The organism is Streptomyces sp. NPDC045678 (assembly GCF_056432085.1).
In genome coordinates, this window is record NZ_JBWKJS010000001.1 from 748537 (window position 1) to 974750 (window position 226214).

Genomic DNA, 226214 nt, shown 5'->3' on the forward strand with positions numbered 1-226214 from the left:
CGAGGATCAGGCCGATCTCGTAGAGCTGCGACGGCTCGTAGGTCAGCTTGACCGTGCCGCCCTCGCCGTTCGGCACCAGCCAGCCCTGCTGCCAGCCGTCGAGCCGGACCGAGGTCAGCTCCTTGCCGTCGAGGGTCGCCTTCCATCCGTCGTTCACGTTCTCGTACGTCGTGAGGTACGAGGCCGCGCCCGAGCCGACCGTCACCTCGCGGCGGTCGCCCAGCCAGTCCTTGACCTTCAGCTCGCGGGCGGTGGTGTCGAGTGCTGATGGCGTGCCCGTGGTCAGGGACGCGTCCCTGACCGCGAGAGGGCCCGCGTCGCCCGTCTCCAGGCTGTGTGCTCCCGCGCCGAGACGGACCGCCGGGGACTTCTCGCCCTCCTGGCACAGCGTGATGTCGACGGGGCGCCGGTCGGTGAGGTCCCGGACCTTGCCCTTCGCGCTCGTCTCGTACAGTTCACCGTCGATCGACATCGTCGGGCCTTGGCCGCAGGGGAGCGAGAAGCTGTCCTTGGAATCGGGCTGCTTCGTGCGGTATTCGTCGAGCGCGGGGACGTACACCTCGGTGAGGCCCACGGGCAGCTGGAGGTCGTCGTCCGCCACCGGGTTGTGGACCGTCAGCGGCGCGGTCTCCGTGATGGTGATGTCCATCTCGTCGGTGGTGATCGGCGCGAAGCGAGCGTTGCCGTTCTCGTCGACGCCCGCGGTCGCCGCGCCGTCCGGCGAGCTGATCTCGATCTTCACGGGCCGGGAGGAGAGACCGCCCGCCGCGGGCAGCACGATCTCGCCCACCGGCTGCTTGCCCGGCCACTTGAGGTGGATGACGGGCCGGTCGTCGCTGCCCGCCACCCACGCCGTCGTCAGGTCGCCGTCGGTGAGGTTGCGCGGCGAGAGACCGCTGCCGAGCTTCGCGGTGGAGTCGGCCGTCGCGATGATCTGCCGCTCCTGTTCGGGCGCCACCTTGTAGAGCAGTTCGTCGAGTTCACGGCCCGGCACGGCCACCGCGCTCGCCTTCACGTCGTACGCGCCCTCCGCCGTCGTCGTGAAGCGGCGGTGCAGCCCCGACTCGGTGTCCACCTGCGAGAAGGCGCCCGGGTCGGCCGTGCGGTGCAGGGAGTACGTGGTGGCCTTCGCGTCGGTGGACTTCTCCGCGTCCTTCGGGAGCTGGAGGAGACGCGTGATCCGCACCTCGGGGATGGAGATCTCCGAGAAGCCCGCACCCGTCAGGCCGGGGCTCGCCACCTGCGTGTCCAGGATGGTGATCTTGACGAAGGACGTGGCGCCGGACTGTGCCCTGACGCGCTGGGGCTGCCCGTTGGGCTGGAGGGAGCTGGTGATGCTGCCCTGTTCCGTCTCCACCTCGATCCGGGTGGGCGCCGCCCGCGTGCCGTTCTGCGGCAGCGGGGTGACGTGGAAGGAGGACGGCACCGCGACCTTCGAGTTGAACTCGGCCTTGATCCATTCACCGTCCGCCGACCCGGCGTTGCCCTCCGCCCAGGCCGTGGCCGGGTTGCCGTCGAAGGCGTTCGCCGGGTCGTACTGCGGCAGGTGGAAGAGCCAGTTGCCGTAGCTGGACGCCGACACCGACCTGGCGCCCCGCAGCTCCGACGTCGTCTGGTGGTCGATTCCCTTGGTCGGCAGGATCTGGTGCGGCTTCTCGTCCGGGTTCTGCAACGCGTCGACCGCGTTCCGCTCGTCGCGTCCGTACGTGTACGACGTGTTGGAGTTGACCAGGCCGAAACGGGTGTCGGCGCGGCGCATGCCGTCACCGACCGCCTGGAGGGCCGGCGCGCCGACGCCCGGGTGGTTGTCGCCCGTCAGGACGGCCGGGCGGTCGCGCATCGACGGGTCGGCGGAAAGCGGGAGGAGCGACTCGGGGCCGCCGCTGACCACCGCGGTGTTCGACACCGGCTTCAGGCCCGCCTGGCCGGGGCGCTCGGCGCCCTCCGCGGGGGCGTAGATCTCGACCGCGCGCTGGCGCGGGTAGAGGCCCTCCACCTGGATCGGGGTGTCGTCCGGGATGATGCCGCCGGTGGTCTGCGGGCCGAAGCCCGTCACGCGGCGGAACCCGGACTCCTCCAGAGTGCGCTTGACCGTCGCGGTGGGTACGTTGCCGACCTGGTCGGGGTCGAGGTCGTTGCGCACGACGACGTAGTACAGACCGGCCCGCGTCACGTAGTCGCGCAGGCCCGGCACTTCGGCGCCGGTCATCAGCGCCTGCTCGACGGCGTCCATCGCCCGCCGGTTGCCGGGGGCGCCGAACGGCACGTAGTCGCGCTGCGCCCAGCGCGAGTCGGCGAGCACGTCGAGGGGCTGGTCGATGGGGGAGCCCCAGGTGTAGATGCCGTGCGCGGTCGCGGGCACGACCAGGGCGCGCGAGTCGGGCGAGTACTTCTCCAGCCAGTCGGCCGTCGTCTGCCAGTACGTGGGCAGCTTCTGGAACGAACCGGGCTGCAGGATCGAACCGTTGAGGTAGGGGAGAGCCAGACCGGGCAGGACCAGGACCGCCGCGATCAGCGGCGCGTACCGCCTGCCGCGCACCGGCCGGGCCCCGCGCGTCTGCGCGGCCACGCCCACCAGGTGCATCAGGCCGAAGACCAGCGCGAGCGCGAGACCCGTCTGGAACTTGTAGATGTTGCGGAAGGGGACGAGCCCGCCGTCGAGCCACGACTGGACCGTGCCGTGGAAGGGGGCGCCGAACGCGCCGCCGTATCCGGCGAGGGTCACCAGGGCGACCGACAGGACCGTCAGGACGAGCCAGCGCCGCTCCGGCAGGTCGCGCCGCGCCAGACCCGCGAGGCCGAGCGCCGCGGCGAACGCCGAGCAGACGACGGCCACGACGGCCGTCGCCACGGTCCACCCCGCGGGCAGCCAGGCCTCGCCGAAGTGCAGGTACGCCACCCAGTTGCCGGCGCCGCGCAGCGCCTCGGTCGCCGACATGGTGCCAGTCGTGGTCGCCGAGTCCTCCACGAACGGCAGGAAGTTCTCACCGTAGATGCCCAGCATCAGGAGCGGTACGACCCACCAGGCGGTGGCCAGAACGACGCCCGGCACCCACCACGTGATCAGCTTCCGCTTGCGCGGGCCGTTCGGGCGCGACAGCAGATACAGGCCCACGGGCAGCAGCGAGGCGAGCGTCGCCGCCGCGTTCACCCCGCCCATGAACGGGATGATCAGCGCCGAACGGCAGGCAGCGACGCGCGCGCTGAACCGGTCGTCGGCCAGCGGCAGCAGCACCCACGGCAGGAACGCGCCGGGCAGCGCCGCCGCCGACGTCGAGCCGATGACCACGGTGAACGTCGGCCACAGCGCGTACACCACGGCGCCGAGCAGCCTGCTGTGGCGGCTGCCGATGCCCAGGCGTTCGGCGAGCCGCAGCGCACCCCAGAACGCGACCGCCACGATCAGCGAGAACCAGAGCCGCTCCGCAAGCCAGACCGGCAGCTGCACGAGCTTGGCCAGGCCGTAGAACGGCAGCATCGGGAACGCGTAGCCGACGTACTGGTCCTGGATGCCGCCGAAGCCGCCCCTGTCGTGCCAGAGCTGCCCCAGGTCGGAGAGGAACTGCCAGGGGTCGACGGCGACACCGAGCTTGGTGTCGAACGTCATCCGCCCCGGCTTCACCGCGAGGAAGGACACGAACACCACGGCCCAGAACCCCACGAGCCAGCGCCGCGAGCGCGGCCCCCGCGAGGGTTCAGGGGCAGCGGTCGTGGGTCTCGCGGCCGCCGGGGGTGGGGCCTGGACCGTGGTCATGGACACCGCCTGAGGATGAGGAGGAGATTCCAGGTCGCGAACTCGCGCACACCCGGCACCTTGGTGATCGCCCCGGCCAGGAAGGGCCAGTAGCGGGAGCGCGCCGACACGATCTCCACGTCGTCGCGGCCGCGCACCTGGCGCAGCGTCGCTCCGACGTGGTGGACGAAGAGGTTCTCGCCGAGCGTGTGCTTCGCGGCCTTGCCGGTACGTCGTTCATAGCGGGCCCGGGCCCGTTCGGCGCCCAGGTAGTGCCAGGGCGCCCACTCGTGACCGCCCCACGGGGAGAGCCAGTTGGTGAACGAGACGTAGATCAGCCCGCCGGTCCTCGTGACCCGGACCATCTCGCTCAGGAACGTCTGCGGGTCGTCGACGTGCTCCAGGACGTTCGAGGAGAACGTGACGTCGGCGACGCCGTCCGCGAGCGGCAGCAGGTACCCGTCGGCGACGACCGCGCCCTCGGGCGGCTTGGGCCCCAGCTCGGCGAGGTCGGGCTCGAAGAGGAAGGACTGCGCGCCGCGCCGCCGGAACTCCTCCGTGAAGTAGCCGCCACCGCCGCCGATGTCGACGACGACGCGGCCCTTCACCGGTACGTACGCCTCGACCTGGTCGGCGGCGTCACGGGCGAGGAGCGTGTAGCACCGCTCGGGCTCCCGCTGCTCGCGCAGGAAGGCCCGGAAGAGGGTGGCGGAGCGGCGCAGCGAAGGGTCCTTCACGCAGACCTCTGGGGAGTCGGGGGCCCCTGGGACGCCTGTCCCTCGGGCACGGGTCCTTGGGGCACGGGTCCTCGGGACACCTGGTGCGCGGCGACCGCTTCGGCCGCCACCGCCTGGAACTGCCGCACCGTGTTGTCCCAGCGGAACTGGACGGCCCGCTCCCCGGCGGCCTTGCCGAGGGCCCTGCGGCGCTCGGCGCTGAGCGCCAGGGTGCACCAGGCGGCGGCGAAGGAGCTCTCGCCCCGGGCGAGGAGACCGGTCACGCCGTCCTCCACGGAGTCGCGTACGCCCGGCACGTCGAAGCCGATCGAGGGCGTCGAACGGGTCGCCGCTTCGGTGATGACGAGCCCCCAGCCCTCCACGGCCGACGGATGGAGCAGCATCCACGCCTCACAGAGCAGCCGGTGCTTCTCCGCCTCCGGGACATGGCCCCTGAACTCGACCTCGGGACCGGCGAGTTGCTCCAGGCGCCGCCGCTCGGGGCCGTCACCCACGATCACAAGCCTGCCGCCCGTGACGGGCCTGACGCGCTCCCACAGCCGCAGCAGCAGATCGATCCGCTTGTACTCGACGAGCCGGCCCATCGCCAGGAACAGCGGTTCGTCGGAGCGGGCGTGCAGCGGCCCCGGCTCCTCCACGCCGTTGTGCACGATGCGGATGCGGTCCCGGTCGACGCCGATCCCGCGCAGCGCCGTGGCCGTCGACGGCGAGACGGCGACGAGGAGATTGCCGCGCTGCGCGCCCGAGAGCGCCCAGTGCTCCAGTCTCCTGCCGAGCCGGGCCGCGGGGGCGAGCGCGCCCTGGAAGCGCATCCCCCACAGGTCGGTGTGGACGTGGTTGACGAGGCACAGGGTGGGCCCGCGGTGCCACAGCGGCGCCAGGTACGGCATGCCGTTGCAGACCTCGACGAGCAGGTCGCAGCCGCCGACCTGCCGGGTGAACGCGGTGCGGGCCCGCACATAGTGGCCGAGGTCGCCGCCGGCGGAGACGACACGGTAGTCGCGGTACGCGGCGGGCCCGCCGCACAGCAAGGTGACCTGGTGGCCCTGCTTGCTGAGGCCGTCGGCGAGCCGGTCGACGAGGAGTTCGGAGCCGCCCGCGGCCGGGTTGCCGAGGTCGCGGTGGGCGAGGAAGACGATCCGGCGCGGCTGTGGGGGAAGCGCCGGAACGCGCTCCGCGCGGCGTGGGGCGGCCGCGCGCAGCGAGGACGGTACGTGCTGGGGCATGCGTGCTCCAACTCGTCTCAGGGTGCGGAACTGTGGGGGGTCCGGTCGGGCGGAACGGTCCTGCTGGGTTCTGCGGGTTCTGCGGGTCCTGCTGGGTTCTGCGGGTCCTGCGGGTCCTGCGGGTTCTGCGGGTTCTGCGGGGCGGAGCGGGTGGAGCGGGCCGTGCGGTGGAGCGTGGGGCTCACGGCGGTGCGTGTCCGGCTTGTGCGGGCGGTGCGGTGCGGGGTGGTGCTTCGTGCGGGGTGGTGCGGGGGCTGTGCGCGGGTGGGGTGGATAGTTTTCGCCGACCCGTACCGCGCGGCTACTCACCGAAGTGACAATTTCTGCGCTTTCAACAGCTGACGTCTCATCACATCGTGCTGGGGTGCAGGGCGGTCGGTGACGTGTCCGTATTCGGACTGTCCGGGTCCGCTCCGTCGCCGCGCCCTCCGGGACCGTTCGCCCCGTCGCCCTGACGCCCTCGCGCGACGAGCACGATTCCCGCCACGGCGAGTACCCCGCCCAGCACGCCCGCACCGAGCGGAAGCGTCTCGCCGACCAGTTCCAGCCGACTGCTGTCGTCGTCCGCGAGCTTCACCTGAGCCTTCTGCGTGGCCGGCGTGAACGCGATCCGGTCACTGTCGAGCAGCACCGTCGCGTCCTTCTTCGACCCCGGCGCGCGCAGCGTCTTGCGGGGACCGATCGCGGCGTAGATGATCCGGCCCGTGCGCTGGTCCGCGACGAGCTCGATGCCGTGGTTGGCGTAGTACTCGTCGGCGATGACCTGGCTCTTCCTCGGCTGCCCGACCATCCGCCCCGGCACCTGGCGCGTGCCCGTCCTGGTGGGCTCCACCGTCGCCGTGAACCGGTAGCCCTCGTACCCCTGGATCTTCTTCGTGCCGCGGTACGTGAGCGGCACGGTCGCGCCCAACGTGTTGTCCCACCAGGTGTAGGACCGCTTCTCCAGGTCGAAGGGGAACTTCAGGTACGCCTCGCCCTCGAAGTACGGCTCCTCGCCGCAGCAGTGCACCGGCGCGTTCGTCTTCCGGTCGGTGACCCAGCGCTCCAGCGTCCACTGGAGCGAGTCGTGCGGGTCGGCCGCGGGCAGGGATTTGTCCGGATCCACTGACGTGGACACGTCCCAGATCGCGCGCCCGCTGTCCTCGCTGTCGGCCACGTCGCCGCGCACCTGGCGGGTGACGGTGAGGTTCTTGTCGTGCACCGTCTTGATCTTCTCGGTGTCGAAATAGCTTCCCTTGCCTTTGAAGACGGTCGTGATGTCGACATCCACGGGCGTGCGTTTCGCGCGTGGCTCGACGTACCAGGCCAGCATCGGTGCCAGGACCAGAAGGAACGCGCCGAGCCCGAGAAGGATCAGCGACAGGGGAGAGGCGGTGCGGCGCATTGGGTCACTCCTGGGCGAAGGCGGGAGAAGTGTCAGAACCGGTGTCCTAACCGCGGTGACCACCCGGCCGGGTTCAGGACACAGGCTCTTGCCGAGCCGTATGGGGCGGGAACCGTAGGCGCACCCTTGACGAAGTGTCAATGCGTTGCAGAGACTGGGGACTTGCCGGGCGGGGCCGGTGCGGGCTGTGCGACCAGGACTTTGTGGCCGGGGCTGTGCCACCGGCCGAGGGACTGCGCGACCGGGGTGGGGACGACCTCCGACAGAGAGGCTGACCCTCGCATGCACCGACTGCTCGCCGCTTCACTCACCGTCGCCGCCGGGGCGCTCCTCGCCGTGGGCGCGGCCCTCGGCATCGTCGCGCTCCTCGACGCCACGCCGGACCAGCCCAACACGCCCCTCGTGCACTACGAGGCTCCGGCTCAGGGGCAGTGAGCGACCGTGGCCGCGACCCATGCCCAGGCATCCGACGACCTGACGGCTGACGGCGCCTTCCCGGACGACCGCTCTCCGGATGCCGCCCGCGCCCCGGACGGACGCGCTCCGTTCCGCTCCGCGTGGCGCGACGTACCGCCCCGGCAGGTACGGGAGTTCGCCGCGCTCGCCCTGGAAGAGGTGCCCGCGCTCGCCCAGGACATCCTGCGCGAGATCCGCGCCGAGTACCCCGGCCTGCCCGTCGTCCTCGACGACTCGGGCGAGCCGATGGCGTTGATCGGCATCCGTCGCGCCCTGGAGGGCTTCGTTCAGCAGCTGGCGTCGCAGGAGGGCCGCCCGCGCTACCACCTGGAGGTCTTCCAGGAGTTCGGCCGCGGCGAGGGTCTGCACGGCCGCAGCCTCGACTCGCTCCAGGCCATCTACCGGCTGGGCGTGCGTCTCGCCTGGCGCCGCCTCGCCGAGATCGGCCAGCAGATCGAGATCCCGCCGCCGGCCATGTACGAACTCGCCGAGTCCGGCTTCGAGTACCTGGACGGCCTCGTCGACCAGTCCGTGCGCGGCTACGCGGAAGCGGCGGCCCGCGAAGCCGGTGAACGGCTGCGGCTGCAACGCAAGTTGATGGAACTGCTGCTCTCCGACCGGCGCTCCGACAGCGCGCCCGTCACGTCGTACGGCCCGGGCACGGCCACCGGCGCCGCGGCCCTCGGCAACGGCCTCGGCGAGCGCGCCGCCCGCGTCGGCTGGCAGCTGCCCGACCGCGTCGCCGTCGGCGTCCTGCTGCGCCCCGCACGGGAGGCCGTCGCGCCCGCCGTCGGAGAGGGCGTCCTGCTCGACATGGAGGCCGAGCAGCCCCGCATGGTCGTGCCCGACCCCGACGCGGCGGGCCGCCCCGAACTGCTGCGCCGCGCCATGACCGGCTGGTCGGGCGCCATCGGCCCGCCCGTGGCCCTCGCCGACGCCGCGAAGTCGCTGCGCTGGGCGGAGGCGGCGGTGCGCCTCATGGAACGCGGACTGCTGCCCTCCGGCGAGGTCCTGCACTGCACGGAGCACACCGAGGCACTGGTGCTGCTCCAGCCCGAGGAGCTGATCGAGGACCTGGCCCGCCGCTGCCTGGCCCCTCTGGAGCACTGCGGCCCCGCCCACGGCCGCCGCCTCGCCGAGACCCTCCTCGCCTGGCTGGAGACCCGCGGCGGCGCCCCCGAAGTGGCGGCCCGGCTCGGCGTGCACCCGCAGACGGTCCGCTACCGCCTCCGGCAGATAAGGGAGCTCTGGGGCGACGAGGTGGACGACCCGGACCGGCGCTTCGAGCTGGAACTGGTGCTGCGGGCCCGTAGGTTGAGGGGACAATTGGGAAGGGCGTGAGCAGGCCGGTGCCCGGAAGGGGCCGGACTCCTCGATTCCGCACACAACTTTCACAGCGGCGGCTTCCGCTGTTACTGGCACGGCACTTAGCCTCCATGCCTCATGGACTACTGCCACCCGTGCCGCAGGCACCTCAACGGCGCCCTCGCCTGCCCGGGGTGCGGAACCCCGGCCGAAGCCTGCCGGGAGTACGCGCAGTCCGTCGCCGCGTCGCAGGAGGAGCCAGACGCCCACGGCGACGCGTACGAGGAGTCGTCCCCGCGCACCCGTGGCCGCGGCCGCCGCAAGGAGCGCACCCGCAGGGCGCACCGGCGCAGACGCCGCAAGATCCTGTTCGTGACCGCGGGCCTCGCACTCGCGGCGGGCGGCCTGAGCCTCGCCGAGCTGGGCACGGAGGGAGACTCCGGCGACCGAGCGGCCTCCGCGCCGGACCGCGGGGCGACGGGCCCGGCCCCGTCGGAGTCGAAGGGCGCGGACGGGAGCGCTCCCGGCGGCACGACGGCCGAGGAAGCGGCGGCCACGTCGTCCCGACCGAGCGCGGACGAGTCGAAGGACGCCGAGGGGCGGGACGGCAAGGACGGCAAGGACGGGAAGGGCAAGAAGAGGCGGGACGACGGCGACGGCGCCGGCAAGGGCGAGCAAGGCCGGGGGAGCGAGGTGGGCGAGGGCGACGACGGCCCCGGCGCGCCCACCTCCACCGAGCCCCCGCCGCGGGGCAACACCCCGGAGACACCCGACCCGACGCCCCCGCCTCCCGCGGACGACCCGAAGCCGACGCGCCCCCCGGAGCCCACGCCCACGGAGACGTGCGACCGCTTCCTGTGGTGGTGCACGTAACCGCCGTAAAAGACCGGATCCCGGCAGAAGACCGGATCGCGTCAGAGGGCCAGATTTCGGCAGAAGGGGCCGGATCTCGGCAGAGGGGCCGGATCTCGTCAGAAGGTCACATCTCGTCGCCCAGCATCCTGCGCAGCAGCCCCCGCAGGGCGAGCCGCTCCTCGCGTGACAGTTCCGCCAGCGGCTCGCGGGCGAAGTCCAGGGACTCCCGCAGGGCCCGGGCGATCTCCGCGCCCTCCGCCGTGGGCGCCGCCAGTTTGACGCGGCGGTCGCCCGGGTCGGGGCGCCGCTCGACGAGCCCGCGCGCCTCCAGGCGGTCGACGATGCCCGTGATGTTCGAGGGCTTGCACTTCAGCTTCTGCGCGATGCGGCGCATGGGCATAGGTTCGAGGGAGAGCAGCCCGAGGACGCGGGCCTGTGCCCCGGTCAGTGCGTGCCCGGCGGCCGCCTCCTCGTACTCCTCGTAGTAGCGCGCCACGACCGTGCCGATGAGCTCGACGACTTCGAGCGTCAGTGGGTCGGCGCGGCGGGAGCCGTCGCGAGGGGCGCGGTCGCCGCTGGTGGTGGCCATGCCCATCAGGTTACTCGGTTACTTGACATCATGAAATATTCAGGAGCATGGTTGTTTTACAACCTCAAGTATTTTGCTGATCGCTCACCCGCAGTAGGAGGACGCCCCTCATGACCGTCACCCCCGAGCAGCAGCTCCCCTCCGTCAGCCGCGAATGGCACCTCGTGCGGCGCCCGTCCGGCTGGCCGGTCCCGGAGGACTTCGCGCTGCGCGAGGCCCCTGTGGAGGCGCCCGCCGAGGGCCGCGTCCTCGTGCGCAACCTGCACTTCTCCGTGGACCCGTACATGCGGGGCCGGATGAACGACGTGAAGTCGTACGTGCCGCCGTTCCAGCTCGACCGCCCCATGGAGGGTGGCGCGGTCGGCGAGGTCGTCGCCTCCAACGCCGAGGGCTTCGCCGTGGGCGACCACGTCCTGCACTTCGCCGGATGGCGTGAGTACGCCTCCGTGCCCGCCCAGCACGCCACGAAGGTCGACCCGGAGGCCGCGCCCCTCTCCGCCTACCTCGGCGTCCTCGGCATGACGGGCCTGACCGCGTACGCGGGACTGCTCGAAGTGGCCTCCTTCAAGGAGGGCGACGCCGTCTTCGTCTCCGGCGCGGCCGGTGCGGTCGGCGGCCAGGTCGGCCAGATCGCCAAGCTGAAGGGCGCGTCGCGCGTCGTCGGCTCGGCGGGCTCGGACGACAAGGTGAAGCTCCTGGTCGAGGAGTACGGCTTCGACGCGGCCTTCAACTACAAGGACGACAAGTCCGTCGCCGAGCAGCTCAAGGAGGTGGCCCCCGACGGCATCGACGTCTACTTCGACAACGTCGGCGGTGAGCACCTCGAGGCCGCCATCAGCCGCCTCAACGTGCACGGCCGCGTCACCATCTGCGGCATGATCGCGGGCTACAACGACACCGAGCCGACCCCCGCCCCGCGCAACCTCGCCATGGTCATCGGCAAGCGCCTGCGCCTGCAGGGCATGCTCGTGCAGGACCACACGGCGCTCCAGCCCGAGTTCGTGCGCGAGGTCGGCGGCTGGATCCGCTCCGGCGAGCTCAAGTACCGCGAGACGGTCGTCGAGGGCGTGGAGAACGGCGTGGACGCGTTCCTCGGCATGCTCCGCGGCGAGAACACCGGAAAGATGATCGTCTCCCTCGCCTGAAGGGCCCCACGGCTCACTTCCGGTATCCGATAACCTAATTCCGCAAACCGTGGTTGTGGGCGCGCACCACGTCACATCTCAGGAGGAAAGAGCAGTTATGTCCATCCAGAAGATCGACGTCAAGTACACCGCCGTGGCCACCGCGGAGAACGGCCGCGACGGCCGTGTCGCCAGCGACGACGGCAAGCTCGACGTCGTCGTGAACCCGCCGAAGGAGATGGGCGGCAGCGGCGCCGGCACCAACCCGGAGCAGCTCTTCGCCGCCGGCTACAGCGCCTGCTTCCAGGGTGCCCTCGGCGTCGTCGCCCGCAAGGAGAACGCCGACATCTCCGGCTCGACCGTGACCGCCAAGGTCGGCATCGGCCAGAACGAGGCCGGTGGCTTCGGCCTTGAGGTCGCGATCACCGCCTCCATCCCGAACGTGGACGCGGCCACCGCGCAGTCGCTGGTCGAGAAGGCGCACCAGGTGTGCCCGTACTCGAACGCCACGCGCGGCAACATCAAGGTCGAGGTCTCGGCCGCCTGATCCGCGGACGCGTACGGACATGAGGGCCGCCCCCGACCCGGGGCGGCCCTCAGCCGTGCCTCGCCCCGGCGGCCTCAGCCGTGCCCGCCCCCCCCGGCTCAGCCCGCCGCGAGCGCCGCCTCGTGCACCGCGCGGACCAGCCGCTCGTTCTCCGCGGCCGGACCGCCGGGGTAGGCGAACCGACGCCGCGTGTAGCCGTAGGCGACCCCGCTGCGCGGATCGGCGAACGCCTGCGAGCCGCCCGCGCCGCTGTGCCCGATCGTGCCCGCGCCCAGGAACGGGTACACGGCCACCGACGTCGCCTGGAAACCGACCGCGAACGCCTTGAAGGCACCCGCGACCAGATCGTGCCCGACGGACTGCACCTGCCCGAACGCGGCGACCGTGTCCGCCGTGAGCAGCGGCTCCCGGCCGTCGGCACCGGTGACCGCCGCCGCGTACATCCCGGCGAGGCCCCGCGCCGACGCCACCCCGCCGAACGACGCGTTCCCCCCGGCGCGCAGGAGCCGGGAGTTGGGCGCAGACTCCAGGTCGGTGGGCTCGGGGGCGTGACGGTTGAAGGCGATGGAGCCGAGGGTGTGCGGCCGGGACGGCTGCGCGTCGAGCAGGGCCGCCTGCTCGGGCGTGGGCGCCATCGGCTGCACGGAACGGAACCGCTTCTCGTGCTCCTCGGGCAGCCCGAGGAAGAAGTCGAGGCCGAACGGGGCGCGCACCCGCTCCTCGTACACCTCCCGCAAGGTCCGCCCGGTGGCGCGGAACACCACTTCCCCGGCGAGGGCACCGACGGCGTAGGCGTGGTAGCCGAAGGCGCTCCCCGGGCGCCAGAAGGGGCGCTGCGCGGCGAGGCGCGCGGCGACGGCCCGGTCGTCGGCGAGCTCCTCGGGGGAGAAGCCGGCGTCGGCGCCCGCGACGCCCGCCCGGTGCGCGAGCAGCTCCCGCAGGGTCACCGCGCCCTTGCCCCCGGCGGCGAACTCCGGCCAGTACGCGGCGACCGCGCGGTCCAGGTCCAGGACCCCGTCCTGCACGAGCAGGGCCACGACGAGGTGGGCGGCGCCCTTGGTGGAGGAGTAGACGCCGTAGAGGCTCTCGGCGGTGACGTCCGGGCCCACCCACAGGTCGACGACCCGGCGTCCCCGCACGTGGGCGGCGAGCTGCCCCTCGTACTCGGGCAACTCGTCGGCGAGTACGGCGGTGAACTCCTCGCGCACCGACTCGTACCCGTCGGCGACCGTTCCCTGCACTCGGATCTCACGGGTCATGGTGGCGGAACCTCCAGGGCGCGGCGGCGGTACGACGTCGGTGTGACGGTGACATGATCAACCCCCGCGCCCCGGAAGCGCATTCCCATGACCGCCGAAGGCGCGTCGCCCTTACCGGCCGACGCTCAGCAGCGCCCGCCCGACCTGCGGGAACACCCCCTTCGGATGGTCGCGGAAGAGCGGCTCGGTGCCGAAGAGCACCACGTCCGCGCCGCCCGCCGACCCGCTGACGACCGAAGCCCGGCCCGCCGCGTCCGCGGGACCGCCCGAGCCGTCCTCCCTGGCCCGCCAGTGCCCGGAGACGAGAGGGCTGCCGGTGCCGTACCTCTGCTCGACGCGCACGCCGGGGCCGAGGTCGGTGAACCAGGACGGCGCGTAGACGAAGCTGTGGTCCGGCGCCCCGCCCGTGACCGCGCCGCCCGCGTTCACCACGCGGACCACGCCGTTCGCGTCCCCGTTGCCGCCGACGGCCTTCACGGCGAGCAGCCCGGCGTCGGCGTTGAGCGCGGCGCCCGCCCCGCCCCGCCCGACGAGGCCGCCGCCCCGGGCGAGGAACCGGTCGAGCCCGGCCCTGGCCGCCGCGTTCAGCTTGCTCCGGTCGAGCCCGGCCGAGACGAAGAGCGCGTCCGCCGTCTTCCAGTCGAAGCCGGAGTTGAGCACGGCGGTCGACACGGGCACCACGTCGAAGTTCATCTCCCGCAGCGCGAACAGCTCGCCCGGCGTGACGGCCGCGGCGACCCGCGTCCGGTGCAGGGCCGTGCCGCCCCTCGCCTTCGTGGCGTCGAACGTGACGTCGTACTTCTTCGCGGCGGCGGTCGCGGCACGGCGCGCGGACGACGGCACGACGACGCTCCCGTCACGGTCACGCCGTACGGTGACGCCCTTCTCCAGAAGGGAGTTCAGAGCGGCGATCTCCCGCGGGTCGTCGAGGCGCAGCCGCGGGTTCCCGTGCGGCGCCACGTACCCGACGCGGGACGCGGCGCGCACCGCGCGGCCGTGCACGCCGCCCAGGTCCCCGCGCTCCACGGAGTCGACACTCGCGCCCCAGAGCCGTCCGAGGCTCCACCCCGAGATGTCGTACATCGTCGACACCTTGTCGCTGATGTCCCGCCCGTCGGCCAGCATCACATTGGCCAGGCCCCGCTTCGGCTGGTGCATGTCGACGACGTACGAGCCCTTCGGGTACGTCCGCCCGCCGAGCCGGAAGCCGTGGCCCGCCCGCTCCACCCGCACGTCGTTGGCGACCAGATGGTCCACGAGCCGCGCCGCGGCCGCCGCCGACCGCTGGCGGCCACCGCCCGCGGGAATCACGTACGCGCGCGGGAACTCGGTCGTGTACACGTCCTCGGGGCCGATCCCCGGCACCCCCGGGACGGTCTCCTCCGACACCGGCACCTGCCCGGCGCCGGTCGCGCCCCGCCGGAAGACCTCGATCTGGTCGGCGATCACCGAGGCGCGGTGGCGGTCGGTGTAGTCGAGGGTGGCGCGCATCGCGGCGCCCGCGATGTCCACGTTGACGGCGGCCCTGCGGCGCAGCTCGGCGGCCGGCTGCGACTCGTACTCCTCGTTGTTCACCTGCATCGGGAACTCGATGGTGTGCGTCGCGACGGCGCCGTGGAACGGCATGTACTGCGGTGTGAAGATCGGCGGCCAGTCGTCCCAGCCCTCCTGCTGGTCGCGGAAGGGGATGACGGGCGGCTTCACGCCGTCCTTCTCCTCCGTGTAACCGAGGCCCTTGATGGCGGCCTCCATGCCGAGGGCGTTGGCGTAGGAATTCTTGAGGAAGAGGTCGTACTCGTAGTTCTCGCCGTGCGGGGGAGTGGTCGGCTCGATCAGCGTGCCGTTGACGTATCCGTGCAGGTCGATCATGACCGCGGGCTGTTTGGCGATGGCGATGCGCCGGACCGCGCGGGCCTCGGGCTGCGAGGCGGTGATGAAGTCGCGGTTCAGGTCGAAGCCGTTGGCGTTGGCGCGGGTGCCCGCGATACGGCCGTCGGGGTTGGTGGTGATGTTGAAGTAGAGCCGGTTGCGCGCGAGCAGGTCCCGGCTCTCCCCGTCCTTGGCCTTCGCGAGCTTCTCGATGAGCTTCAGGGCCGCGTCCGTGCCCTCCCACTCGTTGCCGTGGATGTTGTTGTTGACGAAGACCGGCGTCTTGTACGAGGACTTGATCGTCCGGTCCTTCGCGGCCCCGGCGGGATCGTTCTCGATCCGCTCCCGCATCCGCGTCTGCCGGGCCGTCTCGCGCGCGGACTCGGGTGCGGTGACGGTCACGAGGTAGAGCTGGTGACCGCCCGCGGAACGGCCCGCGATCTCCACGCTCACGCGGTCGCCGACGCGCTGCAGGGCGTTCAGCTTCGGGGCGATGCCGTGGTACGGAGTCAGCCCCAGCTTTATCGACTTGTCGCCCGGATTCGCCGGGGGGACGTCGAGCCTCCGCTCACGGGGATACCCGCGGCCTTTGTCGTCGCTGTCGCCTCCGTCGCCGCTGTCACCTCCGAGGCCCTCCGTGGCGGACGGCGCGTCCCCGAGGGCGCGTTCGGCGGCGGCCTCCGGGGACGTGGCGGCCCGGTCGGCACCGAGCGGCGAACCCTCGCGGGTGACCGGACGCGGCGTCGGATCGGCGGTCGCGCTGCCCGGCGCGAGCGCGGTGAGGACCAGCGCGCCGACCGCGGCGGTCACGGTGAGCGGAACGGGTCTGAATGGCCGGGATATACCCATACGTACCTCCGGGAGATCGATACGCGAGGTCTACCGGTTCAACTCGCCCTCAACAAGAGGGCGTTGTTTCCCACCCGTGACAGTCCCGGCACGCGACTCCGCACAAACCGCCGGTGACCTGCGGCTAAGGTGTGCCGCATGCGCGATCTGGGTGTGGGCTTCGGCTACTTGATGAAGGGGCAGCGCTGGGTCGCCCAGCACGGCAAGCAGTACGGATGGGGGCTGCTGCCCGGCCTCATCACGCTCGTCCTCTACGCGGCGGCGCTCGTCTCGCTCGCCCTGTGGGGCGGCGACCTCGTCGGCTGGGCCACGCCGTTCGCCGACGACTGGTCCTCGCCCTGGCAGGGCGTCTTCCGCGGCTTCCTGACGGCTCTCCTCTTCGCCCTCGCGCTGCTGCTGTCCGTCCTCACCTTCACCGCGGTGACGCTGCTCATCGGCGAGCCGTTCTACGAGTCGCTGTCCGAGCAGGTCGACATCTCCGAGGGCGGCCACGCCCCCGAGTCGGGGCTGCCGCTCTGGCGCGATCTGTGGATCTCCGCGCGGGACAGCCTGCGCATCGTGGTGCGGGCGCTGGTCTGGGGCGTGCTGCTCTTCGCCCTGGGCTTCGTTCCCGTCGTCGGCCAGACGGTCGTCCCGGTGATCGGTTTCTGCGTCACCGGCTTCTTCCTGGTCGAGGAGCTCACGGCGGTCGCCCTGCAACGCCGGGGTGTGCAACTGCGGGAGCGCCTCGCCCTGTTGCGCTCCCGCAAGACGCTCGCCTGGGGCTTCGGCACCCCGCTCGCCGTCGCCTTCCTGGTGCCGTTCGTCGCGGTGTTCCTGATGCCGGGCGCGGTCGCGGGGGCGACGCTGATGGCGCGCGACCTGATGGGCGAGAACACCGGGAACGCCGGGAGCACGGGTAACGCCGGGAGCACCGGGAATGACGACGGCGCACGGGCCGCCGTGGCCGACGCCTAGGCCACGACCTGGGACACGACCCGGGACACGACTCAGGAGGCCTCTGAGGGCGACGACGCCGCGGCCCGGAGGATCCCCCGCACCTGGGCGATGATGTCGAGCCGGTTCCGTACGAACTCGGGATCGGTGACGTCACCCGTCGCCGGGTCGGTGTTGCCCGCGCCGAACTGCAGCACCGGCGTGTGGACATGGCCGCCGGGCAGCCGGTCGTGCAGGCCGAGCCGGTCGCGCAGCAGCGTCGCGCGGTAGGCGATCTCGTTGGAGAGGTAGTCCCCGCCGCCGCCCGCGCGGGCCGTCGACCCCTCGGTGGGTCCGTCGGGCCGGACCACAGGATCGCTGCCGCCCGCGGGTATCTCGGTCACCGACGTGTTGTCGTACACCGGGAAGCGCCCGGTCTTCGCGGCGACGATCTCCTTGTACGGGAGGGTCGTCGACGTCCACTGGGGCTGCGTGGCGGGATCGCTCACCGGCACGGTCCCGGTCCGTGACAGGTTCTCGTTGTCGGCGAAGCCGCCGCGCCAGGCGCCGTTGGTCCGCTCGACGTCGAACCGGCCGACGCGGCCCTGGCTGATGGTGGTGAAGAGGTCGACGCGGGGCAGGTACGGGCGCAGCGCCCGCTCCACGGCGCCGTCGGCGAAGTCGTCCCACCGGACGGGGAAGACCACCGCTTCGACGCGCGCGGGCCCGTCGGCGGTCCGGATCGTGGTCCCGTCGAGGGCGAGGGCGGCGGCGCCGGACGGATTGCTGATGCGGACGTCGCGGTCGAGGGTGAAGGGATCGAAGCCGGTCACGAGGATGCGCTTGATGTCCCCGTGTCCCCGCTTGCGGGGGTGGTGGTCGACGGAGTCCTGCCCGCGGGACGACCGCTCCAAAGCGCCCATGAGTCGTTCCCGCCGGTCCGGAGTGAGGGTGAAACGATCCGGCTCCCACTGCCGCAGCTCGCGCGTCATCCCGAGCCGGGCCCAGTACAGCGGCCGGTCGTCGTCCTTGCTGATGCCGGTCCGCTCCTTGCCCTGCGCCCGGTCGACGGCCCGCTGCCACAGAGACCGGCCTTCGCGTACGACGAGGCGCCGCGCGTGGTCGTAGGAGCGGGCGTTCTTCAGGGCTTCGGTGAACTCCGGCGCCACGGAGTCGAATCCGCTCTTCCGCAGGATCTCCCGCGGGGCGGCGCGGTCGAGCCGGGCCTCTTCGGCGGTGGGGGCGGCGGCGCCTCCGGCGGGGGCGGCGGAGGCGGAGGCCGGGACACCGAGCCCGGTGAGCAGGGCGGCGACGCCGAGGGCGCCAAGTCGTGTGAGCACGCGAGTCCTTCCGTGACGGGTGAGGTGGCGGAAGTATCGCGGGGCGGGCGGGGTGAGCGCTACGGCGTCCTGTGCAGGCCGCGGGTGCGGGCCGCGGCCGCGAGCAGCGCGCAGCCGACGGCTCCGACGACGAGATCCACCCAGACCGGCGCGCCGGCCTCCCGCAGCAGGGCGGAGACGCCGAACGAGGAGTCCCACCGCGCTTCCGTGATCGCGGAGCCGAATCCCTGCACGAGCAGGACTGTCCCGAAGAGGGCGAGGAGCCCGGCGGGGGACTTCTTGGTCCGAGTCTGAGCAGCCACGTCTGTGTTTCCGTCCCGTTCTTTTTCCGATGCGGTCGCATCAGATCATGCACGGGGCTTCGATATGATGCAACCGCATCGAAAAGAAAGGATGCTCCTCGCATGCCCAAGCAGGTCGACTACGAGGACCGCCGGAGCCGTATCGCCGAGGCGGTCTGCCACCTGATCGCCCGCTCCGGGATGGAGTCCGTCAGCCTGCGGGACGTGGCCGCCGAGGCCGGGGTGTCGATGGGGGCGGTGCAGCGCTGCTTCCGTACGAAGGACGAGATGCTGCTGTTCGCCCTGGAGGGCATCTCGGACCGGATCGGGGAGCGTGCGAGGTCCCGTATCGAGGCGTCGGGCACGCCGGAGTCGGCCGTGACACTGCTGGACCGGACCCTGTCCGCGCTGGCGCTGCTGGAGCCGGAGGACAGGACGGAGGCGCAGGTCTGGGGGGCGTTCGTCGCTCACGCGGCGGTGAGCGGGGAACTGGCGGCGGTGCTGCGCGACACGTACGCGAAGCTCCACGAACTCCTGGTCTGGCTGCTCGACTACGGCCGCACGACGGGCGAGCTGCGCCCCGGGGCGGACGCGCAGGCGGAGGCGGGGGCCCTGCTGGCGCTGACGGAGGGCCTGACCTCCCAGGTCCTGGTGGGGCACTGCCCGGCGGAGGGGGCGCGGGGGGTGCTGAGGCGGTATGCGGAGGGCTTGAGAGCGTAAACAGGTTGCCGGAAACGCCCCGACTCCGCGACGCTCCCGCTCATGAGCGCGATCCTGATCGCGGGCCTGCTGGCCGGCTACGGCATCGCCATGCCCGTGGGCGGCGTAGGAACCTACCTCGTGGCCCTCACCGCCCGCACGACCTGGAAGACCGGCGCCTGCGCCGCGCTGGGCGTGGCGACCGCCGACGGGCTCTACGCCCTGGTCGCCGCGGTGGGCGGCGCCTCGCTCACGGACGCGATCGAGCCGGCCATGACCGCCCTGCGCCGGGCCTCGGTCCTCGTACTCGTCGCGCTGGCGGTACGCGGCACGCTGGTGGCGCTCCGCGAGTACAGCAACCGCGACACCGCCACCGTCAGCACCCGCACGCCGCTCGGCCCCACCCGCGCCTACGCCGCCCTCCTCGGCCTCACCCTCCTGAACCCCGCCACCGTCGTCTACTTCGCCGCGCTCGTCCTCGGCAGCCCGGCCACGGAATCGCTGACGCGCCCGGAGCAGGCGGTGTTCGCGCTGGCCGCGTTCGCGGCGTCCGCGAGCTGGCAGCTGCTCCTCGCGGGTGGCGGCGCGCTGCTGGGCCGGGCCCTGACGAGCCGCAGGGGCCGCCTGATCACCGCGCTGGCGTCGAGCGCGCTGATCACAGGACTCGCGGTCCACCTGCTGGCGAGCACCTGACCTGCGGGCGACAAAAGGGTCGGCGAGAGCCGGAGGCCGGTGTGTCAGCCGACGGCGCCCGTGAGCCGTCCGATCACGCACCGCGCGGTGTCGGCCATCACCGGGTTCGTCTCCCGGTAGTACGAGAGTTCGTTGAGCGCGATCGTGAGGGCCCAGCCCCGCCCGCGCTCCCACGTGGGGTCGTCCACGGCCGGGCCGAGAGCGGTACGGAAGGCCGGGCGGGCCTCGGCGTCCATCAGGTACCACGCGGCGATCAGGTCGACGGCGGGGTCGGCCGTCCCCATGCACTCGAAGTCGATGACGGCGGAGAGGCGCCCCTCGCCGACCAGTACGTTCCCCGGCTGGAGGTCTCCGTGCACCCAGACGCCGGGACCCTGCCACGGAGTGGCGCGCAGCGCGGCGTCCCACACCTCGGTGACGGCGTCCGCGTCGACGACCCCGCGCAGCCTGGCGATGACCTCGCGCGTCGCGGCGTCGCGCGACGCCAGGGGATCGCTGCGGTAGGCCGCGGGCGCGCCGGTCGCGTCGACCTCACGGAGTGCGGTGATGAACGCCGCCATGTCCTTGGCGAACGACTCCGGTTCGGCGAGCGGCCGCCCCGCTACCGGCGTCTCGCCGTCGAGCCACCGGAAGACGGACCACGGGTACGGATAGCCCTCGCCCGGCTCGCCCGTGCCGAGCGGTTCCGGTACGGGGACGGGGAGCGCCGCCGCCAGCGCGCGCAGCCACCGGTGCTCCCGCTCGATGTCCTCGGCGGAGCCGGAAAGCCGCGGCAGCCGCACCACCATGTCCGCGCCGAGCCGGAACAGGGCGTTGGACGTCCCGGCGGAGTCCACGGGTTCCACGGAGAGCCCGGCCCACGCCGGGAACTGCTCCTCGACCAGCCGCCGCACCAGCGCCTCGTCGATGTCGGCTTCGCCTGCGTGCATCTTCCCCGTACTCACGACTCTCCCTCGTCAACGGCCCGGTCCCGCCCGAGCGTATCCGCGCCCTTGAGGTCGGAGTCGTGAACCCGAACGTCGAACCCGCCCCCGCGGCACCGGGATTGTCGTTCGGGCCCTGGGCCGCCCGCGGCGTCCCCGCCCTCCTCGCAGCCCACCGCGACCCGGTCCTGCGCCGCCGGCGCACGCCGCGGCTCCACGCGCCCTCGACGCCGTCTCCCGCTGGGCGTTCGCGTCCCGGACCCTGAGCGCCTGGACGCCGCCTAGGGCCTGTCCCGCGACGCCGGCCCCCGCGCCGCCCCCCGAAGCGCCGCCAGGAACGGCAGCACCGCGGGCGCGGGCTCCCGGCCCCGTGTCGTCGCCGCGTACACCGTGCGCGGAGGTACGTCCTCGTCCCGTACCGGCACCAGCGCGATGTCCCGCCGGACGCCCTCCGCCGCCAGCGCGGGGACGAGGGCCACGCCGAGGCCCGCGGCCACGTACCCCTGTTTCGCCGTCCACTCCGCGACGACGTGGGCGACGCGCGGCCGGAAGCCGTGCCGCAGTGCCGGTTCGAGCAGGGAGCCCTCGACGCGAGGGCTGCCGGAGACCCAGTCCTCCCCGGCGAGGCTGCGGAGCGGCACCTCGGGTTCGGCCGCCAGCGCGTGTCCCGCGGGCAGCGCGACGTACAGCCTCTCGTCGAGGAGGTGGTGCAGCTCGTACGCCTCGCCGGGGCCGGCCGGCGTGCCGCCCGTCGTCGACACCACCGCCACGTCGAGCTCGCCCTCCGCGAGACGGGCCAGGAGCGCGGGCGTCAGGCCCTCCTCGCGGCTGAGCGTCACCCCGGGGTGCCGGGCGCGGAACCCGGCGATCGCCCTCGGCACGAGCCCCGCGTCCGCCGTCGCGAACGCCCCGACCCGCAGCAGTCCGCCCGCCGCGTCCCGCAGCGCGGTCAACTCCCTTGTCATGACGTGCAGTCGGGCCATGAGTTCCTCGGCGTGCGGCAGCAACGCCCGGCCCTGCGCCGTCGGCCGTACCCCGCGCGGCAGCCGGTCGAAGAGCGGCGCCCCGCCGAGCGCCGCCTCCAGCGCGGCGATCTGCCGCGACACGGCGGACTGCGTCCAGCCGAGCTCCCGTGCCGCCACCGTGAACGACCCGTGCCGGGCCACGTCCAGGAAGGTCCGGAGCCAGACGGTCGAGAGGTCGGGCGGTGCGGACCCCGTGCCGGGGGAGGGCGGTACGGCATGCGGGTTCGGCATGGCTCGCATGCTAGACATTCGCTTGTCGCATCCCGCGGGCGGGCCTAGCGTCGGGCCCATGGAAAAGATCGCATTCCTCGGCCTGGGGCACATGGGCGAGCCGATGGCACGTCAACTGTTGTCCGGCGAACACCCGTTGGTCGTGTGGAATCGGACGTCGGCGAAGGCCGAGGCCCTCGCCGCGGAAGCGGACGGCGTCACCGTCGCGGCGAGCCCCGCCGAGGCCGTCCGCGACGCCGACATCGTCATCACGATGCTCGCCGGTCCCGACGCCGTGCGCGAGGTCGCCGACGCCATCGTTCCGGTGCTGCGCCCCGGGGCGCACTGGGTGGAGATGTCGACCGTCGGGCCGGAGGTCGTGGCGGAGCTGGCGGGGCGCGTGCCGGACGGTGTCACCCTCGTCGACGCCCCCGTCATGGGCAGCACGGACAAGGCCGCCGCGGGGCGTCTCGGCATTCTGGCGGGCGGCGACGCGGCGGGCGTGGAGCACGTACTCGCCCGCTTCGGGCCCGTCACCCGTACCGGCCCCCTCGGCTCGGGCGCCGCGCTCAAGCTCGTCGTCAACACCGCCGTCATCGGAGGTGTCGCCCTGGTCGCCGAGGCGATGAAGCTCGCCGACGCGCTCGGCCTGGACGAGAGCACCGCCAGGGACGCCCTCGCCGCGGGCCCGCTCGGCGGCGCCGTCGCCCGCGCCTTCGCGGCCGACGTGCACTTCGGCAGCGAGCTCGCCGTCAAGGACGTCGCCCTCGCCACCCGAGCCGCCGAACTGCCCGCCATGGAAGCCGTGTTGCGGCACTTCCAGGCGGCCGCCGCCGACCCCGACGTCGTCCACGAGGACATCGCCCGCGCCGTCACCCACATCCGCACCCGCCGCGACAGCTGAGGAGAACAGAACAGCCATGCAGATATCCATCGACAACCCCGCCGACGCCCCGCAGCCCTTCGGGCCCTACTCGCAGGTCGCCCGGGTCGAACACGCGGACGGGGGCGTCCTGTTGTACGTCTCCGGGCAGTGTGCCGAGGGGGACGACATGGCCACCCAGTCCCGCGGGGTCTTCGAGGCCCTGAAGCTGCTGCTCGCGGCGCACGGCGCGGGACTCGACGACATCATCAACATCCGGACGTACCTCACCGACATGGACGGCTTCGCCGACTACGCCACCGTACGGAAGGAGTTCCTCACCGCGACCCCGCCCACCAGCACCACCGTCGCCGTCTCACGGCTCGTCCCGCCGCGGGCGCTGATCGAGGTCGAGGTCGTCGCCGCCCTCACCGGTGCCCAGTAGCCGGAGGAAGTCCCTGAACGCCCCCGGCATGTCCACCGCGTCGGGGGCGAGCAGCCACTGGTACTGCAAGCCGTCCATCACCGCCACCATCAAGGGCGCCGCCGCCTCCGGGCTGAGGCCGCCCGGCAGCCGGTCGCCGTACTCGGCGCGCAGCACCGCCGCGAAGTTCTCGCGCACCGCCCCGTACCGGGCGGTGAAGAAGGCGCGGGCGGGATGCCCGTCCGTGACGCTCTCCCCGAGCAGCGCGGAGAACGTCTGCACGATGCCGGGGCGCATCGCGTTGTACTCGACCAGCGAGCCGAGCAGGTCGAGGCGCCACTCGCCGCGCGGCACCGCGTCCCACTGGTCGCGCGCCTCGAGGACGGCGACCAGCAGCGCCTCCTTGGTGGGGAAGTAGTGCAGCAGGCCCTGCTGGGTGAGCCCGACGCGCTCGGCGACCGCCCCGAGGCTCGCGCCCCGGTAGCCGCGCTCGGCGATCACCTCGAACGCCGCGCGCAGGATCTCCGCGCGCCGCTCCTCGCTCCTGGCCCTGGCCGCCATGGCCCGCACCCCTTCCGTGCTCCGTCCCCGCTCGGAGGACCGTACGACAGACGGCTGAGAACAGAGACCCCTGGGTAACGACAAGATAACGAAACCTACCTCTCTACAGGTGCCAGGGGCACGATGGAGGTACGAGACGGACGGAACGAGACAGCCGCACGGAACGAGGAGGCACCGCCATGGCGGAGACCCGGCCCAGCGAGCAGGGGCACGAGCACGGCCAGGACCGGACACGTGAGGCCGTCGTCGAGGCCGCGCTCCGCACGCTCGACCTCGACGCCAAGGCCCGCCTCCTCGGCGGCCGGAACATGTGGGCCCTGCACGCCCTGCCGGAGATCGGCCTCCGGTCCCTCGTGATGTCCGACGGCCCGATCGGCGTGCGCGGCACCCGCTGGACCGCCGACGACCCGTCCGTCGCGCTGCCGTCCCCGACCGCGCTCGCCGCCGCCTGGGACCAGGACCTGGCCCGCCGCGCCGGCGCCCTGCTCGCGCAGGAGGCCCGCCGCAAGGGCGTCCACGTCCTCCTCGCCCCCACCGTCAACCTCCACCGCTCCCCGCTCGGCGGCCGCCACTTCGAGGCGTAGAGCGAGGACCCGTACCTGACCGGCGTCATCGGCACCGGCTACGTGCGCGGCGTGCAGTCCGGCGGTGTCGGTACGACCGTCAAGCACTTCGTCGCCAACGACGCCGAGACCGACCGCTTCACCGTCGACAACAAGGTGGCCCCGCGTGCCCTGCGCGAGCTGTACCTGGCGCCCTTCGAAGCCATCGTCGCCCATGCCCATCCGTGGGGCATCATGACCGCGTACAACCAGGTCAACGGCGTGACCATGACCGAGCACCGGCACCTCGTCGAGGGCGTCCTGCGCGGCGAGTGGGGCTTCGACGGCTGCAACGTCTCCGACTGGATGGCCGCCCGCTCCACCACCGGCGGCATCGAGGGCGGTCTCGACGTCGCCATGCCGGGCCCGAAGACCGTCTACGGAGCGCCGCTCGCCGCCGCCGTCCGCGCGGGCGAGATCGCCGAGGAGACCGTCGACGCGGCCGTCCGCAACGTCCTGCGTCTCGCCGCCCGCGTCGGCGTCCTCGAAGGCGCCGAGCCGGTCGTCGCCCCGGACGCCCTCCCGGCCGAGATCGACGGCGAGGCCCTGGCCCGCGAGATCGCCCGCCGCTCCTTCGTCCTCGTGCGCAACGAGAACCGGGCCCTCCCGCTGAGCCCCGACGGCAGCGGTGCGAACGCCGGCACCGTCGCCCTCATCGGGGCCGCCGCCCGCGACGCCCGCATCCTCGGCGGCGGCTCCGCCACCGTCTTCCCCGCCCGCGTCGTCTCCCCGCTCGACGGCCTGACCGCCGCCCTGCCCGAGGGCGCGCTCACTTACGCCGTCGGCGCCGACCCCAGCGACGAACTCGCCGCCGCACAGCAGGGTTTCGCGCTCCGCGCGATCTGCCGCGACGCCACGGGCGCCGTCCTCGGCGAGGGCGGCCTCCCCTCCGGCCACGTCCAGTGGATCGGTGACGACCTGCCCGAAGGCATCACCCACGAGACCCTCGCGGGCGTCGACGTCGTCGGCACCTTCACCCCGCGCGAGAGCGGCGAGCACGTCTTCGGCACGAGCGGCCTCGGCGCCTTCACCCTCACCGTCGACGGCGAGACCCTGTACGACGGCGTCCAGGAGATGGGCTCGGCCTCCGACCCCTTCGAGGCGTTCTTCGGCTCACCCGTCGAGCGCGGCCGGGTGCGGCTCACCGCGGGCGAACCCGTCGAGATCTCCCTGCGCCACCCGCTGGACAAGGAGTTCGCGGCGCCGCTGCCGGGCGTCGTGTTCTCCCTCGTCCACCTCGGCCCGCGCCGCGACCCCGACGACCTGATCGCCGAGGCCGTCGAGGCCGCGCGCGCCGCCGACACCGCCGTCGTGGTCGTCGGCACCACCGAACGCGTCGAGTCCGAGGGCTTCGACCGCCGCGACCTGAAGCTGCCGGGCCGCCAGGACGACCTGGTCCGCGCCGTGGCCGCCGCCAACCCGAGGACCGTGGTCGTCGTCAACTCCGGTTCCCCGGTGGAGCTTCCGTGGCGTGACGACGTCGCGGCCGTCCTGCTCGGCTGGTTCCCCGGCCAGGAGGGCGGCGCCGCCCTCGCCGACGTCCTCATCGGCGCCGAGGAGCCCGGCGGCCGCCTCCCCACCACCTGGGGCGACCTGACCGCCGCCCCCGTCACCGGCGTCACCCCCGAAGGCAGTGAACTCGCCTACTCCGAGGGCGTGTTCATCGGCTACCGAGCCTGGGAGAAGGCGGGCGCCACCCCCTCCTACGCCTTCGGACACGGCCTCGGCTACACCGACTGGACGTACGCATCACTGACCGTCGAAGGCACGACGGCCACCGTCGGCGTCCGCAACACCGGGAACCGCGCGGGCCGCGAGGTCGTGCAGGTCTACCTGGCCCCCGCCACGGAGGACCCGGACCGCCCGGCCCGCTGGCTCGCCGGGTTCGCGGGCGCGGAGGCGGCGCCCGGGGAGACGGTCGAGGTGACCGTCGAACTCCCGCGCAGAGCCTTCGAGATCTGGGACGAGCGCGCCGACTCCTGGGTGTACCGCAGTGGTACGTACGAGGTGCGGGCGGGCCGTTCCGTGGCCGACCTCCGCCTGACCGAGACGCTCATCGCGTGAGACGCGCGCCTGCACGGGGCGAGGGGCCGTACACCGTTCACGCCGAGAAGCCGTACACCGTCTCGGACCGGTACACCCCGCCAGGCCGCAGCTCCGTCGCGGGGAACCCGCGCCGGTTCGGGGAGTCCGGGAAGTGCTGGGTCTCCAGCGCGATCCCGGCGCCCGGTGCGAACGGCAGGTCCGGCGCGAAGTGGTCCGCCGTGTAGAGCTGCAGCCCCGGCTCCGTCGTCGAGACGGTCAGCGTCCGGCCGGAGACGGGGTCGCGCACCTCCGCCACCTCGGCGGGCTCCGCGGTGACGCCCTTGTCGAGCACGTAGTTGTGGTCGAAGCCGGGCCCAGCCTCGCGTGCCGTGCGGAAGTCGCACCGTGTCCCCGCCACGTCCGCGTACTCCCCGGTGGGAATCCCGTCGCCGTCCACCGGAGTGAAGCGGGAGGCGGCGATTCGCACCTCGTGCCCGAGCGCGGTCCCGGACCGCGCGCCCGCGAGGTTCCAGTACGTGTGGTTGGTGAGGTTCACGACGGTCGGCGCGTCCGTCGTCGCCTCGTACGCGATGCGCAGCGCGCCCGACTCGTCCAGCGCGTACGTCACCGAGACCGCCAGCCGCCCCGGATAGCCCTCCTCGCCGTCGGGGGAGACCCGCGAGAGCCGCACCCCGTGCCCGCCGTCCGCGGGCTCCGCGTCCCAGACGTGCCGGTCGAAGCCGCGCTCGCCGCCGTGCAGCGCGTTGGGCCCGTTGTTCCGCGCCAGCCGGTACGCACGCCCGTCGAGGGAGAAGGAGCCGCCCGCGATCCGGTTCGCGTACCGCCCCACCAGCGCCCCGAAGTACGGCCCCGGATGCGCCAGATACCCCGCCAGCTCCTCGAACCCCAGCGCCACCGACGCCACCCGCCCCGAGCCGTCGGGCACATGGGCCGACTGCACGATCCCGCCGTAGGTCAGGACGCTCACCCGCACCCCGGCCCTCTCCAGGGTCCAGCGGTGGACGGGGCTGCCGTCGGGAAGCGTCCCGAAGAGTTCACTGCGCATGATCGAGACCCTACGCGGGCTCCGCCGCCACGGACCCGGCTACGTCACGGGCTTCCTCGACGTCACCTGCCGGTACGCGATCTCCGCGAGCCGCGCCTGGCCGTTCTTGCTGGGGTGGAACCAGTCCCAGTGGCTCAACTGGTCGCCGTCGAAGCGGTAGTCGAAGACCGCCCCGCCGTCGTAACGGCAGCGTCGGTCCTTCTCACACACGTCTTCGAGGACCTTGTTGTACGCGACCACGCGGTCCTGCACCGACGCGCGCCGCTGCGTCGCCGTGGCGTTCAGGTCGTCCGGGTCGGCCAGCATGGAGGCGCAGATGCCCAGCTTCCACACCTGCTTGCCCAGCGGGTTCGTCCGCCCCTGGGACCAGAGCCGCTTCAGGTCCGGGACGGACGCCACGTACACCTGGGCCTTCGGCAGCTCGCGGCGCAGCGTGCGCATCGCCTGCTCGAAGTCGGCGCGGAACTCGCCGACCGGCGTCATCGAGGCGGCCGTCGGACGGCACGCGTCGTTGGCGCCCGTCATCACCGTCACCAGCTCGGGACGGTCCGTCGCGGCCGCCTCGACCTGCCCGGTCAGATCCGCCATACGGGCGCCGGTCTTCGCGTGGTTCCAACTGTGCGAAGCGGCCCGCCCCTTCCCGAGCAGCCGCGTCGCCAGGCTGTCGACCTCGGTGTCCGTGCCGGTCGCCCAGGATGCCTCGGGGCAGTCGGAGAGCACCGAGCAGGCGTCGAACCCGCGGGTGATGGAGTCGCCGACGGCGGCCAGCGAGCGGGGTGAGGTGTCCCACGCGGGGGTGGGTTTCGGCGACGGCTTCCGGGGGGCGGACGAGCCGCCCGGCGCCCCCGAGTTCCCGCCCTGCGCGTCGCACGCGGTCAGCGCCCCGCCACAGAGCAGGGCCGCCGTCGCGAGGGCGACGACGGCGCGCGACCGGCGCCTGCGGTTCCGCATCCCCTGCTCCCCTCAGTCGTTCAACGTGACGTCGTGCGCGTGCCCGGGGTTGCGCCCCGCCGGGTGAAAGGTCGGAGTTTCCTGGCCCCGGGACCGACGGTACGTCACACTCCTTGCGCCGCCGCACGGTAGCCTCGGGCCCATAGCCGCCGGGCCTCTGCTGTCACGGCAGCGACAGGGCGGGTGATCCACCCGGTGGCGCCTCGCTCTGGTGGTTCCGCTAAATTACATCACGTCACATCTGTCCCCTTTTCCCAGGTTTATCTAGTATTTGGGGAAAACTGCTCGGCACGGGCGCGAGGCCGCTGGGGAAGGCGAACCTCGACCCACACTGGAGGTCCCGGTGACGACACGTGGAGTTCTGTACGTGCACTCCGCTCCGCGCGCGCTGTGCCCACACGTCGAGTGGGCCGTCGCGGGCGTCCTCGGCGCGCGCGTGAGCCTCGACTGGATCAGACAGCCCGCGGCGCCGGGCACCTGGAGATCCGAATTCTCCTGGCAGGGCTCGGTGGGCACCGCCTCCAAGCTCGCCTCCGCCCTGCGCGGCTGGGATCTGCTGCGCTTCGAGGTCACGGCGGAACCCTGCGCCGGCGCCGAGGGCGAGCGGTACAGCGCCACGCCCGAACTCGGCATCTACCACGCCGTCACCGGAATGCACGGTGACATCCTGATCCCCGAGGACCGGCTCCGCGCCGCGCTGGCCCGCTCGCAGCGCGGCGAGAGCGACCTGGAGGCGGAACTCGCCAAGCTCCTCGGCAAGCCCTGGGACGACGAACTCGAACCGTTCAGGTACGCGGGCGAGGGCGCGCCCGTGCGGTGGCTCCACCAAGTGGTCTGAACTGCGCGAAGGGGCCCCACCGAGCGGTGGGGCCCCTTCGCGTGCGTGCGGGTGACTCAGACGGTCTCAGACGGTCCGGAACGCCAGGACGACGTTGTGACCGCCGAAGCCGAACGAGTCGTTCAGCGCCGCGATCCTGCCCTCGGGCAGTGCGCGGGCCTCGTCACGGATGACGTCCGCGTCGACCTCGGGGTCGAGGTTCTCGATGTTGATCGTCGGCGGGGCCATCCGGTGCTTCAGCGCGAGGACCGTGGCCACGGTCTCCACGCCGCCGGCACCGCCGAGCAGGTGACCCGTCATCGACTTGGTGCTGGCGATCGCCATGTGGTCCACGTCGTCGCCGAACGCCTTGCGCAGCGCCTTGATCTCCGCGACGTCACCCTGCGGCGTCGAGGTCGCGTGCGCGTTCACGTGCACGATCTCGGCGGGCTTGAGGTCCGTCGTGTCGATCAGGTTCTGCAGCGCCGCGGCGATGCCGTTGCCGGACGGCTCGGGCTGCGTGATGTGGTGCGCGTCGGCCGAGATGCCCTGGCCGACGGCCTCCGCGTAGATCTTCGCGCCGCGGGCCTTGGCGTGCTCCTCGGACTCGAGCACGATCACGCCGGCGCCCTCGCCGAGGACGAAGCCGTTGCGGTCGGCGTCGTAGGGACGCGAGGCGCCCTGCGGGTCGTCGTTGTTCTTCGACATCGCCATCATGTTGCCGAACGCGACGATCGGCAGCGGGTGGATCGCCGCCTCCGTGCCGCCCGCGACGACGACGTCGGCGCGGCCGGTGCGGATCATCTCGACCGCGTAGCCGATGGCCTCCGCGCCCGAGGCGCAGGCCGACACCGGGGTGTGGACGCCCGACCGGGCGCCCAGCTCGATGCCGACGTTGGCCGCCGGGGAGTTGGGCATCAGCATCGGCACGGTGTGCGGGGAGACGCGGCGTACGCCCTTCTCCTTCAGCACGTCGTACTGGTCCAGAAGCGTGGTCACGCCGCCGATGCCGGAGGCGATGACCGCACCGAGACGGTGCGGGTCCACGGACGCGTCCTCGCCCGCCTTGGCGGTGAAGCCGGCGTCCGCCCAGGCCTCCTTGGCCGCGATCAGCGCGAACTGCGCCGACCGGTCCAGCTTGCGGGCCTGCGGGCGGGGAATGACCTCGCCCGGCTCCACGGCGATCTGACCGGCGATGCGGACGGGCAGCTCGGCTGCCCAGTCCTGCTCCAGCGCGCTGACGCCGGAACGGCCCGCGAGCAGGCCCTCCCACGTCGACGCGGCGTCGCCACCCAGCGGTGTGGTTGCGCCGATACCGGTGACGACCACGGTGCGATTGGTCGAGTTCACAGGAAATTTCTCCACGGTGTTGAGGGGATCAGCGGCGCCACCGCCGGGTGGCGATTGAGCAGCAGCCTTGTCAGTTCTGGTGCTCGAGGATGTACTTGGTCGCGTCGCCGACCGTCTTGAGGTTCTTGACGTCGTCGTCCGGGATCTTCACGTCGAAGCGCTCTTCGGCGGCGACGACGACCTCGACCATGGACAGCGAGTCGACGTCCAGGTCGTCGGTGAAGGACTTGTCCAGCTGGACGTCCTCGACCGGGATGCCGGCGATCTCGTTGACGATCTCCGCGAGACCGGCGACGATCTCTTCCTGAGTGGCGGCCATGTTGGCGCTCCTTCTTATGTATCAGAGGGTGTGGCGCCCGCCGCGGCAGCGGCAGGTTGGTTGCGACGCCCGGACCGGATGATCCGGACGTGATGCCTAGGGGAGGGTAACGACCGTGGCGGCGTAGACGAGACCCGCCCCGAAGCCGATGACGAGGGCGGTGTCGCCGCTCTTCGCCTCGCCGGTCGCCAGGAGCCGCTCCATCGCGAGCGGGATCGAGGCGGCCGAGGTGTTACCGGTGGTGCGCACGTCACGGGCGACCGTGACGTGTTCCGGCAGTTTGAGAGTCTTCACCATCGAGTCGATGATCCGCTCGTTGGCCTGGTGCGGAATGAAGACGTCCAGGTCGTCCGCGGTGATTCCGGCCGCGTCCAGCGCCTGCTGGGCGACCTTCGCCATCTCGAACACGGCCCAGCGGAAGACCGCCTGGCCCTCCTGGGTAATGGCAGGGTACTTCGCGGGAGCGCCACCGTTGCGGTACACGTCCCACGCCTCGGTCTGCTTGATCGTCTCGGCCTTGTCGCCCTCCGAGCCCCACACCGTCGGACCGATCCGCGGCTCCTTGGAGGGACCCACGATCACGGCGCCCGCGCCGTCCCCGAAGAGGAACGCCGTCGCACGGTCGTGCAGGTCGGTGAGGTCGCTCAGCCGCTCCACGCCGATCACCAGGACGTACTCGGCGGAACCGTCGACGACCATGCCCTTGGCGAGGGTGAGGCCGTAGCCGAAGCCGGCGCAGCCCGCGGAGATGTCGAACGCGGCGGGCTTGCCCGCGCCGACCTTGTCCGCGATCTCGGTCGCGATGGCCGGGGTCTGCTTGAAGTGCGAGACGGTGGAGACGATGACGGCTCCGACCTGCGCGGGCGTGATGCCGGCGTCGGCGATCGCCTTGCCCGCGGCCTCGACGGACATCGCGGCCACGGTCTCCTCGTCGGAGGCCCAGTGGCGGGTCGCGATGCCGGAGCGGGAGCGGATCCACTCGTCGGACGAGTCGATCGTCTCGAGGATGACCTCGTTCGGCACGACCCGGGTGGGACGGTAGCCGCCGACGCCCATGATCCGCGCGTACGGATGGCCCTGTGCGGCCTTGATCTTCGACATGCGCTACGGCTCCTTGTCTGTCGTCGGCTCAGGAATGCTCGGCGACGAGCGCGCGGGCCGCGTCGAGGTCGTCGGGGGTCTTCACCGCGAGGGTCTGGACGCCCTTGAGGGCGCGCTTGGCCAGCCCGGTCAGGGTGCCGCCGGGGCACACCTCGATCAGCGCCGTCACGCCCAGCTCCTGGAAGGTCTCCATGCACAGGTCCCAGCGGACCGGGTTGGCGACCTGCCCGACCAGGCGGGAGATCACGTCGGTGCCGGTGGCGACCGTCCTGCCGTCGCGGTTCGAGACGTAGGCGAAGCGCGGGTCGGCGACGGAGAGGTCCTTGGCGGCCTCCTCCAGCGCGGTCACCGCGGGCGCCATGTGCTCGGTGTGGAACGCGCCCGCGACCTTGAGGGCGACGACCTTGCGGACGCCCTCGGGCTTGTCCTCCTGCAGCGCCGCGAGCTGCTCCAGGGTGCCTGCGGCAACGATCTGGCCGGCGCCGTTCACGTTCGCCGGGGTCAGCCCGAGCTTCTCCAGGTGCGGGACGGTGACGTCGGGGTCGCCGCCGAGGAGGGCGGCCATCCCGGTCTCCGTGACGGCGGCGGCTTCGGCCATGGCGAGCCCGCGCTTGCGCACGAGGCGCAGCGCGTCGTCCTCGCCGAGCACACCGGCGTACGCGGCGGCCGTGATCTCACCGACGCTGTGCCCGGCGACGGCGCCCGGCGTGATGTCACCGAGTGCCGCGGCGGAGAGCAGTCCGGCGGCCACGAGCAGCGGCTGGGCCACGGCCGTGTCGCGGATCGCGTCCGCGTCGGCCTGGGTGCCGTAGTGGGCGAGGTCGAGCCCGATGGCGTCCGACCAGGCGGCGATGCGGTCGGCAGCACCGGGGAGGTCGAGCCAGGGGGTCAGGAAGCCGGGCGTCTGAGCGCCTTGGCCGGGAGCGACGAGTACGAGCACTCTTACACTCTCTCTTGTGGACGGTGGGAGCCGCCCGTGGGGACAGGGACGAAGAACCGCTGGGGGATTTGTAGGGGGCCGACAAACCCGCCGCCAAACCCTATGCCTGAGGATCGCCGTCGGCCAGCCGTCCCAGGATCAGCGCGATCCGCAGCGTGAAAGCGGAGCGCACATCGGAAGGCGACCAGCCGGTGACGTCAGTCACACGTCGGAGCCGGTAGCGCACGGTGTTGGGGTGGACGAAGAGCATTCTGGCCGCGCCTTCGAGACTGCTGGCTTGTTCCAGATAGACGCTGAGCGTCTCCAGGAGCGCCGAGCCCGCTTCCTCCAGTGGTCTGTAGATCTCCTCCACCAACTGCTCGCGCGCCGCCGGATCCCCCGCGATCGCGCGTTCGGGCAGCAGATCGTCCGCGAGGACGGGCCGCGGGGCGTCCTGCCAGGCGACGGAGGCCTTGAGTCCGGCGGCCGCGGCCTGCGCGGAGCGGGTGGCGGCGAGCAGGTCGGGGACGATCGGCCCCGCCACCACGGGACCGGCGGCGTACGGCCCGATCAGGGACTTCGCGACGTGCAGCGGATTGTCGTTGCCGCCCGCGATGACGACCAGGCGGTCCCCGAGCACACCCGTCAGGACCTGCAGTTTCGCGTGCCGGGCGGCGCGGCGGATGGCCTCCACGGTGAGCTCGCTGTCGCCGTCGGGGGCGGTGCCGAGGACCACGCAGACGTGGTCGGGGGAGTTCCACCCGAGGGCCGCGGCGCGCGAGACGGCGCCCTCGTCGGCCTCGCCGGAGAGGACCGCGTTCACGACGAGCGATTCGAGCCGGGCGTCCCAGGCACCGCGTGCCTCGGCGGCCTGCGCGTACACCTGCGCGGTGGCGAAGGCGATCTCGCGGGCGTAGACGAGGAGGGCCTCCCGCAGCACCGACTCGTCGCCCGGCGCGGCGACCTCGTCGATCGCCGACTCCATGACCTCGATCGTCGTACGCACCATCTCCACGGTCTGGCGCAGGGTGATCGCCCTGGTCAGTTCGCGCGGGGCGGTGCCGAAGACGTCGGTGGAGATGGCCTGCGGGGCGTCCGGGTGCCGGAACCACTCGGTGAACGCGGCGATACCGGCCTGGGCGACCAGACCGATCCAGGAGCGGTTCTCCGGCGGCATCGCCCGGTACCAGGACAGCGTCTCGTCCATGCGCGCGATGGCCTGCGCCGCGAGGCTCCCTGACGACTTCTCCAGGCGCTTCAGGGTCGCGGCATGGGCGTGGGCGGACCGTCGGGCGTCCTGATGGGCTGCGTTCGCTGAAGGTTCGGGCACGGGACAAGACTGCCTTATCGGGGCGGGGACATGCGGTGCAGGGGCCCGGACCTGTCCTACCGTGGGAGCGTGATTGATGTACGGCGCTCCGGCGACCGGTACCGCGGCGGGGAGACCGCGGCCGGCATCGAGTCCTGCCACGCCTTCTCCTTCGGCCCCCACTACGACCCCGACAACCTCCGCTTCGGCGCGGTCCTGGCCTGCAACGAGGAGCGCCTGGCGCCCGGCGCGGGCTTCGACGAGCATCCGCACAGCCACACGGAGATCGTGACCTGGGTCGTCGAGGGCGAGCTCACCCACCGCGATTCGGAGGGCCACGCGTCCCTGGTCCGCCCCGGTGACGTGCAGCACCTCTCGGCCGCGGGCGGCGTCCGCCACGTGGAACGCAACGACGGCCCGGACCCGCTGGTCTTCGTCCAGATGTGGCTGGCACCGCTCGCCCCGGGCGGCGAGCCGTCCTACGAGGTGGTGCGCGGGATCGCCGACTCGACGCCGTACGCGGTGCCGGGCGCGGGGGCGCTCCTGCACGTGCGGCGCTTGGCGGCGGGGGAGCGGCTCGCGGTGCCGGAGGCGCCGTTCGTGTACGTCCACGTGGTGCGCGGCGCGCTGTCCCTCGCGGGCGATCTGCTGCGCCCGGGGGACTCCGCGCGGATCGGCGCGGAGTCCGGGCTCGAAGGGGAGGCCCAGGACACGGCCGAGGTGCTGATCTGGGAGATGGCGAGCGGTTCCTAACCGCGGAGGTCGGCGAGTACCGCGTCGGTGAACGGGGGCCACACCTCGGCGGCCCACGGTCCGAAGGGCCGGTCGGTGAGCGCGACGCAGGCCGCCTGCGCGTCGGGGTCGACCCACAGGAACGTACCCGCCTGCCCGAAGTGCCCGAAGGTCCGGGGCGACGAGGAACTCCCCGTCCAGTGGGGCGTCTTGGAGTCCCGGATCTCGAAGCCGAGCCCCCAGTCGTTGGGGTTCTGGTGCCCGTACCCGGGAAGGACGCCCTTCAGGCCGGGGTACGTCACGGTCATCGCCGCCGCCACGGTCCGCGCGTCGAGCAGCCGGGGGGCCTGCACCTCCGCCGCGAACCGCACCAGGTCGTCGACCGTGGACACGCCGTCCTTGGCGGGCGAGAGGTCGCCCTCCAGCGTGGTGGACGTCATCCCCAGCGGCGCCAGGACCGCCTGCCGCAGATACTCCTCGAAGGGGATGTCGGTCGCCTTGGCGATGTGGTCGCCGAGCACCTCGAACCCCGCGTTCGAGTACAGCCGCCGCGTCCCCGGCGCCGACGTCACCCGGTGCTCGTCGAACGCGAGGCCGCTGGTGTGCGCGAGCAGGTGCCGCACCGTCGACCCCTCGGGCCCCGCGGGCCCGTCGAGCTCGACCGCCCCCTCCTCGTACGCGACGAGCGCCGCGTACGCCGCGAGGGGCTTGGTGACCGAGGCGAGCGCGAAACGCCGGTCCGTGGGGCCGTGCGCCCCCACGACGGTGCCGTCCGCCCGTACGACGGCCGCGGCGGCGGTGGGTACCGGCCAGTTCTCGATCAACGCGAGGCTCTGCATGCACCCGAGCCTAAGCGGCCTAGAGGTTCAGCCGCATCGAGGGGTCGGGCTTGCGCACGAAACCGAGCGACGCGTACAGCGGCTCCGCCTCCACCGACGCGTTCAGGTCCACGCTGCCCGCCCCGCGCTCACGGAACCAGTCGAGCAGCACCTCCATGGCCGCCCGTGCGTACCCCTTGCGCCGCTGGTCCGGGTCGGTGGCGACGCTGAAGACGGAGCCGGTCAGGCCGTGCGGGTTGCCCGCGCGCCCGATCCGGTAGTCGAGCGTCCCGACGGCCAGCGCCGCGAGCCCGCCCGGCCGCTCCGGATGAGCGACGACGAACGCCGCGAAGTCTCCCCCGGTCTCCGCGAGCCGTCGCCGTACGGTCGGCAGGGACTCGGCGTGCCACCTCGTGTCGGACTCGGCGGCGGAGCCCCCGGCGGCCGCGGAGCGCCCGGCGAAGACGGAATCGATCATCACCTGCCTCAGTCTGAGCAGTTCCTCGGCGTCTTCCGGTGTGGCACGGCGTACGAGACTCATGCGGGAACCGTAGTGACCAGGGGATGGGACGGCTCCTGAATTTTCCCCGGATCCGGTTGCCTGGAGTGCACTCCAGGGTTCTAGCGTGTGGACCATGACGGTGACGGAGACCAGGATCCATGTGAAACCGGACGGGCAGGACCACTACACGATCAGTGAAGTCGTCGACCGCACCGGGCTCTCCGCCTACACCCTGCGGTGGTACGAGCGGATCGGCCTGATGCCGCACATCGACCGCTCCCACACGGGACAGCGCCGCTACCGCAACCGCGACCTGGAGTGGCTGGCCTTCGTCGGCAAGCTGCGCCTGACCGGGATGCCGGTGGCGGACATGGTCCGGTACGCGGAGCTGGTGCGCGAAGGGCAGCACACCTTCCCGCAGCGCCAGGAACTCCTCGAGCAGACCCGGCGCGACGTCCGCGCGCGCATCACGGAGCTGCAGGACACCCTCGCCGTCCTCGACTACAAGATCGACAACTATGCGAGCGCCCGCAGGGCGTCGGAAAGGCCCTGACCGATGACGGAGAAGGCAATAGCGAAGGTGCGGCTCGGCACGGGCGGCCCCGAGGTCGGCGTCCAGGGTCTCGGCTGCATGGGCATGAGCTTCGCCTACGGCCCCACGGACACCGACCAGGCCCGCGCCACCCTGGACCGCGCCCTGGAGCTCGGCGTCACCCTCTACGACACCGCCGACGTCTACGGCATGGGCGAGAACGAGGAGTTCCTGGCCCCCTTCGTCAAGGCGCACCGCGACGAGATCGTCCTCGCCACCAAGTTCGCCCTGGCCATCGACCCGGCAGAGCCGACGAAGCGGCGCATCGACAACAGCCCCGCGTACATCCGGGCCAGTATCGACGCGAGCCTGCGCCGCCTGGGCACGGACGTCATCGACCTCTACTACATGCACCGCCGCGACCCGAACGTGCCGATCGAGGAAACGGTCGGCGTCCTCGCGGAGCTCGTCGCGGCGGGCAAGGTCAAGCACATCGGCCTGAGCGAGGTCACCGGCGGCGAACTGCGCGCCGCGCACGCCGTCCACCCCATCGCGGCCGTGCAGTCGGAGTGGTCGCTCTTCAGCCGCGACATCGAGCGCGGCGTGGTCCCGGCCGCCGCCGACCTCGGCGTGGCCCTCGTGCCCTACTCCCCGCTCGGCCGCGGCTTCCTCACCGGCTCGTTCGTCAGCGCCGACAAGGAGCTCGGCGAGGACGACTTCCGGCGCCGGCAGCCCCGCTTCACCGGCGCCAACGCCACCGCCAACGCCGCCCTCCTGGCCCCCGTCCGCTCCGTCGCCGAGGCGCACGGAGCCAGCCTCGGCCAGATCGCCCTGGCCTGGGTCCAGCAGCAGGCCGGCGTCCACGGCCTGCCCGTCGTCCCGATCCCCGGCACCCGCAAGGCCACCCGGGTCGAGGAGAACACCGCGGCCACCCGCATCACCCTCACCGAGAACGACCTCGCCGCCCTCGAACCGATCGCCGCCGGCGTCAAGGGTGACCGCTACGCCGACATGACCTTCACGTCGGCGGGACGCGAGTAGCGCAACGGTCGGGCCGCAGAGCCTGTGTCATCACAGCTCGGCGAGGAGCTCGGTCTTCTTCATCGTGAACTCGTCGTCCGTGAGCAGGCCCGCTCGGTGCAGCTCGCCCAGGTGCCGGATGCGCTCCGCGATGTCCGCCGGGTCGCGCCGCACGGCAGGCGTCACGGCGGCGACGGCGCCGATGCCGTCGGAGTTCGGCGCCGGGCCCGACGCCCGCACCGCGGCGAGGACCGACGCGGCGAACGGCAGCGACTCGTGGACCGGGCCGTAGCCGAGGCCGAAGACGACGGCCGCCGGGTCCTGGTCGGCCTGTGCGGGCTGCGCCACCGGCGTCTCGCGCCGCAGCAGCCGCAGATGGCCCTCGAACACCTCGGGGGAGCGCCACTCGATGCCGCTCAGGTCGGTGACCAGGAAGCTCTGGTCACCGGCTTTCCACTTCGCCGAGGACGCCCCCGTCCAGAACCAGCGGAACGACACCAGCTTCCCGTCGAAGGACGCCTTCCCGTCGTACGCCTTGAACTGCAGCGGTGCCTCGGGCGGCGCCACCAGAAAGCGGTCCGGGCTCTCTCCGTCGTCCGGCGGCAGCTGCGCGCGCAGCTCGTCCGCGTAGTACTCGGCGAGCGTCTCCCGCTCCGCGGGCAGCACCAGACGGTACGGGTCGCAGCTCTCCTTGAGCTGCCCCGCCGCGGCCTCCATCAGAGGATCGGCGCCCGGTCTCGGGACGGCATGCAGGACCACGGTCCCGCGTTTGCCGGGGGAGAGCGTCACCGCCGAGATCGCTTCGTGGGGGATGCGCCGTTCGCCGAGCGCCTGGAACAGCTTCGGCGTGCGGATTCCCCGTTCGAAGCGGATGAGCACAGAGTCGGACTCGAACTCCCAGGCGGCATGAAATCCGGCCAGAACATCACCCATGCGGCTCATCGTAGGCGGCACGCGCGCCTCCGTCCCTCCTGCGGCGGGCCGCTGTTTCATAGATTTCTACGCGCGTCAGGCCGCTGCCCCGCCGGAAATACCGTTCCGGCAGGCACCGTCCCCGCTCGCACACCGCACCGCGTGGTACGAACCGGTCCCGATTTCCGCGAAGTTCCGCAGGCTCTCCGTGCCCGGCTCGAAATAGCCGGTGTGGCCCCGAGCGCCCGTCGCGGAGAACACGCGCGCCCCGAAGCCCTCGGCCACCGGGTCGGCGCCGTGGCCGAGCCCGCCGAACTCCATGTTCGGGACGTCCTGGATCCAGTCGTCGCCGTCCCGGGTCGCCCAGATCCGGGCGCCCGTGCCCAGCTGGGAGGCCGAGTCGGCCCGCATGCCGGGGCTGCCCGCCACCGCGATGTCCGTGACCCGCGAAGGCAGGTCCCGCGCGGCCACACCGCACACCACGGAGCCGTAGCTGTGGCAGTACAGCGCGACCGGGGTACGGCCCGGCAGGCCGCGCACCATGGCTTCGAGGCGGGTGGCCCCGTCCTCGGCGCGCATCGCGGTGGCCGCGTCCACACCGATGCCGACGGGCGCGGTGTAGTCGGCCCAGGCGATCACGGCGGTACGCGAGCGGGGGCTGACCGCGTGCTCCGCGCGGTAGAGCGACTTCGCCATGCCCACCGGCGCCGAGTACTTGCGGAACGTCCGCTCGAAGGTCAGCACGTTGGTGTCGACACCGGGCACGACGACGGAGACACGGCGGGCCTTGTCCAAGTCCCCGAAGACCTCCGCCATGCGTCCGGAGCCCATGGGGTCGAAGGCGAGGACCTGGCGTCCCGGGCGCATCATCACGCCGAACCGCTTCATCCTGCGCTCGGCCTCCTGCTGCCCCAGCGGGGAGAGGCGCTTGTCGTGCATGCGTTCACGCTCGACCTTGCGGGCCTGTCCCAGCGCGATGTGGTTCGCGCGGTAGCGGAGCGTGGCGGGCGCGCCGTTCATGTTGCCGACCGCGAGCGGGTAGCGGCCGGCGAGCCGGTTGCGCTGGTGTCCGTCGAGGGAGGCGAAGAAGCGGGCGAGCCGGCCGGCGGGGGCATCGGGGTCGGGCAGTTCGCGCCCGTCGATGCTTCCCCGCTCCCAGGCGGAGAGCGCGGCTTGCAGGGGCGACGCGTCGCCCCTGTTGTGGCGCACGGCGGTCCAGCCGGTCGTCGCCAGCATGACGAACACGACGGCGAGCGCGAGCAGGGCGCGCCATGCGTTGAGTTGGGGGGAGGAGTCGAAGGAAGTCACTACGGAACACCCTAGGAGAACCGTGATGTTTACCGTGCATCGCGTGGTGCAGATCACGTTTCTGGAGGGTGAATTGAGGCATAGCGGGCGCATCCGCTGCCACCGGGTCACGCTCCGTGTGTGGTGCGCCAGCCCTCCGCCAGTGCGGGTCCCAGGTGGTCGAGGTACGTCTCCGTCAGTGCGCGGATCGACTCCGGGCTGGTGTCCTCGCCCGCGCCCCACAGGCGTCCCGTGATCCGCATGACGCCGCTGAACGCGGCCACCGCCACGCGCGGCCTCGGGTCGGTCTCCAGGTCGAGCCCCTCACGCTCGGCGATCACGCGGGCCACCTCGTCCTCGGTCTCGATGGACCGGCGCAGGTGGACGGCGAGCAGCGCGGGTGTCGACTCGATCATCTGATAGGTGCGCATGTGGAGTTCGACCGGGACGACCTCCTCGATGGACTGCCCCATCGCCTCCCAGGTGCCGAGGACGGCGCCGCGCAGCGCCACCAGCGGGGCCTCGTGGGCGGGGCGGTCGCGCACGGCCTGCACGAAGCGCGCCTCGATCATCTGCTGGACGGCGAAGGCGGCTTCCTGCTTGTTGGCGAAGTACCGGAAGAAGGTGCGCTGCGAGACGTCGACCGCTTCGACGATCTCGTCGACGGTCGTCTCCTCGTACCCCTTGGTCGTGAAGAGTTCGAGCGCCACGCGCAGGAGGGTGTCCCGGGTGCGCTGCTTCTTGCGCTCGCGCAGTCCCGTCGCCGGCTGGGTCGTCTTCACGCCGTGGCCCTCTTCCTCGCGTTTTCCCAGTTCACCTTACCTGTGAGCGACGTGACAGTTACCGACTAGTGAAATGGTTTGTCAACTGTCAGTCGCTGTCACTAACCTCGTCGCATGACTAGTCAGATCACCGTCGACAAGGCGGACAAGGGGCCGGAGCCCGCCCCCGTTCCGGCCCCGGCCAAGGGGCTCCGTGGCCACCCCTGGCTGACGCTGTTCGCCGTGGCGATCGGCGTGATGATGGTCGCCCTCGACGGCACCATCGTGGCGATAGCCAACCCGGCCATCCAGAAGGACCTCGGCGCCACCTTCGCGGACGTCCAGTGGATCACCAACGGCTACTTCCTCGCGCTCGCCGTCGCGCTGATCACCGCGGGCAAGCTGGGTGACCGCTTCGGCCACCGGCAGACCTTCCTCATCGGCGTGGTCGGCTTCGCCGCCGCCTCCGGAGCCATCGGCCTCTCGGACAGCATCGCGATGGTGGTCGTCTTCCGCGTGCTCCAGGGACTCTTCGGAGCCCTGCTGATGCCCGCCGCGCTCGGCCTCCTCCGGGCCACGTTCCCGGCCGAGAAGCTCAACATGGCCATCGGGCTCTGGAGCATGGTCATCGGCGCCTCCACGGCCGGCGGCCCGATCCTCGGCGGCCTCCTCGTCCAGCACGTCAGCTGGCAGTCCGTCTTCTTCATCAACGTGCCGGTCGGCGTCATCGCCCTGGTGCTCGGCATCGTCATCCTCAAGGACCACCGCGCGGAGAACGCGCCGAAGTCCTTCGACGTGGTCGGCATCGCGCTGCTGTCGGCGGCCATGTTCTGCCTGGTCTGGGCGCTCATCAAGGCCCCGGAGTGGGGCTGGGGCGCGGGCATGACCTGGACCTTCATCGGCGCCTCCGTGGTGAGTTTCGCGCTCTTCGCGGTCTGGGAGTCGAAGGTCGAGGAACCGCTCATCCCGCTGGCCCTGTTCCGTTCGGTGCCGCTGTCCGCGGGCGTGGTCCTGATGGTGCTCATGGCCATCGCGTTCATGGGCGGACTCTTCTTCGTCACCTTCTACCTCCAGAACGTGCACGGCATGAGCCCCGTCGACAGCGGTCTGCACCTGCTGCCGCTCACCGGCATGATGATCGTCGGCTCGCCGCTCGCGGGCGCCATGATCACCAAGATGGGCCCGCGCATCCCGCTGGCGGGCGGCATGCTCTGCACGGCCGTCGCCATGTACGGCATGTCCACGCTGGAGGCAGGGACCGGCAGCGGCCTCATGTCGATCTGGTTCGCCCTCCTGGGCTTCGGCCTCGCCCCCGTCATGGTCGGCGCCACCGAGGTCATCGTCGGCAACGCGCCGATGGAGCTCTCCGGCGTCGCCGGCGGCCTCCAGCAGGCCGCGATGCAGATCGGCGGCAGCCTCGGCACGGCCGTCCTCGGCGCCGTCATGGCCTCGAAGGTCGACAGCGACCTGCCCGACAACTGGGCCGACGCGAAGCTCCCGCCGCTCAGCGAGGCCCAGCTCGACAAGGCGGCGGAAGCCGTCCAGGTCGGTGTGGCGCCGGTGCCGCCGAAGGCCCCGCCGTCCATCGCCGACCAGATCACCTCGGTCGCGCACGACACCTTCATGTCGGGCATGGGCATGGCCTGCCTGGTCGCCACCGGTGTCGCCGTGGCCGCGGTCTTCGTCGCGTTCCTGACCAAGCGCGGCGACAACGCCGAGGCGGGCGCGGGCGTCGGCCACATCTGAGCCACACATCCGGGCCGCACATCCGGGCCGCACGTCTGAGCCGCACGTCCGGGCCACGCGTGTCGGGGAAAGCCCCTCAGGGACATCCTGGGGGGCTTTCGCCTATCAGGGTGAGGCCTCTTCGTACCCCTTCCGACGCCCCGAAGGGCGGGTCCACAGTGCAGTCGGAAGAACGCCGGCACACGGGGGTTGAGCACATGCGTACGACCATGCCCACGACCATCGCGGCAGCCGCACTCGCCGCTGTCATCCTCACACCCGCACACGCCGGGGCCGCCGCCCCGCCGACGCTGCGTCCCTGCGGCCCGGGGGAGGTGTGTCTCTGGCAGAAGGCGCAGTTCAAGGGTGCCCGCCAGGTGTACGAGCTGTCGGACATCGACATCGAGAGCTGCACCGCGCTGCCGGAGGGGGGCAGCGCGGAATCCCTCGCCAACCGCACGGGACGGCCCGTCACCGTGTACCAGTCGGCGGAGTGCGCGGAGACCGGCGAGTTCGACACGTACCCCGGCAGCGGCACCTGGGCGCCCGAATCGCCGTACCGCATCCGGGCCTTCAAGGTCTGGGAGAGCTGAAGGGGGGTACCCGGACGGTGGCGGGCCCCGGACGCACCACGCGCAAGCTCCCCGGCTCACGCGGCCGTACGGGGTCGCGGAACCGGCCGGATCGCGCGACGCACCGCACGTCCTGAAGGGCCCGCGGACGCCGCGGGAAAGCCGGAGGGCGACGGGAACCGATCCCGCCGCCCTCCGGCTCGTTCCTCCGCCCCGCCGGGCGTGCCGTGCTACGCGTCGCCGCCCGCCGCGCCCGGGTCGGCCGCCGTGACGTCGAGGAGCTGGTAGCGGTCGACCGCCTGCTTCAGGACGGAGCGGTCCACCTTGCCCTCGCGCGCCAGCTCGGTCAGCACGCCGACCACGATCGACTGCGCGTCGATGTGGAAGAAGCGGCGGGCCGCACCACGCGTGTCGGCGAAGCCGAAGCCGTCCGCACCCAGCGACTGGTACGTGCCGGGCACCCAGCGGGAGATCTGGTCCGGAACGCTCCGCATCCAGTCCGAGACGGCCACGAACGGGCCCTCGGCGCCGGACAGCTTCCGCGTCACGTACGGGACGCGCTGCTCCTCCTCGGGGTGCAGGAGGTTGTGGCGCTCCACGTCCACCGCCTCGCGGCGCAGCTCGTTCCAGGAGGTCGCCGACCAGACGTCCGCCTTGACGTTCCACTCCGAGGCCAGGATCTGCTGCGCCTCGACCGCCCACGGCACCGCGACACCGGAGGCGAGGATCTGCGCCGGGACGGCGCCCTGCTCACCGGCCTTGAAGCGGTAGATGCCCTTGAGGATGCCGTCGACGTCCACGTCGGCGGGCTCGGCCGGGTGCTGGATCGGCTCGTTGTAGACGGTGAGGTAGTAGAAGACGTCCTCGCTGTCGGGGCCGTACATCCGGCGCAGGCCGTCCTTGACGATGTGCGCGATCTCGTAACCGAAGGCGGGGTCGTAGGCGACGCAGCCAGGGTTGGTCGAGGCGAGCAGCTGCGAGTGGCCGTCCGCGTGCTGCAGGCCCTCGCCGGTCAGTGTCGTGCGGCCGGCGGTGGCACCCAGGACGAAGCCGCGGGCCAGCTGGTCGGCCATCTGCCAGAACTGGTCGCCGGTGCGCTGGAAACCGAACATCGAGTAGAAGACGTAGACGGGGATCAGCGGCTCGCCGTGCGTCGCGTAGGCCGAGCCTGCGGCGATCAGGGACGCCGTGCAGCCCGCCTCCGAGATGCCGTCGTGCAGCATCTGGCCGGTCGGTGACTCCTTGTACGCGAGGAGGAGCTCGCGGTCCACGGCCTCGTACTGCTGGCCGAGCGGGTTGTAGATCTTCGCGCTCGGGAAGAACGCGTCCATGCCGAAGGTGCGGTACTCGTCGGGGGCGATCAGCACGAAACGCTTGCCGATCTCCTTGTCCCGCATGAGGTCCTTCAGGATGCGGACGAACGCCATGGTGGTGGCGATCGACTGCTGACCCGAGCCCTTCTTCGCGGCCGCGTACGCCTTGTCCTCGGGCAGCTGGAGGGGCTTGGAGCGCACGACGCGGGTCGGGACGTACCCGCCAAGACCCTTGCGGCGGTCGTGCATGTACTGGATCTCTTCGGAGTCGCGGCCCGGGTGGTAGTACGGCGGGGCGCCGCCCTCCAGCTGCTTGTCCGTGATCGGGATGTGCAGGCGGTCGCGGAAGCCCTTGAGGTCGTCGACCGTGAGCTTCTTCATCTGGTGCGTGGCGTTGCGGCCCTCGAAGTTCGGGCCGAGGGTCCAGCCCTTGACCGTCTGCGCGAGGATCACCGTCGGCTGGCCCTTGTGGGCCTTGGCCGCCGCGTACGCCGCGTAGACCTTCTTGTGGTCGTGTCCGCCGCGGCCCAGGTGCAGGATCTGCTCGTCGGTCATGTTCTCGACCATGGCGCGCAGCCGGTGGTCGTCGCCGAAGAAGTGCTCGCGGATGTACGAACCGGTCTCGGTCGCGTACGTCTGGAACTGGCCGTCGGGCGTGGTGTTGAGCCGGTTGACCAGGACGCCGTCGCGGTCCTGCGCGAGCAGCGGGTCCCAGCTGCGGTCCCAGACCAGCTTGATGACGTTCCAGCCGGCACCGCGGAACTGGGACTCCAGCTCCTGGATGATCTTTCCGTTGCCGCGCACCGGGCCGTCGAGGCGCTGGAGGTTGCAGTTGACGACGAAGGTCAGGTTGTCCAGGCCCTCGCGGGCGGCGATGGAGAGCTGGCCGAGCGACTCGGGCTCGTCCATCTCGCCGTCGCCGAGGTAGGCCCACACGTGCGACTTGGAGGTGTCGGCGATGCCGCGCGCCTCCATGTAGCGGTTCATGCGGGCCTGGAAGATCGCGCCGAGCGGGCCGAGGCCCATCGAGACGGTCGGGAACTCCCAGAAGTCCGGCATGAGGCGCGGGTGGGGGTAGGACGAGAGGCCGTGCGGGGCCTTCGACTTCTCCTGCCGGAACGCGTCGAGCTGCTGCTCGGAGAGCCGGTCGAGGAGGAAGGCGCGGGCGTAGATGCCCGGGGACGCGTGTCCCTGGAAGAAGATCTGGTCGCCGCCGTCGCCCTCGTCCTTGCCGCGGAAGAAGTGGTTGAAGCCCACGTCGTAGAGCGAGGCGGAGGAGGCGAAGGTGGCGATGTGGCCGCCGACGCCGATGCCGGGGCGCTGGGCCCGCGAGACCATCACCGCGGCGTTCCAGCGGGTGGCGTTCAGGACCTTGCGTTCGATTTCCTCGTTGCCGGGGAAGAACGGCTCGTCCTTGGTGGCGATCGTGTTGACGTAGTCCGTACTGCGCATCTCCGGCACGGCGACGCGCTTCTCCCGCGCGCGCTCGATCAGCCGGAGCATCAGGTACCTGGCCCGCTCGCGGCCGCGTTCGTCGACCGCGGCATCGAGGGAGTCGAGCCACTCCTGGGTCTCTTCGGGATCGAAGTCCGGGACCTGACTCGGCAGGCCGCCAATGATGATCGGGTTGCGATCGGATCCGGAAGCCACGCTGTTCCTTCGCTGTTGGGGCTCTCGCCTGGGTCACACCTGGCCTTGCACCGCTCCCCATCGTGTACCTCGCGGAAGCGAACGTCATGTCTACCGAGAGGTAACCGCGACGCTCCGCCGGCCGTCCCTGGGGTAGGCTCGGCCCAAATCGCAACGATACGCCCATCCTGCCTAACCGCTTCGCAGAGCCGTTCGGTCTCGTACGGGTGTGGCGACAGTTGCGGCGACACGGTCGGGAACGTCACCGTTTCGGCGGTCTCGGCGGCCGGGTACTTGCGCGATCCGCCCCGCCCGTGTGGACTACGGCCAACGCCCCGCGCACGCGCGTGGCTGACAGGCATTCCCAAAAACATGATCAGGAGGCAATCCGTGAGCGCGACCGCGGACCACGCGGAGACGAACCTTGCCGTAAGGCTTGGTTTCCAGCCCGACCAGGTGGTCCAGGAGATCGGCTACGACGACGACGTCGACCAGGAGCTCCGCGAGGCCATCGAGCAGGCCACAGGCACAGAGCTCGTCGACGAGGAGTACGACGACGTGGCCGACGCCGTGGTGCTCTGGTTCCGTGAGGACGACGGGGACCTGACTGATGCGCTGGTGGATGCCATCGCGTACATGGAGGAGGGCGGCTCGATTCTGCTGCTGACTCCGAAGACCGGTCGTGACGGTTACGTCGAGCCGAGCGAGATCGGCGAGGCGGCCACCACCGCGGGCCTGTCGGCGACCAAGAGCGTCAACGCCGGCAAGGACTGGAGCGGCAGCCGTCTCAACACGCCGAAGGGCGCCGCCAAGAAGCGATAGCACTCCGCTGGAACGAGTGCTGGTGAGGCTCCTCGCCGACCTGCGGGTCGGCGGGGAGCCTCGCGCATGCGTGGGGCCTGCGTGGGGTACGGGCCGTGCGGATCGCACGGACGTAGGGTGGACTCACCCGAACAGCCCCACCCGAATGGGCCCCGTCGAAGGGATGCGTACACATGGCGCTCGATGGAATCGCGGCCGGCACCAAGGCCCCGGATTTCGAGCTGAAGGACAACCACGGCAGGACCGTGCGGCTGTCCGATTTCCGCGGCGAGAAGAACGTGGTGCTGCTGTTCTACCCGTTCGCCTTCACCGGCGTGTGCACCGGCGAGCTCTGCGCGCTCCGCGACGAACTCCCCAAGTTCGTCAACGACGACACGCAGCTGCTCGCGGTCTCCAACGACTCCATCCACACGCTGCGTGTCTTCGCCGACCAGGAGGGCCTGGAGTACCCGCTGGTCTCCGACTTCTGGCCGCACGGCGAGGTCTCGCGGGCGTACGGCGTCTTCGACGAGGAGAAGGGCTGCGCGGTGCGCGGCACCTTCATCATCGACAAGGAGGGCGTGGTGCGCTGGACCGTCGTCAACGGCCTGCCCGACGCGCGTGACCTGAACGAGTACGTCGAGGCGCTCGAAACGCTCTGAGCGAGCCCTGTTTTCGCTCGCGGCCGGGAACCGGTCACTAGGATCCACACGTTGATCCGATGGCAACGCAACGCTTGGGGCTCCCCGCCCCTGGACACCAATTGGGAGGACTCGTGGGAGTCAGCCTCAGCAAGGGCGGCAACGTATCGCTGAGCAAGGAGGCGCCGGGACTGACCGCGGTTCTGGTCGGCCTCGGCTGGGACGTCCGCACCACCACCGGTACGGACTTCGACCTCGACGCCAGCGCGATCCTGACGAACGCGGAGGGCAAGGTCAGCAATGACCAGAACTTCGTCTTCTTCAACAACCTGAAGAGCCCCGACGGCTCCGTCGAGCACACCGGTGACAACACCACCGGCGAGGGCGAGGGCGACGACGAGGCGATCAAGGTCGACCTGGCCGCGGTCCCCGCGGATGTCGAGAAGATCGTCTTCCCGGTCTCGATCTACGACGCCGAGAACCGCCAGCAGTCGTTCGGCCAGGTGCGCAACGCGTTCATCCGCGTCGTGAACCAGGCGGGCGGCGCGGAGATCGCGCGGTACGACCTCTCCGAGGACGCCTCGACGGAGACCGCCATGGTCTTCGGCGAGCTGTACCGCCACGGCGCCGAGTGGAAGTTCCGCGCGGTCGGCCAGGGCTACGCCTCGGGTCTGCGCGGCATCGCGCAGGACTTCGGCGTCAACGTCTGAGTCGAGCACGCCCCAGCGCTCTCCGTCCGGCGCCGCACAGTTTCGAGGTGCGGCGCCGGACGTGCTCACCACCCCGTGCGCGGTCACCGCCGCCCGGGGGTTTCCGTCATCACGGGGAGGACTTCACCATGGGCGTCACACTCGCCAAGGGAGGCAATGTCTCCCTCTCCAAGGCCGCACCGAACCTCACCCAGATCCTCGTCGGCCTGGGCTGGGACGCGCGCTCCACCACCGGCGCCCCCTTCGACCTCGACGCCAGCGCGCTGCTGTGCAACGCGGGCCGGGTCCTCGGCGACGAGTGGTTCGTCTTCTACAACAACCTGAAGAGCCCCGACGGCTCCGTCGAACACACCGGCGACAACCTCACGGGTGAGGGTGACGGCGACGACGAGTCGCTCCTGATCGACCTCTCCAAGGTCCCGGAGAACTGCGACAAGATCATCTTCCCGGTCTCGATCCACGACGCGGACAACAGGGGTCAGACGTTCGGCCAGGTCAGCAACGCGTTCATCCGCGTCGTGAACCAGGCGGACGGCCAGGAACTGGCCCGCTACGACCTCAGCGAGGACGCCTCATCGGAGACGGCGATGATCTTCGGCGAGGTGTACCGGTACGGCGGGGAGTGGAAGTTCCGTGCGGTCGGGCAGGGGTACGCGTCCGGCCTGCGCGGTATCGCTCTAGACTTCGGGGTCAACGTTTCGTAAAGCAGGGGACCGGCGCGGGGGAGACCGCTACACGGGAGCCCGTACACACACGATTGGGTAGCCAGTGCTTCTGAAAACCTTCGGCTGGTCGTTCGCGGTCACCGCGCTCGGCCTGGTCGCCGCGGTGTTCTACGGGGGGTGGACAGGCTTCGGAGTCGTGGCGATCCTGTCCGTCCTCGAGATCTCGCTGTCCTTCGACAACGCGGTGGTCAACGCCGGAATCCTGAAGAAGATGAATGCCTTCTGGCAGAAGATCTTCCTCACCGTCGGTGTGCTGATCGCGGTCTTCGGCATGCGACTGGTCTTCCCCGTCGTCATCGTGGCCATCAGTGCCAAGATCGGCCCGATCGAGGCCGTCCGTCTCGCGCTCAACGACAAGGACCAGTACCAGCAGCTGGTCACGGACGCCCACCCGTCGATCGCCGCCTTCGGTGGCATGTTCCTGCTGATGATCTTCCTCGACTTCATCTTCGAGGACCGGGACATCAAGTGGCTGGGCTGGCTGGAGCGTCCGCTCGCCAAGCTCGGCAAGGTCGACATGCTGTCGGTCTGCATCGCGCTCGTCGTGCTCCTGATCTCCGCCATGACCGTCGCCACCCACGCCCACCAGCACGGCGGCATGCATGTGGACAAGGCGCAGACAGTCCTCATCTCAGGCATCGCGGGTCTGATCACCTATCTCGTGGTCGGCGGCCTCTCCGGATACTTCGAGAACAAGCTCGAGGAAGAGGAGGAGCGCGAGCACGAGCAGGAGGAAGCGGCCGCGAAGTCGGGCAAGAAGGTTCCTGCCGTCGTCCTGGCCGGCAAGGCCGCGTTCTTCATGTTCCTCTACCTCGAGGTCCTTGACGCGTCCTTCTCCTTCGACGGTGTCATCGGCGCCTTCGCCGTCACCAACGACATCGTGCTGATGGCGCTCGGCCTCGGTATCGGCGCCATGTACGTCCGGTCCCTCACGGTCTACCTGGTCCGCCAGGGCACTCTCGACGACTATGTGTACCTGGAGCACGGCGCGCACTACGCGATCGGCGCCCTCGCGGTGATCCTCCTGGTCACGATCCAGTACGAGATCCACGAGGTCATCACCGGTTCCGTCGGCGTCATCCTGATCGCCTGGTCCTTCATCTCGTCGGTGATCAGGAACAAGCGGCTCGCGGCAGCCGAGGGGCAGGGGAGTTCCGGCGGCAAGGCGGAGGTCTCCTCAGGCGTCTGAGACTGACCGATTCCCTCGCCGAGCTGTCCGATTCCGGTTCCCGGAGTGTGACGACGGCCAGGGTGAGGAACGCTCTGTGCGGGGCGGCCGTCGAGGAGATGTCCTCATGGCCGCCCCGTCGGTATTCGTAGGTGGCACAAGGGCACTTGGGGGCGGAATGTCCTTCTGGGACGGTCTGTGGCGTGGGCGTTCGACGGACTACGAGTCGGGCAGCGCCGCCACCAACTCCATCGAACTGACCAAGCGGCACCCGACGGTCTCGCTCTCCAAGCAGGGCGCGGCCACCGGCAACCTGCGCGTGAACCTGTCCTGGCAGATGCGGACGTCCGACCTCGTCGGCAAGCCGCGCGGCGGCGGCCTGCTGCGGAACCCCTTCCAGATGTTCCGCCCGGAGCCGGTCCAGGCGCACACGCAGAGCATGGTCAACGTCGACCTCGACCTGGGCTGTCTGTACGAGCTGACCGACGGCGACAAGGGCGTGGTGCAGCCGCTGGGCAACTTCTTCGGGAGCCTCAACTCGCCGCCGTACGTGAAGGGCAGCGGCGACGACCGGTTCGGATCGGGCTCGGGCGAGACGCTCTACGTCAACCTCGACCACCGCGAGGCGATCAAGCGACTGCTGATCTTCGTGTACATCTACGACCAGACGCCCGCCTTTGATCGCACCCACGCGAAGGTCACGCTCTACCCCAGCAACGGCCCCCGGGTCGAGATCGACCTGGACGAGCGGCAGCCGCAGGCCCGCTCGTGCGCGGTGGTCTCCATCGAGAACGTCAAGGACGAGCTGATCGTGCGCCGCGAGGTCAAGTTCGTCTACGGCTTCCAGGCCGAGCTCGACCGGCTGTACGGCTGGGGGCTCCAGTGGGGCCGCGGCTACAAGTCCAAGGTGGGCTGACCCCGTGCGGGCCCCGTCAGCGGGACAGGAACTGAGGCCCCTGCGGAGGCAGCCGGAAGTTCGGGTCCGGCATCGGGGTCACCGGCTGCGGATAGCCGTACGACGGCTGGGCGACGGGGGCCGGCTGCACGATCGGGGTCGGCTGGGTGGGCGCGGCCGGTGGATAGCCGTAGGAGGGCTGGGGCGCCGGGTGCCGGGGCGGCTCGGGCGGATAGCCGTACGAGGGCTGGGGCGGCGACTGCGGCGCGGGCTGGGCGACGGACGGGCCCGGCGGCTGCTGCGGCATGGGCTGCTGGGGCGGCAGCGGGAAGGACGCCGAGGGCGCGGGCCCCGGGGCCCCGGAGTCGGAGTCGTCCACGGAGATGCCGAAGTCGGAGGCGAGGCCCTCCAGGCCGTTGGAGTACCCCTCGCCGAGCGCGCGGAACTTCCAGCCCTCGCCGCGGCGGTAGAGCTCCCCGCAGATCAGCGCCGTCTCCTCGCCGGTCTGCGGAGTGATGTCGAAGTACGCGAGCGGCTCGCCCTCGGCGACGGATGCGTCGTACAGCAGGATCCGCAGCGCGGGCACGTGTTCAAAGGCGACGCCCTCCGCCGACGCGGCCAGGAGCACGCGGCTGACGGCCGGCTCCATGCCCGCGAGGTCCGTCTGGATGGTGTCCGTCAGGCCCTCGGCGGTCCGCTTCTTGCCGAGCCGCCAGACCTTGCCCGCCGGGTGGCGCGGCTGGTTGTAGAAGACGAAGTCCTCGTCCGAGCGCACCCGACCGCCGCCGCCGAGCAGCAGCGCCGACGCGTCGACGTCGGGGACGCCCTGTCCGGGGGTCCAGCGCAGCACGGCGCGGACGGCCGAGGCTTCGAGAGGGATGTTCGACCCCTTCAACATCGCGTGCGTCATGCGGTCATCCTGCCTTCCCCCGCAGGGGTGGGACAACGCGGGGGCCTCAAGGTCCCGGCCGCGTCATCATGCTCCTGACCTGCGGGTGGTGCGAGCGTGCGACGGTTGTGTGGTGAGCATGTGTGACATGGCCGGGTTACCTGAAGTTCATGCCCGGAGGGAACCCCCGGCACCCGTCTCTACGTACTATTACCGGCCACATCAGAACGGCCCACGTCGACGAAACAGGCGATAGCAGGGAATCACATGCGTCATTTCGGGCATATCGCCCCAGAGGTGCGGCACCGCCTCTTCCACCGGGAGCCGTGTGCCTTCACCGCGGACTCCCCGCCCCACCTGCTCGCGCCCGCCCTGGGCGCCACGCTCTACAGCCCGGCCACCCGCCCCCGGCTCGCCGAGGACATCCTGAAACAGGCCGGGCGCGGCGTGGTGTCCATGGTGGTCTGCCTGGAGGACTCCATCGACGACGCCGAGGTCGCCGACGCCGAGGAGAACCTGGTCCGGCACTTCGCCGACCTGGCGGAGCGGGACGTCGAGCCGCCCCTGCTCTTCATCCGGGTCCGCGCCGCCGAGCAGATACCCGACCTGGTCCGCAGGCTCGGCCCGAGCGTCCGACTGCTGTCCGGATTCGTCCTGCCCAAGTTCACCGAGGAGCGGGGCGTTCCGTTCCTGGAGGCGCTGGCGGCCGCGGAGGCGGAGCTTCCGGCAGGCCCCGAAGGAAACGGCGGCCCGGCGCGGCGGCTCTTCGCCATGCCCGTCCTGGAGTCGCCCGAGCTGCTGCACCTGGAGAGCCGCGCCGAGACCCTCTCCGGGATAGCCCGCACCGTCGACAAGTACCGCGACCGGATCCTCGCGCTGCGCCTCGGCGTCACCGACTTCTGCTCGGCGTACGGACTGCGCAGGCCCCCGGACATGACCGCCTACGACGTCCAGATCGTCGCCTCCGTCATCGCCGACGTGGTCAACGTCCTCGGCAGGGCCGACGGCACCGGCTTCACCGTGACAGGCCCGGTCTGGGAGTACTTCCGCGTGCAGGAGCGGATGTTCAAGCCGCAGCTGCGCCGCAGCCCCTTCCTCGAGGGCCGCGCCGACGAACTGCGCCAGGCCCTCATCGAGCACGACATGGACGGCCTGCTCCGCGAGATCGAACTCGACCGCGCCAACGGCCTGCTCGGCAAGACCTGCATCCACCCCTCGCACGTGCTGCCCGTGCACGCGCTCTCCGTGGTCAGCCACGAGGAGTTCAGCGACGCCGAGGACATCCTGCGCCCGGAGCGGGGCGGCGGCGGGGTCCTGCGCTCCTCGTACACGAACAAGATGAACGAGGTGAAGCCGCACCGCGCCTGGGCCGAGCGGACCCTGCGCCGCGCCGAGGTCTTCGGCGTCGCCAAGGAGGACGTCGGCTTCGTCGAACTGCTGACGGCGGGGCTGCCCGGCTGATGGACAAGAGGAACATGACGTACATATCCAAGAACGCGGTGCCCGAGACGCCGGTGTGGTCGGGAAGCTGGGTCGCCGAGCGGCTCGGGGTCGGCCTCGACGGCGACGACGCGCTGCCCGGCATGCTCGGCCTCGCCCTGCGCCGCAACCCCAAGCGGGCCCACCTCCTGGTGTCGAACGTCCTGGGCAAGCACGTCCCGCAGCTCCCGTCGGTCGTGTACGCGGCCGGGCGCGACCTCGGCGTCCGGGTGCGGAACCTCCTCGGCGACGAGGAAGCCGGGCGCGCCGTCGTCCTCGGCTACGCGGAGACCGCGACGGGCCTCGGCCACGCCGTCGCCGACGGCGTCGCCCTCGCCCCCTACCTGCACTCCACCCGGCGCCCCGTCGAGGGCGTCGAGCGCGCCGGCGGCTTCGAGGAGTCCCACTCGCACGCCACCTCGCACCTGCTGCTGCCCGAGGACCCCCGGCTGCTCGCGGGGGACGGGCCGCTCGTCCTCGTCGACGACGAGTTCTCCACGGGCAACACCGTCCTGAACACCGTCCGCGCCCTCCACGAGCGCTTCCCGCGCCAGCGGTACGTCATCGTGGCGCTCGTCGACATGCGCTCGCCCGAGGACCAGGGGCGGCTCGCCGACTTCGCCCGCGAGATCGGCGCGCACGTCGACCTCGTCGCGGCCGCGTCCGGCACGGTGCGGCTGCCCGACGGCGTCCTGGAGAAGGGCCAGGCGCTGGTCGCCGAGCACGAGGGCGCCGCCGCCGTCCCGCAGCCGCTGGGGGAGCGTGCTCCGGTCGACCGCGTCGACCTCGGCTGGCCCGCGGGCGTCCCCGACGGCGGGCGGCACGGCTTCACGCCCGCGCACCGGGCGGCCCTCGACGCGGCCCTGCCCGGCATGGCGGCCCGGATCGCGGACGCGCTGCCCGACGGCGTCCGCCGCGGCCGCGTGCTCGTCCTCGGCTTCGAAGAGCTGATGTACGCGCCGCTGGCGCTCGGCGTCGAGCTGGCCCGGCACACCGGGGCGGAGGTGCGGTTCTCCACCACGACCCGCTCGCCCGTCCTCGCCGTGGACGACCCCGGCTACGCGATACGCACCCGCCTCGCCTTCCCCGCGCACGACGACCCGGCCGACGGCCCCGGGACCCGGTACGCCTACAACGTCGCGGGCGCCGCCTTCGACGCGATCGTCGCCGTCGTCGACTCCGTCGCGGACACTCCTCGACTGCACGCCGAGGACGGACTGCTGGCGCAGCTGTCCGCGCACACCGGACACGTCCTGCTGGCCGTCGTCCCTTCGTACGTACCCGGGCACGTCCCCGAGTGCGTGCCCGAGTACGTTCCCGAAAGGTCCCGCATGCTTCCCGAGCCACTCCGTGGCCCCGCCTTCTCCTCGTACGCGCCCGAAGACGTCGGCTGGCTGCTCCAGGACCTCTCGGACGTGACGCTCGAGGCGCCCACGGAGGAGCGCGAGGAGGCGATACAGAGCGGTGGCGCGCACTACGCCGAGTCGCTGCCCGTCGAGTACCAGCCGAGCGAGCGCTACCAGGAACTGTTCCGCGCCGCACTCGACACCTCGGCCGCCCGCATCGCACAGGCCGTCGGAACCGTCACCGAGACCGTGCTCGCGGAGCGGTCCCCGCGCCCGGTCCTGGTCTCCCTGGCCCGCGCGGGCACCCCCGTCGGCGTCCTGATGCGCCGCTGGGCCGCGCACCGGCACGGCCTCGACCTGCCGCACTACGCCGTGTCCATCGTCCGCGGCCGCGGCATCGACGCCAACGCCCTGCGCTGGCTCGCCGCGCACCACGACCCGGCCGACGTCGTCTTCGTCGACGGCTGGACGGGCAAGGGCGCGATCACCCGCGAACTGGCGGACGCGATCCGGCAGTTCGAGGAGGCGGGCGGCCCCGCCGGCTTCAGCCCCGAGATCGCCGTGCTCGCCGACCCCGGCTCGTGCGTCCGCACCTACGGCACCCGCGAGGACTTCCTCATCCCCTCCGCCTGCCTCAACTCCACGGTTTCCGGGCTGATTTCGCGTACGGTGCTCCGCGCCGACCTGGTCGGTCCCGACGACTTCCACGGCGGCAAGTTCTACCGCGAGCTCGCCGACGCCGATGTGTCCGGGCACTTCGTCGACGCGGTCGCCGCGCACTTCGACGAGGTGGCCGACGCAGTGGAGGTACGCGTCAAGGAACTGCTCGCGGCCGACCGCGCGCCGACCTGGGAGGGCTGGGCCGCCGTCGAGCGGATCAGCGAGGAGTACGGCATCCACGACGTGAACCTCGTCAAGCCGGGCGTCGGCGAGACGACGCGCGTGCTGCTGCGCCGCGTCCCCTGGAAGATCCTGGCCCGCAAGGGCGCGGGCGCGGACCTCGACCACGTACGCCTGCTCGCCGAGCAGCGAGGCGTGCCCGTCGAGGAGGTCGACGAACTCCCTTACACCTGCGTCGGGTTGATCCACCCGCAGTACACGCGCGGCGCGACCGGCGCGGACGGCAAGGCGGTGGCGTCCCGGTGACCGTGACCCGGATCGTCGCCAGCGACCTCGACCGCACCCTCATCTACTCCGCCGCCGCGCTCGGTCTGACCATGCCGGACGCGGAGGCGCCGCGGCTGCTCTGCGTCGAGGTGTACGAGGGCAGGCCGCTGTCGTACGTCACCGAGACCGCCGCCGGGCTCCTCGACGAGCTGGGCCGCACGGGCGTCTTCGTGCCGACCACGACGCGTACGCGCGAACAGTACGGGCGCATCCGTCTTCCCGGCCCCGCGCCGAAGTTCGCGGTCTGCGCCAACGGCGGGCACCTGCTCGTCGACGGCGTCTCCGACCCCGACTGGCAGGTGGCGGTCGCGCGCCGCCTCGCCGCGGAGTGCGCGACGCTCGACGAGGTCCGCGCCCATCTGGTGCGCACCGCCGACCCCGCCTGGCTGCTCAAGGAACGCGTCGCCGAGGACCTCTTCGCGTACCTCGTCGTCGAGCGGGCGCTGCTGCCCGAGGAGTGGGTCAAGGAGCTCGCCGTCTGGGCGGAGGGGCGCGGCTGGACGGTCTCGCTGCAGGGCCGCAAGCTGTACGCCGTACCGAAGCCGCTCACCAAGAGCGCGGCCGTGCGGGAGGTCGCGCGGCGGGCCGGGGCCGAGGAGATCCTCGCCGCGGGCGACTCGCTGCTCGACGCGGACCTGCTGCTCGCGGCGGACCGGTCCTGGCGGCCGGGGCACGGGGAGCTCGCGGACACGGGGTTCATGGCGGCGGGGCTCACGGTGCTTTCGGAGCGGGGGATCGCGGCGGGGGAGAAGATCGCCGGGGCGTTCCTGTCGGCGGTGGGGCCCCAGTAACCTGGGGCCATGCCTCGTTATGAGTACCGGTGCCGGTCCTGTGGTGACACGTTCGAGCTGTCGCGCCCGATGGCGGAGTCGGGGGCGCCGGCGTCCTGCCCTGCCGGACACGAGGACACGGTGAAGCTGTTGTCCACGGTGGCGGTAGGGGGTTCCGCGTCGTCCTCGTCCTCACCCGCGCCCTCGTCCGCGCCCGGTGGAGGCGGATGCTGTGGGGGCGGTTGCTGCGGCTGAGGTCGCCCTTGGAGGAGATGCGGGGGGCGGCTCGGGGCGGCGCGGGGGCGGTTCCGGGGCGGTCCGGTTGTGGTGAGCTGCGGGTGCGTGGTGGCTGATCGCGCAGTTCCCCGCGCCCCTGGGTGGTCCGTCCGGGTCTGCGTCGCGATCGTGCCCCTGGGTGGTCCGTCTGGGGCTGCGTCGCGATCGTGCCCCTGGGTGGTCCGTCTGGGCCTGCGTCGCCATCGTGCCCCTGGGTGGTCCGTCTGGGCCTGCGTCGCCATCGCGCCCCTGGGTGGTCCGTCTGGGCCTGCGTCGCCATCGCGCTCCAGGTTGGTTCGCCTGGGCCTGCGTCACCGTCGTGCCCCTGGGAAGTCCACCCGGGGCTGTGCCGAAGGCGCGCGGGTCAGCGGAGCACCGTGCCTGTTCCTGCGGTCAGCAGGGGGAGTTCCGATCTTGTGGGGGCTCCCTCCCAGTCGCCTCGGGAGGCCACCGCGAACGCACCCGTGGTGATGGCGCGGTCCAGGCGGGTCGCCACGTCCGCGCCGTCGAGCAGCGCCGACAAGTAGCCGGCCACGAACGCGTCGCCCGCTCCTACCGCGTCCACCGCGTGGACCTGCCGTGCGGGGGAGTGCAGCGTGTCGTCGGCCGTGTGGACGGTGGCTCCCCGGGCGCCGAGCTTGACCACGAGTTCGCGGATCCCTTCGGACAGGAGAGACCTCTCCGGCTCCGCGGACGGGAGGCACAGGGGGAGTTCGTCGTCGGAGGCGATGAGCACGTCGACGTAGGGGAGCCACGCGCGGAGCTCCGTCGACGCCTCGTCGGAACTCCACAGGCGGGAGCGGAAGTTCACGTCCAGGCAGACCTGCGTGCCGTGGTCGCGGGCGAGCCGCAGGGCGCGACGGCAGGCCTCCGCCGGCGACGGGCCCAGGGCCGGGGTGATGCCCGTGAGGTGCAGGACGCGCGGCGCCCCCGCCGCGAACGCCGCGTCGACGGCGTCGGGGGCCAGCCGTGAACCCGCCGAGCCCGCGCGGTAGTAGTGCACGCGGGTCACATCCGGCAGCCGGGGTTCGAAGAGGAGCAGACCCGTCGGCGCCGACGGATCACGCGTGGCCGCGCCGACGTCGACGCCCTCCGCGCGCAGCGTGCGCAGCACCAGCTCGCCGGCCTCGTCGTCACCGACCGCCCCCGCCCAGCGGACGGCGTGACCGAGGCGCGACAGGCCGATGGCGACGTTGCTCTCGGCGCCGGCGACGGAGACGTCGAGGGAGCCGCCCAGTTTCAGGGGGCCGCTGCCGCGCAGGGCCACCATGGTCTCGCCGAGCGTGAGGACGTTGGGGGCTTCGGGGGCTTCGGGGCTTTCGGGGGTGTCGCGGATGTCGCGGATGTCGTGGGTATCGGGGGGCGTGCTCATCGGGGGGACACCTCCTCCGTCACCCGCACGAACTCCGCCGCCCGCGCGCGCAGCGCGTCCAGGTCGCCGCCGTCGGCCGCGTCGCCGATCAGCGGTGAGCCGACGCCCACCGCGACCGCGCCGAGCTCCAGATACGCCTCCGCGGCCACCGCGTCCACGCCGCCGACCGGCACGAACGGGACGTCGGGGAACGGGGCGCGCAACGCCTTGAGGTAGGTGGGGCCGCCCATCGCCGACGCGGGGAAGATCTTCAGCGCCGTCACGCCCGCCGCGCGGGCCGCGATGACGTCGGTGGGCGTGAGGACGCCGCCGAGCACCGGGAGGCCGAGCCGGGCGGCCTCGTCGACGCCCGCGCCGAGCCCGGGCGTCACGATGAGGTTGGCGCCCGCGTCGGCCGCCCGGCGCGCGTCGTCGGCGGTGAGTACGGTCCCCGCGCCGAGCCACGCGTCCGCGCCCAGCTCCGCCCGCGCCCGCCGCAGCACGCCGAGCGCGTCGGCGCCGCTGAGGGAGACCTCGACGAGGGGGACGCCGGACTCCACGAGCGTCATGACCGTACGGAAAGAGGCGTCGGGGTCGGAGCCGCGCACGATGGCGACGAGGCGCCGCGCCCGGAGAGCCGCGGGGAAGGCCGGGGAAGAGGCGAGCATCTCCCCACGTTCGCACAGCCGTTTCAGCCGGAGAGATCCGGGTGGCGCGCCTTCCAGTAGGGGTTGTCGTGCGAAAGACCGCCGCTGACCCTGCCGTACATCCCGAAAACCATCAGCAGCAGCCCCACCACGAAGCTGAAGAGGACGTTCTGCATCCGGAACGCCAGGATGTTCTGGCTGCGGTCCAGCAGGGCGAGGTTGACGAAGCCGCTGACGACGAACAGGATCCCCAGGACCATGTTCAGGGTCGAGGCGAAGTTGCCGCCGATCACCATGCCGACGAGCAGCAGCAGTCCGACGGCGATCGACAGGACGCTGAGGGCACCGTTCGTGCTGAGGCCGACGACCGTGTCGCCGCGCGTGTCGAAAACCCGACCTTGTCGATGAGCCCGAGAACGCCGAACGCGAGCAGGATGAGTCCCATCAGACCCGCGCCCGTGCGGTAGACCTGGTTCAGCCGGTGGTCCACGGGCAGGTGCTCGTCGAGCGTGATGCGGCGCCGCTCCCGTCGCCCCCACCGATTTCGTTGCCCCCGCTTCGTCCCCGGATGAAGCGCATGTGTGGCCATGGCCGCCTCCTGGTGCGTGCGTGACTCCAGGATCCGCCCGTACGACAGGGTCTGCCGCACGCACACGCACACGCACACGCACACGCACCCGCACACGCACACGCACCCGCACCTGCGCCACGTCCACGTCCACGTCCACGCGCACGTGCGCGGCGGTCGGGCGGTGGTCGGGGCGCGCTTGGTTGGGGGCGGGGCGTCAGGCGCCCTGCCCCCGCTCCTCCCGTATCTGCGCGACCACGCGGGCCACGGTCGTGCGGACCGCCTCGGTCTCGGTCAGGAAGTGCCAGTAGTCGGGGTGGCGGCCCTCCAGGGACGCCACCGCGCGGTCCAGGCGGGCCACGGACTCGTCGAGCGGGCGGGCGTGGCGCTGCTCGGGCGTCTGGCGGCCCGCCATCGCCAGGCGCTGCGCGTCCCGGATCGCGAAGCGAGTGCGCTCGATCTCCTGCTGCGGGTCCTTCGACACCGCGTTGAGCCGCTGGAGGCGGTCGCCGGCCGCGGAGACCGCCTCGTCCGTGGTGTTCAGCAGCGCCCGGACCGTGGAGAGCCGCGAGGTGGCGTCAGGCCAGCGCTGCTCGTCGCGCGCCCGCTGGGCCTCCTTCAGCTTGGCCTCGGCCTGGCGCACGTTCTCCGCCGCCTGGTCGGGGACGTGCTGCAGGTCCTGCCAGCACGCGGCGGTGAACCGGCGCCGCAGCTCGCTGAGGACCGGGTCGACCTGCCCCGTACGGGTCGTCAGGGCCTGCGCGCGGGTGCGCAGCGAGACCAGGCGCCGGTCGATCTCGGCGGCCCGCTCGGGCAGCCGCTCGGCCTCGGCGCGCACGGCCTCGGCGTCGCGCAGGACGCGGTCGGCGCGCTGCAGCGTCTCCGGTACGCCGTGGCGGCCCGCGCCCTGGTTGAGCTTGGTCAGTTCGGGGCCGAGGGCCGCGAGGCGGGCGGCGAGGTCGTCGGCCTTGAGACCGGCCGCGCGCACGGAGTCCAGGGCGTTGCTCGCGGCGAGCAACGTCTGGCGGGCCCGCTCCACCGCGGGGGCGAGCCGGGCGAGCTGGGTCTCCGCCTTGTCGAGCAGCGGCCCGAGGCCCTGCTGGAAGCGCTCCAGGTCCTGCTTGGTCCTGCCCAGCTCCGTCTTCGCGGCGGTGAGCTCGGTCCTCGCGCGGGCCGCGACGGAGGACTCCAGGTCATCGCGGTCCAGGTCGTGGGCGTCCACCGCGCTGATGTACTGGTGGCTGACCTCGTCGATGCGGAGCCCGATCGCCTCGAAGTCGGACACGGCGCGCCGGGCCGCGGGCGAGGAGTCGACGGCGACGATCGTCTCGATGGAGATGCGGAGGTCGCGCTGGGCGGTGTCCAGTTCGTAGAAGGCCGCCGCGGCGGCGTCCTTCGCGGCCTGCGCCTCGGCACGCAGGCTCTCGCCGCGCCCGCCGAACCAGCGCCGGGTGCCGCCGCCCGCGAAGGCGGCCGGGACGGCGAGGGCGAGCAGCGGCAGGGAGAGGGTGACGGCGGTGACGAGGGCGAGGGTGTCACGCAGGGGGGCGCGGCGTGCGCTCCCGCGGAGCCGGCGGGAGGAGGCACCGCAGGCACGGACCGCGGGAGCCGCAGCAGTCGCAGGAGCCGCACGGCCCGCCGCCGCCTCGGCCACCCCTGCCGTGCCTCCCGCGTCTGTCGCCTCGGTCGCGCCTCTGACCCCTGCTCTGTCCGGTGTGTACGGCTGCGAAGGTGTCGCCGTCACTATCCCTCTCCCGTGCTGTCATCCGCCCTGCCCGGTGTCACATTCTCCCACCGGTTAAGGACGAATACACGGGCCCGTTAGTTCGCGCTGCGCACCGTGACTTTGCCGTCGGTGCTGTTGACGGAGACGTGGTGGGGGCTGCTGTCGTCCTTGGGCACCGACACGTCGACGGCGCTGTCGGAGGTCTCGGTCCGTACGTCGTACCGGACGCGCTCGCCGTTCTTCGAGTCCGGCACCGCGATGTCGACGGAGCCGTCCTTGGTGCGGGTCTCGACCCGGTCGGGCACGGAGGCCAGCTCCAGCCGTACGGCTCCGTCCTTGGCATCGACGGCCACGCGCCGGGACGTCACGTAGCGGGCGGTGACAGACGCGTCGGAGCTGCGCAGGTCGAGCGGTCCCGTGGCCCCCACCACGAGGATCGCCCCGTCGGAACTGTGCAGGTCGAGCGCGGCGCCGGCGTCCTTGACGGTGACGGACCCGTCCCGCGTACGCACCTTCATCGCGTCCCGGAACCCGCTCGCCGTGACCGGGCCGTCCCTGTTCTCGACGTGCACGGAGACTCCGCGGGGCACCTCCACGCGGTGCTTGGCCGAGCAGTTGGCGATGACTCCGGAGCACGACATGCCGAGCTTGAGGCGGTCGCCGTCCATCTCCCACGTCACCTTGGGGCCGCCGCCGAGCACGGTCTCCCCGTCGAACCACCGGGTCACCTTCACGCCCTCGGCGCCCCGGCCCGCCGGGACCAGTTCGAGCGAGGAGTCGCTGGACTCGACGGTCAGCGTCTTCCCCGCCAGGGCGAATGTCCGCCGCTCCGGCTCGGTGTCGTCATCGGCGTCCGCCCCGCACGCGCCGACGAGCAGGACGACGGCCACGGTTCCGCCGACGGAGGCGAGGGCGCGGGTGGCGCGGGCAGCGCCGGCCGCGCGTGGACGACGGGTGCGGACGACGGTCATGACGGGCTCCCCCTGGAATGATCTTGCTCTCTGCGACAGACTCTACGGAACCGCTCGAGGCGGGAGGATCCGGGCCGCCGCAGGATCCGGGGTGGGGTTAACCCCCGAACGCCGCCCTCCCGGCGACGACGCAAAAGGGGTTTGCAGGGCACTGCCCGCGGCAAGGTAGGCTGTCCACTCGTTCCCGGGCGCGTAGCTCAGGGGTAGAGCGCCTCCCTTACAAGGAGGATGTCGGCGGTTCGAAACCGTCCGCGCCCACCGGGTAATAAGTAGCAGGTGAGAGCCTGTTTTCGGACCCCCTGGCCATGATCGGCCGGGGGGTCTCTGCGTAGAGTCGTCGGCGGGGGCCGTACGAACAAACTAGACCGCCCCACCCCGAATACGGGGTGGGGCGGCGTGCTCTGACCGAGTCAGAGCCACGGATGGCCGGTAGGCGGACACGTGAACACCCCACACCGGACACCGCTCTCGCGCCGACCAGCGTTGATCCGTGCCATCCGATCCCTTGCCCGACTGGGCAATCACCCGCCGCCGGGCCGTCGGGCCGTCGGAGATCACGTACGTGCCGCACGCCTCAGCCGGAAGCTCTCTCAGGAGACCCTCGGCGAGAAGACGGGCCTCGACCGCAAGACGATCAACCGCATCGAGCAAGGCGCCTACGCGACCCTCGTCGATCACCTGATCCTCATCGCCGACGCACTCGAACTGCCGCTCCGCGACCTCGTGTAGAGCGGCCTCGGCCGGATCGGGGGAACCGGTCGAGGCCGCCGTTCGGCAGCGCGGATCAGGTGGCCGGCCCTTTCTCGCGCCAGTACGGGCCATCCAGAATGACGTTTTCCCGCCGCACGATCGCCCACGTGTCCGCCGCTGTCCGCCCTAGGGGCGTGCAGATGTGGCAGATGTGAGTGCCCGTGCTGCTCCGGATCGTCGGCGCCGGCGGCCCCGTGTGCGTGGTGCAGACGGGACCGCCCTCCAGGGACTGGCGGTTGTCACGTGGTGCCTGCCAGGCCTCGTCCGCTCCCGGCTCCGGGTCAGGTTGTGGCGGCAGCTGCTTCGAGCTCGTCCTTGCTCGCCCGGAACTCGTCGAACTCACCCGCGATCACCCCGTCGAAGAACTTGCTGATCTCCACCCGGCTCATGAGGAGGACCGGGGCGGCCGTGTCCTTGTCGTCGCTGATCGCGACCATGCGGGTCCCGTCCGGGATGCTGTGGTGCGGGTGGCCCTTGGCGTCCGGGGCCGCAGCGAGGATCACGCAGTCCTTCAGGATCGGGTCGAGGTCGGTTCGGCCCGCCTTGCGCCAGTCGAGCTGCGGTGCAGTCCAGTTGTCGTAGGGGATGGTGGTCCGGCCGTTGGTGAGCGTGCCCATGGGGCGCCTCCTTGGGGTGGGTCCTGGACAGGCCAGGGCTGGGACACCTGCCGTGCGGCAGGAGTTCGTGGGCGTAGGTCAGTCAGTTCGGGCCGACGCGGATCGGGCCGCTGCACGTGCCGTCTGCAGCGCTTCGCTCTCCTGCATGGCCGGGCAACGGCACGGGCATTCCGTGACGGATCCGACGACGAGTTGGGTCCCGCCGATGGCCACTACCGTCGTCAGCTGGCAGTCGTGCGGCTCGGCGGGCGCCTTCCGCAGCAGCGCCCGCAAACAGGGCGGGCACGGCACGAGAACGAGCTGTCGCGCTTTCACAGCTCTCCGCCGGGCCGGTAGGGCGTGAGGTCGCGCAGGCGGCGGCCGAGCTCCGCGCAGCGCATGGCCAGCACGAGAGGGCTGGGATCGTCGTCGCCCACCGTGTCGAGTAGCGCGTCGGTGGCGGCGTCCACGACCCGCTGGTGTGCGTGGAAGCTCATCGTGCCCTGACCGGCGGTTGCGGCAGCCTGCTCGGCGATCGGGAGGCGTCGGCGTACCTCGTGGCGCAGGCGAAGGTAGAGGTCGAGCAGCTGCTCCGGCGGGGGCCGGTCCCGGCATGCGGAGAACGCTCCGTCGATCAGGCGGTCGAGGTATCCGCCATCGACGCAGGGGCGGCAGGCTCGGGGAAACCAATGCACGACCGCGCCGAGGCACTTTGCGTCCTGGCGGCCGAGGCCAACAGCGTTAGCGGGCAAGGTGATGCCGCAGAACACGCAGTCCTGGCCGCGGACTTGCCCGTCGGACAACAGCCCCGTCGAGGGCAGCAGAGGCGCCGCGAGGCGGTCGGTGAGGGTCATCGGGCGCCTCCCGACTGCGGCCGCAGGCTGAGGGCCATGAGCGCGGCCACGGCCGGTACGGAGCACAGGACGCCAGCGGAGTGTGGTCGCACTGCCCAGTGCAGGCCGGTCGGTCCGGTGAGGTCGGCGGCGGGGACGCTGAGAAAGTGACCGGCGTCGAGCATGGGTGCGATCTCGCCGTAGGCCCATCGGGCGGGCGGGTAGGGGGTGATGAGTGCGTGGTACGTGTGCAGGAGGCTGTTGTGGATCACGGGGCCGTGGAGCAGCTCGGCCAGCGCCGTGGTGACGGTGTCGCGGTCTGTGGTTCCGACACTTGCGTGCACGAGCCGGGCGGGCAGGCACACTGCGCTGAACCGCAGGCCGAGGGGCAGCAGCGCCACTCCGCTGTCCGCCCATTCGCGATGGGCCTGGCTCGGCTCTGCCTGAGCGCGGGCGAGCCAGTCAATGGCCGCCGGGACACCTCTTGGCGTGGTCATCAGGACACCGCCGCAGTAAGCGTCGGGCCCGAGGAGCCCGCAGCGCACCCACACGTCTTCTTGAGCCGCACCTGGCCGTGCTCATCACGCACGGCCCCGCACTCAACGAGGGTGCGCGTGACTGCGCCGCAGTCCCAGAACGCCAGCCCGTGCAGGCGGGCGATGCTCACCTGCTCCACGGATTTGAGGAGTGTCTCCTCGGCAGTCGTCTCCATCGTGGGCCCCTGACCTGTCGGTGTCGATGCACAGATCATGGGCGTTGGAAGAGGTGGTAAGGGATACACCTTGTATCCCCGAAACTGCTTGTCAGGTGGCGCCGAGCCACCCCACGAAGTTGTCGAGTGACTCTGCATCCGCCCGTTTCAGACGGCGCAGGGTAGCCGCTGTGTCACGGGCCCACGGGTGCTCGCGGGTGTGCTGGGGAGCGATAAGCCGGGCCACCTTCAGAGACTCAAAGGCGTCGTCGAACCTGTTGCCCCAGAGTTGGGTGCGCGCCAACTCGATCCAGAATCCTGAGCGTCGTTCGGCCGGCAGATCGTCGGACGGAGCCCACTCCCGGGCGATGGAGAACGCGCGGTGGATGTGGTCGCTGCCAAGGCTCACGGCCACCGACACCTCATGCACCCGTACCGATTCCGGTCCGAACGCTGTCCCCAGGTACGTGCCTTCCGGTACGGCCTCGCTTAGTTGACGTGCTTCTCGCAGATGGTCGTCCGCAGCGTCTGCGTCACCGGCCCGGCCAGCGATGACGGCGGCTCGCATGTGCAGGGTGCCCCGTGCTGCCGAAGCCTGAGGGTCGGTCGGGGCAGGTGCTGCGTCGACGGCCGCCTCCAGTGCTTTGACGCCTGCTTCATGGGCGCGCGCGATGAAGAAGACCTCGGTTCGTACGTACGCCACCGATGCGGTCAGGAGCGGGTCCTCGGTATGAGGGGCGGCCCACCGCATCAGGTCGATGAGGCGCGCCGAGAGGTCGCGGGCGCCGTATTTGTATGCGACCGCGTCGGCGGAGCGGGCGGCGCCGACCATGAGGCGGGCCGCAGCCCGCCGGTCCGGGGCGGTGTGGAAGGCGGCGAGGGCGTCACCTAGGAGAGCCGGGGCGTGCTGCGCGATCTGGCCGTATTGGGCGCCGAGTCGCCAGGTGACGGCGTCGCTTACTGCGGTGTGCAACTCGTCGAGGCTGCGACGGGGCGGGTCAAGGGGGACGTCGTATCCAGCGATACTCGCCGAGATCCCCGGCAGGGCGGCATGCACGCGGCGTTCGGTACCGGTGAAGGAGGCCAAGAGCCGAGTCGGGTCGACGCCGAGCGCCGCGGCGATCGCTTCGAGAGCGGCGTCACTCGGGTGACGCGCGCCCCGCTCGATCCCTTTGATCGTGGCCAGGGACAGGTACGCCTTGCGGGCCAGGTCGATTTGCCGCATGTGCTTCGTCTTACGGGTGGTGGCGATGCGCCGCCCCACGTGATCATCAGATGCGGGCATACTGGCTCCAGTTCGAGGCGTCCACTTCGAACCGTACCCGCGCGGTAACGCGCTGGTGCGCGAACGGCCCCGCCTGTAATCCGCAGGTGGGGCCGCGTCGTTGACGATCAGTGTTGGACGATGCCCACGAGGTCCATGAGCGAGTTGATTCGGTAGTCCGCCACCGCGGCCACCTTTGGGTCATCCGCCCACAGATGCCCCCACGGGCCACGACAGAGATGGGCGGTGCGCAGTCCCGCGGCGTGGGCAGGGAGCGTGTCGTTCTGCGGGTGGTCGCCCACGTAGAGGATCTCCGCTGCCGCAGTGCCGGACACGGAGATAAGCCGCTCGTAGAACGCAGCCGATGGCTTGGCGACGCCCCACTCCCCTGACGTCGCGATCAGGTCCGTCGGAAGGTCGAGGGCCCGCAGCAGTTGGCCGGCCCTGGTTGTCTGGTTGCCCGCGATGATGACGCGCATACCGGCCTGGCGAAGCGCGGCGAGGGCTGGCCGGACGTCGTCGTACACGTCACTCTCGTCGAGGTACTCGCCTTGGCCCGCCTCGTCACGGGCCCGGTACTCCGCCGCGACATCGATGTGCGGCCGGACCAGGCGCAGCGCCTCGGCGTTGTCCTTACCCTGAGCGACCACGGCGCCGACGAGCGCTGACACCGTGTGGCGCGGTACGTGCAGCCAGTCGGCCCATGATGCCCAGTAGCGATCGTCACGGACGAGGGTCTCACCTACGTCGAATGCGATGGTGCGGATCATGCGGCGACCCTAGTTGGGCAAGCCGAGAGCATGACGAAAGGCCCCCTCCCGCCCGAAGGCGAGAGGGGGCCTGTGTCACGGGTATTGGCGGCGGGCGGGATCGAGAGCCGCCGTCTCAGGGCCCGGCCCGTCAGGATCGGGCTGCGGTGCCCCATCGCGGTGGCAGATCAGGGCGTCCGGATCGGAGGCCGGTGCCTGGAGGCTGTACCCGTCCGGGCACGACGGCCCGGCAGGACCACGCTCTCCGTCCGCGCCGTCCTTCCCCGCGGGTCCCTCGGGGCCGGCCGGGCCTGGCTCGCCTTGCGGTCCGGGCGGGCCCGCGGCGCCGTCCGCGCGAGGAGTGCCTGCCTCGCCGTCGGCCCCGCTCTCACCGCCCGCCCCGTCGGCGCCCGCCGCTCCGCGGTGGTGGCGTGGCGCATGGGTCCCCCCAGGCGTGTGTGTGGCCCGGAGCGTAGCGGGGCGGGGTGCTGGCGGGGGTGGGAACGGCGAAGTCCCGCCGCGGCGGGGGTTGCGCGCACGTTCCTCCGCAGCGCGACGCGACAATCCCGGCCTCGGTTGGCCCCCCGTTGAGAGAGGGGTGGTGACAGGGATTTCCTACCGCCATATCGGAAATTCCTAATCGGCCTGGGGTTGGCCTGTGGCTAAAGTTGCGTTCGGCGGCGGCTTTTGGGATCAAATCACTGTCGTCAATGAGCGCCCGAGTGAAAGGAATTGCTCGTGAATTGCAATACGCTGCGGGTTGGTGCCGCTACTGTCGCAGCGGCCATCGCGCTTGGCATTGCAGGAGCTACTGCCCAGGCGGCAACCGTAGAGCCGGTTCGCGCTGGGGCATCCTCCGCCGCGTCCGTCTTGTCCGAGCGTGACGCGGCTCGGCAGCTTGCTGTGAACCTTCTGAAGTACGAAGGTGAACGTTTCTCCCCTCAAGAGCGGGCCGAGCCGCAAGCAATTGCAAATGGCGACTTCGCTGAGAGCAAGAAGGGGCTCGACCCCCTTATTGCCCTTCTGAAGAAGGTTGGGGGGTTTGCCAAGGCTGTCGCGGGGAAGTTCGAGAACTTCAAGAAGTGGTTCAATGGCCTTCCCTGATACGTGAAGGGCCCTCTCAAGGCAGCGGGTGTTGCAAGTGACCTGTACGCCATCTGGCAGGCGTTTCACTGATTCATAGCGCATAAGCGACTAAGTGGGGTGCGCCAGTCAATGGTAGTGCGGCGCACCCCTCTTGTCCCCGCCGATAGCCTGAGAGGTTATGGATATGCATAGCGCCAGTGAGTCAACATCCGGTGAAGAGGGAAAAGGAGGAACTCCCTGCTGGATGCCCGCCGTTTTCCTCTTCGGCGCGGTATGTTGCATCTTCCGCTTCTGCGGCGTCTGGTCCTGGTGGGCCGCGTTTTGGGCTCCGGCATTTTCCGCGGCCGTAGGAATCGCAGCGTACGAATGGCGACTGGTCGCCGCCAATCTCTGGCGTATGCCCATCGGTGAATGGTGCCTGCTCGCCGTTGCCCATGCGGGCTGCGCGGCAGCCCTTGCGGGCATGCTGGGCCTGTGGCCTGACTGACTGTCATCCGAGAAGTCGTCTCCGCATGATGAAGGACATCGGCGATGAGAAGGGTATAGCCGCACTCCAGCAATAATTCGACAGTATTGGTGGTGCCGCGATGGCACGCCTCGTGGACCTCGTGCCTGGCCTCCGCGACGGCCGGCGCGGTCCGGTGGCCGGCTTCGGAACTGGGCCGACGCGGTGCGTGTCTGCCGGCGCGCGACCAGCGCGCCCACAGGGATGCTTGCGAGTGCCGCGTACCTGGAATCGGTCGGATGTCCCGTCCTCCTCGGCGATCTCGGGAAGGTTCCATCTCGGGAAGGTTCGGGCTCGGGAACGTTCCAGCGAGTAGCTCGAATGGGCTAACCGGCCGGTGGGCGGCCAGATCGGGTCGATCGCCTCAGGCGGGCCGCTGCGCGGCCTTCGCGGCGCTCTCCGTGCACGTTCCGTCACTTTCCTGGTTGCGGTGTGCCGCGACGCGGAGCGCGATGGAGGGAAGCGTGCGTCTGTCGTGGCGAGTAACGACATCGCCCGTCGCACGCTCCGAGGGAGTGATCACCCATGACGCAGGGCGAAGGCTTCACCAACCCCGACGGGCTCACGGGCCTGACGGCCTACGACCGGACCGGTGAGAAGATCGGCAGCGTCGAGCAGGTCTATCTCGACGACCGCAGCGGCCGCCCCGAGTGGGTCACCGTCAAGACCGGTCTCTTCGGCATGAAGCAGAGCTTCGTCCCGCTCGCCGGGGCCCGCCGCCAGGACGACCAGCTGCACGTGGCGACGACCAAGGAAGCCGTGAAGGACGCTCCCCGCATCGACGCCGACCAGCACATCGAACCGGGTGAGGAGCACGAGCTCTACGCCCACTACGGGCTGACCCGGCCCGAGTCGACCGACCGCGGTGCGGCCGGTCGTGCGCCGGCGGCCGGTATGCGCGGCCGTGAAGGCATGCGCGAGCGCGAGGGCGTGGCCGGGATGGCCGGTGCGGGCGCGGGTGCCGGCATGGTCGGAGCGGGCGCCGCGAGCCGGTCGACGGGACGCGACGACAGCAAGTCCGACGAGATGATCCGCTCCGAGGAGCGGCTGCGGGTCGGCACGGAAGAGGAAGTGGTCGGCCAGGCCCGGCTGCGCAAGGTGGTCGTCACCGAGGACGTGAAGACGTCCGTGCCCCTCTCGCACGAGGAGGTCCGGGTCGTCCGTGAGCCCATCCGCGAGGGTGACGGCACGCGCGCGACCATCGGCGAGGCCGAGGCCGAGGTGACCCTGCACGCCGAGAAGGCGGTCGTCCGCAAGGAGTCCGTGCCGGTCGAGCGCGTACGCCTCGAGACCGAGAGGGTCACCGAGACGGAAGAGGTCTCGGACACGGTGCGCAAGGAGCAGATCGAGTACGACCGCGCCAAGGGTGAGCGCGGCGCGAAGGGCGAGGGCTGGCGTGACCGGAAGCAGGGACCGCGTCACTGACGTGCCCTGCTGACGGACCGGCGCCGCTGCGGTGCCGTTCCGGTGCCGGTGCGAAGGCCCCCCGCCGATCTCGGCGGGGGGCCTTCGCCTGTCTCGTGCGTCTGTCTCGCGCACCTGTCTCGTGGCGAGGTCAGCGGCGGGATCCCGGGTGCGTTCTGCGGTACCGGCGGTCCCAGCGTTCCTGGCGCTCCTTGCGGATGCGGTAGTCGCGGTAGGTCTTGGGGTAGCCGCCGCCTCCTCCTCCGCTGCCGCCGCCTCCACCCATGCCTCCGGTGCTGCTCGCGGCGCCGCCGCCCGAACCGCTCTTCTTGGCGGCTGAGCCGCCCTCGTAGAAGCGCGCCAGGTAGAAGGCGAGTGCCGCCGCGGCGAGCCAGAACAGTGGCTGGCTGAAGCCCAGGCCGAAGAGGGCCAGGATCGCGACGACTATCAGGACGTTCAAGGCTGCACCTCCGTGGCTCGAAGGGGGCTCTCGTGCGTGGCTGATAGCGAGTCAACGCCCGCCTCCTGCGGCTGTCAATGGCTAGGAGGTGAGGACTCGTCCGGCGTCCCGTGGGCGTGCTTCAGGGCGGCGCGCGCGGCAACGTTGTCCGGTCCCGTGACCTGTTCCCAGTACTTGTGGCATGTCACGAAAACCGCCAACTCCCGCTCTTTCGCTCGGAGTTCCTCCACCTCTGCCTGCTCTTCCGGGGTCCATCCGGGGGACGCGGGGCGTTCCGTTCTGCGCCAGCCGGTCGCGTCGCTGAACCCGTCGTGGGGCTCGACCGACCAGGGCAGACGCTTGAGCAGTGCCAGGAGTGCGGAGCGGATCCGGTGCAGTTCCTCCTGGCCGGCGAGGAGGTCGCTCGGGAAGTCATGGGGGGCTGGGGTGGCAGGCACGCCGTAATGGTACTCCTGTTCGAATTACGTGTGCGAGTGAAGTGTGCGAGCGATCGGGCCGACTTCTTCGGGGGCGGGAACGGGACGCGTCACGGTGGCAAGCTGGAGGCATGTGCCGAAGCATCAAGACGCTGCGTCCGCCCGCGATCCCCGAGGACGCCACGGAGGAGGAGATCCGCGCGGCCGCGCTCCAGTACGTCCGCAAGGTCTCCGGCTTCCGCGCCCCGGCCGCCCACAACCGCGAGGTGTTCGACCGCGCGGTGGACGCGGTGGCGCAGGCGACGGCGGAACTGCTGGCGGGCCTGGAGGTGCGGGGCACCGCGGCGCGGCCCTCGTAGGCGCCTTCAGCGCCATCACGCCGTGCGGCGCCCTGGCCGTCCGGTGCCTTGATCGTGCGGTGTCCTGGCCGTCCTGCGTCTTGGCCGTCCTGCGTCTTGGCCGTGAGGCGTCTTGACTGTGCGGCGCCTTGGCTGTGCGGCGCCCTGATCGTGCGGCACCCTGGCCGTCCGGCACCTTGACCGTCCGGCGTCCTGGGTACCTGGCGCCTTGGCCGCGCGGCGCCTTGGCCGGTGCGGGGCCCTGATCGTCCGGTGCCTTGATCGTGTGGCGCCCTGGCCGTCCGGCACCTTGATCGTCCGGCGTCCTGGGTACCTGGCGCCTTGGCCGTGCGGCGCCTTGGCCGGTGCGAGACCCTGATCGTGCGGCGCCTTGGCCGTGCGGCGCGCCCTGATCGCCCCGTGCCTTGATCGTGCGGGCACCCCGGGAATCCGGCGCCCCGGGAATCCGGCGCCCCGGGCATCCGGCACCCCGGGCATCCGGCACCCCGAGCATCCGGCGCCCTGGTCGTCCGGCGCCTTGGATGTCCTGCGTACGGTCAACCGGGCGACAGTCAGTGCGGGATGCCCACTTGAGTGGCGTACGGTCAGCCGGCCGTCGTCGTCGGCTTCGGGCGGCGTACCAGGAAGGCCGCCCCCGCGCCCGCCGCGAACAGCGCGAGCAGGGAGACGCCCGTCGCCAGCCACGTCGCGCCCAGCCACTGGGCGCCGAAGTAGCCGAGGGCGACGCTGTAGCCGGCCCAGGCCACGCCCGCCAGGGCGGACCACGGGAGGAACTCGCGCACCTTGCGGTGGGCCGCGCCCGCGCCGAGGGAGACGATCGAACGGCCGGCCGGTGCGAAGCGGGCGATGACGACGAGGACGCCGCCGCCCCGTGCGAGCGCCGTGCCGAGGCGTTCCTGCGCGGTGGTCAGGCGCCGGGAACGGGCGATCGCGCGGTCGAGCCGTTCGCCGCCGCGCCAGGCGAGCCGGAAGGCGACCATGTCGCCGAGCACGGACGCCGTGGCCGCGCACAGGGTGAGCATCATGATGTCGGGCACGGCGTGCGGGACCTGCCCCGCCGCCCCCGTCCCCGCCGCCGCGGCAGCGGTCGCCGACATGATGACGATGACCCCGCTCGGCAGGACGGGCACGAAGACGTCGAACAGGACGGACAGGGCCACGACCGCGTAAATCCACGGACTGCCGGTCAACGCCCCCACAACTTCAAGCACCGTAACTCCCCGTTACTCCCCGATCGGCAGCGCGTTGCCGCTGTTGTCGCGGAGTACGGCAGGGGCGGCCTTGGTGACAGCTGTACAGCGTACGCCGCGTGCGGGGCGTAGAGATCCACTGGGGCTTAGATGTTCCCTACATCACGTTCACCCGGCTGCCTCCCTCGATGCGGCGTACGGCCGTGAAGTCCCGTACGAACGAGTAGGACGGGACGAGCGAGGGATGGTGCGGGCGATGGTGACGGTGACGGTGACTCGGACGCTGACGGGTGCGGCGGTGGCGGCCGCGGTGCTGGCCGCGAGTGGCGGGCCGGTGGGCACGGCGAACGCGGCGGCAGGGTCCGCCTGGGCGCGGGCCGAGGCGTGGTTCGCGCCGCCCACCGCCTTCATCCCGTCACCGGCGGTGACGTACGACACGGCCCTGGTGCCGACGGCGTCCTGGATCGAGGTCGTGCAGCGCAGCACCGAAGGCGGTGGCAGCGCCGAGGGTGGCGACAGTATCGAGGGCGGCGGCAGCATCGAGCGTGGCGGCACGACCGTCACGCTGCGCGTCAGAGGCATGAAGCCGGGGCACGCGTACGGCGTGCACGTCCACCGGAAGCCGTGCGCGGCGAAACCGGAGGCGGCCGGCGGCCACTACCAGCACCACGTCGACCCGGTCCAGCCCTCGAAGGACCCCGCCTACGTCAATCCGAAGAACGAGGTGTGGCTCGACTTCACCGCCGGAGCGGACGGCTCCGGAACGGCGACCGCACGGCACGGCTGGGGGTTCAGGCCCGGCGAGGCCGCGTCCGTCGTGCTGCACGACGAGCCGGGCGGCGCGGGTGACCGGGCCGCGTGCTTCACGGTGCCGTTCGCGGCTCTGCCGCAGGCGCAGAAGTCGGGCGGGGCGTGGGGGGTGTAGGGCGGCGGCCGAGGCGGCCCACCGGATGGCAACCGTTGGAGCACTCCTCCGTTCGTACGGCGACGGCGCCTGCTTTCCCGTACGTACGGGAAAGCAGGCGCCGTCGGACGATCCGTAGCGCGCCGTGCGGGTCAGGCCGCGACCGGCGTGCGCTTCGTGTCCGCGTCCTCCTTGTCGCCGCTCCCGCCGCGCGCGGCGAAGAGGCGGTCGAGGCCGAGCGCGCCGGACCCGGTGAAGACGAAGAGCAGCATGGCCCAGCAGAAGATCGCCGCGGCCTCGCCGCCGTTCTCCATGGGCCACAGGGCCTCGGGCTGGTGGACCTTGAAGTAGGCGTAGGCCATCGAGCCGGACGAGATGAACGCGGCGGCGCGGGTGCCGAGGCCCAGTAGGACCAGGGCGCCGCCGACGAGCTGGATGACGGCCGCGTACCAGCTGGGCCACGTGCCGGCGTCGATCGTGCCGCCGCCGTCCGCGCCGCCGAGGACGCCGAAGAGGGAAGCGGCGCCGTGGCAGGCGAAGAGCAGGCCGATCACTATGCGGAACAGGCCGAGGGCGTAGGGCTGGGCGCTGTTGAGACGTCCAGTCATGGTGGGGGACTCCTTCGGTTGGGGGACGGTAACCGAGCGGAGGCCCAAGATTAGGGCAACCTAATTAGTGCTTGCAAGTTCAACATTCGGTCATTCGGAGATTCCGCTTCGGCTCGGCCCGGGGCACGGGCGGCGCCGCGGCGGTGCCGGCGGCCGCGCGCAGGGCGGCCCGCGCCACCGCGTCGGCGTCCGAGAGCGTCACCGAGTCGACGCCGGGTCTCGCACCGGCAGCGGTCACCCAGTGGACCCCTTCCGTGGGCACGCCGAACGCGAACAGGCGCGGGTGGGCGCGCCCTTGACGGTCGATCAGGTGATAGGGGCGGGGGGACACGTCCAGGCCTCCGGTTTCGTACCCGTCGACCACGTGGGTCCGGCACCGGCCGTCCGCGAGGAGGCGCCGCAGCAGTGTGTCGCCGGTGCGCCGCAGGTCCGGTTCGGGCAGCCGGGCCTCTATCAGGGAGGTGACCCGGACGGCCGAGTCCGGCACGTCGGGGGAGTGCGCGAGGAAGGACCCGCCGTCGGGCCGCACGGCCAGGCGCGGCCCGAGCACGTCCAGGACCCCCGCCTCGATCAGCGCCGCCATCTCCTCGATGCGGCGGCGCGGCGGCCCGATGGAGAGGAAGGCGTTGAGCGGCGTGTACCAGCGGTCGAGGTGGTCGCGGCGCGAGACCCCGGAGAGCCCGCCGTGGTCGACGACGCCGCGGAGCTCGTTGCGCAGATCGCGGAGCACGTCGAGCGCGGCCTTCAACGGCCCCGCGACGTTCCCGAGCGCGGCCTGCGCGGCATCCTCGCGCAACCGCCCGAGCAGCCACGCGCGGTGGTCCCGTGGTGAGGCGAAGGGCCGGTCCTGATGCGGCGCGGAGAGCCGCTCCCAGGACCAGCGGTCGGCATCGTCGACACCGAACTCGTCCAGTACGAGGCGCTCCTGGGGGCTCCCGTGCTCAGCAGAGAGAAACCGTTCCCGGAAGGCACGGGTGCGCAGGCCGCCGCCTCCTGCGGAGACTCCGGGACCACTCTCGTCCCGCCCCGCGACCAGCGCCGCGTAATAGACCGTCTCCACCTCCTTCGCGATCAGCGGCCATATCTCGGCGAGGAAGTCGGGCGCGTCACCGCTGTCCGCGCGCTTGCGGAAGCGGGCGACCGTGTCGGCGGTGAGGACGGCCGGCTCGTGGCGGCCGTAGGGGCCCTTCGCGTTGTCGCCGCGCGCCTGGTACGGGACGCCGCGCCGCGATGCCGCGTACAGGCGCGGCTCGCGGCCCGACGGCTCGTAGCGCAGGGTGCCGTCGGGCGTGCGCACGTACCGGCCGCCGCGGGCCTCCGTCAGCAGCGCCATGTGGTCGAAGAAGTTGAGGCCCAGGCCGCGCAGCAGGACCGGCTCGCCGGGGTCGATGACGGACAGGTCCAGGTCGGCGGGGTTGGCGGGCGGGAAGTGGCGCAGGCCGTGCCGCGCCGCGTGGGCCGTCAGGCGTCGCCGCTCCGGTCCCGCGGCCGTCGGCAGGTGGCCCTGCGCGAGGACGACCGCGGAGAGCCCGGCCAGTTCGAGGCCGTCGTCCAGTACGAGGGTCTGGAGTCCGTCGGCCGTCTCGTCCAGGCCCACCGCACGCGCCGAATGCACCCGGACCCGGACCGTGCCGGGCGCCCGCCGCACCGCCTCGGCGAAGACCCACTCCAGATAGCGGCCGTAGCAGGCGCGGGTCGGATAGTCGTCGGGCCCGAGCCCGGGGACCCGCCCGTCGGCGGCCCATTCGTACAGGCTCGGACCCGTGCGTATCGGCCCCGAGCAGTCGACGCTCGCGTCGGTGAAGAGGGTCACCTGGGAGGCGACCGTGTTCATCAGGAGCTCGGCGGGCTGCGTCGTACGCCAGACGCGGCCCGCGCCCGGCGGATCCGGGTCGACGACATGGACCGTCAGGCGTGTCCCGCTCGGGAGGACTTCGGCCGCCGACGCGCAGAGCCGTTCGAGCACGCTGGTGCCGCGGGGGCCCGCGCCGACCAGGGCGAGCGCGAGCGCGGGCGCGGTCGCTTCGGTGGACGGGAGCGGTGCGGGTGCGGGCGCGGGTGCGGGTGGACGGGCAGGTGCAGACGGAGACAAAAGCGTGACTCCCGGGGCATTGAGGACGCTGGAACCGGACGGTCCGCATCATCATGCCGTCGGCACCCCCGCTGCCGAACCCCGACCGTGTAAGGGACTCGTGCCACAGGAACACCGCAGGAACCCTGATCCCCCACAGCCCCTTTACGAGCCGCCCGAGGACGAGAGCCGCCCCAGGACGAGAGCCGCGCCGCACAAGGGACACGCCTCACGAAAGCCGCGTCTCCTCCGCCGTATCGAGCCGCACGCCCCCGCCCCGCACCGCCCGCGCCTGATCCAGCCGCAGCCGCGCCGAACGGCCGCGCAACGTCAGCGTCATGAGCTGGTTGCCGAACCAGGGGCCACCCGTCCTGCGCCAGTCGATGCCCGCCTGCGACACCTTCGCGTGCCGGGCGAACCGCCGTCCGAGGCGGCGCCCCACGCGGCTCCAGCCGAAGCGGAACCCGAGCCTGATCGACGCCGGGATGGAGTTGTGGACGGGGGAGCAGGTCAGCTGGAGCACCCGGGCGTCGGGTCCGTCGCCCGCGGGCCAGCTCGGCTCGGCGACGTAGGCGTGGTGGACGTCTCCGGAGAGCACGCACACCGTCGCCGGAGCCCCCGGGCCCGAACCCGCCTCCGCGATCAGCTCGGTGAGCGCTTCGAAGGAGGCCGGGAAGGCGGCCCAGTGCTCGAGGTCCGAGCGTCGGCGCAGGTTCTCCCCGAACCGGGCCCAGCGCTCGCCGCGCTCACCGCGGCACAGCGCGGCGTTCCACCCCTCGGCGTCATGGATGAGGTGGGGGAGCAGCCAGGGCAGCGAGGTGCCGATGAGGAGGTGGTCGTACGACCCGGGATCCGCGAGGGCCTGTTCGCGCACCCACTCCGCCTCGGCGGCGTCGAGCATCGCGCGCTCGCCCTCCGCGAGGACGCGGGCCGCCCGGGTGTCCACCATGAGCAGCCGGACCCGCCCGAAGTCCCGCCGGTAGCTCCAGCGGGCGGCACCCGCGTCCGCGTCGGCCGCGGCGGCGAAGGCGCGCAGCACGTCCGTGCCGTCCGGGGCCGCGCACACGGAGGCGTAGAGCTTGTCGCGGGCCAGTTCGTCGGGCGGCAGATTGCCGAGGTGCTGATGGACCCAGTACGACATGAGGCCGCTCAGGATCCGCTCGCGCCACCAGGGCGTGGCCCGCATCTCGGCGACCCAGGCGGCGCTGGTGTTCCAATCGTCGATCACGTCGTGATCGTCGAAGACCATGCTGCTGGGAACGGTCGACAGGAGCCAACGCACCTCCGGGTCGAGCCAGGATTCGTAGTAGAGGTGCGTGTACTCCTCGTAGTCCGCGACCTGGATGCCCGGCGGGTCGGTGAGGTCGCGGCGCGCGGCGAGCCAGCGCTGGGTGGCCTTGGAGGTCTGGTCCGCGTACACCTGATCGCCCAGGAGCACCAGCACGTCCGGGCGTTCCACGTCCGGGTCGGCGGCGATGCGGGCGGCGAGCGTGTCCAGCGCGTCGGGCCCCACGGGGTCGTGCTCGCCGGACGGCGGGGCGGCCCACCGGCAGGAGCCGAACGTGACCCGCAGCTCCGCGCCGCCCTCGTCACCCGCACCGGTCGCGGCGAGCGTGCGGATGGTGCTCGCGGGAAAAGGCGAATCGGGCAGCGGCCACACGGCGGTCCCGCCGCCGTCGCCGAGCCGCACCTCGTACGCCGTCTCCGTGCCCGGCGTCAGTCCGGTGACCGGGACGAGCGCGTAGTGGTGGCCGCAGATCTGGAAGGTCCGCGCCGTACCGCCCGCGCCGTCCGCGCACCGCACCTCGGCGGTGCAGGGCCGGTCGGCCTCGACCCAGACGGTCGCCGTGGAACCGTCGACGTACCTCAGCAGTGGACCCAGGCGCAGCCGTGGCACAGGTGATCACCCTCCTCCGTCGCCCCGTACGGTACGGAACGACGGGGAAGGGCGGGCCGGTTCCGCGAGAACCGGCCCAACGGTCGCGGGAGAACCCCCGCGCCGCCGTCCGGCCGATGAGGGAACGGTTCAGCAGCCGTTGAGGATCGAGGAGAGCTTGCTCTTCTCCTCGGTGTTCACGGTCAGCTTGTAGTGGTGCTTCACGTCCACCCACATCCGGGCGTAGTAGCAGTGGTACGAGGTGGTGGGCGGCAGCCACTCGGCCGGGTCCTTGTCGCCCTTCGCCTGGTTCACGTTGTCGGTCACGGCGATCAGCTGCGGCCGGGTCAGGTCGTTGGCGAAGCCCTCGCGCTGCGCGGTGGTCCAGCTGTTCGCACCGGACTTCCAGGCCTCGGAGAGCGGCACGACGTGGTCGATGTCGAGGTCGGACGCGACGGTCCAGGTCGCGCCGTCGTAGGCGGACTTCCAGGTGCCGGAGGTGGCGGCGCAGCTGGAGTCCTGCTCGACGTTCGTGCCGTCGCGCTTGAGGACGACCTCGCGGGTGTTGCAGGCGCCGGACTGCGTCTTCCAGTGCGGGAACTTGTCGCGGCTGTAGCCGTCGGACGAGCCCTCGGCCTTGACGGTGAGGCCGCCGAGGTAGGTCCGTGCGGTGGCGGCGCTGACCGGGGCCGGGGGAGCGGCCTGGGCGGAGGTGCCGCTGACGAGCGTGGCGGCGGTGGCGAGGGCGACGGCCGCGGCGGCGAAGGCGGGCCGGGTGCGCCGGGTGTGCCGGGTGCGGAGGGCGTGTCGGTCGCTTCGACGCGCGTAGACAACGGGCATGCGAACTCCCTTGATGTGGGGGGCGGTTGACCGGTGGGGCGGTCAGAGTCGCGGGTCGGGGTTACAGACGGATGTGCGTCTAGTGACAGGGTCGCGTCAAAGAGGTGCCGACTTCAAGGGTTCTGGCGCGGCGTCAAGTGCACTGGGCGGGACGGAAGTTGCATTCCCGCGCATTCCCCGCGCGTTTTGGTGCGGTCCGTGATTCAGGTCACTCCGGCGCGGACCGAAAGCCCCTGGTCGCGACCTGTGCGCCGTCCCGTACGATGGATGGCGCAGAAGGGGAGTAGCTCTTCGCCGGACCGTCGACATACTGCTCAGCTCGTCTGAGCCGGCGCCCGGAGGCAGGCCCCACGGGGCAGGCCAGCGAGACCTTCGGCAAGCAGTGCCGGCGTACGCATCGCATGACGCGTACGTCCAGACGCCCACACCCGTGTGCGTCCGTGTGCGCTGCCGTGCCGAGGTGTCGTACGCGAAACGGTGGAACACTCTCGGTGGGGCGGCCCCGACCGATTGAGGAACCCTTGATCAGCTTCAGCGTGATGGCGCTCGTCTTCGGCGTCGTCTTCCTGGCCGAGCTGCCGGACAAGACCGCACTGGCCGGTCTCGTCCTCGGCACGCGCTACCGCGCCTCCTACGTCTTCGCCGGCGTCGCCGCCGCCTTCACCGTTCACGTGGTGCTCGCCGTCGCGGCGGGCAGCGTCCTGACCCTGCTCCCGCAGCAGCTGGTCCACGCGCTCACGGGTGTCCTCTTCCTGGCCGGTGCCGCGATGCTGCTGCTCAAGGGCGGTGACGACGAGGAGGAGGTCAAGCAGCCCGAGGACCAGAGCTTCTGGAAGGTGTCCGGCGCGGGCTTCATGCTCATCCTCGTCGCCGAGTTCGGCGATCTGACGCAGATCATGACCGCCAATCTGGCCGCCCGTTACGACGACCCGATCTCCGTGGGCCTCGGCGCGGTGCTGGCCCTGTGGGCAGTCGCCGGGCTCGGCATCGTCGGCGGCAAGGCGCTGATGAAGCGGGTGCCGCTCGCCCTCATCACGAAGATCGCGGCGGTGCTGATGCTGGGGCTCGGGGTGTGGAGCCTTTACGAGGCGATCGCTGCGTGATGGTGGGGTGAGTCGGTCCGGGGGGGGGGCGACGGTTGCGCCGGTCGCCCCCTGGGCCGGTTGGGGTGGTCGGGGTGGTGGGCAGCCTGTTGGTCCGGTCCATGCCCGTCCCATTTGGGTCGCTTGGGTGGTGTGACCTGCGGCGTTGGCTTTTGCGGCCCTCTTTTTGTACCGTGCAGGAACAAAGTGGCTCCGCCCGTACTCCCTGACCGGCGGGCGGGGCCGCCTTGATCTTCCGCCGCCGCCCCTGCGCTCTGGAGCACTTCAATGACGGCCACGGCCACGACCGCCGACCTTGTCGCACCCGTCCTGACCGCCCGCGCCGTCCTCCTCGACATGGACGGCACCCTCGTCAACTCCGACGCCGTCGTCGAACGCTGCTGGCAGCGCTGGTCCGCGCGGCACGGCCTCGACTTCGACGAGGTCATCAAGGTCGTCCACGGACGGCAGGGCTACGCGTCCATGGCGGTGCTGCTGCCCGAGCGGCCCATGGAGGAGAACTACGCGGAGAACCGCGAGATGCTCGCCGCCGAGACCGCCGACATGGACGGCGTCGTCCCGGTTCCCGGCGCCCCCGCGTTCCTGACGGCACTGGCCGACCTGCGCCTGCCGCACGCGCTCGTGACCTCCGCCGACGTGCCGTTGTCCACCGGACGGATGGCCGCGGCCGGGCTCGCCCTGCCGGACGTGCGGGTGACCGCGGAGAGCGTCGGCGCGAGCAAGCCGGACCCCGAGGGGTTCCTCAAGGGCGCGGCCGCGCTCGGCTTCGACCCGGCGGACTGCGTCGTCTTCGAGGACTCCGAGGCGGGGATACGTGCGGGTCAGGCGGCCGGTATGCGCGTCGTGGGCGTGGGCCCGCGCGCCGGGCGGTTCGGCCCCACGGTGCACGTCGAGGACCTGACGGCGGTGGGGGTCGCCGACACGGGTGACGGGTCGATACGGCTCACGTTCGGCTGAGCGCTCGGTGGGGCTCGGCGCCCGGTTGGGTCGGGGCTCGGTTGAGCCGGGCCGCCTTGGTTGGGCTGGGCCTGGGGGTGAGCTGGGTCCTGGTCGGGCTGGGCTTCGGTTGGGCTGAGCGCCTTGGCTGGGCTGGGGCTCGGTTGAGCCGGGCCGCCTTGGTTGGGCTGGGCCTGGGGGTGAGCTGGGTCCTGGTCGGGCTGGTCGCCGGTCGGGTTAGGCGCCGGTCGGGCTGGGCTTCGGTCGGGCTGGAACCCGCAGGGGCGCAGGGCGGCCCGGTCAAGCCCCGCTTTCAGGGCTCCGGCGGGCTCTTCCCACGGCTCCGGCGGGCTCTTCTCAGCGTTCCGTCAGGCGCGTCTCAGGCTTCCGTCGGGCGCGTCTCAAGGTTCCGTCGTCTCCGATTCCAGGCTGCGGCGCGTCTCGGGTCCGTACTCGCCCTGCGCGTCGTCCCTGAGGCCGCGGGCCCACTGGTAGCGCCGTACGGCGGCGGTGACCTCGGGCGTGTACGAGCCGTCCCGCTCACCCACGTACAGGTACAGCTGTGCCAGCCTGCCCTGCAGCTCCGTGACCTCCGCCCCCTTGTCCCCCTCCCGCAACGTCGTGCCGGTCGTCCTGCGCGGCGGTGACGCAGACGATCCCGCCGACCCCGACGCAGTCGGCGGCGGCGCGGACGAGGGCGGGGACGGGGACAAGGGCGGCGTCGCCGAGCGGGTGGGCGACGCCGACTGCGAGGCGCGGACGCCGGGCGTCGCGGAAGGGGCGCGCGAGGACGACGCGGACGGGTTCGCGGAGGGCGCCGCGGGCTTCGTGGGGTCCGCGTAGGCCGACGTGAGGTCGTCCGGCAGAGCCCTGTCCCGGGTCGGCCCGTCCGAGGCCGAGGAGAGCAGCCCGACCGCGAAGACGGTGGCGGCGGTCACGGCGGCGACGGCGCCGGTGAGGGCGAGCAGCGCGAGGGGGCGTCTGCGGAGGCCCCGCCTCTCGTGCGGTTCAGCGTCCCCGCGCAGGTCAGCACCCATTTCCGCACCCGCACCGGCACCGGCACCCGGGGCCATACGCGCACCCGCACCGGCACCCGGCTCCCCACCCGCACCCCCGGCGAAGCGACGTACGCCCGCGGTCGAGGCCGTAGGAGGGCCCGCGCCGGCACCCCCGCTCCCGTCCATGTCCCCGGAGGGCTCGGTGGGCGGCCCGGCAGGGTCGGGGTCGGGGTCGGGCAGCGAGACGTATGGCCGTATCCGCAGCGGATCGAAGTCCGCCGCGGCCGCACCGGCGGCGGACCGGGCCCGCACCCGATCGACCGCGTCGCCCTCCGCGCCGCCCTCGCCCTCCGCGACTGCTTCTTCGTCTCCCTGTCCGGCCACGGCCGCCCCTCCCCTCGTACGTCCCGCCGTCCCGCCCGCCCCCGGAGCTCCAGAGATTATGCAGAGCCCCGCTTCAACAGGCCATAACGGGAGACACGGACCAGGATGGAAAGAGAACGCGGACCCCTCAGGAGGTGTCCATGTCGCACGATGTCAGCGCCCACCCCACGGGGGAGGGTCCAGGCCCTGTCCCGATACGTGCGGGCAACGACCACACCGGCAGTGGGCACGCGGGCAACGGGCATCCGCCCGGCGGCGTACTGATCTCCATCGGCGCGCTGCTCCTCGGCATGCTGCTCGCGGCGCTCGACCAGACCATCGTCTCCACCGCGCTGCCGACGATCGTCAGTGACCTCGGCGGCATGGACCACCTGTCCTGGGTCGTCACCGCGTACATGCTGGCCGCGACGGCCGCGACCCCGCTGTGGGGCAAGCTCGGCGACCAGTACGGCCGCAAGAAGCTGTTCCAGACCGCGATCGCGATCTTCCTGGTCGGCTCGGCGCTGTGCGGCATGGCGCAGAACATGCCCCAGCTCATCGGCTTCCGCGCGCTCCAGGGGCTCGGCGGCGGCGGTCTCATGGTGCTGTCCATGGCGATCGTCGGCGACCTGGTGTCGCCGCGCGAACGCGGCAAGTACCAGGGCCTGTTCGGCGCGGTCTTCGGTGCGACCAGCGTCCTCGGACCGCTGCTCGGCGGAGTCTTCACGGAGCATCTCAGCTGGCGCTGGGTCTTCTACGTCAATCTGCCCATCGGCGTGATCGCGCTCGTCGTCATCGCCACCACCCTGCACATCCCGGTACGCGGCACCCGGCACACCATCGACTACCTCGGCACCTTCCTCATCGCCTCCGTGGCCACCTGCCTGGTCCTCGTCGCCTCGCTCGGCGGCACCACGTGGGCCTGGGGATCGGCGCGGATCATCGGGCTCGCGGTGCTCGGCGTGGTGCTCGCCGCGGCGTTCGTGGCGGTGGAGCGCAAAGCCGCGGAACCGGTCCTCCCGCTCACACTCTTCCGGATCCGCACCTTCACCCTGTCCGCCGTGATCAGCTTCGTCGTGGGCTTCGCGATGTTCGGGGCGATGACGTACTTGCCGACGTTCTTGCAGGTCGTGCAGGGGGTCACGCCCACGATGTCGGGCGTCCACATGCTGCCGATGGTGGCGGGCATGCTCCTGTCCACCACCGCCTCCGGACAGATCGTCAGCCGGACGGGCCGCTGGAAGATCTTCCCCATCGCGGGCACGGCCGTCACCACGATCGGCCTGCTCCTGCTCCACCAGCTGGACGAGAACAGCGGCACCGCCGAGATGAGCGTGTTCTTCTTCGTCTTCGGCCTGGGACTCGGCCTCGTCATGCAGGTCCTCGTCCTCATCGTGCAGAACGCCGTGAGTTACGAGGATCTGGGCGTCGCCACGTCCGGCGCGACGTTCTTCCGCTCCATCGGCGCCTCCTTCGGCGTCGCGATCTTCGGCACGATCTTCACGAACCGGCTCGGCGACAAGCTGACCGACGCCCTCGCCGGGCAGCAGCTGCCGCCGGGGCTGAGCGTGAGCACCCTCGAAGCGGATCCGCGCGGCATCGCGAGGCTCCCCGCCGACCTGCGCCCCGGAGCCCTGCACGCGTACGCCTCGTCGATCACGGACGTCTTCCTCTACGCGGTGCCGGTCGCCTTCGCCGCCTTCGTCCTCGCCTGGTTCCTGCGCGAGGACAAGCTGCGCGCCTCGGTCACGGCGCCCGACCCGACGCAGACGCTGGCCAGCAATCCGGTGGAGCGTTCGTCGTACGACGAGTGCGCGCGGGCCCTCTCGGTGCTCGGGACGCGCGAGGGCAGGCGCGCGATCTACGAGAAGATCACGGCGCGGGCCGGCCACGACCTGCTGCCCGCTTCGAGCTGGCTGCTCCTGCGCATCGCACGGCACGGCTCCGTCGAACCGGGCGTGCTGGCCGAGCGCACCACGGTGCCGCTGACCGTCATCACGGCGGCCGCCCGCCAGGTCGAGGAGCGGCGCCTGGCACGGCGGCGAGGCCTGGAGATGGTCCTGACGGAGCGGGGCCACGAGGTCGCGGCCACGCTGGCCAAGGCCCGCGAGGAGTCCCTGTCGGAGCTGCTCGGCGACTGGTGGAACCCCGACCGCCCCACGGACCTGGCCCAGCTGGTCGAGGAGCTCAGCTCCGAACTGTGCGGCTCGGATTCGGAGCGGCCGCGGGGTGAGGGGGCGACGGTGGTACGCGCGGCGTGACCGGGCCGCGCCCGGGCGGCGGCCGGTCAGATCAGCTTCTTGGCGAACCAGTGCTCGGCGTACGGCCGCACGGTGAGCGGCTCGGTCTCCTCGTATCCGTGCCGCGCGTACAGCGCGCGGGCCTCCACGAGGTCCGTACGGGTGTCGAGGATGACGCGCTCGGCCCCGAGCGCGCGGGCGGCGTCCTCGGCGGCGGCGAGGAGGACGGCGGCGCCGCCCCTGCCGCGCACGTCCTCGCGTACGAACACGCGCTTGAGCTCGGCGGTCGAGGCATCGAGCAGCCGCACACCGGCGGTACCGACGGCCTCGCCCCCGTACCGCGCGACGAGCAGCACCCCGCCCGGCGCGGCAAGATCCGCGCCGGTCTCGGCGTCGATCTCCCGCTCCAGCTCGGCGGGCTCCGTGACCCGCCCCTCGTGCAGCAGATACCAGCGATCGCTGACTTCGGTGTAGTACGCACGCCAGAGCGCGCGCACGACATCGGAGTCATACGCCTCGGCCGCGACACTCCAGGTCGCGGCGTCGGGGGCGGGGGCGGCGGCGGGGGCCACGGTGACAGGCTCGGTCATACGCGCATTCTGAGCCGACGGGCCCGCACCCCCGCAAGGGATTTAGCTCCGGCCGAACCCGCTACTCGCCCTTGGGCGCCGCCTGCTGGACGACTTCGAAGGACCAGACCGAGGAGCCGCTCGCTGCGGGCTTGGGGCGGTCGCCGCCGCCCTGGTGGGCCGACTTCATCGGGCCCTCCATCCAGGCCTGGAACGACTCCTCGTCACGCCAGCGCGTGTAGACCAGGTAGTCGTCGGTGCCCTCGATGGGGCGGAGGAGTTCGAACCACTCGAAGCCGTCCGAGTTCTCCACGGCGCCGGCGCGGGACGCGAAGCGCTTCTCGAGGGTTTCGCGCTGGTCGGCGGGGACGGTCAGGACGTTGATCTTGACTACGCTCATACGGCCATCCTGCCGTACGGGGGTGTCGGAGCGGCGTGAGCCCCGGGGCCCCCGCGGCCGGATGTCACGGAGGTCCGGCGGGCGGGGTCCCGGGGCTCGGTCCGGGGTGCCTGTTACAGGGGGTTCCTGTGACAGGCCGTGGGGGCTACAAGCGCAGCAGGCGTTCCGCTGTCTCGCGGTAGTCCTGCAGGGCCAGGCGGAGTTGTTCCGTGTCGCCTTCCGGGGGCGTTCCCGGAGTGGCGGCCGGGGTGGCGGCCGGATTGGTGGCGGCGGTGCCGGGCTCGCCCGGGGGGACTTCCGCCGCGTGGGACTGCCACGTCGTACGCAGGGCGTTCCGGCGCTCCGTCAGGGTGTGGGTCAGGTCGGCGATCGCTTCCTCCAGGATGCGGTCCGCGTTCTCGACCGCGGCGCGGGGGCCGTCGACGAAGCCGTTGACCGCGTTCTGGAGGCGCAGCGTCAGCTTGTCGCGTGCGTCGATCGGGAAGAGAGCGGTCCCGTCAGCCATGCTGAACTCCCTTGTGGGTGATGCCGGTCGAAGGCTTGCGGGTGTCGTGCCGACCCGTCGTGAGGGTCGCGTCGGCGTCGGAGCGGTGCTCCGCCACCAGCGCCTCGAAGAGCCCGCGCGCCTCGAGCAGTGCCGCGCGCATCTCCTCGGTGCCGGCGCCACCGGTACGCTCCACGCCCGTCGCCTCCGTGCCCATGGGGTCCGTGCCCATGGTGCCCGTCGTGCCGAGGGCCGCGCGGTGCACCTTGCGGTAGCCGTGGACGTGGTGGGCGTGGTGGACGGAGAGCGCGTCGATCTGGTCCTCGTAGTGCCCGGCGTCGGGGAAGCCGCGGGCGCCTGCCAGTTCGGCGATCAGGCGGTCCGCCTCGGCCACCGCCTCGCGCGGGGAGTCGACGAAGCGCTCCTGGGCGACGGTCCAGCGGGCCGTGTACTGCTCGCGCGCCGCGGGGTCCAGCGGCCGCACGTGCAGGGAACCGTGCCGCTTCACCCGCTCGCCGAGGTCGCGCTCGGCGGCCTTGGTGTCGCCGTCGTGCCGGGCGACCGCGCGGTCGTACTCGGGTCCGAAGCGGCGCTGCAGACCGCGCCTGCCGCCCGCACCCTGTTGCCTGCGGTTCAGCACGGCGAACGCGGCGACGGCGATGACGACGACGGCCACGATCAGCAGAATGATCATGAGTGTGGACATGGGTGGGTGCCCTTTTCGGCTCGGGGATCGGCCTGGGGCGCGGGGCCCGGCAGGGGCCCCGACACCCGTTCCCCGGAACGAGTTGCCCGGATTCGGGCCGCCAAACGGCCTGTGCGAGCCGACGTCAGCCGGGGTGGCGTTCCCGCCGGTCACGGGCCGCCTCCTCGACGTCGAAGGGGGCGAGGCCGAGCGACGGGCCCGGCAGCGGCTGGCCCCTGCCGGGCAGGGCCGCGAAGTCACATGGGCGCATTGTCCCAGTGAGGTCGTGCGGCCGCCCGGCGGCCCATAGGATGCGGCAGCGCGCGAACCGTCAATCACGTACGCGCCGTGGTGAGTTGAAGGAGCGTACCCCCGTGCTGGAACTGACCATGGCCTCGGTGTCCGGGGCGGACACGGGCGCCACCGCGGGCATGCTGATGGCCGAGGCGCCGAGCGAACCGGGTGCGGTGCTGCGGGTCGGGCGGGACAGGAGCGTGTGCCGTCTGGTGACGCCCGACGACTGGCTGTTCGTCTCCCGTTCGCACCTGGAGTTCCGCTGCGGGCCCGACGGGGCCTGGTCCGTGAGCTGGCTGCGCGGTTCGAACCCCGATCCGGCGTCCGAGGTGCGGCTGCTGACCGGGGGTACGGCGCGGATCCTCGCGTACGGAGGGGCCGCGCCGTTGCCCCGGGGCGGCTCCGGCGAGATCGTCATCCAGGACCGGGCCGGGCCGCGGAGCGTGAACGTCGGTTACTACCACGAGGGTTGAGCGCGGGTCTGTCTTCTGCGCGGGCCCCCTGGGGTTTCGTGGGGCGCGTCAGCCGAGTACGCGGGCCAGTGCGAAGCCGTCGTATCCCTTGGTGCCCACCGTCTGCACCGCCGTGCCGTTCAACTTGGGGTGGTCCGCGATGAGTTCGAGTGCGGAGCGGGTGCCGAGGATGGCCGGGTCGGTGCTGGTGGCGTCGGTCACCGCGCCGCCCCGTACGACGTTGTCGAGGATGATCAGGCTTCCGGGGCGGGTGAGTTCGAGCGCCCACTGCAGGTAGTGCGCGTTGTTCGCCTTGTCGGCGTCGATGAAGACGAGGTCGAAGGGTTCGGGGTGCGCGGCGTGTTCGGCGCCGAGCACGGTGAGCGAGTCCAGGGCGGGGCCGACGCGGACTTCGGCGATCTTGTCGAGTCCGGCGCGGGCGATGTTGCCGCGGGCCACGTCGGCGTGCTCGGGGTTGTACTCGAGGGTGATGAGGCGGCCGTCGGCGGGCAGGGCGCGGGCCAGCCAGATGGTGCTGTAGCCGCCGAGGGTGCCGATCTCCAGGATGCGGCGGGCGCCCTGGATCTGGGCGAGGAGGTGGAGCAGCTTGCCCTGGTTCGGGGCGACGGCGATGCGTGGCAGGCCGGCGGCGTCGCTGTCGCGGAGGGCGGCGGTCAGGGCGGCGTCGGCGGGGGCGAGGAGGCCGGTGAAGTAGTCGTCGACGGAGTCCCACTGTTCCTGGGTCATGTGTCCGGCGTTCCCTTCGGCTGAGCGGTGGTCGGACTGTGCGACTGTCCCGTCAGTTTCTCAGGTCGCCTTGCCGACGGGGGCGTGATCCCTGCGGGGCGGTGGGGGTTGCTCGCGCAGTTCCCCGCGCCCCTAAAAGATGCGCAGTTCCCCGCGCCCCTTAGAGATGCCGGTCCGGCTGTGGCTGGTCGCGCAGTTCCCCGCGCCCCTAAAGATGCGCAGTTCCCCGCGCCCCTGGGTGGTCCCACTCCCCGACCCCGTTCAGCCCCGCCAGGGGCGCGGGCGGCGTACGGCCGATCTCTCGCCGTCGCGGGCCGCGGGTGTTAGTTGGTTGGGCGCGGAGCCATCGTTCGCGCCTCGGTGGGCGTCTCGACCGCCGGCGGCGAGCCCGGCAGCGGCTTGCCGGCCGATTCCGTCATGTACCAGACGGCGATTCCGCCGATCACCGCCGCCGCCATCATGTAGTACGCGGGCATCATCTTGTCGCCCGTCGCGCCGATCAGGGCCGTCACGATCAGCGGGGTCGTGCCGCCGAAGACGGAGACGGAGATGTTGAAACCGATGGAGAGCGAGCCGTAGCGGACCTTCGTGGGGAAGAGGGCCGGGAGGGCCGACGGCATCGAGGCCGTGAAACAGACCAGGAGCATGCCGAGCGCGCCGAGGCCCAGGGCGATCGCCCACAGGGAGCCGTCGCGGATCAGGAGGAGGGCCGGGACCGAGAGCAGGAAGAAGCCCGCGCAGCCCGCGGCGATGACCGGGCGGCGGCCCACCCGGTCCGTGAGCGCCCCCATGAAGGGCTGGACGCACATCATCAGTGCCATGACGGCCAGGATGACCAGGAGGCCGTGCGTCTCGTCGTACTTGAGCTCGCTGGTCAGGTAGCTCGGCATGTACGACAGCAGCATGTAGTCCGTGACGTTGAAGACGAGGACCAGGCCCATGCAGAGGAGGAGGGCCTTCCACTGGCCCGTGACCATGTCGCGCAGCCGCACCTTCGCGCGGGTCTGCTCGTCCTTGTGCGCCTTCTCCAGTTCGGCGGCGAACGCCGGGGTCTCCTCCAGCTTCATGCGCAGGTAGAGGCCGATCAGGCCCATCGGGCCCGCGATCAGGAACGGGATGCGCCAGCCCCAGGACAAAAGGTCGTCGGTGGAGAGCAGGGCCGTCATCAGGGTGACCAGGCCCGCACCGCCGATGTACCCCGCCAGCGTGCCGAATTCAAGCCAGCTGCCGAGGAAGCCCCGCTTCTTGTCGGGCGCGTACTCGGCGATGAACGTCGAAGCCCCCGCGTACTCGCCGCCCGTGGAGAAGCCCTGCACCAGCCGGGCCGCGAGGAGCAGCACCGGCGCCCAGACGCCGATCGACGCGTACGACGGGATCAGGCCGATGGCGAACGTGCCCGCCGCCATCATGATCATGGTGAGCGCGAGGACCTTCTGGCGGCCGACGCGGTCGCCGAGCGGGCCGAAGACCATGCCGCCGAGCGGCCGGATCAGGAAGGCCGCGGCGAACGCGCCGAACGCGGAGAGCAGCTGCGCCGTCGGGTTGCCCGAGGGGAAGAAGACCTTGCCGAGGGTCACGGCGATGTAGCTGTAGACGCCGAAGTCGAACCACTCCATCGCGTTGCCGAGGGCGGCCGCCTTCACCGCGCGCTTCACCATCGCGGGATCCGTGACGGTGACGCCGGCGGCGGCGTCCTGGCCGGTGGCCGCCTCGCCTCGCTGCCGGGGCAGGGGCGCGTCCGACGGCTCGGGCTTCCGTAGTGCGACGGGAGTGGCGCTCGCCAAGGGTTCGCTCGCCTGCTTTCGGTCGACGACAAGGACGAGGCCGCATCCGGTCACCCGGAGCGGCCCGAAAAGCGACCATAGGTGCAAGCGGCATCATTACGGTCGGTGTCCGGTCGGCAGCACAGTGACGCAAAACCGCTGCTATGCAGGTCAAACGGCTTTTCCCCGGGTGGCGGGGGTTATGCACCCATGTGATCTTTGTCGCGGCCGAGACCTGGAACCGTGGACGCCCGGGGTCCACATCGCCCCTGACCAGGGGCCGGGAACCGCCGGTGTCGGGCGGGGGCCCTGTCGGGCGTTCCGGATGAAGCGATAGAAAGCGATGTGGCTGCCAGGTGAAATGGTGGTTGCGTGCGTCCCCACATCCGGGACGAGAACTTCACATCAGAGGCGAGGACTGACGCGGGCGGGAGGGTCGACGGGGCGTGGCGAACGTTGAGCACAGGGGGCCGGGGGAAGTCCTGGGAACGGGACAGACCGGTGGACCCGGGGCGCGGACGGGAGCGGCCCGTGTCGTCCTCTGGCTGGTCGCCGCCGTCCTCGCGATCCGGCAGGTCGCCGTCGTCCTGCGGACGCCCGAGGGCGACCGGCTGACGGATCTGGAGACGTGGATCGGCCCCGAGGGCGTCCTGCACGTGAACGGATCCTTCTACGACGCGGACAAGTTCACCGGCACACCGTTCGCCGGACTCGTCCTCAAGCCCCTCACCCGTGCGGGCGAGCAGGCGCTCGGCTGGGGGTGGACGTTCGGCACGCTCGGACTCGTCGTCGTGCTCGGTGTGGTCGCCGCCCGCGCCCTGCCGCACCCCGTCAGCCGCCGCACGTCACTGCTCGCCGCCCCGGTGGCGGTCAGTCTGCTCATCCTGTCGCTGCCGGTCCGCAACACCCTGTACCTCGGCCAGACCAGCATCCTGCCGGTCCTGCTCGTCCTGCTCGGCCTCTTCGCGGTCCGCGGGCAGCGGAGCTGCGGTGTTCTGATCGGCGTCGCCGCCGCCCTGCAGCCCACCATGCTGCTCTTCGCGGTGCTGCTCTGGTTCACCGGCCGCAAGCAGGCGGCCGCCGCCACCGCCGGCTCCTTCGCCGCCGTCACCGCGCTCGCCTGGGCCGCGATGCCGAGCGACTCGGCGACGTACTGGATCCACCACCTGGCCGGCACCGGCCTCGGAGCCGATCCGGACGCCAACGCCAACCAGTCGCTGCACGGCATGCTGCTCCGCGCCGGCCTCGAAGGCCCCCTGGAGACAGCCGTATTCCTGCTGCTCGGCGCGGGCGTCGTCGCCGTCGGCCTGCGCCGCGCCGTGCGCTACGCGCGGGACGGGCAGCTGCTCCTGGCCGTCGCGATCACCGGCTGCGTCGCCGTCGCGGTGTCGCCGACCACCTGGCAGCACCAGCTCCTGTGGGTGCTCTTCGCGGTGGTCGGCCGGGTCGGCAAGCGCCGGTCCGACCGCTATATGTGGCCGGTGGCCGTCATCCTCGTGTCGACGCTGCCCGCCAAGATGATGCTGCCGAACATGTCGGTCACCGCGCCGATCCGCGACAACATCGTGCTGATCGCGGCGCTCGCCGCGGCCGTCGTCGTGCCGTTCCTGTCCCGGTCCCACCCGCAGTACCGCGAGCCCATCCCCACCGAGTACGCCGAGCCCGTCCCGGCCCGCTGGAGCCGGATCCCGCTCGTCCCGTTCTGGCGGCGCGTCCTCGCCCGCCCGAACCTGCTGCTCGAACTGCTCCTCATACGCGTCGGCTACTCCGCGTACCAGCAGGTCAGGCTCGCGGCGACGGGCGGCACGATCTCCGGGGGCCGGGCCGACGCGGAGCACCACGGCGCGCAGGTCCACGCGATCGAGCGGTTCCTGCACATCGACATCGAGCACTGGTTCAACCACCTGACGGCGCGGACCGGCTGGATGGAGGACTTCTTCAACTTCTACTACACGTCGTTCCACTTCCTGGTGCCGCTGAGCGTCCTCGCCGTCCTCTACGTCCGCAGGCCCGCCGACTACCGCTGGGCGCGCTCCGCGCTCGGCTTCGCGACCGTCCTCGCCCTCATCGGCTTCTGGGCCTACCCGCTCGCCCCGCCGCGCCTGATGCCGGAGCTCGGCTTCATCGACACCGTGCACGGCGTGCAGGACTTCACCCAGCCGGACTACGGCACGCTGACGCAGCTCACCAACCAGTACGCGGCGATGCCCTCGCTGCACTTCGGCTGGTCGCTGTGGTGCGGTCTGGTCATCGCGGTCATCGCGCCGCGGTGGTGGATGAAGGCGCTCGGCCTGCTGCACCCGTTCTTCACGGTCTGCGCGATCGTCGGCACCGGCAACCACTGGGTCCTCGACGCGGTGGGCGGCGCGGCCGTCGTGGGCGTGGGCTTCGGCCTGACCTACGTGCTGTCGGGGCCGCGGGTGCGGCAGCCGCTGAAGCGGGTCAGGGGCGCGGAGCCCGTCACCGGCACGTCGAAGGCCGTTTCCGCGAGGGACCGTACCCCGAGCTGATCTCGTAGGTGCCGGGCGCCGGTACCGACAGAAGCGTGAACTCGCCGTGCGGCTTCAGACAGGCCCCCTCGGCCCTGAGCCACGGCGAGTACACGAGACGCAGCGTCACCGAACCGCGCTTCGGCACCCGCACCACCACGTTCGACCCGGTGGAGCGGACGACGGCCGCCGGTGCGGAGACCAGCGGCACCGGGTCCTTCACCCTGAAGATCTGCCAGTGCGCGTCCTTCCACACCGGTTCCAGCCACGTGGGCCGGCTCGCCACCAGCTCCGCCTCGTCCTCGGCGTAGCCGTCGGGCTTGCCCGCGGGCAGCACCACGTATCCGACGGCCCACCGGTCGAGCCAGGCGCGGTAGGTGGCGGCCGAGAACGAACCGTCGTAGAAGAGCCGGCCGCGCTCGATGTCGAGCTGGCGGTTCCAGCCCCGCGCCATGTTCACGTACGGGGCCAGCGCGGTCGCCTCGCGGTGGTTGCGGGTCGGGACGACCTCGACGCGGGTGCGGTTGGCCTCCAGGCGCTCCAGCTCCCGCACCACGCCGTGCGTGTCGACCGCCCACTTCGGCACCTTCGTCGACACCACGAGGTCGTCGAAGGTCTTCTGCGTCACCCACGCCGAGGACAGCACGAGCGCCACCGCCAGGACGATCCTGCGGGCCCGGGTCAGACCCGGCACGAGCAGGGCGGCGAGCAGCAGCGCGGGCCCCACCAGCTCCGCGAGCCGTTCGACGTTGGTGCCGATGGGGGAGGGGATGAGGTACGTCAGGACGGTCCCGGCCGCGTAGACGCCCGCGCCCCACCGCAGCACCCGCCACTCGCGCGGCCCGGCGACGATGAGCGCCAGGCTGAACAGGACGGGCGGGAAGATCCGGTCGAACGGCATCAGGTGCTCGCCGGTGAACGGAAAGAGCACCGTGGTCGCCGCGACGACCAGGAACGGCGGCAGGATCAGCGCGGCCGACCGCACCCAGTCGCGTACGAAGAAGTACCCCGCGCCCGCCACGACGAGGAACAGCCCCGCGACCGGGGAGCCCATGGTGGCCAGCGCCGCGCACACCACCGCGACCGCCGTGCGCCGCTGCCGCACCAGGGCGAGGCAGGCCGCGAGCGCGAAGGCGAGACCGAGCGCGAACGTCGTGCGCCCCGATGCGACGTTGCACCACACCGCGAGCGACGCGAGCACGGCGGGCCACAGCGGTCTTCGGATGCCGGAGCGCGCGATCAGGGCGGCGACCAGCCAGGCGCCCGCGACACCGGAGACCACCGTGACGGTCCGCACGCCGAGCGCCGCCATCAGGTACGGCGAGATGAGGCTGTAGTTGGCGGTGTGCATGCCGCCGTACCAGAACAGGTTGTACGCGGCAGTGCCGTGCTCGGACGCGAACCGCGCCCACGCCTCCTGCGCCGCGAGGTCGCCGCCGCCCGTGGCGAGGAACGCCGCCCACACGGCGTACAGGGGGAGGGTGGGGAGCGTGGCCAGGAGGGGGACGCGGTGGCGCCGCAAGAAGGGCCGGAAGGGTGAGTTCCGGCCCGTGGACGTGCTGTCGGACGGGGCGAGCGTTACGTCGGCAGAGGCCACGGCCACCGTTTCCGTTCGAGTCCGGGGAAGGCAAGGTTCACTTCCACAGACGCCGGATGCAACGGAAACGTTGGTTCCGTAAATGTAATTGACCTGATAGGTCGCCTTATGACGCTCTATCGGCTCACGGCCGTGTGCCGACTCCTCACGGCCGTGTGCCGACTTCTCACGGCCGCGTGCCGACCCGGAGCTCCTTGACCCCGTTCAGCCAGGCGGAGCGGAGTCTGCGCGGGTCGCCGGTCAGGTGCAGGCCCGGCATGGCGTCGGCGATGGCGTTGAAGATGAGGTTGATCTCCAGGACCGCGAGGGACTTGCCGAGGCAGAAGTGCGGGCCTCCGCCGCCGAAGCCGAGGTGCGGGTTGGGGTCGCGGGTGACGTCGAACTTCTCGGGCGATTCGAACACCTCGGGGTCGTGGTTGGCCGAGGAGTAGAAGATGCCGACCCGGTCGCCCTTCTTGATCCGTGCCCCGCCGAGCTCCGTGTCCTGGGTGGCGGTGCGCTGGAAGGAGACCACGGGGGTCGCCCAGCGCACGATCTCCTCCGCCGTGGTCGCCGGGCGCTCGCGTTTGTAGAGCTCCCACTGGTCCGGATGGGTCAGGAGGGCGTGCATGCCGTGGGTGATGGCGTTGCGGGTGGTCTCGTTGCCGGCCACGGCGAGCAGGATCACGAAGAAGCCGAATTCGTCGGAGGAGAGGTTGCCCTCGTCCTCGGCCGCCACCAGCTGGCTGACGATGTCCTTGGCGGGGCACTCCTTGCGGGCGGCGGCGAGGTTCATCGCGTAGGAGACGATCTCCATCGCGGCCTCGGCCCCGACCTCCTCGGTGATGGCGTACTCGGGATCGTCGTAGGCCGCCATCTTGTTGGACCAGTCGAAGATCTTGGAGCGGTCCGCCTGGGGTACGCCGATGAGCTCGGCGATGGCCTGGAGCGGCAGCTCGACGGCGACGTTCGTCACGAAGTCGAAGGAGCCGTCGGTGCCCGCGTTCTCCAGCGCCGTCTCGACGATGGACCCGGCGCGGTCGCGCAGCGCGTCCTCCAGCGAGCGGATGGCGCGCGGGGTGAAGCCGCGCTGCACGATCTGGCGGACCCGGGTGTGCTCGGGCGGATCCATGTTGAGCATGATCATCTTCTGGACTTCGATCTGATCGCGGGTGATCGTCTCGTTGAAGCGGATGATCGCGGTGTTGAGGTTCGAGGAGTACAACTCGGGATGGGTGGACACGTACTTGACGTCCTCGTGGCGGGTGACGGCCCAGTAGCCCGCGTCGTCGTAGCCGGATATCCGCGGCCGCTGGCTGATCCAGCGCACCGGTTCCGCCTGCCGCAGCCGTGCGAACTCCGGCAGGGGGACGCGTTCTTGGAGCAGGTCGGGGTCGGTGAAGTCGAACCCGTCGGGCAGCGCGGGACAGGGCATCGGCAACTCCAGGCGTGGGCTGATTTCCGACGGTCGGGTCTCTCGGGCTCCTGACGGTCCATCAGGGCAGCTGGCTCGCAAGGTAGTAACGGGTTCTACAAGAGGCAAGGGCCAGAGCGGGTCCGGTTGCGTGCGGGTCCCGCGCGCAATGCGTGCAAGACCCTTGCGGCACCCCGGTCCCGCTCAGCAGACTGCAGGACAGAACTAGAACGCGTACTAGTTCCACTCGCGAGCCGCCGGGACGGCTCGCGGGACGTGGAGAGGGAGGACGAGCCCATGGCCGCGGAACCCGTCATCGTCGAAGCAGTACGCACGCCCATCGGCAAGCGCTCAGGGGCGCTCGCCAATCTCCACCCCGCCTATCTGCTCGGTGAGACCTACCGCGAACTCCTCGGCCGCACCGGCATCCACGCCGACTGCGTCGAGCAGATCGTCGGCGGCACGGTGACCCATGCCGGGGAGCAGTCCATGAACCCCGCGCGCACGGCCTGGCTCACCATGGGGCTGCCGTACGAGACCGCGGCGACCACCGTCGACTGCCAGTGCGGCTCCTCCCAGCAGGCGAGCCACATGGTCGCCAACATGGTCGCGGCCGGCGTCATCGACGTCGGCATCAGCTGCGGCGTCGAGGCGATGTCACGGGTGCCGCTCGGCTCCGGCTCCAAGCACGGCCCCGGCAAGCCCTTCCCCGACGAGTGGAACGTCGACCTGCCCAACCAGTTCGAGGCCGCCGAGCGCATCGCCCGCAAGCGCGGCCTCACCCGCGAGAACGTGGACTCGCTCGGCCTCATCTCGCAGGAGCGCGCGGCCGTCGCCTGGGCCGAGGAGCGCTTCAAACGCGAGACGTTCGCCGTGCAGGTGCCCACCACGGAGGAGGAGCAGGCCGCGGGGCAGGGCATGTGGCGGCTCGTCGACCGTGACGAAGGGCTGCGCGACACCACGATGGAGGGGCTCGCCCGCCTCAAGCCGGTCATGCCGACCGCCGTGCACACCGCGGGCAACTCCTCGCAGATCTCGGACGGCGCGGCGGCCCTCATGTGGGCGTCCAAGCGGATGGCGCGGGCCCTCAAGCTGAAGCCGAGGGCGCGCATCGTCGCGCAGGCGCTCGTCGGCGCCGATCCGCACTTCCACCTCGACGGGCCCGTCGACGCGACGCGCGCGGTGCTCGGCAAGGCGGGGATGTCCCTGAAGGACATCGACATCGTGGAGATCAACGAGGCGTTCGCGTCGGTGGTGCTGAGCTGGGCGCAGGTCTTCGGCCAGGACCTGGAGAAGGTCAACGTCAACGGCGGCGCGATCGCCCTCGGCCATCCGGTGGGGGCGACGGGGGCGCGGCTCATCACGACGGCACTGCACGAACTGGAGCGCAGGGACAAGGAGTTCGCGCTCATCACGATGTGCGCGGGCGGGGCGGTGGCGACGGGGACGATCATTCAGCGGCTGTAGCTCCAGGCACCGTTCACCGGTGGTGTCAGGTACACCCCACTGCCGGGGGGTTCTCGGATGTCGCCGTGACGGTGACCCTTCGTAACGTCATACCCATGAACGCCGAGTGCACGAACACCACGAACTCCACGCCCGGTCACGCCCGTTCCGTACGCCGAGGGGGCGCCGCCCTCGCCGCGCTGATGCTCGCGGGGCTCGCCGGACTCACCGCCGCGCCCGCCGCACAGGCCGCCGACGGTGCCGAGGGGCGCCCCGCCGCCGCACACCGCGCCGACCGGGGCGCCCTCCTGCACGTCACCCCGGTCGCCGACCTGAGCCGCGCCGAGGTCGCCGCCTTCCTGAAGAAGGGCGAGTTCGGCACGGCGACGGTGCGGTACGGCGTGCGGGCGTACCGCCTCACCTACCGCACCGTCGACCCCCAGGGCCGCCCGACCACCGCCACCGGCCTGTTCGTGCTGCCCAAGGCCCAGTCCGAGACCCAGCGACACCGCGCCCTCGGCCTCGTCTCCGACGCCCACGGCACGATGGTCCACCGCGACTACGCGCCCTCGGTCAGCGAGGACTTCGGGCGGCTCAACCCCTACCTCCACGCCGCCGCGGGCAAAGCCGTCGCCGCACCCGACTACCTCGGGCTCGGCAAGGGCCCCGGCGTCCACCCGTACATGGACGCGCACTCGGCCGTCACCGCATCCGAGGACATGCTGCGCGCCTCCCGCACCGCGGCGCAGCGCGAGGGACGCACGCTCTCCGGGGACCTGTACCTCACCGGGTTCTCGCAGGGCGGCCAGGTGACGATGGCGCTCGCACGGGAGGCGGGCCGCGGGCTCTCCGGGTTCACCGTGCGCGCCGTCGCCCCCGTCAGCGGCCCCTACGACCTGTCGGGCGAGGAGTTCCCCGCCCTCCTCGACGGCCGGGTCAACGACACGAGCGCCGTCTTCTACCTCTCGTACTTCCTGGTCGCCCAGAACCGCCTGCACTCGATCTACAAGGACCCCTCGGACGTGTTCCGTGCCCCCTACGCGGACCGGGTCGAGCAGCTCTTCGACGGCCGGCACAGCGAGGAGGAGGTCCTGCCCGCACTGCCCGGGACGCTGAAGGAACTGCTCACACCCGACTTCTACGAGCGCATGCAGCAGCCGACGGGCGGCCTGAAGGAGGCGCTGACGGCGAACGACGGCTTCTGCGACTGGAAGCCGGCGGCTCCGGTACGGCTCTACGCCGCGCGCGGCGACACCGACGTGCCCATCCAGAACGCCCGCAGCTGCGCGGCGACCCTGGCCGCGCACGGGGTGCGGGCGCCGGTCCTGGACCAGGGCGGGGTGGCGCACATGAAGTCGGTGGGCAAGGCGGCGCCGAAGATCGCGCGGTGGTTCGCGACGGCGGGGTCGTAGGCGGCTGGGGCGGTACGCGAAAGAAGGACGTGGTTCGCGAAAGAAAGATGCGGTACGCGAGAGAAAGGTGCGGTACGCGAAAGAGGCGGCAACCCCGTGGGGGTTGCCGCCTCTCTCAGTGGCGGGCTGCGCCGGCTGCTCAGTACCAGCCGTTCGCCTGCCAGTGGTTCCACGCGTCGACGGGGCTGCCGTAGCGGTCGTTCATGTACTTGAGGCCCCACTCGATCTGGGTCTCCGGGTTGGTCTTCCAGTCCGAACCCGCCGACGCCATCTTCGAGGCGGGCAGGGCCTGGACCAGGCCGTAGGCGCCGGAGGAGGAGTTCGTGGCGCTCGGGTTCCAGCCGCTCTCGTGCGAGACGATCTTGTCGAACGCGGCGAACTGCGCCGGGTCCGGGATCTTCTTCTTGGCGATCGCCTTGGCGGACGCGGGGGCGGCGGCGGGCGCGGCGGCCGGGGCGGCGGCCTTCGCGGTGGTCGGGGTGGCTGCCTGGGCCGGGGCCGCGGCGAAGACCATGCCGGAAGCGGCAGCGGCGACGAGGCCGCCGGTGATGGCCTTCTTCGGGGAAGCGATGCGGCGGATGAGCGAGGCGGACACAGAGGACCTTCCGGTGGGGAACGGGGCTGTCGCGGTGCACGCCGTCCGACACGGAAGTGTGGGGGACATGCGGCGGCGCCGAGGCCCGGGTGGGCTGTCGGCGCCGTGCGACTCATCCAGAGAAGCAGGGCTGTTACGTCGCCGCAATGACCCCATTTACTAGTGGAAGTCGCATCCGCGCCGAATGTCCTTCGTGTGACCTGGCTCTCAAATCGCAGGTCAGCGCGGTAATTGACGCATGCACATCAAGGAACGTGATCTACGGGCCTCCTTAGTAGAGGACCAACGTCCTGTGGGCCGCCTCACTCGGGAAGGCCCTCGATGTAACGGAGCGCGTCGGGACCCCTACGGCTCTGGCGCCTCGAATGTGACCGGCGCCTCGAACGCGGCCCGGCGCGTGGCCCGGCGCAGCGCCTTCAGGACGGCGGGACCGAGCGCGAGGCTCAGCAGGACGGTGACGACCGCCCGCGGCAGGTCCCAGCCCAGCGAGGTCGCCAGGCAGTAGGCGGCGAACCGGCCCAGGTTCTCCACGAGGGGGTCGCCCGGCACGAAGGAGACGCCGGTGGCGAGGCCGCCGAGGTAGGGCCAGCCCTGGAGGTTCATCACCGTGCCGTACAGGACGGAGGCCACCGCTCCGTAGGTCGCGAGCAGCCACAGCTCGCCGCGGCCGCGCAGGGTGTCGGGGCCAGGGAGCAGCCCCGCGCCCATGCAGACCCAGCCCATCGACAGCATCTGGAACGGCATCCACGGCCCCACGCCGCCCGTCAGGAGCGCCGACGCGAACATCGACACCGCCCCCAGCACGAACCCGAAGCCCGGCCCGAGCACGCGCCCGCTCAGCACCATCAGGAAGAACATCGGCTCGATGCCCGCCGTCCCCGCGCCCAGCGGCCGCAGCGCGGCGCCCGCCGCGGCGAGCACGCCGAGCATCGCGATGGCCTTCGCGTCGAGACCGACGTCCGCGATGGTCGCCACGACGACGGCGAGCAGCAGCGGAAGCAGCGCGGCGAACAGCCAGGGCGCGTCCTGCGCGTGCTCGCTCAGCCCCGAGTCGCCCGCCGCGAGCAGCGGCCACCCGAACGCGGCCACGCCGACGGCGCTGACCAGGGCGAGAGCGGCGACCGAGCGGGGGCCCAGGCGGACCGGCCGGGCCTGACCACGCGGTTTCGGCACGACGGTCACGACGCCTCGCCTCCCTCCGCGTCGGACGCCTGCCGTACCCGTTCACTCCCGCGGAGGGCCTCCCGGACCTCCGAGACCGTCAGCCATTCCTGCGGCGCCAGGATTTTTGTGACCTGCGGCGCGAAGGACGGCGACGACACCACGATCTGCTCGGTCGGGCCGTCCGCGACGACCTCGCCGTCCGCGAGGATCACCACGCGGTGGGCGATCTCGGCGGCCAGCTCCACGTCGTGCGTGGCGAGCAGGATCGCGTGCCCCTCGGCGGCGAGCCCGCGCAGGACCGTGACAAGGCGGGTCTTGGCCGCGTAGTCGAGGCCGCGGGTCGGCTCGTCGAGGAGCAGCAGGGGCGGGCGCGTGGTCAGGACGATGGCCAGGGCGAGCGTCAGACGCTGGCCCTCGGAGAGGTCACGGGGGTGCGTGTCGTCCGCGATGCCCGGCAGCAGCTCGTCCACGAGGGCGCGGCAGGTGCCGGGCGCCGCGTCCGCGTCGTGGTCGGCGGCCGCGCACTCGGCGGCCACGGTGTCCGCGTACAGCAGGTCGCGCGGTTCCTGCGGGACCAGGCCGACGTGCCGGATCAGCTGCCGCGGGGACGTGCGGTGGGGGACGGCGCCGCCGACGCGGACGGTGCCCGACGTGGGTTCGAGGAGGCCGACGAGGCCGGCCAGGAGCGTGGACTTCCCGGCGCCGTTGCGGCCCATCAGGGCGACGGTCTCGCCGGGGGTGACGGTGAGGTCGACGCGGCGCAGCGCCTCGACGCGGCCGCGGCGCACGGCGAGACGTTCGACGGAGGCGGCGACCGCTTCCCGCCGTGCCGACGCCGTACGTTCCCTGCGCAGCCCGGACCACCGGCGCCCCGCCCCCCGCTCCGCGGCCGGCTCGACCGGTGCCTCCCGGCGCGGCTCCGCGCCCGCGAGCCTCTCCCGCAGCGGGCCCGCCCTGCGCCGCGCGTCCCGCACGGTCAGCGGCAGCGGCGACCAGCCCGCGATGCGGCCGAGGGCGACCACGGGCGGGAAGACGGGGGAGCGGGCCATCAGCCCGGCGGGGTCGCCGAGCACCGGCGCCTCGCCCGGCGCGGCGAGCAGCAGCACCTGGTCCGCGTACTGCACGACCCGCTCCAGGCGGTGCTCGGCCATCAGGACGGTCGTACCGAGATCGTGCACCAGCCGCTGGAGCACGGCGAGGACCTCTTCGGCGGCGGCGGGGTCCAGGGCGGACGTCGGCTCGTCGAGGACGAGGACCCGGGGGTGCGGGGTGAGGACCGAGCCGATGGCGACGCGCTGCTGCTGGCCGCCGGAGAGGGTGGCGATGGGGCGGTCGCGCAGACCGGCGAGGCCGAGCAGGTCGAGGGTCTCCTCGACGCGCCGCCGCATCACGTCCGGGGCGAGCCCCAGCGACTCCATGCCGTACGCCAGCTCGTCCTCGACGGTGTCCGTCACGAAGTGCGAGAGCGGGTCCTGGCCCACGGTCCCGACGACGTCGGCGAGCTCGCGCGGCTTGTGCGTACGGGTGTCGCGCCCCGCCACCGTCACGCGGCCGCGCAGGGTGCCGCCGGTGAAGTGCGGCACGAGCCCGCTGACGGTCCCGAGCAACGTCGACTTCCCGACCCCGGACGGCCCCACGAGCAGCACGAGCTCGCCCTCCGGAACGGTGAGGTCGACGCCCTGGACGGTCGGCCGGGGCGCCCCGTCGTAGGTCACGGAGACGTCCTCGAAGCGGATCATGAGGTCTCCTCGGGGGAAGCGGACGTATCGCGGCGACCGGTGGCGGGCACCCTGCGCCAGGCGGCGGGCGACGGATGGACCCGGGGCCGGGATGACGCGGCGGGGCGGGCGTCGTACGGGGTTGTGTCGCGGTGGTTTCCGCTGCCGTGGGGCGGCTGCTTCGGGTCGGTGGGTGAGGGGTCTGTCGTGGGGGCCGGGGCCACGAAGGCGGGTAGGAGGCCCAGCAGGATCGCCGCCGCCGGCCACAGCGGCAGTGCGGGGGCCACCAGGGGGACGACACCGGGGTGCAGGGCGGCGGGGTCGTGGGACGCCGACCAGATCGTCAGCGCCGCCACCGAGACCCCGGACCCGGCGACCAGCCAGGCGCGGACGCCCCACGGGTCGGGGCGGTAGCGGGTGCGCACCGAGCGGCGGCCGCCGAGTCGCAGGCCCGCGAGTGCGCAGAGGAGGCCGACGGCCAGGGCGGGCAGGCCGTAGGACGTGCCCTGTGCGGTCAGTAGTCCGTACGTACCCACGCAGACGCCCATGAGACCGCCGAGGGTGAGGACGGACGTCGCCCTGCGGACCCCCGCAGGGACGGGGGACGTCCGGCCGAAGCCGCGCGCGTCCATCGCCGCGGCCAGCGCGACCGACCGCTCCAGCGCGCCTTCCAGGACGGGGAGGCCGACCTGGAGGAGGCCCCGGATCCCGCGGTCGGGACGTCCGCGCAGGCGGCGCGCCGCGCGCAGACGCTGCACGTCGACGATCAGGTTCGGCGCGAACGTCATCGCCACGACGACCGCCACCCCGACCTCGTACAGCGCACCCGGCAGCGACTTCAGCAGCCGCGCCGGGCTGGCCAGCGCGTTCGCCGCGCCGACGCAGATCAGCAGGCCGGCAAGGCGGATGCCGTCGTAGAGCGCGAAGGTGAGGCCCTCCGCCGTCACCCGGCCGCCGATCCGCACGCCCCTCGCCCAGTCGGGCAGCGGCACCTCCGGCAGCGTGACGACGGTGTGCGTGCCGGGAATCGGCGAGCCGAGCACGATCGCGAAGACGAGCCGGATCGCGATGACCACCAGACCCAGCTTCACGAACGCGCCGTACGACTTCGCCCACGGCGCCGACGTCCGCCGCGCCGCCACCACATAGCCCGCGACGCCGATCAGCATGCCGAGCAGCAGCGGATTGGTCGTGCGGGACGCCGCGGTGCCGAGGCCGATGGCCCACACCCACCACGCGCCCGGGTGCAGCGCGTTGCCGCGGTGCACCTCGGGGGCGAGGCGGCGCCGCAGGAGGGCGGGCGCGCCGCTGCCGTGGTCCGTCATGGTGCTGTCCGTGTCGTGTCCGTTGTCCGTACGGGCCGCGCCTCAGCCGCTGCGGCGGCGGGCCTGCCAGATCCCGGCACCGCCGAGCAGCGCGACGGCGGCGATCCCGGCGATCAGGCCGACGGAGGGCCCGCCGTCGTCGCCGTCACCCGCACTGTCCGGCTCCGTCTGCGGCTGCGCCTTCGTGGACGTTCCGTCGGCGACCTGCTCGCCGCATCCCGTCTTCGGGTAGCCGTCGATCGCGCACAGCAGCGCCTTGCTGTCGTAGCGCAGCGGCTTGGCGACGGAGGCGAGGGCCTCCGCGCTGGTGGCGTCCTCGCCGACCTGCGCGCAGGCGGTCCGCCGCTTCGGCGGCGTCTCGCCGCCGGGGGCGTCGCCCGCCGTGCCGAAGTCGACGACGAGGCCCACGCGCTTCCGGCCGTCCTTCGCCGGGGTGTCCTCGCAGATGGCGTCGAAGGCGGCGGCGCCGCGCGGCTTCGCGGCGTCCTTCGAGTCCTCGGAGACCGAGAACCGGAAGCCCTGCACGTCGCCGTCCTCGGGGCGCGCGGTGCCCGGCCCCTGGCTGGCATAGGTCCACTGCTCGCCGTCCCGCTCCCAGAACGACCAGTAGCGGTAACCGGCGGCCTGGGCGGGCGCGGCGGCGAGGACGCTCAGGAGCGCGGCGAGGAACGCGCCGACGGCCAGGCGCCCGCGCCGCACACGGCCCCGCGTCACGGCTGCTGCTTCTTGCGGTTGCCGCTGTACAGGAAGCCGATGCCGATGCCCGCGACCATGCCGACGCCGACGATCCACCAGACGCTGACGCCGCCGTCGTCGTCCTTCTTCTCGTCCGCGTCGGAGTCCGACGGGGACTTGGAGGAGGTCTCCGGGGCCGGGCCCGTGGCGTTCAGCTGCTTCACGAGGTCGGCGCCGCCGAAGTCGCGCGCGTCCATACCGGCCGCGTGCGCGGCGAAGATCAGCTTCGAGTACGCGGCCGGGCCCGACTGCTTCGCCCAGTCCGCGGAGTTCTCCGCGAGCCACTCGGCGGACTTCTTCGCCCGCTCGCCCTGCCCGGCGGCGGCGAGGGCGAGCACGGAGTCGGCGGTGGTGCCGAAGTCCGGCTGGTCCGTGGAGCCCGGCATCGACGACATCAGATGGTCGTCGGTCTTGCCGAGGGTGTCGAGCAGATAGCCGACGCCGTTGCTCGCGGCCCGCGTGGCGGTGTCCGGCTTCGCGCACTTGGGCGCGGTGTCCGCGGACTTCTTGGGGGCGGAGACCACGAGGCCCTTGCCGAGGCTGCCGAGGACACCGGCGGCGGTGGCGTAGGCATTCGGCGCCAACTTGCCGGACTTCATGTCGGCGAGGCCGAAGGCGCCGCCGTCCTTGTCGCAGTCCATGGCGAGCTTCGGCAGCGCGTCGTAGGCGGACTTGCCGTCCTGCGACTTCACGTCGGCGGGGTTCCGGCCCGCGGCGACGAGCGCGCCGACCACGATGCCGGTGGAGTTCGCGTCGGAGGGCAGCCCCGGGTTGTTGCCCCAGCCGCCGTCCTTGTTCTGCACGGACTTCAGCCAGTCGACGCTCTTCTTGACCGTCTTGTCCTGGCCGCCGAGCGCGGCGAGCGCCTGCACGGCGGCCGCGGTGGAGTTGCTGTCGACCGCCGTCTTGGAGTTGCACGGCTCGCTCGAGTCCGCGCGGTACGCCGCGAAGCCGCCGCTCGCGCACTGCTGGCCGGTCAGCCAGTCCACGGCCTTGCCGGCGGGCTCGACGCCCTCGGTGTGCTGGGCGAGCAGGGCGTACGACTGGCGGAAGACGCCGTCGAACTTCGGGTCGGTCTTGCCGTAGAGGCCCGAGGGGAGGGCGGCCGACGGAGACGGCTTCGCGTCGTCCGCGAAGGCGGCGGGTGCCGCGGCCGAGCCGAACACGGCGACGGCGGCGGCCAGGACCGCTGCGCTGCGACGAACGTTCATGATGGGGCGGGTTGCCTCTCCCTGCGGGGAGCGGGGCGGCACGGACCGTGCGAGCACGGCGACCGGGCGGCTCCGGCTCCGTATACCTCGACGGTGCCGCTCATCGGGGGCCCCGATGAAGCGAGCCGGTCACGTTCCGCGCCGGGCATTCCGGCTCACGGGCCCTTGAGGTCTGGGCCCGTACACGGATTGGGGTATCCCCTGCTCGAGCGAAGTCGAGAGCTTGGGGAAGGGGCAGCGCCGGATTCGCACCGGCTTCCCCCTGGCGGACGTGAGGACGACGCGCTCACTCTACCGGCCGGTCCGCGCACCTCTCGGGTCACACCGCCACGAACGTGACCGGATCGCTCCCCGGCACGGCCTCCGCACGCCCCAGTTTCACCAGCCGCCGCACATGGGCCTCGGCCTCCGAGACCGCGATGGTCCGCGAGCCGTAGGGGATCTCGGCCCAGGGGCGGTTCCACTCCATGCGGGCGGCGATCTGCCAGGGGGTGAGGGGCTCGGCGAGCAGGGCGAGGAGGCCCCTCAGGCGCTCCTCGTGGTGGGCCAGGAGCTCGTGGACGCGGGCGGGCGCGCCGGTGAACGCGCGCTGGTGGGCGGGGAGGATCTCCGCCGGGTCGAGGCGGGCGACGCGCTCCAGGGAGTCCAGGTAGTCGCCGAGGGGGTCGGTCACCGTCTCCGATTCGGGGTCCTCGTACAGGCCGATGTGCGGGGTGATGCCGGGCAGCAGGTGGTCGCCGGAGAAGAGGCGGCCGTTGCCGCGCAGGCCCGCGGGGTGGTCCTCCTCCAGGTGGAGGCAGACGTGGCCGGGCGTGTGGCCGGGGGTCCAGATGGCGCGCAGGCGGCGGCCGGGCAGCGCGAGGAGCTCGCCGGGGGTGATGGAGCGGTCGGGCAGGGCGGGGGCGAGGCCGGGGAGTTTGCGGGGGTGCCCCTCGTCGCGGGCCCGGATCAGCGGGGCGACGTGGTCGGCGGGCGCGCCGGCGGCCGTGAGCTTGTCCACCAGGTACGCGTACCAGCGGTCCGGCGGGTGCGAGCGGGTGCGGCGGACCACGGACGCGTCCGCGTCGTGCATGGCGAGCCATGCCCCGGAGGCGTCGCGGACCTGGCCGGAGAGGCCGTGGTGGTCGGGGTGGTGGTGGGTGATGACGACGCCGTGCACGTCGGCGACGGCGACGCCGCACGCGGCGAGCCCGGCGACGAGGGTGTCCCAGGACGCCGGGTCGTCCCAGCCGGTGTCGACGAGGACCGGTCCCGCGTCGGTGTCCAGGAGGTGGACGAGGGTGAAGCCGAGGGGGTTGTCGGGGATCGGGACCTTGATGCTCCAGACGCCCCCGCCGTGCTCGGTCACCGGCGGGTCTGTCACCTGAGGGGTCATGGGGGCCTCGTCTCTCGTCGCCGGTCCCCTCACGGGGGCCATCACTATAACTAGAACTAGTTCCAATAGTCGCCCAAGTCGACTGCTTGGAGGCTGCGTTGCCCCTTCCTTCCGCGGACTCCACGAACTAGAACTGGTACCAGTTCTGAAACCCTGTCAGGAAACGCTCCGCAGGAGGCAGTCAGCCATGACCGAGCTCGTGGAACACGGACAGCTGTTCATCGGCGGGGAGCTGGTCGACCCGCTCGGCAAGGACGTCATCGACGTCGTCTCCCCGCACACCGGAGAGGTCTTCGCCCGCGTGCCCCACGCGGCTCCCGCCGACATCGACCGCGCCGTCGCCGCCGCCCGCAAGGCCTTCGAGCACGGCCCCTGGCCGCGCATGACCCCGGACGAGCGCATCGAGGTCATCACGAAGATCAAGGACGGCTTCGCGGCGCGCCACGAGGAGATCGCCCGCGTCATCAGCACCGAGAACGGCACCCCCTACACCTCGAGCGTGATGGTGCAGGCACTCGCCGCCATGATGGTGTGGGACGCGGCGATCACCGTCGCCCGCGACTTCACGTACGAGGAACAGCGGGACGGCGTCCTCGGCAAGCTGCTCGTCCGGCGCGAACCGGTGGGCGTCGTCGCGGCCGTCGTGCCGTGGAACGTCCCGCAGTTCACCGCGGCCGCCAAGCTGGCGCCCGCCCTGCTCGCCGGGTGCCCCGTGATCCTCAAGACCTCCCCGGAAACGCCCCTCGACGCCTACATACTCGCCGAACTGGCCGCCGAGGCGGGGCTGCCCGAGGGCGTGCTCTCCATCGTCTGCGCCGACCGCGAGGTGAGCGAGTACCTCGTCGGGCACCCCGGCATCGACAAGGTGTCCTTCACCGGGTCCGTCGGCGCCGGCAAGCGCGTCATGGAGGTCGCCGCCCGCAACCTCACCCGCGTGACACTGGAGCTCGGCGGCAAGTCGGCCGCCGTCATCCTGCCGGACGCCGACGCGGCGACCGCCGTCGCGGGCATCGCCCCGTTCGCCTGGATGATCAACGGCCAGGCCTGTGTGGCCCAGACCCGCATCCTCGTGCCCCGCACCCGCTACGACGAGTTCGCCGAGGCCTTCTCCGCCGCCGCGAACGCCCTCGAGGTCGGCGACCCCCTCGACCCCGCCACCGAACTCGGCCCGCTCGTCGCCCAGCGGCAGCAGCAGCGCTCCCTCGACTACATCCGCATCGGCCAGGAGGAAGGCGCCAAGATCCTCGCGGGCGGCGGCCGGCCCGCCGGACTCGACCGGGGCTGGTACGTCGAGCCGACCCTCTTCGGCGGCGTCGACAACTCGATGCGCATCGCCCGCGAGGAGATCTTCGGCCCCGTCATCTGCCTGCTGCCCTACGGCGAGGAGGACGAGGCGGTACGGATCGCCAACGACTCCGACTACGGACTCAGCGGCAGCGTCTGGACGGCCGACACCGAGCGCGGCATCGGCATCGCGCGCCGGGTGCGCACCGGAACGTACTCCGTGAACACCTTCAGCATCGACATGCTCGGCCCCTTCGGCGGCTACAAGAACTCCGGCCTCGGGCGCGAGTTCGGCCCCGAGGGATACGGCGAGTACTTCGAGCACAAGATGATCCACCTCCCCGCCGGCCATCAGGGGAGCGGTGCCTGATGGGAGACCGCTGGCACGTCGAGGTCGACCGGTCGGTCTGCATCGGCTCCGGGATGTGCGTGCTCACCGCGCCCGGCGGCTTCGCACTGGACACCGCCCGCCAGTCGCACCCCACCGCGCCCGAGACCGACGCCAACGAAAAGATCCTCGAAGCGGCGGAGGGCTGCCCGGTCGAGGCGATCACGATCACGCTGGCCCACGGCGGGGAGGTCGTGTTCCCGCCCGAGGAGTGACCAGCCACGTTCCCGACTCGTTGACACCCGCGTCCCGTTCCTCCTCATGACGGCGCGGGTGTCGCCCTTTGTCCGGGCCGCGGATACTCTGTGCTCTCGAACATGAGCGAACGTGACTTTACCCATGCGTTCCGCACGGCGATCTGATGACAGTCGTGACTGTTCCGTCCCCCGGCGCCCTGGAAATCTCTCTGCCACGCCGAGCGGAGAGGGGACACCATGGACAAGCGGTACGAGGTCTACTGTCTGGCCGACAGGCATTTCTACGAGACCCCGGACCGGCTGTCGTCCAAGGGCGCCCCGGGCGCCACCGAGTACCCGGTGGCCGGCAGGCCCGTCCCCGAGGGATGGCGCTCCGGACGCGTCGGCGACTGGCTCTCCCTCGTCCCCGTGGACGACGAAGGAGCCGCGCTGCCCGCGCCCCAGCAGGGCTGGAAGATCCACGTCTCCGCGACGCTGGAGAACGCGGACCGCGTCGCCTCGGCCGTCTGGGACTACTGCGTGCCCCGCCGCATCCCCTTCAAGTTCGTGCCGGGCAAACACCTCCTGCACCTGCGCAACAGCAAGTACGCGGGCCGCGACCACAGCGGCAAGGCCGTCACGGTCTACCCGGCGGACGAAGCGCAGCTGCGGGAGATACTCGACGACCTGGGCGACCGCCTCGAAGGCACCGAGGGTCCGTACATCCTCACCGACCTGCGCTGGCGGCAGGGCCCGCTGTACGTCAGGTACGGCGCGTTCACCCGGCGCATGTGCGACAACGGCAGGGGCACCATGGTGCCGGCCATCGAGGACGGCGACGGGCAGCTCGTGCCCGACCCGCGCGACCCCGCCTTCAAGGTCCCCGCCTGGGTGACGCTGCCGTCGTTCCTCGAACCGGCGCTTGCGGCCCGCAACACGACGACCGTCGCCGACCTGCCGTACCGCATCGAGAAGGCCCTGCACTTCTCCAACGGCGGCGGTGTCTACGCGGGTACCGACACCCGCGACGGCCGCAAGGTCGTCCTCAAGGAGGGCCGCCCGTACGCGGGTCTCGCCGCCGACGGAGCCGACGCCGTGGCACGCCTCGAACGCGAGAAGGCCGCCCTGGAGAAGCTCTCCGGACTCGGCGTGGCCCCCGAGGTGCGCGACTGGTTCCTCCTGGACGGCCACCGCTTCCTCGTCATGGACTTCCTCGAAGGGGCCACCCTCAACTCGTTCTTCGCCCACCGGCACCCGCTGTGCACCAGCAGGCCGGACCCCGCCGCGATATCCGAGTACACGGCCTGGGCGCTGCGCATGTACCGCGCCGTCGAGGACGCCGTCACCGCCGTGCACGAACGGGGCGTCGTCTTCAACGACCTGCACCTCTTCAACATCATGGTCGCGCCCGACGAACAGTCCGTCTCCCTCCTCGACTTCGAGGCGGCGACGGCCGTCGGCGACCAGGGCCGGCAGGTCGTCGCGCACCCCGGCTTCCTCGCGCCGCCCGACCGCACCGGCACCGACGTCGACCGCTACGCACTCGCCTGCCTGCGCCTCGCCCTCTTCCTGCCGATCACCTCACTGCTCTCCATCGACCGCGGCAAGGCCGCACACTTCGCCCAGGTCGTCGCCGCCGAATTCCCCGACGTACCCGCGGAGTTCCTGGCCGAAGCCGTCGTCGAGATCGAGCAGGGGCCGCGCGCCCGAGCCGCGGGACACGAGCGGGCGCCGGTCCGCGCAGCGGGAGACACGGAGGCCCCGGTGGGGGGCGTCCTGAAGGGGGACCGGGCCGGCGCCACCCGCCACACGGCAGGGGCGACCCCACCTCTGGTCGACCCCGCCGACTGGCCGTACAGCCGCGACTCGATGGTCAAGGCCATCCTCGCCTCGGCCACCCCCGAACGCGACGACCGGCTCTTCCCCGGCGACATCGCGCAGTTCTCCGACGGCGGCGGACTCGGCCTCGCGCACGGCGCGGCCGGCGTGCTGTACGCACTCGCGGAGAGCGGCGCCGAACGCTACGAGGAAGGCGAGCACTGGCTCCTCAAGCACACGGAGCCCACCCCGCGCGGCACACCTCTCGGCCTCTTCGACGGTCTCGCGGGCGTCGCCCACGTACTCGACCGCCTGGGCCACCGCACCCGCGCCCTGGACCTCACCGGCCTCGTCCTCCAGGAGAAGTGGGAACGGCTCCCCTCCGACCTGTACGGCGGCCTCGCCGGACTCGGCCTCGCCCTCGACTCCCTCGCCCACAGCACGGGCGAGCGGGAACTCGCCGGGCACGCGCTGCGGGCCGCCGAACTGCTCGGCGAACGCCTCGCGGCCGACAGCGCCACCGACCTGGGCGGACGCCGCCGCGCCGGACTGCTGCGCGGCGCCACCGGACCCGCACTGCTCTTCCTGCGCCTCTACGAACGCAACGGCGACCCCGCCCTCCTCGACCTGGCGGCCCGCGCCCTGCGCACCGACCTCGGCCAGTGCGTCACCCAGGAACGCGACGGCAGCCTCGCCGTCAACGAGGGCTGGCGCACCATGCCCTACCTCGGCGACGGCAGCGTCGGCATCGGCATGGTCATCGACGACTACCTCGAACACCGGGACGACCCCGGCTTCGAGGCGGCACGCCCCGGCATCCTGGCCTCCGCGCGCTCACGCTTCTGCGTACAGCCAGGCCTGTTCCAGGGCCGCGCCGGACTCCTCGCCCACGTCAACCGCAGCACCACCCAGGGGATCACACCCGAGGACATCGCGGAGCAGACCGAGGCACTCGGCTGGTTCGCCATGGCGTACGCGGGCCAGCTGGCCTTCCCCGGGCACCAGATGCTGCGGCTTTCCATGGACCTCAACACCGGGACGGCGGGCTGCCTCCTCGCACTCGCCGGCGCCCTCGGCGACGACGGAGCGCACCTCCCCTTCCTGCCGCCCCTGCGGCGGCCCCAGAGCCGGTCCCGCCTCACAGCGGGGTCGTGACACAACCCCATAGGGAAAAGCGAATCGCGACTCCCCCAAGAGAGAGGGAAGTTACATGGCACTCCTCGACCTGCAGAGCATGGAATCCGACGAGATGACCGGCGGCGGCCACGGTGGCGGCGGAAGCCAGGCCAGCCTGCTCCTCTGCTGGAGCGACGCCAGCATCGTCCTGTGTCTCTGACACTCGACCCCAGCTGAACGGCACGGCGTTTGAAGGCCCGGGCGGCACCCCGCGAGGGGCCCGCCCGGGCTCTCCCCTGCCACCTGCCAACGCCTACGGCCACGACGAGGCGACGGAGACCCGTACCGCATGGCGACGACCACCACCCGACCCGAACAACCCGCCGCATCCGCGCACCTGTTGGGCGCCGCGACCCGGTACAGCGCCGCACGCTGCACGGTCCTCGCCCTCTGCGCCGTCGCGGGATCGGGCGCCGCCCTGCTCCTGCCGCTCGCCATCGGCCGCGCCCTGGACGCCGTCCTCACCGGCCACCTCGCCGGCCGCGGCGACACCGACGCCACCCGCTGGATCCTCGTCTGCGCCGCACTGATCGGCGCGAGCGCACTCCTCGACGCCCTCGACGGCGTCCTCACCGGCACCACCAACGCCCGCACCACGGCCTGGCTCCGCGGCCGCGTCGTCCGCCACGTACTCGCCGTCGGACCGCGCACCACCGCCCGCTTCGCCCCCGGCGACCTCGTCGCACGCCTCATCGACAACGCGGCGCACGCGGGCATCGCACCCGCCACCGCCGCCGCGCTCCTCGCCGCCCTGGTCACACCCGTCGGCGCCATGGTCGCCCTCGCCCTCATCGACGGCTGGCTCGCCGTCGTCTTCGTCGCGGGGGCACCCGTCCTCTTCTTCCTCCTGCGCGCGTTCGTGCGCGTCTCCTCCGACTGCGTGGCCCGCTACCAGCAGGTCCAGGGCGACATCGCGGGCCGCCTCAGCGAGGCGATCGGCGGGGCGCGGACCATCGCGGCGGCGCACACCGAGGACAAGGAGACGGCGCGGGTCCTGCGGACGCTGCCCGAACTCTCCCGCCAGGGCCACCGGATGTGGCGCGTCCAGGGCCGCTCCCAGGCACAGGCCGTCGCCGTCGCGCCGCTCCTGCAGATCGCGGTCGCCGCGGTCGCGGGCCACCTCGTGCTCCAGGAGCGCATCAGCGTCGGCGACCTGCTGGCCGCGTCCCGGTACGCGGTGCTGGCCACCGGCGTCGGCATGCTCGTCGGACAGCTCGGCGGCCTCGTACGGGCGCGGGCCGCGGCACGGCGCCTGGGCGAGGTGCTCGCGGAGCCCGGAACGGAACACGGGTCGGCCGAACTCCCGGAGAACGGCGGCCTGTTGGAGCTGCGCGGGGTGCGGGTGAGCCGTGGTGGGCGCACCGTGCTCGACGGCGTCGACCTGACGGTCCCCGCGGGCGCCACGGTCGCCGTGGTCGGCCGCTCCGGTGCCGGAAAGTCCCTGCTCGCCGCCCTCGCGGGCCGCCTCGCCGACCCCGACGAAGGAGACGTACGCCTCGACGGCGTACCACTGGACTCGCTCAGCCGAGAGGAACTGCGCCGCGAGGTCGGCTACGCCTTCGAGCGGCCCGCGCTGCTCGGCGGCACCCTGGAGGGCACGATCGGCTTCGGCTCCCCCCGCCCGGCACCCGAACGCGTCCGCGAGGCGGCCCGCGCCGCACGCGCCGACCCCTTCATCACCCGCCTCCCCGACGGCTACGCCACCCCCTGCGCCGAAGCGCCCCTCTCCGGAGGCGAGGCCCAACGCCTCGGGCTGGCACGGGCGTTCGCACGCGGCGGCCGGCTCCTCATCCTCGACGACGCGATGTCGAGCCTGGACACGGTGACCGAGCACCACATCGCCGAGGCCCTGCTCCGCCACAGCCCGCACCGCAGCCGCCTGATCATCGCCCACCGCGCAGCGACGGCGGCCCGCGCCGACACGGTGGCCTGGCTGCACGAGGGCCGGATCCGGGCGGTGGGCACGCACGCGGAGCTGTGGCAACGGGCGGAGTACCGGGAGGTGTTCGGCGCGTGAAAGGGCCGTCGACCAAGCCGGGCACCTACCACAGGGGTGTCCGCTTTCTGTGGCGCAGGTGGCCGGTCGTGGTGCGGCTCGCGCTCTGGTCCGTCCTGGAGACCGGGCAGACGTTCCTCACCGGGTACGCCCTCGCGCACGCCCTGGACGACGGATTCCTCGACGGGCGCGAGTCGGTCGGCCTCGGCTGGCTCGGCGCGGCCGCGCTCGGCGTGCTCGTCGCCGCGTACGGCACGGGGCAGGTGTACCGGGCCGTCGCCGACCTGGTGGAACCGCTGCGCGACTCCCTGGTGCGGCAGGTCGTCGGACGCGGGCTGCGGGAGGCGGACGGCGGCGCCGTGTCGCGGCTGACCCAGCAGGTGGAGATCGCCAGGGACACCTTCGCGGGCCTGGTGATGGTCTCCCGCTCCTTCCTCTTCACGGCGGCGGGCGCGCTGGTCGGTCTGTTCTCGCTGGACCCGCTCCTGCTGCTGGTGGTCGCGCCGCCGCTGCTCGCCGGGATCGGCCTGTTCGTGGCGACGCTGCGCCCGCTGGCCCGCCGGCAGGAGGAGTTCCTGGTCGCGGACGAGGAGCTGGCGGGACAACTGGGCGTCGTGGCGCCGGGGTTGCGGGACGTGGCCGCGGCGGGCGCGGAACAGGACGTGGCGGAGGGCCTGGACCGGGGTGTCGCCACGGAGTACGCGGCGGCCGGCGCCCTCGCCCGCTGGGGCATCCTGCGCACGGCGTCCCTGGCGGTCGGCGGCCAGCTCCCGCTGGTGCTGCTCCTGGCCGCGGGCCCGTGGCTCCTGGACAACGGGGTGACGCCGGGCGCGCTGGTGGGCGCTCTCGCGTACGTCACCCAGGCCCTGCTGCCCGCCCTCCACAACCTGGTCCACGGTCTGGGCGCGAGCGGTTCCCGCCTGGTGATCGTCCTGCGGCGTCTGACGTGGGAGGCGCCGGAGACGCCCGGGGCCCCTGCGGACGAGACCGGCGAGGAGGAGACCGGCGAGGAGGAGACCGGCGAGGACGAGACCCACGAGCGCGAGACCCACGAGCGCCGGACGCCCGCCTCCGCCTCCGACCCAGCCCCCGCTCTCCGTCTCTCCTCCCTCACCTTCGCCTACGGCCCCCACGCCGAACCCGTCCTGAAGGATCTGCGGCTCACCGTCGCCCGGGGCGAGCACCTCGCCGTCGTCGGACCCAGTGGCATCGGCAAGTCAACGATGGCCGGAATTGTCGCGGGACTGCTCGAACCGGACGCGGGAGACGTACGCGTCGAAGGATTTCCCGTGCGCGGGGCGGGGGCCGTGGGGCGGCGCGTCCTCATTCCCCAGGAGGCGTACGTCTTCACCGGGACGCTGCGCGACAACCTCGGCTACCTCCGGGAGGAGCCGGTTCCGGAGCGGGAGATGCTCGCCGCCGCCGAGGCCATCGGCCTGACCTCGCTCGTCGAGCGGCTCGGCGGCCCGGACGCCGAAACGGCGCCGGCGGAACTGTCGGCGGGGGAGCGGCAGTTGATCGCGCTGACCCGCGCCTACCTCTCGTACGCCCCGCTCGCGATCCTCGACGAGGCGACCTGTCACCTCGACCCGGTCGCGGAATCGCGCGCCGAGCGCGCCTTCGCGGCCCGCCCGGGCGGCACGCTGGTGGTCATCGCGCACCGGATCAGCTCGGCCCGCCGTGCCGACCGCGTCCTGGTGATGGACGGGGTGCATGCCCTGTGCGGTCGGCACGACGAGCTGATGGAACGTTCCCCTCTCTACCGGGACCTCAACGGCGCGGGCGAGTGGGGTGCGGACCCCGGGAAGGGGATCACCGCCTCACACCCACCCCTCTCCCTGCGAGATCCGTATCGCGTCGACCCTGTTCCGCGCCCCGGTCTTCCGGGTGATCGCGGCCATGTAGTTGCGCACCGTTCCGTTGGACAGATGAAGGCTGTTCGCGATCTCGGCGACCGAAGCGCCCCCGGCGGCGAGTGAGAGCACGCTCAACTCGCGTCGGGTCAGCGGCATCTGTGCCGCCTTGAGGAAGCCGAACCCCAAGGACTCGTCGACGAACCGCTGGCCCGCCGCCACCTGTCTGATCCCGGCGAGCAGCCGTTCCGGCGGGCTCGCCTTGTTCACATAGCCGAGCGCGTCCGCCTCCGCGGCCCGCCGCAGCTGGCCCGGCCGGTTGGCGGTGGCGAGCACCAGCACCCGGCAGCCCCTCCCCAGCGCCGACGGCCCGGTCAGTTCACCGATCGGAGCCATCGCGTAGGTCGCCTCGTCATCGAGGTCGACCACGCATAAGTCCGGTCGTACGTTCCTCTGCCGTCCGCGCGCATGAGACCACGGCGCGTGGAACACCTCCAGATCCGGCTCACGGGCGAGTTTCTCCGCCAGAGCCATTCGCAACAGACAGGCGTCGTGCACGACAAGAACCCGGATCACGCTCTGCCCCTCCAGCTCCCCGCCCCGGTTGCGTCGTTCAAGCACGCAGACCATTCATAGCGGTGAGTACCCCGGTCGTGACGCTGAGAACTGGCCAAGGGGGAGGGCGGGGGCGCATTTGCCATACGGTTGTGCGCCCCCTGTGCGTCGGACAGGTGACGGACGACTTATGGGCACGTGGGCGCCGACAGGCTATGTGTAAAACCCCGCTGTCAGGCTATGGGCAAAGATCGACCGACAGGTTATGGGCAAGGCTTCGCCGTCGGCTACGTGTGTGGGGTTACCGGCCAGTTGGCGGGCAGGGAGGTCGCGGTCCGGTCCGGTTACGCGCCGGTCTCCGCCGTCAGATCGATGAGACGGCAGACCGTCTCGATGTCGATCTTCACCTGGGCGATGGAGGCGCGGCCCGACAGCCAGGTGATCAGCGCCGAGTGCCAGGTGTGTTCGATGACCCGCACCGCGGACAGCTGCTGCGCGGTCGGCGTCTCCGCGAGCCCCATCGCGTCCAGGATGATCGCCGTCGTCAGCCGCGACACCGTGTCGACCTCGGGGCTCACGGACCGGTCGGCGAAGGTCAGCGCCCGCACCATCGCGTCCGCCAGATGCGGTTCGCGCTGCAACGCCCGGAAGGCCCGCATCAGCGTCTCGGCGACCCGCTCGGCGGGCGTCTCACCGGCCGGCGGGCGCTTCCTGATCGTCGTGTGCATGTGCTGCAACTGGTCCTGCATCGTGGCGACCAGCAGATGGACCTTGGAGGGGAAGTACCGGTAGAGCGTGCCGAGCGCGACGCCCGCCGCCTCGGCGACCTCCCGCATCTGCACCGCGTCGAAGCCGCCCCGGCTGGCCAGTTGCGCGCTGGCGTGCAGGATGCGGCGGCGGCGCGCCTCCTGGCGCTCGGTGAGGGCAGGCGCCGCAGGGTTCGCCGCCTTGACTTCCGCTGTCATGTCGATGCCCCTCCGCTACGCCTCGCGAGATCGCACAGCATGGCAGGGAGCCCGTCGTGGCGCGAATCACCTGATCCGGGCCTTACACCTCGCCTACCTGCCGGTAGATTCAAAGCTCGTTCAGCGATCATTCAGCGATCCAGTCTGAAACTTGTTCTAGATTACCGTCCCGGCGTAACCTCGCGGAGAACTGCAGGGAGAAGGGGGCCCGAGAGTGACCGCTGAGGCCATGGAGACACGCCCCCGAAAGGGTTCCGGCGCCGACGGCGAGCGCCCGTTGCGCATCGCGCTCCTCACGTACAAGGGGAACCCGTTCTGCGGGGGACAGGGTGTCTACGTACGCCACCTCTCCCGCGAGCTCGCCCGGCTCGGCCACAGCGTCGAGGTGATCGGCGCGCAGCCCTACCCCGTCCTGGACGAGGGCGACGACCTGCCCGGCCTCAAGCTCACCGAGCTCCCCAGCCTGGACCTCTACCGCTCGCCGGACCCCTTCCGCACCCCCAAACGGGACGAGTACCGCGACTGGGTCGACGCCCTCGAAGTCGCGACGATGTGGACCGGCGGCTTCCCCGAACCCGTCACGTTCAGCCTGCGCGCCCGACGGCACCTGCGCGCCCGGACCGGCGACTTCGACGTCGTGCACGACAACCAGACGCTCGGGTACGGCCTCCTCGGCGACCTCGGCGCGCCCCTCGTCACCACGATCCACCACCCCATCACCGTCGACCGGCAGCTGGAGCTGGACGCCGCACCCGACTGGAAGCGCCGCGCCTCCGTCCGCCGCTGGTACGCGTTCACCCGCATGCAGAAGCGCGTCGCACGCCGCCTCCCCTCGGTCCTCACCGTCTCCGGCACGTCCCGGCAGGAGATCGTCGACCACCTCGGCGTCCGCCCGGACCGCATCGAGGTCGTCCACATCGGCGCCGACACCACCCTCTTCTCGCCGGACCCCGCCGTCCCGGAAGTGCCCGGCAGGATCGTCACCACCTCCAGCGCCGACGTGCCCCTCAAGGGCCTGATCCACCTCGTCGAGGCGCTCGCCAAGGTCCGCGCCGACCATCCCGGCGCCCACCTCGTCGTCGTCGGCAAACGCGCCGAGGACGGCCCCGTCGCCCGGGCCATCGAGCGGCACGGCCTCGAAGGCGCCGTCGAGTTCGTCAAGGGCATCACCGACGCCGAACTCGTCGACCTCGTCCGCTCGGCGCAGGTCGCCTGTGTCCCTTCGCTGTACGAAGGGTTCTCGCTCCCCGCCGCGGAGGCCATGGCCACCGGCACGCCGCTCCTCGCCACCACCGGCGGCGCGATCCCGGAGGTCGCGGGCCCCGACGGGGAAACCTGCCTCGCCGTCCCGCCGGGCGACGCGGGCGCGCTGGCGCACGGCTTGAACCGGCTGCTCGGCGACGGGGACCTGCGGGCCAGGCTCGGCGCGGCGGGACGTGAACGCGTCCTCGCCAAATTCACCTGGGCCCGCGCCGCCCAGGGCACGGCGGAGCGGTACCGCGCGGAGATCGAACGCTTCGCGGGGCGCGGCGCCGCCCGGGCGGTGGCGCGCGGCCACGCCCTCCCCGCGGCCGAGGCCGCCCCCGAAGTTGCAGGACCTCACCACGAAAGCAGGGCCACGTGCTGACCGTCGACTTCACCCGCTTCCCGCTCGCCGCGGGCGACCGCGTCCTCGACCTCGGCTGCGGCGCGGGCCGGCACGCCTTCGAGTGCTACCGGCGCGGCGCGCGGGTCGTGGCCCTCGACCAGAACGCCGAGGAGATCCGCGAGGTCGCCAAGTGGTTCGCCGCGATGAAGGAGGCCGGTGAGGCGCCCGCGGGCGCCACGGCCACCGCGATGGAGGGCGACGCGCTCAACCTGCCCTTCCCCGACGCGTCGTTCGACGTCGTCATCATCTCCGAGGTCATGGAGCACATCCCCGACGACAAGGGCGTCCTCGCCGAGATGGTGCGCGTCCTCAAGCCGGGCGGCCGCATCGCGGTGACGGTCCCGCGCTACGGTCCGGAGAAGGTCTGCTGGGCCCTCTCCGACGCCTACCACGAGGTCGAGGGCGGCCACATCCGCATCTACAAGGCCGACGAACTCCTGGAGAGAATGCGGGAGTCGGGGCTCAAGCCGTACGGCACGCACCACGCGCACGCGCTGCACGCGCCGTACTGGTGGCTGAAGTGCGCGTTCGGCGTCGACAACGACAAGGCGCTGCCCGTGCGGGCGTACCACAAGCTGCTCGTCTGGGACATCATGAAGAAGCCCCTCGCGACGCGCGTCGCCGAGCAGCTGCTCAACCCCGTCGTCGGCAAGAGCTTCGTGGCGTACGCGACCAAGCCGCACCTCCCGAAGGTCTCGGCCGACACCGCGGCGGCCGCCAAGTGACGAGCCCGGAGCGGACCGAACACCTCGTCCTGCCCGGTGTCCTGACGGCCGATCAGGCCGTGGCGACGGTACGCGGCATCCTCGCCGTGCAGCGCGAGGACGGCGCCATCCCGTGGTTCCGCGGCCACCACCTCGACCCGTGGGACCACACCGAGTCCGCGATGGCGCTGGACGCGGCGGGCGAGCACGCGGCCGCCGCGCGCGCCTACGACTGGCTCGTCCGCCACCAGAACCCGGACGGTTCCTGGTACGCGGCGTACGCCGACGGGGACCCGCACGACGTCACCGACCGCGGCCGCGAGACCAACTTCTGCGCCTACCTCGCCGTCGGCGTCTGGCATCACTACCTCTCCACCGGCGACGAGGCGTTCCTCGACCGCATGTGGCCCGCCGTGGTCGCCGCCGTCGAGTTCGTGCTCGCGCTCCAGCAGCCCGGCGGGCAGATCGGCTGGAAGCGGGAGCCGGACGGCACGCCGGTGACGGACGCGCTCCTCACCGGCTCGTCCTCGATCCACCAGGCGCTGCGGTGCGCCCTCGCCATCGCCGAGCAGCGCGAAGAGCCGCAGCCCGACTGGGAGTTGGCGGCAGGCGCCCTCGCGCACGCGATCCGTCACCACCCCGAGCGGTTCCTCGACAAGAGCCGCTACTCGATGGACTGGTACTACCCGGTCCTGGGCGGTGCGGTGACCGGCGTGGCGGCCAAGTCCCGCATAGAGGAGGGCTGGGACCGCTTCGTCGTCCCCGGTCTCGGCGTGCGCTGCGTCGTGCCCAACCCCTGGGTCACCGGCGGCGAGAGCGCCGAACTCGCCCTGGCCCTCTGGGTGACCGGCGAGTCCGACCGCGCCCTCGACATCCTCCAGTCCATCCAGCACCTGCGCGACCCGGAGTCGGGCCTGTACTGGACGGGCTACGTCTTCGACGACAAGACGATCTGGCCCGAGGAACTCACCACCTGGACGGCCGGCTCGCTCCTGCTTGCCGTGGCCGCCCTGGGCGGCGACGAGGCGACCTGCGCGGTCTTCTCGGGCGACCGCCTGCCGACGGGCCTGGACCCGGACTGCTGCGCGGCGACCGACTAGCGACCCCGGCAGGCCGGAACCTCAGTAGCGGCGCAGGCGGCCCGCCACGGCGTGGCCGACCAGGAGGTAGACGATCGCGGCGAGGCCGTATCCGGCCACGACGCGGGCCCAGTCCTCGTCGAACGTGAACAGGTCGTGGGACCAGCCGGCCAGCCAGCGCGCCACGTCGTGGATGAACTGGACGAGGTCGTTGGCGCGGTTCGCGTCCAGCAGGTACATCAGGATCCACAGGCCGAGGATGGCGGCCATGACGTCGGCGACGATGACGATGACTCGCGCCGCAGTGCTGCCTTGGGAGTTCCGCGTGGGAGACATAGGGCCCGGATACCTGGGAACGCCCCGTTGAAACCCGGACGGGCGCATCCCGGTGGCGGGGCACGGCCCCGGGGGTGAGGCTGCGGAGAGGTCCGCGTTCTCCCACGGGCCGCTCAGCTCCCGTCAGGAGGCCCTGTCGTGCCCAGCCCCGTACCCGTCCGCCGCGCCGCGGTCTCCCTCACGCTCTGCGGCACCCTGCTGGCCGGCGCGACGGCCTGCGGCGGCAGCGGCGAGGACACCGCCGCCGCGTCGGCGCCGTCCACCAGCAGCAGCGCCGAGAAGCAGAAATTCGCCAAGACCCGCTTCGTCGCCAACGCGGGCCTGGCCGCCGGGGCGACGTACCAGTGGATCGTGAAGCCGTACCGCGCGGGCAAGTTCAAGAAGGGCGCGCACGGCCGGAAGTTCGCCCTGGTCAAGGCGGGTCTCGCGGGTGCGTTCACGTACAACAGGCTGAAGGCCGCGACGAAGAACGCGAAGGGCGACCCCACGCTCTCCAAGGCGGTCGCCCCGCTGACGTCCGGCATCGACGCTCTGAAGGACCTGCCGTCCAAGCTCCGCAAGGGCGAGGGGACGGACTCGGTGGTGAACTCCTTCGACGACATCATCAAGGACGTCAAGGGCGCAGGCAGCAGCGCGGGCGCGGACGTCAAGGACAAGGTGCCGTCGGCGGGCGAGCTGACGAAGGGGTGAGCAAGTCCGGTTCGCGGCCTACGCGTTGAGCTCGGCCAGGACCCGCAGCGTGTGCGGGTCCGGCGCGAGCACGAGCAGATCCGTCACCGGCCCCCTGCGCCACAGCTCGAGCCGCTCCGCGATCCGCGCGCGCGGTCCGACCAGCGAGATCTCGTCGGCGAAGGCGTCCGGCACCGCGAGCACCGCCTCTTCCCTGCGGCCCGCGAGGAACAGCTCCTGGATGTGCTGGGCCTCGTCCTCGTACCCCATGCGCGCCATCAGGTCCGCGTGGAAGTTGCGGGCCGCGTGCCCCATCCCGCCGATGTAGAAGCCGAGCATGGCCTTGACGGGCAGCAGGCCCTCGGCGACGTCGTCGCACACCTTGACCCGGGCCATGGGGGCGATGAGGAACCCCTCGGGAACGTCGGCGAGCGACGCCTCGTACACGTCGGTCCGCAGCGGCGACCAGTACAGCGGCAGCCAGCCGTCCGCGATCCGTGTCGTCTGCGCGATGTTCTTGGGCCCCTCGGCGCCGAGCAGGATCGGCAGGTCGGCGCGGAGGGGATGCGTGATCGGCTTGAGCGGTCTGCCGAGTCCGGTGCCGTCCTCGCCGGTGTACGGGTGGGAGTGGAAGCGGCCCGTGACCTCCACGGGCCCTTCGCGGCGCAGGACTTGGCGGATCACCTCGACGTACTCGCGGGTCGCGGTCAGCGGTGACCTCGGGAACGGCCGCCCGTACCAGCCCTCCACCACCTGCGGCCCGGACAGCCCGAGCCCCAGCGTCATCCGGCCGCCGGAGAGGTGGTCGAGGGTGAGCGCGTGCATGGCGGTGGTGACGGGGGAGCGCGCCGCCATCTGCGCCACGGCCGTGCCGAGCCGTATCCGCGAGGTCCGCGCGGCGATCCAGGTCAGCGGCGTGAACGCGTCCGAGCCCCAGGCCTCCGCGGTCCACACGGAGTCGTAGCCGAGCCGCTCGGCCTCCTGCGCCAGGGCGACGTGTCCGGGGTCGGGGCCGCGCCCCCAGTAACCGAGTGCGAGCCCGAGCCGCATACGCCCTCCCAGTCCAGCCTCGACCGTTCCTGACGGTACGTCAGTTCCCTGCCGCGGGTGGTGACTGTACGACAACGGCCCCCCGCCCGGAAGGGCGAGGGGCCGCGGTACAGCTGTGCGTGGGATCAGCCGCGCTGGATCCCCGTGGTGTCCTGAAGCACGCCGCGACGGCCGTCCTGCGTCTGGGCCACCAGGCCGGGACCGCGCTGCTCGACGGCCAGGTACCAGGTGCCCGGCGCCAGCTCGGCGATCGGCGTCGGCGAGCCGTCCTCCGCGTACAGCGGACGCGGCACCGGCACGGCGAACCAGAACGGCGAGAAGTCACCGGCGGGCTGCGCCTGCGCGGGCGGCGGCGTCTGACCGGCCTGCGGCTGCGGCTGGCCACCGAAGGACTGGCCCTGCGGCTGGCCCGGCTGACCGCCGTACGGGGCGCCCGGCTGCGGCTGACCCGCCCCGGCACCCGGGTAGCCGTAGCCACCCTGCGGCTGACCGCCGTAGGGCTGCGGGGCCATCGGCTTCGGGCCGCCCATGAGCGGAGCCTTCAGGGCAGGAACGATCAGTCCGGCGACGGCACCGGCGGCGAGCACCAGGGCGGCGATCAGGCCGAGGATGAGGCCGACACCGGCGTCCGGGGTCTCTCCGCGGCCGACCGAGCTGTCGAAGACGAAGTTGTAGGACTGGTCGGTGTCGAAGATCGCACCGAGCGAGCTCCACGCGGAGGCGATGGCGAAGGCCACGCCGAGCTGGCCGAGGTCGAGGCCCGCGACCTTGCGCTGCTGCGGCAGAGCGCGGCCGACGACGATGAGGGCCGCAGCGATGATGCCGAGCAGGTACACGCTCAGCAGCAGGTTGCCGTTTTCCCAGGCGTTCGGCAGCTTGTCATCGGGAAGGCCGTCGATGTCGAGGGTGTTGAGGAACGAGGCGATGAAGAGCAACACCGCTGCTCCGATCACCACGCCGTCGCCTCGAGTGAGGGAGCGGAAATTCACTTCAGGGTCCTTCGTCAGTCGTCTCGTCAGTGGAGGCGTCGCTGTCGCCGTAGTCGCGGTCGTGTCGCGGTGCGCGAAGCGCGGGGGTGGCCCCTCATCGTAGGGAGGACAATATCGTCCGGACGTGCGGGGTGTCTGCTCGGGATAAAGACGTCCACGCTTCATGGCGAAGACGTTCACCTTCCGCTTCCACCCCTACTTCCGCAGGAACCCCGCGATTCCCTCAGAAATCCCCTGCGCCGCCTTCTGGCGCCACACGGGGCTCGTCAGGAGGGCCTCGTCCTTCGCGTCCCGCATGTTCCCGCACTCGATGAACACCTTGGGGACGGTGGAGAGGTTGAGGCCGCCGAGGTCCGTGCGGGTGTCGAGGCCGGTGCCGCCGCCGATGTAGTTGGAGGGGGCGCTGCCCGTCGCGCTCACGAACTTTCCGGCGATGCGCTCGCCCAGTTCCTTCGAGGGCGCGACGATCGCCGAGGTGTCGGCCGAACCCGACCGCACCTTCCCCGGCATGATCACGTGATAGCCGCGGTTGCCCGCGCCCGAGCCGTCGGCGTGGATGGAGACCACCGCGTCGGCGTGCGCCTGGTTGCCGATCCGGGCGCGCTCGTCGACGCACGGGCCCCACGGGCGGTCGCCGTCCTGTGTGAACTTGACCGTGACGCCCTGCTTTTCGAGCAGTGTCCGCAGCTTGTGCGCGACGTCCAGGGTGAACTTCGCCTCGGTGTAGCCGTGGTTGGTGGACGTGCCCGTGGTGTCGCACTCCTTGCGGTTCGTCGCGATGTCGACCTGCCGGTTGATGTCCGACGGGTGGCGGAAGTTGCCGGGGTTGTGGCCGGGGTCGATCACGACGACCTTGCCCTTGAGGGGGCCGTTGGCGGCGGGACGGCCACCGGACGGCTTCGTGGCCGAATCGTTGTCGTCGGCGTCTCCGCCCTTGCCGTCCTTGCCGTCCTTGTCCTTTTCCTTGGCTCTATCGGAGGGACCGGTTCCGGAAGAGGGGGACGACGAGGAGGAGCCGGACGGCGCGTCCCGGTCGGCGGACGCGCTCGACGAGGCCGGCAGCGATCTCGCGGGCTCGTTCCCGTCGGGCCCACTCGTCGCCTGGTAGACGAGGTAGCCCGCCAGACAGGTCGGCACCAGCGCGGCGACGGCCAGCGTCAGCGGTCGGCGGACGCTGCGCCGGGGCGGCTGGGAGGGATCGAATTCCGGACCTACGTACGACACGAGGGCGAGCCTATCCGCGAGGTCGGGCCCCTCGCTCCTGTTGAGGTCAGATACTCGTCGCTCCTGCCGAGGTCAGATCCCCGGACCCGTGCGCCGCAGCACGCGCAGCGAGTCCGTCACCGCGACCTCCGTGAACGCGTCGGACTCCAGAGCCCTGAGGTAGACGCGGTACGGCGCCTGCCCGGTCATGATGTCGACGGGGTCGGGGAACACGTCGTGGATGACGAGCAGCCCGCCCTCGGCGACGTGCGGCGCCCAGCCCTCGTAGTCCGCCGTGGCGTGCTCGTCCGTGTGGCCGCCGTCGACGAAGACCAGGCCGAGCGCGCCGCCCCACGCCTTCGCCACCTGCGGCGAGCGCCCGACGACCGCGATCACGTGGTCCTCCAGGCCCGCCTTGTGCAGGGTGCGGCGGAACGTCGGCAGCGTGTCCATCCGGCCGACCTCGGGGTCCACCGTCTCCGGGTCGTGGTACTCCCAGCCGGGCTGCTGCTCCTCGCTGCCGCGGTGGTGGTCGACGGTGATCGCGGTCACCCCGGCCCGCCGGGCCGCGTCGGCGAGCAGGATCGTGGAGCGGCCGCAGTACGTGCCGACCTCCAGGAGCGGCAGGCCGAGCGCGGCGGCCTCCGTCGCGGCCGCGTACAGCGCCAGTCCCTCGCCGCGCGGCATGAAGCCCTTGGCGGCCTCGAAGGCGGCGAGGATCTCCGGCGCGGGCGCGGGCGCGGGCGCGGGCGCGGGTTCGGACTCGGGCGTGCGCTCGGGCTCGGCGACGGCGGCCATGGGGGGTTCCTCCAGGTCAGGTCGTACGCGGGTATGGCCGCCCATGATGCACGGCATCCCCGCCACGGGCGTGACGGGGGTGCGCGGTTCGGTTCAGGCGTCGCTCAGGCCGGTACGTCGCTGCTGCCCGGCAGCGACAGGTCCAGCTCGACCGGGCGGTCCTGGCCGGGGTGGGCCGCCGCCGACGCCAGCGGTCCGTGCCCCGTGGCCCGCACCGCCAGGACGTACGAGCCGTCGCCGGGCACGGCAAGCTCGTACCGTCCGCCGTCGTCGGTCAGCGCCGCGCCCGCCTGCCGCCCGCTGCGGTCGATCAGCGTCACCTTCGCGCGGGGGACGGGCGTCCCGTCCGCGCCCCGCACCTGCCCGTGGAAGCCCGCGAGCACCCGCACGGCGCGCTCCAGGTTCGCGTCCTCCTCGCTGCTGGCCCGCAGCTGCGTGGTGGCCGGACGGCGCGCGGAGGGCAGCAGGAGCGCGAAGAGCAGACCGACGGCGACCGCGCCCCCCGCGATCAGGAACGACAGACGGAAGCCGTGCATGGTGGGCACCGCGACGCCCCCGACGTGGTCGGCGGTGTTGGCGAGGACCATGCCGATCACGGCGCTCGACACCGACGTGCCGATCGAGCGCATCAGCGTGTTGAGACCGTTGGCCGCACCCGTCTCGGACGGGTCGACCGAGCCGATGATGAGCGCGGGCAGCGAGGAGTAGGCGAGGCCGATGCCCGCGCCGAGCAGCACCGAGATGACGATGGTCTGCCAGGCGGCGCTCATCAGGCCGAGCCCGGCGCCGTAGCCGATCGCGATGATCAGCATGCCGAGGATGAGGGTCACCTTCGGGCCGTACTTCGCCGACAGGCGGGCGTACACCGGCGCGGTGAACATCATCGTCAGGCCGAGCGGCATCACGCACAGGCCAGCCACGACCATCGACTGGCCGAGGCCGTAGCCGGTCGCCGTCGGCAGCTGAAGGAGCTGGGGCAGGACGAGCGAGACGGCGTAGAAGGCGACGCCGACCATGATCGAGGCGAGGTTGGTGAAGAGCACCGAGCGGCGGGCGGTGGTGCGCAGGTCGACCAGCGGGGCCTTGACGCGCAGCTCCATCACGCCCCACAGGACGAGCACGACGGCCGCGGCGCCGAAGAGGCCGAGCGTGGTGGGGTCGCTCCAGCCCCAGTCGCTGCCCTTGGTGATGGGCAGCAGGAGCAGGACGAGTCCGGCGGAGAGGCCGAGCGCGCCGGGCGCGTCGAAGGTGCCCTCGGCGCGGACCGGGCTCTCGGGGACGAACACGAGGGTCAGCAGGATCGAGACGACGCCGAGACCCGCGGCGCCGAAGAACAGGGCGTGCCAGTCGGCGTGCTGCGCGGTCAGCGCGGCGACGGGCAGGGCGAGACCGCCGCCGACGCCGATGGAGGAGCTCATGAGGGCCATCGCCGAGCCGAGCTTCTCGCGGGGCAGCTCGTCGCGCATCAGGCCGATGCCGAGCGGGATGGCGCCCATCGCGAAGCCCTGCAGCGCGCGGCCCACGATCATCACGACGAGATCGTCGGTGAAGCCGCAGACCAGCGACCCCACGACCATCACGGCCAGGCTGCTGAGCAGCATCTTCCGCTTGCCGTACAGGTCGCCGAGGCGGCCCATGATCGGCGTCGATACGGCGCCGGCGAGGAGGGTCGACGTCATGACCCAGGTGGCGTTGGACGGCGAGGTGTGCAGCAGCTCGGGCAGGTCCTTGATGACCGGCACGAGCAGGGTCTGCATCACCGCGACGGCGATGCCGGAGAAGGCGAGCACGGGGACGACCCCGCGTATGCCGCGTGAGTGGTTCGTCGACATCGACATCGACATTGCTGGGGGCCTCCGGGCGGAAGGTCGGGCTCGGCAGGAGCGGGAACGTATGTGTAAGCCGAACCTGTTTCCCTGGGCGACTATTCCGACGGATGTCGTACGAGGGGAATTCTTGACCTTCTGTTAACCGAGTCGTTCACGGGGTCCTCGGTGGGCACACCATCTGACCTTCCGTCAGATTGGAACGTGTTCTACTCTGTCGCCGTCCCGGCAGCTGCTACCGGCGAGGATGTCCATGGGGATCGGAATCACGCGGGAACAAAGGGAGTTGGCGTCGGCGGTACGCGGTTGGATCGCGCGCGCCGTGCCGCCCGAGGAGACGCGCAAGCTCCTGGACGGACCACCCGTCGGCGGCCGTCCCGCCCACTGGGACGGACTCGCCGAGCAAGGGCTGCTCGGCGTCCACCTGCCCGAGGAGTACGGAGGCGGAGGCGGCGACCTCCTCGACCTGGCCGTCGTCATCGAGGAGGCGGCGCGGGCCGCGCTGCCCGGACCGTTCGCGGCCGGCTCCCTCGCCTCGCTGGTGCTGCGCCGGGCGGGTGCGCACGGTCTCGCCGCCGAGCTGGCGCGGGGCGTACGGATCGGTGCCGTCGCCCTGGACGCGGGCACGCTGACCGCCGTCGCCGTCGCCGACGGGTACGTCCTCGACGGGGTGGCGCCGCCCGTCCTCTCCGGCGGGGAGGCGGATCTGCTGATCCTTCCGGCGGCGGGGGCGCCGGGGGTGCCGGCGGCGGGGCCGCTCTGGCTCGCTGTCGACGCCGCCGCGCTGACCGTACGTACACACGACAGCGCCGACCCGACCCGGCCCACCGCCGAAGTGAGCGCACGGGGCGTGCACGTCCCCGCCGACCGGGTGCTCGCCGTGGACTCCGCGACCGTCCGCGATCTGGCCGCCGCCGTACTCGCCGCCGACGCGTGCGGCACCGCCGCGTGGGCGCTGCACACCGCGGCCGAACACGCCAAGGCGCGCGAGCAGTTCGGGCGGCCCATCGGGCAGTTCCAGGGCGTCAAGCACCTCTGCGCGGACATGCTGGTCCGCGTCGAGCAGGCGCGCGCCCTGGCGTGGGACGCGGCCCGCGCGGCGGACGAGTCCGGCGTGTCCGCCGACGTGCGCGGTCTGGTCACGGCACTCGCCGCGGCCACCGCCCTCGACGCCGCGTACTCCTGCGCCAAGGACTGTGTACAGATCCTCGGCGGCATCGGCTTCACCTGGGAGCACGACGCCCACCTGTACCTGCGCCGGGCGGTCGTCGCGCGGCAACTGCTCGGCGCGGGCGACGCGCACCGGCTGCGCGCGGTGCGGCTCGCGGAGGGCGGCGCGCGGCGCGAGCTGCGCCTGAAGCTCCCGGCGGAGGCGGAGACGTACGACCACCGGGCCCGCGCCCGCGAGGCGATCGCCCCCGCCCGCGGACTCGACCCGGCCGCGGCCCGCAAGGCCCTCGCCCCCACCGGATACGCGGCCCCGCACCTCCCCGCCCCGCACGGACTCGGCGCGGGCCCCGTCCGGCAACTGGTCGTCCAGGAGGAGTTGAAGGAGGCCGGGGTCAAGCTCAGTGACCTGGGGATCGCGACCTGGGTGATCCCCTCCCTCATCGCGTACGGCACCCAACAGCAGCGGGACCGCTTCCTCGCTCCCACCCTGCGCGGCGAGCTGCTCTGGTGCCAGCTCTTCAGCGAGCCGGAAGCGGGCTCCGACCTCGCGTCCCTGCGCACGCGGGCCGAACGCGTCGACGGCGGGTGGCGCGTCAACGGGCAGAAGGTGTGGACGAGCGCGGCCCAGTGGGCGGACCACGGGATCCTCCTCGCCCGCACGAACCCGTCGGCGCCCAAGCACAAGGGCCTGACGTACTTCCTCGTCGACATGAAGGCGGCGAGCGGCATCGACGTCCGCCCCCTCAAGGAGATCACCGGGGACGCCCTCTTCAACGAGGTGTACTTCGACGACGTCTTCCTGCCGGACGAAGCGGTCGTCGGCGAGGTCGACGACGGCTGGCGGGTCGCCCGCGACACCCTCGGCAACGAACGCGTCCACATGGCGGACCAGCTGACGTTCGACACGGGCCTGGAGGCGCTCATCGCGCGCGCCCGCGACCTCGACGGCGCCCACCGCGCCCGCATCGGAGCGCTCGCCGCCGAGGCGCACGCCGTCGCCTGCATCGGCCTGCGCACGACCATCCGGCAGGTCGCGGGCGCGGAGCCGGGCGCGGGCGCCGCCGTACGCAAACTCGTCCAGACCCCGCACCAGCAGAAGGTCGCCGAGCTCGCCCTCGAACTCCTCGGCACGGCCGGCGCGGTCCGCGAGGGCCCGGGGGAGCGGGCGCTGCACGGCTTCCTCATGTCGCGCTGCCTGACGATCGCGGGCGGCACCACCCAGGTCCAGCTCAATGTCGTCGCCGAGCGCATCCTCGGCCTGCCCCGTGACTGACCCCCGCCCGCCCCGTGACTGAAGGAGTACGAGCGTCATGAAGAGCTACATCGTCGGCGTCGGGATGACGAAGTTCGAGAAGCCCGAGACGCGCGACTGGCAGTACTGGGACATGGTGAAGGAGGCGGGCACCCGAGCCCTGGAGGACGCCGGAGTCACGTACGACCAGGTCGAGCAGGTCCCCGTCGGCTACTGCTTCCAGGCCTCCACGGCCGGCCAGCGCGCCGCCTACGAGCTCGGCCTGACGGGCGTCCCCGTCTACAACGTCAACAACAACTGCGCGACCGGCTCGACCGCCCTGATGCTGGCGCGCCAGTTCGTCGAGGGCGGCCTGAACGACTGCGTGCTCGCGCTCGGCTTCGAGAAGATGGCGCGGGGCGCGCTGGGCGGCGGCGGAGACGGGGGCGGCGCCGGTGACTTCAAGACGTCACCCGTGGCCCGGCACTACGGCATCATGGCGGCCCGCCACGGCTTCGAGATGACCCCGCCCACCGCGCAGATCTTCGGCAACGCGGCCCGTGAGCACATGGAGAAGTACGGCACGACCGAGGCGCAGCTCGCCGCCGTCGGCGCCAAGAACCACCGGCACTCCACGAACAACCCGTACGCCCAGTTCCAGGACGCGTACACCGTCGACGAGATCCTCGCCGCCAAGACCATCCACCGTCCGCTCACCAAGCTCCAGTGCTCCCCGACGTCGGACGGCTCGGCGGCCGCCGTCGTCGTCTCCGAACGGTTCGTGGAACGGCACGGTCTCGCGGAGCGCGCGGTGGAGATCGCCGCCCAGGCCATGACCACCGACACCGGCGAGTCCTTCGACTCCGGGTCCTGCGTCGACGCCGTCGGGCAGCCGATGTCGCGGGCCGCGGCGCGCGACGTGTACGAGACGTCCGGGCTCGGCATCGAGGACGTGGACGTCGTCGAGCTGCACGACTGCTTCTCCGTCAACGAACTCCTGACGTACGAGGCGCTGGGCATGTGCGCGCCCGGGGAGTCGGGAAAGCTGGTCGAGAGCGGCGCGACGACGTACGGCGGCCGGTGGGTGGTGAACCCCTCCGGCGGCCTCATCTCCAAGGGCCATCCGCTCGGCGCGACGGGCATCGCGCAGGTCGCGGAGTTGACCTGGCAGCTGCGCGGCGAGGCGGCGGCCCGGCAGGTCGAGGGGGCGCGGGTGGGGCTCGCACACAACATCGGGCTCGGCGGGGCGGCGGTGGTGACGGTGCTGCGGAGGCCGTAGGGCCTGGTGGGGCGGAGGGGACGGTGGGGCGGAGGGGACGGCCCTGGTCCTGGTGGTCCTAGTCCTGACGGCCGAGGTCCCGTCCAGCGAATTCCCGATGCGTCGCTCGAGTTTCGCTTGAGAGGATGCCTGTCATGGTCCAGACGCCCTCCACCACTTACCCGTCCGCTTCGTCCCCGTCGTCCTCCCCGTCCGCGGGCGGCCCGTCCCCCTCCGGGTCCGCGCAGGCTCCGCGGAAGAGGTCCGTCCCGGTGTGGGCCGTGCTGCTCACCGCGTGCGCGGGCCAGTTCCTCGTCGTCCTGGACGTGTCCGTGGTGAACACCGCGCTGCCGTCGATGCGGTCCGACCTCGGCATGAGCGCGGTCGGCCTGCAGTGGGTCGTCAACGCGTACTCCATAGCCTTCGCCGGGTTCATGCTGCTAGGCGGGCGCGCCGGGGACCTCTTCGGGCGGAAGAGGATGTTCCTCGTCGGCCTCGGCCTGTTCACCGCCGCCTCGCTGGGCGGCGGCCTCGCGCAGGCCGAGTGGCAGCTCCTCGTGGCGCGCGCCGTGCAGGGTCTCGGCGCGGCGGTCCTCGCCCCCTCGACCCTGACGATCCTCACGTCGGCGGTGCCCGAGGGCCCGGCGCGGGCGCGGGCGATCGGCGTCTGGTCGGCGGTCGGCGCGGGCGGCGGCGCGGCGGGCGGCCTGGTCGGCGGTGTCCTGACCGACCTGCTCTCCTGGCGCTGGGTGCTCCTGATCAACGTGCCGGTCGGCGCCCTGGTGATCGTCGCGGGCACGGCCTGGCTCACCGAGAGCAGGGCCGACCGGACCCGGCGTCTGGACGTGCCGGGCGCGGTCCTGGTGACGGCCGGTCTCGCCACTCTCGCGTACGGCATCGTGCAGACCGAGGAGAAGGGCTGGACGGCCGCCGCGACCCTGGTGCCCCTCGCGGCGGGCCTCGCCCTGCTCGCGGCGTTCCTCGTGGTGGAGTCGCGCACGAAGGCGCCGCTGATGCCGCTGAAGCTGTTCAAGGTGCGGACGGTGTCGGCCGCGAACGCCGCGATGTTCGTGTGCGGCGGCGGCATGTTCGCCATGTGGATGTTCATGACGCTCTACACCCAGAACGTCCTCGGGTACTCCCCGCTCAAGGCGGGCCTCGCCCTCATGCCGTCCTCGCTCACCGTCGTCCTCGGCTCGATGCTCGCGCCGCGCCTGATGCCGGTGCTCGGGCCGAAGAACGTGTCCGTGCTGGGCATCGTCGTCGCGTCCGTGGGCTTCGGGTGGCAGTCGACGATGACGGTCGACGGCGCGTACGTCACCGCGATCCTGCTGCCCGGCCTCGTGATGATGTTCGGCGCGGGCCTCGCGACGACCCCGCTCGCCTCGCTCGCCACGTCGGGCGCCGGGCCGGGCGACGCCGGACTCGTCTCCGGCCTGGTCAACACCTCGCGCACCATGGGCGGCGCGCTCGGCCTCGCGGTGCTCTCCACGGTGGCGGCCGCGCAGATGAACGGCTCGACGTCGCCGCAGGCGCTCACCGACGGATACGCGATGGCGTTCCGGACCAGCGCGTTCATCCTGCTGGCGGGGGTGGCGGTGCTGCTCGTGTGGATGCCGGGACGCCGGAGGCGGGGTCAGGACACCGACTGAGGCAACGGTTTGCGGCCCTCATGGACTCTCATGTGCAAGGAGGCATTCATGGGGGAGCAGAAGCAGACCGTGGGCGGGTTCGACGGCGAGTCCGACAACGACTTCCAGGGCTTCGTCACCAGCCGCTGGTCGCATCTGATGCGCACGGCGTTCCTCCTCACGGGGCAGCAGCACGCCGCGGAGGACCTGGTGCAGTCGTCCCTGGAGCGGACGTACGTGTCGTGGCGAAGAGTGAGCACCGCGGGTGACCCGGATGCCTACGTGCGCCGGATCATGATCAACATCCATGCGCGCAAGCACCGCCGCAAGCTCAAGGAGTTCCTGTCGTTGCAGGACTCGGGCCCGGTCTTCGACAGACCCGAGCACGGCGACCGCATGGCGCAGGCGGACGATCGCGCGGCGCTGCTGCACGCCCTCGCCCAACTGCCCACCCGCCAGCGCGAAGCGGTCGTCCTCCGCTACTGGGAGGACTTGAGCGAGACCCGAACCGCCGAGGCCATGGGCTGCTCGGTCGGTGCGGTGAAGAGCAACGCCGCCAAAGGGATCGCCAAGCTGCGCGCCATACCCGAACTGACCGACAAGGTCGGAAGCCGAGGGGAGAAGTAATGACCAGGGACCAGGACCCGGCACGCCTCGCAGCGGACGGGGACGCGCCCGATGACATCGCCCACCGCCTCGCGGACGCGGCGGACGGGGTCGAGATCGGCGCGGCCCCGTACCAGGCGGTGCTGCGCGGCGGCCGGCGCAGGAAGACGCGCCGCTGGGCCCTCGGTGCCCTGGCGGCCGCCACGATCGTCGCCTCGACCGGTTCGCTGGCGCTGGCCGTGGTGGACGGCAAGGACGACACACCGGCGGCGTCACAACACGGCACCGCCCGTACCCGACACGTCTACACCCCTCACATCACACCCCTGACCGAGGTGCGGGACGGCTCGGGAACGCCGGTGGCGCGGGTGGAGCTGCAGGTGTGGGGCGCGCCGCGTGACGACGCGGAGGCGCGCGGCCAGAAGAAGGCGATGACGGAGGCAGGCATGTGGGACGAGCGGACGACGGACCCCATTCCGAACGTCGACCGGCCCTGGTACGCGATCGTCGTGAGAGCCGACGGCAAGGACAAGGTGGCGTCCTTCGGACTCCAGGACAAGGAGCCGGGCGGGGACGACGGCCTGAGCTTCGCCTCGGTGGAGTTCGAGGCGAAGGGCAGGACCGTCACCGTCGGCCACGTGGGCCCCAGGACGAAGCGTGTGGAGTACGAGTACGAGCACGGCACGTCCGAGCCGGAACTCCACCGTGCGGCGGGCTCCGCGTACCTATGGTTCACACGGCAGGAGGGCGAGCCGGGCCCGTCGGGCAAGCTGGTGTCCCTCCGGCTCCACGGCGAGGGCAAGGTGGTGACGACGGTGCAGGAGGACTGAGAGCCTGTCTTTGAAGCCCCGCCCGCGCCCCGACGCCCGGCACGCCCTCCCCCAAGCTCCCGGCTCCGCTCGAGCAGGGGAGGCCCCAATCCGCCGCTGCGCCCGCGATCCGCGCGAACGACGGGGTTCAAAGACAGGCTCTGACGGCCCGCCACGCCACGGCCGCGCACGCCTGCCTCACAGCCACCCCTGCTGCCGGGCCTCCCGCACCGCTTCCATCCGGTTCCGCGTCCCCGTCTTGCCGATCGCCGCCGACAGATAGTTCCGTACGGTCGACTCCGACAGGTGCAGCGTGCCCGCGATGTCGGCGACCGTGGCCCCGTCCACGGAGGCCTTGAGGACGTCCGCCTCACGGCCGGTCAGCGGGCTGGGCCCGGCACTCAGGGCGGCCGCGGCGAGCGCCGGATCGATCACCGTCTCGCCCCGCAACGCCCGCCGGATCGCTTCGGCAAGCTCCTCCACGGGCCCGTCCTTGACCAGAAACCCGACCGCGCCCGCCTCCATGGCACGCCGCAGATACCCGGGCCTGCCGAAGGTCGTGAGGATCAGCACCCGGCAGTCGGGGCACTCCTCGCGAAGATCGGCGGCGGCGTCCAGACCGCTGCGCCCCGGCAGCTCGATGTCGAGCAGCGCGACGTCCGGCCGGGCGTCGAGCGCCGCGTCGACAATCTCGTCGCCCCTGCCGACCTGGGCGACGACCTCGAGGTCCTCCTCCAGCCCGAGCAGCAACGCGAGCGCGCCCCGCATCATGCCCTGGTCCTCGGCGAGGAGAACTCTCACACCTATCCCGGGGCGGTGGTCCTGCGGCATCTCGTCCATGTTCCAAGAGTAAGGGCGGAGTTGCTGGTCAGAGAGGTAAGGAGCCCCGTCGGGCACGGGTCGAACGGGGCACTTTGCTCTGCACTGCGGTCAGTCGCAGAACGACGGCTCAACGTCGGTCACGGTCTCGGCGCCTTGGGCGTCCGTGACGCAAGCCTGTGCCTCCTGCGCGGCAGAAAGCTGACCCGCCAAACAGCGCATTACTCGGCGTCCGACATCTCGTCCGCGGGCTGTCGTCCCGCTTCCCCGGATGCGAAATCCAGATCTCCAGAATGGGGCCGGTCCATGCCGAGCACTGCCCAAGCGGGAGCGCTAGGTGGTCGCTCGCGGCCAGGCAACCTCTACGTCACATTCGGGCGTGCGCTGTGCCTTCCCGGCTGCCTGATCAATGGTCCCGTCTGCCAGCCGGAAGCCGAGCGGCACAAGCCGTTAAACCGTGGCGTCCGACACTCCCCCCCCCTATAGAGGTCACTGTTCTCCAGAGTGACTGTGGAGGCGTCATTGAGGAACGTCTTCCTGATCAGGAAGACGCTTCAACAGCCCACCCGGGTACGCTCCACCCATGCAGTGGATTTCACTAGATAGTGCGGCATTAGGCGCCGCGATCGGGGTTATCTCTACCCTCCTGGCTGACCGAGTGCGGGCACGCCGTGAAGCTGAGGACAGGACACGTACATTCCGACGAGACACTTACACTGAATACCTAGCAGCTTTGACCCGAACGGGGGCTGGGGTGTGGGAAGCAGCCCGAGAGCCCGCAGCGTCCCCTTGCGAACGGGCAAGGGCGGCGCGTAACGTTCACGCACAGGGCAATGCGTATACGCTCAGGGTGCAGATGGGAATAGTTGCGCCCGAAAGTCTCTCCGTTCGCGCTGACGCGGTCTACTACACGCTGTGCAAAGTTCGAGACGCTGTAGAGAATGGCGCATTGTATGGAGAAGAAGCGTATTGCGCTCCAGCGATACTGTTCAGTAAACAGCTAGACGCGCTGCGAATTGAAATGCGCTACGATTTAGCTTCGGACGGGTGAAGGTCCATTGGTGGCCGTGGTGGCCGTCTGGCACTCGCGGCGCGAGGACGTTTCCGCAGCGGCCATCCAGTAACCGCGATATACCGTTGCGGCCCGGCCGCAGCACCTGCAGTACGCACCAGTGGTGGGCGTACAGGTAACGCTTACAGGATGCGCTGCCACCGTGTCCCATGGCCCTGGGTGTGGTCGTACCCCATTGTTGCCCGGTTTCGCGTCGGTGCTTCTCGCGGCGCCCCCGTGGTCAGCTCGGAGCACCCGGGGGCCGAGGATGGGGGGCGGGGTTTACGTGGCAAGGCGGTCACCTTCTGGTACTGGCTCAGCCGTGGCGATACAACACGTGAGGATGTCTGGTGGTGACCTTTCGCCAGGCTCGTCGTTCGCCGGGCATGAACGCTCGCAGGACAGTCACGGCACTAGCTGTTACCGCAGCAGCCATCGGAACCGGACTCGCAGCAGCGAGCCCTGCAACAGCCGGAGGAATCGGTGACTTTCTGAGTCCGGCGTTCGGCACGAGCTGCGGCAACCGCACCGGTGCACAAGCCGACGGAGCCACAACAGCGGGAAGCGGTTCGGCTAGCGCGAACCTTGCGAAAGCGCCGATTCTTGGTGCCCTCAACCAATGCGGCGGGGCCGACCTCTCTCCCTTTCAATTGCATGGGCATCTTCTTGGTGTTCTCTAGAGCAACGTGATGGGTCACTGCCCCTGTCAAGCATCGGCCCCGAAACCGAGGCTCATCTTCAACTGGTGGCACCTGTGGCACGGCGCCTGCGCGTTGTTGCCCACGGGTACCCATCAGCGCATCGAGGCGAGCGGTGCCGGGAACGCCCGGACGGGCACCGCACGGGGAGCGCGCCGGGCACGGACCGAAGCCCGCTCGTCGTAGTCCTGGTGGTGTTGCTCGCGGCGTCCGCGGTGCAGCGTCGGGCGGGTGGCACATGGTCCCACACCCTCTCCAATCGTCAGATCGCCATGGCTCCGCCCGCTGGACGGGCTGCTCATTGGCGACCCACGCGCGTCCGTCTGCCGTCATGTGGGGGCTGCGTAGGGCCCAGGGGGGGCTACCGGACTTGATCGCGTCTAGAGGGGCCCAGGCCGGGAAAAGTCAGCGCATGGCTTTGGTATCACTGATCATCTCGGCTGCCGCCCTGGCCGGCGTTCTGGTCTCGTTGGTCTACCAGTCCCGTCAGGCAAGGATCGCCCAGGATGGAAGTAATCGCGGATCACATCGCGAATTGCTGATTTTGAGCCTCAACGACCCAGTCTTACGTGCCTGTCGGGGCAGCCCGAGTCTTGAGCGGTGGGGACGGCTAGGCGATCGTTCTCGGTGATGTTGCCGAATGCGAGAAAGCCCGACCAGTCCGAGGGGGTCGACCGGGGCTCTTGCGGCTAGCTGTACTGCAATGGCGTACAACTGGCTGACCTGGCCGCGCGTCGAACTGCAGTGAGTGAGGCCGCACAGCGGGGCTCCGGCGCGTGGGGGGAGCTACCGGGTCCGCCTCGAGCGCTGTAACCCGTCTGCACATAGCGCTCGAAGTGGGGGTCGGCCTCTTTCCATGCCCTCGTCATATCATTAACTGACATGGAAAGCTGGGGCAGTTGATCCCTTCCGATGGCGCCGTACTTGGCCGCCTCTATCGCTTCCGTGGGTTGCGTCCCGCTGTTCCTCTTTGGTGTCCCGGGGGCTTCGGCACCCTTGCGGTTGAACTGGTCGATGGCGTACGCCCACGGCGCCGGAACGTCCTCGTCGGCGAGGGCTGCCAAAGCACGTTCGACGGTGGAGCGCTCCACAGCCTTGAACACCTTCTGGCTGGTCCCGCTGATCGTCGCCGTAGGTGGCATCGGGGCTGTGTGGTGGGTCAACCCCTCAGTTCGGCGGTGGTGTTGGCGGCGGTCGGGGGTGGGGTGGTCTCGGTTGTCGGTAGGGTCGCCGTGAGGCGGAAGCCGGAGCGGGGGGTCGGGCCCGAGGTGAGGGAGCCGCCTGCCGTGGCGAGGCGTTCGGCCAGGCCCTTCAGGCCGCTGCCGGGCGGCCCGGAGCCCTCGCCGCGACCGTCGTCCGTGATGACCAGGCGGGTCTCGTCGGGGGTGCCCGTGACCTCGATCTCGCAGTGGGTGGCGCCGGAGTGGCGTACGACGTTGGTCGCGGACTCGCGGACCACCCAGCCGAGGAGTGCCGCCGTCTGCGGGGCGAGGGGCGGTCCCGACTGGCGGACGACCGTACCGATACCGGCCGCTTCGAGGAGATCGCGGGCGCGGTCGAGCTCCGTGGCGAGGCTGCCCTCGCGGTAGCCCGTGACGGCCTCGCGGATCTCCGTCAGCGCCTGCCGGCCGACGGACTCGATGTCGGCGACCTGGCCGAGCGCCGCGTCCAGGTCGCGCGGGGCGAGGCGGCGCGTGGCCTCCGCCTTCACCACGATCACGGAGAGCGTGTGGCCGAGCAGATCGTGCAGGTCGCGGGAGAAGCGGAGGCGTTCCTTCTCGACGGCGGTACGGGCCAGTTCCTCGCGGGTGTCGCGGAGTTCGCGCACCGCCTCGGAGAGGGAGAGGATCGCGGCGGTCACCATGGTGGAGAGGAACGTGCCGTAGGCGACGTTCAACCCGGTCCAGCCCTCCCTGAGCCCGCCGATGAGGCCCGCGAGCACACTCAGGACCAGGCTGATGGGGCCGAGACCGCGCCCGCGTACGACGGCCCCGACGGCTAGGCCGAGCAGCGGGAAGAAGAGGAGCCAGTTGCCGCCGTACCCGGCGGCGAGAGCGATGGTCAGCAGGCCGAGGAGGACGAGCGCGACCCTGGTGGCGCGTGCCTCGCGTGTGTACTTGTCGAAGGCGCGGAAGGCGATGAAGACGTAGAGGGAGTTGAAGAGGAGGACGCCGAATGCGCCGATCCAGGGGTTGGGGGTCTCACCCTGGAGGAGGTGGGAGATGGCCCCCAGGCCCATGAGGAGCCAGGGCAGGAGCGAGAACCCGTTGGGCGGCGGGCCGAAGGGCTCGACATCGCTGCCGCTTCCGCGCCCTTTCCGCCCCTCCTCCTTGACGCGCCGGTGCTCGCTCTTCCACTCGTCGCGGGCGTTCTTCCAGTCGGCACGCGCGTCCTGCCACCCGTGCATCCGGCAGCTGACCCTGCTCTTCCGGGACATGTCCAGGTTCCTCGCCCTCTGGGTCCTTCGCCTCACGCGGTCCGCGCGGCGCGCCGGTACGAGACCACAGCGTACGAACCGAACGCCAGCAGCCAGCAGAGCAGCACCGTCACCGTCACGAGGCCCGGTGCGCCGTGCTCGGCCACCGAAGTCCCGAGGTCCGCGAACCGGTGGGTGGGCGTGTAGTCGGCGACGGCGCGCAGCCACTCCGGGAACAGCGTGACCGGGAACCAGAGGCCGCCGCGGACGGTGACGCGTGGCACCTGCCGGCCCTCCTGCGGCATCGCGCCGACCTGCCCGGCGGCGACGGCCCGCCCGGGGGCGCGCCCGAAGAGGCGCACGGTGCCGGCGTCGGGATCGTTCAGGCCGAGCAGCAGGGAGAGGGTGGTGGACTTGCCCGCGCCGTTGCGGCCGAGCAGCGCGACGGACTCGCCCCGCCGTATCTCCAGGTCGACGCCGTCCACGGCGCGGACGGGGCCGAAGGTCTTCACGGCGCCGTCGAACGCCACCGCGGGCCCGCCCTCTGATGTCTTCGTCATGGCTGTGACGCTACGAATCCGGGGCGGGGCGGCGGCAGAGCCGACCGTACGGACCCGGCCGGTACAAATGTCACCGCTTCCCGCGCGGACTCCTATCTGACGTCGCGTCAGGAGGGTTCACAAGTGCTGGGGCCTCGGCTATACATGGGATCGCCGGACTGGAACGCGTTCTAGAACCGGCCGGTTCCGCGGGACGGTTCGCGTCACCGGCCTCCGGCCCTGTTGCGACCTCGGTGCGGCCGACGGTGCGGACGGTCGCACCGAGGTCTTCTCCCGTCGGCCCAAGGAGCTGCCACCCGATGCCCATCGACGCCGAGAAGGCCGTGGCCGCCGAGCCCCGGTCCGCCGAGATCGCCTGGGACCACAAGGACATCCAGCTCTATCACCTGGGTCTCGGCGCCGGACTGCCCGCCACCGACCCGGCCGAACTGCGCTACACCCTGGAGTCACGCCTGCACGTCCTGCCCAGCTTCGCCACCGTCGCGGGCGCGGGCATGGGAGTCGTCGGCGGGCTCTCCGCGCCCGGCATCGAGGTGGACCTCGCCGCCGTCCTGCACGGCGGCCAGAGCATCACGCTGCACCGCCCGATCCCGGTCGCGGGCAAGGCGGTGACGACGTCCAGGGTCGCCGCGGTGTACGACAAGGGGAAGGCCGCGATCCTCGTCCTGCGCTCCGAAGTCGCCGACGACGACGGGCCGTTGTGGACGAGTGACGCGCAGATCTTCGTGCGCGGCGAGGGCGGGTTCGGCGGCGACCGAGGCCCCTCCACCCGCCTCCCCGCGCCCGAGGGCGCCCCGGACCTGGAGATCGAACGCCCCGTCCGTGAGGACCAGGCCCTCCTCTACCGCCTCTCCGGCGACTGGAACCCGCTGCACGCCGACCCCGAGTTCGCCGCGCTCGCCGGTTTCGACAAGCCGATCCTGCACGGCCTGTGCACCTACGGCATGACGCTCAAGGCCGTCGTCGACACCCAGCTCGACGGCGACGTGTCACGGGTGCGCGGCTACAGCACCCGGTTCACCGGTGTCGTCTTCCCCGGCGAGACACTGCGGATCCGCATGTGGCGCGGCGAGGGCCGCGTACAGGCCACGGTCACCGCGGCCGAGCGGGACGACGCGCCGGTCCTCGCCGACACGGTCGTCGACCACACCTGAGCCGCCCCGACCGTCCCCCCACCCTGGACCGACCGGACCGACCGGACCGGCTGGACCGACCGGACCCACCGGACCCACCGGACCGACCCGCCCCGATCTCCGTACGAGAGGAGCCGCACCATGCGCGCAGCCGTACTGCACGAGACAGGCCAGGAGAAGCTCGAAGTCCTCGACGACATCGAGACCGCGGGGTTCGGTCCCGGCAAGGTGAAGATCCGCGTCCGGGCCACCGGACTGTGCCACTCCGACCTCTCGGCGATGAACGGCGTGCTGCCGCAGCCCGCCCCCTTCATCCCCGGCCACGAGGGCGCCGGCGAGATCATCGACGTCGGCGACGGCGTGACCGGACTCTCCCAGGGCGACCGGGTCCTCCTCTGCTGGCTCCCCGCGTGCGGCGTCTGCCCCGCCTGCAGGCGCGGGCAGACCCAGCTCTGTCTCGCCGGGTTCATGAACGCGGGCATCCCCAACTTCAAGCGCCCCGGCGGCGACGTCTTCGGCTTCGCGGGCACCGGCACCTTCGCCGAGGAGGTCGTCGTCGACGCCGGCTGCGCCGTGCCGATCCCCGACGACGTGCCCTTCGACATCGCGGCGCTCATCGGCTGCGGTGTGACGACGGGGCTCGGCGCCGCCATCAACACGGCGGACGTGGCGGCCGGTTCGTCGGTCGCCGTCATCGGCTGCGGCGGCGTCGGCATATCGGCCGTCCAGGGGGCCCGCCTCAAGGGCGCGGCGCAGATCGTCGCGGTCGACCCGGTCGCGTCGCGCAGGGAGTCGGCGCTCAAGTTCGGCGCCACGGAGGCGGTGTCGCCCGACGAACTGGCCGACGCCAAGCAGCGGATCACCGCGGGTGAGGGCTTCGACTACGTCTTCGAGGTCGTCGGCAAGTCGGCCACGGCCCGCACGGCGTACGAGACGACGCGCCGCGGCGGCACGATGTGCGTCGTCGGCGCGGGGGCCATGGACGACCAGCTCCAGTTCAACATGTTCGAGCTCTTCTTCGACGAGAAGCGCATCCTGCCGTCCATGTACGGCGGGGGCGACGTCCTCACGTCGTACGAGCGCGCCATCGCCCTTTGGCGGGCCGGCCGCATCGACCTGGCGGGCCTGATCACGCACCGGGTGCAGCTGGCCGAGGTCAATGAGGCCCTGGAGCAGATGCGGACCGGAGTCTCCCTGCGCACCTGTATCGAGATCTGAACCGACGACCGGGATCGGTCACGGACGAACGAGACCGGTCACGGACGACCGAGATCAGTCCCGGCCGACCAAGACCAGTCACGGATGACCAGGATCGGCCACTGACGACCGAGATCAGCCACTGACGACCGACGCCTCCGCGCGTTCAGAGAGGACTTCGATGTCACTGCCACTTGAGGGCCTGTCCGCGATCGTCACCGGCGCGGGCCGCGGGCTCGGCCGCGCCGAGGCGCTGGAACTCGCCGGGCTCGGCGCGGCCGTCGTCGTCAACGACTTCGGGCAGCCGGGCCGCGACGGTTCGGGCGAGGCGTCGGCGGCGCCCGCCGAGGAGGTCGCCGCCGGGATCAGGGCGGCGGGCGGGCGGGCCGTCGCCCACACAGGCGATGTCGCGGACCACGAACAGGCCCGCGAGCTGGTGCGGCTGGCCGTCGACACGTACGGAAAGCTCGACATCCTCGTCAACAACGCGGGCATCCTGCGGGACCGGATGATCTTCTCGATGACCGAGTCCGAGTGGGACTCGGTCATCCACGTCCACCTCAAGGGCCACTTCAACACCACCCACTTCGCGGCGGCCCACTGGCGGGAGCGTTCCAAGGCGGCGGGCGGTCCGGTGTACGGGCGGATCGTCAACACCTCCTCCGAGGCCTTCCTCGCCGGGTCGGCGGGCCAGCCGAACTACGCGGCGGCGAAGGGCGGCATCGTCGGCCTGACGACGTCGACGGCGCTGGCGCTCGCCAAGTACGGGGTGACGGCGAACGCGATCTGTCCCCGGGCCCGTACGCGGATGACGGAGGACGTCTTCGCGGGCTTCGCGGAGCCGTCGGAAGGGCACCTCGACCCCTTGGCGCCCGAGCACGTCTCGCCGCTCGTCGGGTATCTGGCCTCGCCCGCGGCGGGGCGGGTCAACGGGCAGCTGCTCGTGGTCCACGGCGGCATGGTCGCGGTCGTCGAGCGGCCGAAGGTGGCGGCGAAGTTCGACTCGTCGAAGGAGGCGTTCACCTTCGACGAGCTGGACGAGGCGCTCTCCCCGTACTACGCGGACCGCCCGCCGAACGAGACGTTCGCGGCGGCGGAGGTGCTCGGCCTCAAGCGGGGGTGACTCCGTCCCGAGCGGGGGTGACTCTGTCCCGGACGAGGGTGACTCTGTCCCGGACGGGGGCGACTCCGTCCCGGACGGGGACGACTTCGGAAAGACGACTCCGGAGAAGCGTCTCGCCCCCGTGCTGCTCGTGGCGGCACGGGGGCGAGACGTTTCTGCAACGCGGTGGGCGGTCCGGGTCAGGACTGGTGGTCCTGCCTGCGGTGCCGCCCCCGCGGCGCCGCCTGCTCGTCGTGCTCGGACACCGGGCCCCGGTGCCTGCCCGCGCCGGTGGACGCGGTCGCCGACATCGTTGGTGCGGTGTCGTGCTGTGTCTCCGTCTCCGTCTTCGTGACGGTGTCGGTCGTAGTCAAGCCATTCACCCCGTAAAGAAGATCGTTCGTACAGCCGGGCGAGTCTAACTGCCCGCCGTCCGCCCGCCGAGGGGTGCCTGCTGCAGGGGGACCGGGCGTGTCGCGGAGGGTTTCGGGGGATCCGGTGAAGGTGGCTCAGGGGCGGCCGGGGTGTCATTCCGCGGCGCTTCGGCGGCCGGGGGCGTGACCGGTGGCGCGGCCGGGGGCGTGACCGGTGGTGCGACCGGAGGAGCGGCAGGCCCGGTCACCCGTGCCACCCCGCACGGCGCGGCCCCCGTCGCGTACGGCAGGCAGAGGTCGCCGTCCCGCGTCCACCACCCCGACCCGGTCAACCACCCCGCGGGCGCGGCCAGTTGCTGCACTCGCCGGGCGGCGGGCCGCCACAGTCCGAGCCAGCTGCCCGCGCCCGCGGGGTCCGGGGGCCCGTCGAGCCGCAGCGCGACCCCGCAAGCCTCCGGCGTCAGGACCTGGCCCGGCTGGATCGCGAACGGTGTCACGGTGAGGTCGGGCAGGCGCAGGCTCTCCGGGAAGCGCACCGGTCGCGTGCCGCCGAGGACGCCCCAGCCCAGGCGGTCGTCGCCCGGGGCGTCGGAGCGGATCAGAAGCAGTCCGCTGTCGGCGTCGGCGAGCAGCAGCCGGTCGTCGCTGTCCTCGGAGATCTGGAGGAGGGGGGAGACCTCGCCGCCGCGCTCCAGGTCCACCGCGACCGTCTTGGTGCGGCCGTCCAGCTCGCGGTCGAGGGCCAGCATGCGGTCGGTGCCGCCCAGCCAGACCCCGCCCGAGCAGCGGCCCGGCACCGCGGCGAGGTGTTCGGGACCGAAGGCGCCGCCCGCCACGAGCCAGATGTCCGAGGAAAGGGTGCCGGGTGCGACGGCGTAGGCGCGGGTGCCGCCGGGCGCGGGCGGCAGCAGGCTCAACTCCCCGCACTCCACGGCTCCCAGCGGCACCTCGCCCGTGCCGGGGCCCGTCGGGTACAGCAGGGTGAAGACGTGCCGCTCGCCCACCACGCGGTGGACGAGGACGCGGCCGTCGGCCATCGGGAGCACTTCCGTGGACGGTTCCTCGGGCTGGTTGCCGGGCAGCGGCACCGCGTACGGCTCGGCGGAGCCGAGGGTCCAGCGTTCGGGGTACCAGGCGTCCGGCGATCCGGCGGCGCGGGCGAGGCGTGCCGCGTACGACCCGTCGGCCGAGATGGTGCAGCCCGCGGTGCGGGCGGGCGGGCGGACCCGGACGCGGGCCCGGACCGGCGCCGGCTGCTTCGGCGGCGCCAGGGGGGCTGTCGGTGCTGTCGGTGCTGTCGGTGCCGTCGGTACTGGTGGTACTGGTGGTGCTGGTGGTGCTGGTGGCGCTGTCATCGTGAGTGTCACCTCCGGCCCCGAAGCTAGTTTTCGTCCGCACTGGCGTGGCACCGACGGGCGTCCGCTTCACACAGAAGGGTGGCGATGTCCTGATTCGCCTGAGAGGGCAGGGGCGGGTGTGCTGTGCCGGATGTGCCCGTGGCGTGGCCCCGGCGAGGGGCCCGGGGAACCGCGCGCTCAGTGCGCGAGAAGCCGCAGGTGCCAGCGCTGGGTGCTCGGCAGGCGCGTCTGCGACTCTCTTTGCGGCTCTCCGGTGGTTCTCCGGTGGCTCGTCTGCGGCTCTCCTGCGGCTCTCCTGCGGCTCTTCTGTCGCTCTTCTGTCGCTCTTCTGCGGCCGCCGCCCGCGCAGCCCCCGCACCCGGGCGCCGGGGCCCTCTGTAGCGCCCCCGTAGCGGTACGTGACGCACGACATGCCGAGCGCAGCGGGAAGGTAGCCTTTCTCCGTGCCCCGTCTGTCTGAAGTCATCGCCGCGCTCGACGTCCTGTGGCCCGCCGATCTGGCCGAGAGCTGGGATGCGGTCGGCACGGTCTGCGGAGACCCCGACGCGGAGGTCTCCCGGGTCCTCTTCGCCGTCGACCCCGTCCAGGAGATCGCCGACGAGGCCGTCGCGCTCGGAGCCCAGCTCCTGGTCACCCACCACCCCCTCTACCTGCGGGGTACGACGACGGTCGCGGCGTCCACCTTCAAGGGCCGGGTCGTCCACGACCTGATCAAGCACGACATCGCGCTGCACGTCGCGCACACCAACGCCGACCGCGCGGACCCCGGCGTCTCCGACGCCCTCGCGGGCGCGCTCGACCTCCGTGTCGTACGTCCGCTCGTGCCGGACCCCGCCGACCCGCGGGGCCGCCGCGGCCTCGGCCGGGTCTGCGAGCTCGACCATCCCATGACCCTCGCCGAGCTGGCCGAGCGCGCCGCGAAGCGGCTGCCCGCGACCGCGCAGGGCATCCGCGTCGCGGGCGACCCCGACGCACCGATCCGGACCGTCGCGGTCAGCGGCGGCTCCGGCGACAGCCTCTTCGACGACGTGCGCGCCGCGGGCGTGGACGCCTTCCTCACCGCGGACCTGCGCCACCACCCGGTGTCCGAGGCCCGCGCGCAGACTCCGCTCGCGCTGCTCGACGCCGCGCACTGGGCCACCGAGTGGCCGTGGTGCGAACTGGCCGCCGCGCAGCTCGACGAAATCTCCGACCGTCACGGATGGGGACTGCGCGTCCACGTCTCGAAGACGGTCACCGACCCCTGGACCGCCCACGCGGCCGCACCTCACGACTCAACTGGAGCCCCCAACTGAACGCCGCGCCCGCCGACCAGATCCGACTGCTCGACGTCCAGGCCCTGGACGTACGCCTGCAGCAGCTCGCGCACAAGAAGAAGTCGCTCCCGGAGCACGCCGAGATCGAGTCGCTGACCAAGGACCTCACGCAGCTGCGCGACCTGCTCGTCGCCGCGACGACCGAGGAGAGCGACTGCGCCCGCGAGCAGACCAAGGCGGAGCAGGACGTCGACCAGGTCCGCCAGCGCGCGGTCCGCGACCAGCAGCGCCTGGACTCCGGTGCCGTCACCTCGCCGAAGGACCTGGAGAACCTCCAGAAGGAGATCGCCTCGCTCGCCAAGCGCCAGGGTGACCTGGAGGACGTCGTCCTCGAGGTCATGGAGCGCCGCGAGTCCGCGCAGGAGCGGGTCACCGAGCTCACCGGCCGGGTCTCGTCGGTCCAGTCGAAGATCGACGACGCGACGGCGCGCCGTGACGCCGCGTTCGAGGAGCTCGACGGCGAGACCGCGACCGTCGGCAAGGAGCGCGAGGTCGTGGCGGGTTCGGTCCCGGCGGACCTGCTCAAGCTGTACGACAAGCTCCGCGTGAAGGAGGGCGGCGTCGGCGCCGCCAAGCTCTACCAGCGGCGCTGCGAGGGCTGCCGCCTGGAGCTCAACATCACCGAGGTCAACGAAGTGAAGGCCGCGTCGCCGGACACGGTGCTGCGGTGCGAGAACTGCCGCCGCATCCTGGTCCGTACGTCCGAGTCCGGCCTGTAAGAGTTCGGCCTGTAAGAGTCCGGCCTGTAGCGACGTAAGGACCCTTTCTCCATGCGCGAGTTCATCGTCGAGGCCGATGGCGGCTCCCGGGGCAACCCGGGGCCCGCGGGCTACGGCTCGGTCGTCATCGACGCGGCCACGGGGGAGACCCTGATGGAGGCCGCGGAGTACATCGGCGTCGCGACGAACAACGTCGCCGAGTACAAGGGCTTGGTGGCCGGCCTCAAGGCGGCCCACCGGCTGGACCCGGACGCGTCGGTGCACGTGCGCATGGACTCCAAGCTCGTCGTCGAGCAGATGTCGGGCCGCTGGAAGATCAAGCACCCGGACATGCGGCCGCTGGCGGCGGAGGCGGCGCGGGTCTTCCCCGCGTCCCAGGTGACGTACGAGTGGATCCCCCGCGACAAGAACAAGCACGCGGACCGGCTCGCGAACGAGGCGATGGACGCGGGCAAGCGGGGGGAGCGGTGGTCGCCGTCGGCGTCCACGGCGGAACTCGACGCGCGCGCGGCCCGCGCGGCCGCGGAGGTTCCCGCCCCCACCGGCCCGCCGGGCGACGCGGCGGCGGGCGCGGCCCGGGCGCGGGCGGCGCTGGCGGGTGCGGGGCGGGGTGGCGGGGGTGCGCTTGGGGAGACCTCTCCGGGTTCTTCGGATCCTCTGGGTTCTTCGGATCCTCTGGGTTCTCCGGGTTTGTTGGGTTCTTCGGGTTCTCCGGGTTCTTCGGGTTCTTCCGCTCCCTCTTCGCGTGGCGGAGTGGTGGAGGGTGCGGACAGTCGTGCGGCGCACAGTGCCGCGCGGGTCGGCTGGGCCGCGCCCGCCGATCTCGGGGCGCCCGCGACCTTCGTTCTGCTGCGGCACGGTGAGACCGCGCTGACGCCGGAGAAGCGGTTCTCCGGAAGCGGCGGCTCCGATCCGTCCCTCTCGGACGTGGGGCGTGAACAGGCGGAACGCGTCGCCGTCGCGCTCGCCGCGCGCGGCACGGTTCAGGCGGTCGTCTCCTCGCCGCTCAAGCGGTGCCAGGAGACCGCGCGCACCGTCGCCGCCCGCCTCGGACTCGACGTACACCTCGAAGACGGCCTGCGCGAGACGGACTTCGGTGCGTGGGAAGGGCTGACGTTCGGCGAGGTGCGCGAGCGTCAGCCGGAGGAGCTGAACGCCTGGCTGGCCTCGCCGGACGCGGCGCCGCCGGGCGGCGAGTCGTTCGCCGAGGTCACCCGGCGCGTGTCGGCCGCACGCGACCGCCTGACCCGTGCCTACGCGGGCCGTACCGTCCTGCTCGTCACGCACGTTACGCCCATCAAGACGCTGGTGCGGCTCGCGCTCGGCGCCCCGCCCGAGTCCCTGTTCCGCATGGAGCTCTCGGCGGCGTCGGTGTCGGCCGTGGCGTACTACGCCGACGGCAACGCGTCGCTGCGCCTCCTCAACGACACGTCGCACCTGCGCTGACGCGCCGCGCCGGCGCAGGGCCGCGGCTAGTGCAGGCCCGCGGCTAGTGCAGGGCCGCGGCTAGCGCAGGCCCGCCGCCTCGCGGGCCAGGGACTCCACGCGGGCCCAGTCCTTCGCGGCGATGGCGTCGGCGGGCAGCATCCAACTGCCGCCCACGCAGCCGACGTTCTTCAGCGCCAGGTACGAGGGCGCGGAGTCCGGGGTGATGCCGCCCGTCGGGCAGAACCGGGCCTGCGGCAGCGGGGCGCCGAGCGACTTCAGGTAGGCGGTGCCGCCTGCGGCCTCCGCCGGGAAGAACTTCATCTCCCGTACGCCGCGCTCGAGCAGCGCCACGACCTCCGAGGTCGTCGATACGCCCGGCAGGAACGGCACACCGGAGCCCTGCATCGCGTCCAGCAGCGTGTCCGTCCAGCCCGGGCTGACGACGAACCGGGCGCCCGCCTCCACGGAATCGGAGACGTTCCGCGCGGAGATGACGGTGCCCGCGCCGACCACCGCGTCCGGGACCTCCGCGGCGATGGCGGATATCGCGTCGAGCGCGACGGGCGTCCGCAGGGTCACCTCGATCGCGGGCAGCCCGCCCGCGACGAGGGCGCGCGCCATCGGCACGGCGTCGTCGAGGTCCGAGACGACGACCACGGGGACGATGGGGGCGAGGTCGAGGACGGAGGTGGGGGAGGTGGAGGTGGAGGTGGAGGGGGACGAGGAGGGGGACGAGGAGGCGGAGTCGGAGGGCGTCATGGGGGCATCCTGCACCTACGCATGCAGCATGCGCAAAGCCCGTTGCAGATGCTGCAACGGGCTCGGCTTCCGCTCGGGGACTTCTTGCTAGTGGATCTCGCGCACCACGACATCCAGGGCCCACGGCTTGCCCGCCTTGGCCGGAGCCTCCGCCTCCACCACGTGCCCCAGGTCGCGCAGCGCCTCGACCAGCTCCGCCGGGTCCTCGGGGTTGGTCCCCGTGGTCAGCAGGGACCGCACGATCCTGCCCTTCGTCGCCTTGTTGAAGTGCGACACGACGGACCGCTTCTCGGCACCGGTCTTCTCGTCGACCTGCGCGTGCAGCACGCGAACGGTCGCCGTCCGTCCGGCGACCTCGCCCTTCGGCTTCCACGCGGCGGCGTACGCGGACGAGCGGAGGTCCAGGACGAGACCGTCGCCGGCGGCCTCGGGCATGACGGATGCCATCGGCGTACGCCAGTACGCGCCCAGCGCGCCGAGGCCGGGCAGCTTGACGCCCATCGAGCAGCGGTACGAGGGGATCCTGTCGTTCACGCCGACGGCGCCCCACAGCCCGGAGAAGACGAGGAGCGAGCGGGTGGCGCGGCGCTTGGCGGCGGTGTCGAGGGAGGCGAGGTCGAGGGCGTCGTAGAGCACGCCTGTGTAGACCTCCCCGGCGGGGCGGGCGCCGGCGGTGCGCAGCGCGGCGTTCTTCGTGACCTCGCCGCGCAGTCCTTCGCTGAGGCCGAGCACGGTGCGGGCCTTCTCCTCGTCCGCGGAGCACAACTCGACGAGCTCATCGAGAACGGTTTGCCGCGCCTGGGTGAGACCCGGCAGCGACAGTTCTTCCGCCTTGAGCGGCGCACCACGGCCTGAGGGAGCCTTGCCTTCGGACGGCGGCAGCAGGACGAGCACGGTGGGACTCCTTGGGGGGGTAGGGGGGGAGGGGTGCGGCCCCTGCGAAAGGGTACGGGGCGGTGGGGCGTCTGCGCCTTGGGTGCGTCTGTGGGTGCGTCTGTGGGGGCGGGGCCGCGGGGGTATGTGCGTACTCGCCATCCCTGCGCCCCGTGGAATGTTCCCGGCCGCCCCCGTGTGCTCGGTGCTCCGTGCGCACATACCCCCACGTCCCCTCGGGCGCGCTCGCGGCTGCGGGCGAGTGGGGGGGGCCGCCCCTACTCCCGCTGGACGTCGTGGGGTAAACGGGTGGGCGGGTGGGGAGCTTCCGCCGCGGAGCGGCGGGGTTGGTGCTCCTGCCCGCGCAGGGCGGTGGGGGGGATTGGGGGCGTGGCCCAGGGGGAGTCGAGCCCCGGCACGGGGCGCCGCAAAACCGCTCAAGCCAGGCACGCCCCCGTTACGCTCGACCCATGCCCCGCCGCCACTTCCGCGTGACCGGCGCAGCCGACGCCCCGCTGCGGGCCGCGCTGCGTGATCTGCGTACGCGACTCGACGTGCCTCAGGAGTTCCCCGCCGACGTCCTCGCGGAGGCGGACCGCGCGGCCGCGTCCCCGAGGCTCCCGGAGTACGACGCCACGGACCTGCCGCTCTTCACCGTCGACCCGCCCACCTCCGTCGACCTCGACCAGGCCATGCACCTGGCGCGGCGGGACGGAGGCGGGTTCCGGGTGTCGTACGCGATCGCCGATGCCGCCGCGTACGTCACCCCCGGCGGCCCCCTCGACACCGAGGCGCACCGCCGCGTCACCACCCTGTACTTCCCCGACGAGAAGGTCCCGCTGCACCCGACCGCGCTCAGCGAGGGCGCCGCCAGCCTGCTGCCGGGGCAGACCTGCCCGGCCGTGCTGTGGACGATCGACCTGGACGGGGACGGCCGCGCCGAGCGCACCGACGTGCAGCGCGCCGTCGTCCGCAGCCGCGCGAAGCTCGACTACGAAGGAGTGCAGGCCGCTGTCGACGGCGGCACCGCGGAGGAGCCTGTCGCCCTGTTGCGGGACATCGGCCGGCTGCGCGAACAGCTGGAGGTCGAGCGGGGCGGCGTCTCCCTCGACGTACCGGAGCAAGAGGTCATCGAGCGCGACGGAACGTACGAGCTCGGGTTCCGCGCCCCGCTCCCCGCCGAGAGCTGGAACGCACAGATCTCGCTCCTCACCGGCATGGCCGCCGCCGAGCTCATGCTCGCCTCGGGCGCCGGCATCCTGCGGACGCTGCCCACCGCCCCCGACGGCGCCGTGGGCCGCCTGCGCCGCACCGCGCAGGCGCTGCACATCGACTGGCCGCACCACGTGTCGTACGCGCGGCTCGTACGCTCCCTCGACCCCCGCACGCCGCACCACGCCGCCTTCCTCCAGGAGTGCACGACGCTGCTGCGCGGCGCGGGCTACACGGCGTTCCGCGACGGCGACCTGCCCGAGCTCACCACGCACGCCGCCGTCGCCGCGCCCTACGCCCACTGCACCGCCCCCCTGCGCCGCCTCGTCGACCGTTACGCCACCGAGCTCTGCCTCGCGGCCTGCGCGGAGGCGCCGGCCCCGGAGTGGGCGCTCGCCGCCCTGGACGAGCTGCCCAAGGAGATGGCGGACGGCACGCGGCGCGGAAACACGGTGGAGCGGGAGTGCGTGGACATCGTCGAGGCCGCCCTGCTCCAGGGGCGGGTCGGCGAGATGTTCGACGCGGTCGTAGTGGACGTCAAGGACGGCGAACCGGCCGTAGGGACCGTGCAGTTGACCGAGCCGGCGATCGTGGCCCGGATCGAGGGCGGCACGGCGAAGCTGCCCCTCGGGGAGCGCCTGCGGGTCCGCCTCACCCAGGCGAACCCCGGCACGGCCAAGGTCCGGTTCGCACCCGCGTGAGGGCGGGGTGACGGCCGTCCGGGGCGTGTCCGCGTGAGGGGTGGTGCGGTCGTCCGGTTCGTGGCCGCGTGAGGGGTGGTGCCGTCGTCCGGTTCGTGGCCGCGTGAGGGGTGGTGCGGCCGTCTGGTTCGTGTCCGCGTGACGGCGGTGGGCCCTCGGTTCGTACCCGCGTGAGAGCCGTGACGGTTCCGGTCAGCCCGTGTGAGGGCGTGGTCGTTCAGTTCGTGCCCGCCTGCGCCTGCGCCGGGGCCTGAGAGGGGGCGGCCGCTCGTGCCGCCAGCCGCTCCCTCAGCGCCTCGTGCAGCCGCTCCGGTTCGTCCGCCTGGAGTCGGACCGTCGTCACCTCGCGCCCCTTGCCCAGGAAGCCCACAGCGGTGACGGGTTCGGTCAGTGTCAGCGTGAGTGACGTCGTCGAGGCGACCGGCAGGGCGAGGACGCCGTCGGCGGGCTCGTGTGTGAACAGCCGCTCTGAGCGCACGGCGTCGATCAGCGCGAGCGGTATCCGCAGGTCCCGGTGCGCGTCCTGGCGCACCCGCAGCGCGTCCGGCGAGAGCACGTGCGGCCGGGTGACGGACGCCGCGTGGATGCCGATCATCAGGATCACGCTGTAGACGTCGATGAACAGCATCACGGCGTGAGCGGTGGGGAAGTCGCGCAGCAGGACTGCCATTCCGAACGCCTCGACGACACAGACGAACGTCAGGCCGTACATGATCGCCGCCTGACCGCGGGCGTGCCCGAAGGCGCGTTCCCCCGCCGACCGGTTCACCCCGTGCCGCCGCCGGGTCACCCACATCACGAGGCTGACCAGTATGCGGAGTTCGTGCCCGGCGAGGTGGTGGAGGGGGGTGGTCGGGACGGTTGATCTGAGCCGATCCGCCCATCGGCGGAGCCTCGTGCGGGAGTTCATGGTCCGGCCTCCTTCTCCGTGCCGCGCTCCTTCTCCGTGCCGCGCTCCTTCTCCGTGCCGCGCTCCTTTTCCATGCCGCGTTCCGCCTCCGCGCCGCGCTCCGCGAGCATCCGCATGGCGCGGCGCACCGCCTCCGCCTGCGCGGGCGCGAAGTCGGCGAAGAAGGCCTCCAGGAAGCCGTCGTCACGGACTCCGCGGCCCCCGGCCACCGCCGGCGCGGCCCCCGTCCCGATCTCGGCCAGGAGGGAGTCCGGCAGCATGGCGGCGAGCGTCGACGCGGCCGCGTCCACCGCCGCGCCGGTACGCGGATCCGCCAGGTCGGCGTCGGCGAGGGCGTCGAGCCGCGCGTACACCTCGTGGGCCCGCTCCACCGCGTCCGGCGTGCCGAGGGCCGGGCGGATCGCGGCGAGGAAGGCGTCCCGGTCCTCCGGCGACGCGGTGGTGTCGAGCAGGACGAGGAACTCGCGGTCCTTCGCCGCCATCACGGACTCGGGGCCCGGTCGCCCCTCCGCGGAGCGCGCCATCTCGCCGAAGAGGTCGGCCAGTTCGGGGGAGACGGGGCCCTCGGGCGAGAGGCGTCCGCGCCCCGCTTCGTCGAGCAGCGACCGCAGCCGTCGCCTGCGCTCGCGGATCGCGTTCTCCTGCCGTGCGAGGTCCGCGTCCAGTTCGCCGAGGACCTCGGCCAGCTCGCGCCCGGCGTCGTCCGCGAGCACGTCCCGCACCTCGGCGAGGCCGAGGCCGAGCTCGGTGAGCCGCCGGACGCGGGCCAGGACGACGGCGTGCCGCAGCGCGTACGCGCGGTAGCCGTTGGGGCGGCGCTCGGGCTCCGGCAGCAGGCCCTGGTGGTGGTAGTGCCTGATGGCACGGGTGGTGATGCCGACCAGGTCGGCGAGTTCTCCGATCCGCATGAGCTCAGTAGAAACGTTGACGCTGCGGCAAGGTCAAGCGTCGGCGTCAGCGTTCGGCGTCGGCGGGGGCGGGGGCGGGGGAGGGGTGGGGTGGGCCGCGCAGGGCCCGTCGCCGCGGAGTTCGCATGGATCCCTTGACGGCTAACAGCGTTAGCCTTATGTTGTGGCTAACAGCGTTAGCCGTCGCCCTCGCGGCTCACAGCCCGCGAGGATCCATACCTCGGAGGAGGACCACATGAGCACCCTGACCCACACCCCCGACGACACCGGCGTGAAGCGCGCCCTCGCCGTCACCCGGCGTACCGCCTGGTTCGCCAACGCGCTCTTCTGGACCGCCTTCGCCGTGCTCGAAGGCGTCAACCACGGGTGGCTCGCGGGCCTGCTCGCCGGTGCGTTCTTCATCGCCCCCGACCTGACGTTCCTCGTGGGCCTGCGGGACGCGCCCCACATGGCCAAGGGGCAGTTACCGCCCCGCGCCGTCCCGTACTACAACACCGCCCACCGCGCGCTGCTCCCCGTCGCGCTCATCGCCCTCTACACCTTCACGCCCGTCGTCTGGGCGCCCGCCTTCGCCGCTCTGTGCGGCTGGCTCGCCCACATCTCGTACGATCGCGCCTTCGGCTATGGACTGCGGACGAAGGACGGCTTCCAGCGTGTCTGACCAGAACGAGCGCCTCACCCCCCGCGCCAGGGAGATCGTCGCGGCCGCCCGCGACCTCTTGGAGGAGTCCGGTGCCGAGAAGCTCACGATGCGCTCGCTCGCCGACCGGCTCGGCATCAAGGCCCCCTCCCTCTACAAGCACTTCCCCGACAAGTCCGCCGTCGAGGTGGAGCTCGTCGCGCAGATGCTCGACGAGTCCGCCGCTGCCTGCGAGGCCGCGGAGGCCGCCGCCCCTGGCTCCCTCGACGCCCTGACCGAGGCCTACCGCGCCTACGCCCTGCGCCACCCCCACCTCTACCGCCTGGCCACCGAACGCCCCCTCCCGCGTCACGCCCTGCCGCAGGGCCTGGAGGAGCGGGCCGCCGCACCCCTGATGCGGGTCTGCGACGGCGACACCGACCTGGCCCGCGCCGCCTGGGCGTTCGCGCACGGCATGGTCATCCTGGAGATCCACGGACGGTTTCCGGAGGGCGTGGACCTCGGGGCGGCATGGAAGAGGGGCGCGCGGGCGTTGGACCGGTGAGACGACATGAGCCGCACGGACGGTACGGGCCGTACGGGCGGTGATCCATCGGGGGAGCCGGCAGCGCATGGACCACGGGACCACGAGGGCGAGCAGCCGTTCTCGCGAACGAGCCGTCTGGGCCCGCGCCCCGCTCGGCCACCGCAACCCGCCCCTCGACCTCCTCACCGCCCGCTTCGACCGGCACCGCTACGCGCCGCACTTCCACGAGGAGTTCACCGTCGGCGTCTGCGTCGACGGCTTGGAGGTCATCGACTACCGCGGCGGGCGGCTCGACGTCGGGCCCGGCTCCATCGTCGTCCTCGCCCCCGGCGAGGTGCACACCGGCGGCCCCGGCGCCACGGGCGGCTACGCCTACCGCGCCATGTACCCGGCACCGCTCCTCCTGGCCGAGGGCACCACCGCCCCGCCGCACTTCCGCGACCCCGTCGTCGACGACCCCGAACTCGCCGCCGCCCTGCGCGCCGCCCACACCGAACTGAGCGCGCACGCCGACCCGCTGGAGGCCGAGTCCCGGATCCCCTGGCTGCTCGCCGCCCTCGCCCGCAGACACGGCACCGCCCGCCCCCTCGACGGCCGCGACGACCGCGTTCCCGGCGCCGACCACATCGCCCGCACCGTGCGCGGCCGGCTCGCCGACGAACTCCTGACCCCGCCCACCCTCAGCGAACTCGCCGCCCCGCTCGGCCTCTCCCGCTACCAGCTCCTGCGTGCCTTCCGTACGTCGACGGGAATGCCGCCCTACGCCTGGCTCGCCCAGCACCGCGTGACGCTGGCCCGCGCCCACCTGGAAGCGGGACTGCGCCCCTCCGAAGTGGCCCATCTGGTGGGCTTCGCCGACCAGGCGCACCTGACGCGCTGGTTCCGCCGGGTGCTCGGGGTGACCCCGGCGGTGTACCGCAGCAGCGTCCGCAGCGGCAGCGTCCGTCGCAACAGCGTTCAAGACACCGGCCGGTGACGCGGCCGAAACTGCCCGCATGACGGCACGCGGCTGGTTCCTCTTCTCCCTCATGGGTGTCCTGTGGGGCATCCCCTATTTCATGATCAAAGTGGCGGTCGACAGCGATCTGTCGCCGTCGGTGGTGGTCTTCACGCGCTGCGCGCTCGGCGCGGCACTGCTGCTCCCGTTCGCCGTACGGAAGGGCGGACTCACCGGCGTCCTCAGGACGCACTGGCGTCCCATGCTCGTCTTCGCCTGCGTGGAGATCCTCGGCCCCTGGTGGACGCTGACCGACGCGGAGCGCCGTATCTCCAGCTCCACGGCCGGGCTCCTCATCGCCGCCGTCCCGATCATCGGCGCCCTCCTCGCCCGCTTCTTCGGCGACACGGAACGCCTCGGCGCGCGCCGCCTCACCGGTCTCGGCCTCGGCCTCGCGGGCGTCGCCGTCCTCACGGTGCCCCACCTGACGGGCGGCGACGCCTGGTCCCTCACGGAGGTCATGCTCACCGCCCTCGGGTACGCCATCGCGCCGCTGATCGTGGCCCGGCACCTCCGCGACGTCCCCACCCTGCAACTGATCGCGCCCTGCCTCGCCCTGGCCGCGCTCGTCTACGCCCCCGCCGCGGCGGCGTCCCGGCCCGCCGCAGTGCCCGACACCGCGACCCTGGCCTCCCTCGCGGGCCTCGGCGTCATCTGCACGGCGCTGGCCTTCGTCGTCTTCCTCGAACTGATCAGGGAAGCGGGACCGACCCGCGCGGTCGTCTTCACGTACGTCAACCCGGCCGTCGCGGTCGCGGCGGGCGTCACGTTCCTCTCCGAGCCGCTGACGGGGGACGTCGTGGCGGCCTTCGCCCTGATCCTCGCCGGATCGTTCCTGGCGACGGCGGCCGCGGCGCCGAGCCGGGGGGACCGGCGGGTACCATGGACGGCACGGCAGACGAGCTGGGCGGGCGGCCGCGTGAAGACCCCTTCGGGGGCCCTTCCCGAGGAACGTCCGGGCTCCACAGGGCAAGGTGGTGGCTAACGGCCACCCGGGGTGACCCGCGGGACAGTGCCACAGAGAACAGACCGCCGGGGACCGCAAGGCCCTCGGTAAGGGTGAAACGGTGGTGTAAGAGACCACCAGCGCCTGAGGTGACTCAGGCGGCTAGGTAAACCCCACCTGGAGCAAGGTCAAGAGGAAGCGCCTCTTCCCAGGAAAAGGTGCTTCTGCGCGGATGATCGAGGGCTGCCCGCCCGAGTCCGCGGGTAGACCGCACGAGGCCGGCAGCAATGCCGGCCCTAGATGGATGGCCGTCACCGCGACGTCCGCGAGGACCCGCGGTACAGAACCCGGCGTACAGCCCGGCTCGTCTGCCCCACCCGCTCCGGCCCGCCCGGAGCGGCGCACCACCCCGGCCCGCGCCCGCTGGGCCGCAGCCTGCCGGGCCTTCCTCGGTACGCGCGTACGCTCCCGATGCGGAAGGCTCGCCATGACCTCGACCCCCCAGGACGACCGCCCCGGCACCCCCGCCGACCTGCCCGCCGTCTCCTCCTTCGCGGACCTCGACCTGCCGGCCGCGCTGCTGCGGACGCTCGACGAACTCGGCGTCACCGAGCCCTTCCCGATCCAGGCCGCCACGGTGCCCAGCGCCCTCGCGGGCCGGGACGTCCTGGGGCGCGGCCGTACCGGCTCCGGCAAGACGCTCGCCTTCGGGCTGCCGCTGCTCGCCCGGCTCGCCGGACGGCGCGCCGAGCCCAAGCAGCCCCTCGCGCTGGTCCTGGTGCCCACCCGCGAGCTGGCCCAGCAGGTCACCGAGGCCCTCACGCCGTACGCGGAGGCGCTGCGGCTGCGGATGGCCACCGTCGTCGGCGGCATCTCGATCGGCCGCCAGGCCGCCGCGCTGCGCGACGGCGCCGAGGTCGTCGTGGCCACCCCCGGACGCCTGCACGACCTCATCGACCGCAAGGGCTGCCGGCTCGGGCACGTCCGGATCACCGTCCTCGACGAGGCCGACCAGATGTGCGACATGGGTTTCCTGCCGCAGGTCACCGAGGCCCTCGACCAGGTGCGCGAGGGCGGGCAGCGGATGCTGTTCTCGGCCACCCTGGACCGCGACGTCGACCAGCTGGTCAGCGACTACCTGAACGACCCCGTCGTCCACTCCGTCGACCCGTCCGCGGGCGCCGTCACGACGATGGACCACCACGTCCTCGTCGTCCACGGCCCCGACCGGTACGCCGTCGTCACCGAGATCGCCGCCCGCGACGGCCGCGTCCTGCTCTTCCTGGACACCAAGCACGCCGTCGACCGCCTCACCCGGCACCTGCGGGACAGCGGGGTGCACGCCGAGGCGCTGCACAGCGGCAAGTCCCAGCCGCAGCGCAGCCGCACCCTCGCGCGGTTCAAGGACGGCCAGGTCACCGTCCTCGTGGCGACCAACGTCGCGGCCCGCGGCCTGCACGTCGACGACCTCGACCTCGTCGTCAACGTGGACCCGCCGACCGACCCCAAGGACTACCTGCACCGGGCGGGCCGCACCGCGCGTGCCGGTGAGTCCGGCCGTGTCGTCACGCTGGTGCTGTCCGGGCAGCGGCGCGAGACCGTTCAGGTGCTGACCGAGGCCGGCATCGAGCCGAGGACGACCAAGGTGCGCTCGGGCGAGGCGGAGCTGTCCCGGATCACCGGGGCGAAGGCACCTTCCGGCACCCCGCTCGACGGCGGCACCGCCGCGGGCCGCGCCAAGAACCACAACGCCCCCTTCCGCGGCCTCGGCAGCACGAAGGAGAGCCCGGGCGGTACGGGTGGCAAGAGCGGCAAGTCCTCGCGGAAGTCCGCCGAGGCCCGCAAGCTCGCGGAGGCCCGCAGGGCGGCGCGGGTGCGGCGCGGGGGCTGAACCCGGCCTCGCCACGGGGGTGTCAGCAGTCCTCCGTGTGGCTGAGGTGGATCAGATGGGCCACCGTGGGCGCGGCGCGCTTGCTGCGGATGCGGCGCAAGTACGTGCTCACGGTGTGCACGCTGATGCCCAGACGCCGGGCGATCTGCTTGTGGGAGAGGCCTGCCGCGATATGGGCCAGCACCTGACGCTCCCTGTGGGACAACGCCGGCGGGTTCGGTGGGCGGCTGCTTACTGGCATCTTCCCTCCGGGAGGGACTGTCAACACGTACGACGGCTGTAGCCGCAACGTGATCTAACCACGCTTGTGAAGAAACAGAAAGGAAACCCCGCGCACCCAGGGGAAACGTGGCGCTACTGAGCGCGACGGGCGGTGTCAAGTCCCCAATTCGAGGGACTGTGGGCGGGCTTCGGCGCGGGTGAGTGTGAAGGCGGCCTCGGCTGAGCGCAGCCGTGCGCGTTCTCAAGGCAGCCCGGCCCGTGGACCAGGGGGGAACTTGCGGCACTTTCGCCTGCTCGTCGTGGGCAACGGCATATCGGCGTACGGCAGTTACCTGAACATGGTCGCCCTCAACGTCTTCATCTACGAGGTGACCGACAGCGCCCTGGCCGCTGGAATCTTCATGGCCGTACGCCTGTTGACCAGCGTCGTCTCCGGCTTTGTGAGCGGGCGGCTGGTCTCGGCGCACGACCGGAAGGCTTTGATGGTCGGCGCCGATCTCACACAGTGCGCCGCCATGATAGCGCTGCTGGTCGCGCCCGACGGGGGCCGCGCGGGACTGCTGTACGTACTGGCCGTCGTGACCGGCTTCTGCTCCACCCTCTCCGGTGTCGCGCTGCGCAGCAGCATCCCCGAGATCGTCGGGGGCGACCTGCGGCTGCGCGCCAACTCGCTGCTCGCGACCGGGCGTTCCCTCGCCATGATCGCCGGCTTCGCCTCCGCGGGCGTCGTGGTCGCGCAACTGGGCTACGTCGCCGCGATCTCCCTGGACGCCGCCACCTTCGCGGTCTCCGCGTGCGTCCTGCTCTCCCTGCCGATCCGTACGCGGGCGCGGCGGGAGAAGGAGGGGGATGTCCGGGAGGGTGCGGGGAAGGGCGGCTCGACGGGTGGCTCGGAGGGTGATTCCGGAGGGCGTGGCGTCGGTGCGATGGTTCTGCTGCGGGCGGCACCCGTGCTCGCCGTGATGATCGCGCTCAGGGCCGCCGACGGCCTCGGCTCCTCCTCCCACAACGTGGCCCTGCCGGTCTACTCCAGCGACCTCGACCCGTCCCATCCGGCCACGTTCGTCAGCCAGTTCTGGGCGACGTGGGCCATCGGCAACATCGTCATGCAGCAGGTGTGCGGGCGGTGGGCCGGGCGCGGCGGGCGCCAGGGTCCGGGGGAGCGGGCGTTCGCGGTCGGGGCCTGCGTGATGTCGGCGGCGTTCATCGTGGTCTTCGCCGGACTGCCCACGTATGTGGCGGTCGCGGCCGCGCTCGTGGCGGGCATGGCCGACGGGCTCACCGAGATCGCCTACGTGACCCGGCTGCAGGCGGCCCCCGACGAGCGGCGCGGCAGGCTGTTCGGGCTCTCCGCGTCGGTCGAGAACACCGGATTCGGCCTCGGCATGCTGGTCAGCGGCGCGCTCCTGGACCGCTTCTCGCCGTTCCAAGTCGTGGGCCTGCTGCATGGGTTGGCGATCGCCCTGTGCTTCGGGATGTTCGTCGTCCTGGTGCGCCAGGGGCGGAGAGCGGCGTCCGACGACCCCTTGCCGGTGGCGCAGGATCCGCCGCACCGGCAGGGCAGTGAACCCGTGGAGCGCGAGAGCGAGGCCCGATGACCGCCCCCGCCGCAGCCGCCGGTACCGCAGCCGCCCGTACCGCCGCCACCCCGGCCCGTGACGCCGTGGCCGTCATCGGCATGTCCTTCCGGCTGCCCGGCGCCGATACGCCCGAGGAGTTCTGGCGCACGATCCACGACGGCGCCGACCGCATCCGCCGCTTCACCGAGGCCGAACTCGCCGCCGCCGGGGTGCCGGAGGAGGTGTACCGGGCCGAGGAGTTCGTCGGGGCGAGCGGGGTTCTCGACGGGATCGCGGGCTTCGACGCGGCGTTCTTCGGGATGAGCGCGCACGAGGCGCGGATCACCGACCCGCAGCAGCGGCTGTTCCTGGAGTGCGTGCACCACGCGCTGGAGGATGCGGGGTACGCGGGCGAGGGGGCACGCTCCGGCCGCGCGGGAGAGGGGGCGGACTCCGGGTACGTGGGGGAGGGGATGGGCTCCGGGTCCGCGGGGGCACCGGGGCAGGGCGGCTGTGACGTGGGGGTGTACGCCAGTACCGGCTATCACCTCTACTCCCTCCAGACGTACCTCCAGAACAACGTCCTCCAGGGCGGCATCGCGGACTGGGTCGCGGGACTCCAGGTCACCATCGGCAACTTCACCGACTTCACCGCCAACCGCGCCGCCTACCGGCTCGGCCTCACCGGCCCCGCCGTCAACATCCAGACGGCGTGCTCCAGTTCGCTCACCGCGGCCTACATCGCCGCGCAGTCCGTGGTCGCGGGCGAGTGCGACATCGCCGTCGCAGGAGCCACCGCCCTCCACGTGCCGCAGGTGCTCGGCTACCAGTACGTCAAGGGGTCCATCCTCTCCAAGAGCGGCCGCCTGCGCCCCTTCGACGCCGACGCGGACGGCACCGTCGGCGGCACGGGAGTCGTGGCGCTGGTGCTCAAGCGCCTGGACCGGGCCGTCGCGGACGGCGACCACATCCACGGCGTCATCCGGGGCTGGGGCGTCAACAACGACGGCGCGGACAAGAAGGCGTTCAGCGCGCCCAGCGCGGACGGGCAGCGCGGAGCGATCCGCCGCGCTCTGGAACGGGCGGGCGTCGACGCGGGCACGATCGGCTATCTGGAGACGCACGGCACCGGCACCTTCAAGGGCGACCCCATCGAGTTCGAGGGCGCCACGGCCGCGTTCCGCGCCGACACCGACCGCACGGGCTACTGCGCGCTCGGCTCGGTCAAGGCCAACATCGGCCACCTCGACGTGTGTTCGGGCCTCGCGAGCCTGGTCAAGGCGCTTCTGGTGCTGCGGCACCGCGTCATCCCGCCGATGGCCAACTTCCGCCGCCCCAACCCCGCCCTGGACCTCGCGGCCAGCCCCTTCCACATCCCCACGACCGCCCGCCCCTGGCCCGCGGGCGACGTGCCGCGCAGGGCCTGCGTCAGCTCGTTCGGGGTCGGCGGCACCAACGTCCACATGGTCCTGGAAGAGGCCCCCGCGCCCGCGCCCCGGCCGGCCGCCGACGCGCCGCCGCCCCCGGGCGTCCTGGTGGTCTCCGGCCACACGGAGGAGGCGCTCACCGACAACACCACGGCCCTCCGCGACCATCTGCGCGCGCACCCCGCGACGCACCACGCCGACCTCGTGACCACGCTGGCCCTGGGCCGCTCCCACCGAAGACACCGGCTCGCGGTGCGCGGCGACACGGTGGCGGCGCTGACGGGAGCACTGGACGACTGGCTCGCGGGGCCGCGCCCACGGCCGTCGGGCGGGGGCGATGTCGGGTTCCTCTTCACGGGGCAGGGCAGCCTCCACCGGGGCGCGGCCCGTCCCCTGTACGAGCGCTTCGCCGTCGTACGCGAGGTCCTTGACGCCTGCGAGCGGCAGTTCGCCGACCTCACCGGCGGGGCCAGCCTCCTCGGCCCGCTGCTCGGTGACACCGGGGGCCAGGACTCGGGGGAGCCGGTCCTGGCCACCGAGGTGGCGCAGCCCGCCCTCTTCGCGTTGCAGTGCGCACTCGTCCGGCTGTGGCGGGAGGCCGGGATCGAGCCGTACGCGGTGGCGGGGCACAGTGTGGGGGAGTACGGCGCGCTGTACGCGGCCGGTGTGCTGAGCGTCGAGGACGGGCTGCGGCTGACCGCCGGGCGGGGCGGCCTCATGCGGGAGCGGTGCGCGCCCGGCGCGATGGTCGCCGTCCCGACGGACACGGACACGGCGCGGAGGCTGGCGGCCCAGGTGCCCGGCGTGGAGTTCGCCGTCACGAACGGCGAACACAGCCAGGTCCTCGCGGGCCCGGCGGCCGCCGTGGAGCGTCTGACGGAGCTCCTCGCCGAGCACGGCGTCCACGCACGCGGACTTCCGGTGCGGCACGCCTTCCACACGGCCCTCATGGACCCGGTGCTCGACGGGCTCCGGGAGCTCGTCGGCGGGGTGGAGCGGCGGGGGAGCCGCGTGCCGTTCGTGAGCGGCCTCGACGGGCGCACGCGGCCCGCCGACTGGGTGCCGGACGCCGATTATTTCGTACGGCAGGCACGCGAGCCGGTCCGATTCGCCGACGTACTGGGGGAGTTCGGAACCTCTTACGACAACGTTGGCGCGCTGGTGGAGATCGGCCCGCACACGACCCTCAGCGGCCTCGCACGCCACGCGCTCCCGGGCCGGGCCGCGCATCCGACGCTGCGGCGCGGCGCGGGGCTCGCACCGCTGTGGGACGCGGCCGCCGGGCTGTACCGGGCCGGGGCGCCGGTCGGCTGGCGGACCTTCGTGGGCGGCACGGGCGGCCGCAGGATCCCGCTGCCCGGATACCGCTTCCAGCACAAGGACTACTGGACGGGGCCGGAGAACCACCTCCCCCGGCCCGTGGAACCCGAACAACCGGAACAACTCGAACAACCCGAACTACGCGAACAACCGATCAGGGATGGGGCGGAAGTGGCACAGGACGAGGCAGCGGTCGAGCGGGTGCTCCAGCACATCATCAAGGTGACCGCGAAGCACCTCAGCTACGACACCAGCGAGATAGCCGAGAACGCGTCCTTCTTCGACCTCGGCGCGGACTCGCTCCAGATGATCGGGGTGCTGCGGGAACTGGAGGAGGAGCACCGGGTCAAGGTGTCGATGCGGGAGCTCTTCGAGGAGGCGGGGACGGCGCGGGGTCTCGCGGTGATCATCGCGGCGAAGTCCGCCGGGTCGGAAGGACCGCCGCCGCGTGCGACGGTTCCGACGGTTCCCGCGCCTGTGGCGCCTGCCTCGGTTACCCCGGTTACCCCGGTTGCTCCGGTCGTCCCGACTGCTCCGGTTGCGCCGGCCGCGAGTGCGGTGGCCGCGTCCTCCGTCGAGTACGCCACCCGTCGCGAGGTCGACGACCTGGTCCGTCAGGTGCACCAGCTGTCGCAGATGCAGCTCCAGCTGATGGGACAGCTGTCCCAGTTGCTGGCCGCGCAGACCGCTCACGTCGCGGCCGCCGCAGCCGCCGCCGACGGGCAGGCGGGCCGGTGAGCGCGGTCGAGCAGGACGGCCGGTCCGCCTCCGCCGCCGTCGACCAGGACCTCGCCGCGATGGCCGAGCTCTCGCGGCGCATCGCCCGCCAGCTGGGCACCCCACAGGAGACGGAGGCCCCGACGCTCCGGCCCGCCCAGCACGGACCGCGCCCGGAGGTCGCCCGCGGCTCCGGCATGATCCGCGGCAACGCCTCCGACACCCAGCGGGCCCACCTCGACGACCTGGTGCGCCGCTACACCGCGAAAACGCCCACGTCGAAGAGCATCGCCCAGCGCTACCGGCGCGTGCTCGCCGACAGCAGGGCGGCGGTCGGCTTCCGCAGCAGCACGAAGGAGATGCTGTACCCGATCGCGGGGCGGCGTGCGCGCGGATCGTCGCTGGAGGACATCGACGGCAACCGGTACGTCGACATCACCATGGGGTTCGGTGTCCTGCTCTTCGGGCACGAGCCCGCCTTCGTCACCGAGGCGGTCCGCGAGCACCTCTCGCGCGGCATCCAGCTCGGCCCGCGCAACGTGGAGACCGGCGAGGCCGCCGAACTGCTCGCCGAGCTGACCGGCATGGAGCGCGTCGCCTTCGCCAACTCCGGTACGGAGGCGAACTCCGCGGCCATCCGGCTCGCCCGCGCCGCCACCGGACGCTCCCGCATCATCACGTTCGAGGGCGCGTACCACGGCCACAACGACAACGTGCTCGGCCGCTCCCCGCGCACCGGCGGCGAAGGCCTGACGACCGTCCCGATGTCCGCGGGGGTCCCGCACAACGCCGTCGCCGACCTGCTCGTCCTGCCGTACGGCGGCGAGGAGAGCCTCGCGGTCATCGAGCAGCAGGCCGCCGACATCGCGGCGGTCGTCGTCGAACCCGTGCAGAGCAGGCATCCGTCGCTGCGGCCCGCCGACTTCGTACGGCGGCTGCGCGAGCTGACGCGGCGGCACGGCATCGTGCTGCTCTTCGACGAGATGCTGACCGGCTTCCGCCCCGCGCCGCGCGGCGCCCAGGAGCTCTACGGAGTCACGCCCGACCTCGCCACCTACGGGAAACTGCTCGGCGGCGGCTTCCCCATCGGCGCGATCGCCGGCCGCGCCGACATCATGGACGGCATCGACGGCGGCCACTGGAGCTACGGGGACGACAGCTACCCGGCCGCCGACACCACGTTCTTCGGCGGCACGTACATCCAGCACCCGGTGTCGATGGTCGCCACCCGCGCCGTACTCGCCCACCTCAAGGAGCACAGCCCGCGGCTCCAGGAGCGGCTGAACGCCCGCACGGACGAACTCGCCGCCACGCTCAACGCCTTCTTCGAGGCGGAGGGGTACGCGCTGAGCATGAGCCACTTCGGCTCGATGTTCCGCTTCGAGCACCGCGCGGACATGGAACTGCTCTACCACCACCTGATGCTGCGCGGCGTGCACGTGTGGGAGTGGCGCAACTTCTTCCTGTCCACCGAACACACCGACGACGACCTCGAGTTCATCGTGGACGCGGTGAAGGACTCGCTGCGGGAGCTGCGCGGGGCGGGCTTCCCGCTCGGGAACCCGCCCACCAGGCCCGTGAACCGGCCCACCAGGCTCGGGAACCCACCCGCCAAGCGCGAGAACCCGCCCGCCAAGCCGAAGGCCATGGCCTGGAACCGCGCGGCCGCGACCGCCCGGCGACCGGAGCGGGTGGAGCAGAAGCCCCGCCCCCTCGACTTCGGCGTCTACTTCTTCGGGGACTACCCGCAGGACGAGGCGACGTCCGCGCACGGCAAGTACGACCACCTCCTGGAGACCGCCCGGTTCGCCGACCGCCACGGTTTCCACTCCCTGTGGATCCCCGAGCGGCACTTCCACTCCTTCGGCGGCCTCTTCCCGAACCCCGTCGTCCTCGCCGCCGCGCTCGCCCGCGAGACCGGACGCATCCGCATCAACGCGGGCTCCGTCGTCCTGCCGCTGCACGACCCGATCCGTGTCGCCGAAGAGTGGTCGATGGTCGACAACCTCTCCGGCGGCCGGATCGGCATCGGCTGCGCGAGCGGCTGGCACGCCAACGACTTCGTCTTCTTCCCGGAGCGCTTCGGCTCCCACAAGGAGCTGATGTACGAACAGGTCGCGGAGGTGCGGAAGTTGTGGCGCGGCGAGCCCGTGCGCCGTACCACCGGGAACGGCGAGAGCGACCTGCGGCTGTTCCCCCGCCCCGTGCAGGACGCGCCGCCCATGTATACGGCGGTCGTCGGCAACCCCGCGTCGTACGAGCTGGCGGCGCGCAACGATGTCGGCATCGTCACCAACCTCATGACCCAGAGCGTCGAGCAGCTCCGCGACAACGTGGCGCTCTACCGCCGTACGCGCGCCGAGTGCGGCCTGGACCCGGACGCCGGGCACGTGGCCGTGCTCCTGCACACGTACCTCGCCGAGGACCACGCGGCGGCCCGCGCCGTCGCCCGCGACCCCCTGGCCCGGTACATGCGCTCGTCCCTGTCCCTGTTCGGCAACGTGGCGAACAGCCTGGGCCAGAAGATCGACATGTCCTCGATGAGCGAGGACGACCTGGACGTGGTCTTCCGCCGCGCCTACGACCGCTACTGCGACCAGCGCGCCCTCATCGGCAGCCCCGAGAGCGTGCGGCCCGTCGTGGACGCGGTGCGCGCGGCGGGCGCGGACGAGGTCGTCGGGCTCGTCGACTTCGGCGTGGAGCCCGCGGCGCTGCGGGAGGGGCTGCGGCACTTCGACGGGTTGCGGGGTGCGTACGAGGCGTGTACGGACCGCCAGGAGGGCCCGGAACCGGCCCCTGTTCAGGTGGCCGTCGACCGAGGCGCGCCGCTCTCCCCCGGCCAGCAGCGCGTCTGGTTCCTGGAGCGGATGCTGCCGGGCCGCACCGCGTACAACGAGACCAAGGCCATTGAGCTCGATGGCCCGTTGGACGTCCCCGCGCTGCGGGCCGCGCTCCGCGACCTCGCCGCGCGCCACGGCCAGCTGCGCACGGTCTTCCGTGAAGTGGCGGGCGAGCCACGCCAGTTCATACTCCCGCCCGGCGAGGTGGACTTCGAGGTCGTCGACGGCGCGGGCGGCGGAGACACCGTCGCCGCCGTACTCGGCGAGGAGAGCGAGCGCCGCTTCGACCTGGCAGAGGGCCCGCTGTTCGTCACGCGCCTCGTCCGGCTCGGCGAGCGGCGCCACGTCCTCGTACTGTCCCTGCACCACATCGTGATGGACGCGGCGTCGGCGGCCGTGCTCGCCCGCGACGTGTCCGCCCTCTACCGCGCGCAACTGCCGGGCGGACGGGCGGCGGGCCTCCCGGCCCTCACCCGCACCTACGAGGACCACGCCCGCGAACAACGCGACGCGCTGAAGGACCCCAAGGCGGCCGAGGACCTCGCGTACTGGAAGAAGGCGCTCGACGGCGACCTGCCCGTCCTCGACCTGCCGACCGACCGGCCGAGGCCCGCGGTGATGACGTCCAACGGTCGCGCCCTGTTCCGCACGCTGGACAGTGAACTCTCGGCGCGTGTACGGGAGTTCAGCCGCTCCCGCCGCAGCACCCTCTTCATGACCCTGCTCACCGGCTACGCGGCCGCACTGCACCGGGTCACCGGCCAGGACGATGTGGTCGTCGGCACGCCGATGTCCGACCGCGGGCCCGAGTACGAGGACGTGGTCGGCTTCTTCGTCAACACGCTCGCGCTGCGCCTCGACCTCTCAGGGAACCCGGACTTCGGCACGCTCCTCGACCGTGTGCGCGGGGTGGCCCTGGACGCGTACGACCACGCCGACGTGCCCTTCGAGGTGGTCGTACGGGAGCTGGCGCCGCCGCGCACCCTCGACCGCACGCCCGTCTTCCAGACGCTCGCCGAGTTCGAGACGGGGGACCCGTTCCGCTTCGACCTGCCCGGGGTGCGGGCGACACCGCTCGACTCGGGCCCGGACAAGGCGCTGACCGACCTCAGCGTCTACTTCACCGACCTGCCGGATGGCATCCGCTGCCACCTGGAGTACCACACGGACCTCTTCGACGAGGCGACGATCGACGCGCTCTTCGGGACGTTCCGGGACATCCTCGCGGAGGCGGTGGGCGCGGAGGTCACGGATGCGGACGTCGCGAACGCGGGCGTCACGAACGCGGGCGTCACGGGCGCGGTGCCGAGGGAGTGGTGCCACGGCCCGGTCCGGCAGCGGACGAGCAGCACCGTCGACTCGCTGACGTCGCGGTGGGCGCAGGTGGCCCCCGGCCGCACGGCGGTGATCAGCGGTGAAGACGAGCTGACGTACGGCGAGTTGGAGGAGCGGGCGGAACGGCTCGCGGCCGTGCTGCGCACCGTCGAAGGGGCCGGCGCACCGGTGGCGCTGTGGCTGCCGCGCGGCGCCGACCTGATCGTCGCGATGCTCGCGTCCCTCAAGTCGGGACGCGGCTACGTCCCACTGGACCCGGCCCAGGGCACGGCACGGGCCGAGACGATCCTCGCGGAGAGCGCGGCGCGGATCCTGGTGACGAACGGAGGCGCGGACCCGGGCGCCGCTCGGCCGAAGCCCCCGGCCGGAACCACGCTGGTGGACGTGACGGCAAGCACGCCGGAGGGCTCGCGCGGGGCCACGCCCCCCGGCGCGCCCACCGCCACCCCCGACTCCCTCTGCTTCGCCATCTACACGTCCGGCAGCACCGGGACCCCCAAGGGCGTCGCCGTCCCGCACCGGGCCGTCGTCGATCTCTGTCAGTGGCACCACGAGCGGTTCGGGTTCACCGTGGACGACCGGAGCGCCGCCGTCTGCAGCCAGGGCTTCGACGCCGCCGCGCTGGAGATCTGGCCCGCGCTGACCGCGGGCGCCACCGTCGTCGTGGCCGACGAGGCGGTCCGCAAGGACCCCGCCGCGCTGGCCCGCTGGTACGGGGACCGGCGCGTCACCTTCTCGATCCTGCCGACCGCCCTCGGCGAAGCGGTCCTGGCACTCCCCGAGCCTCAACAGCCGCCCCTGCGCCACCTGTTGCTCGGCGGCGACGTGATGCGCACGCGTCCGCGCCCCGGCGTGCCGTACGAGACGGTCAACGTGTACGGGCCCACCGAGGTGACCGTGCTGTGCACGGCGGCGACGGTCGGGCCGCGCGGCCCGGACGGGCCCGACCTGCCGATCCCGATCGGCCGTCCCGTGCACAACGTCACCCTCCGGGTGCTCGGCGCGGACGGCCGTGAGGTCCCCGCGGGGGAGGCCGGGGAGCTGTACGTCGGCGGGCCCGGCGTGGCCACCGGGTACCTGGGGCGGCCCGAGCTGACGGCCGAACGCTTCGTCCGTGATCCGCGCGGCACCGACGAGCGGATGTACCGCACCGGCGACCTGGTGTGCTGGAACGACGAGGGCGCGCTGGAGTTCCGCGGCCGTACGGACGACCAGGTGAAGGTGCGCGGTTACCGTGTCGAGCCCGAAGAGGTGTCCCGCGCGCTCAACGGTCTCGCCGGAGTGCGCGACGCCGTCGTCCTGGCCCGCCGCGACCACCACGGCGACGCCCGCCTGGTGGCGTACGTCGTAGGCGAAGGCGTCCGGGAGGGCCTGCGCGACGTCGACGTACCCGCCGCGCAGGCCCTCTGCGACCGTCTGACCGCTGAGCTCGCCGAGCGGCTGCCGGACCACCTCGTGCCCCGCTCCTGGGCCGTCCTGCCCGGGCTTCCCCTCTCCGGCAACGGCAAGCTGGACCGCGCCGCCCTGCCCGCGCCCGGCATCGTGACCAACCCCGCGGCGCCCCCGCACGCCGCCGGTTCCGCGGGACCGCCGTCCGTCGAGGCGCGGCTCAAGCGGCTCTGGGCCGGGGAGTTCGACGTCGAGGTGTCGGCGATCACGCCGGACGCGTCCTTCTTCGAGCTCGGCGGCCACTCGATCACGGCGATCCGGCTGGCCAACGGGGTGCGGGAGGAGTTCGGCACGGAGTACCCCGTCGCGCGCTTCTACGAGGAGCCCACGTTCCGGGCGATGGCCGCCCACCTGGCCAGGGACGGAGTCCGCCCGGCGGGAGACGGCGAGGCCGCGCGGCCCGGTGGCACGCCGGCCCGCGCCCCCCTCACCGCCCAGCAGTCCGCCTTCCTCACCCGTCACCGCACCCACCCCCGCCCGCAGATCTACAACGTGGCGATGCGGCTCACCCTGACAGGAACGCTCGACGTACCGGCCCTGCGCACCGCGCTCTCCCAACTCATCGCACGGCACGAGGCGTTGCGGTCGCGCTTCGTGGCGGACGGCGACGGGGAGTGGTGGCAGGTGGCGGTGCGGGCGCGGCCCGTGAGCCTTCCGGAGGAGGACCTGTTCGCGCGGCTGGGATCGGCGGACGCCGCGGCCGAGGAGGCGGAGCGGCTGGCGGGGGAGACGGCGGCCGTCCCCTTCGACATCGAGACCGAACTCGCTCCCGTACTGCGGCTGATGCGCGTGGACCGCGACCGCTGGGTGCTGCTCTTCGTCCTGCACCACGCGGCGTGCGACGGCTGGTCGGTCAGTCTGCTGCTGCGTGAACTGGCGGCGCTGTACGGGACCGCGGTCACCGGTGCCCCGCACGGCCTGCCGGCCGCCGAGAGCCTCCCGCAGCCGGGCGAGTACGCGCGCTGGCAGCGCGAGCACAGCCGTACGCAGGACAAGGGCCGCCTGGTCGACTACTGGGCGCGGGAGTTGGCGGGCGCCCGCTACGAGATGCCGCTGCCGTTGGACCGGCCCCGCCCCACGGAGCTGAGCGGCGCGGGCGACGTGGTCCTGTTCACGGTGGACAGGGAGACCCGCGCCGACGTGGAGGCGCTGGCCCGGCGGCACCGTACGACTCCCTTCGTGGTGACGGCGGCCGCGTTCGCCCGGCTGGTCGCTGAGGTGGGGGAGGCGGGGCCGGACGTCGTGCTCGGCATCTCCCACGCCAACCGCGAACGGCGGGAGTTCGAGGCGCTGGCCGCCTGCACGGTGTCGTCCTTCACGCTCCGGGTCCGGGGTGACGGGGCCGCGTCGTTCGGGGCGCTGGTGGATCAGGTGGCGCGCAGCTCGGTCGGTGCCATCGACCATGCGGCGCCGCTCCGCGCGGTGGCGGCGGACGTGAGCGCGGCGCTGGGCACGGAGGTGCCGGACCGGCTGCCGCTCGGCTTCCAGTACCAGAGCTCTCTGGAGACGGAGGTCGAACTGCCGGGCCTGGCCACGGCGGTGGAGGACCTCGCGGTCCCCGGCGCGCGCTCCGAGTTCAACTTCGGGCTGATCCCGACGGGCGACGTGCTCTCCGGGTACCTGGAGTACTCGACCGACCTGTGGGACCGGTCCACGGTCGAGGCCTGGACCGAGGCGTACGGCCGGCTCCTGGCGAGGGAGGTGAGGGCGGCGCTCCGGGGCTAAGGGTGAGCCCCGGTTGAACCCGGGGCGGGGGGCCGTGCGTCGCGCGGCGCCGCCCGCCGCGCAGCGGTCCGAAGGCGTCCGGCGTGCGGACGGTGGCCGTGCGCTGCGAAACTCGGTCGCCGTCGCGCCCCGTCGCCCCTACCGTGCCGATCATGCTGCCCGAAGTGAACACCGACGAAGAGTGGGACCGCGTCGTCCCCGACGACACGATCGTGCGCCCCGGCGCCGAGGACCTGTGCGCACGCCTCGGGTTCGCCGGGGCGCGTCTCACCCGCTACACGGCAGGCTCCCAGCCGGTCTACGCGGTCGGCGACGCACACGTACTGAAGCTGTTCCCCGGTATGGACGCGCGGGACGCGGTCACCGAGGCCCGGGTCCTGAGCCACGTGGCGGGCCGCCTCCCCGTCCCCACGCCCCGTCTGCACGGCGAGGGACCGTACGACAACGGCTGGCGCTACGTCCTCATGTCCCGCCTGCCCGGCGAGGACCTCGCCGTCGCCTGGCCGCGCATTCCGCGCGCCGACCGCGAACGCGTCGTCACCGACGCCGCCGAAGCGCTCGCCGCACTCCACGCGCTCGACCACGCCCCGCTCGCCGACGTCCTCGGGCCCGGCGACTGGGGCGCGTTCCTCGACCGGCAGCGGGCCCGGGCGGTCGGCCGGCAGCGGACGTGCGGGCTGCCGGAGAGCTGGCTGGAGCAGATCCCCGGGTTCCTGGACTCCGTGCCGACGCCCGACGCGGGGAGCGTACGACCGGCGCTGCTGCACACCGAGTTCATGCGCCAGCACCTGATCGCCGACCCGGCCGACGGCTGGCGGCTCACCGGGCTCTTCGACTTCGAGCCCGCCATGATCGGCGACCCCGCGTACGACTTCGTGGGCGTCGGCCTCTTCGTCACGCGCGGTGAGCCGGGCCTGCTCGCCCGCTTCATGAAGGCGTACGGCCGGACGTTCGAGCCGCGCCTGCTCCTCGCGTATACCCTGCTCCACGTGTACAGCAATCTGCCCTGGTACCTGCGGGAGCTGCCCGCTCCGGCGGAGCCGACGTTGGACGCGCTGGCCGAGGCGTGGTTCGGGCAGTAGAGCCCGGAGGGTGAGGACCTGTCAGACGGTCTTGAGGGGGCGGTGCGGGCCCTCCGGCAGGACGATGCCGATCGCGTCGCCGGGCCGGACCTCGCCGCCCCGGCGCACGACGCTCATCACGCCCGCCTTGTAGAAGACGGCGCCCGACGCGTCACGGCCGACGACCTTCTTCATCAGGCCGGCCCGGAAGTCGTCGATCTGCCGGCACGGGTTGCGCAGGCCCGTGATCTCCAGGACCGCCTCGTCGCCGAGGTGCAGGAGGGCGCCGGTGGGGAGGCCGAGCAGGTCGATGCCGCGCGTGGTGACGTTCTCGCCGAGCTCGCCCGGCGCCACGGTGAAGCCGTCTTCCGCCAGCTCGTCGAAGAGCTCCTCGTGGATGAGGTGCACCTGGCGGAGGTTCGGCTGGTCCGGGTTCTGCGCGACACGGAAGCGGTGCTTCACCTTCGCACCCGCGTGTACGTCGCCCTCGACGCCGAGGCCCGTGAGCAGCGTGACGCCGGCACGGTTCGGCTTGGTGAAGGAGTACGTTCCATTGCTGCTGACCGCAGTGACCGTGGCGCCCATACGGCGACCCTAACCCGCGTCGGCCCGCCGGGACCAAGGTCGGACAGGTGATGCCGAGCACTCCGCGGCCGCCGCGTCCGGGGTGAGCGTGCGCGGGGCGACCAGGGCGGTGACGTTGACGTCGCAGAGCTCCGCGGGGCCTGAGTTCCGGTGCTCGTCGTCCATGCCCCGCGGGCCACGTCTCCGTTCAGGCGGTCTCGTCGCCCTCCGCCGCCGCGCGCACGTTCCTGTTCCTGGCGCCGATCGTCGCGAGTACGCCGACCGCCGTGCCCGCGAGTGCGGCCGGGACCATCCAGGCGCGGTTGAGGGAGTGGCCGAGCGCGTGGTCGGCGGAGTAGCGGCCGGGCCCTGTGACGGCGAGGGCGGCGGAGACCATGCCGAGGAACGCCGGGTACTCGTAGCCGCCGCCCTGGCTGAAGAATCCGTTCGGCGCGTGCACGGCCGCCGCACCGGCCATCGCGCCCGCCGCCGCCGAGCCCGCCGCGGGCGTCGCGAGGCCGAGGGCGAGGAGTGCGCCGCCGCCCGCCTCGCAGAGGCCCGCCACGATGGCGTTCAGACGGCCCGGCGCGTACCCGACGGACTCCATGAAGGCGCCGGTGCCCGCGACACCGCCCCCGCCGAACCAGCCGAAGAGTTTCTGGGCGCCGTGGGCGGCGAGCACGCCGCCGGTGCCCGCGCGGAGCAGCAGCAGCCCGAGGTCACGGCGGTCCAGGCACGTGCAGGTGGTCATGGGGAACTCCTGGTTCGACCCCTCGGCGGGGTGGCGGTCGCGTCGCCTCCACCGTCCACCGGACCGGCCCCGGGCACCCGGCCCACGGGGCCGTACGGGTGACGCCCGTACGGCGGGGCAGCGGTGGCGACGGGCGCCGCCCGGTGTGACGGTGAGGCCATGAGCATCCAGGTGAACCGTCTCGCCGACCCCACGGTCCGCGCTTTCGTGACCGCGGTGAACTCCCACGACAAGGCCGCCTTCGACGCCCTGCTCGCGCCCGGCGCGACCATGGCGGACGACGGCACCGACCGGGACATCGCAGACTGGACGGACCGCGAGATCTTCTCGTCCAACGGCCACATGGACGTCGAGTCGGAGTCGGACGGCGGCCGTGTGCTGACGGCCTCGTACCGCAACGACACGTGGGGCGAGATGCGTACAAAGTGGTACTTCACCGTCGACGACGGAAAGATCACCCGCTTCGAGACGGGCCAGGCCTGACCGTCCTCGTCCTCGTCCTCGGGCCGCTGTCGCAGGGCGACCGTTCCGCGGCGCGGCTCGTTCCCGCGGCCCCCACCGCGGGGCCCCGCCGCGGAGCGGTCGCCCTTCCCCCCACCCCCTGATGGTGGTCAGTGGCAGCTGATGGAGCCGGAGGCGAGCCGCGTCCACTTGCAGGAGTCGAGCTGCGAGCCGCTGGGCTTGATCAGGCGGGCCTGGTCGCCGGTGTTGTTCCAGACGTAGTTGGTGCGACCCCAGTAGCGCACGCCGGACGCGTCGGAGCCCTTGCCGGTGCGGACCTTGACGGTCTTGCCGGCGCCGATCTTGTAGCTGCCGAAGGTGTACGTGTAGCCGGTGTTGTCCTTCAGCTTGTAGCCCTTGAGCTGGATCGCCGAGCGGCTGCTGTTGTGGAGGTTCACCCACTCCGCGTTCAGCGAGGAGTTCGAACGGGTGTCCCGGCCCGGGCTGTCGTACTGAATGGTCCCGAGGTGCAGCCCGCCCTGGTGGCGGGCCGTCGCCGCCGACGCGGGGGACGCGGCGAGCAGCGACACCGACAGGGCGGCGGTGGCGAGGACGGCGGGGACCGTGGTGCGTATGCGCAAGGAGTGCTCCAAGTGTGAAGTTCTCGTGGAGAGGAACTGAGCATAAGGGGAGCACTGACCTTGATTGATGCGGTAGTTCCTATTCCACTTGTGGAGATCTCGCGGCCGCGCCGGAGAGGGGCCGCTCGGCGTTCGGCACGGCGCGGGAGCGGTCCCCGCTCACCATCGGCGGATGAACTCCTGGCGGTCGGCGAAGTTCTCGTAGCCCGCCCGTTCGAAAGCCATGATCATGGCGGTGTTGGCCGCGTCGCAGTCGCCGCGGATCTCCTCGGCGCCCGCCTCCGCCAGCAGCCGCGTGCCGCGGGCCACCACCGCCGTCGCGTAGCCGTTGCCGCGGCATGCGGGAGCCACGGCCACCAGGCCGATCACCGCGGTCGAGGGGTTGCGGGCGGGGAGGCTGAGGGCGGCCGGCGTGCCGTCCGGGGCGTAGCCGATCTCCCACCACCGGGGTTCGTACGCGAACTCCTCCATGTCCGTGAAGAGGCCCTCCGCGGCACGCCGGGCGCCGTGCCGGGCGACCTCGGCGCCGAGGCGGGCGTCGGCGCTGGTCGGCAGCGCGTCGGCGAGGAGGGCGATGAACGGCTCACGGCCCAGGTCGGGCAGGGAACGCCAGTTCAACCGGTCGTCGTGCGAGGTGAGTTCCGCCCCGGAGCGGCGTCGGAAGCGGCGACCCTCCCGGGCGTGCTCGAAGCCCGCCAGACGGAGGAGCTCGGCGCGCCGTTCCGGCTCCGTCTGGAACTGCGGCGGCTGCGCCGGCGAGTCGATGACGTGTTCCAACTCCCCGGCGCCGAGCGAGCCGGCCAGGGCGACGGCCTCGGCAAGCAGTTCCCGGCCGGTGGTCAGGCCGGGTTCGGCCCACGGTGCCTCGAGGAGCACCAGGGCCGTCGGGACGTCGTTCCCGGGGAAGGCCCAGAGCGCGGTGGCCGCGGTGAGCCGGCCGGCCTCGTCCTCCACGACCAGGCACCACTCCGGGCGGGTGCATTTCTTGGCGAGCAGGTCGGTGAGGTAGGCGGCCGTCCCGGCGTTGCGCTCGGGCTGCTCGGAGTGCTGAACGAGGGCGGGCAGTTCGTCTGGGCGCGCGATACGTATAGGCATGTACCGTGATCATCCTTCTCTCGATGACGTAGCCGGCCTTGCGTGAAGTCGTCACTCAGGGGCACCGGCAGGTCCGGCCGAGGACGGTGCGGCGTGGGGCATCGGCCCTTCATTCCGCCGGGTAACGCACCACCAACACCCCCTCCACATCCGTCCCCACCGCCTCGTACAGGTGCGGTACGTCCGCCGCCCACCGGGCGTCGCCGCCCGGGCACACCTCGAGCGGAGCGGAGGCGGGACCGACCCGGGCCGTGCCGCTGAGGACCACCATGTGCTCCTCCGTGCCCGGCACATGAGCGGCCGAGCGTTGCACCGCGCCGCTCCGAATGCGGATGCGATACACCTCCGACACCGCGGCCGCGTCCTGCACGCGGTCCATCAACACCGCGTGCACCGCCGCGCCCTGCACCGGGGCGGGGCCGACGACCGTGCTCAGCGGCGCATCGAGGGCCGTGGTCAGCGCGTACAGCGTCTCCAGAGTCGGATTGCGCCGGCCGGTCTCCAGTTCCGAGAGCGTGCCCTTGCCGACGCCGGAGCGGCGGGCCAGCTCCGACAGCGAAAGCCCGCGGTCCTGGCGCAGACGGCGCAGCCGCGCGCCCACCTCCTGGGTCAGTTCCACAGATCTCCGCCCCTTGCTGCGCCGTTGGCGCATCGGCCGTGACACGGCCAGCGTTCCATAACCAGAACGTTCTGTAAACGGAACGATGGTGCCGCCCCGCCATGAGGCCAAGGAGCGGGCCTCGCAGCCCGATGTGCGCGGCTAGCCCCGGCCGACGTACGGCATGTTCGTCGCGAGCACCGTCGCGAACTGGACGTTCGCCTCCAGGGGCAGTTCCGCCATGTGGCGCACCGTGCGGGCCACGTCCTGCACGTCCATCACCGGCTCGCTCGCCAGTTCGCCGTTCGCCTGGAGGATTCCGGACTGCATGCGTTCGGTCATGTCGGTCGCGGCGTTGCCGATGTCGATCTGGCCGACCGCGATGCGGTAGGGCCTGCCGTCCAGGGAGAGGGACTTGGTCAGGCCGGTCAGGGCGTGCTTCGTCGCCGTGTAGGCCACGGAGTTCGGGCGGGGGGCGTGGGCCGAGATGGAGCCGTTGTTGATGATGCGGCCGCCCTGCGGGTCCTGCTCCTTCATCCGGCGGAACGCCGCCTGCGCGCACAGGAACGCGCCGTTCAGGTTGGTGTCGACGACGTGGCGCCACGCGTCGTAGGGGAGCTCCTCGACCGGGACGCCGCCGGGGCCGAACGTGCCGGCGTTGTTGAAGAGGAGGTCCAGGCGGCCGAAGCGGTCGCCGACGCGGGCGAAGAGGGCCGCCACGTCCTCGGGGCGGGACACGTCCGTACGTACGCAGACGACGGCGTCGTCCCGCGCGCCGGACCCGGCCGCCGCGAGGGACGCCGTCTCCTCAAGGGTCTCCGTGCGGCGACCCGCGAGCGCCACGTACCACCCCGCGGCGAGCAGTTCGAGGGCGACGGAGCGGCCGATTCCGGACCCGGCGCCGGTCACTACGGCGACCTTGGCCGAGGCTCCGGAAGGGGTGGTCCCCGACGCGTTCGATGGGGCAGTTCGCTCAGCGTTCATGGCCCCGCAGCGTACGGGAGGGGCGTCCACGCGGACATCATCCGCCCGCCATATGGGTGTTGTGTACGCGACAGTCGCGCGTCGTCCCCCACCACTTCCATGCCCCTGACACCAATCGTCAGGGGAGGGCCACATGACCAACGCAGGCCAGCAGCACGCACCCGAGATCCGGGCCGCGGCCCAGCACCTGGGACGCCGCCGTTTCCTCACCGCCACCGGCGCCGCCGCAGCACTCGCCTTCGCGACCAACCTGCCCACAACGGGTGTCGCGGCCGCCGCCGAGCTCGACGCCCGGCGCATCGCGGACAACCCCTTCACCCTCGGCGTCGCGTCGGGCGACCCGCAGCCCGCCTCGGTCCTGCTCTGGACCCGCCTCGCCCCCGCCCCCTACGAGCCCGGCGGCGGTCTCCCCCAGCAGCGCGTCACCGTCCGGTGGGAGGTCGCCCACGACGCCCGGTTCCGGCGCGTCGTCAGACGGGGCACGGCCACCGCGCACCCCGAGTACAGCCACACCGTGCACGTCGAGGCGGACCACCTGCAGGCGGGCCGCACGTACTACTTCCGCTTCAGGACCGGCAGTTGGATCAGCGAGACGGGCCGCACCCGCACCGCGCCCAACCCGGCCACCCGCGCCGGCAGCCTCACCCTCGCCGCCGTCTCCTGCCAGGCGTACCACGACGGCTACTTCACCGCGTACAAGCACCTCGCCCAGGACGACGTCGACGTCGTCTTCCACCTCGGCGACTACCTCTACGAGTACGCGGTCAACGCGGTCGGCGGCGCCCGCAACTACACCGACCGCACGCTGCCCGCGCACTTCAACAAGGAGACGAAGACCCTGGAGGACTACCGCCTGCGGTACGCCCTCTACAAGCACGACCCCGACCTGCGCGCCGCACACGCCGCGCACCCCTTCGTCGTCACCTGGGACGACCACGAGACCGAGAACAACTACGCCGACGACATCTCCGAGAACGACGACCCGCCGGCCGAGTTCCTGCTCCGCCGCGCCGCCGCCTACCGCGCCTACTGGGAGAACCAGCCGCTGCGCCGTTCGCAGCTGCCGAGCGGACCGGACGCGCAGCTCTACCGGCGGCTCACCTGGGGCAGGCTCGCCCAGTTCGACATCCTGGACACCCGCCAGTACCGCTCCGACCAGGCCTACGGCGACACGGCCCACGTCCCGGGACCCGAGTCGGACGACCCGGCGCGCACCATCACCGGCGCCACCCAGGAACGCTGGCTCCTCGACGGCTGGCGCCGCTCGCACGCCCTGTGGAACGTCGTCCCCCAGCAGGTCGCCTTCTCCCAGCGCAGGCTGGACCTCAACGCGCGGGCGAAGCTCTCCATGGACGCCTGGGACGGCTACCGCGCCTCCCGCAAGCGGGTCCTCGCGGGCGCCGAGGCCGCGGGCCTCGACAACCTCATGGTCCTCACCGGCGACGTACACGTCGGCTACGCCTTCGACATCAAGGACGACTTCGACGACCCGTCCTCGAAGAACGTCGGCACGGAGATCGTCGCCACGTCCATCGCGAGCGGCAAGGACGGCGCGGACAAGCCGGCCAACTGGGACACGCTCATGAAGGCCAACCCGCACATGAAGTTCTACAACGGCCGCCGCGGCTACGTGACCGTCGCCCTCGACCGCGACTCCGCGCTGGCCGACTTCAAGACGGTCCCGGTGATCACGAAGCCGGGCGCCCCCATCAGCACGGCGGCGTCCTTCGTGACGGAGGCGGGAAACCCGGGCCTGCACCCGGCGTAGCGGAAAGCGGTCCGAACCACCCACCCACAGCTGCGACGATAGAAGCCGGCAGAGGCGAAACGCAGCGACTGGGAGGGGCGCGATGCCTGAACTCGGGCAGGCCACCGAAGACCATCCGATACCGAAGGCGGCGGAGCCATCAGGCTCCGCCGCCCTCCGCCGTACCGGAGCCCTGGTCACCCTCGTGCTCGGCGGCCTCACCGCCGTCCCCGCGCTCTCCATGGACATGTACCTGCCGGCACTGCCGGAGGTCACCGACGCCCTGGGCTCCCCGGCCGCGACCGTCCAGCTGACCCTCACCGCCTGCCTCATGGGCATGGCGCTCGGCCAGCTCGTCGTCGGCCCCATGAGCGACAAGTGGGGCCGCCGCCGCCCGCTCCTCGTCGGCCTGCTCGTCTACGTGATCGCCACCGCGACCTGCGCCTTCGCCCCCACCGTCGAACTCCTCATCGGCTTCCGCCTGCTCCAGGGCCTCGCGGGTTCCGCCGGCATCGTCATCGCCCGCGCGATCGTCCGCGACCTGTACGACGGCGTGGCGATGGCCCGCTTCTTCTCCACCCTGATGCTGATCTCCGGCGTCGCCCCCGTCGCCGCGCCCCTCATCGGCGGCCAGGTACTCCGCTTCACCGACTGGCGCGGCATCTTCGTCGTCCTCACGGTCGTCGGCACCGCCCTGACCCTGCTGGTCTGGCGCCGCCTCCCCGAGACCCTCGCCCCCGAGAAGCGGCACAGCGGCGGCACCGTCGAGGCGCTGCGCACCATGAAGTCGCTCCTCGCCGACCGCGTCTTCGCCGGCTACATGACCGCGGGCGGCTTCGCGTTCGCCGCGCTCTTCGCGTACATCTCCGCCTCGCCCTTCGTGATCCAGGAGATCTACGGCGCGTCCCCGCAGACCTTCAGCCTCCTCTTCGGCGTCAACTCCGTCGGACTGATCGCCGCGGGCCAGATCAACGGCAAGATCCTCGTCGGCCGCACCAGCCTCAACAAGGTCCTCGCCGTCGGCTTCGCCATGATCACCACGGCCGCGACGGCGCTCCTGCTCATGACGACCGGCGTCTTCGGCGACGTCGGCCTGCTCCCCGTCGCCGCCGGCCTCTTCGTCCTCATGTCGTCGATGGGCCTCACCCTGCCCAACACCCAGTCCCTCGCGCTGCTCCGCACGCCGCACGCCGCGGGCTCCGCCTCCGCGCTGCTCGGCACCTCCTCCTTCCTCGTAGGCGCCATCGCCTCGCCGCTCGTCGGCATCGCGGGCGAGGACACGGCCGTCCCGATGGCCGTCGTCCAACTGGCCTGCGCGGTGGCAGCCATCGCATGCTTCGTAGGACTGTGCCGCCCCTGGCAGCACGGACCCACGACGCACGCGACGGAGGCGGACCACTGAGCGCACCCAGACTCCTGCGCCCCGGCACCCCGGACCGCGCGGGCCTCGACCCCGACGAGATCGGCCGCCTCGTCGCCGAGGTGGCCGACCTGACGCGCGGGCCCCGGCCGTGGTGCGCGGGCGCCGTCGTCCTCGTCGGCCGCGGGCCCGTGATCGCGGCGGAGGAGGCGGCGGGCTGGGCGGTGCGCTACGCCTCGTACGATCCGGTGACCGACAGGGGCGTCGAGCTGCCCCCCGAATGGCGGGTGCCGATGCGCACCGGCACCCCCTTCGACCTGGCCTCGCTCACCAAGCTCTTCACGACGGTGGCCGCCGTGCAACAGCTGGAGCGCGGCACGCTCGGCATCGACGCGCTCGTCGGGGCGTACGTTCCCGAGTTCACGGCCGCCGCCCAGCACCGGATCACGGTGCGCCAGCTGCTCACCCACACCTCCGGGCTGCGGCCCGAGCTGCCGCTGTACGACTGCCCGGACGCCGCCGCACGCCTCGCGGCCCTGCGTGCCGAGGCGCCCGTCACCGAACCCGGCGAGTACGTCTACTCGGACCTGAACATGCTGCTCCTCCAGCACATCCTGGAGCGCCTCACCCGCCGCCCCCTCGACGACCTCGTCCGCGAGGGCATCACCCGGCCGCTCGGCATGACCGCCACCGGCTTCGGACCGTGCCCCGACGCGGCCGCGACGGAGGACCAGCGCAGGCCCTGGGCGAAGGCCGACCGGGGGATGCTGCGCGGCACCGTCCACGACGAGAACGCGTGGGCGCTCGGCGGCGTCGCCGGGCACGCCGGGCTCTTCTCGACCGCGCGCGACCTTGCGGTGCTCTGCCGCACGCTGCTGTGCGGCGGTTCGTACGGCAGGGCCCGCATACTCGGCCCCGACTTCGTCGAGCTGATGCTCGCGGGCACGGGACTCGGCTTCGGCATCGACCAGCCGTGGTTCATGGGGGAGCTCGCGGGGCGCGGTGCGGCCGGCCACACGGGCTTCACCGGCACATCGCTGGTCCTCGACCCGTCGACGGACACGTTCCTGGTCCTCCTCGCCAACACGGTCCATCCGCGCCGCCGCCCCGCCGACAACGCGCCCCGGGCCGCGGCGGCCACGCGGCTCGCGCGGGCGGCGCGGGGGCGGTAGCGCTGCGCTTGCTCGGAGGCGGTGCCGCGGGCTCGTCTGCCCGGCTGGGCAGCGTCGGCGGCTGCGGGCCGTAGGTGGCTGGTCGCGCAGTTCCCCGCGCCCCCAAACAGCCCCTGCGGGGCTGTGCGCAGTTCCCCGCGCCCCCAGGCAGCCCCTGCCGGCGGTGCCGGGGGTGTTTTAGGGGCGCGGGGAACTGCGCGAGCGGCCACGACGGGCCCGCACCCGCTGAACGGCCCGAGCCGGGCAGACGCACCGTGCCCCGTAGAATCACCGGGTGAACGCCCCCACCCCCCAGGCCACGGCCGCCGCATCCCCGGCCGAGACCCTGCGTGCCGCCCTCGCCGGGCTTCTGGACGGTCTTCCGCCGCGGCAGGCGGCACAGGCCGTTGAGCGGCTGATCGCCAACTATCGGGGGCGGACCCCGACCGACGCGCCGATTCTGCGGGACCGCGCGGACGTCGTCGCGTACGCCGCGTACCGGATGCCCGCGACGTTCGAGGCGGTCCGGGCCGCGCTCGGCGCGCTCGCGGACGCGGCGCCGGAGGGATGGGCGCCCGGACGTCACGTGGACGTGGGCGGCGGGACCGGCGCGGCGACGTGGGCGGTCGCGGCGACCTGGGCGGGGGAGCGGCCCGTGACGGTGCTCGACTGGGCCGAGCCCGCGCTCGCGCTGGGCCGGGAACTGGCCGACGCGGCGCCTCAGCTGCGCGGCGTCCAGTGGCAGCGCTCTCGTATCGGAGCGGCGCTCGCGATCGAGAGCACTGATCTCGTCACGGTGTCGTACGTCCTGGGAGAGCTCACGGAGGCCGACCGGCGTTCCGTCGTCGACGCCGCCGCCGAGGCGGCGGAACAGGCCGTCGTCGTCATCGAGCCCGGCACCCCCGACGGCTACGAGCGCGTCATCGAGGCACGCGACCGGCTCATCGCCGCGGGCTACCGCATCGCCGCGCCCTGCCCGCACAGCGCGGCCTGCCCCATCGAGCCCGGCACGGACTGGTGCCACTTCTCCGCCCGCGTCAGCAGGTCGTCCCTGCACCGCCGGGTCAAGGGCGGCTCCCTGGCGTACGAGGACGAGAAGTTCAGCTACGTCGCCGCGGTCCGCTTCGACCCGGACCCCGCGCCCTCGCGCGTCGTGCGCCGCCCGCAGATCCGCAAGGGCCAGGTCCTCCTCGACCTGTGCGGACCCGAGGAGGCGCTGCGCAGGGAGACCGTGACCAAACGCCACGGCCCCCTCTACCGCGCGGCGCGCGACGCGGACTGGGGCGACGCGTGGCCGCCCCCGTCCGCGGAGTGAACTACCTCGGGCCCCAGGTCCCCTGGTTCGCCGAGCAGTTCCAGCCGGACCCGCGCAGGGTGAACTTCACACCGAACGAACGGGTGTTGAGCAGCCGGGTCTGCACCTTGAAGCCGAGCTTCGCCTTGCCCTTGAAGGTCTTGTCGTAGACCGAGACGGTCTTCGTCGTCCGGTGGGTGATCTTGCCACCCGTCGGCGTCGCCCTCTTGAAGCGGACGTTCTTGGTGTTGGTCACCGTGAAGGTGACCTTCTTGATGCTCTTGGTGGTCTTGCTCTTGATGCCGAAGTACAGGCCCCCGTTGGTCACGTTCCCGTACCGGTCGTACGAGAAGCGCTTCGGGTAGACGATGTCGATCGGGCAGCCGTTGACGGCCCGCGGCGCGGACTTGACGGTCGGCCCGGACGCCGCGGAAGCGGACCCGGCCAGGCCCAGCTGAGCGGCGGTGAGCGCCCCCGCGGTGGCCAGAACTGCGGCGGACGTGCGCATGCGGTTCACTGCGCTGATACCTCTTCTTCCCCCTGGGCCCTGGTGGGCCCAACTTTTTGGTTGTGGTGTTGCGTTCGTATTGTTAGCACGAAGTCAGCCAGATGGCTGAACCGACCCTGCCCTCGCGGGAACCGCCCCCTGTTCTTAAAAGGTTCTTAGAGGCGGCGACTATCCACTACTCCATGCCGAACAAGAGCAGTTCTCCCGGCCACGCCCGCAGGCGGTCGGAGACCCGTTTCCTCGCCCTGTCCATCGTCCTGGCGGTCGCCGCCGCGGGAGCCACCACCTACGCCTTCACCGCGGGGGCCGAGGAGCCGCACGGCCGCGACGTCGAACTCTCCCTCGACGGCGGCACCGCGGTCGTCGACACCGCCACGCTCGCCGTCCGCGCCCGCACCGGCGCGGGACACGACCTCACCCTCTCCGACGCCGCGGGCACCGACCTCGGCAAGCCGGGCCCCGTGACCCGTACCGGCAAGGACCGGGCCCGCTGGAGCTACCCCGAGCGCGGCATCGACATCACCGCGCGCACCGACCACGGCCGCCTCTCCCTCAGCATGAAGGCGCACCGCGACACCAGGCTCAACTGGCCCGTCACCGGCACCGACGCCTCCGCGTCGTCCCTGCAACTGCCCCGCGGCGAAGGCCTGGACATACCCGTCAAGGACACGTTCTGGACCAAGGGCAAGGGGCAACTCGCGGGCAGCACCGTCGACATGAGCGAGGGCCTGACCCTGCCGCTGTGGGGCTACTCCCTCGGCAGGCACACCGGCGTCAGCTACCTCACCCCCACCGACATCGGCACGGACCTCGGCTTCACCGCCGACCGCGGGAGGCTGCGCACCACCGCCGAGCACACCTTCGACCGCGGCGAGGGCACCCGCGACTACACCGTCACGTTCGCCCTGACCGACGGCGACGCGGTCGCGCCCGCCGCCGACTACCGCTCCTACCTCGCCGAACGCGGCCGCCTCGGCAGCCTGAAGCGGAAGATCGCGAAGAACCCGGCCACGGAGAAGCTCCTCGGCGCCTTCCACGCCTACACCTGGGGCACCGCCCGCACGGCGGAGGGCGTCGAACAGCTCCGCAAGCTCGGCGTCGACCGGATGTGGCTCGGCTACGACGCGGGCCCGGGCCCCATGGACAAGGCCGCGGTGAGCGCGGCCAAGAAGGCCGGCTACCTCGTCGGCCCCTACGACTCCTTCGCCAACGGCCAGGACCCGAAGAGCGCCGACAGCCCCACCTCCGCCTGGCCGGGCACCGTCTATCCCGACTACTGCGTGCGGGACGCGAAGGGCAAGCCGGAGACCGGCTTCGGCGGCCGCGGCTGCTACCTCAGCTCCCAGGCCTTCGAGCGGGCCGAACCGCGCGAGCACCACCTCGCGGACCGCACCCGCTCCATGGTCGCCAACGGCGCCGACAGCTACTTCCTCGACGTGGACGCCACCGGCGAACTCTTCAGGGACCACGCCGAGGGCCACCGCATGACCAAGGCGAAGGACCGCACGAACCGCCTCGCGCGGATGAAGCGCATCGCGGAGCACGGCAAGGGCGGCCTCGTCCTCGGCTCCGAGACCGCCGGAGCCTGGGCGAACCGGGCCCTCGCCTTCGACCACGGCGCGGGCACCCCGGCCGCCGACGGACTGTGGGCGCTCCAGAAGGACCGCGAGAAGTGGGGCGGCTACTACCCGGAGGCCGCACCCGGCATCTTCTTCAAGCCGGTCGGCCTGCCCGCCGACCTCGCCAAGGCGATGTACGACCCGCGCTACCGCGTACCGCTGTACGAGACCGCGCTGCACGGCTCCCTCGTCAACGCCGAGCGCTGGGAGCTCTCGTACGAGAAGCTGCCGGACCAGAAGACCGACCGCGCGCTGACCGCGATGCTCTACAACATCCCTCTCAACTACGTCCTCGACGGCCCGTCCCTGAAGAAGCACGGCGCCGAACTGGCCTCGCTCCAGCAGTACTTCGCGCCGCTGCACAAGGCCGCGGGCACCGAGCCCCTCACCTCCTACCGGCGCCTGACCGCCGACCACACGGTCCAGCGCACGGTGTTCGGCGGGGGCACGCTGACCGTCACGGCCAACTTCGGCACCACGGCACACGCCGGGCTGCCGGGCGGCTGCGTCGACGCCCGCCTCAAGGGCGACGACGAGCCGCGCCGGCTCTGCCCGGCCGAGCTGCGGAAGAGCTAGCTCCGCAGCTCCTGCGTGCAGCACTTCACGCTGCCGCCGCCCTTGAGCAGTTCGCTCAGATCCATCGGGACGGGTTCGTAGCCGCGCTCGCGCAGGGGCTCGAAGAGCCCCGCCGCGGCCTGCGGAAGCAGGACGTGGAGGCCGTCGGAGACGGCGTTGAGCCCGAGCGCCACGGCGTCGGGCTCGTCCGCGATCAGCGCGTCGGGGAAGAGCCGCCGCAGGACCGCGCGGCTGCCGGGCGAGAAGGCGGGCGGGTAGTACATGACGTCGTCCGCCGCGTCGTCCAGGACGGCGAGCGCGGTGTCCAGGTGGTAATAGCGCGGATCGATGAGGTCGAGGCCGATGACCGGGCGGCCGAAGCACTCCTGTGCCTCGCCGTGGGAGAGCGGACTGGCCCGGAAGCCGCGTCCGGCCAGCACGTAGGAGGAGGTGACGGCGAAGTCGCCCTCGCCCTCGTTGATGTGGACGGGTTCGTGGATCTCGGTGAAGCCGTGGGCGCGGAACCACTCCAGGTGGGCCACGGCCTCCCGCTCGCGCTCGGCGTAGGCGAAGCGGGCGCCCAGCACGCGGCCCCCGACGACGGTCGCGCCGTTCGCGGCGTAGACCATGTCCGGCAGACCGGGCTGGGGGGTGAGCTCCTCGACGGTGTGGCCGAGCGAGCGGTAGCGGTCGCGCAGGACCTCCCACTGGGCGATGGCGAGGGGGACGTCGACCGGTTTGGCGGGGTCCATCCAGGGGTTGATGGAGTAGGTGACCTTGAAGTGTGCCGGTGGGCACATCAGATAGCGCCGGGGTGTGGCGCGCCGAGGAGAGCGAGGATTGCGGGACAAAGAAGGCTCCTCACGTACCGCAGGGTCATGTGCTGCCCTTGGTGGGGCAGTTGATGCCCATAGTGCGGTGTGAGGAGCCTTCGCGCTGTGCACCGAACGGGTGGTTACCGGCATGGTCACCGCACCACCCGTGCCATGCCTCACGGCCTGCCGTGCGCCTCGCGGCCCTCCCGCAGCTTGCGCAGCAGCTCACGCTTCTGCTCCTGTGCGTCGAGCGCGCCGCCGACGCGGCCGCCGTGGCCCGCGCCGCGCAGTGCGCCGCGGGAGAGGTTGCTGCGGGTGCCGCCGACGCCCAGCATGTTTCCGGATCCACCTCGGGTCATGTCGTGCTCCTCCAGCGTGTGTCGAGACGTTCAGCGAGACGTATCGTCTCGCGACAGCGACCACTATCAACGAGACGGAACGTCTTGTCAAGACGGGACGTCTCGGTTCGCCCGCTGCTACATTCGACGCATGGCCCAGAAGACTGCCCCCGACTCCACGCGCCGCAGCGAACGTTCGCGCCGCGCGATCTACGACGCCGCCCTCGCCCTCGTCACCGAGGTCGGCTACGCGAAGCTCACGATCGAGGCCATCGCCGCCCGCGCCGGCGTCGGCAAGCAGACGATCTACCGCTGGTGGACGTCCAAGGGCGCCGTCCTGCTCGACGCCTTCCTCGACCTCGGCGAACAGGCCGCCCGCGCCGCGAGCGAGAACGCGGGCCAGGCCGAGATCCGGACCGAGATCCCGAACTCGGGCGACCTGGAGGCCGACCTCAAGTACGTGCTGCGGGCCACCGTCGACGAGTTCAACGACGCCAAGTACGACGCCCCCTACCGCGCGCTCGCCGCCGAGGGGCTGCTCAACCCCGAACTGGGCGCCGAGTTCGTCGAGAAGCTCCTGGAACCGCAGCTCCAGCTCTACGTGAAGCGCCTGGAGCAGGCCCGCGACGCCGGGCAGGTCGCCCCCGGCATCGACCCCCGCATCGCCCTCGAACTGTGGGCCGGCCCGCTCGCCCAGCGCTGGATGATGCGCTCGGGCCCGCTCACCCACGCCTACGCCGACACGCTCGTGGAGTACGCCCTCTACGGCATCACCCCGCGCCCCCGGACGCCCTGACCCGGCCCGGACCGCGAAGGACGGGCTCAGCGCCTGACGGGCCCGCCCACCTTCACCGGCTTGTACTTCTTGACCGGCCGGCGCGAGAGCAGGCCCGGGGCGTCCGTGATCACGCCGTTGCAGCCGAGCCACAGCACCCGGTCGCGCTGCTTCGGAGTGGTCACCGTGTGCGCCCACACCCGGGGGATGCCCGAGTTGACCGCGCGCAGCAGGTCGCCGTCGCGTGCCTTGTAGTCCACGTCCAGGACGTCCACGAACGCCGCCCACCCCTCGGGACGGTCGGTGAGCATCTGCCTCCTGGAGCGCCACAGCTGGGCGAGCAGCCCCAGCCGGTGGGCGCGCCGTGCGACCACCGGATCGTTGGTGTTCACGAACACCGAGCGGGTCAGCTTGCGCGAGCGGATCAGCCGGGCCAGCGGACCGAGGCTCTTGGGATCCTTCGCCTCCAGCATCAGCATGATCTTCCCGCCGAACCGGTCGAGGACCTCCGTGACCGTCGGCGGCCGCTCCGGGCGCCAGTGGCCCGGCAGCGCGGTCTCCGGCCGCAGCCGGATGGCCAGCCAGTCCCACCGGTCCATGTCGCGGACCGGACCCGACGCGTACGTGGTGCGGTCCACGGTCTCGTCGTGCATGACCACCAGCGTGCCGTCGCGCAGCATCCGCGTATCGAAGTCGATGACCTGGGCCGTGCCGCGCTTGAAGGCCGCCAGGAGGCCCGACATGCTGTTCTCCGGTACCTCCAGGGCTCCGCCGCGGTGCGCCGTGTAGACGACGCGGGGGAGTGCGTCCACGGTCAGGGGCCCGCCGCCCCACTCGATCGGGGCGAGGAAGCCGTTCGGTGCCGTGAGGGTGAGCGCCGTGAGGCCCGTCAGCACAGTCCTAATGACCATGGCGCCCACGGTAGGCCGGTACATCACTCCTTGCACTGAAATAGACCGCTAAGTCACCCACAGGCTGGCATCACCCCCGGAGACCCCGGATGTGAGCTCCGGCCCCCGGAGGCGCAGGATGGTGGGACCATGGGTCATGCTTTCGGCACAACGGCGAGGTGAGGGGCTAGATGGGCGCGGAGTTCGGCAGCCGGTCCGGCGGACAGGGCAGGATTTCCCAGTGGCTCCGACGGCGCCCCAAGGACACGTCGGCGGATGACCGGGCCCGCGAGGAGCTGCTCCTCGCCGCCGCGGGGGCCGGGCTGCCCCTCGCGCCCGCCGCGCATCCGTCGGGGTACCGATGTTCCTGCGACCGCATCGGCTGCCCCACACCGGCCCGGCACCCCGTCTCCTTCGCCTGGCAGACGCAGTCCACGACCGACCGCGGCCAGATCGAGCGGTGGGCCCGCCACCAGCCCCAGGCCAACTTCATCACCGCGACCGGCATGGTCCACGACGTTCTCGACGTACCGCTGGACGCGGGCCTCGAAGCCCTGGAGCGGCTCCTCGCGGCCGGCATCGAGGTCGGCCCCGTCGCCGAGTCGGGCGGCAGCAACGGACACGGCAGGCTCCTCTTCTTCACCGCGACCCGCGGCACCCCCGAGGACGAGGACGAGTGGTGGCCCTGCGAGCTGGACTGCCACCCCGAGACGATGGACGAACACCCGGGCCTGCGCTGGCACTGCCGGGGTTCCTACGTCCTGGTGCCGCCCGCCCGGCTCCCCGGTGACCTGGAGGTGCGCTGGCTGCGCGGCCCCGAGCACCCGCTGCCCGACCCGCTGACGCTCCTCGCGACACTCACGGACGAGTGCGCAAGGGTCGCGGGAGAGCCCCAACAGGACATCGCGGCCTGGCCGTTGCGGGGCTGACCGGACACCCGGCCAGGCCCTATTCGCCCTTCGCGGCCGTCAGCCCCTGGATGCGGCCCAGGAACGCCACCTTGCCGCCGTCCGCGCCCCGCGCGTTCTTCTGCGGGTCGACGACCACCTGGTTGGAGACCCGCTCCAGCATCAGGCTCTGCCGCACCGTGCCCTTGAGCAGCGCCTTCGCGTCCGCGTCGACCTTCGGGCTCAGGCCCTTGAAGGCGGTCTGCTTCTCGTAGTGGTGCGTGGAGAAGAACATCAGCGCGCCGCCGTCCTCGGTGCGCAGGCCCAGCGGCGCGAACGCGCCGTCGTTCCGCGGCTCGTCGACGTACTGCACGGCGAGACCGGCCCGCTTGCTGTTGCGTTCGCGGAACGCCTTCCAGCGCGTCGTGTGATCGCCGGGCGCGAAGCCGTCGCCGCCCGACTTGAGATACGTCGTGTACTCCTCGCCGAGGTCGGAGGGGGCCATCGCCAGGTCCTTCGCGGTCGGCGCCACCGGCACGGCCCAGCCGTCCCCGTCCTTCTTCAGCTTCGGCATCTTCTGCGGCGAGACCAGGTTCAGATAGGTGGCCCGCCACAGCTGGTCGGGGCCGCTCTTCGTGAACACCCACAGCCAGCGCAGGTCCGAGCGGCGGTTGGCCTTCGTGTCGGCCATGAACCAGCGCGGCCAGCCGGCCTTCTTGGGGATCGAGTACGTGGCGTCGGAGAGTTCGAGCGGTACGTGCCCCGCGTTGCCGTCCGGGTGCTGCACGCGCCGCGACTTCAGGCCGCCCTGATTGATGGCGCCGAGGGGTCCCGTGATGCGGGGGGCGTCGAGCGCCGGGTCGTACGCCTTGTCCGCCGCGTTGTACGCCTTGAGGAAGTCCTTGAGGGCGCGCTCCGCCTCCGGCTCGGTGGCCGTGGGAACGATCTCCCGCTCACCGTGGACGGTCACGCATCCGCTCGCCGCGAGCGCGAGTGCCGTCACCGCCGCCGACGCCATGACGGGCCCGCGGAGACGCCGGGCCCTGCGAACGTTGCTCATCGGAATTCCTTCACCTACCCCTTCCCGGGCCCGAACCTTATCGGGCCCGGGAAGGGGTGCGTGGTGCGGGTCAGATCTCCTGGAGGAGCTGCGCGTTGACCCAGCCGCGCTTGCTGGTGCGGGGCAGGTCGCCGTAGTACCACTGGGTGTTGCGCTTCACCGTGTAGCAGCGGACGTAGACGTTGTCGAACCACTCGAGGCGCTTACGCTTGCTGTAGCTCGTGCCGGGGCCCGAGTACGCGGTGGCGCCCACGTTGATGACCATCATGTTGTGGTTCTTGACGTTCTTGGTGCAGGCGCTGCCGCCGACCGCCGAGGCGGTCGGAGCGGTGATGAGCGAGGCGCCGAGCGCCACGGCGGTCGCCGCGGTCAGCGTGGCAAGGCTCTTCCCGAACCGGGAGTTACGCATGGAGCTTCCCCGTACGTTGATCGGTTGATGAACGCGCCGATCATAGGCACAACCCTTTGCGACTTGACGAGTCCCGATCAACCCTGTTCCGGAACTGTTGCCCTCTCCGGCGTGCCCTTGCGGGGCGTCGACCGCGCGGACCGCGTCGGCGCGAAGAAGAACGCCAGCGTCGGGACGAGGTACAGCAGCCACACCACGACCTGCAGCACCGTCGGGTCGGGCTGGAAGTTGAAGACGCCCTTCAGGAGCGTGCCGTACCAGCTGTCCGGCGGGATCGTCGCGCTGATGTCGAACGCCTTGTCCCCCAGACCGCCGACGAACCGGGCCTCCTGCAGATCGTGCACGCCGTACGCGAGGACGCCCGCGGCCACGACGACCAGCATCGCGCCGGTCCAGGTGAAGAACTTCGCGAGGTTGATGCGGACCGCGCCCCGGTAGAACAGCCAGCCGAGCGCGACCGCGGACAGCAGCCCGAGGACCACGCCGATCAGCGGGGCGTGCGAACCGTCGCTGGACGCCCGTACCGAGGCCCATACGAACAGCGCCGTCTCCAGGCCCTCGCGGCCCACCGCGAGGAACGCCGTCGCCACCAGCGCGGCTGTGCCCATCTGCAGGGCCGCGTCCAGCTTGCCGTGCAGCTCGGCCTTCAAGTGCCGTGCCGTGCGCCGCATCCAGAAGACCATCCACGTCACCAGGCCCACCGCGACGATCGACAGGGAGCCGCCGAGCGCCTCCTGCGCCTCGAACGTCAGCTCCTGCGAGCCGAAGGTGAGCGCGCAGCCGAAGCCGAGCGCGAGCGCCACCGCGACACCGATGCCGGCCCAGATGGGGACGAGCGCGTCCCGCCGCCCGGTCTTCACCAGGTACGCGATGAGGATGCAGACGACCAGACTGGCCTCGAGGCCCTCGCGCAGGCCGATCAGATAGTTGCCGAACATCGGCTCACGCCTCCCCGGTGAACAGGCCCCTGCCCCACCAGTCGTCCGTGCCGCGGACGCCCGGCGGGACCGCGAAGACCGCGGAACCCACGTGCTGGATGTACTCGTTGAGCGCGTCGGAGCGCGACAGACCGCGCTGCACCGGGATGAAGCCCTTGCGGACGTCCCGCTGGTACGCGAGGAAGAACAGACCCGCGTCCAGGCGGCCCAGGCCGTCGGTGCCGTCCGTGAAGGAGTAGCCGCGGCGCAGGATCGTCGCCCCGCCGTTGGTGTCGGGGTGGGCGAGGCGCACGTGCGCGTCCGGCTTCATCGCCTTCAGGAACGGCTCGTCCCGCTCCTTGGCCCTGCCGACCGGTGCGCCCTCGCCCTTGTCGCGGCCGAAGACGTCCTCCTGCTCCTGGAGCGAGGTCCGGTCCCACGTCTCGATGTTCATGCGGATCCGGCGGGCCACCAGATAGGAGCCGCCCGTCATCCACTCCGGGCCGTCCTTCGGACCGACCCACACGTGCCGGTCGAGCGCGGCGGCGTCGGTGCCCGCGATGTTCCGCGTGCCGTCCTTGAAGCCCATCATGTTGCGCGGCGTCTGGGCGTCCGGCGTCGTCGACGAGGTCTTGCCGAAGCCCAGCTGGGACCAGCGCACCGCGACCTTGCCGAAGCCGATGCGGGCGAGGTTGCGGATCGCGTGCACCGCGACCTGCGGGTCGTCCGCGCAGGCCTGCACGCACAGGTCGCCGCCGCTGCGGGCCTTGTCGAGGTTGTCGCCGGGGAACTTGGGGAGGTCGACGAGCGCCTCGGGGCGCCGGTCGCCGAGCCCGAACTTCCCGAACAGGGACGGGCCGAAGCCGATCGTGAGGGTGAGCCGGGACGGCCTGAGACCGAGGGCCTCGCCGGTGTCGTCCGGCGGCGCCTCGGCGAGTCCGCCGTACGCGCCCTCGCCGACCGCGTGGCCCGCGGTCATCCTCGCCGCGGCCTTCGTCCAGTCCTTGAGGAGCTGCACGAACTCCTCCCGGTCGGCCGTCTTCACGTCGAACGCCGCGAAGTGCAGCCGGTCCTGGACGGCGGTGGCGATGCCGGCCTGGTGCGCGCCGTGGAAGGCGACGGCGGCCCCCGGTTCGGCGGCGGGCGCCACGTCGTCGCCGGACCGGGCCATCGCCACGGCGCCGCCCGCCGCGGCCGCGCCGAGCGCGAGCCCGGCACCGCCCCAGCCGAGCACGGAACGCCTCGATGTGGTGGTCTCAGCCATCGTTCTCCCTTGCCGCTACTTGGACTCGGCGACGGCGGCGGCGAGCTTCGACAGCGGCTCGGCCAGCGCGTTGACGCCGTCGTGCAGCTCCTTGCGGTCCGCCTTGCCGACCTTGTCGTACGACGTGAACGCGTAGGAGCCCGCCCCGCCCTCGCGGTGCTTCTCCAGGAGCTTGTCCAGGGCCGCGAACTGCTTGTCGAGCTCCTTGGTGAGCTTCGGGTCGTTCTCGGCGGCGACCGGCTTCAGCAGGTCGTACGACTTGCGGGCGCCCTCGACGTTGGCCTTGAAGTCGACGAGGTCGGTGTGCGAGTAGCGCTCCTCCTCGCCGGTGACCTTGCCGGTGGCGACCTCGTCGAGGAGCTCCTTGGCGCCGTTGGCCATCGAGGTCGGCGTGATCACTGCCTTGCCGACCCGCTTCTGCCAGTCGAGGAGGTCCTTGTCGAGCTGCGTGGCGAGCGCCTTCTCACGCTTGCCGATCTTCTTGTCCTTCCACAGCGCGCGCTCCAGACGGTGCCAGCCCGTCCAGTCCTTCTCCAGGTCCTGGCCCTCTTCGAGGCCGTCCTCGCGCACGTCGACCTTCGGGTCGATGTCACCGAAGGACTCGGCGACCGGCTCGGTGCGCTCCCAGCCGATGCGGGAGGTGGCGTACGCCTTCTTCGCCGCGTCCAGGTCGCCCTTGCGCACGGCGTCGGTGAAGGTCTTCGTGGCGGGCAGCGTCTCGTCGGCCTGCGCCTGCGCGTAGGCGCGGTACTCGGCGACGGCCTTGTCCAGGCGCGGGTCGCGCTTCGCGGTCTTCCCGCCGCCCGTGACGGTGACCTTCTGGCGGATGCCGTCGCCCTTCATGCCGGGCTTGCAGGCGATGTCGTACGAGCCCGCCTTCACCTCGGCGGTCAGCTTCTGCTTGGTGCCGGGGCCGATGTTCTCGCGCTCGCTGACGATGCGGTCGTCGGGGAAGAGGAGGTAGACCTCGGTGACCTTGGAGCCCTTGTTCTCGATGGCCAGCTCGACGTGTCCGGCGGAGAGCTCCTTCTTGGAGACCTCGCACGTGTCGTCGGTGGCGGTCACGCTGACGCTGTTCGCCCCGCCGCTCTTGGCGTCGCTCTTCTCCGTGCAGCCGGTGACGGCGGTCAGGGCGGCCGCGGCGGCGACCGCGGTGACGACGGGGACACGGGCGAATCGCACGGGTCGCATAGGTGGCTCCAAGACGGTTCACGGCGGGCGCCGGCCCCGCCACCGGCGGGCGAGGCGGACCTAACTTAACTGAGCCTTACCTCGGTAATACCCGCCCGTTCCGTGATTCAGCTCTCACGTTCCCTCACCGCTCACGGCCCGGTCACAGCCGCCTGATGGATCACCCATGACCAGGCAAAGCAACGGTCAAGCGGGGGTGTGCGGGCTTCGCAGCGGAGCGACCACGGGGGCGCCGGTGCGCGGATGCGGGAAGACCTCGACGGGCTGCCGGTACACCTCGGAGAGCAGCGCCTCCTCGAATACGTCGCCGGGGGCGCCCTCCGCCGCGACGGTCCCGCCCCGCAGCACCGCGGCCCGGTCCGCGTACGCCGCCGCCAGCCCCAGATCGTGCAGGACCACCACGACCGCGTCACCGGCCGCCGCCCGGTCCCGGCAGATCCGCAGGACCAGTTCCTGGTGGCGCAGGTCGAGGGCGGCGGTCGGCTCGTCGAGGAGCAGCAGCGGGGCGCGCTGGGCGAGGACGCGGGCCAGGGCGACCCGGGCCCGCTCGCCGCCGCTGAGCGCGGAGAAGGGGCGCGCGGCGAACTCCGTGACCTCGGTGGCCGCCATCGCCTCGCGCACGATCCGGTCGTCGTCCGCCCGGCGGGTCCCGGCCCAGGGCGCGCGGCCCATGCGGACGACGTCCTCGACGGGGAAGGGGAAGGAGAGCGCGGCGGACTGCGGCAGCACGGCCCTGCGCAGCGCGAGGTCGGGGGCGGGCCAGTCGGCGGCGGGCCTGCCGCCGACGCGTACGACCCCCTCGGCGGGCGGCAGGTCGGCGGCGAGCGCGGCCAACAGGGTCGACTTCCCCGCTCCGTTGGGCCCGACGAGGGCGAGCACCTCGCCGGCGCGGGCGGCGAGCGACACTCCGCCCGACACCCCGCCGAGCACCTCCCGCCCGCCGAGCCGCATCCGCAGCCCCTCGGCCTCCGCGAGGACGTCACCCGGAGCGGCCTGCGCGGGCAGCGCCCGGTCACGGCCCCCGAGGAGTCTCCTGCCCAACTGCCCGATCATGCCCAACCCCCTTGCCTGCGACGGGTCCTGCGCAGCAGCCAGAAGAAGAACGGGCTGCCGAGGAGCGCGGTCAGCACGCCGAGCGGCAGCTCGGCGGGCGCGGCCACCGTGCGCGCGGCCAGATCGGCCGCGACGAGGACCAGCGCACCGCCGAGCGCGCTCCCGGGCACGAGGAAGCGGTGCCCGGGGCCTGCGGCCATCCTCAGCAGATGGGGGACGAGGAGGCCGACGAAAGTGATGATCCCGGCGACGGACACGGCCGCCGCGGTCAGCAGCGCCACCATGAGGACGAGCACGAGCCGCAGCCGCTCCACGTCCACGCCCAGGTGCCTGGCGGGCCGTTCGCCGAGCGCGAGGAGGTCCAGCTTCCGGGAGTACAGCGGCGCGACGGCGAGACCGAGCAGCGCGCACGGCAGCACGGCGAGGACCTTCGGCCACGTCGCCTGCGCGAGCGAGCCGAGCTGCCAGAACGTGATCTGGCTGATCTGCGCGTTGTCCGCGACGAAGACGCACAGGCCGATGAGGGCGCCCGCGAAGGCGTTCACGGCGATGCCGGTGAGGATCAGCGTGACGACCTCCGTGCGGCCGCCCTCGCGCGACATGGCGTACACGAGCAGGACGGTCGCGAGCCCGGCGACGAACGCGCAGACGGTGACGGTCCAGTTCCCGAAGAAGGAGAAGCCGAGCGCGATGGAGGCGACGGCGCCGACGGCGGCGCCCGACGAGATCCCGATGACGCCGGGTTCGGCGAGCGGATTGCCGAACACGCCCTGCATCAGCGCGCCCGCGCAGCCGAGCGAGGCGCCGACGAGGAGGGCGAGCGCGACGCGCGGCAGCCGTACGTTCCACAGCACGCTCTCGCCGACCCGGTCGAGCGCGGACCCGCCGAGCCCCGTGCGGTGCCGCACGGAGGAGACGACGTCGCCGAGCGGGATGTCGTACGCGCCGATGCCGGCGGAGAGCAGACACAGGACGACGAGGGCGGCGACGAGGCCGACGGTCAGCGGGAGCGCGGCGCCGCGGCGGGGACGGGGGAATTCCCGCGCGGTGGGGGGAGTGGTCCTCCGGGTGCCGGGTTTGGTCAGCAGGCTCATGCGGAGCCGCCCGGGTACAACTGCTTCACCAGGGACTCGAGGACCCGGTCGGTCCGCGGCCCGTAGTTGAGGAGCACGCCGTCGTCGACGGAGACGACGCGACGGTCCAGGCCCGCGGGGGTCTCGGCGACGCCCGGCACCTTCAGAAGTCCCTCGACGCCGCCCACCGAGTCAAGGCCCTTCGTCATCACGAGGATCGCGTCCGGCGCGGCCTTGGCGAGCGCCTCACTGGTGATCGCGGTGAAGTCCTTCTTCAGCCCGGACTCCCTGCCCGCGTCGACGGCGCCGGCCGCCTCCAGGAGCGAACTCGCCCCGGACTCTCGTCCGCCCAGGAGGTACACGGAGGCGGAGCCGCGCAGGTAGAGGAAGGCGACCCGCGGCTTCTTCCCGCGGGTCCCGGCGGGGATGTCCGCGCGGACCGCGTCGATCCGCCGCTCGGTGCGCGCGGTCAGCGCGGCGCCGGCCTTCTCGACGCCCAGGGCCTTCGCCACCGCCTCGATGCGCGGACTCACGTCGTCGAGACCCTTCGCCGGGTCGAACACGACGAGGGGGATGCCCGCGTCGCGGATCTGGTCGACGGCCTCGGCGGGTCCGGTGGTGGAGTCGGCGAGGACGACGGTCGGTTCGAGCGAGAGCACGCTCTCCGCCGAGACGTCGTGCGCACGCGTCACCACCGGCAGCTTCTCCGCCTGCTCGAAGGTGGCGGTGATGTCGCGGGCGACGACGTTCTTGCCGAGGCCCAGGGTGAAGACGATCTCGTTCAGGCTGCCGGTGAGCGGCACGATGCGGCTGGTGTCCTTGACCGTCACCCGGCGGCCGTCGGCGGAGGTGACGGTGGCCGGGAGTTCGGCCTTCGGCCGGTTTCCGAGCGGTTCCACCCGATCAGGCGCGGTGGCCGCGGCACCCGCCTTCGGTGTCCGCCCGCCGCCGTCGTCCGACGTCCCGCACCCGGTCAGGCCGAGCGCGAGCACGGCGGCCCATGCGCCGGCGATACGGAGTGAGCGCGCCCTACGCACCGAAGTCCACCGTCCTGTCGCGTGGTTGAAGGTCTGCCCCCGGGCCGGTTCCGGTCGCGGGTCCTGTCGGGTCCGGCCGGATTCCGGTTGCGGTCTTCCAGTCCGGAGTGATCGCAGTTTAGGTTAGCCTTACCTAATTAGCTAGGCCCTGTCAGACCTGGAGGAGCCCCCATGCCGTCGTCCGGACAGGCGCGCGCCATCGGCCGCGCGGGAACCGTGGCGGCGCTCGCCGCACTGGCCGGAGCCCTGCTCCCGGCGGCCGCCGCACACGCCGACGACCGCACGGTCCGGGGCGGCCGGCTCGACTGGGGCATCAAGTCCTCCTTCCAGAGCTACGTCACCGGGCCCATCGCCCAAGGCGGTTCGACGCTCCGAGGGGGCGCCGCCACGGTCGGCGGCAGCCAGTTCCGCTTCCACTCGGCGAAGGGCGCGTACGACCCGGACAGCGGGGCGTTCAGCGCCGGGTTCTCGGGCGGGGTGCGCTTCACCGGGCACAAGAAGGGCGGCTCGTACGCGCTCGACCTCACGATCAGCCGCCCCACCGTGAAGGTCTCCGGCGGCTCCGGCACGCTCTACGCCGACATGGTGAGCAAGGAGAAGGGCACCGGCAAGGTCACCTCGACCCCGCAGGTGCCGCTCGCCGCGCTCGACGTCTCCGGCATCGGCATGAAGGGCGGCACGGGGCCGATCGCCCTCAACAACCTCCCCGCCACGCTCACGTCACAGGGCGCCAAGGCGTTCGCCGGGTACTACACGGCGGGCACCGCACTCGACCCGGTCAGCCTGTCGACGGACCTCGTCGCGACGTCCGCGCCCAGGACCGGACCCGAGAAGGAGAAGAAGAAGGCGAAAGCGGGGCGCATCCAGAACGCCGCCGTCGACTGGGGCGTGCGCCGAACCTTCCGCGAGTACGTCACCGGACCCATCGCCAAGGGCGAGTGGAAACTGTCCGCCGGTGCCCAGGACGGCGGCGCGCTCTTCCGCTTCCCGCGGGGCGAGGGCACGTACGACGAGAAGAAGCACACCCTCGCCGCGGACTTCGCCGGATCGGTGCGCTTCACCGGCGCGCACGGCCTCGACCTGACGCTTGCCGGGATCGCCGTCGAGGTGAAGGACGGCAAGGGCACGCTGTCGGCGGACGTCGACAGCAAGGGCGACCGCGGCACCACCCTGAAGGACGCCCCACTGATCACCTTCCCGGCGGCGGAGAAGGAGTTGCAGCCGCAGGACGGCCTCGTCTCCCTCGCCGAGGTGCCGTCGAAGCTCACCGCCGAGGGCGCCGAGGCCTTCGGCGGCATGTACAAGGAGGGATCCGCGATGGACCCCCTCTCGCTCGCCGTCGCCCTCGACCCGGAGGCGAGGCTCCCCGCGCTGCCCGACCTCGGCTCGTCCGCGGCACCGGAACCGGCGCCGGAGAACCACGCGCGGCCGAAGACCGAGAACGCCGCGAAGTCCGCCGACTCCTCGTCGAACGCCGTGCCCATCGGCGTCGGCGCGGGCGTCGCCGTACTGCTCGCCGCGGCGGTCGCTCTCGGGGTCGTACGCAAGAGGCGGGCGGCAGCCGGAACGGGCACGCCCCCCGCCGACGCACCCTGACCCGCCGACTCCCCCCTCTCCTCCTCTCCCCCCTCACTCCCCCTCCCAAGGAGAAGCCTGATCATGGCCGCCACCCGACGTCCCATGACCCTCGCGGCAGCCGTCGCGACCGCCGTCGCGCTCGGCGCGAGCGTTCTGACGCTGCCCGCGCTCGCCGCCGAAAACGGTGGCGGCGCCAAGAAGCCCGCCCCGCCGAAGCTGGAGCTGAAGGACGGCACGCTCCAATGGGGTGTGAAGCAGTCCTTCCGCTCGTACGTCATGGGCATGGCCCACGGCAAGATCGAGGCCAAGGGCGGTGCCACGCAGGCCACGGACAACGGGGTGTTCACGTTCTCCGGCGGCAAGGGGACGTACGACACCGGCACCCACGCCGTCGACACCGCCTTCAAGGGCAGCGTCCGCTTCACGTCCACGCTCCACAAGTTCGACATCAGCATCGCCGACGTCAAGGTCCGCACGAAGGGGAGGACCGGCGCCATCCGCGCCGACGTGACGCTCAACGGCGCCGTGCAGAACGACATCGATTTCGCTCAGCTCGACCTGAGCGCGGTCGGCTCCGGGCGGGGCGGGGGCGAAGGCGGCGCGATGGTCTTCAAGGACATACCGGCGACGCTCACCGAGAAGGGCGCCAAGGCGTTCAACGGCATGTACGAGAAGGGGGAGAAGCTGGACCCGGCCACGCTCACGGTGACGCCGGGCGCGCCCCTGCCGCCCGAGGAGCCCACCGTGCCCGCCGAACCGACGAAGCCCGCCGAAACGCCCAAGCGTCCCAAGCACCCGAAGCCCCCCGAGCGCCCCGAGGCCACCGAGTCGCGGCAGCCGGCGGACGCACGGCCCCAGGTCTCCAAGGCCGCCGCACCGGCCGGCGTCGTCGACGGCTCCCTGTCCTGGGGGCTGAAGGAGTCCTTCCGTAAGTACATCTCCACCGGTGGCGAGGCCACCGTCGCGGGCGGCGCGAAGAAGATCTCCAGCGGATACCGGTTCCCCTACGCCAAGGCGGACCTGGACTCCGACGCGAAGAAGATCGACGCCTCCTTCGGCGGCAGCGTCCGCTTCACGTACAAGGCACACGGCATCGACATGAAGTTCAGCGACCTCAAGGTGCGGGCGAACGGCGCCAAGGGCACGCTGCTCGCCGACGTCACCACGCCCAAGGGCACCAACAACGACGTGAAGTTCGCCGCGCTCGACCTCTCCGGGGTCTCGTACAAGCCCAAGAACGACGTCGTGCACCTCGACAAGGTGCCCGCGACCCTCACGGCGGCGGGCGCCGAACAGTTCGCCAACGACACGACCGGCTCCCCGTACAAGCCGGGCGAGAAGCTCGACCCGGTGACGGTCGCCCTCTCCGTGAGGGCGGGCGCCACCCTTCCGCAGTCCGGCGGCGAGACCGGTGCCGGAGAGGTGGGCGGCACGGGCACGACGGGATCCGGCTCGGTCGGCGGCGGGAACACGGTCGGCGGCACGGGCACGCTCGCGGCCACCGGCGCCTCCGTCCCCTCGGCGGCGCTGCTCGGCGCGGCGGGCCTGGCGCTGGCGGCGGGCGCGGGCGCGGTGGTCGTGGCGCGACGGCGACGGGGTCCCGAAGCGGCGTGATGCGACGCCCGGGTGACAATGCCCGGATGACTGAACCACTCGACGTAGTACGCGTCTTCTGCGGGCCCGACGGTCGGCACGGCAACGAACTCGGTGTCGTGCGCGACGGGGCCCGCGTCCCTGCCCGCGAGGACCGCCAGGCTCTGGCGCGGAAATGCGGCTTCAGCGAGACGGTCTTCGTCGACGACCCGGAACGCGGCGCCATCGACATCTACACGCCCACCCTGCGACTGCCCTTCGCGGGCCACCCCTGCGTCGGCACGGCGTGGCTCCTCGACGTACCGGAACTGATCACGCCCGCGGGGGTGGTGACGGCACGTCAGGACGGTGAGTTCACGTGGATCACGGCTCGCGCGCAGTGGGCGCCGCCGAGGACGCTGCGGCGGTACGGGACGGCGGCGGACCTCGACGCGCTCGACGTACCGCCGCCGGGGGAGTGGGTCTACGCCTGGGCGTGGCAGGACGAGGCCGCGGGGCGCGTGCGCGCACGGGCGTTTCCCGGCCGGGACGACGGCATCGACGAGGACGAGGCGACGGGCGCGGCGGCGCTCCTGCTCACGCACGAACTGGGCCGCGCCCTCAACATCACGCAGGGCCGCGGCTCACAACTCCTGACGGCGCCGGCCCCCGGGGACGCGATCGAGGTGGGCGGCAGGGTGAAGTTCAGCTCCTCCGGCGTGTGAGGAGCGGGGGGCCCGGGGGCAGAGCCCCCGAGTCGTCCGCCCCGTCAGGCGGTCAGCGGGAACTCCGCCCCGAGCTCACGGAACACCGCCGTATTCAAAGCGAAAGCGCGCTTGCACTCGTCGACGATCCGCTTCTTCTCCAGGTCGTCCGTGACCACCGCGTCGATCCCGTCGAGCAGCTCGCGGTAACTCCGCTTGAACGCGGCCGGGTTGGGGATGCCCTCGAAGACGTAGAACCGCACGCCGTCGCCCTTGCGGGCGAAGCCCCAGGTCTGTTCGGCCTTGCCGCGGATGATCTGGCCGCCGGAGAGGTCGCCCAGGTAGCGGGTGTAGTGGTGCGCGACGTAACCGCCGGGCCAGGTGCGGGCGCACTCCTCGACCCGGGCCGCGTACGCCTCCGTGGCGGGCAGCGGGGCGAGGCCCGTGCGCCAGTCCGCGCCCCGCAGGTGTGCGAGGTCCCGCTCCAGCTCGCCGACACGGGCCAGCTCGGGCCGTACGAACGGCCCCGCGACGGGGTCCTCGCGCAGCGCCTGCGCGCCGTCCTCCAGGGCGCGGTACACGAACCACAGCTGCTCCGTGTACCGCGTGTACGCGTCGACGCCGAGCCTGCCGCCGAGGAGGTCGCTCATGAAGGACGAGGTCTCCGCCTCGGTGTGCTGCTCGTGGGACGCGGTGCGGATGACCGTCGAGAAGGGCGTGACCATGCGGAGCCTCCAGGGAGGGGTGAGGGCTGGCGGGATGGCGGGAACCGGTGCGCCCTCTGCAGATCATCCAAGTTAGGCTTACCTAAGTCAACTGGTTCCCGACATCCTGTCGGTAAAAACGCTACCCGCGTACGGCCCTCGGAACCTCCTGGAAAAGAATCTTCCTCAGGGCAGCGTGAGGATCTCCGCCCCCGTGTCCGTCACCACCAGCGTGTGCTCGAACTGGGCGGTCCGCTTCCTGTCCTTGGTGACGACGGTCCAGCCGTCCTCCCACATGTCGTACTCGTGCGTGCCGAGCGTCAGCATCGGCTCGATCGTGAACGTCATGCCGGGCTGGATGACCGTCGTGGCGTGCGGGCTGTCGTAGTGCGGGACGATCAGGCCGGAGTGGAAGGACGTGTTGATGCCGTGGCCGGTGAAGTCGCGCACCACGCCGTAGCCGAAGCGCTTGGCGTACGACTCGATGACCCGGCCGATGATGTTGATCTGGCGGCCGGGCTTGACCGCCTTGATGGCGCGGTTGAGGGATTCCCTGGTCCGCTCGACGAGCAGCTTCGACTCGTCGTCGACGTCGCCCACGAGGTACGTGGCGTTGTTGTCGCCGTGCACGCCGCCGATGTAGGCCGTCACGTCGAGGTTGATGATGTCGCCGTCGTTCAGGACGGTCGAGTCCGGGATCCCGTGGCAGATGACCTCGTTGACCGAGCTGCACAGCGACTTCGGGAAGCCGCGGTAGCCGAGCGTGGAGGGGTAGGCCCCGTGGTCGCACATGTACTCGTGCGCGACGCGGTCCAGCTCATCGGTGGTCACGCCCGGCGCGATGTGCTTCGCGGCCTCTTCCATGGCGCGGGCGGCGATGCGGCCCGCGGTACGCATCAGCTCGATGGTCTCGGGGGTCTGCACCTCGGGTCCCGAGTACGGGGTCGGCGCGGGTTTCCCCACGTACTCCGGGCGCCTGATGCTGCCGGGGACGGAACGGTGGGGAGAGAGCTCCCCCGGGACGAGCAGTGACTGGCCAGACATGCCAGCGAGTCTAGCCAGCCGTCGTGGGGCAGCATGGTCTCGGAGAGCGGTACCCGATCGGGGACGGAAGGAGCGGGGCATGGCGCTGTTCAAGAAGCGGACAGTCGGCAAGCCGGGCGAGTGGTTCTACTGCCTGGAGCACCAGAAGGTCGAGGAGGGCCCTGACTGCCCCGGCAAGGACCGCATGGGCCCCTACGGCTCGCGCGAGGCGGCGCAGCACGCCATGCGGACCGCCGAGGAGCGCAACCTGGAGTGGGAGAACGACCCCAGGTGGCACGACAGGACGGCGCGGGGCGAGGACGAGTAGGGCCGAGCGCCGGGACGAGGGCGAGCAGGAGGACCCGGCCGTCAGGGCGAGGTCCGGACGGGGGCGGCGTCAGGGTCCTTGAGCGCCGCCGCCCTCTCCACGTCCCGCTCCCGCCGCCGCTTCGCGTCCGGGTCCGTCGTCGCGTCGTACGAGACGAGCTTCGGCAGCACCGCCGCCAGGACGCCGACCGAGGCCAGGCAGGCCAGGCCGCCCGACCAGATCGCGGGCCGTGTGCCGGTCCAGCCGGCCGCCGTGCCCGCGCGGACCTGGCCGAGCTGCGGGCCGACGCTGTACGACAGGACCTCGATCCCGGCGAGCCGCCCGCGCAGCTCGTCCGGGATGGTCTGGTTCCAGATCGTGGAGCGCCCGAGCCCGCTCGCCATGTCCCCGGCGCCCGCGAACGCGAGGCAGACGAGCACCAGCCAGATGTTCGAGAGCCAGCCGGCCGCGGTGATCGCGAGACCCCAGCCCGCCGCCCCGAACACGACGAGCAGCCCGTGCCGCCGCACCCGCGACGTCCATCCGCTGGTGAGGCTGAACACGAGGGAGCCGACCGCCCCGGCCGCGTACATCAGACCGAGCGCCCACTCCGCGTCCAGGTCGTCCGCGAGGAACGGGAAGATCGTGTTCGGGAAGGCGAAGAACATCGCCGCCATGTCGATCGCGTACGTGCCGAGCAGCACCGGCCGCGACCACGCGTACCGCGCGCCCTCCGCGAGCCCCTTCAGCGACGGCTTCTCCGCGTCGTGCGCGGCGGGCGCGGGGGAGAGCCGGGTGCACAGCGCGACGGAGAGCACGAAGCAGACGGCCGTGACCCCGTACGCCGAGGCGTGGCCCGCGTACGCGACGACGATGCCCGCGAGGGAGGGCGCCGCGATGGCGCCCACGTTCCACCGCAGCGAGTTCAGCGCGGCGGCCGCCGTCAGCTGGTCGTGCGGCACGATCCGCGCCATCAGGGAGTCGAGTGCGGGCCGCTGCAGTCCGGCGAGCGCGGAGACACCGGCCGCCACGACGTAGAGCGGCCACAGCAGCGGTTCGGGCAGCAGCGCGTTCACCAGGAGGACGACGGCGAGGAGTCCGAGTCCGGCCTCGGTCAGGAGGATCACCCTGCGCCGGTCCACGGCGTCGGCGAGCGCCCCGCCGTACAGCCCGAAGACGATCAGCGGCACCAGCTCGACCGCGCCCATCGCGCCGACCGCGATCGGTGAGTCCGTCAGCTCCTTGATCTGGAGCGGCAGGGCGACCAGGGCCATGAAACTGCCGAACGTCGTGACGAGTCCCTGCACCCACAGCAACCGGAAGTCACGGGTGGATCGCCAGGGCGAGAGATCGGGCAGTATCGCGGAGAGAGGCACGAAGAGTCATGCTCTGCGCAAACCGGTGCGGTGAGCAACTGAATTCCGCTCCCGCCGCGGTCACCACCGCGTCGGCGGCGGTGACGTCAGCTGGTCGGCGAGCCGGGAGAGACGGTCGCGCAGCCGTCTGCGGCCCCGTGCCTCGGGCAGCGCGTTCTCGCCGGCCGCCGCGCTCACCAGGTGCTGGACCGTGTCGAGGTCGAGCTCCGGCGTCTCGGGCACGGCGAGCACCTCGTGCGAGAGCGCGGCCAGGTCCCGGTCGCCCGAGTCGAGCGCGAGCACCGTCGCACCGGCCCGCCGCGCGTCGTGCACCCGCGTCAGCAGCTCCGTGCCCGGCGCGTCCGGCGCCACGACGAGCAGCGTCTCGCCGCGCCGGGCCGCCTCGATGCGGCCGAGCCCCGTCGACAGGTGCGCCGGGTCCGTGGCGAGCACCCGGTGCCGCACGAGCGTCGGGGTCAGCTCCGGCGTGCCCGACCAGGCCGCCTCGTCGACGAGGTGCGCGGCCAGGTGCCACGGCTCGTACGCCGCCGTGCCCACGAGCAGCAGCCCCCCGCCGTGCGGCACGACAGAGGTCCGCAGCGTCCCCGCGAAGCGGCGGGTGGCGACCGGCCACTCGGTTCCGGCGAGCACTTCGCGCAACAGCGCGACCCGTACGGCGTCCATGGCGTCGCATCCTCCAGCAACAGGTCACTCGTCACCGGGCGTTCACGCGGATTTCCCCCGCGCAGGGGAAGGGCGGGGGATGACCGCTGAGACATCTGTTCCCTTCCGGGCGGGCCGCGAGGGATACGCGAGCTTCCGCATCCCCGCCCTCGTCACCGGCGCCACAGGCACCGTCCTCGCGTTCTGCGAGGGCCGCGTCGGCTCCCAGGACGACTTCGGCAACATCGACATCGTCCTCAAGCGCTCCGCCGACGGCGGCCGCACCTGGGGCCCGCTCCAGATCGTCGGCAAGAACGGCGCCGACCTCGCGGGCAACCCCGCCCCCGTCGTCCTCGACACCGGACGCGTCCTCCTCGTCCAGGTCAGGAACGCCGCCGCGGCCACCGAGGACGCCATCCGCCGCGGCCAGGTCTCCGCCGCGGCGGGGCGCCGCGTCTGGGTGCAGCACAGCGACGACGACGGCCTCACCTGGAGTACGCCGCGCGAGATCACCGGCCAGGTCAAGAGAGCGAACTGGCGGTGGTACGCGACGACACCCGGGCACGCCGTGCAGCTCACCACGGGCCGGGTCCTTGTCCCCGCCAACCACTCCCTGCCGCCCACCGGAACGGACAACGGCACCGAGGGGAAGTACAACGGCGGACACTGCCTGCTCAGCGACGACGCCGGCGCGACCTGGCGCATCGGCTACATCGACGACAACACCAACGGCTACATCAACGTGAACGAGACCACCGCGGCCGAACTCCCCGACGGCCGCGTCTACCTCAACACCCGCAACGACTCCCCGGCCCCGGGCACCCGCGGCGACGCCCACTCCCACGACGGGGGCCGCACCCTGGCCAAGCCCTTCCGCCCCCAGGCCGGCCTCACGGGACCCGTCGTCGAGGGCAGCGTCCTCCAGCTGCGCGACCCCGACGTGCTCCTCTTCTCCGGCCCCGCCGACCCGGGCTTCCGCGCGCTCATGACCGTGCGTCGCTCCACCGACGGCGGCACGACCTGGCGGACCGCGCACACCGTCGACGGCCTCCCCGCGGCCTACTCCGACCTCACCCGCCTCGACGCGGCGACGGTCGGACTGCTCTACGAGACCGGGGACTTCGGCGCCTACGAGACGATCACCTTCCGCCGCATACCGGTCGCGGAGCTGGTGTGACGCACGGCCGTCCGAAGATCCCGCACGCCCGTACGGCTGAGTAAGGTCGCCGTATGACCTCTACCGACAGTGTGCAGAAGGCCCCCGCCAAGGACCCGTGGGAGCTGCCCGACGTGTCCGGGCTCGTCGTCGGCGTGCTCGGCGGCACCGGTGACCAGGGGCGGGGGCTCGCCTACCGCCTCGCCCGCGCGGGCCAGAAAGTGATCATCGGCTCCCGCGCCGCCGAACGCGCGCAGGCCGCCGCCGACGAGCTCGGCCACGGCGTCGAGGGCGCGGACAACGCGGAGTGCGCGCGGCGCAGCGACATCGTGATCGTCGCCGTGCCGTGGGACGGCCACGCCAAGACCCTCGAAGGGCTCCGCGAGGAACTGCGCGGCAAGCTCGTCGTCGACTGCGTGAACCCGCTCGGCTTCGACAAGAAGGGCGCCTACGCCCTGAAGCCCGAGGAGGGCAGTGCCGCCGAGCAGGCCGCCGCGCTGCTCCCCGACTCCCGCGTCACCGCGGCCTTCCACCACCTGTCGGCCGTGCTGCTCCAGGACCCGCAGATCGAGGAGATCGACACGGACGTGATGGTGCTCGGCGAGAGCCGCGCCGACACCGACACGATCCAGGCCCTCGCCGCCCGCATCCCCGGCATGCGCGGCGTCTTCGCGGGCCGCCTGCGCAACGCCCACCAGGTCGAGTCGCTCGTCGCCAACCTGATCTCCGTGAACCGGCGCTACAAGGCGCACGCAGGCCTGCGCGTCACGGACGTGTAGGGGCCACGGAGACGGCCCGGAGCGCGCGGGCGCGTCCGGGATGTCCGGGACGGGTGCGGGGCCGGGGCAGGCCATGGGGGACACTGGATGCGTACGTCAGCACGCTTCCCCCGACAGGAGCCGACCCCCATGCCCCGCCTCGCCGTGTACGCCCTCGTCGTCTGCGCCCTCGCCGTCGCCGCGGCCGTGATCTCCTTCGTGCAGGGCAGCTGGCTCGGCATCGTCTGGGTGCTGCTCGCCGGGCTCTCGTCGAACATGGCCTGGTTCTACCTGCGGCGTGCCAAGGCGGAGCGGGACGCGCAGCGCGCGGCGTCAGCTTGAGGGAATCTCCTGGGAGCCGTCCCAGAAGCGGTACAGCTCGTGGCCCCAGTAGGTGTCCCACTCGGTGACGCCCAGGGCCCGCAGGATCGCGTCGACCGCGTCGAAGAAGGCACGGTTGACCTCCGGGATCCACAGGACGACGAAGACGGCGATCAGCCCGAACGGCGCGAACGGCTCCACCTGGCGGCGGATCCTGTGCGAGAGCCACGGCTCGATGACGCCGTACCCGTCCAGGCCGGGGACGGGCAGGAAGTTCAGGATCGCGGCGGTCACCTGGAGCAGGGCGAGGAACCCGAGCGCGTACCGGAACGTGTCCGGGACGCCGTCCAGGGCGCCCAGCCAGAACGGCGCCGTGCAGACGACGGCGAACAGCACGTTCGTCAGCGGGCCCGCCGCCGAGATCAGGCTGTGCCGCCAGCGGCCGCGGATGCGGCCGCGCTCGATGAAGACGGCGCCGCCGGGCAGGCCGATGCCGCCCATGATCACGAACAGCACGGGCAGCACGATGCTGAGCAGGGCGTGCGTGTACTTGAGCGGGTTGAGGGTCAGATAGCCCTTCGCGCCGATGGAGATGTCGCCGCTGTGCAGGGCGGTGCGCGCGTGCGCGTACTCGTGCAGGCAGAGCGACACGATCCAGGCGGCCGTCACGAAGAGGAAGACGGCGAGCCCGGGGTTGTCGGCGAAACCGGTCCAGGCGGCCCAGCCGGAGACCGCCGTGACGGCGGCGATCCCCAGGAAGACGGGGCTGATCCGCCGGTCGGTGCGGCGGATGGGGGTGGTGGTCATGGGGCGGTGCTCCTGGAGTCTGGCGGCGGCGGCCGGGCGTGCCGACCGTACCGAAAACGTCTCGCACGCCGCGCCGGGTTCCGGGGAGGCTCGGGGCATGACCGTATGGAACGTGATGTACCAGGACTGGCAGCTGGAGTGCTGCGGGGACCCCTTCGCGGTGGGCGAGGAGGTGACGTGGCAACTGCTCGTCGACTCGACGGCGCCCGAGCGCGAGTGGCGGGCGGAACTCACCGAGATCGAGGGCCCGGTGCAGTCGGCGGGCGGCGGCCCGGTGGTGTCCGTGGCCGGGGTGACGGTGCCGTGGACCGGATCCGGGGACTGGCCTCCGCGACTGCACCTGAAGGGCCTGCTGACGGTGGAACGCCACGGCGGCAAGTGGCCGCCCACGACAGGGGTGGTCCGCGGCATCCAGGTCGTCAGCCAGGGCTTCCGCGAGGAGAACCTGGTCCCGGGCGAACGGAGGTTCCGCCCGGTGGACACGTGCCCGAAGTGGTTCGAACACGTGGGAAGGGCGGCGGCGGGGGAGAAGCTGCGACGGGAGGAGACGGGGGTGTTGGTGGCGCTGGAGGTGGGGTAGGGGGGTGGGTGCGGGGGTGGGGGCGAGGTGTCCCTCGGCCCCTGCTCCCGCTGGACGGTGCGGGGTGAACAGGTGGGCGGGTGGGAGACATCCGCCGCGAAGCGGCGGGCTCGAAATCCCACCGGGGTCAGGGAGACCGAAAGCCCCGCCCGGGGTCAGGGAGAATGGCCCGGTGCGATACAGCGTGCTGGGGACGACCAGAGCCACCCGCCCGGACGGAACCACCGTCCCCGTCGGCGGCACCCGCCTGCGCGCCCTCCTCACCGCCCTCGCCCTCCGCCCCGGCACCCTCGTTCCCGGCCAGGCCCTCGTGGACGACGTATGGACGGGCGATCCCCCCGCGGACGCGAACGGCGCGCTGCAGGCGCTGGTGGCCCGGCTCCGCAGGGCGCTCGGCGCGGACGCCGTCGCCTCGGCGGACGGCGGCTACCGGCTCCGCGCACACCCCGACGACGTCGACGTGTTCCGCTTCGACCGCCTCGTCGGAGACGGCACCCGCGCCCTCGCGGACGGCGACGCGGCGAAAGCGGCCACCGCCCTGGACGACGCGCTCGCCCTGTGGACCGGCGAACCCCTCGCCGACCTCCCCGAACGCACCGCGGACACCGCCCGCTGGCGGGCCCGCCACCTCGACGCCCGCCGCGCCAGGATGGCCGCGGCCCTCGCCCTGGGGGACGGCGAGCGGGTCCTGCCCGAGCTCGCCGAGCTCTGCGCCACGTACCCCCTGGACGAACCGCTGCAGGCCCTGCGGCTGCGCGCCCTCCGCGACACGGGCCGCACGGCGGAGGCGCTCTCGGCGTACGAAGGAGTCCGGCGCGGCATCGCGGACCGGCTCGGCGCCGATCCGGGCCCCGAACTCCGGGCCCTGCACGAGGAGTTGCTGAGGCAGCCGCCCACCGTCCCCGTCCCCGTCCCCGTCCCCGCCTCCGCCCGCGACCGCGCCCCCGGCAACCTCCGGGCCCGCCTCACCTCGTTCGTCGGGCGCGAGGCCGACATCGACGCGCTCCGGAGTGACCTCGGCGGCGCGCGGCTCGTGACGCTCCTCGGGCCCGGCGGCGCCGGAAAGACGCGGCTCTCGCAGGAGGTGGCCGAGGCCGTCGCGGGAGGCCACCCCGACGGCGTGTGGCTGGCCGAGCTCGCCCCGGTCGAGGACCCCGCCGACGTCCCCGCCGCCGTCCTCACCGCCCTGGGCGCCCGCGAGACCGTGCTGCGCGGCGCCGGCGCCGAGGAGATGCGGGCCATGACGGAGCGGCACGGCCAGGACCCCGTCGCCCGGCTCGTCGAGCACTGCGGCGCCCGCCGCATGCTGATCGTCCTCGACAACTGCGAGCACGTCGTCGGGGCCGCCGCCCGCCTCGCCGACGAACTCCTCGCCCGCTGCCCCGGGGTGACGGTCCTCGCCACGAGCCGGGAATCCCTCGGCGTACCCGGCGAGTTGCTGCGGCCCGTCGAGCCGCTGCCCGAGCCCGTCGCGCTGCGCCTCTTCGCGGACCGCGGCGCCGCCGCCCGGCCGGGCTTCACCGTCGACGCGGACCCGGCTGCCGCCGCCGAGATCTGCCGCCGCCTCGACGGCCTGCCGCTCGCCATCGAACTCGCCGCCGCCCGCCTGCGGATGCTCACCCCGCGCCAGATCGCCGACCGCCTCGACGACCGCTTCCGGCTGCTCACCAATGGCGCCCGCACGGTCCTGCCCCGCCAGCAGACCCTGCGGGCCGTCGTCGACTGGTCCTGGGACCTCCTGGACGAGGCCGAGCGGACGGTCTTGCGGCGCCTCTCGGTCTTCGCGGGCGGTTGCGACCTGACCGCGGCGGAGGAGGTGTGCGCGGTCCCCGGAGGCACGCACGACGTCGCGGACCTCCTCGGCTCCCTCGTCGACAAGTCCCTCGTCGTCGCCGCCCCCTCGCCGCTCTCCGGCGGCGGCATGCGCTACCGGCTCCTCGAAACCGTCGCGGAGTACGCGGGGGAGCGGCTCGACGAGTCGGGGGACAGGGCCGCCGCCGAGCGGGCGCACCTCGTGCACTACCGCGAGTTCGCGCGGACCACCGACCCCGAGCTGCGCAGCCGCCGACAGCACGCCGCCGTGGAGCGCTTCGAGGCCGAGTACGAGAACCTGCGCACCGCCCTGCGCCACGCGGTCGCCGCACGGGACGAGCAGGAGGCGCTCTGCCTCGTCCTGTCGCTCTCCTGGTTCTGGCAGAGCCGCGGCCTGCGCCTGGAGACCCGCAACTGGTCCCGCGACGTCGCCGCCCTCGGCCCCGACCCGTTCGCCCCGCCCGTCGAGCCCGCGCCCCCGCTCCACGAGTCGTGCACGGACGCGCCCCCGCCGATGCGCCCCGAGGTCCTCGTGGAGGCCCGCCGCGAGGTGCATCTGCTCCTCGTCTCCTGCATGGAGATGGACCTGGTGGACTGGCAGTCGCCGGAGGCGGCGACGAAGCTGGAGGGCATCCGGCGCGCGTACCGGCCCGGCCTCCCGCAGACCTGCCGGGCGCCCGGCAACCTCTGGTTCTACGCCGTGCTGCTCGGCGGCGGCATGGAGGCGCTGCGGGTCACCCTCGACGAAACGGTCTCCGCCTGCCGTGCGTTCGGGTACGAATGGGAGCTCGCCGCCGCCCTCCAGACGCGGGCCAACATCCTCGCCAACCGCACCGACTGGGCGGGCGACGCCCTGCGCGACGCCGACGAGGCGCTGCACCTGTTCCGGCGGATCGGTGACGTGTGGGGCATCGCCGAGGCGCTCGCCGCACGGGGTGAATCGCGGGAGCGGCGCGGAGAGTTCGCGGCGGCCGCGGAGGACTACGAAGCCGCGGTCGAGTACGCCGCACAGCTCGACGCGCAGAGCCAGGTGGCGCTGCTCAAGGCCCGGCTCGGCGCGATCCTGACGGACTCGCCGGAGCAGCGGGACCTCTTCGAACGGGGCGAGGCACTGCTGCGGGAGGTGCTCGACAACCCGGGCCGGCACCGTACGGGCGACGCCGTCCCCGCGGCCCGGCTCTTCCTCGCCCTCGCGCTGGGCCGCAGCCGCCGCCTCGCCGAGGCGCGCGAGCAACTGCGCCTGCTGCGCCTGGAGTTCACCGGGATCGGGTACGCCATCTTCGACAGTTCCGTGCTCGGCATCACGGCCTGGCTCGACGCGCTGGACGGGCGGCACGCCGAGAGCCTCACGGGGGCGAACGAGGCCTTCGCGAAGGCGCTCGACCCGCTGTCGCGGATCGTCGCCCCGCAGATGGTGGCCGTCCATCTGGGAATCGTCGCCATGGCGCTGGCGGCGGGCGGCGACGGTGGCCGTGCGCACGATGCCGCGCGGCTCCTCGCCGTGGCCGACGGGGAGCTGCCGCCCGGGCACTTCGCGAACACGATGGAGCGGGACATCCGCGAGGGCGCGGAGGAGCGGTGCCGCGCCGCGCTCGGGGACGGCCTGTACGAAGCGGCGTACGCGAAGGGCGGCGGCCTCTCCCTCGAGGAGGCCGCCGCCCTGTGCGCCGCATGGGCGACCCGGTAGTCAGTTCTTCGTGCGGAACTTGTGGATCGCGATCGGTGCCATGACCACCGTGAGCGCCACCGACCAGCCCACGGTCACCCACACGTCGTGGGCGACGGGCCCGCCGATCATCAGTCCGCGGGCGGAGTCCGCGAGCGCGGACAGCGGGTTGTAGTCGGTGAAGCCCTGCAGCCAGCCCGGCATCGACTTGGTCGGCGCGAAGATCGACGAGCCGAACTGCAGCGGCATCAGGACCAGGAAGCCCATCGCCTGCACGGACTGGGCGCTCTTCATCGAGACGCCGAGGACCAGGAAGATCCACATGATGGACGTGCCGAACAGGGCGGAGAGGGCGACGGCGGCGAACAGGCCGCCCCAGTTCGTGATGTCGAAGCCCACCAGGACACCGACGATCATCATGATCGTCGTCGCGATGAGCAGCCGCATCAGCTCCACCACGATCTTGGCGAAGAGGACCGAGCCCTGGCCGATCGGCAGGGTCCGGAAGCGGTCCATGATGCCGTTCTGGAAGTCCTGGTTGAAGCCGGTGCCGACGGCCATCGCGATGTTCATGCTCATCATCGCCATCATGCCGGGCACCACGTACTGCACGTACTGGTCCTGACCGCCGCCGAGCGCCTGCCCGATGGAGCCGCCGAAGACGTACACGAACAGGAGCGTGAAGACGATCGGCATCAGGACCGCGTCGAACATCGACTCCGGGTCCTGCCGGATCCACAGCAGATTGCGGCGGACCAGCGCGCCGGTGTGCCGGACGTGGCCGCGCAGGCCGATGCGGGCGTCCGCCTCCCCCTTCTTGAGGGGGGCCGTGAGTGTGGTGGCGCTCATACGGCGACCTCCTCGAGTTCCATGGGGCGTGCGTCCTGCGGGGCACTGGCCTTCTGGCCGGTGATGGACAGGAACACCTCGTCCAGGCTGGGCAGTTCGGTGGCTATCGAGCCGATGGTGATGCCGCGCGCGGTGACCGCGCCGACGACGGCGGTCAGCTGTTCGTCGCTGAGGATCGGGACGAGGACCGTGCCGGACTCGGCGTCCACCGTCGTGGTGGCGAGGCCGGTCAGGCCCAGGTCGTCGAGGGCGTTCGCGAGCGGGCCGAGCTCCAGCGGGTCGGCCGGGCGGACGCGCAGGGTGCGGCCGCCGACCTTCGCCTTCAGCTCGTCGATGCCGCCGTTGGCGATGACCTTGCCGCGGTCGATGACCGTCAGCTCGGAGGCCAGCTGCTCGGCCTCCTCCATGTACTGGGTGGTGAGCAGCACGGTCACGCCGTCGCCGACCATGCGCTTGACCTCGCCCCACACCTCGTTGCGGGTGCGGGGGTCGAGGCCGGTCGTCGGCTCGTCCAGGTAGAGGACGGACGGGCTGCCGATCATCGACGCGGCGAGGTCGAGGCGGCGGCGCATACCGCCGGAGTACGTGCTCGCGGGGCGCTTGGCCGCCTCGGTGAGCGAGAACCGCTCGAGGAGGCCGTCGGCGCGGGACCTGGCCTCCTTGCGGGACAGGTCGAGCAGCCGCCCGATCATGTAGAGGTTCTCGCGGCCGGACAGCTTCTCGTCCACCGCCGCGTACTGCCCGGTGAGGCCGATGACGCGGCGGAGCTGGCGGGGCTGACGCACCACGTCGTACCCGGCGACCAGGGCGGAGCCCGCGTCCGGGGTGATCAGGGTGGACAGGCAGCGCACGAGGGTGGTCTTGCCGGCGCCGTTGGGCCCGAGGACGCCGAGGACGGTGCCCTCGCGCACGTCGAGGTCCACGCCGTCCAGTGCTTTGGTCTCGCCGTAGTGCTTGACCAGTCCCCTTACGGTGACCGCGCTCCCTGCGCCGCCGGGGTTCATGTCGATTCGCTTCATGACCCCAAGGTGTCAGAGCCCACCGACAAACCACCGACAGCCGACCGACAGAGGCCCGACGGCCCCCGCGCGGGAAAGCGGCAGCCCGCCGACGGGGGAAGATCGACGGGCTGCCGTGGTGCCGCGGTGGACTCAGGCGGTCATCAGTGGACCGCGTGCTCGGGTGCGGGGAACGCGCCGCCGACGACGTCCTCGGCGAACGCCTTCGCCGCGCCGGCCATGGCGCCGCGCAGCTCCGCGTACTTCTTCACGAAGCGCGGCATCTTCCCGCCGGTCAGACCCATCATGTCCGTCCAGACGAGGACCTGGGCGTCGCAGGCGGCGCCCGCCCCGATCCCGACGGTCGGGATGTGCAGGGAGCGGGTGACCTCGGCCGCCAGCTCCGCAGGGACCAGCTCCAGGACGACCGCGAACGCGCCCGCGTCCTGCGCGGCCTTGGCGTCGTTGAGGAGACGGTGGGCGGCCTCGTCGCCGCGGCCCTGCACGCGGTAGCCCATGGTGTTCACGGACTGCGGCGTCAGGCCGAGGTGGGACATGACGGGGATGCCGGACTGCACCAGCAACTCGGTCTGGGCCAGGGAGCGTTCGCCGCCCTCCAGCTTCACCGCGCCGACGCCCGCCTCCTTCACCAGGCGGGTCGCCGACCGGAGCGCCTGGACGGGGCCCTCCTGGTACGAGCCGAACGGCAGGTCGCCGACGATCAGGGCGCGGCTCGTGCCCCGTACGACCGCCGCGGACAGCATGGTCATCTCGTCGAGGGTGACGGGCACGGTCGTCTCGTACCCGAGGTGGCAGTTGCCCGCCGAGTCGCCGACGAGCATGACGGGGATGCCCGCCTCGTCGAAGACGGACGCGGTCATCGCGTCGTAGGCGGTCAGCATGGGCCACTTCTCGCCGCGCTCCTTGGCGGCGGTGATGTCGCGCACAGTGATGCGCCGGGTGCCCTTGCCGCCGTACAGCGCTTTGCTGCTGTCGGGGCTCTGCGGGGCGTCGGCGCTCTTCTGGGCAGCCGAAAGCTGCGTCATCGCAACGGCTCCTTCTGTCATCTCGAGGCGCCCTGACGGCGTCCCCGGATCTCCTCCATGGTGGCACCACGTGCCGCTCCGCGGCTAGTGCGGTGCCTTGTGACGCCCGTCGGGTAAAGCGGGGCTATACCGTTCGGCAAGGATTTCCAATACGAGACGGTCTCGTATCGAATTGGATCTACGCTGATTCCATGTCCTCCCCTGCCAAGCCCACCCCGCCCCGCATCCCGGAAGCCGTCCACCGGCGCCGGTGGGCGATCCTCGGGGTGCTGATGCTCAGCCTGCTGATCGTCGTACTCGACAACTCGATCCTGAACGTCGCCATCAAGACGATCTCCACCCCCGAACCGACCGGCCTCGGCGCCACCCAGAGCGAGCTCGAATGGGCGATCAACGCCTACACGCTCGTCTTCGCGGGCCTCCTCTTCACGGCGGGCCTGCTCGGCGACCGCCTCGGCCGCAAGAAGGTCCTGCTCGGCGGCCTCGTCGTCTTCGGCATCGGCTCGGCGCTCGCCGCCATGTCCGGCTCGCCGGTCCAGCTCATCGCCTTCCGGGCCGTCATGGGTCTCGGCGCGGCCTTCGTGATGCCGGCCACCCTCGCCGTCCTCATGCACGTCTTCGAACGCGACGAACAGCCCAAGGCCATCGGCATCTGGGCAGGCGGCGTCGGCCTCGCCATCGCCATCGGACCCATCACCGGCGGTGTGCTGCTCGACCACTTCTGGTGGGGCTCGGTCTTCCTCATCAACGTACCGATCGTGATCATCGCCCTGGCGCTGATGGTCTGGCTCGTGCCCGACTCCCGCGACCCCGCGCCCGGCCGCATCGACCTCTTCGGCGTCGCGCTCTCCGTCGTCGGCCTGGTGCTCCTCGTCTACGGCATCATCAAGGGCGGCCAGCTCGCCGACTTCACCGACCCGGCCGTTCTCGGCACGGTCGTCGCCGGCCTCGCCGTGCTGATCGCCTTCGTGCTGTACGAGAAGCGCAGCGACCACCCCTCCATCGACATCGCGTACTTCAAGAACCGGGTGTTCTCCGCGGCGATCAGCGCCATCGCGCTCGTCTTCTTCGCGCTGATGGGCGTCACCTTCTTCTCGGTCTTCTACACCCAGAGCGTGCGGGGCTACTCACCGCTGCAGACCGGTCTGCTGATGCTGCCGCTCGCCGCCGCCCAGCTGATCTTCGCGCCGCGCGCCCGGCTCGTCGTCGACCGCTTCGGCGTACGGGCCGTGTGCACGGGCGGCCTGCTCCTCCTGGCGGCGACCCTCGCGTCCTTCGTCATCCTCGACGCCGACACGCCGATCTGGCTCCTGGAAGTCGTCTTCTTCCTGATGGGCACCGGCATGGCGCACATCATGACGCCCACCAGCGTCGTGATCATGCAGGCCCTGCCGCGCGAGAAGGCCGGCTCCGCGTCCGCGCTCAGCAACACGTTCCGGCAGGTCGGCGGCGCCCTCGGCATCGCCGTCCTCGGCTCCGTGCTGTCCACGGCGTACCGCAACGGAGTCGAGGACAAGCTGAGCGTGCTGCCCGAAGGGGTGCGGCACACCGCGGGCGAGTCCATCGAGGCGACCCTCGGCGTCGCCGCGAAGCTCGGCCCCAAGGGCGAGCCGCTCGTCGCCGCGGCCAACGACTCCTTCCTGCACGCCATGCACGTGACCGCGCTGTGCGGCGCGGGCGTCGCCGTGCTCGGCGCGCTGGTCGTCTTCCTCTTCCTGCCGGGGCGCACGCCGCCGGAGGCGGGGCCGGTGGAGGAAACGGGTGAGCCGGTGGGTGCCGCCGGGCGCTGAGGGAGAATCGGCCGGGCGGCCGGGCAAGGCCGCCCGGCGGGCAGAGAGAAGGGGACGACGTGGTCCACAAGGGCGCGAGTGTCGCGGACGGCGGTGACGTCGCCGATGTGACGCCCCTCCCCAGGAGCGGCCGGGGGCGGCCAAGGAGCGAGGCCGTCGAGCAGGCGATCATCGAGGGCGTCGTACGTCTCCTGGAGGACGGCGTCTCCCTCACCGAGCTCTCCATCGAGCGGATTGCCCGCACCGCCGGTGTCGGCAAGGCCACCATCTACCGGCGCTGGGACGGCAAGGAGGCCCTCTTCGTCGACGTCCTGCGCGCCTTCGAGGAGCCCGACCTGGAACGGCCGGGCACCTCGATGCGCGACGACCTCGTCTGCGTCCTGGAGAGCCTGCGCCGCCGCGGCCTGACCATGCGCTCCTCGGCCCTGCTGCACAACGTCTTCGCCCAGATGAAGACCCTGCCCAAGCTCGCCGAGGCGTACCAGGAGACGGTCGTCGCGCCCCGCCGCCGCATCATCCTCGACGTGCTGCGGCGGGGCGTCGCCGACGGCGAACTGCGCGCGGACATCGACCTGGACATGGCCAACGACCTCTTCGTCGGCCCCATGCTGCTGCGCACGCTCCTGCGGCCGGGCGCGCCGCTCGACGACCGGCTCCCCGAGCGGATCGTCGACACGGTACTTGCGGGACTTCGGCCCCCGGCGCACTGACCTCCGGGCAGTTATGCGCATTTCGTCACAGAGGGAGCTCTCCGCCGCTGTTCAGGAACCCGTCGCGGCGACCTGTTCGTCCTGGTGCCTGTACGGCCGTCGTGGACGGCAGGGACGACACCGGTTCATCGCCTAGGGTTTCCTGGGCGGGACAGACGGTGTGCACGGCAGCAGTGAGGCGACGAGAGCAATGGCGCAGGCGTACAAGACGGAGACGGGCAACGGCGGCTCGGGCCCCGAGCGTCCGGGGGCCCGGTTCCGACGCCTGCTCGACGGCTGGCGTGGCGACCCCGGCATCTGGCGGCGCGGCCTGGTCACGGCCGGTGTCGCCGTCTTCCTCGCGCTGGTGATGCTGTTCCACGCGCAGATCCCCAACAACGTGGGCAACCTCGGCTCCCTGACGGAGACCTTCCTGCCCTGGCTCGGCCTCTTCATCCCGGTGCTGCTGGTCGTCGCGGTGGTCCGCAAGTCCGCCACCGCGCTGATCGCGCTGCTGCTTCCGGTGATCATCTGGGTCGACTCGTTCGGCGGCCTGATCACCGGCAAGTCGGGCACCGGCGGAGACCTCACCGTCGCCACGCACAACGTGAACGCGGACAACCCCGACCCGACGGGCACCGCCAAGGACGTCGCCGCGTCCGGCGCGGACGTGGTCGCCCTTGAGGAGCTCACCCCGTCCGCCGTGCCCGTGTACGAGAAGGCGCTGGCCGGCACGTACAAGTACCACGCGGTCGAGGGCACGGTCGGTCTCTGGAGCAAGTACCCGCTGTCCGACACCCGGCCCGTCGACATCAAGCTGGGCTGGGTCCGCGCGATGCGCACGACCGTGACGACGCCGAAGGGCGAGGTCGCCGTCCACGTCGCCCACCTGCCGTCGGTGCGCGTGAAGCTCGACGCGGGCTTCACCGCCAACCAGCGCGACAACAGCGCCGACGCCCTCGGCGAAGCCATCGCCGACGAGAAGATCGGCAAGGTCGTCCTGCTCGGCGACCTGAACGGCACGATGAACGACCGCGCGCTGAACGCGGTCACCTCGCAGCTGCGGTCCACGCAGGGCGCGGCGGGCGACGGCTTCGGCTTCAGCTGGCCCGCGTCGTTCCCGATGGCGCGCATCGACCAGATCATGGTCAAGGACGTCGAGCCGGTCTCCTCCTGGACCCTGCCGGAGACGGGCAGCGACCACCTGCCGATCGCGGCACGGCTCGACCTCTCCTCGTAGCGGAGGACGGGCGGGGCGGGCGGGGCAGGGGACGGAGCAGAGCGGGCGAGGAATACGTGGCGGGCGCGGCTTTGTTCCGCAAGTAAACTTACGGGTTCCCCGTCTCCCCCCCGCCCCCATCCGGCCCCACCCCCCATTCCCCCCACTGCCCCCCGCTTCCGTGGAAGGTACTTTCTTCATGCCCCTGGCCCTGCTCGCCCTCGCCGTGGGCGCCTTCGGCATCGGCACGACCGAGTTCGTGATGATGGGCCTGCTGCCCAACGTCGCCGACGACCTGGACATATCCATCCCCGTCGCCGGACACCTCGTCTCCGCGTACGCGCTCGGCGTCGTCATCGGAGCCCCGCTGCTCGCCGCCGTCACCGCGAAGCTCCCGCGCCGCCGCGTCCTGATCGGCCTCATGGTCCTGTTCGTGGCCGGCAACGCGCTGTCGGCGGCCGCCCCCGACTACCACCTGCTCATGGCCGCGCGCTTCCTCAGCGGACTGCCGCACGGCGCGTTCTTCGGTGTCGGCGCGGTCGTCGCCACCGGGCTCGTCGCCCCCGAGCGCAAGGCCCGCTCGGTCTCCCTGATGTTCCTCGGCCTGACCGTCGCCAACATCGTCGGCGTGCCGGTCGCCACGGCCATGGGCCAGCAGCTCGGCTGGCGCGCCACGTTCCTCGCGGTGAGCGCCATCGGGCTCGCGGCCATCGCCGCGCTCGCCCTCCTGGTCCCCGCCGACCACGGCCACGGCGACGCGGCGGGCCTGCGCGGCGAGCTCAGGGCGCTGCGCAGCGTCCCGGTCTGGCTGGCGCTCGGCACGACCGTCGCGGGCTTCGGTGCGCTGTTCTCCGCCTACAGCTACATCACGCCGATGCTGACCGACACGGCCGGTTACGCCGAGTCCAGCGTCACCCTCCTCCTGGCCCTGTTCGGCGTGGGCGCGACGGCCGGCAACCTCCTGGGCGGCCGCCTCGCGGACCACTCCCTGCGCGGCACGCTCTTCGGCGGGCTCGTCTCGCTCGCCGTGGTCCTGGCCTTCTTCCCGCTGCTCATGACCGCCGCGTGGAGCGCGGCGCTCGGCGTCGCGCTGCTCGGCATGGCGGCGTTCACCACGGGCTCGCCGCTGCAGCTCATGGTCATGGAGAAGGCGGCGGCCGCGCCGTCCCTGGCGTCGTCCGCCAACCAGGGCGCGTTCAACCTCGCCAACGCGGGCGGCGCCTGGATCGGCGGCCTCGCGCTCGCGGCGGGCTTCGGCACGACGTCCCCGGCGGTGACCGGCGCGGTCCTCGCGGTGCTCGGCCTCGCGGTGGCGGGCCTGGCGTACGCGGTGGACCTGCGGCGCGGTCCCGTGCCGGGTACGGAGCGGGTGGTGGCCTCGTCGTCCGAACAGCGAACGCCGGTCCACCACTGACATCGGCACCCACCCACCCGCAGGGGCGTCCCTGCGGGTGCGTGGGGTGGGGCCTCAGCCGGCGGCGGTTTCGCGCCAGCGGTTGGTGATGGGCAGCCGGCGGTCCTTGCCGAAGCCCTTCGCGGAGATCTTCGTCCCCGGCGGGTACTGCCGCCGCTTGTACTCAGCGGTGTCCACCATCCGCAGCGTCTTCGTGACCAGCTCACGGTCGTAGCCCGCGGCCACGATCGTGTCGGCGCCCTGGTCCCGGTCGACGTACATCTCCAGGATCGCGTCGAGGACCGGGTAGTCCGGGAGCGAGTCCGTGTCGACCTGGTCCGGGCGCAGCTCGGCGCTCGGCGGCTTGCTGATGGAGTTCTCCGGGATCGGCGGCGTCTGCCCGCGCTCCTCGGCCGCGCGGTTGCGCCACTTCGCGAGCCGGAAGATCGCCGTTTTGTAGACGTCCTTGATGGGGCCGTACGCGCCGACGGAGTCGCCGTAGAGCGTCGAGTAGCCGACCGCCAGCTCGGACTTGTTGCCCGGCGCGAGCACGATGTGCCCCTCCTGGTTGGAGAGCGCCATCAGCATCGTGCCGCGCAGCCGCGACTGGAGGTTCTCCTCGGCGAGACCGGTGAGCCCGAGGGAGCCCATGTACGCGTCGAACATCGGCGCGATCGGCACGGTCCGGAAGTTCAGACCGGTGCGTCGCGCCAGCTCCTCCGCGTCGCCGATGGAGTGCTCCGAGGAGTAGCGGGACGGCATGGCGACGCCGTACACGTTCTGCGCGCCGAGCGCGTCGCAGGCGATGGCGGCGGTGAGCGCGGAGTCGATGCCGCCGGACAGCCCGATGAGGACGCTGCTGAAACCGTTCTTCGCGGCGTACGCCCGCAGTCCCACGACGAGCGCCGAGTACACCTCCTCGTCGTCGTCGAGCCGCTCGGCGTACCCGCCGGTCAGCTCGCTCTCGTACGCGGGAAGGGGCTCCTCCGACAGCGTCACGTGCTCGATGCGCAGCCCGTCGTCCACGACGCCGGACGGCGGCACGGGCGCGGCGGCCGGCAGCTCCAGGTCGAGCACGATGCAGCCCTCGGCGAACTGCGGGGCCCGCGCGATGACTTCGCCGTCCTTGTCGACGACGATCGAGTCACCGTCGAAGACCAGCTCGTCCTGCCCGCCGATCATGGCGAGGTAGGCGGTGGTGCAGCCGGCCTCCTGCGCGCGCTTGCGCACGAGCTCCAGCCGCTGGTCGTCCTTGTTCTGCTCGTACGGCGACGCGTTGATGGAGAGCAGCAGCCCCGCCCCCGCGCTGCGGGTCGCCGGCACGCGGCCGCCGTCCTGCCAGAGGTCCTCGCAGATGGCGAGCGCGACGTCGACGCCGTGCACCCGCACGACCGGCAGCGTCTCGCCCGGCACGAAGTAGCGGAACTCGTCGAAGACGCCGTAGTTGGGGAGGTGGTGCTTGGAGTAGGTCAGGACGGCCTCGCCGCGGTACAGCACGGCGCCCGCGTTGCGCGGGGCCCCCGCGGGCTGGCCGAACTTGGGTTTGGCCTCCTCGGTGCGGTCGAGATAGCCGACGACGACCGGCAACTCCCCGAACCCCTCGTCCCGCAGCCGCACGGCGAGCGCGCGCAGCGCGTCCCGAGAGGCCTGGACGAAGGACGAACGCAGAGCGAGGTCCTCGACGGGATACCCGGTCAGCACCATCTCGGGGAACGCGACGAGATGCGCCCCCTGCTCGGCGGAGTGCCGGGTCCAGCGGACGACCGCCTCGGCGTTCCCGGCGAGATCGCCGACGGTCGAGTCGATCTGATTCAGAGCGAGGCGTAGTTGAGGCACGGATCCAGTGTAATCGTCAAAGCGACGCGATGGCCTGCCGGGCGGTTCCGGTACGCCCCCGGACGGGTGTCCGGGGGCGTCGCTTGTACGCGCCGGCCTGCGGAATCACCCGTCAGGCGCGGTAACCGAGCACCGTCATCATCCCCGCCTCCGCGTGGTAGACGTTGTGGCAGTGGATCATCCACAGGCCCGGGTTGTCCGCCTCGAAGTCCACCGACAGGGTGCCGTTCGGCAGGACGATCGCGGTGTCCTTGCGGGCGCCGCCGCGCACGCCCGCCAGGGCGAAGGTGTGGCCGTGGAGGTGGACGGGGTGCCACATCGATGTCGAGTTGGCGAACGTCAGGCGGACCCGCTCGCCCGCGCGGACGGGGTGACGCTGCCCCGGGGCGTAGGGCTTCTTGTCGAAAGCCCAGTCGTACTCGGCCATGCCGCCCGTCAGCCGGAGCCTGATCGTGCGGTCCGGCCTGCGGGAAGGCAGCGCCACGGACTCGTGTGCGCGCAGCTTGTCCGCCGTCAGGACGCGGCCCTTCAGCTCGTCGGGGCGGGTCGACGCCGTCGGCGGGGCCCCGCCGCCCGTACGCAGCACCGCGAGGGCCGCCTCCTTCTTGCCCTCGGCCAGCGCGGTCAACGGGAAGGCGCCGTCCTTGGCGGTGACCAGCACGTCATACCGCTCGCCCATGCCGAGGAGCAGCGCGTCCGTCTTCGCGTGCCGCACGGGGAAGCCGTCCGTGTGCGTCACCGTCATCTGGTGGCCGCCGAGCGCCACACGGAACGCCGTGTCGCCGCCGGCGTTGATGATGCGCAGACGGATGCGGTCGCCGGGGCGGGCGCGGAACTGCGAAGGCGCCTTGGCCGTGCGCCCGTTGACCAGGTAGTGCGGGTAGGCGACGTCGCCCGCGTCGCCGCCGAGCAGGTCGCTCTTGGCGCCCATCATCATGCGGGAGGGGCCCGGGGCCGGTGAGCCGTCCGACCGCAGTGACGCGTGCGTCATGGTCGACACGGTCGACATGTTCGTCGCGTTCGACATGGTGCCGTGGCCGCCGTGGCCGCCGTGGCCGCCGTGGCCGCCGTGGCCCCCGGAGTCGCCGCCCATGTCGTGGTCCGCCATGCCCTCGCTCAGTTCCGCGAGCACACCGTCCGGAGTCGATCCGTCCACTCCGTCGACCCAGTCGTCGAGGACGACCACCCACTCCTTGTCGTACTTCAACGGCTCCCTCGGGTCCTCCACGATCAGGGGCGCGTACAGCCCCCGGTCCTGTTGCGTGCCGGAGTGGGGATGGAACCAGTACGTCCCCGGGTGCGGCACCGCGAAGCGGTAGGTGAAGTCCGCGCCGGGCCTGATGTCCTGCTGGGTGAGGCCGGGGACCCCGTCCATGTCGTTGCGCAGGGCGATGCCGTGCCAGTGCAGGGACGTGGCCTGCGGGAGGTGGTTGGCGAGGGTGAGGGCCAGGGTGTCGCCCGCGGTGACGCGGACCTCCTTGCCCGGGAGCCGGTCCCCGTACGTCCACGTCCTGACCGTGGGGCCGCCCAGGTCGAGCCCGGTCTGTACGGCCGTCAGTGTGACCTCACGGGTGCGGCCGCCCCGGCCGCGCTTCTTCTCGGCGGCCGCGACCTCCTTGCCCGCCGGGTCCACATATCCCTCTGGGCCGGAGGCCCCGTCCTGACCGTGACCGCCGTGACCGTTGTGACCGCCGTGACCGGCGCGGTCGGCCGGGTCCGCGTCGGAACAGGCCGTCAGGATTCCCGTCCCCGCGGCCGCGGCCGCGGCGCCGAGCACGGCGCGCCGGGAGGGGACACGTCCGGAGGGGACGCGCGGAGAAGCTTCATTACGCATGACTGAGTGACACCTCGTCGTGTGGTGCGTGCAGCTGGACGCATCTGCCGCTTCTGGCGCACCGTTCGACGCCCGCAGGTTCCCACCGGGACCCCACGAGTTCCACGGGCAGCACGAAGCAGCCGGTACGCAGGCCTAAATGCGCAGCACCGACAGGTGGGAGAGGAGTATGCGAGGCGGCGGCGGATTGGGCCGCAAGGTGTGCAGGAGCCGTCCCGGCGCGTGCGCGTGGACGACAGTCCCGCCCGGCCGCAGCAGTCCGGCCCGCAGCAGCAGAAGAAGCGTGAACGCGCCCAGCACCGCCAGGCACACGGACAGCGGATCCATGGCCATCCCGCCCCGCGAGCCGGACACGGGCTCAGCGACACGCTCGCCCGCGGTGACGCGCTCGCCCGCAGGGACGCGGCCGTGCACGGAGCCGCGCCCGTGCGCGGAGTCGCGCCCGTGCGCGACGGCACCGGGGCGGTGGGCGGCGGGGCGGTGGGCGACGGCGGTCCCTGCCGGGCGGGCGGTGGTCCCGCGTTCGTGCTGCGCGGCATCAGGCCGCGGGGCGTCCGCACCGCCTGCGTGCGGCGTGCCGGCCGGCGGCCGGGTGGCGGCTCCGCGATCGTCCGGCCCGGTTCCGTCCCGGCGGGCGGTGGTCCCTGCCTGGCGGGCGGGGGTTCCGCCTGTGTGCGGCGTGCCGGCCGGCGGCCGGGTGGCGGCTCCGCGATCGTCCGGCCCGGTTCCGTCCCGGCGCGCGGTGGCCCCTGCCTGGCGGGCGGGGGTACCGCCTGCGTGCGGCGTGGCACCCGGCCCCCAGGCGGTTGCATCGCGTTCGGTCGGCACGGCGTCAGCCCCGTGGTGCAGCCTGCCGGTCGGCACGGCGTCAGACCCGTGGTGCAGCCTGCCGGTCGGCACGGCGTCAGTCCCGTGGCGCAGCGTGCCGGGCCGGTGCGGGCCGGAGGCGTCGGCGCCCGCGTGCCGCGTCGCGGTGGGCTCGGGCCCACCCCCGTGGCCGCCCGAGGGATGCCCCAACGTATGCATCGTCACGATCCCGAGCAGCAGCGCGGCGAGCAGCAACAGCCGCCCGTGACCCGTGCCGCTCCTCGTCCTCGCCATGCGGCAAACCCTACCCCCGCCGGGTATACGGCGACATGCGGACCCCCACCGCTCCGACGATCATGTGCGCATGACGAACACGGACAAACCGCAACAAACCCGTGCGGGAGGCCTGCCGGAGCCGGACCCCGCCATTCCGCGGCAGGTCATCTCCTGGGTGACGCTCGCCCTGATGACCACCGCGTCCGTCGCCAGCCTGCGTCCGTCGCCGTCGATGGCCATCTACGGACTGGCCGCCGTCTTCCTCTACCTCCTGCCCGCCGTGGTCTTCCTGCTCCCCACCGCCCTCGTCGGCGCCGAGCTCGCCTCCGGGTGGTCGGGCGGCATCTACAGGTGGGTGAGCGAGGCGCTGGGCAGGCCGCTGGGGTTCGTCGCCGTGTGGTGCCAGTTCGCCATGACCATCGCGTACTACCCGAGCCTGCTCGCCTACGTGGCCTCGACGTTCGCGTACGTCATCCACCCGAGCCTCGCCGAAAACGGCCCCTACGTAGCGATCGTCATCGTCGTCATCTACTGGACGGGCGTCTGGGTCACCTGCCGGGGCACCAAGACGGTCGCCGGGCTCTCCTCCCTGGGGCTGATCATCGGCACCCTCGTCCCAGGTGTCGTCCTCGTCGTCCTCGGCCTCGTCTTCCTGGGGCAGGGCAACGCGTCCGCCGCGCCCATGAGCCCCGACCACTGGCTGCCCCCGTGGACCGGCCTCGCCAGCCTGGTCCTCATCGTCAACAACTTCCTCTCCTACGCGGGCATGGAGATGAACGGCGTCCACGTGTCGTCGCTGCGCCACCCCCGCGCCGAGTACCCGCGCTCGATCTTCCTCGCCACCGGTCTCGTCCTGCTGATCTTCATCCTTCCGGCGCTGGCCATCAGCTGGGTCATGCCGTCGAAGGAGCTCAGTCTCACCGCCGGTCTGATGCAGGCCTTCCAGGCGTTCTTCGACCACTTCCACGTCGGCTGGCTGACGAAGGTCGTCGGGATCATGCTCGTCATGGCGGCGCTGGGCGGCATGCTCACGTGGCTCGCGGGGCCCGCGAAGGGTCTTGTCGCGCTCGCCCGGCAGGAGGGCTATCTGCCGCCGATCCTGCAGAGGTTCAACAAGGCGGGCGTCCCGCGCAACATCATGGTCGCGCAGGGCGTCGTCACCACGCTGATCGGACTCCTGTACGCCTTCAGTGACGACGTCTCCAGCGCGTACTGGATGTTCTCCGTCATCACCGTGCAGATCTACCTCATCGCGTACCTGCTGATGTTCGTGGCCGTCGTACGGCTGCGGACGTCGCGGCCCGAGGTGCCGCGCGGCTTCGTGGTCCCCGCCGTGAAGGTCGTCGCGGCCGTCGGATTCGTCGCGTCGCTCGCCGCGCTCGCCATCGGCTTCGTGCCGCCCGACCAGTTCGGCAAGGGCCCGCTGTGGCGCTATCTGCTGATCGTCGGCGGCGGTCTGCTCGCGCTCGGCGTGCTGGCGCCCGCCGCCTTCCTCAAGTACCGCAAACCCGGCTGGATCCACCCCGACCACAGGACGACAGACCTCAGGGCGACATATGAGTCGAAATAGCGTGTACCCGCCGATGTCCTCCCCTACGACGGCAGCCACCCCCATGGCGAACCGACCGAAGCAACCGAAACCGCGGCGCCGTGCAGGGGGGCCCGCCCGGATTTCGCGGTCCACCGCCGCGCG

Annotated in this window: 199 protein-coding genes, 1 tRNA gene, 1 other RNA gene and 5 pseudogenes (2 of these 206 only partly in view); 97 read left to right on the plus strand and 109 right to left on the minus strand. The window is 72.1% G+C overall.

Features of this window, described 5'->3' with window-relative positions:
* The 4 genes from AC07DO_RS03240 to pgfA form a co-directional block, all read right to left on the minus strand.
* Positions 1-3754, minus strand: the 5' portion of a protein-coding gene (locus tag AC07DO_RS03240; RefSeq protein ID WP_479056653.1) for an alpha-(1->3)-arabinofuranosyltransferase. The gene continues 680 nt to the left of window position 1, outside the view; 3754 of the gene's 4434 nt are visible here — the first part of the coding sequence; the start codon lies at positions 3752-3754; its stop codon lies beyond the left edge, outside the window.
* Entirely contained in the window at positions 3751-4470 is a 720-nt protein-coding gene (locus AC07DO_RS03245) for a class I SAM-dependent methyltransferase (RefSeq protein WP_479056655.1), read from the minus strand. Before AC07DO_RS03245 ends, AC07DO_RS03240 begins: the two co-directional genes overlap by 4 nt.
* Entirely contained in the window at positions 4467-5696 is a 1230-nt protein-coding gene (locus AC07DO_RS03250; RefSeq protein ID WP_479056657.1) for a glycosyltransferase family 4 protein, read from the minus strand. The genes AC07DO_RS03245 and AC07DO_RS03250 overlap by 4 nt, the downstream gene beginning before the upstream one ends.
* A 349-nt stretch (positions 5697-6045) precedes the next feature.
* Positions 6046-7080: a cell envelope lipid trafficking protein PgfA gene (gene pgfA / locus AC07DO_RS03255; protein ID WP_479056659.1), complete on the minus strand. Its 1035-nt coding sequence runs from the start codon at positions 7078-7080 to the stop codon at positions 6046-6048.
* A gap of 282 nt (positions 7081-7362) precedes the next feature.
* Between pgfA and AC07DO_RS03260 the strand changes: the two genes are divergently transcribed.
* The 3 genes from AC07DO_RS03260 to AC07DO_RS03270 all read left to right on the plus strand — a co-directional run bounded on the left by AC07DO_RS03260 (position 7363) and on the right by AC07DO_RS03270 (position 9714).
* Entirely contained in the window at positions 7363-7515 is a 153-nt protein-coding gene (locus AC07DO_RS03260) for a hypothetical protein (protein ID WP_409236129.1), read from the plus strand.
* A gap of 39 nt (positions 7516-7554) precedes the next feature.
* Positions 7555-8877, plus strand: a complete 1323-nt coding sequence (locus tag AC07DO_RS03265; protein ID WP_479057510.1) for a PucR-like N-terminal domain-containing protein — start codon at positions 7555-7557, stop codon at positions 8875-8877.
* 102 nt (positions 8878-8979) lie between these two features.
* The gene (locus AC07DO_RS03270) at positions 8980-9714 is read left to right on the plus strand and encodes an SCO2400 family protein (protein WP_479056661.1); all 735 of its coding nucleotides are present in this window, start codon (positions 8980-8982) and stop codon (positions 9712-9714) included.
* Positions 9715-9820: 106 nt separating this feature from the next.
* On the opposite strand, the gene AC07DO_RS03275 is transcribed toward AC07DO_RS03270, so the two are convergent.
* Complete coding sequence (locus AC07DO_RS03275; protein ID WP_479056663.1) at positions 9821-10285, minus strand: MarR family winged helix-turn-helix transcriptional regulator; 465 nt, start codon at positions 10283-10285, stop codon at positions 9821-9823.
* Positions 10286-10395: 110 nt separating this feature from the next.
* Here AC07DO_RS03275 and AC07DO_RS03280 point away from each other — a divergent pair, with 110 nt between their 5' ends.
* Together AC07DO_RS03280 and AC07DO_RS03285 are read left to right on the plus strand one after the other, a co-directional pair.
* Positions 10396-11430 carry an NADP-dependent oxidoreductase gene (locus AC07DO_RS03280; RefSeq protein ID WP_479056665.1) on the plus strand — a complete coding sequence of 345 codons (1035 nt, stop codon included), beginning with the start codon at positions 10396-10398 and terminating at the stop codon, positions 11428-11430.
* Between the two features lie 97 nt (positions 11431-11527).
* Complete coding sequence (locus AC07DO_RS03285) at positions 11528-11956, plus strand: organic hydroperoxide resistance protein (protein WP_098242314.1); 429 nt, start codon at positions 11528-11530, stop codon at positions 11954-11956.
* A gap of 98 nt (positions 11957-12054) precedes the next feature.
* Here AC07DO_RS03285 and AC07DO_RS03290 read toward each other — a convergent pair whose 3' ends face one another.
* Positions 12055-13215: a serine hydrolase domain-containing protein gene (locus tag AC07DO_RS03290; protein ID WP_479056668.1), complete on the minus strand. Its 1161-nt coding sequence runs from the start codon at positions 13213-13215 to the stop codon at positions 12055-12057.
* 111 nt (positions 13216-13326) lie between these two features.
* Positions 13327-15933, minus strand: a complete 2607-nt coding sequence (locus tag AC07DO_RS03295) for a M14 family zinc carboxypeptidase (protein ID WP_479056670.1) — start codon at positions 15931-15933, stop codon at positions 13327-13329.
* Between the two features lie 138 nt (positions 15934-16071).
* On the opposite strand from AC07DO_RS03295, the gene AC07DO_RS03300 reads away from it, so the two are divergent.
* Positions 16072-16890, plus strand: coding sequence for an EI24 domain-containing protein (locus AC07DO_RS03300; protein WP_479056672.1), 819 nt, complete (start codon positions 16072-16074; stop codon positions 16888-16890).
* A gap of 32 nt (positions 16891-16922) precedes the next feature.
* Here the strand turns inward: AC07DO_RS03300 and AC07DO_RS03305 are convergent, their stop codons facing one another.
* Together AC07DO_RS03305 and AC07DO_RS03310 are read right to left on the minus strand one after the other, a co-directional pair.
* Positions 16923-18188 (minus strand): pyroglutamyl-peptidase I, encoded by a 1266-nt coding sequence (locus AC07DO_RS03305; RefSeq protein ID WP_479056674.1) that lies wholly within the window; start codon positions 18186-18188, stop codon positions 16923-16925.
* Positions 18189-18247: 59 nt separating this feature from the next.
* Positions 18248-18490: a hypothetical protein gene (locus AC07DO_RS03310; RefSeq protein ID WP_479056676.1), complete on the minus strand. Its 243-nt coding sequence runs from the start codon at positions 18488-18490 to the stop codon at positions 18248-18250.
* A gap of 102 nt (positions 18491-18592) precedes the next feature.
* On the opposite strand from AC07DO_RS03310, the gene AC07DO_RS03315 reads away from it, so the two are divergent.
* Positions 18593-19189: a TetR/AcrR family transcriptional regulator gene (locus tag AC07DO_RS03315; protein WP_479056678.1), complete on the plus strand. Its 597-nt coding sequence runs from the start codon at positions 18593-18595 to the stop codon at positions 19187-19189.
* A gap of 42 nt (positions 19190-19231) precedes the next feature.
* On the plus strand, positions 19232-19861 hold the full coding sequence (locus tag AC07DO_RS03320; RefSeq protein ID WP_479056679.1) for a LysE family transporter: 630 nt from the start codon (positions 19232-19234) through the stop codon (positions 19859-19861).
* 44 nt (positions 19862-19905) lie between these two features.
* On the opposite strand, the gene AC07DO_RS03325 is transcribed toward AC07DO_RS03320, so the two are convergent.
* Together AC07DO_RS03325 and AC07DO_RS03330 are read right to left on the minus strand one after the other, a co-directional pair.
* Positions 19906-20790, minus strand: coding sequence for an aminoglycoside phosphotransferase family protein (locus tag AC07DO_RS03325; protein WP_479057511.1), 885 nt, complete (start codon positions 20788-20790; stop codon positions 19906-19908).
* A gap of 275 nt (positions 20791-21065) precedes the next feature.
* The gene (locus AC07DO_RS03330) at positions 21066-22040 is read right to left on the minus strand and encodes a LysR family transcriptional regulator (RefSeq protein ID WP_479056681.1); all 975 of its coding nucleotides are present in this window, start codon (positions 22038-22040) and stop codon (positions 21066-21068) included.
* A 58-nt stretch (positions 22041-22098) separates the two neighbouring features.
* Between AC07DO_RS03330 and AC07DO_RS03335 the strand changes: the two genes are divergently transcribed.
* On the plus strand, positions 22099-22923 hold the full coding sequence (locus AC07DO_RS03335; RefSeq protein WP_479056682.1) for an NAD(P)-dependent oxidoreductase: 825 nt from the start codon (positions 22099-22101) through the stop codon (positions 22921-22923).
* Positions 22924-22939: 16 nt separating this feature from the next.
* Positions 22940-23326, plus strand: a complete 387-nt coding sequence (locus AC07DO_RS03340; protein ID WP_479056684.1) for a RidA family protein — start codon at positions 22940-22942, stop codon at positions 23324-23326.
* Here AC07DO_RS03340 and AC07DO_RS03345 read toward each other — a convergent pair.
* Positions 23258-23866 (minus strand): TetR/AcrR family transcriptional regulator, encoded by a 609-nt coding sequence (locus AC07DO_RS03345; protein WP_479056686.1) that lies wholly within the window; start codon positions 23864-23866, stop codon positions 23258-23260. The genes AC07DO_RS03340 and AC07DO_RS03345 overlap by 69 nt on opposite strands.
* Before the next feature lie 179 nt (positions 23867-24045).
* Between AC07DO_RS03345 and AC07DO_RS03350 the strand changes: the two are divergent.
* Positions 24046-26532, plus strand: a pseudogene (locus tag AC07DO_RS03350) (glycoside hydrolase family 3 protein).
* 37 nt (positions 26533-26569) lie between these two features.
* Here the strand turns inward: AC07DO_RS03350 and AC07DO_RS03355 are convergent.
* Together AC07DO_RS03355 and AC07DO_RS03360 are read right to left on the minus strand one after the other, a co-directional pair.
* Positions 26570-27559, minus strand: coding sequence for an aldose epimerase family protein (locus AC07DO_RS03355; RefSeq protein ID WP_479056687.1), 990 nt, complete (start codon positions 27557-27559; stop codon positions 26570-26572).
* A 39-nt stretch (positions 27560-27598) separates the two neighbouring features.
* Complete coding sequence (locus AC07DO_RS03360; RefSeq protein ID WP_479056688.1) at positions 27599-28510, minus strand: SGNH/GDSL hydrolase family protein; 912 nt, start codon at positions 28508-28510, stop codon at positions 27599-27601.
* Between the two features lie 343 nt (positions 28511-28853).
* Between AC07DO_RS03360 and AC07DO_RS03365 the strand changes: the two genes are divergently transcribed.
* Positions 28854-29348 (plus strand): DUF3145 domain-containing protein, encoded by a 495-nt coding sequence (locus AC07DO_RS03365; protein ID WP_150167370.1) that lies wholly within the window; start codon positions 28854-28856, stop codon positions 29346-29348.
* Positions 29349-29414: 66 nt separating this feature from the next.
* On the opposite strand, the gene fabF is transcribed toward AC07DO_RS03365, so the two are convergent.
* From fabF to AC07DO_RS03390, 5 genes are all read right to left on the minus strand, one after another.
* Positions 29415-30677, minus strand: coding sequence for a beta-ketoacyl-ACP synthase II (gene fabF, locus AC07DO_RS03370; RefSeq protein ID WP_479056689.1), 1263 nt, complete (start codon positions 30675-30677; stop codon positions 29415-29417).
* A 70-nt stretch (positions 30678-30747) separates the two neighbouring features.
* Positions 30748-30996: an acyl carrier protein gene (locus AC07DO_RS03375; protein ID WP_030777934.1), complete on the minus strand. Its 249-nt coding sequence runs from the start codon at positions 30994-30996 to the stop codon at positions 30748-30750.
* Positions 30997-31092: 96 nt separating this feature from the next.
* On the minus strand, positions 31093-32097 hold the full coding sequence (locus AC07DO_RS03380) for a beta-ketoacyl-ACP synthase 3 (protein WP_479056691.1): 1005 nt from the start codon (positions 32095-32097) through the stop codon (positions 31093-31095).
* 28 nt (positions 32098-32125) lie between these two features.
* The gene (locus tag AC07DO_RS03385) at positions 32126-33037 is read right to left on the minus strand and encodes an ACP S-malonyltransferase (RefSeq protein WP_479056693.1); all 912 of its coding nucleotides are present in this window, start codon (positions 33035-33037) and stop codon (positions 32126-32128) included.
* 100 nt (positions 33038-33137) lie between these two features.
* Positions 33138-34346 (minus strand): PucR family transcriptional regulator, encoded by a 1209-nt coding sequence (locus tag AC07DO_RS03390; RefSeq protein ID WP_479056694.1) that lies wholly within the window; start codon positions 34344-34346, stop codon positions 33138-33140.
* Between the two features lie 69 nt (positions 34347-34415).
* On the opposite strand from AC07DO_RS03390, the gene AC07DO_RS03395 reads away from it, so the two are divergent.
* Complete coding sequence (locus tag AC07DO_RS03395; protein ID WP_479056695.1) at positions 34416-35078, plus strand: pirin family protein; 663 nt, start codon at positions 34416-34418, stop codon at positions 35076-35078.
* Here the strand turns inward: AC07DO_RS03395 and AC07DO_RS03400 are convergent.
* On the minus strand, positions 35075-35896 hold the full coding sequence (locus tag AC07DO_RS03400; RefSeq protein ID WP_479056696.1) for a serine hydrolase domain-containing protein: 822 nt from the start codon (positions 35894-35896) through the stop codon (positions 35075-35077). The two genes, AC07DO_RS03395 and AC07DO_RS03400, sit on opposite strands and share 4 nt — an antisense overlap.
* A 19-nt stretch (positions 35897-35915) precedes the next feature.
* Positions 35916-36416 carry a GNAT family N-acetyltransferase gene (locus AC07DO_RS03405; protein WP_479056697.1) on the minus strand — a complete coding sequence of 167 codons (501 nt, stop codon included), beginning with the start codon at positions 36414-36416 and terminating at the stop codon, positions 35916-35918.
* Positions 36417-36510: 94 nt separating this feature from the next.
* Here AC07DO_RS03405 and AC07DO_RS03410 point away from each other — a divergent pair, with 94 nt between their 5' ends.
* Together AC07DO_RS03410 and AC07DO_RS03415 are read left to right on the plus strand one after the other, a co-directional pair.
* A complete protein-coding gene (locus tag AC07DO_RS03410; RefSeq protein WP_479056698.1) occupies positions 36511-36930 on the plus strand; it encodes a MerR family transcriptional regulator in 420 nt (139 codons plus the stop codon).
* A gap of 3 nt (positions 36931-36933) precedes the next feature.
* Positions 36934-37950 carry an aldo/keto reductase gene (locus tag AC07DO_RS03415; RefSeq protein ID WP_479056699.1) on the plus strand — a complete coding sequence of 339 codons (1017 nt, stop codon included), beginning with the start codon at positions 36934-36936 and terminating at the stop codon, positions 37948-37950.
* A 30-nt stretch (positions 37951-37980) separates the two neighbouring features.
* On the opposite strand, the gene AC07DO_RS03420 is transcribed toward AC07DO_RS03415, so the two are convergent.
* The 3 genes from AC07DO_RS03420 to AC07DO_RS03430 all read right to left on the minus strand — a co-directional run bounded on the left by AC07DO_RS03420 (position 37981) and on the right by AC07DO_RS03430 (position 40910).
* Positions 37981-38862 carry a DUF4429 domain-containing protein gene (locus tag AC07DO_RS03420; protein ID WP_479056700.1) on the minus strand — a complete coding sequence of 294 codons (882 nt, stop codon included), beginning with the start codon at positions 38860-38862 and terminating at the stop codon, positions 37981-37983.
* Positions 38863-38937: 75 nt separating this feature from the next.
* Positions 38938-40149: an alpha/beta hydrolase gene (locus AC07DO_RS03425; protein WP_479056701.1), complete on the minus strand. Its 1212-nt coding sequence runs from the start codon at positions 40147-40149 to the stop codon at positions 38938-38940.
* 107 nt (positions 40150-40256) lie between these two features.
* Complete coding sequence (locus tag AC07DO_RS03430) at positions 40257-40910, minus strand: TetR/AcrR family transcriptional regulator (protein ID WP_479056702.1); 654 nt, start codon at positions 40908-40910, stop codon at positions 40257-40259.
* Positions 40911-41024: 114 nt separating this feature from the next.
* Between AC07DO_RS03430 and AC07DO_RS03435 the strand changes: the two genes are divergently transcribed.
* Positions 41025-42635 (plus strand): MFS transporter, encoded by a 1611-nt coding sequence (locus AC07DO_RS03435; RefSeq protein WP_479056704.1) that lies wholly within the window; start codon positions 41025-41027, stop codon positions 42633-42635.
* A 197-nt stretch (positions 42636-42832) separates the two neighbouring features.
* The gene (locus tag AC07DO_RS03440) at positions 42833-43207 is read left to right on the plus strand and encodes a peptidase inhibitor family I36 protein (protein ID WP_479056706.1); all 375 of its coding nucleotides are present in this window, start codon (positions 42833-42835) and stop codon (positions 43205-43207) included.
* Between the two features lie 209 nt (positions 43208-43416).
* Here AC07DO_RS03440 and aceE read toward each other — a convergent pair whose 3' ends face one another.
* Positions 43417-46149: a pyruvate dehydrogenase (acetyl-transferring), homodimeric type gene (gene aceE, locus AC07DO_RS03445; RefSeq protein WP_479056707.1), complete on the minus strand. Its 2733-nt coding sequence runs from the start codon at positions 46147-46149 to the stop codon at positions 43417-43419.
* A 369-nt stretch (positions 46150-46518) separates the two neighbouring features.
* Here aceE and AC07DO_RS03450 point away from each other — a divergent pair, with 369 nt between their 5' ends.
* From AC07DO_RS03450 to AC07DO_RS03475, 6 genes are all read left to right on the plus strand, one after another.
* Positions 46519-46950, plus strand: a complete 432-nt coding sequence (locus AC07DO_RS03450; protein WP_150183914.1) for a DUF3052 domain-containing protein — start codon at positions 46519-46521, stop codon at positions 46948-46950.
* 173 nt (positions 46951-47123) lie between these two features.
* On the plus strand, positions 47124-47591 hold the full coding sequence (locus tag AC07DO_RS03455; protein WP_479056709.1) for a peroxiredoxin: 468 nt from the start codon (positions 47124-47126) through the stop codon (positions 47589-47591).
* A 113-nt stretch (positions 47592-47704) separates the two neighbouring features.
* Positions 47705-48280: a TerD family protein gene (locus AC07DO_RS03460; protein ID WP_479056710.1), complete on the plus strand. Its 576-nt coding sequence runs from the start codon at positions 47705-47707 to the stop codon at positions 48278-48280.
* Positions 48281-48408: 128 nt separating this feature from the next.
* Positions 48409-48984: a TerD family protein gene (locus AC07DO_RS03465; RefSeq protein ID WP_150167339.1), complete on the plus strand. Its 576-nt coding sequence runs from the start codon at positions 48409-48411 to the stop codon at positions 48982-48984.
* 64 nt (positions 48985-49048) lie between these two features.
* A complete protein-coding gene (locus AC07DO_RS03470; protein WP_479056712.1) occupies positions 49049-50194 on the plus strand; it encodes a DUF475 domain-containing protein in 1146 nt (381 codons plus the stop codon).
* 157 nt (positions 50195-50351) lie between these two features.
* Entirely contained in the window at positions 50352-51089 is a 738-nt protein-coding gene (locus AC07DO_RS03475; RefSeq protein WP_479056713.1) for a TerD family protein, read from the plus strand.
* Positions 51090-51105: 16 nt separating this feature from the next.
* Here AC07DO_RS03475 and AC07DO_RS03480 read toward each other — a convergent pair whose 3' ends face one another.
* The gene (locus AC07DO_RS03480) at positions 51106-51978 is read right to left on the minus strand and encodes a TerD family protein (protein ID WP_479056715.1); all 873 of its coding nucleotides are present in this window, start codon (positions 51976-51978) and stop codon (positions 51106-51108) included.
* A 246-nt stretch (positions 51979-52224) separates the two neighbouring features.
* Here AC07DO_RS03480 and AC07DO_RS03485 point away from each other — a divergent pair, with 246 nt between their 5' ends.
* The 4 genes from AC07DO_RS03485 to AC07DO_RS03500 are packed head-to-tail and all read left to right on the plus strand — an operon-like array spanning position 52225 to position 56974.
* On the plus strand, positions 52225-53418 hold the full coding sequence (locus tag AC07DO_RS03485; RefSeq protein WP_479056716.1) for an HpcH/HpaI aldolase/citrate lyase family protein: 1194 nt from the start codon (positions 52225-52227) through the stop codon (positions 53416-53418).
* 14 nt (positions 53419-53432) lie between these two features.
* On the plus strand, positions 53433-55928 hold the full coding sequence (locus AC07DO_RS03490) for a phosphoribosyltransferase (protein WP_479056717.1): 2496 nt from the start codon (positions 53433-53435) through the stop codon (positions 55926-55928).
* Between the two features lie 2 nt (positions 55929-55930).
* On the plus strand, positions 55931-56740 hold the full coding sequence (locus AC07DO_RS03495; RefSeq protein WP_479057512.1) for an HAD family hydrolase: 810 nt from the start codon (positions 55931-55933) through the stop codon (positions 56738-56740).
* 9 nt (positions 56741-56749) lie between these two features.
* Positions 56750-56974, plus strand: coding sequence for an FmdB family zinc ribbon protein (locus tag AC07DO_RS03500; RefSeq protein WP_479056718.1), 225 nt, complete (start codon positions 56750-56752; stop codon positions 56972-56974).
* 385 nt (positions 56975-57359) lie between these two features.
* Here AC07DO_RS03500 and AC07DO_RS03505 read toward each other — a convergent pair whose 3' ends face one another.
* From AC07DO_RS03505 to AC07DO_RS03525, 5 genes and pseudogenes are all read right to left on the minus strand, one after another.
* The gene (locus AC07DO_RS03505) at positions 57360-58367 is read right to left on the minus strand and encodes a sugar kinase (RefSeq protein WP_479056720.1); all 1008 of its coding nucleotides are present in this window, start codon (positions 58365-58367) and stop codon (positions 57360-57362) included.
* Entirely contained in the window at positions 58364-59014 is a 651-nt protein-coding gene (locus AC07DO_RS03510; protein WP_479056721.1) for a bifunctional 4-hydroxy-2-oxoglutarate aldolase/2-dehydro-3-deoxy-phosphogluconate aldolase, read from the minus strand. Before AC07DO_RS03510 ends, AC07DO_RS03505 begins: the two co-directional genes overlap by 4 nt.
* Positions 59015-59037: 23 nt before the next feature.
* A pseudogene (locus AC07DO_RS03515) lies at positions 59038-59582 on the minus strand (DUF4383 domain-containing protein).
* Positions 59583-59778: 196 nt separating this feature from the next.
* Positions 59779-61215 carry a hypothetical protein gene (locus AC07DO_RS03520; RefSeq protein WP_479056722.1) on the minus strand — a complete coding sequence of 479 codons (1437 nt, stop codon included), beginning with the start codon at positions 61213-61215 and terminating at the stop codon, positions 59779-59781.
* Positions 61216-61382: 167 nt separating this feature from the next.
* Positions 61383-62258 (minus strand): DUF4097 family beta strand repeat-containing protein, encoded by an 876-nt coding sequence (locus AC07DO_RS03525; protein ID WP_479056723.1) that lies wholly within the window; start codon positions 62256-62258, stop codon positions 61383-61385.
* Positions 62259-62444: 186 nt separating this feature from the next.
* Here AC07DO_RS03525 and AC07DO_RS03530 point away from each other — a divergent pair.
* Together AC07DO_RS03530 and AC07DO_RS03535 are read left to right on the plus strand one after the other, a co-directional pair.
* Positions 62445-62516, plus strand: a tRNA-Val gene (locus AC07DO_RS03530).
* Between the two features lie 183 nt (positions 62517-62699).
* Positions 62700-62987, plus strand: coding sequence for a helix-turn-helix transcriptional regulator (locus AC07DO_RS03535; RefSeq protein ID WP_479056724.1), 288 nt, complete (start codon positions 62700-62702; stop codon positions 62985-62987).
* A gap of 302 nt (positions 62988-63289) precedes the next feature.
* On the opposite strand, the gene AC07DO_RS03540 is transcribed toward AC07DO_RS03535, so the two are convergent.
* From AC07DO_RS03540 to AC07DO_RS03565, 6 genes are all read right to left on the minus strand, one after another.
* Complete coding sequence (locus AC07DO_RS03540) at positions 63290-63625, minus strand: DUF397 domain-containing protein (RefSeq protein ID WP_479056725.1); 336 nt, start codon at positions 63623-63625, stop codon at positions 63290-63292.
* Positions 63626-63936: 311 nt separating this feature from the next.
* Complete coding sequence (locus tag AC07DO_RS03545; RefSeq protein ID WP_479056726.1) at positions 63937-64458, minus strand: DUF6415 family natural product biosynthesis protein; 522 nt, start codon at positions 64456-64458, stop codon at positions 63937-63939.
* The gene (locus tag AC07DO_RS03550) at positions 64455-64934 is read right to left on the minus strand and encodes a hypothetical protein (protein WP_479056727.1); all 480 of its coding nucleotides are present in this window, start codon (positions 64932-64934) and stop codon (positions 64455-64457) included. The genes AC07DO_RS03545 and AC07DO_RS03550 overlap by 4 nt, the downstream gene beginning before the upstream one ends.
* Positions 64934-65149: a hypothetical protein gene (locus AC07DO_RS03555; RefSeq protein WP_479056728.1), complete on the minus strand. Its 216-nt coding sequence runs from the start codon at positions 65147-65149 to the stop codon at positions 64934-64936. Before AC07DO_RS03555 ends, AC07DO_RS03550 begins: the two co-directional genes overlap by 1 nt.
* A gap of 91 nt (positions 65150-65240) precedes the next feature.
* A complete protein-coding gene (locus AC07DO_RS03560) occupies positions 65241-66413 on the minus strand; it encodes a helix-turn-helix domain-containing protein (protein ID WP_479056730.1) in 1173 nt (390 codons plus the stop codon).
* A gap of 107 nt (positions 66414-66520) precedes the next feature.
* Complete coding sequence (locus tag AC07DO_RS03565; RefSeq protein ID WP_479056731.1) at positions 66521-67162, minus strand: HAD family hydrolase; 642 nt, start codon at positions 67160-67162, stop codon at positions 66521-66523.
* A gap of 717 nt (positions 67163-67879) precedes the next feature.
* Between AC07DO_RS03565 and AC07DO_RS03570 the strand changes: the two genes are divergently transcribed.
* The 3 genes from AC07DO_RS03570 to AC07DO_RS03580 all read left to right on the plus strand — a co-directional run bounded on the left by AC07DO_RS03570 (position 67880) and on the right by AC07DO_RS03580 (position 70157).
* Positions 67880-68245 carry a hypothetical protein gene (locus AC07DO_RS03570; protein WP_479056733.1) on the plus strand — a complete coding sequence of 122 codons (366 nt, stop codon included), beginning with the start codon at positions 67880-67882 and terminating at the stop codon, positions 68243-68245.
* Between the two features lie 226 nt (positions 68246-68471).
* The gene (locus AC07DO_RS03575; protein ID WP_479056734.1) at positions 68472-68714 is read left to right on the plus strand and encodes a hypothetical protein; all 243 of its coding nucleotides are present in this window, start codon (positions 68472-68474) and stop codon (positions 68712-68714) included.
* Between the two features lie 543 nt (positions 68715-69257).
* Positions 69258-70157: a PRC and DUF2382 domain-containing protein gene (locus AC07DO_RS03580; protein ID WP_479056735.1), complete on the plus strand. Its 900-nt coding sequence runs from the start codon at positions 69258-69260 to the stop codon at positions 70155-70157.
* 130 nt (positions 70158-70287) lie between these two features.
* Here AC07DO_RS03580 and AC07DO_RS03585 read toward each other — a convergent pair whose 3' ends face one another.
* Both AC07DO_RS03585 and AC07DO_RS03590 read right to left on the minus strand, forming a co-directional pair.
* Positions 70288-70596: a hypothetical protein gene (locus AC07DO_RS03585; RefSeq protein ID WP_479056736.1), complete on the minus strand. Its 309-nt coding sequence runs from the start codon at positions 70594-70596 to the stop codon at positions 70288-70290.
* Positions 70597-70670: 74 nt separating this feature from the next.
* Positions 70671-71033: a hypothetical protein gene (locus tag AC07DO_RS03590; protein WP_479056737.1), complete on the minus strand. Its 363-nt coding sequence runs from the start codon at positions 71031-71033 to the stop codon at positions 70671-70673.
* A 110-nt stretch (positions 71034-71143) separates the two neighbouring features.
* On the opposite strand from AC07DO_RS03590, the gene AC07DO_RS03595 reads away from it, so the two are divergent.
* On the plus strand, positions 71144-71371 hold the full coding sequence (locus AC07DO_RS03595; RefSeq protein ID WP_479056738.1) for a DUF2277 domain-containing protein: 228 nt from the start codon (positions 71144-71146) through the stop codon (positions 71369-71371).
* 584 nt (positions 71372-71955) lie between these two features.
* Here AC07DO_RS03595 and AC07DO_RS03600 read toward each other — a convergent pair.
* Positions 71956-72582: a DedA family protein gene (locus AC07DO_RS03600; protein WP_479056739.1), complete on the minus strand. Its 627-nt coding sequence runs from the start codon at positions 72580-72582 to the stop codon at positions 71956-71958.
* Positions 72583-72817: 235 nt separating this feature from the next.
* Here AC07DO_RS03600 and AC07DO_RS03605 point away from each other — a divergent pair, with 235 nt between their 5' ends.
* On the plus strand, positions 72818-73486 hold the full coding sequence (locus tag AC07DO_RS03605; protein WP_479056740.1) for a superoxide dismutase family protein: 669 nt from the start codon (positions 72818-72820) through the stop codon (positions 73484-73486).
* Positions 73487-73617: 131 nt separating this feature from the next.
* On the opposite strand, the gene AC07DO_RS03610 is transcribed toward AC07DO_RS03605, so the two are convergent.
* The 4 genes from AC07DO_RS03610 to AC07DO_RS03625 all read right to left on the minus strand — a co-directional run bounded on the left by AC07DO_RS03610 (position 73618) and on the right by AC07DO_RS03625 (position 78860).
* Entirely contained in the window at positions 73618-74073 is a 456-nt protein-coding gene (locus AC07DO_RS03610) for a DoxX family protein (RefSeq protein WP_479056741.1), read from the minus strand.
* 79 nt (positions 74074-74152) lie between these two features.
* Positions 74153-76165, minus strand: a complete 2013-nt coding sequence (locus AC07DO_RS03615) for an FAD/NAD(P)-binding protein (RefSeq protein WP_479056743.1) — start codon at positions 76163-76165, stop codon at positions 74153-74155.
* Positions 76166-76373: 208 nt separating this feature from the next.
* Entirely contained in the window at positions 76374-78041 is a 1668-nt protein-coding gene (locus tag AC07DO_RS03620) for an alkaline phosphatase D family protein (protein WP_479056745.1), read from the minus strand.
* Between the two features lie 129 nt (positions 78042-78170).
* Positions 78171-78860, minus strand: a complete 690-nt coding sequence (locus AC07DO_RS03625) for an HNH endonuclease family protein (RefSeq protein WP_479056747.1) — start codon at positions 78858-78860, stop codon at positions 78171-78173.
* 521 nt (positions 78861-79381) lie between these two features.
* On the opposite strand from AC07DO_RS03625, the gene AC07DO_RS03630 reads away from it, so the two are divergent.
* Positions 79382-79963 carry a TMEM165/GDT1 family protein gene (locus tag AC07DO_RS03630; RefSeq protein ID WP_479056749.1) on the plus strand — a complete coding sequence of 194 codons (582 nt, stop codon included), beginning with the start codon at positions 79382-79384 and terminating at the stop codon, positions 79961-79963.
* A 267-nt stretch (positions 79964-80230) separates the two neighbouring features.
* Complete coding sequence (locus AC07DO_RS03635; RefSeq protein ID WP_479056750.1) at positions 80231-80920, plus strand: HAD-IA family hydrolase; 690 nt, start codon at positions 80231-80233, stop codon at positions 80918-80920.
* Between the two features lie 380 nt (positions 80921-81300).
* Here the strand turns inward: AC07DO_RS03635 and AC07DO_RS03640 are convergent, their stop codons facing one another.
* Positions 81301-82281 (minus strand): peptidoglycan-binding domain-containing protein, encoded by a 981-nt coding sequence (locus tag AC07DO_RS03640; protein ID WP_479056752.1) that lies wholly within the window; start codon positions 82279-82281, stop codon positions 81301-81303.
* 140 nt (positions 82282-82421) lie between these two features.
* On the opposite strand from AC07DO_RS03640, the gene AC07DO_RS03645 reads away from it, so the two are divergent.
* Positions 82422-84521 carry a DHA2 family efflux MFS transporter permease subunit gene (locus AC07DO_RS03645; protein WP_479056754.1) on the plus strand — a complete coding sequence of 700 codons (2100 nt, stop codon included), beginning with the start codon at positions 82422-82424 and terminating at the stop codon, positions 84519-84521.
* Positions 84522-84547: 26 nt separating this feature from the next.
* Here the strand turns inward: AC07DO_RS03645 and AC07DO_RS03650 are convergent, their stop codons facing one another.
* The 5 genes from AC07DO_RS03650 to AC07DO_RS03670 all read right to left on the minus strand — a co-directional run bounded on the left by AC07DO_RS03650 (position 84548) and on the right by AC07DO_RS03670 (position 86909).
* The gene (locus AC07DO_RS03650; protein WP_479056755.1) at positions 84548-85090 is read right to left on the minus strand and encodes a GNAT family N-acetyltransferase; all 543 of its coding nucleotides are present in this window, start codon (positions 85088-85090) and stop codon (positions 84548-84550) included.
* Between the two features lie 61 nt (positions 85091-85151).
* Positions 85152-85469 (minus strand): antibiotic biosynthesis monooxygenase family protein, encoded by a 318-nt coding sequence (locus AC07DO_RS03655; RefSeq protein WP_150167290.1) that lies wholly within the window; start codon positions 85467-85469, stop codon positions 85152-85154.
* Between the two features lie 145 nt (positions 85470-85614).
* The gene (locus AC07DO_RS03660; RefSeq protein WP_479056757.1) at positions 85615-85974 is read right to left on the minus strand and encodes a hypothetical protein; all 360 of its coding nucleotides are present in this window, start codon (positions 85972-85974) and stop codon (positions 85615-85617) included.
* Entirely contained in the window at positions 85967-86659 is a 693-nt protein-coding gene (locus tag AC07DO_RS03665; RefSeq protein WP_479056759.1) for a hypothetical protein, read from the minus strand. Before AC07DO_RS03665 ends, AC07DO_RS03660 begins: the two co-directional genes overlap by 8 nt.
* A 124-nt stretch (positions 86660-86783) precedes the next feature.
* Positions 86784-86909 carry a hypothetical protein gene (locus tag AC07DO_RS03670; RefSeq protein ID WP_479056760.1) on the minus strand — a complete coding sequence of 42 codons (126 nt, stop codon included), beginning with the start codon at positions 86907-86909 and terminating at the stop codon, positions 86784-86786.
* A 103-nt stretch (positions 86910-87012) separates the two neighbouring features.
* On the opposite strand from AC07DO_RS03670, the gene AC07DO_RS03675 reads away from it, so the two are divergent.
* Entirely contained in the window at positions 87013-87405 is a 393-nt protein-coding gene (locus AC07DO_RS03675; protein WP_479056761.1) for an FHA domain-containing protein, read from the plus strand.
* A 48-nt stretch (positions 87406-87453) separates the two neighbouring features.
* On the opposite strand, the gene AC07DO_RS03680 is transcribed toward AC07DO_RS03675, so the two are convergent.
* Positions 87454-88131, minus strand: coding sequence for an O-methyltransferase (locus AC07DO_RS03680; RefSeq protein ID WP_479056762.1), 678 nt, complete (start codon positions 88129-88131; stop codon positions 87454-87456).
* Between the two features lie 323 nt (positions 88132-88454).
* Complete coding sequence (gene proP / locus AC07DO_RS03685) at positions 88455-89861, minus strand: glycine betaine/L-proline transporter ProP (RefSeq protein WP_479057513.1); 1407 nt, start codon at positions 89859-89861, stop codon at positions 88455-88457.
* A 479-nt stretch (positions 89862-90340) separates the two neighbouring features.
* Between proP and AC07DO_RS03690 the strand changes: the two genes are divergently transcribed.
* The gene (locus tag AC07DO_RS03690; protein WP_479056763.1) at positions 90341-92404 is read left to right on the plus strand and encodes a bifunctional glycosyltransferase 87/phosphatase PAP2 family protein; all 2064 of its coding nucleotides are present in this window, start codon (positions 90341-90343) and stop codon (positions 92402-92404) included.
* Here AC07DO_RS03690 and AC07DO_RS03695 read toward each other — a convergent pair.
* Both AC07DO_RS03695 and AC07DO_RS03700 read right to left on the minus strand, forming a co-directional pair.
* Positions 92355-93980, minus strand: a complete 1626-nt coding sequence (locus AC07DO_RS03695) for a hypothetical protein (protein WP_479056765.1) — start codon at positions 93978-93980, stop codon at positions 92355-92357. The genes AC07DO_RS03690 and AC07DO_RS03695 overlap by 50 nt on opposite strands.
* Positions 93981-94146: 166 nt before the next feature.
* Entirely contained in the window at positions 94147-95394 is a 1248-nt protein-coding gene (locus tag AC07DO_RS03700) for a cytochrome P450 (RefSeq protein ID WP_479056766.1), read from the minus strand.
* 276 nt (positions 95395-95670) lie between these two features.
* Here AC07DO_RS03700 and AC07DO_RS03705 point away from each other — a divergent pair, with 276 nt between their 5' ends.
* Both AC07DO_RS03705 and AC07DO_RS03710 read left to right on the plus strand, forming a co-directional pair.
* A complete protein-coding gene (locus AC07DO_RS03705; RefSeq protein WP_471422579.1) occupies positions 95671-96840 on the plus strand; it encodes a steroid 3-ketoacyl-CoA thiolase in 1170 nt (389 codons plus the stop codon).
* Positions 96841-96935: 95 nt separating this feature from the next.
* A complete protein-coding gene (locus AC07DO_RS03710) occupies positions 96936-98231 on the plus strand; it encodes an alpha/beta hydrolase (RefSeq protein WP_479056768.1) in 1296 nt (431 codons plus the stop codon).
* Positions 98232-98370: 139 nt separating this feature from the next.
* Here AC07DO_RS03710 and AC07DO_RS03715 read toward each other — a convergent pair whose 3' ends face one another.
* The 7 genes from AC07DO_RS03715 to AC07DO_RS03745 form a co-directional block, all read right to left on the minus strand.
* Positions 98371-98826: a lytic transglycosylase domain-containing protein gene (locus tag AC07DO_RS03715; protein ID WP_471319682.1), complete on the minus strand. Its 456-nt coding sequence runs from the start codon at positions 98824-98826 to the stop codon at positions 98371-98373.
* A 345-nt stretch (positions 98827-99171) separates the two neighbouring features.
* Positions 99172-100008 (minus strand): ECF transporter S component, encoded by an 837-nt coding sequence (locus AC07DO_RS03720; RefSeq protein ID WP_479056770.1) that lies wholly within the window; start codon positions 100006-100008, stop codon positions 99172-99174.
* Positions 100005-101729, minus strand: coding sequence for an ABC transporter ATP-binding protein (locus AC07DO_RS03725; RefSeq protein WP_479056772.1), 1725 nt, complete (start codon positions 101727-101729; stop codon positions 100005-100007). Before AC07DO_RS03725 ends, AC07DO_RS03720 begins: the two co-directional genes overlap by 4 nt.
* Positions 101726-103033, minus strand: coding sequence for an energy-coupling factor transporter transmembrane component T (locus tag AC07DO_RS03730; protein ID WP_479056774.1), 1308 nt, complete (start codon positions 103031-103033; stop codon positions 101726-101728). Before AC07DO_RS03730 ends, AC07DO_RS03725 begins: the two co-directional genes overlap by 4 nt.
* A 42-nt stretch (positions 103034-103075) precedes the next feature.
* Positions 103076-103747, minus strand: coding sequence for an SCO2322 family protein (locus tag AC07DO_RS03735; RefSeq protein ID WP_479056776.1), 672 nt, complete (start codon positions 103745-103747; stop codon positions 103076-103078).
* Entirely contained in the window at positions 103744-104979 is a 1236-nt protein-coding gene (locus AC07DO_RS03740; RefSeq protein WP_479056777.1) for a prenyltransferase/squalene oxidase repeat-containing protein, read from the minus strand. Before AC07DO_RS03740 ends, AC07DO_RS03735 begins: the two co-directional genes overlap by 4 nt.
* A 319-nt stretch (positions 104980-105298) precedes the next feature.
* A complete protein-coding gene (locus tag AC07DO_RS03745; RefSeq protein WP_479056779.1) occupies positions 105299-106354 on the minus strand; it encodes an MBL fold metallo-hydrolase in 1056 nt (351 codons plus the stop codon).
* Between the two features lie 187 nt (positions 106355-106541).
* Between AC07DO_RS03745 and AC07DO_RS03750 the strand changes: the two genes are divergently transcribed.
* The 6 genes from AC07DO_RS03750 (at position 106542) to AC07DO_RS03775 (ending at position 115171) form a co-directional block, all read left to right on the plus strand.
* Complete coding sequence (locus AC07DO_RS03750) at positions 106542-108008, plus strand: aldehyde dehydrogenase (protein WP_479056781.1); 1467 nt, start codon at positions 106542-106544, stop codon at positions 108006-108008.
* Positions 108008-108241, plus strand: a complete 234-nt coding sequence (locus tag AC07DO_RS03755; protein ID WP_385941820.1) for a ferredoxin — start codon at positions 108008-108010, stop codon at positions 108239-108241. The genes AC07DO_RS03750 and AC07DO_RS03755 overlap by 1 nt, the downstream gene beginning before the upstream one ends.
* Positions 108242-108460: 219 nt before the next feature.
* Complete coding sequence (gene lanKC, locus AC07DO_RS03760) at positions 108461-111175, plus strand: class III lanthionine synthetase LanKC (RefSeq protein WP_479056783.1); 2715 nt, start codon at positions 108461-108463, stop codon at positions 111173-111175.
* 55 nt (positions 111176-111230) lie between these two features.
* Positions 111231-111356 (plus strand): SapB/AmfS family lanthipeptide, encoded by a 126-nt coding sequence (locus tag AC07DO_RS03765; RefSeq protein ID WP_150218913.1) that lies wholly within the window; start codon positions 111231-111233, stop codon positions 111354-111356.
* 129 nt (positions 111357-111485) lie between these two features.
* Positions 111486-113213, plus strand: a complete 1728-nt coding sequence (locus AC07DO_RS03770) for an ABC transporter ATP-binding protein (RefSeq protein WP_479056784.1) — start codon at positions 111486-111488, stop codon at positions 113211-113213.
* Positions 113210-115171 carry an ATP-binding cassette domain-containing protein gene (locus AC07DO_RS03775; RefSeq protein ID WP_479056786.1) on the plus strand — a complete coding sequence of 654 codons (1962 nt, stop codon included), beginning with the start codon at positions 113210-113212 and terminating at the stop codon, positions 115169-115171. Before AC07DO_RS03770 ends, AC07DO_RS03775 begins: the two co-directional genes overlap by 4 nt.
* Here AC07DO_RS03775 and AC07DO_RS03780 read toward each other — a convergent pair.
* Together AC07DO_RS03780 and AC07DO_RS03785 are read right to left on the minus strand one after the other, a co-directional pair.
* Positions 115097-115675 (minus strand): annotated as a pseudogene (locus AC07DO_RS03780) (LuxR C-terminal-related transcriptional regulator); the annotation flags it as partial. The gene AC07DO_RS03775 and the pseudogene AC07DO_RS03780 overlap by 75 nt on opposite strands.
* A 269-nt stretch (positions 115676-115944) precedes the next feature.
* Positions 115945-116565, minus strand: coding sequence for a TetR family transcriptional regulator (locus tag AC07DO_RS03785; RefSeq protein WP_479056788.1), 621 nt, complete (start codon positions 116563-116565; stop codon positions 115945-115947).
* Positions 116566-116779: 214 nt separating this feature from the next.
* Between AC07DO_RS03785 and AC07DO_RS03790 the strand changes: the two genes are divergently transcribed.
* The 3 genes from AC07DO_RS03790 to AC07DO_RS03800 are packed head-to-tail and all read left to right on the plus strand — an operon-like array spanning position 116780 to position 120017.
* Positions 116780-118192, plus strand: a complete 1413-nt coding sequence (locus AC07DO_RS03790; protein ID WP_479056790.1) for a glycosyltransferase family 4 protein — start codon at positions 116780-116782, stop codon at positions 118190-118192.
* Positions 118186-118938, plus strand: coding sequence for a class I SAM-dependent methyltransferase (locus AC07DO_RS03795; RefSeq protein ID WP_479056791.1), 753 nt, complete (start codon positions 118186-118188; stop codon positions 118936-118938). The genes AC07DO_RS03790 and AC07DO_RS03795 overlap by 7 nt, the downstream gene beginning before the upstream one ends.
* A complete protein-coding gene (locus tag AC07DO_RS03800) occupies positions 118935-120017 on the plus strand; it encodes a prenyltransferase/squalene oxidase repeat-containing protein (RefSeq protein WP_479056793.1) in 1083 nt (360 codons plus the stop codon). The genes AC07DO_RS03795 and AC07DO_RS03800 overlap by 4 nt, the downstream gene beginning before the upstream one ends.
* Positions 120018-120038: 21 nt before the next feature.
* Here AC07DO_RS03800 and AC07DO_RS03805 read toward each other — a convergent pair whose 3' ends face one another.
* Positions 120039-120332, minus strand: a complete 294-nt coding sequence (locus AC07DO_RS03805; protein WP_479056795.1) for a hypothetical protein — start codon at positions 120330-120332, stop codon at positions 120039-120041.
* Positions 120333-120470: 138 nt separating this feature from the next.
* On the opposite strand from AC07DO_RS03805, the gene AC07DO_RS03810 reads away from it, so the two are divergent.
* Positions 120471-121022: a hypothetical protein gene (locus AC07DO_RS03810; RefSeq protein ID WP_479056796.1), complete on the plus strand. Its 552-nt coding sequence runs from the start codon at positions 120471-120473 to the stop codon at positions 121020-121022.
* Positions 121023-121040: 18 nt separating this feature from the next.
* Here AC07DO_RS03810 and AC07DO_RS03815 read toward each other — a convergent pair whose 3' ends face one another.
* From AC07DO_RS03815 to AC07DO_RS03835, 5 genes are all read right to left on the minus strand, one after another.
* Positions 121041-122051: an LLM class F420-dependent oxidoreductase gene (locus tag AC07DO_RS03815; RefSeq protein ID WP_479056797.1), complete on the minus strand. Its 1011-nt coding sequence runs from the start codon at positions 122049-122051 to the stop codon at positions 121041-121043.
* A 125-nt stretch (positions 122052-122176) separates the two neighbouring features.
* Positions 122177-123040, minus strand: a complete 864-nt coding sequence (locus AC07DO_RS03820; RefSeq protein WP_479056798.1) for a hypothetical protein — start codon at positions 123038-123040, stop codon at positions 122177-122179.
* A 195-nt stretch (positions 123041-123235) separates the two neighbouring features.
* Entirely contained in the window at positions 123236-124264 is a 1029-nt protein-coding gene (locus AC07DO_RS03825) for an N-acetylmuramoyl-L-alanine amidase (RefSeq protein WP_479056800.1), read from the minus strand.
* A gap of 72 nt (positions 124265-124336) precedes the next feature.
* Positions 124337-125041 (minus strand): class I SAM-dependent methyltransferase, encoded by a 705-nt coding sequence (locus AC07DO_RS03830; protein ID WP_479056801.1) that lies wholly within the window; start codon positions 125039-125041, stop codon positions 124337-124339.
* A 104-nt stretch (positions 125042-125145) separates the two neighbouring features.
* Positions 125146-126879 (minus strand): MFS transporter, encoded by a 1734-nt coding sequence (locus tag AC07DO_RS03835; RefSeq protein WP_479057514.1) that lies wholly within the window; start codon positions 126877-126879, stop codon positions 125146-125148.
* A gap of 241 nt (positions 126880-127120) precedes the next feature.
* Here AC07DO_RS03835 and AC07DO_RS03840 point away from each other — a divergent pair, with 241 nt between their 5' ends.
* The 5 genes from AC07DO_RS03840 to AC07DO_RS03860 all read left to right on the plus strand — a co-directional run bounded on the left by AC07DO_RS03840 (position 127121) and on the right by AC07DO_RS03860 (position 133593).
* Complete coding sequence (locus AC07DO_RS03840; RefSeq protein ID WP_479056803.1) at positions 127121-129310, plus strand: acyl-CoA dehydrogenase; 2190 nt, start codon at positions 127121-127123, stop codon at positions 129308-129310.
* 37 nt (positions 129311-129347) lie between these two features.
* Complete coding sequence (locus AC07DO_RS03845; RefSeq protein WP_479056805.1) at positions 129348-130547, plus strand: lipid-transfer protein; 1200 nt, start codon at positions 129348-129350, stop codon at positions 130545-130547.
* A 134-nt stretch (positions 130548-130681) separates the two neighbouring features.
* Positions 130682-132178, plus strand: coding sequence for an MFS transporter (locus AC07DO_RS03850; protein WP_479056807.1), 1497 nt, complete (start codon positions 130682-130684; stop codon positions 132176-132178).
* Positions 132179-132226: 48 nt separating this feature from the next.
* Positions 132227-132784 (plus strand): SigE family RNA polymerase sigma factor, encoded by a 558-nt coding sequence (locus tag AC07DO_RS03855; protein WP_479056809.1) that lies wholly within the window; start codon positions 132227-132229, stop codon positions 132782-132784.
* Positions 132784-133593: a hypothetical protein gene (locus tag AC07DO_RS03860; protein WP_479056812.1), complete on the plus strand. Its 810-nt coding sequence runs from the start codon at positions 132784-132786 to the stop codon at positions 133591-133593. Before AC07DO_RS03855 ends, AC07DO_RS03860 begins: the two co-directional genes overlap by 1 nt.
* Positions 133594-133770: 177 nt before the next feature.
* Here the strand turns inward: AC07DO_RS03860 and AC07DO_RS03865 are convergent, their stop codons facing one another.
* Positions 133771-134412 (minus strand): response regulator, encoded by a 642-nt coding sequence (locus tag AC07DO_RS03865; RefSeq protein ID WP_479056814.1) that lies wholly within the window; start codon positions 134410-134412, stop codon positions 133771-133773.
* Between the two features lie 2140 nt (positions 134413-136552).
* Here AC07DO_RS03865 and AC07DO_RS03870 point away from each other — a divergent pair.
* On the plus strand, positions 136553-136771 hold the full coding sequence (locus AC07DO_RS03870; protein ID WP_479056816.1) for a DUF6082 family protein: 219 nt from the start codon (positions 136553-136555) through the stop codon (positions 136769-136771).
* Positions 136772-137299: 528 nt separating this feature from the next.
* Here the strand turns inward: AC07DO_RS03870 and AC07DO_RS03875 are convergent.
* Complete coding sequence (locus AC07DO_RS03875) at positions 137300-138577, minus strand: sensor histidine kinase (protein ID WP_479056819.1); 1278 nt, start codon at positions 138575-138577, stop codon at positions 137300-137302.
* A 209-nt stretch (positions 138578-138786) separates the two neighbouring features.
* Positions 138787-139086: pseudogene (locus AC07DO_RS03880) on the minus strand (ATP-binding cassette domain-containing protein); the annotation flags it as partial.
* Positions 139087-139415: 329 nt separating this feature from the next.
* Between AC07DO_RS03880 and AC07DO_RS03885 the strand changes: the two are divergent.
* From AC07DO_RS03885 to AC07DO_RS03895, 3 genes are all read left to right on the plus strand, one after another.
* Positions 139416-140270, plus strand: coding sequence for a MaoC/PaaZ C-terminal domain-containing protein (locus AC07DO_RS03885; RefSeq protein ID WP_479056821.1), 855 nt, complete (start codon positions 139416-139418; stop codon positions 140268-140270).
* A 120-nt stretch (positions 140271-140390) separates the two neighbouring features.
* Positions 140391-141467 carry a Zn-dependent alcohol dehydrogenase gene (locus AC07DO_RS03890; RefSeq protein ID WP_479056823.1) on the plus strand — a complete coding sequence of 359 codons (1077 nt, stop codon included), beginning with the start codon at positions 140391-140393 and terminating at the stop codon, positions 141465-141467.
* A gap of 160 nt (positions 141468-141627) precedes the next feature.
* Positions 141628-142569, plus strand: a complete 942-nt coding sequence (locus tag AC07DO_RS03895; protein WP_479056825.1) for a 3-oxoacyl-ACP reductase — start codon at positions 141628-141630, stop codon at positions 142567-142569.
* 179 nt (positions 142570-142748) lie between these two features.
* On the opposite strand, the gene AC07DO_RS03900 is transcribed toward AC07DO_RS03895, so the two are convergent.
* Positions 142749-142922, minus strand: a complete 174-nt coding sequence (locus AC07DO_RS03900) for a hypothetical protein (RefSeq protein ID WP_479056827.1) — start codon at positions 142920-142922, stop codon at positions 142749-142751.
* A gap of 44 nt (positions 142923-142966) precedes the next feature.
* Positions 142967-144277, minus strand: coding sequence for a hypothetical protein (locus AC07DO_RS03905; protein ID WP_479056829.1), 1311 nt, complete (start codon positions 144275-144277; stop codon positions 142967-142969).
* Between the two features lie 446 nt (positions 144278-144723).
* Between AC07DO_RS03905 and AC07DO_RS03910 the strand changes: the two genes are divergently transcribed.
* Genes AC07DO_RS03910 through AC07DO_RS03920 form a run of 3 tightly spaced genes read left to right on the plus strand, consistent with a single transcriptional unit; the run spans position 144724 to position 147761 of the window.
* Positions 144724-145575: a Nif3-like dinuclear metal center hexameric protein gene (locus AC07DO_RS03910; RefSeq protein WP_479056831.1), complete on the plus strand. Its 852-nt coding sequence runs from the start codon at positions 144724-144726 to the stop codon at positions 145573-145575.
* Positions 145572-146315, plus strand: a complete 744-nt coding sequence (locus AC07DO_RS03915) for a zinc ribbon domain-containing protein (protein ID WP_479057515.1) — start codon at positions 145572-145574, stop codon at positions 146313-146315. Before AC07DO_RS03910 ends, AC07DO_RS03915 begins: the two co-directional genes overlap by 4 nt.
* Positions 146316-146366: 51 nt before the next feature.
* Positions 146367-147761 (plus strand): bifunctional RNase H/acid phosphatase, encoded by a 1395-nt coding sequence (locus tag AC07DO_RS03920; protein WP_479056834.1) that lies wholly within the window; start codon positions 146367-146369, stop codon positions 147759-147761.
* A gap of 60 nt (positions 147762-147821) precedes the next feature.
* Here the strand turns inward: AC07DO_RS03920 and AC07DO_RS03925 are convergent, their stop codons facing one another.
* Entirely contained in the window at positions 147822-148502 is a 681-nt protein-coding gene (locus AC07DO_RS03925; RefSeq protein WP_479056836.1) for a bifunctional 4-hydroxy-2-oxoglutarate aldolase/2-dehydro-3-deoxy-phosphogluconate aldolase, read from the minus strand.
* Between the two features lie 87 nt (positions 148503-148589).
* The gene (yaaA, locus tag AC07DO_RS03930; protein WP_479056839.1) at positions 148590-149396 is read right to left on the minus strand and encodes a peroxide stress protein YaaA; all 807 of its coding nucleotides are present in this window, start codon (positions 149394-149396) and stop codon (positions 148590-148592) included.
* A 449-nt stretch (positions 149397-149845) separates the two neighbouring features.
* Between yaaA and AC07DO_RS03935 the strand changes: the two genes are divergently transcribed.
* Positions 149846-151288, plus strand: coding sequence for an RNB domain-containing ribonuclease (locus AC07DO_RS03935; protein WP_479056841.1), 1443 nt, complete (start codon positions 149846-149848; stop codon positions 151286-151288).
* A 217-nt stretch (positions 151289-151505) separates the two neighbouring features.
* On the opposite strand, the gene AC07DO_RS03940 is transcribed toward AC07DO_RS03935, so the two are convergent.
* Positions 151506-152198, minus strand: a complete 693-nt coding sequence (locus AC07DO_RS03940; RefSeq protein ID WP_479056843.1) for a hypothetical protein — start codon at positions 152196-152198, stop codon at positions 151506-151508.
* Positions 152195-153106 (minus strand): MerR family transcriptional regulator, encoded by a 912-nt coding sequence (locus tag AC07DO_RS03945; protein ID WP_479056845.1) that lies wholly within the window; start codon positions 153104-153106, stop codon positions 152195-152197. The genes AC07DO_RS03940 and AC07DO_RS03945 overlap by 4 nt, the downstream gene beginning before the upstream one ends.
* A 235-nt stretch (positions 153107-153341) precedes the next feature.
* On the opposite strand from AC07DO_RS03945, the gene AC07DO_RS03950 reads away from it, so the two are divergent.
* The 6 genes and pseudogenes from AC07DO_RS03950 (at position 153342) to AC07DO_RS03975 (ending at position 158106) form a co-directional block, all read left to right on the plus strand.
* Positions 153342-153767: a DUF4260 family protein gene (locus AC07DO_RS03950; RefSeq protein WP_479056847.1), complete on the plus strand. Its 426-nt coding sequence runs from the start codon at positions 153342-153344 to the stop codon at positions 153765-153767.
* On the plus strand, positions 153760-154290 hold the full coding sequence (locus tag AC07DO_RS03955) for a TetR/AcrR family transcriptional regulator (RefSeq protein ID WP_479056849.1): 531 nt from the start codon (positions 153760-153762) through the stop codon (positions 154288-154290). Before AC07DO_RS03950 ends, AC07DO_RS03955 begins: the two co-directional genes overlap by 8 nt.
* 67 nt (positions 154291-154357) lie before the next feature.
* Positions 154358-155248, plus strand: a complete 891-nt coding sequence (locus AC07DO_RS03960) for an AraC family transcriptional regulator (protein ID WP_479056851.1) — start codon at positions 154358-154360, stop codon at positions 155246-155248.
* Positions 155249-155330: 82 nt separating this feature from the next.
* Positions 155331-156050: pseudogene (locus AC07DO_RS03965) on the plus strand (DMT family transporter); the annotation flags it as partial.
* A gap of 118 nt (positions 156051-156168) precedes the next feature.
* Positions 156169-156586: RNase P RNA component class A (gene rnpB / locus AC07DO_RS03970), an RNA gene on the plus strand.
* Between the two features lie 116 nt (positions 156587-156702).
* Entirely contained in the window at positions 156703-158106 is a 1404-nt protein-coding gene (locus AC07DO_RS03975; RefSeq protein WP_479056854.1) for a DEAD/DEAH box helicase, read from the plus strand.
* A 22-nt stretch (positions 158107-158128) separates the two neighbouring features.
* On the opposite strand, the gene AC07DO_RS03980 is transcribed toward AC07DO_RS03975, so the two are convergent.
* On the minus strand, positions 158129-158290 hold the full coding sequence (locus AC07DO_RS03980) for a LuxR C-terminal-related transcriptional regulator (RefSeq protein ID WP_479056856.1): 162 nt from the start codon (positions 158288-158290) through the stop codon (positions 158129-158131).
* A 313-nt stretch (positions 158291-158603) separates the two neighbouring features.
* Here AC07DO_RS03980 and AC07DO_RS03985 point away from each other — a divergent pair, with 313 nt between their 5' ends.
* The 4 genes from AC07DO_RS03985 (at position 158604) to AC07DO_RS04000 (ending at position 171782) form a co-directional block, all read left to right on the plus strand.
* Complete coding sequence (locus AC07DO_RS03985) at positions 158604-159926, plus strand: MFS transporter (protein WP_479056858.1); 1323 nt, start codon at positions 158604-158606, stop codon at positions 159924-159926.
* Complete coding sequence (locus AC07DO_RS03990) at positions 159923-163372, plus strand: type I polyketide synthase (RefSeq protein WP_479056860.1); 3450 nt, start codon at positions 159923-159925, stop codon at positions 163370-163372. The genes AC07DO_RS03985 and AC07DO_RS03990 overlap by 4 nt, the downstream gene beginning before the upstream one ends.
* Positions 163369-170700, plus strand: coding sequence for a MupA/Atu3671 family FMN-dependent luciferase-like monooxygenase (locus tag AC07DO_RS03995; RefSeq protein ID WP_479056862.1), 7332 nt, complete (start codon positions 163369-163371; stop codon positions 170698-170700). Before AC07DO_RS03990 ends, AC07DO_RS03995 begins: the two co-directional genes overlap by 4 nt.
* Before the next feature lie 152 nt (positions 170701-170852).
* Positions 170853-171782, plus strand: a complete 930-nt coding sequence (locus tag AC07DO_RS04000; RefSeq protein ID WP_479056864.1) for an aminoglycoside phosphotransferase family protein — start codon at positions 170853-170855, stop codon at positions 171780-171782.
* Between the two features lie 21 nt (positions 171783-171803).
* On the opposite strand, the gene AC07DO_RS04005 is transcribed toward AC07DO_RS04000, so the two are convergent.
* Genes AC07DO_RS04005 through AC07DO_RS04015 form a run of 3 tightly spaced genes read right to left on the minus strand, consistent with a single transcriptional unit; the run spans position 171804 to position 173076 of the window.
* Complete coding sequence (locus tag AC07DO_RS04005) at positions 171804-172346, minus strand: MOSC domain-containing protein (RefSeq protein ID WP_479056866.1); 543 nt, start codon at positions 172344-172346, stop codon at positions 171804-171806.
* 9 nt (positions 172347-172355) lie between these two features.
* On the minus strand, positions 172356-172511 hold the full coding sequence (locus tag AC07DO_RS04010) for a hypothetical protein (protein WP_479056868.1): 156 nt from the start codon (positions 172509-172511) through the stop codon (positions 172356-172358).
* A gap of 22 nt (positions 172512-172533) precedes the next feature.
* Entirely contained in the window at positions 172534-173076 is a 543-nt protein-coding gene (locus AC07DO_RS04015; RefSeq protein ID WP_479056869.1) for a DoxX family membrane protein, read from the minus strand.
* 159 nt (positions 173077-173235) lie between these two features.
* Here AC07DO_RS04015 and AC07DO_RS04020 point away from each other — a divergent pair, with 159 nt between their 5' ends.
* Positions 173236-173559: a nuclear transport factor 2 family protein gene (locus AC07DO_RS04020; RefSeq protein ID WP_479056871.1), complete on the plus strand. Its 324-nt coding sequence runs from the start codon at positions 173236-173238 to the stop codon at positions 173557-173559.
* A gap of 128 nt (positions 173560-173687) precedes the next feature.
* Here AC07DO_RS04020 and AC07DO_RS04025 read toward each other — a convergent pair whose 3' ends face one another.
* The 4 genes from AC07DO_RS04025 to AC07DO_RS04040 all read right to left on the minus strand — a co-directional run bounded on the left by AC07DO_RS04025 (position 173688) and on the right by AC07DO_RS04040 (position 176835).
* Positions 173688-174158 (minus strand): lamin tail domain-containing protein, encoded by a 471-nt coding sequence (locus AC07DO_RS04025; RefSeq protein ID WP_479056872.1) that lies wholly within the window; start codon positions 174156-174158, stop codon positions 173688-173690.
* Between the two features lie 159 nt (positions 174159-174317).
* Positions 174318-175253 carry a GNAT family N-acetyltransferase gene (locus tag AC07DO_RS04030; protein WP_479056873.1) on the minus strand — a complete coding sequence of 312 codons (936 nt, stop codon included), beginning with the start codon at positions 175251-175253 and terminating at the stop codon, positions 174318-174320.
* 109 nt (positions 175254-175362) lie between these two features.
* Positions 175363-175872, minus strand: a complete 510-nt coding sequence (locus AC07DO_RS04035) for a helix-turn-helix domain-containing protein (protein ID WP_479056875.1) — start codon at positions 175870-175872, stop codon at positions 175363-175365.
* A gap of 141 nt (positions 175873-176013) precedes the next feature.
* Complete coding sequence (locus AC07DO_RS04040; RefSeq protein WP_479056876.1) at positions 176014-176835, minus strand: SDR family oxidoreductase; 822 nt, start codon at positions 176833-176835, stop codon at positions 176014-176016.
* Positions 176836-176968: 133 nt separating this feature from the next.
* Here AC07DO_RS04040 and AC07DO_RS04045 point away from each other — a divergent pair, with 133 nt between their 5' ends.
* The 4 genes from AC07DO_RS04045 to AC07DO_RS04060 all read left to right on the plus strand — a co-directional run bounded on the left by AC07DO_RS04045 (position 176969) and on the right by AC07DO_RS04060 (position 182408).
* Positions 176969-178603 carry an alkaline phosphatase D family protein gene (locus tag AC07DO_RS04045; RefSeq protein WP_479056877.1) on the plus strand — a complete coding sequence of 545 codons (1635 nt, stop codon included), beginning with the start codon at positions 176969-176971 and terminating at the stop codon, positions 178601-178603.
* An 82-nt stretch (positions 178604-178685) separates the two neighbouring features.
* Positions 178686-179984, plus strand: coding sequence for a multidrug effflux MFS transporter (locus AC07DO_RS04050; RefSeq protein WP_479056878.1), 1299 nt, complete (start codon positions 178686-178688; stop codon positions 179982-179984).
* Entirely contained in the window at positions 179915-181114 is a 1200-nt protein-coding gene (locus AC07DO_RS04055) for a serine hydrolase domain-containing protein (RefSeq protein ID WP_479056880.1), read from the plus strand. The genes AC07DO_RS04050 and AC07DO_RS04055 overlap by 70 nt, the downstream gene beginning before the upstream one ends.
* A 274-nt stretch (positions 181115-181388) precedes the next feature.
* Positions 181389-182408, plus strand: coding sequence for a small ribosomal subunit Rsm22 family protein (locus AC07DO_RS04060; protein ID WP_479056881.1), 1020 nt, complete (start codon positions 181389-181391; stop codon positions 182406-182408).
* Position 182409: 1 nt separating this feature from the next.
* On the opposite strand, the gene AC07DO_RS04065 is transcribed toward AC07DO_RS04060, so the two are convergent.
* Positions 182410-182895: a hypothetical protein gene (locus tag AC07DO_RS04065; RefSeq protein ID WP_479056882.1), complete on the minus strand. Its 486-nt coding sequence runs from the start codon at positions 182893-182895 to the stop codon at positions 182410-182412.
* A gap of 182 nt (positions 182896-183077) precedes the next feature.
* Between AC07DO_RS04065 and AC07DO_RS04070 the strand changes: the two genes are divergently transcribed.
* A complete protein-coding gene (locus AC07DO_RS04070; RefSeq protein ID WP_479056884.1) occupies positions 183078-185090 on the plus strand; it encodes a glycoside hydrolase in 2013 nt (670 codons plus the stop codon).
* Here AC07DO_RS04070 and ddaH read toward each other — a convergent pair.
* Together ddaH and AC07DO_RS04080 are read right to left on the minus strand one after the other, a co-directional pair.
* Positions 185087-185920, minus strand: coding sequence for a dimethylargininase (gene ddaH, locus AC07DO_RS04075; protein WP_479056885.1), 834 nt, complete (start codon positions 185918-185920; stop codon positions 185087-185089). The genes AC07DO_RS04070 and ddaH overlap by 4 nt on opposite strands.
* Positions 185921-186060: 140 nt before the next feature.
* Positions 186061-186243, minus strand: a complete 183-nt coding sequence (locus AC07DO_RS04080; protein ID WP_479056886.1) for a DUF6243 family protein — start codon at positions 186241-186243, stop codon at positions 186061-186063.
* A 130-nt stretch (positions 186244-186373) separates the two neighbouring features.
* Between AC07DO_RS04080 and AC07DO_RS04085 the strand changes: the two genes are divergently transcribed.
* Positions 186374-187018: a TetR/AcrR family transcriptional regulator gene (locus AC07DO_RS04085; protein WP_479056887.1), complete on the plus strand. Its 645-nt coding sequence runs from the start codon at positions 186374-186376 to the stop codon at positions 187016-187018.
* Between the two features lie 26 nt (positions 187019-187044).
* Here AC07DO_RS04085 and AC07DO_RS04090 read toward each other — a convergent pair whose 3' ends face one another.
* The gene (locus AC07DO_RS04090; RefSeq protein WP_479056888.1) at positions 187045-187908 is read right to left on the minus strand and encodes a glycerophosphodiester phosphodiesterase; all 864 of its coding nucleotides are present in this window, start codon (positions 187906-187908) and stop codon (positions 187045-187047) included.
* 170 nt (positions 187909-188078) lie between these two features.
* On the opposite strand from AC07DO_RS04090, the gene AC07DO_RS04095 reads away from it, so the two are divergent.
* On the plus strand, positions 188079-188816 hold the full coding sequence (locus AC07DO_RS04095) for a bifunctional DNA primase/polymerase (RefSeq protein WP_479056889.1): 738 nt from the start codon (positions 188079-188081) through the stop codon (positions 188814-188816).
* 19 nt (positions 188817-188835) lie between these two features.
* On the opposite strand, the gene AC07DO_RS04100 is transcribed toward AC07DO_RS04095, so the two are convergent.
* The 8 genes from AC07DO_RS04100 to AC07DO_RS04135 form a co-directional block, all read right to left on the minus strand.
* Entirely contained in the window at positions 188836-189834 is a 999-nt protein-coding gene (locus AC07DO_RS04100; protein ID WP_479056890.1) for an SCO2278 family lipoprotein, read from the minus strand.
* Positions 189835-189904: 70 nt separating this feature from the next.
* Entirely contained in the window at positions 189905-190243 is a 339-nt protein-coding gene (locus AC07DO_RS04105; protein WP_479056892.1) for a hypothetical protein, read from the minus strand.
* A 77-nt stretch (positions 190244-190320) separates the two neighbouring features.
* A complete protein-coding gene (gene efeU / locus AC07DO_RS04110; RefSeq protein ID WP_479056894.1) occupies positions 190321-191181 on the minus strand; it encodes an iron uptake transporter permease EfeU in 861 nt (286 codons plus the stop codon).
* A gap of 4 nt (positions 191182-191185) precedes the next feature.
* Positions 191186-192424, minus strand: coding sequence for an iron uptake transporter deferrochelatase/peroxidase subunit (efeB, locus tag AC07DO_RS04115; RefSeq protein ID WP_479056895.1), 1239 nt, complete (start codon positions 192422-192424; stop codon positions 191186-191188).
* 15 nt (positions 192425-192439) lie between these two features.
* On the minus strand, positions 192440-193615 hold the full coding sequence (gene efeO / locus AC07DO_RS04120; protein WP_479056896.1) for an iron uptake system protein EfeO: 1176 nt from the start codon (positions 193613-193615) through the stop codon (positions 192440-192442).
* Between the two features lie 186 nt (positions 193616-193801).
* The gene (locus tag AC07DO_RS04125; RefSeq protein WP_479056898.1) at positions 193802-194668 is read right to left on the minus strand and encodes a heme ABC transporter ATP-binding protein; all 867 of its coding nucleotides are present in this window, start codon (positions 194666-194668) and stop codon (positions 193802-193804) included.
* Positions 194665-195762 carry a FecCD family ABC transporter permease gene (locus AC07DO_RS04130; protein WP_479056899.1) on the minus strand — a complete coding sequence of 366 codons (1098 nt, stop codon included), beginning with the start codon at positions 195760-195762 and terminating at the stop codon, positions 194665-194667. The genes AC07DO_RS04125 and AC07DO_RS04130 overlap by 4 nt, the downstream gene beginning before the upstream one ends.
* Positions 195759-196778 (minus strand): heme/hemin ABC transporter substrate-binding protein, encoded by a 1020-nt coding sequence (locus AC07DO_RS04135; protein WP_479056901.1) that lies wholly within the window; start codon positions 196776-196778, stop codon positions 195759-195761. Before AC07DO_RS04135 ends, AC07DO_RS04130 begins: the two co-directional genes overlap by 4 nt.
* 171 nt (positions 196779-196949) lie before the next feature.
* On the opposite strand from AC07DO_RS04135, the gene AC07DO_RS04140 reads away from it, so the two are divergent.
* The 3 genes from AC07DO_RS04140 to AC07DO_RS04150 all read left to right on the plus strand — a co-directional run bounded on the left by AC07DO_RS04140 (position 196950) and on the right by AC07DO_RS04150 (position 200653).
* The gene (locus AC07DO_RS04140) at positions 196950-198374 is read left to right on the plus strand and encodes an HtaA domain-containing protein (protein WP_479056903.1); all 1425 of its coding nucleotides are present in this window, start codon (positions 196950-196952) and stop codon (positions 198372-198374) included.
* 63 nt (positions 198375-198437) lie between these two features.
* Entirely contained in the window at positions 198438-199970 is a 1533-nt protein-coding gene (locus AC07DO_RS04145) for an HtaA domain-containing protein (RefSeq protein WP_479056904.1), read from the plus strand.
* Between the two features lie 26 nt (positions 199971-199996).
* The gene (locus AC07DO_RS04150) at positions 199997-200653 is read left to right on the plus strand and encodes a PhzF family phenazine biosynthesis protein (RefSeq protein WP_479056905.1); all 657 of its coding nucleotides are present in this window, start codon (positions 199997-199999) and stop codon (positions 200651-200653) included.
* A gap of 44 nt (positions 200654-200697) precedes the next feature.
* Here the strand turns inward: AC07DO_RS04150 and AC07DO_RS04155 are convergent, their stop codons facing one another.
* Both AC07DO_RS04155 and map read right to left on the minus strand, forming a co-directional pair.
* Complete coding sequence (locus AC07DO_RS04155; protein ID WP_479056907.1) at positions 200698-201357, minus strand: biliverdin-producing heme oxygenase; 660 nt, start codon at positions 201355-201357, stop codon at positions 200698-200700.
* A gap of 165 nt (positions 201358-201522) precedes the next feature.
* Positions 201523-202380 (minus strand): type I methionyl aminopeptidase, encoded by an 858-nt coding sequence (gene map / locus AC07DO_RS04160; protein ID WP_268770890.1) that lies wholly within the window; start codon positions 202378-202380, stop codon positions 201523-201525.
* A gap of 79 nt (positions 202381-202459) precedes the next feature.
* Between map and AC07DO_RS04165 the strand changes: the two genes are divergently transcribed.
* Entirely contained in the window at positions 202460-202687 is a 228-nt protein-coding gene (locus tag AC07DO_RS04165) for a hypothetical protein (RefSeq protein ID WP_479056909.1), read from the plus strand.
* 41 nt (positions 202688-202728) lie between these two features.
* Here the strand turns inward: AC07DO_RS04165 and AC07DO_RS04170 are convergent, their stop codons facing one another.
* Positions 202729-204042 (minus strand): MFS transporter, encoded by a 1314-nt coding sequence (locus AC07DO_RS04170; RefSeq protein WP_479056911.1) that lies wholly within the window; start codon positions 204040-204042, stop codon positions 202729-202731.
* Positions 204043-204102: 60 nt separating this feature from the next.
* Positions 204103-204705 carry a hypothetical protein gene (locus AC07DO_RS04175; protein ID WP_479056912.1) on the minus strand — a complete coding sequence of 201 codons (603 nt, stop codon included), beginning with the start codon at positions 204703-204705 and terminating at the stop codon, positions 204103-204105.
* Between the two features lie 79 nt (positions 204706-204784).
* On the opposite strand from AC07DO_RS04175, the gene AC07DO_RS04180 reads away from it, so the two are divergent.
* The 3 genes from AC07DO_RS04180 to AC07DO_RS04190 all read left to right on the plus strand — a co-directional run bounded on the left by AC07DO_RS04180 (position 204785) and on the right by AC07DO_RS04190 (position 206940).
* Positions 204785-205861 carry a sialidase family protein gene (locus AC07DO_RS04180; protein WP_479056913.1) on the plus strand — a complete coding sequence of 359 codons (1077 nt, stop codon included), beginning with the start codon at positions 204785-204787 and terminating at the stop codon, positions 205859-205861.
* 53 nt (positions 205862-205914) lie between these two features.
* A complete protein-coding gene (npdG, locus tag AC07DO_RS04185) occupies positions 205915-206619 on the plus strand; it encodes an NADPH-dependent F420 reductase (protein WP_479056915.1) in 705 nt (234 codons plus the stop codon).
* 129 nt (positions 206620-206748) lie between these two features.
* Entirely contained in the window at positions 206749-206940 is a 192-nt protein-coding gene (locus AC07DO_RS04190; RefSeq protein ID WP_479056917.1) for a hypothetical protein, read from the plus strand.
* Here the strand turns inward: AC07DO_RS04190 and AC07DO_RS04195 are convergent.
* On the minus strand, positions 206932-207726 hold the full coding sequence (locus tag AC07DO_RS04195; protein ID WP_479056918.1) for a site-2 protease family protein: 795 nt from the start codon (positions 207724-207726) through the stop codon (positions 206932-206934). The genes AC07DO_RS04190 and AC07DO_RS04195 overlap by 9 nt on opposite strands.
* A 97-nt stretch (positions 207727-207823) precedes the next feature.
* Here AC07DO_RS04195 and AC07DO_RS04200 point away from each other — a divergent pair, with 97 nt between their 5' ends.
* On the plus strand, positions 207824-208306 hold the full coding sequence (locus AC07DO_RS04200) for a DUF6578 domain-containing protein (protein WP_479056919.1): 483 nt from the start codon (positions 207824-207826) through the stop codon (positions 208304-208306).
* 172 nt (positions 208307-208478) lie between these two features.
* Positions 208479-211805 carry an ATP-binding protein gene (locus tag AC07DO_RS04205; RefSeq protein ID WP_479056921.1) on the plus strand — a complete coding sequence of 1109 codons (3327 nt, stop codon included), beginning with the start codon at positions 208479-208481 and terminating at the stop codon, positions 211803-211805.
* Here AC07DO_RS04205 and AC07DO_RS04210 read toward each other — a convergent pair whose 3' ends face one another.
* From AC07DO_RS04210 to panB, 3 genes are all read right to left on the minus strand, one after another.
* On the minus strand, positions 211806-212633 hold the full coding sequence (locus tag AC07DO_RS04210; protein ID WP_479056923.1) for an ABC transporter permease: 828 nt from the start codon (positions 212631-212633) through the stop codon (positions 211806-211808).
* Positions 212630-213652: an ATP-binding cassette domain-containing protein gene (locus AC07DO_RS04215; RefSeq protein ID WP_479056924.1), complete on the minus strand. Its 1023-nt coding sequence runs from the start codon at positions 213650-213652 to the stop codon at positions 212630-212632. The genes AC07DO_RS04210 and AC07DO_RS04215 overlap by 4 nt, the downstream gene beginning before the upstream one ends.
* Before the next feature lie 143 nt (positions 213653-213795).
* Positions 213796-214677, minus strand: a complete 882-nt coding sequence (panB, locus tag AC07DO_RS04220) for a 3-methyl-2-oxobutanoate hydroxymethyltransferase (protein WP_479056926.1) — start codon at positions 214675-214677, stop codon at positions 213796-213798.
* Positions 214678-214868: 191 nt separating this feature from the next.
* On the opposite strand from panB, the gene AC07DO_RS04225 reads away from it, so the two are divergent.
* The 4 genes from AC07DO_RS04225 (at position 214869) to AC07DO_RS04240 (ending at position 219789) form a co-directional block, all read left to right on the plus strand.
* Positions 214869-216467 (plus strand): MFS transporter, encoded by a 1599-nt coding sequence (locus AC07DO_RS04225; protein WP_479056927.1) that lies wholly within the window; start codon positions 214869-214871, stop codon positions 216465-216467.
* 107 nt (positions 216468-216574) lie between these two features.
* Positions 216575-217177, plus strand: coding sequence for a TetR/AcrR family transcriptional regulator (locus AC07DO_RS04230; protein WP_479057516.1), 603 nt, complete (start codon positions 216575-216577; stop codon positions 217175-217177).
* Positions 217178-217367: 190 nt separating this feature from the next.
* A complete protein-coding gene (locus tag AC07DO_RS04235) occupies positions 217368-218396 on the plus strand; it encodes an endonuclease/exonuclease/phosphatase family protein (protein WP_479056929.1) in 1029 nt (342 codons plus the stop codon).
* A gap of 178 nt (positions 218397-218574) precedes the next feature.
* On the plus strand, positions 218575-219789 hold the full coding sequence (locus AC07DO_RS04240) for an MFS transporter (RefSeq protein WP_479056930.1): 1215 nt from the start codon (positions 218575-218577) through the stop codon (positions 219787-219789).
* 54 nt (positions 219790-219843) lie between these two features.
* Here the strand turns inward: AC07DO_RS04240 and AC07DO_RS04245 are convergent, their stop codons facing one another.
* The 3 genes from AC07DO_RS04245 to AC07DO_RS04255 all read right to left on the minus strand — a co-directional run bounded on the left by AC07DO_RS04245 (position 219844) and on the right by AC07DO_RS04255 (position 224539).
* Positions 219844-221604 (minus strand): NAD+ synthase, encoded by a 1761-nt coding sequence (locus AC07DO_RS04245; RefSeq protein ID WP_479056932.1) that lies wholly within the window; start codon positions 221602-221604, stop codon positions 219844-219846.
* Between the two features lie 112 nt (positions 221605-221716).
* A complete protein-coding gene (locus tag AC07DO_RS04250; RefSeq protein ID WP_479056933.1) occupies positions 221717-223438 on the minus strand; it encodes a multicopper oxidase family protein in 1722 nt (573 codons plus the stop codon).
* 135 nt (positions 223439-223573) lie between these two features.
* Entirely contained in the window at positions 223574-224539 is a 966-nt protein-coding gene (locus tag AC07DO_RS04255) for a hypothetical protein (protein WP_479056934.1), read from the minus strand.
* Positions 224540-224609: 70 nt separating this feature from the next.
* Here AC07DO_RS04255 and gadC point away from each other — a divergent pair, with 70 nt between their 5' ends.
* Entirely contained in the window at positions 224610-226091 is a 1482-nt protein-coding gene (gene gadC / locus AC07DO_RS04260) for a glutamate/gamma-aminobutyrate antiporter GadC (protein ID WP_479056936.1), read from the plus strand.
* A 43-nt stretch (positions 226092-226134) separates the two neighbouring features.
* On the plus strand, positions 226135-226214 hold the 5' portion of the coding sequence (locus tag AC07DO_RS04265; protein WP_479056938.1) for a DUF998 domain-containing protein. 664 nt of this gene lie beyond the right edge of the window; only the first 80 of its 744 coding nucleotides appear in the window; the start codon lies at positions 226135-226137; its stop codon lies off the right edge, out of view.

Excerpts from the sequence above, each read along its gene's own strand:
- AC07DO_RS04000 (WP_479056864.1), top strand. The coding sequence starts at position 170,853 with ATGCTGCCCGAAGTGAACACCGACGAAGAGTGGGACCGCGTCGTCCCC.
- AC07DO_RS03650 (WP_479056755.1), bottom strand. The coding sequence starts at position 85,090 with ATGACCGAGCCTGTCACCGTGGCCCCCGCCGCCGCCCCCGCCCCCGAC.
- AC07DO_RS03510 (WP_479056721.1), bottom strand. The coding sequence starts at position 59,014 with ATGCTCGCCTCTTCCCCGGCCTTCCCCGCGGCTCTCCGGGCGCGGCGC.
- AC07DO_RS03730 (WP_479056774.1), bottom strand. The coding sequence starts at position 103,033 with ATGACGGACCACGGCAGCGGCGCGCCCGCCCTCCTGCGGCGCCGCCTC.
- AC07DO_RS03465 (WP_150167339.1), top strand. The coding sequence starts at position 48,409 with ATGGGCGTCACACTCGCCAAGGGAGGCAATGTCTCCCTCTCCAAGGCC.
- AC07DO_RS03815 (WP_479056797.1), bottom strand. The coding sequence starts at position 122,051 with ATGCGGCTCGGGCTCGCACTCGGTTACTGGGGGCGCGGCCCCGACCCC.
- npdG (WP_479056915.1), top strand. The coding sequence starts at position 205,915 with ATGACCTCTACCGACAGTGTGCAGAAGGCCCCCGCCAAGGACCCGTGG.
- AC07DO_RS03540 (WP_479056725.1), bottom strand. The coding sequence starts at position 63,625 with ATGGGCACGCTCACCAACGGCCGGACCACCATCCCCTACGACAACTGG.
- AC07DO_RS03890 (WP_479056823.1), top strand. The coding sequence starts at position 140,391 with ATGCGCGCAGCCGTACTGCACGAGACAGGCCAGGAGAAGCTCGAAGTC.
- AC07DO_RS03250 (WP_479056657.1), bottom strand. The coding sequence starts at position 5,696 with ATGCCCCAGCACGTACCGTCCTCGCTGCGCGCGGCCGCCCCACGCCGC.
- AC07DO_RS03605 (WP_479056740.1), top strand. The coding sequence starts at position 72,818 with ATGGTGACGGTGACGGTGACTCGGACGCTGACGGGTGCGGCGGTGGCG.
- AC07DO_RS04175 (WP_479056912.1), bottom strand. The coding sequence starts at position 204,705 with ATGGACGCCGTACGGGTCGCGCTGTTGCGCGAAGTGCTCGCCGGAACC.
- AC07DO_RS04250 (WP_479056933.1), bottom strand. The coding sequence starts at position 223,438 with ATGCGTAATGAAGCTTCTCCGCGCGTCCCCTCCGGACGTGTCCCCTCC.
- AC07DO_RS03580 (WP_479056735.1), top strand. The coding sequence starts at position 69,258 with ATGACGCAGGGCGAAGGCTTCACCAACCCCGACGGGCTCACGGGCCTG.
- AC07DO_RS04180 (WP_479056913.1), top strand. The coding sequence starts at position 204,785 with ATGACCGCTGAGACATCTGTTCCCTTCCGGGCGGGCCGCGAGGGATAC.
- AC07DO_RS04150 (WP_479056905.1), top strand. The coding sequence starts at position 199,997 with ATGACTGAACCACTCGACGTAGTACGCGTCTTCTGCGGGCCCGACGGT.
- AC07DO_RS03960 (WP_479056851.1), top strand. The coding sequence starts at position 154,358 with ATGGACCACGGGACCACGAGGGCGAGCAGCCGTTCTCGCGAACGAGCC.
- AC07DO_RS03865 (WP_479056814.1), bottom strand. The coding sequence starts at position 134,412 with ATGGACGAGATGCCGCAGGACCACCGCCCCGGGATAGGTGTGAGAGTT.
- AC07DO_RS03270 (WP_479056661.1), top strand. The coding sequence starts at position 8,980 with ATGGACTACTGCCACCCGTGCCGCAGGCACCTCAACGGCGCCCTCGCC.
- efeB (WP_479056895.1), bottom strand. The coding sequence starts at position 192,424 with ATGGCTGAGACCACCACATCGAGGCGTTCCGTGCTCGGCTGGGGCGGT.
- AC07DO_RS03885 (WP_479056821.1), top strand. The coding sequence starts at position 139,416 with ATGCCCATCGACGCCGAGAAGGCCGTGGCCGCCGAGCCCCGGTCCGCC.
- AC07DO_RS03860 (WP_479056812.1), top strand. The coding sequence starts at position 132,784 with ATGACCAGGGACCAGGACCCGGCACGCCTCGCAGCGGACGGGGACGCG.
- AC07DO_RS03625 (WP_479056747.1), bottom strand. The coding sequence starts at position 78,860 with ATGCCCGTTGTCTACGCGCGTCGAAGCGACCGACACGCCCTCCGCACC.
- AC07DO_RS03455 (WP_479056709.1), top strand. The coding sequence starts at position 47,124 with ATGGCGCTCGATGGAATCGCGGCCGGCACCAAGGCCCCGGATTTCGAG.
- AC07DO_RS03755 (WP_385941820.1), top strand. The coding sequence starts at position 108,008 with ATGGGAGACCGCTGGCACGTCGAGGTCGACCGGTCGGTCTGCATCGGC.
- AC07DO_RS03785 (WP_479056788.1), bottom strand. The coding sequence starts at position 116,565 with ATGACAGCGGAAGTCAAGGCGGCGAACCCTGCGGCGCCTGCCCTCACC.
- AC07DO_RS04200 (WP_479056919.1), top strand. The coding sequence starts at position 207,824 with ATGACCGTATGGAACGTGATGTACCAGGACTGGCAGCTGGAGTGCTGC.
- AC07DO_RS03725 (WP_479056772.1), bottom strand. The coding sequence starts at position 101,729 with ATGATCCGCTTCGAGGACGTCTCCGTGACCTACGACGGGGCGCCCCGG.
- AC07DO_RS03655 (WP_150167290.1), bottom strand. The coding sequence starts at position 85,469 with ATGAGCGTAGTCAAGATCAACGTCCTGACCGTCCCCGCCGACCAGCGC.
- AC07DO_RS04125 (WP_479056898.1), bottom strand. The coding sequence starts at position 194,668 with ATGATCGGGCAGTTGGGCAGGAGACTCCTCGGGGGCCGTGACCGGGCG.
- AC07DO_RS04190 (WP_479056917.1), top strand. The coding sequence starts at position 206,749 with ATGCCCCGCCTCGCCGTGTACGCCCTCGTCGTCTGCGCCCTCGCCGTC.
- AC07DO_RS03575 (WP_479056734.1), top strand. The coding sequence starts at position 68,472 with ATGCCCGCCGTTTTCCTCTTCGGCGCGGTATGTTGCATCTTCCGCTTC.
- AC07DO_RS03770 (WP_479056784.1), top strand. The coding sequence starts at position 111,486 with ATGGCGACGACCACCACCCGACCCGAACAACCCGCCGCATCCGCGCAC.
- panB (WP_479056926.1), bottom strand. The coding sequence starts at position 214,677 with ATGACGCAGCTTTCGGCTGCCCAGAAGAGCGCCGACGCCCCGCAGAGC.
- AC07DO_RS04235 (WP_479056929.1), top strand. The coding sequence starts at position 217,368 with ATGGCGCAGGCGTACAAGACGGAGACGGGCAACGGCGGCTCGGGCCCC.
- AC07DO_RS03710 (WP_479056768.1), top strand. The coding sequence starts at position 96,936 with ATGAACGCCGAGTGCACGAACACCACGAACTCCACGCCCGGTCACGCC.
- AC07DO_RS04005 (WP_479056866.1), bottom strand. The coding sequence starts at position 172,346 with ATGGGCGCCACGGTCACTGCGGTCAGCAGCAATGGAACGTACTCCTTC.
- efeO (WP_479056896.1), bottom strand. The coding sequence starts at position 193,615 with ATGCGACCCGTGCGATTCGCCCGTGTCCCCGTCGTCACCGCGGTCGCC.
- AC07DO_RS03975 (WP_479056854.1), top strand. The coding sequence starts at position 156,703 with ATGACCTCGACCCCCCAGGACGACCGCCCCGGCACCCCCGCCGACCTG.
- AC07DO_RS03805 (WP_479056795.1), bottom strand. The coding sequence starts at position 120,332 with ATGTCTCCCACGCGGAACTCCCAAGGCAGCACTGCGGCGCGAGTCATC.
- AC07DO_RS04210 (WP_479056923.1), bottom strand. The coding sequence starts at position 212,633 with ATGAGCGCCACCACACTCACGGCCCCCCTCAAGAAGGGGGAGGCGGAC.
- AC07DO_RS03565 (WP_479056731.1), bottom strand. The coding sequence starts at position 67,162 with ATGATCCGCACCATCGCATTCGACGTAGGTGAGACCCTCGTCCGTGAC.
- AC07DO_RS03280 (WP_479056665.1), top strand. The coding sequence starts at position 10,396 with ATGACCGTCACCCCCGAGCAGCAGCTCCCCTCCGTCAGCCGCGAATGG.
- AC07DO_RS03260 (WP_409236129.1), top strand. The coding sequence starts at position 7,363 with ATGCACCGACTGCTCGCCGCTTCACTCACCGTCGCCGCCGGGGCGCTC.
- AC07DO_RS03380 (WP_479056691.1), bottom strand. The coding sequence starts at position 32,097 with ATGTCGAAGATCAAGGCCGCACAGGGCCATCCGTACGCGCGGATCATG.
- AC07DO_RS03290 (WP_479056668.1), bottom strand. The coding sequence starts at position 13,215 with ATGACCCGTGAGATCCGAGTGCAGGGAACGGTCGCCGACGGGTACGAG.
- AC07DO_RS03550 (WP_479056727.1), bottom strand. The coding sequence starts at position 64,934 with ATGACCACGCCAAGAGGTGTCCCGGCGGCCATTGACTGGCTCGCCCGC.
- AC07DO_RS04045 (WP_479056877.1), top strand. The coding sequence starts at position 176,969 with ATGACCAACGCAGGCCAGCAGCACGCACCCGAGATCCGGGCCGCGGCC.
- AC07DO_RS04090 (WP_479056888.1), bottom strand. The coding sequence starts at position 187,908 with ATGGTCATTAGGACTGTGCTGACGGGCCTCACGGCGCTCACCCTCACG.
- AC07DO_RS04055 (WP_479056880.1), top strand. The coding sequence starts at position 179,915 with ATGCTTCGTAGGACTGTGCCGCCCCTGGCAGCACGGACCCACGACGCA.
- AC07DO_RS03400 (WP_479056696.1), bottom strand. The coding sequence starts at position 35,896 with ATGCAGAGCCTCGCGTTGATCGAGAACTGGCCGGTACCCACCGCCGCC.
- AC07DO_RS03420 (WP_479056700.1), bottom strand. The coding sequence starts at position 38,862 with ATGGGTGATGTTCTGGCCGGATTTCATGCCGCCTGGGAGTTCGAGTCC.
- AC07DO_RS03850 (WP_479056807.1), top strand. The coding sequence starts at position 130,682 with ATGGTCCAGACGCCCTCCACCACTTACCCGTCCGCTTCGTCCCCGTCG.
- AC07DO_RS03875 (WP_479056819.1), bottom strand. The coding sequence starts at position 138,577 with ATGTCCCGGAAGAGCAGGGTCAGCTGCCGGATGCACGGGTGGCAGGAC.
- AC07DO_RS03285 (WP_098242314.1), top strand. The coding sequence starts at position 11,528 with ATGTCCATCCAGAAGATCGACGTCAAGTACACCGCCGTGGCCACCGCG.
- AC07DO_RS03895 (WP_479056825.1), top strand. The coding sequence starts at position 141,628 with ATGTCACTGCCACTTGAGGGCCTGTCCGCGATCGTCACCGGCGCGGGC.
- AC07DO_RS03355 (WP_479056687.1), bottom strand. The coding sequence starts at position 27,559 with ATGCGCAGTGAACTCTTCGGGACGCTTCCCGACGGCAGCCCCGTCCAC.
- AC07DO_RS04070 (WP_479056884.1), top strand. The coding sequence starts at position 183,078 with ATGCCGAACAAGAGCAGTTCTCCCGGCCACGCCCGCAGGCGGTCGGAG.
- AC07DO_RS04215 (WP_479056924.1), bottom strand. The coding sequence starts at position 213,652 with ATGAAGCGAATCGACATGAACCCCGGCGGCGCAGGGAGCGCGGTCACC.
- AC07DO_RS04130 (WP_479056899.1), bottom strand. The coding sequence starts at position 195,762 with ATGAGCCTGCTGACCAAACCCGGCACCCGGAGGACCACTCCCCCCACC.
- AC07DO_RS03610 (WP_479056741.1), bottom strand. The coding sequence starts at position 74,073 with ATGACTGGACGTCTCAACAGCGCCCAGCCCTACGCCCTCGGCCTGTTC.
- AC07DO_RS04015 (WP_479056869.1), bottom strand. The coding sequence starts at position 173,076 with ATGACCACCTGCACGTGCCTGGACCGCCGTGACCTCGGGCTGCTGCTG.
- AC07DO_RS03480 (WP_479056715.1), bottom strand. The coding sequence starts at position 51,978 with ATGACGCACGCGATGTTGAAGGGGTCGAACATCCCTCTCGAAGCCTCG.
- AC07DO_RS03435 (WP_479056704.1), top strand. The coding sequence starts at position 41,025 with ATGACTAGTCAGATCACCGTCGACAAGGCGGACAAGGGGCCGGAGCCC.
- AC07DO_RS03750 (WP_479056781.1), top strand. The coding sequence starts at position 106,542 with ATGACCGAGCTCGTGGAACACGGACAGCTGTTCATCGGCGGGGAGCTG.
- AC07DO_RS03645 (WP_479056754.1), top strand. The coding sequence starts at position 82,422 with ATGTCGCACGATGTCAGCGCCCACCCCACGGGGGAGGGTCCAGGCCCT.
- pgfA (WP_479056659.1), bottom strand. The coding sequence starts at position 7,080 with ATGCGCCGCACCGCCTCTCCCCTGTCGCTGATCCTTCTCGGGCTCGGC.
- AC07DO_RS03945 (WP_479056845.1), bottom strand. The coding sequence starts at position 153,106 with ATGCGGATCGGAGAACTCGCCGACCTGGTCGGCATCACCACCCGTGCC.
- AC07DO_RS03320 (WP_479056679.1), top strand. The coding sequence starts at position 19,232 with ATGAGCGCGATCCTGATCGCGGGCCTGCTGGCCGGCTACGGCATCGCC.
- AC07DO_RS04195 (WP_479056918.1), bottom strand. The coding sequence starts at position 207,726 with ATGACCACCACCCCCATCCGCCGCACCGACCGGCGGATCAGCCCCGTC.
- AC07DO_RS03555 (WP_479056728.1), bottom strand. The coding sequence starts at position 65,149 with ATGGAGACGACTGCCGAGGAGACACTCCTCAAATCCGTGGAGCAGGTG.
- AC07DO_RS03505 (WP_479056720.1), bottom strand. The coding sequence starts at position 58,367 with ATGAGCACGCCCCCCGATACCCACGACATCCGCGACATCCGCGACACC.
- AC07DO_RS03635 (WP_479056750.1), top strand. The coding sequence starts at position 80,231 with ATGACGGCCACGGCCACGACCGCCGACCTTGTCGCACCCGTCCTGACC.
- AC07DO_RS03925 (WP_479056836.1), bottom strand. The coding sequence starts at position 148,502 with ATGACGCCCTCCGACTCCGCCTCCTCGTCCCCCTCCTCGTCCCCCTCC.
- AC07DO_RS04225 (WP_479056927.1), top strand. The coding sequence starts at position 214,869 with ATGTCCTCCCCTGCCAAGCCCACCCCGCCCCGCATCCCGGAAGCCGTC.
- AC07DO_RS04065 (WP_479056882.1), bottom strand. The coding sequence starts at position 182,895 with ATGCGCACGTCCGCCGCAGTTCTGGCCACCGCGGGGGCGCTCACCGCC.
- AC07DO_RS04010 (WP_479056868.1), bottom strand. The coding sequence starts at position 172,511 with ATGGACGACGAGCACCGGAACTCAGGCCCCGCGGAGCTCTGCGACGTC.
- AC07DO_RS03490 (WP_479056717.1), top strand. The coding sequence starts at position 53,433 with ATGACGTACATATCCAAGAACGCGGTGCCCGAGACGCCGGTGTGGTCG.
- AC07DO_RS04080 (WP_479056886.1), bottom strand. The coding sequence starts at position 186,243 with ATGACCCGAGGTGGATCCGGAAACATGCTGGGCGTCGGCGGCACCCGC.
- AC07DO_RS04030 (WP_479056873.1), bottom strand. The coding sequence starts at position 175,253 with ATGCCTATACGTATCGCGCGCCCAGACGAACTGCCCGCCCTCGTTCAG.
- AC07DO_RS03745 (WP_479056779.1), bottom strand. The coding sequence starts at position 106,354 with ATGACCCCTCAGGTGACAGACCCGCCGGTGACCGAGCACGGCGGGGGC.
- AC07DO_RS03325 (WP_479057511.1), bottom strand. The coding sequence starts at position 20,790 with ATGCACGCAGGCGAAGCCGACATCGACGAGGCGCTGGTGCGGCGGCTG.
- AC07DO_RS04105 (WP_479056892.1), bottom strand. The coding sequence starts at position 190,243 with ATGCGTAACTCCCGGTTCGGGAAGAGCCTTGCCACGCTGACCGCGGCG.
- AC07DO_RS03410 (WP_479056698.1), top strand. The coding sequence starts at position 36,511 with ATGACGGTGACGGAGACCAGGATCCATGTGAAACCGGACGGGCAGGAC.
- AC07DO_RS04100 (WP_479056890.1), bottom strand. The coding sequence starts at position 189,834 with ATGAGCAACGTTCGCAGGGCCCGGCGTCTCCGCGGGCCCGTCATGGCG.
- AC07DO_RS03940 (WP_479056843.1), bottom strand. The coding sequence starts at position 152,198 with ATGAACTCCCGCACGAGGCTCCGCCGATGGGCGGATCGGCTCAGATCA.
- AC07DO_RS03315 (WP_479056678.1), top strand. The coding sequence starts at position 18,593 with ATGCCCAAGCAGGTCGACTACGAGGACCGCCGGAGCCGTATCGCCGAG.
- gadC (WP_479056936.1), top strand. The coding sequence starts at position 224,610 with ATGACGAACACGGACAAACCGCAACAAACCCGTGCGGGAGGCCTGCCG.
- AC07DO_RS04020 (WP_479056871.1), top strand. The coding sequence starts at position 173,236 with ATGAGCATCCAGGTGAACCGTCTCGCCGACCCCACGGTCCGCGCTTTC.
- AC07DO_RS03345 (WP_479056686.1), bottom strand. The coding sequence starts at position 23,866 with ATGGCGGCCAGGGCCAGGAGCGAGGAGCGGCGCGCGGAGATCCTGCGC.
- AC07DO_RS03525 (WP_479056723.1), bottom strand. The coding sequence starts at position 62,258 with ATGACCGTCGTCCGCACCCGTCGTCCACGCGCGGCCGGCGCTGCCCGC.
- AC07DO_RS03360 (WP_479056688.1), bottom strand. The coding sequence starts at position 28,510 with ATGCGGAACCGCAGGCGCCGGTCGCGCGCCGTCGTCGCCCTCGCGACG.
- AC07DO_RS03840 (WP_479056803.1), top strand. The coding sequence starts at position 127,121 with ATGGGGATCGGAATCACGCGGGAACAAAGGGAGTTGGCGTCGGCGGTA.
- AC07DO_RS03950 (WP_479056847.1), top strand. The coding sequence starts at position 153,342 with ATGAGCACCCTGACCCACACCCCCGACGACACCGGCGTGAAGCGCGCC.
- AC07DO_RS04155 (WP_479056907.1), bottom strand. The coding sequence starts at position 201,357 with ATGGTCACGCCCTTCTCGACGGTCATCCGCACCGCGTCCCACGAGCAG.
- AC07DO_RS03855 (WP_479056809.1), top strand. The coding sequence starts at position 132,227 with ATGGGGGAGCAGAAGCAGACCGTGGGCGGGTTCGACGGCGAGTCCGAC.
- lanKC (WP_479056783.1), top strand. The coding sequence starts at position 108,461 with ATGGACAAGCGGTACGAGGTCTACTGTCTGGCCGACAGGCATTTCTAC.
- AC07DO_RS03700 (WP_479056766.1), bottom strand. The coding sequence starts at position 95,394 with ATGCCCTGTCCCGCGCTGCCCGACGGGTTCGACTTCACCGACCCCGAC.
- AC07DO_RS03485 (WP_479056716.1), top strand. The coding sequence starts at position 52,225 with ATGCGTCATTTCGGGCATATCGCCCCAGAGGTGCGGCACCGCCTCTTC.
- AC07DO_RS03830 (WP_479056801.1), bottom strand. The coding sequence starts at position 125,041 with ATGGCCGCCGTCGCCGAGCCCGAGCGCACGCCCGAGTCCGAACCCGCG.
- AC07DO_RS03845 (WP_479056805.1), top strand. The coding sequence starts at position 129,348 with ATGAAGAGCTACATCGTCGGCGTCGGGATGACGAAGTTCGAGAAGCCC.
- AC07DO_RS03415 (WP_479056699.1), top strand. The coding sequence starts at position 36,934 with ATGACGGAGAAGGCAATAGCGAAGGTGCGGCTCGGCACGGGCGGCCCC.
- AC07DO_RS03920 (WP_479056834.1), top strand. The coding sequence starts at position 146,367 with ATGCGCGAGTTCATCGTCGAGGCCGATGGCGGCTCCCGGGGCAACCCG.
- AC07DO_RS03300 (WP_479056672.1), top strand. The coding sequence starts at position 16,072 with ATGCGCGATCTGGGTGTGGGCTTCGGCTACTTGATGAAGGGGCAGCGC.
- AC07DO_RS03670 (WP_479056760.1), bottom strand. The coding sequence starts at position 86,909 with ATGCGCCCATGTGACTTCGCGGCCCTGCCCGGCAGGGGCCAGCCGCTG.
- AC07DO_RS03560 (WP_479056730.1), bottom strand. The coding sequence starts at position 66,413 with ATGCCCGCATCTGATGATCACGTGGGGCGGCGCATCGCCACCACCCGT.
- AC07DO_RS04255 (WP_479056934.1), bottom strand. The coding sequence starts at position 224,539 with ATGGCGAGGACGAGGAGCGGCACGGGTCACGGGCGGCTGTTGCTGCTC.
- AC07DO_RS03665 (WP_479056759.1), bottom strand. The coding sequence starts at position 86,659 with ATGTCCACACTCATGATCATTCTGCTGATCGTGGCCGTCGTCGTCATC.
- AC07DO_RS04050 (WP_479056878.1), top strand. The coding sequence starts at position 178,686 with ATGCCTGAACTCGGGCAGGCCACCGAAGACCATCCGATACCGAAGGCG.
- AC07DO_RS03835 (WP_479057514.1), bottom strand. The coding sequence starts at position 126,879 with ATGTCGATGTCGACGAACCACTCACGCGGCATACGCGGGGTCGTCCCC.
- AC07DO_RS03275 (WP_479056663.1), bottom strand. The coding sequence starts at position 10,285 with ATGGCCACCACCAGCGGCGACCGCGCCCCTCGCGACGGCTCCCGCCGC.
- efeU (WP_479056894.1), bottom strand. The coding sequence starts at position 191,181 with ATGTTCGGCAACTATCTGATCGGCCTGCGCGAGGGCCTCGAGGCCAGT.
- AC07DO_RS04145 (WP_479056904.1), top strand. The coding sequence starts at position 198,438 with ATGGCCGCCACCCGACGTCCCATGACCCTCGCGGCAGCCGTCGCGACC.
- AC07DO_RS03990 (WP_479056860.1), top strand. The coding sequence starts at position 159,923 with ATGACCGCCCCCGCCGCAGCCGCCGGTACCGCAGCCGCCCGTACCGCC.
- AC07DO_RS04095 (WP_479056889.1), top strand. The coding sequence starts at position 188,079 with ATGGGCGCGGAGTTCGGCAGCCGGTCCGGCGGACAGGGCAGGATTTCC.
- AC07DO_RS03660 (WP_479056757.1), bottom strand. The coding sequence starts at position 85,974 with ATGGCTGACGGGACCGCTCTCTTCCCGATCGACGCACGCGACAAGCTG.
- AC07DO_RS04240 (WP_479056930.1), top strand. The coding sequence starts at position 218,575 with ATGCCCCTGGCCCTGCTCGCCCTCGCCGTGGGCGCCTTCGGCATCGGC.
- AC07DO_RS03375 (WP_030777934.1), bottom strand. The coding sequence starts at position 30,996 with ATGGCCGCCACTCAGGAAGAGATCGTCGCCGGTCTCGCGGAGATCGTC.
- AC07DO_RS04140 (WP_479056903.1), top strand. The coding sequence starts at position 196,950 with ATGCCGTCGTCCGGACAGGCGCGCGCCATCGGCCGCGCGGGAACCGTG.
- AC07DO_RS03870 (WP_479056816.1), top strand. The coding sequence starts at position 136,553 with ATGGCTTTGGTATCACTGATCATCTCGGCTGCCGCCCTGGCCGGCGTT.
- AC07DO_RS03405 (WP_479056697.1), bottom strand. The coding sequence starts at position 36,416 with ATGAGTCTCGTACGCCGTGCCACACCGGAAGACGCCGAGGAACTGCTC.
- AC07DO_RS04165 (WP_479056909.1), top strand. The coding sequence starts at position 202,460 with ATGGCGCTGTTCAAGAAGCGGACAGTCGGCAAGCCGGGCGAGTGGTTC.
- AC07DO_RS03765 (WP_150218913.1), top strand. The coding sequence starts at position 111,231 with ATGGCACTCCTCGACCTGCAGAGCATGGAATCCGACGAGATGACCGGC.
- AC07DO_RS03905 (WP_479056829.1), bottom strand. The coding sequence starts at position 144,277 with ATGACAGCGCCACCAGCACCACCAGCACCACCAGTACCACCAGTACCG.
- AC07DO_RS03705 (WP_471422579.1), top strand. The coding sequence starts at position 95,671 with ATGGCCGCGGAACCCGTCATCGTCGAAGCAGTACGCACGCCCATCGGC.
- map (WP_268770890.1), bottom strand. The coding sequence starts at position 202,380 with ATGTCTGGCCAGTCACTGCTCGTCCCGGGGGAGCTCTCTCCCCACCGT.
- AC07DO_RS03295 (WP_479056670.1), bottom strand. The coding sequence starts at position 15,933 with ATGGGTATATCCCGGCCATTCAGACCCGTTCCGCTCACCGTGACCGCC.
- AC07DO_RS03335 (WP_479056682.1), top strand. The coding sequence starts at position 22,099 with ATGGAAAAGATCGCATTCCTCGGCCTGGGGCACATGGGCGAGCCGATG.
- AC07DO_RS04040 (WP_479056876.1), bottom strand. The coding sequence starts at position 176,835 with ATGAACGCTGAGCGAACTGCCCCATCGAACGCGTCGGGGACCACCCCT.
- AC07DO_RS03440 (WP_479056706.1), top strand. The coding sequence starts at position 42,833 with ATGCGTACGACCATGCCCACGACCATCGCGGCAGCCGCACTCGCCGCT.
- AC07DO_RS03545 (WP_479056726.1), bottom strand. The coding sequence starts at position 64,458 with ATGACCCTCACCGACCGCCTCGCGGCGCCTCTGCTGCCCTCGACGGGG.
- AC07DO_RS04085 (WP_479056887.1), top strand. The coding sequence starts at position 186,374 with ATGGCCCAGAAGACTGCCCCCGACTCCACGCGCCGCAGCGAACGTTCG.
- AC07DO_RS03935 (WP_479056841.1), top strand. The coding sequence starts at position 149,846 with ATGCCCCGCCGCCACTTCCGCGTGACCGGCGCAGCCGACGCCCCGCTG.
- AC07DO_RS03330 (WP_479056681.1), bottom strand. The coding sequence starts at position 22,040 with ATGCCGAACCCGCATGCCGTACCGCCCTCCCCCGGCACGGGGTCCGCA.
- AC07DO_RS03595 (WP_479056738.1), top strand. The coding sequence starts at position 71,144 with ATGTGCCGAAGCATCAAGACGCTGCGTCCGCCCGCGATCCCCGAGGAC.
- AC07DO_RS03340 (WP_479056684.1), top strand. The coding sequence starts at position 22,940 with ATGCAGATATCCATCGACAACCCCGCCGACGCCCCGCAGCCCTTCGGG.
- AC07DO_RS03475 (WP_479056713.1), top strand. The coding sequence starts at position 50,352 with ATGTCCTTCTGGGACGGTCTGTGGCGTGGGCGTTCGACGGACTACGAG.
- AC07DO_RS03500 (WP_479056718.1), top strand. The coding sequence starts at position 56,750 with ATGCCTCGTTATGAGTACCGGTGCCGGTCCTGTGGTGACACGTTCGAG.
- AC07DO_RS03680 (WP_479056762.1), bottom strand. The coding sequence starts at position 88,131 with ATGACCCAGGAACAGTGGGACTCCGTCGACGACTACTTCACCGGCCTC.
- AC07DO_RS03740 (WP_479056777.1), bottom strand. The coding sequence starts at position 104,979 with ATGAACGTTCGTCGCAGCGCAGCGGTCCTGGCCGCCGCCGTCGCCGTG.